General features: G+C 38.8%; 160 protein-coding genes, 1 pseudogene and 1 riboswitch. Of the genes and pseudogenes, 81 read left to right on the top strand and 80 right to left on the bottom strand.

Annotated features, from left to right (window positions below):
- Window positions 1-1201 precede the first annotated feature (1201 nt).
- Window positions 1202-1888 carry a DUF4294 domain-containing protein gene (locus tag HCG49_RS12070; RefSeq protein ID WP_168469790.1) on the bottom strand — a complete coding sequence of 229 codons (687 nt, stop codon included), beginning with the start codon at window positions 1886-1888 and terminating at the stop codon, window positions 1202-1204.
- A 102-nt stretch (window positions 1889-1990) separates the two neighbouring features.
- Between HCG49_RS12070 and HCG49_RS12065 the strand changes: the two genes are divergently transcribed.
- Window positions 1991-3079, top strand: a complete 1089-nt coding sequence (locus tag HCG49_RS12065) for a M42 family metallopeptidase (RefSeq protein ID WP_168469789.1) — start codon at window positions 1991-1993, stop codon at window positions 3077-3079.
- Between the two features lie 55 nt (window positions 3080-3134).
- Complete coding sequence (locus tag HCG49_RS12060) at window positions 3135-3683, top strand: NUDIX hydrolase (protein ID WP_168469788.1); 549 nt, start codon at window positions 3135-3137, stop codon at window positions 3681-3683.
- Here HCG49_RS12060 and hisS read toward each other — a convergent pair.
- The 6 genes from hisS to rpsF all read right to left on the bottom strand — a co-directional run bounded on the left by hisS (window position 3678) and on the right by rpsF (window position 10164).
- Window positions 3678-5054 carry a histidine--tRNA ligase gene (hisS, locus tag HCG49_RS12055; RefSeq protein WP_168469787.1) on the bottom strand — a complete coding sequence of 459 codons (1377 nt, stop codon included), beginning with the start codon at window positions 5052-5054 and terminating at the stop codon, window positions 3678-3680. The genes HCG49_RS12060 and hisS overlap by 6 nt on opposite strands.
- A 109-nt stretch (window positions 5055-5163) precedes the next feature.
- Window positions 5164-5634, bottom strand: coding sequence for a DUF6495 family protein (locus tag HCG49_RS12050; RefSeq protein WP_072763787.1), 471 nt, complete (start codon window positions 5632-5634; stop codon window positions 5164-5166).
- 151 nt (window positions 5635-5785) lie between these two features.
- A complete protein-coding gene (locus tag HCG49_RS12045) occupies window positions 5786-8953 on the bottom strand; it encodes a carboxypeptidase regulatory-like domain-containing protein (protein WP_168469786.1) in 3168 nt (1055 codons plus the stop codon).
- Between the two features lie 101 nt (window positions 8954-9054).
- The gene (gene rplI / locus HCG49_RS12040) at window positions 9055-9510 is read right to left on the bottom strand and encodes a 50S ribosomal protein L9 (protein ID WP_072763783.1); all 456 of its coding nucleotides are present in this window, start codon (window positions 9508-9510) and stop codon (window positions 9055-9057) included.
- Window positions 9511-9523: 13 nt separating this feature from the next.
- A complete protein-coding gene (gene rpsR / locus HCG49_RS12035) occupies window positions 9524-9823 on the bottom strand; it encodes a 30S ribosomal protein S18 (RefSeq protein WP_176225701.1) in 300 nt (99 codons plus the stop codon).
- 2 nt (window positions 9824-9825) lie between these two features.
- Window positions 9826-10164, bottom strand: coding sequence for a 30S ribosomal protein S6 (rpsF, locus tag HCG49_RS12030; protein WP_072763782.1), 339 nt, complete (start codon window positions 10162-10164; stop codon window positions 9826-9828).
- 230 nt (window positions 10165-10394) lie between these two features.
- On the opposite strand from rpsF, the gene HCG49_RS12025 reads away from it, so the two are divergent.
- Window positions 10395-11087: a LytR/AlgR family response regulator transcription factor gene (locus tag HCG49_RS12025; RefSeq protein WP_072763780.1), complete on the top strand. Its 693-nt coding sequence runs from the start codon at window positions 10395-10397 to the stop codon at window positions 11085-11087.
- Here the strand turns inward: HCG49_RS12025 and priA are convergent, their stop codons facing one another.
- From priA to nadC, 4 genes are read right to left on the bottom strand one after another with little or no spacing between them, the layout of a single operon-like run.
- Window positions 11088-13544 (bottom strand): primosomal protein N', encoded by a 2457-nt coding sequence (gene priA / locus HCG49_RS12020; protein WP_168469785.1) that lies wholly within the window; start codon window positions 13542-13544, stop codon window positions 11088-11090.
- A 14-nt stretch (window positions 13545-13558) separates the two neighbouring features.
- Entirely contained in the window at window positions 13559-13996 is a 438-nt protein-coding gene (locus tag HCG49_RS12015) for a DUF2147 domain-containing protein (RefSeq protein ID WP_168469784.1), read from the bottom strand.
- The gene (locus HCG49_RS12010) at window positions 13983-14960 is read right to left on the bottom strand and encodes a YihY/virulence factor BrkB family protein (protein ID WP_168469783.1); all 978 of its coding nucleotides are present in this window, start codon (window positions 14958-14960) and stop codon (window positions 13983-13985) included. Before HCG49_RS12010 ends, HCG49_RS12015 begins: the two co-directional genes overlap by 14 nt.
- Window positions 14961-15818: a carboxylating nicotinate-nucleotide diphosphorylase gene (nadC, locus tag HCG49_RS12005; protein ID WP_168469782.1), complete on the bottom strand. Its 858-nt coding sequence runs from the start codon at window positions 15816-15818 to the stop codon at window positions 14961-14963. It abuts the gene before it with no gap.
- A gap of 179 nt (window positions 15819-15997) precedes the next feature.
- On the opposite strand from nadC, the gene rlmH reads away from it, so the two are divergent.
- Window positions 15998-16471 carry a 23S rRNA (pseudouridine(1915)-N(3))-methyltransferase RlmH gene (gene rlmH / locus HCG49_RS12000; RefSeq protein WP_168469781.1) on the top strand — a complete coding sequence of 158 codons (474 nt, stop codon included), beginning with the start codon at window positions 15998-16000 and terminating at the stop codon, window positions 16469-16471.
- Window positions 16472-17611: 1140 nt separating this feature from the next.
- Here rlmH and serA read toward each other — a convergent pair.
- The 4 genes from serA to HCG49_RS11980 all read right to left on the bottom strand — a co-directional run bounded on the left by serA (window position 17612) and on the right by HCG49_RS11980 (window position 21596).
- On the bottom strand, window positions 17612-19504 hold the full coding sequence (gene serA / locus HCG49_RS11995) for a phosphoglycerate dehydrogenase (RefSeq protein ID WP_168469780.1): 1893 nt from the start codon (window positions 19502-19504) through the stop codon (window positions 17612-17614).
- A 221-nt stretch (window positions 19505-19725) separates the two neighbouring features.
- The gene (locus HCG49_RS11990) at window positions 19726-20427 is read right to left on the bottom strand and encodes a DUF3307 domain-containing protein (RefSeq protein WP_168469779.1); all 702 of its coding nucleotides are present in this window, start codon (window positions 20425-20427) and stop codon (window positions 19726-19728) included.
- Window positions 20424-21041, bottom strand: a complete 618-nt coding sequence (locus tag HCG49_RS11985) for a SatD family protein (RefSeq protein ID WP_168469778.1) — start codon at window positions 21039-21041, stop codon at window positions 20424-20426. The genes HCG49_RS11990 and HCG49_RS11985 overlap by 4 nt, the downstream gene beginning before the upstream one ends.
- A gap of 102 nt (window positions 21042-21143) precedes the next feature.
- Window positions 21144-21596 carry a methyltransferase family protein gene (locus tag HCG49_RS11980; protein WP_168469777.1) on the bottom strand — a complete coding sequence of 151 codons (453 nt, stop codon included), beginning with the start codon at window positions 21594-21596 and terminating at the stop codon, window positions 21144-21146.
- 114 nt (window positions 21597-21710) lie between these two features.
- Here HCG49_RS11980 and HCG49_RS11975 point away from each other — a divergent pair, with 114 nt between their 5' ends.
- From HCG49_RS11975 to HCG49_RS11950, 6 genes are all read left to right on the top strand, one after another.
- A complete protein-coding gene (locus HCG49_RS11975; RefSeq protein WP_168469776.1) occupies window positions 21711-22286 on the top strand; it encodes a non-canonical purine NTP diphosphatase in 576 nt (191 codons plus the stop codon).
- Window positions 22287-22297: 11 nt separating this feature from the next.
- Window positions 22298-22942 (top strand): DUF4337 family protein, encoded by a 645-nt coding sequence (locus HCG49_RS11970; protein WP_168469775.1) that lies wholly within the window; start codon window positions 22298-22300, stop codon window positions 22940-22942.
- A gap of 167 nt (window positions 22943-23109) precedes the next feature.
- Window positions 23110-24918: a DEAD/DEAH box helicase gene (locus HCG49_RS11965; protein ID WP_168469774.1), complete on the top strand. Its 1809-nt coding sequence runs from the start codon at window positions 23110-23112 to the stop codon at window positions 24916-24918.
- Between the two features lie 77 nt (window positions 24919-24995).
- Window positions 24996-25775, top strand: coding sequence for a carboxypeptidase-like regulatory domain-containing protein (locus tag HCG49_RS11960; protein ID WP_168469773.1), 780 nt, complete (start codon window positions 24996-24998; stop codon window positions 25773-25775).
- A 119-nt stretch (window positions 25776-25894) separates the two neighbouring features.
- The gene (locus HCG49_RS11955) at window positions 25895-27607 is read left to right on the top strand and encodes an alpha-amylase family glycosyl hydrolase (RefSeq protein ID WP_168469772.1); all 1713 of its coding nucleotides are present in this window, start codon (window positions 25895-25897) and stop codon (window positions 27605-27607) included.
- Between the two features lie 123 nt (window positions 27608-27730).
- Window positions 27731-28546 (top strand): metallophosphoesterase, encoded by an 816-nt coding sequence (locus tag HCG49_RS11950; RefSeq protein WP_168469771.1) that lies wholly within the window; start codon window positions 27731-27733, stop codon window positions 28544-28546.
- A gap of 2 nt (window positions 28547-28548) precedes the next feature.
- On the opposite strand, the gene HCG49_RS11945 is transcribed toward HCG49_RS11950, so the two are convergent.
- Genes HCG49_RS11945 through HCG49_RS11935 form a run of 3 tightly spaced genes read right to left on the bottom strand, consistent with a single transcriptional unit; the run spans window position 28549 to window position 30156 of the window.
- Complete coding sequence (locus HCG49_RS11945) at window positions 28549-28926, bottom strand: VOC family protein (RefSeq protein WP_168469770.1); 378 nt, start codon at window positions 28924-28926, stop codon at window positions 28549-28551.
- Between the two features lie 3 nt (window positions 28927-28929).
- A complete protein-coding gene (locus HCG49_RS11940) occupies window positions 28930-29460 on the bottom strand; it encodes an SRPBCC family protein (protein WP_168469769.1) in 531 nt (176 codons plus the stop codon).
- A 39-nt stretch (window positions 29461-29499) separates the two neighbouring features.
- On the bottom strand, window positions 29500-30156 hold the full coding sequence (locus HCG49_RS11935; RefSeq protein ID WP_168469768.1) for a TrmH family RNA methyltransferase: 657 nt from the start codon (window positions 30154-30156) through the stop codon (window positions 29500-29502).
- A gap of 53 nt (window positions 30157-30209) precedes the next feature.
- Between HCG49_RS11935 and HCG49_RS11930 the strand changes: the two genes are divergently transcribed.
- Window positions 30210-30902: an SIR2 family NAD-dependent protein deacylase gene (locus HCG49_RS11930; RefSeq protein WP_168469767.1), complete on the top strand. Its 693-nt coding sequence runs from the start codon at window positions 30210-30212 to the stop codon at window positions 30900-30902.
- Here HCG49_RS11930 and HCG49_RS11925 read toward each other — a convergent pair.
- Window positions 30865-31338 carry a heme-binding domain-containing protein gene (locus HCG49_RS11925; RefSeq protein WP_168469766.1) on the bottom strand — a complete coding sequence of 158 codons (474 nt, stop codon included), beginning with the start codon at window positions 31336-31338 and terminating at the stop codon, window positions 30865-30867. The genes HCG49_RS11930 and HCG49_RS11925 overlap by 38 nt on opposite strands.
- Before the next feature lie 35 nt (window positions 31339-31373).
- Between HCG49_RS11925 and HCG49_RS11920 the strand changes: the two genes are divergently transcribed.
- On the top strand, window positions 31374-31934 hold the full coding sequence (locus HCG49_RS11920) for an adenylosuccinate lyase (protein ID WP_168469765.1): 561 nt from the start codon (window positions 31374-31376) through the stop codon (window positions 31932-31934).
- 216 nt (window positions 31935-32150) lie between these two features.
- Window positions 32151-33494 (top strand): adenylosuccinate lyase, encoded by a 1344-nt coding sequence (gene purB / locus HCG49_RS11915; RefSeq protein ID WP_168469764.1) that lies wholly within the window; start codon window positions 32151-32153, stop codon window positions 33492-33494.
- 312 nt (window positions 33495-33806) lie between these two features.
- On the opposite strand, the gene HCG49_RS11910 is transcribed toward purB, so the two are convergent.
- The 5 genes from HCG49_RS11910 to HCG49_RS11890 form a co-directional block, all read right to left on the bottom strand.
- Window positions 33807-34361, bottom strand: coding sequence for a DUF4252 domain-containing protein (locus HCG49_RS11910; RefSeq protein ID WP_168469763.1), 555 nt, complete (start codon window positions 34359-34361; stop codon window positions 33807-33809).
- Window positions 34362-34450: 89 nt separating this feature from the next.
- Window positions 34451-34993: a DUF4252 domain-containing protein gene (locus HCG49_RS11905; RefSeq protein ID WP_168469762.1), complete on the bottom strand. Its 543-nt coding sequence runs from the start codon at window positions 34991-34993 to the stop codon at window positions 34451-34453.
- Between the two features lie 138 nt (window positions 34994-35131).
- Entirely contained in the window at window positions 35132-35704 is a 573-nt protein-coding gene (locus tag HCG49_RS11900) for a DUF4252 domain-containing protein (protein WP_168469761.1), read from the bottom strand.
- Window positions 35705-35708: 4 nt separating this feature from the next.
- Window positions 35709-36137 carry a hypothetical protein gene (locus tag HCG49_RS11895; RefSeq protein ID WP_168469760.1) on the bottom strand — a complete coding sequence of 143 codons (429 nt, stop codon included), beginning with the start codon at window positions 36135-36137 and terminating at the stop codon, window positions 35709-35711.
- Window positions 36124-36633, bottom strand: coding sequence for an RNA polymerase sigma factor (locus HCG49_RS11890; RefSeq protein WP_168469759.1), 510 nt, complete (start codon window positions 36631-36633; stop codon window positions 36124-36126). Before HCG49_RS11890 ends, HCG49_RS11895 begins: the two co-directional genes overlap by 14 nt.
- 238 nt (window positions 36634-36871) lie before the next feature.
- Here HCG49_RS11890 and HCG49_RS11885 point away from each other — a divergent pair, with 238 nt between their 5' ends.
- Entirely contained in the window at window positions 36872-38383 is a 1512-nt protein-coding gene (locus HCG49_RS11885) for a S41 family peptidase (protein ID WP_168469758.1), read from the top strand.
- A gap of 126 nt (window positions 38384-38509) precedes the next feature.
- Complete coding sequence (locus HCG49_RS11880; RefSeq protein WP_168469757.1) at window positions 38510-39970, top strand: S41 family peptidase; 1461 nt, start codon at window positions 38510-38512, stop codon at window positions 39968-39970.
- A gap of 33 nt (window positions 39971-40003) precedes the next feature.
- Here HCG49_RS11880 and HCG49_RS11875 read toward each other — a convergent pair whose 3' ends face one another.
- From HCG49_RS11875 to HCG49_RS11865, 3 genes are read right to left on the bottom strand one after another with little or no spacing between them, the layout of a single operon-like run.
- Window positions 40004-40954 (bottom strand): ABC transporter substrate-binding protein, encoded by a 951-nt coding sequence (locus HCG49_RS11875; RefSeq protein WP_168469756.1) that lies wholly within the window; start codon window positions 40952-40954, stop codon window positions 40004-40006.
- Between the two features lie 15 nt (window positions 40955-40969).
- The gene (locus HCG49_RS11870; protein WP_168469755.1) at window positions 40970-42028 is read right to left on the bottom strand and encodes a YncE family protein; all 1059 of its coding nucleotides are present in this window, start codon (window positions 42026-42028) and stop codon (window positions 40970-40972) included.
- 12 nt (window positions 42029-42040) lie between these two features.
- A complete protein-coding gene (locus HCG49_RS11865) occupies window positions 42041-43885 on the bottom strand; it encodes a TonB-dependent receptor plug domain-containing protein (protein ID WP_168469754.1) in 1845 nt (614 codons plus the stop codon).
- 32 nt (window positions 43886-43917) lie between these two features.
- A riboswitch (cobalamin riboswitch) is annotated at window positions 43918-44184 on the bottom strand.
- A gap of 73 nt (window positions 44185-44257) precedes the next feature.
- Between HCG49_RS11865 and HCG49_RS11860 the strand changes: the two genes are divergently transcribed.
- The 6 genes from HCG49_RS11860 (at window position 44258) to HCG49_RS11835 (ending at window position 49814) form a co-directional block, all read left to right on the top strand.
- A complete protein-coding gene (locus HCG49_RS11860; RefSeq protein ID WP_168469753.1) occupies window positions 44258-45403 on the top strand; it encodes an ABC transporter substrate-binding protein in 1146 nt (381 codons plus the stop codon).
- Window positions 45404-46435: a FecCD family ABC transporter permease gene (locus HCG49_RS11855; RefSeq protein ID WP_168469752.1), complete on the top strand. Its 1032-nt coding sequence runs from the start codon at window positions 45404-45406 to the stop codon at window positions 46433-46435.
- A gap of 105 nt (window positions 46436-46540) precedes the next feature.
- Complete coding sequence (locus tag HCG49_RS11850; protein WP_168469793.1) at window positions 46541-47332, top strand: ABC transporter ATP-binding protein; 792 nt, start codon at window positions 46541-46543, stop codon at window positions 47330-47332.
- Between the two features lie 154 nt (window positions 47333-47486).
- On the top strand, window positions 47487-48836 hold the full coding sequence (rmuC, locus tag HCG49_RS11845) for a DNA recombination protein RmuC (RefSeq protein ID WP_168469751.1): 1350 nt from the start codon (window positions 47487-47489) through the stop codon (window positions 48834-48836).
- Window positions 48837-48893: 57 nt separating this feature from the next.
- A complete protein-coding gene (locus HCG49_RS11840; RefSeq protein WP_168469750.1) occupies window positions 48894-49253 on the top strand; it encodes a 6-phosphogluconate dehydrogenase in 360 nt (119 codons plus the stop codon).
- Window positions 49254-49259: 6 nt separating this feature from the next.
- Window positions 49260-49814, top strand: coding sequence for an acyl-CoA thioesterase (locus tag HCG49_RS11835; protein ID WP_168469749.1), 555 nt, complete (start codon window positions 49260-49262; stop codon window positions 49812-49814).
- Window positions 49815-49922: 108 nt separating this feature from the next.
- Here HCG49_RS11835 and pgl read toward each other — a convergent pair whose 3' ends face one another.
- Both pgl and zwf read right to left on the bottom strand, forming a co-directional pair.
- The gene (gene pgl, locus HCG49_RS11830) at window positions 49923-50633 is read right to left on the bottom strand and encodes a 6-phosphogluconolactonase (protein WP_168469748.1); all 711 of its coding nucleotides are present in this window, start codon (window positions 50631-50633) and stop codon (window positions 49923-49925) included.
- Between the two features lie 10 nt (window positions 50634-50643).
- Complete coding sequence (gene zwf, locus HCG49_RS11825; RefSeq protein ID WP_168469747.1) at window positions 50644-52176, bottom strand: glucose-6-phosphate dehydrogenase; 1533 nt, start codon at window positions 52174-52176, stop codon at window positions 50644-50646.
- A gap of 192 nt (window positions 52177-52368) precedes the next feature.
- Between zwf and gndA the strand changes: the two genes are divergently transcribed.
- Window positions 52369-53778: an NADP-dependent phosphogluconate dehydrogenase gene (gene gndA, locus HCG49_RS11820; protein WP_168469746.1), complete on the top strand. Its 1410-nt coding sequence runs from the start codon at window positions 52369-52371 to the stop codon at window positions 53776-53778.
- A gap of 546 nt (window positions 53779-54324) precedes the next feature.
- Here gndA and carB read toward each other — a convergent pair.
- A complete protein-coding gene (gene carB, locus HCG49_RS11815) occupies window positions 54325-57177 on the bottom strand; it encodes a carbamoyl-phosphate synthase large subunit (RefSeq protein WP_168469745.1) in 2853 nt (950 codons plus the stop codon).
- Window positions 57178-57277: 100 nt separating this feature from the next.
- Complete coding sequence (rpmH, locus tag HCG49_RS11810; RefSeq protein ID WP_026809253.1) at window positions 57278-57439, bottom strand: 50S ribosomal protein L34; 162 nt, start codon at window positions 57437-57439, stop codon at window positions 57278-57280.
- 207 nt (window positions 57440-57646) lie between these two features.
- On the opposite strand from rpmH, the gene HCG49_RS11805 reads away from it, so the two are divergent.
- On the top strand, window positions 57647-58531 hold the full coding sequence (locus HCG49_RS11805; RefSeq protein WP_168469744.1) for a DUF6263 family protein: 885 nt from the start codon (window positions 57647-57649) through the stop codon (window positions 58529-58531).
- Window positions 58532-58537: 6 nt separating this feature from the next.
- Complete coding sequence (locus tag HCG49_RS11800; protein WP_072763714.1) at window positions 58538-59053, top strand: hypothetical protein; 516 nt, start codon at window positions 58538-58540, stop codon at window positions 59051-59053.
- 144 nt (window positions 59054-59197) lie between these two features.
- On the opposite strand, the gene cls is transcribed toward HCG49_RS11800, so the two are convergent.
- From cls to HCG49_RS11785, 3 genes are all read right to left on the bottom strand, one after another.
- Window positions 59198-60658: a cardiolipin synthase gene (cls, locus tag HCG49_RS11795; protein WP_168469743.1), complete on the bottom strand. Its 1461-nt coding sequence runs from the start codon at window positions 60656-60658 to the stop codon at window positions 59198-59200.
- The gene (locus HCG49_RS11790; RefSeq protein ID WP_168469742.1) at window positions 60658-61608 is read right to left on the bottom strand and encodes a lytic transglycosylase domain-containing protein; all 951 of its coding nucleotides are present in this window, start codon (window positions 61606-61608) and stop codon (window positions 60658-60660) included. Before HCG49_RS11790 ends, cls begins: the two co-directional genes overlap by 1 nt.
- 155 nt (window positions 61609-61763) lie before the next feature.
- Window positions 61764-62426 carry an alpha/beta hydrolase gene (locus tag HCG49_RS11785; RefSeq protein WP_168469741.1) on the bottom strand — a complete coding sequence of 221 codons (663 nt, stop codon included), beginning with the start codon at window positions 62424-62426 and terminating at the stop codon, window positions 61764-61766.
- 165 nt (window positions 62427-62591) lie between these two features.
- On the opposite strand from HCG49_RS11785, the gene HCG49_RS11780 reads away from it, so the two are divergent.
- Complete coding sequence (locus HCG49_RS11780) at window positions 62592-62885, top strand: GNAT family N-acetyltransferase (protein ID WP_168469740.1); 294 nt, start codon at window positions 62592-62594, stop codon at window positions 62883-62885.
- 150 nt (window positions 62886-63035) lie between these two features.
- On the opposite strand, the gene mtaB is transcribed toward HCG49_RS11780, so the two are convergent.
- The 3 genes from mtaB to HCG49_RS11765 all read right to left on the bottom strand — a co-directional run bounded on the left by mtaB (window position 63036) and on the right by HCG49_RS11765 (window position 66114).
- The gene (gene mtaB, locus HCG49_RS11775; protein WP_168469739.1) at window positions 63036-64367 is read right to left on the bottom strand and encodes a tRNA (N(6)-L-threonylcarbamoyladenosine(37)-C(2))-methylthiotransferase MtaB; all 1332 of its coding nucleotides are present in this window, start codon (window positions 64365-64367) and stop codon (window positions 63036-63038) included.
- Window positions 64368-64608: 241 nt separating this feature from the next.
- Entirely contained in the window at window positions 64609-65793 is a 1185-nt protein-coding gene (locus tag HCG49_RS11770) for a GlmU family protein (RefSeq protein ID WP_168469738.1), read from the bottom strand.
- A gap of 69 nt (window positions 65794-65862) precedes the next feature.
- A complete protein-coding gene (locus tag HCG49_RS11765) occupies window positions 65863-66114 on the bottom strand; it encodes a type B 50S ribosomal protein L31 (protein ID WP_168469737.1) in 252 nt (83 codons plus the stop codon).
- Window positions 66115-66280: 166 nt separating this feature from the next.
- Between HCG49_RS11765 and HCG49_RS11760 the strand changes: the two genes are divergently transcribed.
- The 7 genes from HCG49_RS11760 to HCG49_RS11730 all read left to right on the top strand — a co-directional run bounded on the left by HCG49_RS11760 (window position 66281) and on the right by HCG49_RS11730 (window position 73203).
- Entirely contained in the window at window positions 66281-66814 is a 534-nt protein-coding gene (locus HCG49_RS11760) for a DUF4199 domain-containing protein (RefSeq protein ID WP_168469736.1), read from the top strand.
- A gap of 35 nt (window positions 66815-66849) precedes the next feature.
- Window positions 66850-67806: a glycosyltransferase family 2 protein gene (locus tag HCG49_RS11755; protein ID WP_168469735.1), complete on the top strand. Its 957-nt coding sequence runs from the start codon at window positions 66850-66852 to the stop codon at window positions 67804-67806.
- Window positions 67807-67852: 46 nt separating this feature from the next.
- Complete coding sequence (locus HCG49_RS11750) at window positions 67853-69562, top strand: phospho-sugar mutase (protein WP_168469734.1); 1710 nt, start codon at window positions 67853-67855, stop codon at window positions 69560-69562.
- Window positions 69562-71388, top strand: coding sequence for an ABC transporter ATP-binding protein (locus HCG49_RS11745; RefSeq protein WP_168469733.1), 1827 nt, complete (start codon window positions 69562-69564; stop codon window positions 71386-71388). The genes HCG49_RS11750 and HCG49_RS11745 overlap by 1 nt, the downstream gene beginning before the upstream one ends.
- A gap of 279 nt (window positions 71389-71667) precedes the next feature.
- The gene (locus tag HCG49_RS11740) at window positions 71668-72210 is read left to right on the top strand and encodes an RNA polymerase sigma factor (RefSeq protein ID WP_168469732.1); all 543 of its coding nucleotides are present in this window, start codon (window positions 71668-71670) and stop codon (window positions 72208-72210) included.
- Between the two features lie 32 nt (window positions 72211-72242).
- Window positions 72243-72755 carry a hypothetical protein gene (locus tag HCG49_RS11735; RefSeq protein ID WP_168469731.1) on the top strand — a complete coding sequence of 171 codons (513 nt, stop codon included), beginning with the start codon at window positions 72243-72245 and terminating at the stop codon, window positions 72753-72755.
- Window positions 72745-73203 (top strand): hypothetical protein, encoded by a 459-nt coding sequence (locus tag HCG49_RS11730; protein WP_168469730.1) that lies wholly within the window; start codon window positions 72745-72747, stop codon window positions 73201-73203. The genes HCG49_RS11735 and HCG49_RS11730 overlap by 11 nt, the downstream gene beginning before the upstream one ends.
- Before the next feature lie 294 nt (window positions 73204-73497).
- Here the strand turns inward: HCG49_RS11730 and HCG49_RS11725 are convergent, their stop codons facing one another.
- Window positions 73498-74529, bottom strand: coding sequence for a WD40/YVTN/BNR-like repeat-containing protein (locus HCG49_RS11725; protein WP_168469729.1), 1032 nt, complete (start codon window positions 74527-74529; stop codon window positions 73498-73500).
- 74 nt (window positions 74530-74603) lie between these two features.
- On the opposite strand from HCG49_RS11725, the gene HCG49_RS11720 reads away from it, so the two are divergent.
- Window positions 74604-75824 (top strand): RsmB/NOP family class I SAM-dependent RNA methyltransferase, encoded by a 1221-nt coding sequence (locus HCG49_RS11720; RefSeq protein WP_168469728.1) that lies wholly within the window; start codon window positions 74604-74606, stop codon window positions 75822-75824.
- 95 nt (window positions 75825-75919) lie between these two features.
- Here HCG49_RS11720 and HCG49_RS11715 read toward each other — a convergent pair whose 3' ends face one another.
- Together HCG49_RS11715 and HCG49_RS11710 are read right to left on the bottom strand one after the other, a co-directional pair.
- Window positions 75920-76363 (bottom strand): hypothetical protein, encoded by a 444-nt coding sequence (locus tag HCG49_RS11715; protein ID WP_168469727.1) that lies wholly within the window; start codon window positions 76361-76363, stop codon window positions 75920-75922.
- A 160-nt stretch (window positions 76364-76523) separates the two neighbouring features.
- On the bottom strand, window positions 76524-78338 hold the full coding sequence (locus HCG49_RS11710; RefSeq protein WP_168469726.1) for an acyl-CoA dehydrogenase: 1815 nt from the start codon (window positions 78336-78338) through the stop codon (window positions 76524-76526).
- A 403-nt stretch (window positions 78339-78741) separates the two neighbouring features.
- Between HCG49_RS11710 and HCG49_RS11705 the strand changes: the two genes are divergently transcribed.
- From HCG49_RS11705 to HCG49_RS11695, 3 genes are all read left to right on the top strand, one after another.
- On the top strand, window positions 78742-79608 hold the full coding sequence (locus HCG49_RS11705) for a cation diffusion facilitator family transporter (protein ID WP_168469725.1): 867 nt from the start codon (window positions 78742-78744) through the stop codon (window positions 79606-79608).
- A 457-nt stretch (window positions 79609-80065) separates the two neighbouring features.
- Complete coding sequence (gene purL / locus HCG49_RS11700; RefSeq protein WP_168469724.1) at window positions 80066-83734, top strand: phosphoribosylformylglycinamidine synthase; 3669 nt, start codon at window positions 80066-80068, stop codon at window positions 83732-83734.
- A gap of 133 nt (window positions 83735-83867) precedes the next feature.
- Window positions 83868-84320 (top strand): GNAT family N-acetyltransferase, encoded by a 453-nt coding sequence (locus tag HCG49_RS11695; protein WP_168469723.1) that lies wholly within the window; start codon window positions 83868-83870, stop codon window positions 84318-84320.
- Between the two features lie 429 nt (window positions 84321-84749).
- On the opposite strand, the gene HCG49_RS11690 is transcribed toward HCG49_RS11695, so the two are convergent.
- Window positions 84750-85865, bottom strand: a complete 1116-nt coding sequence (locus tag HCG49_RS11690) for a hypothetical protein (RefSeq protein WP_168469722.1) — start codon at window positions 85863-85865, stop codon at window positions 84750-84752.
- Window positions 85866-86296: 431 nt separating this feature from the next.
- Between HCG49_RS11690 and HCG49_RS11685 the strand changes: the two genes are divergently transcribed.
- The 5 genes from HCG49_RS11685 to HCG49_RS11665 all read left to right on the top strand — a co-directional run bounded on the left by HCG49_RS11685 (window position 86297) and on the right by HCG49_RS11665 (window position 94466).
- The gene (locus HCG49_RS11685; protein WP_168469721.1) at window positions 86297-88075 is read left to right on the top strand and encodes an AMP-dependent synthetase/ligase; all 1779 of its coding nucleotides are present in this window, start codon (window positions 86297-86299) and stop codon (window positions 88073-88075) included.
- Between the two features lie 141 nt (window positions 88076-88216).
- Complete coding sequence (locus HCG49_RS11680; protein WP_168469720.1) at window positions 88217-88657, top strand: MarR family winged helix-turn-helix transcriptional regulator; 441 nt, start codon at window positions 88217-88219, stop codon at window positions 88655-88657.
- A 24-nt stretch (window positions 88658-88681) separates the two neighbouring features.
- Entirely contained in the window at window positions 88682-91087 is a 2406-nt protein-coding gene (locus HCG49_RS11675) for a 3-hydroxyacyl-CoA dehydrogenase/enoyl-CoA hydratase family protein (protein ID WP_168469719.1), read from the top strand.
- Between the two features lie 168 nt (window positions 91088-91255).
- Window positions 91256-92446, top strand: a complete 1191-nt coding sequence (locus tag HCG49_RS11670) for an acetyl-CoA C-acyltransferase (RefSeq protein WP_168469718.1) — start codon at window positions 91256-91258, stop codon at window positions 92444-92446.
- Between the two features lie 208 nt (window positions 92447-92654).
- Complete coding sequence (locus HCG49_RS11665; protein WP_168469717.1) at window positions 92655-94466, top strand: acyl-CoA dehydrogenase family protein; 1812 nt, start codon at window positions 92655-92657, stop codon at window positions 94464-94466.
- Window positions 94467-94578: 112 nt separating this feature from the next.
- Here the strand turns inward: HCG49_RS11665 and HCG49_RS11660 are convergent, their stop codons facing one another.
- Window positions 94579-96624, bottom strand: coding sequence for a dipeptidyl-peptidase 3 family protein (locus HCG49_RS11660; RefSeq protein ID WP_168469716.1), 2046 nt, complete (start codon window positions 96622-96624; stop codon window positions 94579-94581).
- A 295-nt stretch (window positions 96625-96919) separates the two neighbouring features.
- Here HCG49_RS11660 and HCG49_RS11655 point away from each other — a divergent pair, with 295 nt between their 5' ends.
- Complete coding sequence (locus tag HCG49_RS11655) at window positions 96920-98368, top strand: pyridoxal phosphate-dependent decarboxylase family protein (protein WP_168469715.1); 1449 nt, start codon at window positions 96920-96922, stop codon at window positions 98366-98368.
- A 34-nt stretch (window positions 98369-98402) separates the two neighbouring features.
- Here HCG49_RS11655 and HCG49_RS11650 read toward each other — a convergent pair whose 3' ends face one another.
- Window positions 98403-100211, bottom strand: coding sequence for a glycoside hydrolase family 15 protein (locus tag HCG49_RS11650; RefSeq protein WP_168469714.1), 1809 nt, complete (start codon window positions 100209-100211; stop codon window positions 98403-98405).
- A gap of 104 nt (window positions 100212-100315) precedes the next feature.
- Here HCG49_RS11650 and HCG49_RS11645 point away from each other — a divergent pair, with 104 nt between their 5' ends.
- From HCG49_RS11645 to chrA, 13 genes and pseudogenes are all read left to right on the top strand, one after another.
- Window positions 100316-102523, top strand: a complete 2208-nt coding sequence (locus HCG49_RS11645; protein ID WP_168469713.1) for a bifunctional alpha,alpha-trehalose-phosphate synthase (UDP-forming)/trehalose-phosphatase — start codon at window positions 100316-100318, stop codon at window positions 102521-102523.
- Window positions 102524-102525: 2 nt separating this feature from the next.
- Window positions 102526-103689: an MFS transporter gene (locus HCG49_RS11640; RefSeq protein WP_168469712.1), complete on the top strand. Its 1164-nt coding sequence runs from the start codon at window positions 102526-102528 to the stop codon at window positions 103687-103689.
- 59 nt (window positions 103690-103748) lie between these two features.
- A pseudogene (locus HCG49_RS11635) lies at window positions 103749-105080 on the top strand (M28 family metallopeptidase).
- 65 nt (window positions 105081-105145) lie between these two features.
- Complete coding sequence (locus HCG49_RS11630; protein ID WP_168469711.1) at window positions 105146-106765, top strand: M1 family metallopeptidase; 1620 nt, start codon at window positions 105146-105148, stop codon at window positions 106763-106765.
- 137 nt (window positions 106766-106902) lie between these two features.
- A complete protein-coding gene (locus tag HCG49_RS11625) occupies window positions 106903-107637 on the top strand; it encodes an NYN domain-containing protein (RefSeq protein WP_168469710.1) in 735 nt (244 codons plus the stop codon).
- A gap of 116 nt (window positions 107638-107753) precedes the next feature.
- Window positions 107754-108968, top strand: coding sequence for a bifunctional alpha/beta hydrolase/OsmC family protein (locus HCG49_RS11620; protein WP_168469709.1), 1215 nt, complete (start codon window positions 107754-107756; stop codon window positions 108966-108968).
- 102 nt (window positions 108969-109070) lie between these two features.
- Complete coding sequence (locus tag HCG49_RS11615; RefSeq protein ID WP_168469708.1) at window positions 109071-109658, top strand: superoxide dismutase family protein; 588 nt, start codon at window positions 109071-109073, stop codon at window positions 109656-109658.
- A gap of 468 nt (window positions 109659-110126) precedes the next feature.
- Window positions 110127-110660 carry an RNA polymerase sigma factor gene (locus HCG49_RS11610; protein WP_168469707.1) on the top strand — a complete coding sequence of 178 codons (534 nt, stop codon included), beginning with the start codon at window positions 110127-110129 and terminating at the stop codon, window positions 110658-110660.
- A gap of 1 nt (window position 110661) precedes the next feature.
- Window positions 110662-111444 carry an anti-sigma factor domain-containing protein gene (locus tag HCG49_RS11605; RefSeq protein WP_168469706.1) on the top strand — a complete coding sequence of 261 codons (783 nt, stop codon included), beginning with the start codon at window positions 110662-110664 and terminating at the stop codon, window positions 111442-111444.
- Between the two features lie 170 nt (window positions 111445-111614).
- The gene (locus tag HCG49_RS11600) at window positions 111615-112097 is read left to right on the top strand and encodes a GAF domain-containing protein (RefSeq protein WP_168469705.1); all 483 of its coding nucleotides are present in this window, start codon (window positions 111615-111617) and stop codon (window positions 112095-112097) included.
- A gap of 59 nt (window positions 112098-112156) precedes the next feature.
- Complete coding sequence (locus HCG49_RS11595) at window positions 112157-112738, top strand: tRNA-(ms[2]io[6]A)-hydroxylase (RefSeq protein ID WP_168469704.1); 582 nt, start codon at window positions 112157-112159, stop codon at window positions 112736-112738.
- A gap of 144 nt (window positions 112739-112882) precedes the next feature.
- Window positions 112883-113905, top strand: a complete 1023-nt coding sequence (locus tag HCG49_RS11590) for a Gfo/Idh/MocA family oxidoreductase (protein WP_168469703.1) — start codon at window positions 112883-112885, stop codon at window positions 113903-113905.
- Between the two features lie 287 nt (window positions 113906-114192).
- Window positions 114193-115314: a chromate efflux transporter gene (gene chrA / locus HCG49_RS11585; RefSeq protein WP_168469702.1), complete on the top strand. Its 1122-nt coding sequence runs from the start codon at window positions 114193-114195 to the stop codon at window positions 115312-115314.
- Between the two features lie 257 nt (window positions 115315-115571).
- On the opposite strand, the gene HCG49_RS11580 is transcribed toward chrA, so the two are convergent.
- From HCG49_RS11580 to HCG49_RS11570, 3 genes are all read right to left on the bottom strand, one after another.
- On the bottom strand, window positions 115572-116849 hold the full coding sequence (locus HCG49_RS11580; RefSeq protein WP_168469701.1) for a tetratricopeptide repeat protein: 1278 nt from the start codon (window positions 116847-116849) through the stop codon (window positions 115572-115574).
- A 132-nt stretch (window positions 116850-116981) separates the two neighbouring features.
- Window positions 116982-117749, bottom strand: coding sequence for a DUF4331 family protein (locus HCG49_RS11575; protein ID WP_168469700.1), 768 nt, complete (start codon window positions 117747-117749; stop codon window positions 116982-116984).
- A gap of 27 nt (window positions 117750-117776) precedes the next feature.
- Window positions 117777-118457 (bottom strand): DUF4331 family protein, encoded by a 681-nt coding sequence (locus tag HCG49_RS11570; RefSeq protein WP_168469699.1) that lies wholly within the window; start codon window positions 118455-118457, stop codon window positions 117777-117779.
- A 176-nt stretch (window positions 118458-118633) separates the two neighbouring features.
- Between HCG49_RS11570 and HCG49_RS11565 the strand changes: the two genes are divergently transcribed.
- Window positions 118634-119818: an LETM1-related biofilm-associated protein gene (locus HCG49_RS11565; RefSeq protein WP_168469698.1), complete on the top strand. Its 1185-nt coding sequence runs from the start codon at window positions 118634-118636 to the stop codon at window positions 119816-119818.
- A gap of 10 nt (window positions 119819-119828) precedes the next feature.
- On the opposite strand, the gene HCG49_RS11560 is transcribed toward HCG49_RS11565, so the two are convergent.
- The 5 genes from HCG49_RS11560 to HCG49_RS11540 form a co-directional block, all read right to left on the bottom strand.
- Complete coding sequence (locus HCG49_RS11560) at window positions 119829-120584, bottom strand: LytR/AlgR family response regulator transcription factor (RefSeq protein WP_168469697.1); 756 nt, start codon at window positions 120582-120584, stop codon at window positions 119829-119831.
- 90 nt (window positions 120585-120674) lie between these two features.
- Entirely contained in the window at window positions 120675-121025 is a 351-nt protein-coding gene (locus HCG49_RS11555) for a 2TM domain-containing protein (protein WP_168469696.1), read from the bottom strand.
- Window positions 121025-121366 (bottom strand): 2TM domain-containing protein, encoded by a 342-nt coding sequence (locus HCG49_RS11550; protein WP_168469695.1) that lies wholly within the window; start codon window positions 121364-121366, stop codon window positions 121025-121027. Before HCG49_RS11550 ends, HCG49_RS11555 begins: the two co-directional genes overlap by 1 nt.
- A gap of 14 nt (window positions 121367-121380) precedes the next feature.
- Complete coding sequence (locus HCG49_RS11545; protein ID WP_168469694.1) at window positions 121381-121683, bottom strand: 2TM domain-containing protein; 303 nt, start codon at window positions 121681-121683, stop codon at window positions 121381-121383.
- Between the two features lie 258 nt (window positions 121684-121941).
- Window positions 121942-123264 carry a 2TM domain-containing protein gene (locus HCG49_RS11540; protein WP_168469693.1) on the bottom strand — a complete coding sequence of 441 codons (1323 nt, stop codon included), beginning with the start codon at window positions 123262-123264 and terminating at the stop codon, window positions 121942-121944.
- 872 nt (window positions 123265-124136) lie between these two features.
- Between HCG49_RS11540 and HCG49_RS11535 the strand changes: the two genes are divergently transcribed.
- The 5 genes from HCG49_RS11535 (at window position 124137) to rpiA (ending at window position 129764) form a co-directional block, all read left to right on the top strand.
- Window positions 124137-125693: an NAD(P)/FAD-dependent oxidoreductase gene (locus tag HCG49_RS11535; protein WP_168469692.1), complete on the top strand. Its 1557-nt coding sequence runs from the start codon at window positions 124137-124139 to the stop codon at window positions 125691-125693.
- Between the two features lie 61 nt (window positions 125694-125754).
- Window positions 125755-127032, top strand: a complete 1278-nt coding sequence (locus HCG49_RS11530) for a DEAD/DEAH box helicase (RefSeq protein ID WP_168469691.1) — start codon at window positions 125755-125757, stop codon at window positions 127030-127032.
- Window positions 127033-127582: 550 nt separating this feature from the next.
- Window positions 127583-128428 (top strand): endonuclease/exonuclease/phosphatase family protein, encoded by an 846-nt coding sequence (locus tag HCG49_RS11525; RefSeq protein ID WP_168469690.1) that lies wholly within the window; start codon window positions 127583-127585, stop codon window positions 128426-128428.
- Between the two features lie 6 nt (window positions 128429-128434).
- Window positions 128435-129049 carry an FMN-binding negative transcriptional regulator gene (locus HCG49_RS11520; protein WP_168469689.1) on the top strand — a complete coding sequence of 205 codons (615 nt, stop codon included), beginning with the start codon at window positions 128435-128437 and terminating at the stop codon, window positions 129047-129049.
- A 40-nt stretch (window positions 129050-129089) separates the two neighbouring features.
- The gene (rpiA, locus tag HCG49_RS11515) at window positions 129090-129764 is read left to right on the top strand and encodes a ribose-5-phosphate isomerase RpiA (protein ID WP_168469688.1); all 675 of its coding nucleotides are present in this window, start codon (window positions 129090-129092) and stop codon (window positions 129762-129764) included.
- Window positions 129765-129826: 62 nt separating this feature from the next.
- On the opposite strand, the gene HCG49_RS11510 is transcribed toward rpiA, so the two are convergent.
- On the bottom strand, window positions 129827-130564 hold the full coding sequence (locus HCG49_RS11510; RefSeq protein ID WP_168469687.1) for a LytR/AlgR family response regulator transcription factor: 738 nt from the start codon (window positions 130562-130564) through the stop codon (window positions 129827-129829).
- Window positions 130561-131598 (bottom strand): sensor histidine kinase, encoded by a 1038-nt coding sequence (locus tag HCG49_RS11505; RefSeq protein WP_168469686.1) that lies wholly within the window; start codon window positions 131596-131598, stop codon window positions 130561-130563. Before HCG49_RS11505 ends, HCG49_RS11510 begins: the two co-directional genes overlap by 4 nt.
- Window positions 131599-132083: 485 nt before the next feature.
- Between HCG49_RS11505 and HCG49_RS11500 the strand changes: the two genes are divergently transcribed.
- The 4 genes from HCG49_RS11500 (at window position 132084) to HCG49_RS11485 (ending at window position 135290) form a co-directional block, all read left to right on the top strand.
- On the top strand, window positions 132084-132851 hold the full coding sequence (locus HCG49_RS11500; RefSeq protein WP_168469685.1) for a hypothetical protein: 768 nt from the start codon (window positions 132084-132086) through the stop codon (window positions 132849-132851).
- Between the two features lie 251 nt (window positions 132852-133102).
- Window positions 133103-133621 carry a nuclear transport factor 2 family protein gene (locus HCG49_RS11495; protein ID WP_168469684.1) on the top strand — a complete coding sequence of 173 codons (519 nt, stop codon included), beginning with the start codon at window positions 133103-133105 and terminating at the stop codon, window positions 133619-133621.
- Window positions 133622-133845: 224 nt separating this feature from the next.
- A complete protein-coding gene (locus tag HCG49_RS11490; protein WP_168469683.1) occupies window positions 133846-134607 on the top strand; it encodes a hypothetical protein in 762 nt (253 codons plus the stop codon).
- 260 nt (window positions 134608-134867) lie between these two features.
- Entirely contained in the window at window positions 134868-135290 is a 423-nt protein-coding gene (locus HCG49_RS11485) for a DoxX family protein (protein ID WP_168469682.1), read from the top strand.
- A 312-nt stretch (window positions 135291-135602) separates the two neighbouring features.
- Here HCG49_RS11485 and HCG49_RS11480 read toward each other — a convergent pair whose 3' ends face one another.
- Entirely contained in the window at window positions 135603-136082 is a 480-nt protein-coding gene (locus HCG49_RS11480) for a Dps family protein (protein WP_168469681.1), read from the bottom strand.
- Window positions 136083-136330: 248 nt separating this feature from the next.
- Between HCG49_RS11480 and HCG49_RS11475 the strand changes: the two genes are divergently transcribed.
- Window positions 136331-137269, top strand: coding sequence for a LysR substrate-binding domain-containing protein (locus tag HCG49_RS11475; RefSeq protein WP_168469680.1), 939 nt, complete (start codon window positions 136331-136333; stop codon window positions 137267-137269).
- 139 nt (window positions 137270-137408) lie between these two features.
- Here HCG49_RS11475 and HCG49_RS11470 read toward each other — a convergent pair whose 3' ends face one another.
- Window positions 137409-137606, bottom strand: a complete 198-nt coding sequence (locus HCG49_RS11470) for a hypothetical protein (protein WP_168469679.1) — start codon at window positions 137604-137606, stop codon at window positions 137409-137411.
- A gap of 89 nt (window positions 137607-137695) precedes the next feature.
- On the opposite strand from HCG49_RS11470, the gene HCG49_RS11465 reads away from it, so the two are divergent.
- Window positions 137696-139027 carry a D-alanyl-D-alanine carboxypeptidase/D-alanyl-D-alanine-endopeptidase gene (locus tag HCG49_RS11465; RefSeq protein WP_240938689.1) on the top strand — a complete coding sequence of 444 codons (1332 nt, stop codon included), beginning with the start codon at window positions 137696-137698 and terminating at the stop codon, window positions 139025-139027.
- Here HCG49_RS11465 and HCG49_RS11460 read toward each other — a convergent pair.
- From HCG49_RS11460 to HCG49_RS11440, 5 genes are all read right to left on the bottom strand, one after another.
- Complete coding sequence (locus HCG49_RS11460; protein ID WP_168469678.1) at window positions 139024-139530, bottom strand: peptide-methionine (S)-S-oxide reductase; 507 nt, start codon at window positions 139528-139530, stop codon at window positions 139024-139026. The genes HCG49_RS11465 and HCG49_RS11460 overlap by 4 nt on opposite strands.
- 15 nt (window positions 139531-139545) lie before the next feature.
- Window positions 139546-140136, bottom strand: a complete 591-nt coding sequence (gene nudK, locus HCG49_RS11455; RefSeq protein WP_168469677.1) for a GDP-mannose pyrophosphatase NudK — start codon at window positions 140134-140136, stop codon at window positions 139546-139548.
- 145 nt (window positions 140137-140281) lie between these two features.
- The gene (locus tag HCG49_RS11450) at window positions 140282-140935 is read right to left on the bottom strand and encodes a DUF2461 domain-containing protein (protein WP_168469676.1); all 654 of its coding nucleotides are present in this window, start codon (window positions 140933-140935) and stop codon (window positions 140282-140284) included.
- Between the two features lie 73 nt (window positions 140936-141008).
- Complete coding sequence (locus HCG49_RS11445) at window positions 141009-141803, bottom strand: TIGR00266 family protein (RefSeq protein ID WP_168469675.1); 795 nt, start codon at window positions 141801-141803, stop codon at window positions 141009-141011.
- A gap of 240 nt (window positions 141804-142043) precedes the next feature.
- The gene (locus tag HCG49_RS11440) at window positions 142044-142499 is read right to left on the bottom strand and encodes a DUF4442 domain-containing protein (protein WP_168469674.1); all 456 of its coding nucleotides are present in this window, start codon (window positions 142497-142499) and stop codon (window positions 142044-142046) included.
- Window positions 142500-142632: 133 nt separating this feature from the next.
- Here HCG49_RS11440 and HCG49_RS11435 point away from each other — a divergent pair, with 133 nt between their 5' ends.
- From HCG49_RS11435 to HCG49_RS11405, 7 genes are all read left to right on the top strand, one after another.
- Complete coding sequence (locus HCG49_RS11435) at window positions 142633-143115, top strand: DUF4870 domain-containing protein (RefSeq protein ID WP_168469673.1); 483 nt, start codon at window positions 142633-142635, stop codon at window positions 143113-143115.
- A 166-nt stretch (window positions 143116-143281) separates the two neighbouring features.
- Complete coding sequence (locus HCG49_RS11430; RefSeq protein WP_168469672.1) at window positions 143282-143623, top strand: PadR family transcriptional regulator; 342 nt, start codon at window positions 143282-143284, stop codon at window positions 143621-143623.
- Window positions 143620-145335, top strand: a complete 1716-nt coding sequence (locus tag HCG49_RS11425) for a PspC domain-containing protein (protein WP_168469671.1) — start codon at window positions 143620-143622, stop codon at window positions 145333-145335. The genes HCG49_RS11430 and HCG49_RS11425 overlap by 4 nt, the downstream gene beginning before the upstream one ends.
- Before the next feature lie 102 nt (window positions 145336-145437).
- On the top strand, window positions 145438-146163 hold the full coding sequence (locus tag HCG49_RS11420) for a head GIN domain-containing protein (protein ID WP_168469670.1): 726 nt from the start codon (window positions 145438-145440) through the stop codon (window positions 146161-146163).
- Between the two features lie 125 nt (window positions 146164-146288).
- Window positions 146289-147299, top strand: coding sequence for a dipeptide epimerase (locus tag HCG49_RS11415; RefSeq protein ID WP_168469669.1), 1011 nt, complete (start codon window positions 146289-146291; stop codon window positions 147297-147299).
- Window positions 147299-148351 carry a pyridoxal phosphate-dependent aminotransferase family protein gene (locus HCG49_RS11410; protein ID WP_168469668.1) on the top strand — a complete coding sequence of 351 codons (1053 nt, stop codon included), beginning with the start codon at window positions 147299-147301 and terminating at the stop codon, window positions 148349-148351. Before HCG49_RS11415 ends, HCG49_RS11410 begins: the two co-directional genes overlap by 1 nt.
- Window positions 148352-148474: 123 nt before the next feature.
- Window positions 148475-148921 (top strand): hypothetical protein, encoded by a 447-nt coding sequence (locus HCG49_RS11405; protein WP_168469667.1) that lies wholly within the window; start codon window positions 148475-148477, stop codon window positions 148919-148921.
- 74 nt (window positions 148922-148995) lie between these two features.
- Here HCG49_RS11405 and trxB read toward each other — a convergent pair whose 3' ends face one another.
- The 9 genes from trxB to HCG49_RS11360 form a co-directional block, all read right to left on the bottom strand.
- Window positions 148996-149967 carry a thioredoxin-disulfide reductase gene (trxB, locus tag HCG49_RS11400; protein ID WP_168469666.1) on the bottom strand — a complete coding sequence of 324 codons (972 nt, stop codon included), beginning with the start codon at window positions 149965-149967 and terminating at the stop codon, window positions 148996-148998.
- Between the two features lie 421 nt (window positions 149968-150388).
- Window positions 150389-150811 carry a hypothetical protein gene (locus HCG49_RS11395; protein ID WP_168469665.1) on the bottom strand — a complete coding sequence of 141 codons (423 nt, stop codon included), beginning with the start codon at window positions 150809-150811 and terminating at the stop codon, window positions 150389-150391.
- A gap of 57 nt (window positions 150812-150868) precedes the next feature.
- Window positions 150869-152254, bottom strand: coding sequence for an MBL fold metallo-hydrolase RNA specificity domain-containing protein (locus HCG49_RS11390; RefSeq protein ID WP_168469664.1), 1386 nt, complete (start codon window positions 152252-152254; stop codon window positions 150869-150871).
- Window positions 152255-152534: 280 nt separating this feature from the next.
- Window positions 152535-153392 carry a universal stress protein gene (locus tag HCG49_RS11385; RefSeq protein ID WP_168469663.1) on the bottom strand — a complete coding sequence of 286 codons (858 nt, stop codon included), beginning with the start codon at window positions 153390-153392 and terminating at the stop codon, window positions 152535-152537.
- A gap of 8 nt (window positions 153393-153400) precedes the next feature.
- Entirely contained in the window at window positions 153401-155026 is a 1626-nt protein-coding gene (locus tag HCG49_RS11380) for a BCCT family transporter (RefSeq protein WP_168469662.1), read from the bottom strand.
- 67 nt (window positions 155027-155093) lie between these two features.
- A complete protein-coding gene (locus tag HCG49_RS11375; RefSeq protein ID WP_168469661.1) occupies window positions 155094-156245 on the bottom strand; it encodes a hypothetical protein in 1152 nt (383 codons plus the stop codon).
- Window positions 156246-156873: 628 nt separating this feature from the next.
- Window positions 156874-157722 (bottom strand): universal stress protein, encoded by an 849-nt coding sequence (locus HCG49_RS11370; RefSeq protein WP_168469660.1) that lies wholly within the window; start codon window positions 157720-157722, stop codon window positions 156874-156876.
- A 169-nt stretch (window positions 157723-157891) separates the two neighbouring features.
- Window positions 157892-158749 carry a universal stress protein gene (locus HCG49_RS11365; RefSeq protein WP_168469659.1) on the bottom strand — a complete coding sequence of 286 codons (858 nt, stop codon included), beginning with the start codon at window positions 158747-158749 and terminating at the stop codon, window positions 157892-157894.
- Window positions 158750-158769: 20 nt separating this feature from the next.
- Window positions 158770-159615 carry a universal stress protein gene (locus tag HCG49_RS11360; protein WP_168469658.1) on the bottom strand — a complete coding sequence of 282 codons (846 nt, stop codon included), beginning with the start codon at window positions 159613-159615 and terminating at the stop codon, window positions 158770-158772.
- Between the two features lie 224 nt (window positions 159616-159839).
- Between HCG49_RS11360 and trxA the strand changes: the two genes are divergently transcribed.
- A complete protein-coding gene (trxA, locus tag HCG49_RS11355; protein ID WP_168469657.1) occupies window positions 159840-160139 on the top strand; it encodes a thioredoxin in 300 nt (99 codons plus the stop codon).
- A 43-nt stretch (window positions 160140-160182) separates the two neighbouring features.
- Here the strand turns inward: trxA and HCG49_RS11350 are convergent, their stop codons facing one another.
- From HCG49_RS11350 to HCG49_RS11340, 3 genes are all read right to left on the bottom strand, one after another.
- Window positions 160183-161022 (bottom strand): universal stress protein, encoded by an 840-nt coding sequence (locus HCG49_RS11350; protein ID WP_168469656.1) that lies wholly within the window; start codon window positions 161020-161022, stop codon window positions 160183-160185.
- Window positions 161023-161123: 101 nt separating this feature from the next.
- Window positions 161124-162170: a response regulator gene (locus HCG49_RS11345; RefSeq protein ID WP_168469655.1), complete on the bottom strand. Its 1047-nt coding sequence runs from the start codon at window positions 162168-162170 to the stop codon at window positions 161124-161126.
- 49 nt (window positions 162171-162219) lie between these two features.
- Window positions 162220-163458: a PAS domain-containing sensor histidine kinase gene (locus HCG49_RS11340; protein ID WP_168469654.1), complete on the bottom strand. Its 1239-nt coding sequence runs from the start codon at window positions 163456-163458 to the stop codon at window positions 162220-162222.
- 179 nt (window positions 163459-163637) lie between these two features.
- Between HCG49_RS11340 and HCG49_RS11335 the strand changes: the two genes are divergently transcribed.
- The 3 genes from HCG49_RS11335 (at window position 163638) to HCG49_RS11325 (ending at window position 165374) form a co-directional block, all read left to right on the top strand.
- Entirely contained in the window at window positions 163638-164060 is a 423-nt protein-coding gene (locus HCG49_RS11335) for a hypothetical protein (RefSeq protein WP_168469653.1), read from the top strand.
- A 118-nt stretch (window positions 164061-164178) separates the two neighbouring features.
- Window positions 164179-165078 carry a DnaJ C-terminal domain-containing protein gene (locus tag HCG49_RS11330; protein ID WP_168469652.1) on the top strand — a complete coding sequence of 300 codons (900 nt, stop codon included), beginning with the start codon at window positions 164179-164181 and terminating at the stop codon, window positions 165076-165078.
- A 2-nt stretch (window positions 165079-165080) separates the two neighbouring features.
- Window positions 165081-165374 carry a chaperone modulator CbpM gene (locus HCG49_RS11325; RefSeq protein ID WP_168469651.1) on the top strand — a complete coding sequence of 98 codons (294 nt, stop codon included), beginning with the start codon at window positions 165081-165083 and terminating at the stop codon, window positions 165372-165374.
- On the opposite strand, the gene HCG49_RS11320 is transcribed toward HCG49_RS11325, so the two are convergent.
- Window positions 165362-166324 carry an ROK family protein gene (locus HCG49_RS11320; protein ID WP_168469650.1) on the bottom strand — a complete coding sequence of 321 codons (963 nt, stop codon included), beginning with the start codon at window positions 166322-166324 and terminating at the stop codon, window positions 165362-165364. The two genes, HCG49_RS11325 and HCG49_RS11320, sit on opposite strands and share 13 nt — an antisense overlap.
- 151 nt (window positions 166325-166475) lie before the next feature.
- On the opposite strand from HCG49_RS11320, the gene HCG49_RS11315 reads away from it, so the two are divergent.
- Window positions 166476-166712, top strand: coding sequence for a hypothetical protein (locus tag HCG49_RS11315; RefSeq protein ID WP_168469649.1), 237 nt, complete (start codon window positions 166476-166478; stop codon window positions 166710-166712).
- A 103-nt stretch (window positions 166713-166815) separates the two neighbouring features.
- Window positions 166816-167220, top strand: a complete 405-nt coding sequence (locus tag HCG49_RS11310; RefSeq protein ID WP_168469648.1) for a hypothetical protein — start codon at window positions 166816-166818, stop codon at window positions 167218-167220.
- 191 nt (window positions 167221-167411) lie between these two features.
- Here the strand turns inward: HCG49_RS11310 and HCG49_RS11305 are convergent, their stop codons facing one another.
- The 7 genes from HCG49_RS11305 to HCG49_RS11275 all read right to left on the bottom strand — a co-directional run bounded on the left by HCG49_RS11305 (window position 167412) and on the right by HCG49_RS11275 (window position 181119).
- Window positions 167412-168452, bottom strand: coding sequence for a UDP-glucose--hexose-1-phosphate uridylyltransferase (locus tag HCG49_RS11305; protein ID WP_168469647.1), 1041 nt, complete (start codon window positions 168450-168452; stop codon window positions 167412-167414).
- 5 nt (window positions 168453-168457) lie between these two features.
- Entirely contained in the window at window positions 168458-169588 is a 1131-nt protein-coding gene (gene galK, locus HCG49_RS11300) for a galactokinase (RefSeq protein WP_168469646.1), read from the bottom strand.
- A gap of 106 nt (window positions 169589-169694) precedes the next feature.
- Entirely contained in the window at window positions 169695-170837 is a 1143-nt protein-coding gene (locus HCG49_RS11295; protein WP_168469645.1) for a formylglycine-generating enzyme family protein, read from the bottom strand.
- Window positions 170838-170967: 130 nt separating this feature from the next.
- Entirely contained in the window at window positions 170968-171933 is a 966-nt protein-coding gene (locus tag HCG49_RS11290; protein ID WP_168469644.1) for a M28 family metallopeptidase, read from the bottom strand.
- Window positions 171934-172068: 135 nt separating this feature from the next.
- A complete protein-coding gene (locus HCG49_RS11285; RefSeq protein WP_168469643.1) occupies window positions 172069-175416 on the bottom strand; it encodes a glycoside hydrolase family 2 TIM barrel-domain containing protein in 3348 nt (1115 codons plus the stop codon).
- Between the two features lie 115 nt (window positions 175417-175531).
- Window positions 175532-176926 carry a DUF3472 domain-containing protein gene (locus HCG49_RS11280; RefSeq protein ID WP_240938688.1) on the bottom strand — a complete coding sequence of 465 codons (1395 nt, stop codon included), beginning with the start codon at window positions 176924-176926 and terminating at the stop codon, window positions 175532-175534.
- A 95-nt stretch (window positions 176927-177021) separates the two neighbouring features.
- Window positions 177022-181119, bottom strand: coding sequence for a two-component regulator propeller domain-containing protein (locus tag HCG49_RS11275; protein WP_168469642.1), 4098 nt, complete (start codon window positions 181117-181119; stop codon window positions 177022-177024).
- Window positions 181120-181331: 212 nt separating this feature from the next.
- Here HCG49_RS11275 and HCG49_RS18840 point away from each other — a divergent pair.
- Window positions 181332-181477: twin-arginine translocation signal domain-containing protein (locus tag HCG49_RS18840; protein ID WP_168469641.1), on the top strand; the 146-nt coding region annotated here is incomplete at its 3' end.

The raw sequence follows: 181477 nt of genomic DNA, 5'->3' as shown, positions 1-181477 counted from the left end.
TAATTGCCCGGCCCGTGTTTTCGATTTTTATTCAATATTCCCGATCTGTCGCCAGATCAGAAATACGCTGTCTTTACAATATGTCTATGAACTTTTTATTCTTTTCTCGTTCGCTTTATTTCCTAAAGCGGCTGCAAATATACAGCTTCTTTTTTATATCAGAGATGATTTTTAGAAAAAATTAACTTCTTTCTTTTTTCTTAACCGATAACGGAAACAAAACTCAATGAACATGACGCTCTGAACGCCTTTTCCGTTTGCTCGGCATTGCCTCGCTAGCGGAGGGCAAAGATACATCTCTTTTTAATTCTGACAAGATTTTTTTCAGGTGTTTTCAAAATTAATATCACACCTTAAAGCTAACCCCTTAAAAACAAGAAGTTTACAAAACAAAGCCTCTTTAAAAAGGCCAATGAATATAGCGAATATTATTGAATTGACCAAATATTTTTTACACCATACCTTATAATGGAGTTTCTTTAGACCTTCTATAGCGATATTCAAGATGTTGTTATACCGTTAGCATGTTATGAAATTTACCTCGATAGACAAGTCCCCTACTCCACAAAACACACCATCCTATATATAATGATAGCATCGGATGTATCTAAATTATGGCCGCCACGCTGTTCCTTTCCAGTACGGGCACGAGCGTGACGCTCGCGCCAGCGATCGGGGGTTCAACGGTCCTATATATAAGGATAGGTCAAATAAACGGTGAACAGAAAATACAGTTAACATTGAAATCAGTCAGATTCGCCCTCAACTAAGTCTTTCGCAGCATACAACATTTTGAACCTCGAACTAGAGTACACCTCAAAGTCGCACCGCAAAGTCGGAGACTTTGCGGAACAGGCAATCTTAGATATAATGATAACATTGAATGGTTCTAAAACATGACCGCAACGCTATTCCTATTCTTTACGGGCACGAGCGCGACGTTCACGCCAGCCATTCATTAAAGCATTGTAGGCTATATTTTTTTTAGCTACATTACTAATTACTACTTTAAACAATTGTTGAATTTTCACACTAATCAATTGAACTTCCCTGATTAGTGTTTACCCTTAATTGTTTACTGAAATCTGCGTTAGGGATTGCAGCGGCATCCTTTTTTAACGGCTGGGCCGGCAAAAAAGATACAGCGGAAAGCCCGCCCCGCTATGGGAACGCCCATAATCACACCTTCAAAAAAACCTAGCTATTTCTTAGATTGAGATTTTTCCTTCCAAATATCGGTCAGGGTAGCATAATCAAACTCGAGCACAGAAGGTTGTTTTTCCAGACTAAATTCAGCAAAGGCGCGTTGCAATATATCTTCAATAAGATAATCTTCGTGCACCTGATCTGGATGAAACTCCTCTTTGATACTTATCTTAAACATTTTAGCGGTGGTATTGTACCAAAATGCCCGCCAACCGTTTCGCAATTCCTTCACCAGATCGAAGGCCGTATTCCCCGTTTGGCGATAGATGAGCTTTACCAAGATCTGACCTTCGGTACGGGTAAGCTTTTTAAGCTCCTCCGAAAACTCGTCCTCTACATACCTATGTATCTCCCGGGTATACTTTCTTTTTTTAGATTTCGATTTTATATTCTCCAAACTATCGTTCAAGGCAACCAATCTTTCGGCAGCCAATTTCGCATAAGGATACACCTTCATGGTTTTACGCCTCAAAATATAATACCTCAACTTTTCGTTGTAAGAGGAAAAATTGAGCTTTCCAAAAACGTACACCTCATTTAAAGCGATGGAACTTTGAAGGATAGAATCGCCCTCCATAATTATATACTGCTGCGAAAGGGAATCTAAAGGCTCTTCCTGTACTTGGGACCAACCGATAAATCCGATTACCATAAAAACTATTACTACTAGCTTATTTTTCATTGAATTTTAAAATACATGCCAAGTCAAAATTAAACATAAACCCGACATCTTATTATTAATTAAAAGTGAATATTACTAAGTTTGTATTTAAAATATACGTAAATGAGCGCAAAGAAGATTCTTAACAAGAAATCTATTGATTTTTTAGAGCAATATTTAAACAATGCCTCCCCTACCGGATACGAGTGGGAAGGACAGAAATTATGGATGAATTACTTAAAGCCTTATGTAGATACTTTTATTACGGACACCTACGGAACGGCTGTGGGCGTTATAAATCCTGAGGCAAAATACAAGGTTGTTATTGAAGGACATTCTGACGAAATTTCCTGGTATGTAAATTACATTACCGATGAAGGCCTTATTTACGTGATTCGCAACGGAGGTAGCGACCATCAGATTGCCCCTTCTAAATGGGTCAACATACACACCAAAAACGGAATTGTAAAGGGTGTTTTTGGGTGGCCAGCAATACACACCAGAGAAAGCAGCAAGGAGGAAGCCCCTAAACTAGACAACATCTTTATTGATATAGGCGCCAAAGACAAGAAAGAAGTAGAAAAAATGGGGGTACACGTTGGCTGTGTGATCACCTATCCGGACACTTTTCAGATATTAAACGGCAATAAGTTTGTATGTAGAGCCATTGATAACAGGGCTGGAGGCTTTATGATTGCAGAAGTAGCGCGTCTTTTGCACGAAAACAAGGTAAAACTTCCTTTTGGTCTTTACATCACTAATTCTGTTCAGGAAGAAATTGGATTACGAGGGGCCGAAATGATCACCCAAACCATTAAGCCCAATGTAGCGATTGTCACCGATGTTTGCCATGACACTACTACGCCGATGATTGAAAAGAAAAAAGAAGGCCATACGGCAATAGGTGCTGGTCCGGTTATTTCTTATGCTCCCGCGGTACAAAATAAATTGCGCGAACGCATCATAGAAACTGCCGAAAGCAAAAACATACCTTTTCAGCGTATGGCAGCTTCCAAACACACAGGTACGGATACCGATGCTTTTGCCTACAGCAATGGCGGGGTAGCATCGGCCTTGATATCTCTTCCGCTGCGATATATGCATACTACCGTAGAAACAGTACACCAAGACGACGTAGAAAACGTCATTAGACTTATTTACGAAACCTTGTTGACTATTAAGGACGGCGAGACTTTCAGTTATTTTGACTAACACCATATTAACCCTCCCCTAGCGGAGGGTTTTTTATAGGCTATTTTTAAAAACCATGGACGAGTTGATCGATATTTTGGATTCGGAGGGAAATTTCACAGGAAAGACCATGATGAAATCCGAGGCCCACAGAAAGGGTTGTTATCATCCCACGGTCACTATTTGGTGCTACAACAAACAAGGCGAGATATTGCTTCAGCAACGGGCACACAATAAGGACACCCACCCTTTACTATGGGACGCCTCGGTAGCCGGACACATTGGTGCCGGGGAAGACATACTCCAATCTGCCGTCAGGGAGGTTGAGGAAGAAATAGGCTTAAAAATTTCTGAAAAGGATTTAATAAAAATAGGCGTCTTTAAATCTGTTCACCGCCATCATGCCACCTTGGTAGATTGCGAGTTTAGACATACCTTCTTATGTGAACTAAAGACCGGTTTAGACAACCTTACAAAACAAGAAAGCGAAGTAAAGGCCTTGGCCCTTATTCCGCTTTCTAAATTTATAGAAGAACTGCGATTAAACAGCAGCTCTAAAAAGTACGTTTCCCATGACCCCGGCTATTACCTAATCGTTATCGAGGCCATTAAAGAAAGACTATAATTCGTTGATAAACACTTCTGGGCTATTAAGGGAATACGTCTTTTGATCGCCTTTCACCATATTCTTCACCACAAAAGTATTGTTTTCCAATTCCTCTTCCCCAATCAATATTACATAAGGAACATTTCTGTTATTGGCATACTTCATTTGTTTTTGCATTTTAGCAGCTGAAGGATACAGGTCCGATTTTACGCCCATTTTCCTAAGCTGGCTCACTAGTTTTAGTGCGGCCAAGCCTTCTTTTTCGCCAAAATTAACACAAAGGACTTCTAAAGATTGATCTATAGCCTCTGGAAAAAGGTTTAATTCTTCCAACACCAAATAAATACGATCCAATCCAAAAGAAATTCCGACTCCACTCACATTTTTCAAACCAAAAATCCCGGTCAGGTCATCATAACGGCCTCCACCGCCAATAGACCCCATTTGCACACCTTCTGGCGCCCCTACTTCAAAAATAGCACCGGTATAATAATTAAGACCACGGGCCAGGGTAACATCAATGGTTAGCTTTGCCGTTTGCAATCCCAAGGAAGCTATAGTTTCTATAATAAAAGTCAGCTCTGACACGCCCTTGCTTCCTTCTTCAGAATCTTTAAGCAAGTCCTTTAACACCGCCAACTGCTCTAAATTACTTCCACTAAGTGAAAATAAAGGGGCCGCAGCCTCAATAGCTTTCTCTGAAATACCCTTTTCGCGCATTTCTTTGGTAATGCCGTCTATACCAATTTTATCTAGTTTATCTAAAGCTACGGTAAAATCTATCAACTTGTCGCGCTCACCGATCACTTCGGCTATACCCGCCAATATTTTTCTATTATTAAGCTTGATGTTTACCCCTTGTAATCCCAATTCCGTAAACACAGCATCGTACAACTGCACAAATTCTACTTCTTGCAGCAAAGAGTCCGACCCTACTACATCGGCATCACATTGAAAAAACTCTCTAAACCTACCTTTCTGAGGTCTATCGGCTCTCCATACCGGCTGAATCTGATATCTTTTAAAGGGAAAGTCTATTTCATTCTGGTGCATTACCACGTAACGTGCAAAAGGAACCGTAAGATCGTAACGAAGGGCCTTTTCCGAAATTTTAGCGGTCATGGCCGTCGCATCTTTACTTTCATAGGTTTTATCATCTACTTTCCTCAGATAATCCCCAGAGTTTAGAATCTTAAAAATAAGCCTATCGCCTTCATCCCCATATTTCCCCATTAGGGTTTCGGAATTCTCGAAAGATGGTGTTTCTATTGGCTGAAAACCAAAGGTCTTAAAATGTTTCTTTACAATATCAAAAATATAATTCCGCTTATTGACTTCTGAAGGGGAAAAATCTCTTGTTCCCTTAGCAATGGATGGTTTCTGTGCCATAAAAATTTATTGTGGTATAATACTATTGGATATAACTTATGGGTTTAAAGCGAGCCACTAGATGACAATCCTTTTAACGAAAAGACACCTTTTGAACTGCAAATGCCTTTTATTGCATTAGGTCATCAAACCATTTATACAATTCTCCCTTGGTTATAACCGCCCCTTGTTTGATTAAATTAAACTTATCTAGATTCTTATCTTCGGTATACGCTTTTGATGCGGTTAAATACTCCACAAAATCTGATTGGTAATTCTTTTTAAACCACCCAAATCCCAACTCGGTACGGAGATCGATTTCTGGATTCATTACCTTCACTGAAATGAGTTTCATTTCTTTTTCGGCCAAATGAAATAAATGCATTTGTTGGGCCGATATATTTTCTAGATAACCAACCTTAGACAATACGCCTTCCCAAATCAAGTCGCTAAAGACATCTATCTCTTCTTCGGCTACTTCTGGTTTTTCTTTCTTTATGGTTTCCCATTCGGCCCCCGTTATAGATTGGGTAGCCAAAAAATTAATAAATTCCTGATGTAATTCCTCGAGCTGTTGCCTGGTGAGTCTGGTATATTTCATTTGTATAAATCTTACTTACATGGCTTGGTTCATTTTCCCTGCCACGATGAATGCCTTAACAACAATTTATAGTGTTGCTTTTTACTTAACTGCAAAAATAACAAGGCTAGGCGATTTGCCCAGCCTTTTAAAAATTAAATTAACAATAATCCTAAAATTTATATCGCAAACCAAATTGTGCCTGCCACCTGGACAAAAGACTGGCGTCATAACCATTTGTTTTAGTTTGGTTAGGATTAAAGCTATAGGTAGCTGTTTGGGTATCGGGATCTACATTTACCCCTAGCGGACTTGTATTATTTGGTTGCTGGACTACCCCCCAATTAGAGTTCAGGAGGTTTCCCAAATTAAGCACATCTACACTAAACTGAATCGTATTTGTTTTATCTCCACCAAGGCTGAACTTATAATCCTGCAAGACCTTTACATCCCAGCGTCCTCTCCAGGGTGTCAATGCCCCATAGCGGTCCATATACTCTCCTCTATGCTTGCTCAAATAATCATCTTGCTGGATATAGGCTTCAAAAGCCTGCGCTTGTACATTGTCCGGAAACGCCATTTGCTCTACTTCACTGGCCGTAGGGATATATAAGAGGTCGTTGTTTTGACCAGAACTATCATTATTGATATTTCCAGCATAGGTATAGTTATACCTATTCCCTTGAGCGTACTCAAAAAATGTAGAAATAGTAGTAGCCCATTTGTCATTTCCATACACAAACTGTTTGGAAGCTACCCCAATAAACCTATGGGTATCTCCATACTTGGAATAACTTAAAACATCCAAATTAGAATTCCCTACCACAGGATTAAAGTCGAAGGCATCACCTGTAATTTCCGCTTCGATAGAATTTACATCCTTGGCATTTAAAAAACTATAGGCCAAACTGGCATACAATCCATTCTGAAAATTCTTTTGAGTTTTCATAGACAAGCTCCACACCCTTCCTTTATCTGAATTCGTAAAGACATAGGCATTATTTCCCTTATCGGAAGCAGCGTAATATGCCCTATTATCCCCCGGACTATTTAAGGTTAGGGAAGGGTTTCGTTGCCCCCAGTTCTGCACATGTGCCCCATTGATATCTTTGGTATACGACACGTCTACCGTTGCTATAATTCCGTTTTCAAATCTTTTATCCAACCCTAAATTGGTTCTCCACACTTGTGGAAATTTAAAGTCGGGATCTACTAATTGAAAAAAACCATCATCGGCACCGCTCACCTGATTTCCTATCCATACAAACGGCAATCTACCAGTAAACACCCCCGATCCTCCTCTAAATTGATTTTCCCGGTCTCCGTTAATATCCCAATTAAACCCTAGTCTGGGAGACACCAACCAATCTGAAGAGGGCATAGTGGTAGAACTTAAGAACACCTCTTCTCCCGTATTGGGATTAAAATACGGTATACTAGTATCTCTGACGGCGCTATTATCCGTATCGATATACTTTTGAATTAAACGGGCCGTATCAAAATAAAGAGGCTTATCTACCCTAACCCCATAAGTCAACTTAAAGTCTTGTGTAGCATTCCATTCATCTTGAAGATAAAATGCCAACTGCCCCACATTTAGTTCCGAAAGCCTCCATCCGCCGTCATTTCCTGCCCCTGCAGCATTTCGAGCGTTATAAGAGTTTTGTGTTGCTTCCAAATACTGCTCTACTACTCCACCAGGCTGTGCATTATCCAAAAACTCCTGCACACTTGAATAAGGCGAAAACATTCCGAAATACGGGAAAATACCGAAATTAAAGGACTCGTAATTAATTAGGTTAAAGGAATTTTTAAACTGAAACTTTTCAAAAGAGAAGCCAACAGTATAGGTATGATTTCCTTTAAAGAAACTAAGATTATTACTTAATTGAAATACTCTTTGGTCTAGCGTATTGTTGATAGAAAAGGGCTCATGACCGGCTATAATGTAATTAGAACCACTGCCATCTTGAATGGTAATTATGGGCGCTGGAGCAGAGAAGGGATTTCTAAAATCGTCAAAATAGGAATACCCTAGTTGCAATTTATTTGTAGCCTCATCGGATAATGTAGAATTCAGTTCTAACTGAAAGGACTGCAGTTTATTATTAATTTCGTAGCCTGAATTCCTGAACTGCAAAGTAGTAAAATTAGGTCCTCTCGAGGCTATTGCTGTCGGATGTGCCGGTTTTTCCTTGGAGGCATCCAAAAAATTATAGATCAAGGCCAATCGGTTATTATCATTGACGTTCCAATCTAGTTTAAAAATTCCTTTAAGGGATTTTGCCCCAAAAGTAAATCCTTGATACGCTCCTGTATCATATCCCAAAACAGCCAAGGCATTTTGAACCGCTAACAGATCGCTTTCTAGTACTCTAGATTCGTTTACAGCGCCAGAACCAGTATTTGGAATCCAACCATTGGTACCCAAATCGTCTCTAATATCTTGCTCGAAATTAGCAAAAAAGAACAATTTATCCTTTACAATAGGCCCTCCTAAGCTTATACCGTATTGGTTTTGGGACAAGGCCGGTTTTACCACCGATTCTCCTTTTACCCTACCTCCTGTAAGGTCTTCGTTTCTGAAAAACCCATACACGGTACCGTGCAATTCGTTGGTCCCACTTTTTGTCACGGCATTGACAGAGGCTCCAGTAAATCCGGATTGTGTTACATCGTAAGGCGCAGTACTTACTTGTATTTGCTCTATGGCATCCAAAGAAATGGGCTGAGCATCGGTTTGTCCACCGGGGGTAGGAGCATCTAATCCAAACGGATTATTAAAAATGGCCCCATCCAAGGAAAAATTATTGTACTGATCGTTTCTACCACCGAAGGAGTTGCCGCTTGCGGTAGGTTCTAATCTGGTAAAATCTGCCGCGGAACGCGAAATCGTGGGCAAACGGGTCAATTCCCGACTCCCTACACTGGTTTCTGCCCCTGTCCTATCGCTTCCAAAAGTACCTGTGCCACGCTGAGAAATGACCACGACCTCTTCTAAGGCCTGGGCATCTGACAACAATTGTATTTCGAAGTTCTGGGTTCTACCAAGACTTAGAAAAACATTCGTTTCAGTGCTGCTTTTATACCCTATATAAGAAATAGTAATTTCGTAAGGACCACCAACCCTAAGGTTTAATAAATTAAATCGTCCGTCTTCATTGGTAATTGCTCCATACTTAGTTCCTGTAGGTGTATGAACTGCAACAATATTAGCTCCTAACAAGGAAATGCCCTCCTCATCCAAAACAACGCCTCTAATATTGGCGGTAGTAACCTGAGCTCGAAGTAATTGGCCAAAACACAACAATGTAACAACCAGAAATAGCTTTTTTTTCATGTTTACTTGATTTTAGAATTAACATTTGGTCAGTTTCTATAAAAGTAACACAAAAAAAGGCCACATTTCTGTGGCCTTTAAAATTACTATGTAATTAAGTCTTAAGCTTTTGCTTCTGCAACTACTTCGAAAGCAAGATCAAAGATAACTTCTCTATGCAATCTGATTTGTGCATTGTAAGGACCAGTCCTTTTTACTGCACCACCTTGGATAGCGATATATTTTTTATCAATTGATTGTCCTTCTTTTTCTAGGGCTGCTGCCAAATCAATATTTGTAATTGATCCGAACAATTTATCCCCAGCACCAGATTTTGCTGCAATCTTAATTTCCAATTGTTTAACTGCTTCCGCAACTTTCTTGGCAGCATCTACAATTTTCTTTTCTTTATGAGCTCTTTGTTTTAAATTTTCAGCCAATACTTTCTTTGCTGAAGATGTAGCTAAAGCGGCCAACCCTTGTGGGATAAGGTAGTTTCTACCAAAGCCATTTTTAACAGTCACTAAATCATCTTTAAAACCTAAGTTCTGTACGTCTTCCTTTAATATAAGTTCCATCGTCCGTTTCTTTTTATTTTAATAAATCGCCAACATAAGGCATTAAAGCTAAATGACGTGCTCTTTTAACTGCAACGGCCACTTTACGCTGATATTTTAAGGAAGTACCAGTAAGTCTTCTTGGTAACAATTTACCTTGCTCATTTACTAATTTAATTAAGAAGTCTGGATCTTTGTAATCTACATATTTAATACCAGATTTCTTGAAACGACAATACTTCTTTTGAGTATTAGTCTCTATATTTAACGGGGTAAGATACCTGATCTCTCCGTCTTTTTTTCCTTTAGCTTGTTGTTCTATAGATGCCATAATCCTTACGCTTTAGTCTTTAACTTTGTTCTTCTTCTTTCTGCCCATGATACGGCGTGCTTGTCTAATTTTACAGTTAGAAAACGCATCACTCGCTCATCTCTTCTGAACTCTAGTTCATAAGGAGAAACAACATCGCCTTCAGCTGTAAACTCGAACAAATGGTAAAAACCACTTTTCTTGTGTTGGATTGGGTACGCTAATTTTTTTAGTCCCCAGTTTTCTTTGGCTACCATTTTAGCTCCTTTGTTAATTAAGAAATCCTCAAATTTCTTAACTGTTTCCTCTATCTGAGTCTCAGACAGAACGGGATTTAAAATGAAAACAGTTTCGTAATTGCTCATATGTTTATATTTTTAAGTCTGCAAAAGTAATAATTAATTGTTCTAATCACAAGAAAATAAAGAAATCTTCGTTATAGATAAGACAATACCTTAATGTAGTCTAAAATATCAATTAAACCAATGTCATCGCCATCTACACAACAATTTCGACCATGTTCACAACTTTTGTTGTTTGACACCCATATTTTTATGTACTTTGTCGATGATTTAACCCCACAAATCAACCATTTATGAAGTTAAGATGTATAATTGTGGACGATTCGTCCATGCAGCGGATGGCGGTCGCCAAACTTGTAAACAATCATCCAAGTTTGGCATTGGTAGCGGAATACAGCAATGCCATAGAAGCCAAGAACGGGATTAAGAACAATGAGATTGATTTAATTTTTCTAGATGTTGAAATGCCTATTATTACGGGATTTGATCTTTTAGAGTCTTTAGATAACAGTCCACAAGTAATTCTTATTACAGGGAAGCCGGACTATGCCTTAAAAGCATTCGAGTACGATGTAACGGATTACCTTCATAAACCTATAACCTTATCGCGTTTTGACGCCTCTGTAAAGAGAGCAGTTTTAAAATACGAACAAATCAATAAGGTAAGTGAGGACGAAGAGCACATTTTCGTAAAAAGCAACCTAAAGAAAAGAAAGGTTATCCTTAACGAAATTAAATGGATAGAGGCCTTGGGGGACTATATCAAATTGGTTACCGATGATGCGAATATCGTCATCTTATCGACCATGAAATCTTTTGAAAAACAATTGCCGGAAGACAAATTCTTAAGGATTCACAAATCCTATATCGTCAATTTAGAAAAAGTAGAGAAGTTTAACAGCAAAAACGTAGAAGTTAGCGGAAAACAAATACCTTTAAGTAGAAACAAAAAAACTGAACTTGCCGAAGCTTTGAACAATTTTTAATTAAATGTGATCTACATTATAAATTATACGAACGCCCCGGAATTGGGCGATAGCATTAAATGAATTCTCTATTTTTTTAATGCTATTTTTTGTCCTGCCCAAGGAATAATCCTTGTGTATTTTCAGCATGGCATTTTTAAGGTATAGATTTCTAATTCGGGACACGGGCGGATATTCTGGACCTAACACATTATCTCCAAATACGTTTCTCAAGGATTGAGTAAACCACTCGGCAGCTTCATTGAGCTTATTATAATCTTTATGCTTAAAGGTTATCTTTATAATCCTATTAATTGGCGGATACTTAAACTGCTCTCTTTCATATAACTGCTCTTGAAACATCCCCTTAAAATCACTCGTTGTCACTTGTTGTAATATCTGGTGATAAGGATTATAACTCTGAATAATCACTTTCCCTCTTTTCTGTGTTCTCCCAGCCCTTCCTGCTACCTGGGTAAGGAGCTGAAAACTTCTTTCATGAGCCCTAAAATCGGGGAAATTCAACAAGGTATCGGCATTCATGATCCCCACTAATCCGACATTCCTAAAATCGAGTCCTTTGGTAAGCATCTGGGTTCCTACCAAGATATCGATCTCTTGCCTTTCGAAGGAAGTAATAATTCTTTCATATCCATGCTTGCCCCTAGTAGTATCCAAATCCATTCGCCCAACGGTAGCATTTGGAAACAAGCCATGCAATTCTTGCTCTACTTGTTCGGTACCAAAACCTTTGGTATCTATTGTAGCACTTCCACAAGCCAAGCACGCTTTCTGCAAAGCCATATGATAACTACAATAATGGCAACGCAATTGTTTTCTACGCTGATGAAAGGTTAAACTAACATCGCAATTTGGACATTGAGGAGAATGGCCACAGGTAGAACATTCCGTTATAGGGGCATACCCTCTTCGGTTTTGAAAAAGAATAACTTGTTCTCCAAGCTCTAGGGCCTCTGTAATTTCTTCGATCAGCCGCTCCGAAAAATGCCCTTTGATACGTTTTTTACGAGTTTGCTCTTTAATATCGACAATTTCCATGTCGGGCATCAGCACGTCTCCATACCTCCTATCTATCCGTGCGTACCCGTATTTTGAGGTCTTAACGTTATAAAAGCTCTCCATACTAGGTGTCGCAGACCCTAATAGAATTTTACTGCCGTGCAAATTAGCCAGCACAATTGCCGCATCCCTGGCGTGGTATCGCGGTGCAGGATCGTATTGTTTAAAAGAACTTTCGTGTTCTTCGTCAACAATAATAAGCCCTAGCTCATGAAAGGGAAGAAACAAGGCCGAACGGGCACCAATAACAATTTGGGCCTTGGGTTTGTTCCCCAGCACATTGTTCCACACCTCTACTCTTTCCTGTACGTTGTATTTAGAATGAAAAACAGCGACCTTATCCCCAAAATAATTCTGCAGTCTTGAAATTAACTGGGTAGTAAGGGCTATTTCCGGCAACAAATAAAGGACTTGTTTTCCTTGCTGGATATATTCGTCGATTAATTTTACGTAAACCTCTGTTTTTCCGGAGGAGGTCACCCCGTGCAAAAGGGTTGTTTTATTTTCCTGAAATGAAATTTTAATATCTTCAAGTGCTTTTTCTTGATAAGGGTTCAGGGATTTGAGGCCGGCATTTTCTTTTTCCCCCTCAAACACCACTCGATCTGTCTGAATAAGATATTCCTCCAAGATCTCTTTATCAATTAAACTCTTAATACTGGCAGCCGAGCAGTTTGCTGCCTTTTCCAAATCGGTTACCTTAATCGGTTTTTTACTTACTGCCTGAAGCTGAAATAGCGCTAGTACCACCTGACTTTGTTTCGGTGCTCTTGTCAAGGAATTCAGCAATTCGGCCAAGTCTTCCTCAGAGCTATGTGCTTTTCCTAATTTCACATAGCGCACCATCTTAGGCTTGTACTGCTCAAACACCTCTTCTTTAAGCACAATAACTTTCTTTTGCAGCAGCCTATCCAATAAAGGCAGCACATTTTTTTTGTTGAGGATCTGACTGATCTCCTGAACCCTTAAAATAGATTGATGCTGAAGCGCTTCGAACACCAAATACTCGTCGTCCTTAAGTGTATTTTCATCTACAATTCCCTCTTCATTTCGTAAAATAAGCGTTTCGCTTTCCAGCAAGAGGGCACCAGGAACGGCAGCCCTAAAGACCTCCCCTACCGAACAAAGATAATATTGAGCAATCCATTTCCAGAACTTGAGCTGTATCTCGGTAATCACCGGATAGTCGTCCAAAATATGCTCTATATCCTTCGCTTCGTATGCTTCGGGCGGAGTCTGGTGCAATTCGGCTACTACTGCCGTATATATTTTTGATTTTCCAAAGGGCACTGCCACCCTCATTCCCGGCCTTATTATTGCTGCCTCTTCCGCAGAAATACTATAGGTAAAAAGTTTCTCAATAGGAACCGGCAAAACAACGTTGATAAAATACTGCATACTCTTTTTCTCTTCTATCCGCCTACTCTAATCCAGGTTTGGGTACGATATATAAATGCCAAATAGCCTCTTACTTTAAGTTCGTCAGGATTCTCGGGATTCAACCATATCTTACATCTAAAGGTCATCGCCTGTTCTGGATCGAACAGGGTAGATCCTTTCCATTCTCCCTTGTCATTTTTCTCCAGTCCCTCAATAATTTTCATGCCCAAAATAGGCTCTCCTTGCCTATCTCCCTCACATTTAGTGCATACGGCATCTTCTCTCCCTTCTTCTAAAATCTCGACCACTTGACCATGCATGAGCCCGTCCTCTTTATAAATATTTATAATAGCCTTTGGATTCCCCGTTCTATCGTCTATAGTTTTCCATGTCCCAAAAACATTTTGAGCATAGGAGGGCCACGCCAATAAAACTATCAAACCGTATAAAATCAACTTACTCTTTTCCATTATAATTTTTTAAATTTTTTCTCAGGGAATTCAAGGAGGCGTTCAACTCAAATCCAAGCAACAAAATATTAGCATTCAACCATATAAACACCAGTAATATCAATAGTCCGGCCAAAGCACCGTACAACTCGTTATACCTGGCAAACTTCTCTACATACACCCCAAAAAGGTAAGAGGTAATCATAAATAAGATGGTAGTCATTAGCGCACCGGCAGAAAAAAACTTGGTCTGCCTACCTTCTTTAGTACCAAAGTAGTACAATATAGCAGTTATTAAATAGGTCAGAAATCCCAAGAATACAAATTTACCCGCTTGAGCAAACACCAGATCTATTTGTTCTTCATGCGCTCCCGTGGTTAAACTGCTCAATCCACCTAGGATAAATGCCTCAAAATAAACAAACACCACAGCCCCCAATAAAATAAGGACAGACAACAAAATCCCTATTAACAAGGCATAGATATATTGCCTAAAAACATTGCGTGTAAGACTCACGTGATAGGAATTCTCAAAGCCGCCAAAAATAGCATTTACACCGTTGGCCATTAGAAATATAGAGGTAATAAACGCTAGGGCCGAGGACAAGACATCGCCCCTTTCCTGAGCCTTTATTTGCATATATATATCACTAAAGTAATCTCCTGTAGCCCGCGGTAAGAAGGATTCCAAAAACTCTAAAAACTCCGCATCAAAATTGGTGAACTCCGACGTTAGGTAAGGTATTATAAATGGAATCAGGGTTACTAAAAAAATCAACAGCGGAAACAAGGCCAGAAAAAGACTGAAAGAAATAGCACTGGCCCGAGAAGACACGGCGCCCTTTACGATTCCAAGGACATACATCTCCATAAGATCGTAAAATGACAGTCCTTCAAAGGCAGGTAGTTTAAATTGCTTCAGCAATTTCACTACGCTGTTCAATATGGGAATCTTAGCAAGTTCGTTTTCTATTTCTGCCGACATTTAAACCGCTTTTAAGCTCAGGTCCATGTTATAAATAGAGTGTGTTAGCGCCCCTGACGAAATAAAATCAACCCCGCATTCCGCATATTTCCGAATGGTATTTTCGGTGATACCGCCAGAGGATTCGGATAAACACTGATCGCCGATCAATTGAACGGCCTTTTTAGTGTCTTCATAATTAAAGTTGTCCAGAAGAATTCTATATATTCCTGGAGATTGTAAAATTATTTTTACCTCGTTTAAGTCCCTTGCCTCCACTATAATTTTCAAATCTTTATTGGCGGTTTTCAGGTATTCTTGGGTCTTCTCAATAGCCTTTGTGATACCTCCTGCAAAATCAATGTGATTATCTTTTAACATAATCATATCATATAGTGCAAACCGGTGGTTTTCTCCGCCTCCAATTTTAACGGCCCACTTTTCTATTGCTCGGATCCCAGGAGTCGTTTTACGGGTATCCAAAATTTTAGTTTTGGTCCCTTCCAACAACTTCACATAGTAATTGGTCTTTGTTGCAATAGCGCTCATACGCTGCATAGCATTAAGCACTAGCCTTTCTGCTTTTAAGATACTTTGAGAACTACCACTGACATAAAAAACGACATCGCCAAATTTCACAGTATCCCCATCATTTATCAGGGTTTCTATCTCCAAGGAGCTGTCTACATATTCAAATACCTGTTTTGCAAACGCTACCCCTGCTATGATACCACTATCCTTCACCAAAAGCTTGGCTTTGCCGCTAGCTGTGCTAGGGATACATGCCAAGGAGCTATGGTCACCATCTCCAACATCTTCACGGATGGCATTTTTTATAATAAGATCCAGTTCGGTTTTAAATTGTGCTTCTGAAATCATGTTTTTATTTTTACAATGCTAATTTACTAAAATGTTATTTAGTTACTCCCTAATTATAGTCCACAATTACCAATACCTTTTATAGATAAGGCCCCTATAAACCCATAGTCCCAAATATAGGAATTGAAGTTTGCCAAAGATATCTATCTAGATTAAAAATTGTAAATTATCTTTGCGGCATGACCATAAAGTTACTTGCATTAGGAAAGACAGACAGCAAACAATTGCAGCAATTAATGGATGAATATCAAAATAGACTCCGCCATTATATAAAATTTGAGCTAGAAATTATTCCGGACATAAAAAACACCAAAAACCTCTCTGAAAGTCAGCAAAAGGAAAAAGAGGGCATTGCTATTTTAAGCCGCTTAAACCCTACGGACCAAATGATTTTGTTGGACGAAAACGGGAAACAGCACAGCTCTATGGAGTTTTCTAAATACCTTCAAAAGAAGATGAATACCGGATTAAAGCAGTTGGTTTTTGTCATTGGCGGTCCCTACGGTTTTAGCGATGCCGTTTACGACAAGGCCGTCGGAAAAATAAGTTTATCAAAAATGACCTTTTCCCACCAAATGGTACGATTATTTATGATAGAGCAGCTATATCGAGGTTTTACGATCTTAAGAAACGAGCCTTATCATCATCAATAAGGATCGTGGACACAGCTTTACTTAAAAACAACTAAAAACCTCATTTACACTTATTTATACCCAATTACGGTTATTATAATTTGGGCGTTCCCTCCTTCGTCGGTCGGGCTCTTCGCTATATCCCTTGCCCTGCTGCGGGGATGCCGCTGCGATCCCTAACGCGCAGATCAATGAACAATAAGCAGTAAACAATTAGCAATGGGAAAACGGGAAATATTTTAATGTGCCAATGGGGTAATTTGAAAATTGGGTATTATGGGAATTACTTTAATTTGGACATGAATCAATGTTATCTTGAATCGATTAATTTCAAAACTCCAGCAGGGCGGCATATTAATAGGGATTGTATTTATTACCCATCAGCACAGTCCTATGGTGGCGACATATTACGGGAATTATTAGTATTAAAGGACGCCCCAAGGGTACGTTTGTAGAGACGCCTAATTTGGGCGACTTTCTTCCACAGAATGACCGTTGGATTTTTTGGCATTTCCGCCATCTATTTCATCATAGGTTTTATTAATGATTATAGCATCATGTACGTGATTTTGGAATTGCTATAAAGGCACCAAATGCCACAATTGTATTGTTCAAGTGTCCAACTCGGTTGCGGTCCTATGACTAATTGAATATTGAAATTTACCCTTTCTCCCCAGTCACTCAAATTCGTAATTTAACAGTCTTTTTTCTCTTTTCTTTTATCCAGTTCTCTTGTTTATGGATAAATATTCACTGAATTCCGCGTTAGCTATTGCAGCGGCATCCTTTTTTAGCGGGCTGGACCGCCTAAAAAAGATATAGCGGAAAGAGCGCCCCTTTAGGGGAACGCCCAAGATATTATTATTACCTTAAAAAGCAGAAAGAAGCACCTTCACAATACTTCTCGTCGCCCCAATAGGAGAACCTATAAAAGTTAGCATTACGTAAGCTACATGAAAGCTCATAAACATGGGTTTACCTAACAAAACCAGTAACTATTCCTAATTTCAACTACCCCTCTACCCCCAAGCAAACAAGAAAAAGAAACTGTTTAAAAATAAACTGTTTAAAAATAAACTGCCCCGCTGTAAACAGACGGGGCAGTATCCTACTCTATATTTTAAAAAAAGCTTAGAAGCCTTAAACTCCTTACCTCACTAATTAATACAACACTCTAAATTTAATAGTATTGTCTATCTTCTTAAGCTCCTTAATCACTTCTTTATTATATTCTCTATCCAAATCCGAAATCACATATCCAACCTCGTTATCGGTAGACAGATATTGCCCTGTGATATTCATATCATACTTTGCCAAAACCTTATTGATTTTCGCCATGATTCCGGGCACGTTTTTATGGATGTGCAAAAAACGGTGCGATTTGTTTTGTTTAGGCAATCTTATATTGGGAAAATTTACGGCATCTACGGTATTTCCCGAGTTGATGTAATCCATTATTTTGTTCGGTACAAAATCGGCAATATCACGTTGCGCCTCTTCGGTACTTCCTCCAATATGAGGGGTTAAAATAACATTCTGCAACCCTTGCAGTTCAGTATGGAAATCGCCATTACTTCCTGGCTCTTCAGGGAAAACATCGATCGCAGCTCCGGCAATTTTACCGCTTTTCAAAGCTTTTACCAAGGCTTCAATATCTACAATAAACCCTCTAGAAAGATTCACCAACATAGCTCCGTCTTTCATTTGGTTTATTTCGCGCTCACCAATAAAGTTTTTGTTTGTTTTACTATCATCGATATGAAGAGTAACCACATCGGAAACATTCAACAGATCTTCCAAAGTATTGCATTTAATAGCATTTCCTAAGGCCAACTGATCGGCAACATCATAGTAATACACTCTCATCCCTATTGCCTCTGCCAATACGGATAACTGTTTCCCTATATTCCCGTACCCTACGATTCCAAGGTTTTTACCACGAACTTCTTTAGAGTTTGCCGCGGTTTTGTTCCATTGTCCACCATGAATTTCGGTACTTCTTGGAAAAATACTTCTCATCAGCATAATAATTTCGCCAATTGCAAGCTCTACTACAGATCTAGTATTACTATAAGGAGCATTGAATACTACCACTCCCTTTTTCTTACAAGCTTCCAGATCTATTTGGGTAGTTCCGATACAAAAAGCACCAACAGCCATTAACTTATCTGCGGCATCTAACACTTTTTGAGTCACTTGGGTCTTGGAACGTATCCCTAAAACATGCACCCCTCTAACTTTCTCTATCAGTTCTTCTTCTGGAAGACTGCTTTTTAACAATTCTACCGAAAAACCTTCTTTGGATAGGTTTTCAAATGCATCTGAATGCACATTTTCCAAAAGTAGGATCTTTATTCTATTCTTTGGATACGATATTTTTCTAGGCAATTTATTCACAAATAAAAATTCATCTAAGTTAGGAGTAATATAATCTGCGTTTTTCGCAGCCTTTTCTCTATGTACATTTTCTGTATAGGCAAAAAACTTATCTGCTATACCTGCTTCACGCATTACATAATCACTATACCCATCACCAATAACCTGCACCTCTCCATCTAGGTCAAGATTTTTTAAACAAGCTATTTTCCCGTTATGGGTAGCCAAAACATTAGCTTCATCAAAACCAATGATTTTTCCATTCTCATCGAATTTAAAAGTATTAGCATATACTCTATCCGCTGGAATGTTATATTCTTTTACAATTGGATCTATAAATTCCTTAAACCCACAGGATATCACATAAATATCTTCGGAATAAGTCTCGAAAAACTCTTTGTTATCCTCAATAGATTTAGATATTTTATCGCGCAGTTGATCTACCAACACCTCCAAATCGCTCTTATGAGCATTCAACAACTTTATCCTTCTTTCCAAAGACTCCGTAAAAGAAATATCCCCATCTATTCCCAGATTGGTGATTTCCTGAATTTCACGAATAATCTCTTCTTTATTAGAATTTCCATTAAGGGTGATTTCCGCTAACACATCTAGGGCTTCTACCCTAGTTAATGTACTGTCAAAATCAAAAACATATTTTCTGCCTGCCTGAACCATTTATTCTGAAAAATTTAGACGCAAAAATATAAATTAATTATTTGCAAATCCCATCTTTGATCATAAAAGTAACTTTCCGATAACACAAAAACCCTCGTTAATGCATTATTGATTTTTTTTAAGCCAAAATATTGTTGATTTGACAAAAACGAAGGCCGCCATCAGGATATACTCTACTAAAAAACTAGGAAAATAGCATCCTAGGGCTTAAAATTCCTTTATTACAACCCGCCTTTATAGATAATTCCCGTTATGATTGCCAAACCGAAACTCAACAAGGTGCCAATCAATATGTATTCTGTTAGTTTTCGCGAATTACTTTCTTTTAGATCATTAAACCTAAACACCGATTTTGCCGTTATTAGCAACCCAATTACTTCCCACCTTCCCATGATCATAAAAACAAACACAAACAACCGTTCTATGATTCCAATGTATTTTCCGGCATTCGGCAAGGATTTATGATCTAATTCTATCTTATTAGCCATCCCTTCCATCAATTTTGTCATTATAATTGATGATGGAAATCCCACAAAAATAATCGCAGTAACCAAAGGCCAATCTATTTGCTGCATTAAGGCCAACGTATGGGGCACCACATCGGAAGTATACGCGCAGACATAAACCACCAGAAGATGTAAAAATTGATCTATAAAAAAAGGAATACTTTTATTTTTAAACCATGGATTAATATAAAGTTTAGCTACATCTATAAGGTAATGGGACACAACTAACAATACGACCCAAAACCATAAAGTAAGGTTCCAGAGTAAAATCATCGTCAACACAAAATGCACCAATATATGCAGGTATAGGTATTTGGATCTTATTTTATGCACCTCCTTATGAATGACCCATCGGGTTGGCTGCAGCAGAAAATCACCTATAAGATGCGCCAAAAAGAGTTTTGTAAATAGTATCATGCATTGAATTCCTTGACCGTTTCCTTGTAAAAGTCCAGCACCTCAAGAACAAGCTCCATTCTCGCCCTTTTTAATCGTTGGCTTACGGCAGATTGCTGTACCTTTAAGTAATCGGCCCATTCTTGCTGAGAGACATCAGGTTGCTCTAAGGCCAACCGAACTACTTCGGCCGTAACTACAGACCAATTGTCCATAAAATCGAGCGCTAACCGCAATACAAGATTTAAAGCCTTATCTTTTTTTAAATCCCCTGTAGCGATCGCTAAATTTAATTTTTGTTTTTTTAAGGTTTCAAAAACCCTGCCCGAACGCTGATGAGCCTTACCGTTGGACTGACTAACACTACTCCCTTCAAAATTTTCTTCGCCGATCCCGATTCCTATGCGCACATCGAGATTTTTCACTGTTTTTATCAGCGCTTTAATTCCAATGGCAATTATTAAAGCGTCTTCAGGACTTGTTCTGATCTGAAACTCATCACCCCTATAAATCTCCCAATCTATTGGTGTTGTCCCCAATTGATTTAGACGCTTCTTTAACATCGTCATCCATTGGATCACCTCTGATTGTTCAGAATTGACAATATCTCCGGTAAGTATTGCGATTACTTTCATAAGCTAAAAGACTAATATATTCAATTATAAGCTAAAAAGCTAATATTAAAACTTATAAGCTACTTCTATACCAACACCCTATCCGAAATACACCTATCACTCCTAAAACCAGCGCCTTACGGCCAAACAGTATTTTTGGTAGTCTTTACCAAATTTTTTCGACAAGACTTCCTCTTCTGGCAGAATTTGATACGCATTCATAAAATAAACAAAGCCAGCAGCCAGCAGGGTATTAAAGGCATTTCCCAGCCACAATCCCCATGCTAACAATAGCAGCAATAAAGCCAAATACATAGGATTTCTAGAATAACTATACAATCCAGTCGTTACCAACCGAGATGCTTTGCCAGGTTGTAAGGGATCAATTGATGTTTTAAATTTAACAAATTGAAACAAAGAAACAAAGGCTATTAAAACAGCCATACCCACCAATATAAAAATCAGATAATTTCTTCCAAAGAACTCAAAATCACCCACAGGCAATACAATTGCAAGCAGGTACATCAATAAGGCAAACACAAGTACCACTCCCACTGGAGGTATTTTTATTTTCATACAACAAGAATAACAAAACAATAAATTTAACACTTTTCAACACTCTTAAACTATTAATCCCAAAAGTTTTTTTAAATTCACCGCAAAAACACTTTAACAGAGACTTTTAACTCCATGCAACTCGTATTCGCCACCCATAACAACAACAAGCTCAAAGAGGTACAGCTCCTACTCCCTGATGACATAGAACTACTATCCCTTACGGACATTGGATGTACAGAGGAGATCCCGGAAACCGCGGAAGACTTAGAAGGCAATGCTATCTTAAAGGCTAAATTTGTAACCGATAACTACGGTTACCCATGTTTTGCAGACGACACCGGCTTATTGGTAGACGCCTTAAACGGAGCCCCGGGCGTATATTCTGCCCGTTATGCGGGAGAGCAGAAAAGCTCGGAAGACAATATCACAAAGCTTTTGGAAGAACTAAAAAACAGTACCAATAGAGCCGCACACTTTAAAACGGTCATTGCCTTAAATATAAACGGACAGGAATTACTTTTCAAAGGCATTGTAGAAGGCGAGATTACCCACCAACGACATGGCGAAGGGGGCTTTGGTTACGATCCTGTTTTTAAGCCTACCGGATACGAAAAAACATTTGCCGAGTTCCCAATTGCCCTCAAAAACAAAATAAGCCATAGAGGTCGAGCTATTCAACAACTACTTGCTTATTTTAAAAACCAATAAATCCATAAATTATGTCAGAAACAACACCAAGGACATCTAAGCCCCCTTTTTCCTTACCCAAGCTACGAACAGAGACTTTGGGCGGCTATTTGGTTGCGGTATTTGCATTGTTTATGGCTATGACAGAAATGGCCAACAATAAATTGGAAGAAGATCTAATGATAGCCCAAAGCATGTTTGTCGATCATACGGCGTGGTACCAAGCTAAAAGCGTAAAACAAAGTATAAAAGAAAGCGAATTAAGCCTTTTAAACATAATAAACGAGGCCTCTATTGTAACGAACAACTCTTTATCACCCTTTAAGGAAAAACTAGATCACACCAAAACATTGGTTCATAAATACGCAGCAGAAAAAACAGAAATTTTAGTCGGCTCCTCCAATATACCTCAAGCGTATTGGGCTCAAGACTTAGATGGAGAAATGGGGGTTATCGTAGGGGTAAAAGAATGGGAAAAACTCATTAGAGAGTACGGCAGCGCTTCACAGGTATTTAACTTGGGAATATTATTTTTCCAAGTTTGTTTAGTGATGGGAATCCTTTCTATTATAGTAAACTACAATAAAAATCAAGCCAATATATTCACCTCCTTAACCTTGTTTTTAGGTATTTTAGGCATCACTGCTGCTGCTTATGGCTTCTGGGTATTTCCATAAAAATATCACTAATTTACAAAAAAAACGTAGTTATTAAATAAATAGCAGTACCTTTGCCCCCTTAATTAACGCCGCTGGTATAGCATGTGTTGACCGGAGTCTAAAAAGGGTTATATAAATAATCGCTCTACTCAACATACATATTTGCGATTATTTTATAACTTATTATGACAAAATTCGAAGAATTAGGGCTAACTCCGTCCTTATTGAACGCTATTACTGATTTAGGATTTGAAGCTCCTTCTGAAGTTCAAGAAAAAGCGATTCCAATCTTATTAGAAAGCGAAACAGATTTAGTTGCCCTTGCCCAAACTGGGACAGGAAAGACAGCTGCCTTTGGTTTTCCACTTATCCAAAAAATTGATAGCGCAAGCAGAACTACCCAAGGATTGATTTTATCACCAACAAGGGAACTTTGTTTACAGATCACCAATGAGCTTGTTGCTTATTCCAAATACGAAAAAGGTTTAAACGTTGTTGCTATTTATGGTGGCGCAAGTATTACAGACCAAGCCAGACAAGTTAAACGAGGAGCACAAATTGTTGTAGCTACCCCTGGTAGAATGAAGGATATGATCAGCCGTGGGTTGGTAGATATCTCTAAAATAGACTACTGTGTATTAGATGAGGCCGATGAAATGCTTAACATGGGCTTTTTCGAGGATATTAAGGATATTTTATCCAATACTCCAAAAGAAAAATCTACTTGGTTATTTTCAGCTACCATGCCGAGAGAAGTTTCGGTTATCGCTAAAAAATTCATGAACTCCCCACAGGAAATCACTGTAGGTTCTAAAAACTCTGGAGCCAATACCGTACAACACGAATATTATGTTGTAGGTGGAGGAGATCGTTACGCTGCTTTAAAAAGATTAGCAGATACCAATCCAGATATATTTTCGGTTATTTTCTGTAGAACGAAAAGAGATACGCAAAAGGTTGCCGAAAAATTAATTGAAGACGGATACAATGCCGGAGCTCTGCACGGCGATTTAAGCCAGAACCAAAGAGATTTGGTAATGAACTCTTTCCGTAAGAAACAAATACAAATGTTGGTAGCAACCGATGTTGCTGCCCGTGGTATTGACGTAGATGATATTACCCACGTAATCAACTACCAATTACCTGACGAAATTGAAACGTATACGCACCGTAGTGGTCGTACAGGTCGTGCTGGTAAGTCGGGTATCTCTATGGTCATCATTACCAGAAGTGAACTGAGAAAAATTAAGGCCATTGAAAATAAAATACAAACAGAATTTATCAGCAAAAAAATTCCGACTGGAATGGAAATTTGCGAGATTCAGTTGTATCACTTGGCCAACAAAATAAAGGATACTAAAGTAAACGACGAAGTAGATGTTTACTTACCTGCAATCAACGATGTTCTTCAAGGGATTGATCGTGAAGAACTGATTAAAAAAATCGTTTCTGTTGAGTTTACCCGTTTCTTTAACTACTATAACAAGGCAAAGGATTTAAAATCTGCTGAGCCAAGAGAACGTGGTGAAAGAGGTGAAAGAGGAAGATCGGCTGAAATACCAACCAATGGTAACGTTAGATATTTCATCAATGTAGGTGAAAAAGACGGATACGACTGGATGTCTTTAAAAGATTTCTTAAGAGACACTGTTAACCTTGGTCAGGACGATATCTTTAAGGTTGATGTTAAAGAAAGTTTCTCCTTCTTTAACACGGACGCTGCCGTAACAGAAAACATTCTGAAAACCTTTACCGAATTTAAGGTAGACGGAAGATTTGTTAATGTAGAAGTATCTAAAAGCCCAGGTGGCGGCGGTGGTCGTGGCCGTGGTAGCAGAGACCGTGGCAAAAGCTTTGGTGGAGGAAGAGATAGAGACAACGACAGAGGAGGTCGCGGAAGAAGAAGAGAAAGTAGCTTTTCTTCCAGAGGAGGCTCTTCTAACAGTCCTTCTTCTGGAAAAAGAAGAACCAAAAGAAAAAATGATTCATATTAGTTAATTCTATACTAAAAAAATACGCTCCGGCGTATTTTTTTAGTTAGTTTACGTTCTTAAATTTTGGATTCTATTACATGGGAAGATATTTAGCGGTTTTTTTATTGATTATTAGCACCTTCGGTTACTCACAAGAAACCAAAGGCCTGAATGACCTTCAAGAATTAAAAGCATTGGTTGTAAATGCCCAAACAGACCAACCTATGGAAAGTGTCCACGTGGTAAACCTTAACCAAGTGGTGGGGACTATCACAAATGAAATGGGCGAATTTAGTTTAACCGCCAAAGTCAACGACACCCTATTCTTTACCTTTTTAGGCTTTAAATCCCAAAAAATCCGTGTCACCAATGACATGTTTAAATTCAAGAACACTAAAATTGCCTTAACGGAATTGGCCTATGCCCTGGAGGAAGTAATCGTTAGACCGTATTCCCTTACTGGTTATTTAGAAATCGATGTCAAGAACTTACCATTGAACAATGCCTTTCAGTACAGTATTTCCGGTTTATCGTTTGGATACGAAGGAGGCAGCAAAAACCCAAGTGCCGTTACAAAAGTTCTAGGTGCCATCCTCAACCCAGCAGATTTACTGAGAAACCTATTTGGTAAAAAACCGAATCAGATGCGTAAATTAAGGCAGATGAAAGAAGACGATCAAATAAGAAATTTATTGGCTTCTAAATTTGACAGGGAAACACTTACAGAACTGCTTCAGGTAGAAAAAATTGACATAAACGATATTCTTACCAATTGTAATTATTCTAAATCTTTTATCAGTACAGCCAATGATCTACAAATTTTAGATGCCATTAGCAGTTGCTACGAGGAGTTTAAAATATTGAACCGAAAAAACTAAGCATTCAGAGAAGTTTTTTTCCTCTCATCAATCAATCCGAGTTTAAAATTTATTTTATTCTGTAAATTAAATTTTCTAATTACAGTATCGTTTCATAGCTTTAAATAAAATAGATGCTTATGAAGCTCTCTATCCTATTTATAGCATTCTTATTGCTTGTTTTCTCCTGTAAGCATACGGAAAAAAATGATCGGGTTAGCGATATCGCGCCAATAGCCCAGCCCCATCAAAGCAAAGACCTTCAAACTCCTTTTTTTTGGGAGGGTGCCAATATTTATTTTCTGCTCACCGATCGTTTTTACAACGGCGACCCTTCTAACGACATCAATTACGAAAGAACGGCTTCAACGGGAGTCCTACGCGACTTTATGGGAGGTGACTTGAACGGCATCACCAAAAAAATAAAAGAAGGTTATTTCTCCGAATTAGGCGTCAATGCCATTTGGCTTAGCCCGATTGTGGAACAAATTCACGGTAATGTTGACGAAGGCACGGGTAATACTTACGGATACCATGGGTATTGGACCAAGGACTGGACAGCTCTTGACCCCAATTTTGGCTCTAAAAAGGACTTAGAAATACTCGTAAAAACAGCTCATAAAAATGGCATTCGTATACTCCTAGATGTTGTTTTAAACCATACCGGACCAGTGACCGAAAAAGATCCTGTCTGGCCGTCCGATTGGGTACGCACCTCCCCACCATGTACCTATACCAACTACCAAAGCACTACTAGCTGTACCCTGGTTGAAAACCTGCCCGATATTCTTACCGCTACAGAAAAAAGCGTAAAGCTCCCCGACCAACTTTTAGCAAAATGGAAAAAAGAAGGCCGCTTAAGTCAAGAACTCGATGCCTTAAGCTTGTTTTTTGATCGAACCGGCTATCCTAGAACACCTAGTAACTATATTATAAAATGGTTAACCGATTTTGTTAGTGAATTTGGTATAGACGGATTTAGAGTGGATACCGCTAAACATGTAGACGAAAAGATCTGGAGTAAATTATACGAGCAAGCATCCTTCTCTTTTAACACTTGGAAGAAAAAACATCCTAATGACATGTTAGACGATACTCCTTTTTATATGGTTGGAGAAGTGTATGGCTACGGTATCTCTGGCGGAAGAGAATATGATTTTGGCGATCGAAAAGTAGATTACTTTAAGCACGGCTTCAATAGCCTGATCAATTTTGAGTTAAAATCAGATGCCCATAAGGATTATGAGACCATATTTACCAAATATGATGAGTTGTTGCACCACCAACTAGCGGGGAAAGGGGTGCTAAACTACCTAAGTTCTCATGACGATGGCCATCCTTTTGACAAAGAAAGAAATAAGGGGCACCAAGCGGCTAACATACTTTTTCTTAGCCCGGGAACTGCCCAAATATACTACGGGGATGAATCTAATAGAAGCCTGACGATTCCGGATACCCAAGGAGATGCCACCCTACGGTCCTTTATGAATTGGGAAGAAATAGAAAATAACAAAATCACCCAAGACATATTACTGCACTGGCAGAAATTGGGTCGTTTTAGAAGTCGGCACCCTGCCATTGGAGCAGGTAGCCACCAACGTATAACACAAACTCCCTACGTATTTACAAGAACATTTAAAAAAGGCACGTATATAGATAAGGTTGTAATAGGATTAGATGTACCCAAGGGAAAAAAATCTCTTTTAATGAAAGATTATTTTGAAGATGGCACCAAACTCTACGATGCCTATTCAGAATCCTATATAGAAGTAAAAAATGGGAGGGTGCAATTTGATAGTGACTTTGAAATAGTCTTGCTGGAATTAGCTGCACAACAGCCAACACAACCTTAAAGCATACTAGTTTATTGTTTCGTCAAGTCTCTTATTTTTAACTGTTCCTCCAAAATTTAAAAGTCATTATTGGCTATATTTACAACTTCAAAACCTTGTAACTAAGTTTCTAATGACCCCCTTATGAAATTAAACAGAAGACGCTTTTTCCAAAAATTCATTTTGGGTGTCATGGGTTTTGTAGTAATAGATTCTTATTGGTTAGAAAGGTATTTTATATCGTGGACGGAATTTGATCTTGCGGAGGGGGAAGCAGAAAAAATTAAGGCCATTCAACTTAGCGATCTTCATTTAAAAGAAATCAAATATTACCATAAATCTATAGCCAATCGCATTAATGAAGAACGTCCAGATGTGCTGTTTATAACCGGAGACACTATTGAACACCGCAGGGACGTACCTATTATTAAAGAATTCCTTGACTTAATTGCCAAAAAAATACCTAAAATCGCCATTTTGGGAAATAAAGAATATTCTGGCAAGATAGATTTAGACACCTTAAAAACCACTTATTCCGAACAAAATGGACAGCTATTGATTAATAAGTCCCGTCTTTTAAAGGCAAAAGGCAGGGAGATCAATATTGTTGGCATAGACGATTATGTCGGCGGCGTTCCAGACTTTACAAAAGCATGCCAGACCATCGATAAATCTAGGCCCATTATTATTTTAAACCACTGCCCCGCTTATCGCGAAACGATAGATATACAAGCCAAGGCCATGAAAATGCCCCCTTTAACCATTCTTTCCGGACATACCCATGGCGGACAAATTACTTTTTTCGGAAAACCGTTATTTATGCCCCGTGGTGCAGGAGGTTACATAAAAGGATGGTATACCAACAACACCTCAAAAATGTATGTTTCCAAAGGCGTTGGCACTGCTATTTTACCCTTGCGTTTTGGGGCAAGGGCAGAAGCCAGTATTTTTTATCTATAAGGTTATTTTTGCGAATGCAGCGCTATCCTATTTCCCTCAGAATCCTTAAACAACGCCATAAAGCCATGTCCTCCACCTATTTCTTTTTTAGACTGCAAAATACTTCCTCCAGCTATTTCTACGCGACTTAACGCTAACGCTAGATCTTTACAGGAAAAATAGAGCAAGGGCCCCATAGTGTCACTTGGCCGGTACAAGCTGTGTTGTACCAAAGACCCCATGCCCCCGGGTTTTTCGGCTGCCGCAGGAAACCACCCCATTTTAACCTCCTCTAATTGATGGATAGCTATAGAGATTGAAAAAACCGTATCATAAAACTTTTTGGCCCTTTCCATATTCGTTACGGGAATTTCGAACCAACCGACCATATTGGCATTCATAGCCTATTTTTTTTCTAAAATCGATTTTAAACTCTGCAATCCATTCTCAAATTCCTTGCCCATCATTTTATCCATACTCATAAAAAGCATCATAATAGACATGGGGAATTTATTTTTCCCTTTGAAACCCCAAACAACCCTTGTTTTATGCTCGTCAACGGCTTCCACATCGATATAGGCATCCGAAGTAGATTTAAAAGGTTTTAAAAACCGCAACTCCGACTCAATTCTTTCTCCCTCTATTATTTCTGTTACTTCTTGCTCTCCTTCCCCTACTGCCTTATTTCCTTTCCAATGGCTTAGAGCGCCCACTTCACCATCGGTTCCGGTAAAAGTTTTCTCCATAGCAGGGTCTTTCTTGGCCCATGGGGACCACTCATCCTGTTTTTTCAAGGACCTAAGGTATTGAAATACCTCTCCTTTTGGTTTAGCTATAACTATTGCCCGGTTTACCTCATACTCCTTCGGAGCCAAAATACCCAGTACAGCAATTAAAACAATAATGGCCAGAACGATGTAAAGTAGTGTAGTCATTTTATTTTTGGTTTGATTATAAATAAATATAGTAAAAATTTACTTCTCGCCGTAATAACGTGCCAAGACATCCTGAATACTTCTGACCGATTTTTTTGTCCAATCCAATCGCTTTAAATACTGTTCTTCTTCTGTCAGTTTCCAATCGATATCACTTTGTTTCAATTCTTTGGTTAGGGTATGCAAAATAATGGCCGCGGATACGGATATATTTAAACTTTCGGTAAAACCTACCATGGGTATTTTTAAAAACTCATCAGCTTCTTCTATAACTTCCTGACTCAGCCCATTGCGTTCGGTTCCGAAAAACAGGGCTATTTTGCCATCAAATTTAAAATCGTCCAACAAACAATCATTCTGATGGGGAGTGGTTGCCACAATCTTATACCCTTTTTCCTTCAGGGTTTTAATGCAGCTAGTAGTATCGGCATATCTTTTTACATCTACCCATTTCTGGGCGCCCATAGCTATATCCTCGTCCAACCGTTTGCCATACTTGCTTTCGATGACATGCGCTTCCTGAACGCCAAAAATATCGCAGCTCCTAATAACGGCACTGGTATTGTGCATTTGAAAAACATCTTCGATGGCTACCGTAATATAATTGGTCCGTTCTTGGAGTATTTCTAAAAAACGGGATTTTCTCTCAGGCATAATAAATTCTTCCAAATAGGGCAAAAGGTCATAATCAATCATAGTCAAACAATAGAAAAGGGTTATTTTTATCAAAAATATCTTATTTCTTCCAAATGAAAAAAATAGTGGTATTAACCGGGGCGGGGGTCAGCGCAGAAAGTGGCATAAATACCTTTCGGGATGCCGATGGATTATGGGAAGGACACGATGTAATGGAGGTAGCTACTCCGCAGGGATTTGCCCAAAACCCACATCTGGTCCTGGAATTCTACAATGAACGCAGAAGGCAGCTGTCTACCGTTTTCCCCAATGCCGCCCATAAAGCCCTATCGGCCTTAGAAGAACATTATCGAGTAGATATCATCACCCAAAACGTAGACGATTTACACGAACGCGCGGGGAGCTCCAATGTTATCCACCTACACGGCGAATTGCTAAAGGCCAGGAGTGTTAAAAACCCAAACGCGATCATCGATTGGAAATCCGATATAAAAATTGGGGATATTGCCTCGGACGGCAGTCAATTGAGGCCGCATATCGTATGGTTTGGAGAAGATGTCCCCTTATTGCCAAAAGCTGCAGAAACCACTAGCATGGCCAATATTATAATTATCATTGGCACTTCCATGCAAGTATACCCTGCCGCTAGCCTGGTCCATTATGCGCCATTAGACAGCCCCATTTACTTCATAGATCCCAAGCCCAATATAAAGGCATCGGACTTTAATAATTTAAGGATTTTACAAGGTAGTGCCGTTGACAAGGTCCCTACTCTGGTTTCGGACCTAATTGATAGAGCGCTCTAGTATGGTCGGCCCAATCTAATATCGCCTGTTTTTGATCGGGAGTCAATTTAGCCTCCTTATGTGTCCAAGTGTATTCCTTAAGCGGCATTGCGCCTTCCCTGATCATTTCTTCTAACTCCTCCATTTTATGATCCTTTTTCTTGACAGAATAATTTTCCCATTCAGAGAAATTAAGGTGTTTTTTCCCGTCTTTGATATGGGCATCCAACCAAAAGGATATTGGAGCTATATTGTTGTACCACGGATATACCGTATTATTACTGTGGCAATCGAAACAAGCTTGCTTTAAAATTATTTTAAGCTCCTTGGAAGGATTCGTTTCTGTCATAAAACTATCCATAGTATCCGATTCTGCGATATTTTTGGACGGTCTATAAAACTGTATCAACACAAAAACGATCAATAAACCCCAAGCCATTTTTTTCATATATTTCATGTAATTCCTTTTATTTTTTAAAAATAGCTTTTTTTATGACGCCTTCAGAGCTTTATCACCTCCTTCACCAAGTAAGCCATTCTATATGGGATCGAAGAAACCTAGCCGCAGTAGTCCAAGAAGACCCACAACTCATTTCTTCTCTTTTAAAAATCGCATTCCAGGATGATGCCCCCATCTCTTGCAAGGCATGTTGGGTCCTAGAATTTGTCGCCAAAGAGCGCTTAGATTCAATGTTGCCCCATCTTAATGTTTTCACTACCAATATAGGATTGGTACGCCAAGAAGCTTCTATAAGGCCATTGGCAAAGATCTGTGAATACTTAACCAAATCTTATTTTATTGATAAAAGTACAGCTACCCAAAACGCCATCACCGAGGAAGATCTAGAACAAATTACCAAAACATGTTTCGATTGGCTGATTGGTGAGCACAAGGTGGCTGCAAAAGCTTATAGCATGACCGGCCTACTGCTTTTAGGACAAAAATTTAAATGGATCCATCCGGAACTCAAATTGGTACTGGAACAAAACTATCATCGGGGCAGTGCCGCTTATAAAGCAAGGGCAAGACAAACTTTGGCTAAAATCTCCTGATAATATATAGAAGCACCCTTTAAAGCCGTCACAAAAAAGCTGAATAACAACTACTTCTCCCAAGAAAACTCATAATTTATCGCTTACTAAAACTTTGGTTGAACAAACCGCAAAATTCCTAACATAAAAACCCTAAACATTCTATAGCTTAACTTTTAAACTCCTGAAGTTATGATTATCTTTGCGCTTTTCAAAAATCATTCAATTTCTCATACCATGTCATTAAACAAGTTAAACGCCATTTCACCTATAGATGGCAGATATAGAAATAAAGCAGAATCTTTAGCGCCTTTCTTTTCAGAGGAGGCCCTTATAAAATACAGGGTTTTAGTTGAGATAGAATATTTTATCGCTCTTTGCGAAATTCCACTTCCACAACTTTCTGATTTTGATACTTCAAAATTTGGAGCTTTAAGGGATATTTATGAGAACTTTAGTTCTGAAGATGCCCTTGCTATCAAAGAAATTGAAAAAGTAACCAATCACGATGTAAAAGCCGTTGAGTATTTTATCAAAAAGAAATTTGATGCCTTAGGTTTACAAGCCCACAAAGAATTCATTCATTTTGGACTTACCTCTCAGGATATCAACAATACTGCTATTCCGCTTTCTATTAAAGAAGCCGTTAACGAGGTGTACGCACCGCTTTACTTAGAGGTATTGAACAAGGTAGAATCTTTGGCAAAGGAATGGGAAGCTATCCCTATGTTGGCCCGTACACACGGACAGCCTGCATCTCCTACCCGTTTAGGGAAAGAGATTGAAGTGTTTGCTGTTCGTTTAAAAGAACAGTTTAACTTTCTTGAAGAAATTCCAAATGCGGCTAAATTTGGTGGTGCCACAGGAAATTTCAACGCTCACAAGGTTGCTTATCCAAGTATTGACTGGAAGGCTTTCGGACAGAAATTTGTTCAGGAAAAATTGGGCTTGCACCATTCTTTCCCAACGACCCAAATAGAACACTACGATCATATGGCGGCCCTTTTCGATTGCCTAAAACGTATCAATACCATCGTCATAGATTTAGACCGAGATTTCTGGACCTATGTTTCTATGGATTATTTCAAACAAAAAATTAAAGCAGGAGAAGTCGGTTCCTCTGCCATGCCACACAAGGTAAACCCTATCGATTTTGAAAATTCTGAAGGAAACTTAGGGATTGCGAATGCTATTTTCGAGCATCTGTCAGCAAAGCTTCCTGTTTCTAGATTACAAAGAGATTTAACGGACAGTACCGTTCTTAGAAACGTAGGTGTTCCTTTCGGACACACCTTAATTGCATTTCAATCGACCTTAAAGGGACTGGACAAATTGTTATTGAACAATGACAAATTCCAGGAAGATTTAGAAAATAACTGGGCTGTAGTTGCCGAGGCTATTCAGACCATCTTAAGACGTGAAAGCTACCCAGATCCGTACGAGGCACTGAAAGGATTGACTCGTACCAACGAAAAAATTACGCAAACATCTATAGCTAATTTTATAGACACCCTAGCGGTTTCGGATGAAATAAAAGCCGAATTAAAGGTTATTACCCCTAGCAACTATACAGGGATATAATTCATTATTCACATATGCAGACAAAAAAACCACCTTTCGGTGGTTTTTTTATATCTTTATTTTTCGGCCTCTCAAACAATTACTCCCCAAATTTTTAAGGGTGTTTCCATGTATAGTAAGCGTATTCAACAATAAAGTCAAAAAATTTCCAGAGTAGTCATTAGGTCGGGTTTATTCCAATTTCCTATAGCCCTTCTGAGAAAATTTTGGGCGTTCCCTCCTTCGTCGGGCGGGCACTTGGCTATATCCCTTGCGTTGCTACGGGGATGCCGCCGCGGTCCCTAACGCAAAAAACACCTATTATCCGCAAGATCAATCCAGCGCCTCTGTTAAAAGTTTCTGTATCCCTTCTAATCCTTCACCTTTATAATTAGACTTTTCCAAAGCTTGCAAAAGCTGCATCAAATTAGCAGGATTCATATCACTTCCCAAAACCCGTACCAAGGCAAAACCTTTATCTTGTCTATCGGCATAAATAATCACCTCATCAATGGCATCGTCATCACCTATATATTTTATGACCCCTTTGCCAAATCCTGAATTTAATTTCATGAGCTCTATAAAATGCTTGTCCTTTAAAATAGCACTTACTTTTTCTTTCTCTTCTTTATAAGCTATATCATTATCGGAAGTTTTTCTAAACGCCAACACATTTAATTTTTTCAAAGAATTCAGTGCTTCCTTTTGTGCCGACGTTAAATTGACATTTTCCAAATTAAGCAAGCTTACAGGCAGATCTAAAGCGATAAAATTAGGATTTTCCGCATTGTTCACATAGTACTCCTGCAAACTGGGCGAAGAATTACAAGAAAATAGCAGTAGCACCAACAGCCAAACCAGCATGAGTTTATTGAATTTTTGTATCATCTTCTTTTTTTAAGAGGTGTCCTTTTATACGAATCGGCCTTTGCTTCATATCATTAACATAGGCTAGGGCATTAAAATATCGCCCAACACTATTTCCTTGATGCCTTATTTAGTTCTTTCGGCAAATTCATTTGTTGTGTCAGGGAACCTATTTTATTAAGATCAATATCCCCCGTTAGAGAAAGCAATACCGTTTCAATTTTTGGCATCCCTTCTTCTAAACTTATCTTATCCAACCCGTTGACAAACATCAGCAATTCACTCACATGGTCTTCGTCCTTTCCTTCCTTCACATAGATAGTTACATTGGCATCTTTATCCTTAACCTTTACCAATTCTTCCAAAGAAGTTGTCTTTAAATATTTTCCAATGGTTAGCATCATATCTTCGGATATTTTTTTATCCTGAGTAACAAAAACCTTTAGGTTTTTTAAGCTTTTGACAATGTCCATATAGTCTTGTGCTTCCTTGTCATTTACCTCAACATTAATATTGCTCAACAATTTTAACATACTAGAATTGATCACTACTGCACTTACTTTATCCGAATCTTCATACTTATCGAACATGGATTGTGAAATACCAACAAAAGGCAACATGGCCACGAAAGCTATTAGAATATTTTTTTTCATCTTGGTTATTATTTTATTTATTATTTAAGGTTGTTAGTTTTTATTAGCACCACTGCTAAACTAAGTTTTAGGAATGGTTCTATGATAATTTATGCGAATAATAGGATGTTTATAATAAATTTCACCTATACATTCTATTTATTGCCGTTGCTTTTTATCTGCTGCTTTGCCAAGTTGCTTTCCTCCTGGAAGGTCCATTTTATCGGTAAGAGTGGCAATTTTTCTAAGATCTATATCGCCCGTTAAAGACAATAGAACAGTCTCTACCTTTCTGCCGTTCATATCCAGGTCTTTTAGTTCTTCCCTATCTTTTAAGCCTGTAACGAACATTAATAATTCCTTTACATGGTCTTTATCTTTCCCTTCTTTCACATAGAACTTTACGTTCGATGCGCCATCGCGTACTCTCATTAACTCTTCATAGGAAGAATTACCCAATCGTTTAGTTACCCAAGAATCTATATCTTTTGCAATAGCGGCACTTTCTGTCGTAATTACCTTAAAGCTAGTGATAGAGTTTACCAGGGCAAAAAACTCTTGTGCTTCTGGATCTTCTGTACTAATGCTCATTTTTCCGAGCATTTGAAACATTTTCGGCTGCATTACTACAAAGGTCACATCATTATTGTCCTCGTATTTATCAAATATATCTTGACAAAAGATATATCCAGGGACTAGTAATAACATTAAAAATACAAGCTGTTTTTTCATCGTCTTATTCTTTAATTAAAAATTTATCGGTTGTTTTTTGAAACTCTTCCAAGTAGCCTAATTGTTTTGTTCCCTTATTAAAGTTGTATGCCAACAGCTTAAAGGCTTCTTGGGCCGAGGCTATTTCTTCTTGCGTATATTCGCTTTCTAGGTCTGTCGTCATAGGGACCGTAAAATATATTCCGACTAGTAACACTGCTACGGCAGCCACGGAAACCCATTTCGGAAACTTCCTTTTTGGTTTTAAAGGAAGCTCCTTTGTAAACCGCTCTTCTTTTTCCACAGAAAAATATTGGAACATCGGAGCATATTGCTGCAAATGCTCAGGAACGTTTTCCTGTAAAAAAAAGTTCCGCAACATTTCTTCTTCGGCTACTGTTGTAGTCGCTTCAAAATACTTTTGCAATAGTTTTTCTATATTATACAATTCCATGTTTATGTTTTTGCATTAATTTTTCTCTTACTGTTTTTCTAGCTCTGGACAATGCTACCCGAACCGCTACCGGTTTCATTTCTAACAAATCGGATATCTCTTCGTACTCGTACTGTTCTACATCACGCAATTGTAATACCAATTTCTGCTGATCGGGCAAATCGTCCATGATTTTTTCTATCCACGCCAAGCTATCGCCAACTTCCATTTGCCGTTGAAGCGAAATATTATTGTCCTCATAATTAGTATGTACTAATTTCAAATGGCTTGCCTGTTTGGATTTTAGGCGGTCTAAACAAAAATTCTTGGTCATCATCATGGCATAGGCTTCAACATTGTTATAGCTGTCCATTAGTTTATTTTTAGACCATAATTTCAACAAAACCTCCTGCGTGGCATCTTCAGCCTCTTCCTTGGACACCAAAAGTCGTTTTGCCAGCCTAAAAAGCTTATCCTTAAAAGGCATCACCACATGTAAAAAATCCGATTGTTGCATTGGGTTTTAATTGTTTAGCATACCATCTTCTAGGCCCACAATAGAAAGACGAAGAACAAAGATTTTTGTTACAATATATTTTTATTTCTTTTTAATGTAACTAATTTAGCGAGAAGGAAACCATTTGGTTCTTGTATTCGTATGTAACTACAGAATGTTCCCTAATCGTTATCCATAGCCAAATATGGAATAATTATTGTAATCGTATAAGAATACCCTTTCTAAATTAATTTAATCTATGAATAAATATTTATTGTTAGTATGCTTTGGAGCAACTTTATTTTTTACAAGTTGTTCTAAACCCGACGACACGCCTGTCGTTATTGACAAAACACCCCCTACCCCAGAAACTATAGACATTACGGTTCAAAATTTTATGTGGCAAAGCATGAATGCCTATTATTTTTGGCAGGCAGATGTTCCTGATTTATCAGATTCCCGTTTTAGCAATGATGACGCCTATATTAAATACCTAGAATCGGAAAAAGACCCAGGGACATTCTTCTATAATATTTGTAACAACCATATTCAAAAGGTAGGAGAAGCTACAGCCGTCGACAGATTTAGTTTTTACACCGAGGATTATAAGGAGTTGACCCAATCTTTCTCCGGGATTTCTAAAAGCAACGGTTTAGAATTTGGACTTAGCCTGTACGGCGATGGGGATCAGGTTTTTGGTTATGTGCGCTATATCGTTCCCAATTCCAATGCCGCTACCAAGGATATTAAAAGAGGGGATATTTTTACCGGTGTTAACGGGGTTCCCTTAAACAGGGACAATTATATTGACTTGTTGTTTGGCACAAACGACACCTACACCTTAAACATAGGAAACATTAACAATAGGACCGTTAGCAATTCTGATAAGGAAGTTACTTTGACCAAGGAAGAAGGTTTAATAGAAAACCCGGTATTCTTAACAAAGGTATTAGAGGTGAGCGGACAAAAGATAGGCTACCTCATGTACAACAGCTTTACCAATGAGTTCGACAAGGAATTAAATACCGCTTTTGATGAATTAAAAGCAGCCGGCATCACAGATTTGGTCCTCGATTTACGCTATAACCCTGGTGGCCGCGTAAATTCTGCCGTCCTATTATCTAGTATGATTTATGGTACCTATACCGACAAACCCCTGCTAAAGGCACGGTACAATACAAAATTACAGTCTCAATTTAAGCAAGAGGACTTAACCAGCTACTTTGCAGATACAGTTGATGGCACTATCCCTATCACAACCCTTAATCTAAATAAAGTATATGTACTTGCCACAAGAAGTACTGCTTCTGCCAGTGAGTTGGTGATGAATGGTTTGGAGCCCTATATAGAGGTCGTGCATATTGGGACCGCTACTACCGGGAAAAATGAATTCTCGGTAACCTTTGTAGACGATTATGATAATGGAAACGTTTATGACCCTGAAAGGGAAGATAAAATAAACCCTAAAAACTCTTGGGCCATTCAGCCCTTGTTAGGGCGTAATGAAAATGCCGATGGTTTTTCGGATTACACCAATGGCTTGCTTCCCGATTATGAACTTTCGGAAGACTTGTCTAATTTGGGTGTCCTGGGAAGTTCCGACGAACCCCTATTGGCGAAGGCCATTTCTTTAATTACAGGGAGCACTGCTAAAAAGGATTTTAGCGTACACCTACCGGTGCAATTACTAACCAGTTCTAAAATGTTTACTCCTGTAAAAGACAATATGTATATGGATTTTAAAAATCCGCTTCCCCTGATTAAAAAATAGAAAAAAAATAAAAGATAGACCGGATCGCATGTGGTCTATCTTTTAAATTTTGGTTCTTGAGGTTTCTTCCTTAAATTAAGGATTGTTTTTATACAATGATTACTCCATCTCTGAAAAAATAATAAGATGAAAAAAACAATAGGCCTACTGGTACTTTTTCTTTGTATCTCTTGCACTGATAAAGACGACAATGCATTTCTATATCCTCAAGAAACTACTGTACAAAATTTTATGTGGGAGGGCCTTAACCAATGGTATTTTTGGCAGGCAGAGGCCAAAAATTTGGGCGATGACAGGTTTGCGACCAATGAGGACTATGTCGGTTATTTGGAAAAATACCCAGATCCGGAAAGCTTCTTTTACAATACCTGTCACATGCACAGTAAAATTGTAGGTACGGATGCCGCTATAGACCGCTTTAGCTTTGTAAATAGCGATTATAAGACATTGGTCAACCAATTGAATGGTATTAGCAAAAGCAACGGTCTAGAATTTGGATTGGTCAGAATTAACCAGGGAAAGGATCTTTACGGCTATGTAAAATATATAATTCCCAATTCCAATGCTGCTACCAAGGCTATAGCTAGGGGCGATATTTTTACACGGGTCAATGGCCAACAACTTACCGATGACAATTACAGCTCTCTGCTCTTTGGAGAAAATGACACCTATACCCTAGGCATGGCCGATATCTCTGGCTCCCAAATTAGCGACAATAATAAGAAAGTTACCCTTACCAAAGAGGTAGGCCTGGTAGAGGACCCTATTTTTGTGGCTAAGACGATAGAAAGCAACGGAATTAAAATTGGGTATTTAATGTACAACGGTTTTACGCAGTCTTTTAACGAATCTTTAAACAATGTATTCGGTGGTTTTAAAAATGAGGGCGTAACAGAGTTTATTTTAGATCTTCGTTATAACCCTGGAGGCTCGGTATATTCCTCCCAACTATTGGCCAGTATGATCTATGGTACCAACACCAAGGACCTTTATATCAGGCAACGTTGGAACGATAAAATACAGCCCACCCTTAAAAAAGAACAACTAGAAGATTATTTTACCGACAAAACCGCTGCGGGGACTCCTATCAACAGCCTAAATCTTAGCAAAGTATATGTTCTAGCCACAGGAAGCTCTGCTTCTGCCAGTGAATTGGTGATGAACGGATTGGATCCTTATGTGGATATTGTTCACATTGGGACTACAACTCGGGGGAAAAATGAATTTTCGGTCACTATGGTCGATGATAGGGAAAACGATTACATCTATTCTAAAAGCCGAGAGGGTAAAATAAATCCCAAAAACCGTTGGGCCATGCAACCTCTTATGGGTAGGAATGAAAATTCAGCAGGGTTCTCGGATTACACCTCGGGCCTATCGCCAGATATCACTTTAAAAGAAGATTTATCGAACATGGGTACATTAGGGGATCTTAACGAGCCTTTATTGGCCCGGGCCATTCAAGAAATTACGGGAGCCACAGGGAAGTTGGACTTCAAAGTCCATATGCCGATAGAGGAACTTACCAATTCCAAGATGTTCACTTCCTTAAAGGATCATATGGTTTTAGACAAACCTCTAAAATAGCCAACATCAAATTTATAAAAAAAAGGGCTTGCGTTATTTAGCAAGCCCTTTTTCTGTATCCGTCAGATTATACTGCAGGTATTTATGTTGTAGGTGTGTTGGAATAGAATTGATATCTGGATGAAAAAGTCCGGCCAAAAGCTCTATGCCATCGACCAGAGTACCAGCCGAAGACTGCGTAAACAGCTCAAAATTTGCCAAAAACACCTTGTTGTTCTTTACAGCTTTTAATGTTTCCCAACCTGGTTTTTGGGTCAGTAAATGCATTTCCTCCATCGTTCTGGTTATGGTAAATCCGCATGGGGCAATCACCAAAATCTCGGGATCGTATTTTACAATTTTATCCCAAGGGGTTACAATACTATCCCCCGAAGGATTCGCCAACATATCGGTACCTCCGGCATAGGCGATTTGATGTGGAATCCAATGTCCACAGTTATAAATTGGCTGAATCCATTCCATCAGCATCACTCGCTTTGGCATGGCCCTATGTTTCCAAAGATTGTCTATGACCTTGTCTATTCTTTTGTGCAAGGCCTCCAAATAGACATAGGCTTTTTCTTCCTGCCCCAAAGCTTCACCAATCTTAATGGCAGTACTAAAAACATCTTCCAAGGACTCGGGCGAAATAGAAATTATTTCCGGTTGTTTTTCCAAAACTGCCACCGCGGCAGCGGTACATTCGGTATCTATCTGGCATACATCACAAATATCCTGAGTAAAGATTATATCGGGAGCTATCTGTTTTAATACAGGTTCGTCTACATAATAAAGACTCTTACCCTGATGTTTACTTGCCGAAAACAAGGCGTCTATTTCCGTACTTGTCAAGTTTTTACCTTCCATAACACAACGGACTACCGGAAGTTTCTCTTCTAAGGCTTGCTGGGGACATTCGAAAGTAATCCCGAACAAGTGGTCTTCCAACCCCATATCGTACATCATTTGGGTTACGGCAGGTAAAAACGAACAGACTTTTAGCATAAGGTTTGTGTACTACTAGTTAAAATAAATTCCTCCAGGAATAATCCCGACTGGAATTGTTTTTATTATTTCTTTAGAGTTTAGGTTGTAAATTGTTAGATCGCCCCTACTGTTAAAGTCTTTTGCATCGGTTCCATATAATTTTTCATCATCAACTCTCATCGCATAAAAAGAAACATTTTCTAACAAAGCTGATGTTGGCAATGATGCTGCACTTGCAGGCATACTATAAATATTTTTATTTAAAGCATAATAAATAATATTGTCTTCAATATCCAATTGTTTTGGATGATCGGTAGTAGTAAATTCAAAGGTGTTTGCCACAGTATTGGTGGCAGTATTTATTTTTACAAGCATTCCATTGCTTTCCGCTCCACTATATTCAGGTTTACCCCCACACATTACCCAAAGGTTATCAGCATCGTCAAAAGCTATGGAATTAGGCACATCACCTACGGGAATGGTTTTCACCACCTTATCGGAAGCAGGGTCTATCACTGAAATTTTATTATTATAACCCCAAGCACCCTGATGCACTACATACACCATATCGTTTTCTTCCTCCAATACTTCTGGACCAAATTCTACAGGAATTGTTCCTTCAACCGTAAAATCTACCAAATTAATGATGGCAACAAAATCATCATTATTATCATTTGGATCTCCCCAGTTGGTTACATATCCCTTTCCGTTGGCAGCAGTAAAATATCTAGGGTTAAGGAGTCCTTCTTTTATTTCCCCTAATTTTTTAAAGGTAAAACGGTCTACTACTACGATACTATTAGAGTTATTAACTACTACAAAAGCTTTTTTATTATAGAATCCCATGGACTGAACTATATTCCCCAGGTCCTCTCCATTTACCTTTTTATAGATTTCGTTTTCCGCAACCTCTAAATCATAGGAAACATAGGACACGGTACCAGTACCATTTTGAAACGGACCTTCATTTGAAATTAATATCCCTCTATCATAATCCCCCAAAGATTGCCTATTATCATCGTCACCATTCTCACAGGAAGTAAATACTAACCCTAAGGTTAAGCTTGCAAGTATTGCATGTTTAATTTTCATTGTGCTTGTTGTTTAAAATTTAATTGAAATATTAAGTTGATAATTTCTATTGGGCATAGGTCTATATGCCACATTCTGATAATTTTTATTAAATAGATTGTTGATTTTCACCCCAACATTAGCGCTTATCCCATTTTCTATCTCAAAGGTGCGACCAACTCCCACATTAGAAAGGACATATCCTTGAAGAAAATCGCTATTATCGGAGGTGGTATACACCTGACCATTGTAGAGCAATTGGTTATACAACTCCCATGCTTTATATTGATAGGCTATATTAGAGGTGATTTTATGGTAGGGCACATAAATGAGTTGCTTGTTGGTATCCTTATCTACGGATTTGGTATAGGCGTATTGATTCTTCCACGATAATTGATTGTTGTGCCATTGTTGGCGTACATCTAAAGAAGCCTCTAGGCCATAATTATAAACATCTTTAATATTCACTGGCATCCAATTACCAGCGTCGTTAGGCTTCCATTGTATAAGATCTTCAGAAACAATATAGTAAGCCGTTAGCCCAAGGGTATAATTTTCCTTGCTCAGCAGCTGTCCCAATTCTGCCTGCAAGGACGATTCGGGCGTAAGCTCCTTATTCCCAACTGCTCCGGCACCTACCCAATACAAGTCGTTAAAAGTAGGAACCCTATAATTTTTAGAAGCATTTACATTAATGCTGTAATTATCAGTAAGCTGGTAGTTGGTGTCCATAGAAAAAAGAAAAGGACTGTCGTAATCAGTAACCACTTCTTTGCGGATATTGATCCCATAACGAAACTTTTCACTTAGGTGATGGGTTAACAAGAATGTTCCTGAAAACAGATTCCTATGCGCATTTTCTATATTGGTCCCTTCGACAGTAATGACATTAAAGTCGGCTATCCCATTTAAAACAAACTTCCCTATGTTATATTTATAATCATAGTTCAGGACCATATTATTAGAGCTGCCAAAACTAAAATCGGATTTTTCCTTGTCGGGGTAATAGCGGTATTTTTCATACAAATACGCTAATTTCAATCTACTTATTTTATGATCCTTAAAGTTGCCCCATTCTAGAAGGGAGCGGGAAGTAACATCTTTATAGTGATCCTTTGCCGGGGCTGTCAGGGTTCCTGAAAAGTCCCTATCGCCAATAAAGGTATTGTGGTATAGTTTTAACACATTGGCTTTGGAAAATAAATAGCCCACGGTAGCCTTAACATCCAAATTATTATAAGCACCGTTTTCATTTTTTCTATCGGTACCTAGATATTTATAATCATTTTCGGAAGTTTTATAAGTAGTACCGAAATTTAAGGACCATTTATCGGTGCCATAGGCAGTGCTATAGTTTATGTTTTTGGCATTATAACTTCCATAGCCCAAAACAAGCTTATTATCGTAATGCTCCTGAAACAGAAAGCTATCGTTTAAATGAATACTTCCGCCAATAGCCCCACTACCAAATTGCACACTACCTCCCCCACTTCTCACTACCACATCCTTATAATTTTGAGGACTAATGGTATTAAAATCGGTTTGCCCGCTCAATTGTGAATTTATATTGATTCCGTTCCAAACCACGGCGGTCTGGGAGGCATTGGTACCTCTAAAGGAAGGGGAAGAAATCATTCCATACCCATTTTCCTTAAAATATATCGTAGAATTAAACTGCAGGAGATCTGTAAGGGACGCCCCGTTGCGTTGAATAACAGAGTCTTTAAGAACGCTAACCTTTCTTCCATTGGAAAAATGAAGCAATTTTACATCGCTTAAAACGACCTCCTCTAAAACTATGGTATTGTCACTTTGGGCATGTAATGCCAAAAACTGAAAAACCATCAACACCACTAAAAATGTTTTGCTATGTGCCATATCCTTTAAAGCCTTTTTCCCGAAAGCTTGTAAATTTATGTTATGAAAATGGCAGGTCTCCTGACTTGCTTCTTGCTACCAACCTTCCCATTTATGCGGCCCGATATTAATCATAAGAGGACCAAGATGCTGAACTACATCAGCACACATAACATAAACAGTGGTTTTTGAGGGCGTAGACAAGAGTTTGTAGTACTACAAACAAAGCTTACAGTTGCGGGAACAGTTTCGGATTTTAACCGAATTCCCATTTAATCCTATAATTTAAATTGATAGGAACCAAAATTCGGTGCAAAGTTAAACAATTTGTTTTATCTTTTTAGACTCGCTCAAATAATACTACTTTTGACCGCTTAACCAAAAAAAATCGCTTTGAAAAAGCTACTTCCTATTATCTTTCTTCTGTTTTTTTTATCTTGTAAAGAGGAAAAAAAGCAACAGCTACCCTTAATAAACGAAACGGAAAATGTTGCCATTGATTATGCCAAAGGCTTTAGCATCGAAAAACCCTCCGATGACATTACCGTTATCACCATAAATTCTCCTTGGCCCAATGCCGAGTCTTCTTACACTTATGCTTTGATCCCAAAAGACAAACAAGCTTTCATTAGTTTGGATGCATCGGCCTATGATGCCATCATTGCTACTCCGGTCGAAAGAATCATAGTGACCTCAACGACCCATATTCCCGCCTTGGAAGCTTTAGGGGTTTCCGACAAACTTGTAGGCTTCCCCAATACCGATTTTATTTCTTCCGAAGCTACCCGAAAATTAATATCAAACGGCCAAGTGCAAGATTTGGGCAGCAACGAAGCTATTAATACAGAAATGGTCATAGCCCTACAACCAGAAGTTGTCATAGGTTTTGGCATCGATAATAAAAACAGTGCATATAACACCATTCAGCGTGCCAATATCCCCATTGTCTACAACGGAGACTGGACTGAGGAAAGTCCGTTGGGAAAAAGCGAATGGATTAAGTTTTTTGCCCCTTTCTTTGGCATGGAAGCAACCGCAGACACAATTTTCAACACCATAGAAACCTCGTATCAAGAAGCGAAGGAATTGGCCAAAAAAGCCACTTCCAAGCCCACGGTACTCAGTGGTGGACTGTACAAAGATGTTTGGTATTTACCGGGGGGAAATAGCTGGATGGCTCAGTTTTTTAAAGATGCCCAAGCCGACTATCTTTGGAAGGAAACCCAAGAAACCGGTAGCCTTTCCCTAAGTTGGGAAAGTGTTTTCAGCAAGGCCGAAAAGGCCGATTTCTGGATATCGCCCTCAATGCATACCTCTTACACCTCCATGGCAGAGGCCAGTTTGCATTACCAACAGTTTGATGCCTTTAAGAACAAAAAAATACACAGCTACACCTTGGCGACAGGGAGTACGGGCGGCCTTTTATTTTTTGAATTGGGGCCCAGCCGTCCAGATATTGTCTTAAAGGATTTTATTCATATTTTTCACCCAGCGTTATTACCCGACTATTCGCCAACGTTTTTTAAGCCCTTACAATAATTGAACGACCATAAAAAATATAAGGTTCCCTTTACAGTATTAGGAATAGTTCTATTACTATGCTTTGTCATCAATATAAGTCTTGGCTCAGTAAGCATTCCTTTTTCGGATACCATGAAAATTATATTTGGCGCAGAGGCAACTAACAATTCCTGGAAGTATATCATATGGAATTATAGGGTGCCAAAAGCCTTTGCTGCTATTTTGATCGGGAGCGGCTTATCATTAAGCGGACTGCTAATGCAGACCTTGTTTAGAAATCCCCTTGCTGGCCCTTTTGTTTTGGGGATTAGTTCTGGGGCCAGTCTGGGTGCCGCTATACTGATTATGGGGTCTTCCTTAATGGGATCCCTATTTAGTTTTTCTTTTATCAACGATATCTCCTTGGCCATTGCCTCGAGTATAGGAAGCTTTTTGGTGCTGCTTGCCGTAGTAGTCGTAGCGGCAAGAGTAAAAGACACCATGGCATTACTGATCATTGGCTTAATGTTCGGCAGTATTACGGGAGCACTGGTCAGTGTGCTCTCCTATTTTACCAATGCCGAAAAATTACAACAGTATATTTATTGGTCTTTTGGTTCTGTGGGAAACTTATCTTGGAATCAATTGTTAATGTTGCTGATTATAATTCTTATTGGAACCCTGATAAGCGTGCTATGCATAAAACCCTTGAACGCTTTTTTATTAGGCGAGAATTATGCTCGCAGTTTAGGGGTGAATTTAAAAAATTCGCGTTTTTTCATAATTATAGCTACTGGTTTACTGGCTGGAGGAATCACAGCCTTTGCCGGCCCTATTGCCTTTATAGGTCTAGCCGTTCCGCATCTTACCAGACAAATCTTCAATACTACAGATCATCGAATATTACTCCCTGCAGTATTGGTTTATGGTGCTATTCTAATGCTGTTATGCGATACGATTGCACAAATGCCAAATTCTTCGAGTGTATTACCTATAAATGCCATTACCTCTATTATAGGGGCACCAGTAGTTATTTGGTTATTACTGCGAAAACGAAAAATGATCTTTTAAGCATTGGAGTACTTGAGGAATAGATCACAGATCACAAGAATATAGGAAGACCGGAAAGCAGTTGCCAAAAAACAAATATCTTAGCATCGTAAAGGTTATAACATCATCAACACCCATACCCATCATATCGCCCTAGAAGTAGACCGTTTACAAATTGGCTACTTTAGCAAAAAGCAACGAACGGTTATTGCCAAGGATATTCATTTCTCTTTGGCCCAAGGAGAAATGACTGCTATTGTTGGAATCAATGGTATTGGGAAGTCTACCCTATTAAGAACCTTAGGAAAGGTACAACCGCAGTTATCTGGAAAAATCCTTGTTAACAAAAAGCCTTTGGAGCACTACACCCCATTGGCACTTGCCTCGGAAATTAGTGTGGTCCTCACGGAACCCATCGCCTCTAAAAACCTAACCGTCTTAGAATTGATTAGCCTTGGAAGGCAGCCTTATACCAATTGGATCGGCTCTTTGGACGAAGAAGACAAACATAAGATAAGGGCAGCGATAAGCATGGTACAGCTGGAGCCTCTACAGCATAAAAAATGTTACGAACTCAGTGATGGTCAATTACAAAAGGTAATGGTTGCCAGGGCCCTGGCACAAGACACTTCTATTATATTATTGGACGAGCCTACATCGCATCTAGATCTTTACCACAAGGTGCATATTCTAAAATTGTTAAAACACATTGCCCACGAAACTAAAAAAACAATCCTTTATACTACTCACGAAATCGAGATTGCCATTCAATTATGCGATAAAATGCTCATTTTAGAAAAGGACAGGAGCAGTTTTGGAGAACCCTGCGAACTCATTCGCCAACAAAGTTTTGAAAGATTGTTTCCTTCAGACACTATTACTTTTGATCCCATTTCCGGATCTTTCAAAATTATTTAACAGATAACCCCCTTTGCTGAAACAGATTGCGATCTCTTTGAAACTTTAAATAAGGAGTTGTTACTTACGTAATACAAACACTACAAATACGAACAGGGATTATTCTCTAAATTAACTTCAATCCCTTATCTTTACACTAAAGAACCTTTATTTAATGAACGATTTAACCATCATAATCATAGCGGGGCCCGTACTCCTTATCTTCGGATTTTTATTAGGCCAATACATTCAAAAACTCAAATCAAAGTCGGGTCAAAACACCTTGTTGGAAAGAGTTGAACTCCTTAAAACGACCACAGCCGACCTAACCCAAAAAATCGCACAACTCGAAGCTGATAAACAGTCCCTTAACACAGAGCGCGAACAATTAAGTCTTCAAATTGCCCGTAATGAAACAGATTTGGAAAATTTGGATTTTAAGAATAGGGAGCAAAAATTAGAGGTTGAAAAATTACAAGAAAAATTCACCAAGGAATTTGAGAACCTAGCGAATAAGATCCTCGAGGAAAAGAGCAGTAAGTTTACCGAACAAAACCGGGAGAACATCAAAAACATTTTATCGCCCTTACAGGAAAGGATCCACCTTTTTGAAAAGAAGGTCGAGGACAGCCAAAAAGAAAGTGTCGGAATGCATTCTGCCTTAAAGGAGCAATTGGCCAACCTACAATCGCAAAACCTAAAAATCACCAAAGAGGCCGAAAATTTAACCAAAGCCTTAAAAGGCGACAGTAAAATGCAAGGGAATTGGGGAGAATTGGTACTAGAGCGTGTTTTAGAAAAATCGGGACTGGAAAAGGACCGAGAATACACTGTACAACAAAGCTTTACTAGAACCGATGGCAGCAGGGTCTTGCCCGATGTGATCATCAATCTTCCCGACGGCAAAAAGATGATTGTAGATTCCAAGGTTTCCCTTACCGATTACGAACGTTACGTAAATGCCGAGGACGAGCTAAAAGAGAAGTTCTTAAAAGACCACCTCAATTCCTTAAGGAGGCATATAGACCAATTATCGTCTAAAAAATACGAAGATCTTTACGAGATGGAAAGTCCTGATTTTGTTTTGATGTTCGTACCTATTGAGCCTGCCTTTGCTATTGCCATAAACAACGACAATTCGCTATACAACAAGGCATTTGAACAAAACATTATTATTGTAACCCCTGCGACCCTATTGGCAACCTTGCGCACCATAGACAGCATGTGGAACAATGAAAAACAACAACGAAACGCTATCGAAATTGCCAGACAAGCGGGTGCCTTATACGATAAATTTGAAGGTTTTGTCACAGACCTTACCAAGGTGGGCAAAAAAATGGATGAGGCCAAACAAGAATATAAAGGCGCCATGAATAAGCTAGTAGAAGGAAGAGGTAATATAGTGGGAAGTATAGAAAAATTAAAGAGAATGGGAGCTAAGGCTAAAAAATCTATTCCCGAATCTATTCTAAAACGAGCACATGAGGAAGAAAGTGAGGCAGAAGAAACCTTATTTAAACTTTAACACCTGTGGTGTACAAAGAAAACATATGCCCACTACAAACTATTACATCCTTATAATTTGAGAAAAATATTCAGTTACACCATTTTAGCATTGCCGCTAATTCTTATAGTTTATTATGTTTTCATCCAAGCCATACCATACAGCAGCGGCATGCGTTCAGGAGAACTCATTAAAATAAGCCATAAAGGCCTTTTTATAAAAACATGGGAAGGCGAAATAAGTCAAGGTATTTCTGGAGCCCAAATATTTTCATTTTCCGTTTTAGATGAAGAAATAGTGGCCAAACTGCAAGAGTATCAAGGGAAATATGTTCGGGTGAAGTATACCGAACGTATGGGCAGTATATTCTGGCTAGGCGATACCAAATATTTCATTAACGATATAGAAAAAGAAACTTCTCCCCACTATAAAGATTAAAATAATATGGAAAAAAAGTTTAAAACAGCTAAGGAATCACGTGTTTCCATTACCCAATTAATGCTTCCCTCCCACTCTAATTTCGGAGGCAAGGTTCACGGTGGTTACGTATTAAATTTAATGGATCAGATTGCCTTTGCATGTGCCTCCAAACATTCGCAAAGTTATTGTGTAACAGCTTCGGTAAATAAGGTAGATTTTATTAACCCTATAGAGGTTGGAGAACTGGTTACCTTAAAAGCCTCTATAAACTACACAGGAAGAACTTCTATGGTGGTAGGAGTCCGGGTAGAATCGGAGAATATCACTACAGGAAAAAAGAAACATTGTAATTCTTCGTATTTTACGATGGTAGCCAAAGATAACGAGGGTAAAAACATTCAAGTCCCTGGCTTATTGGTCACTGACAAGCAGGGTATCCGAAGGTTTTCGCGTAGTATACAGCGAAAAACCGAGGGTTTAACCAGGACTAATTTCTTTACGGAATCACAATTTAAAATTCCTGAAAATTTGGATTTTTTAGAAGCAGAAAATTTAAAGATAGCTATAGAAAACAATTAAGACTCCTATCGCTACGGAAGCATTCCTCGGAAATCTTCAATTAAAAAACCCCAATTCCCTTAGTATAGTTACTAGGGAATTGGGGTTTTTAGAAGGTATGGATGGGAATTATATAATTCCGGCTGCTGCCTCTTCGTCCAAGAACCATATTAGGTTATCGGTTGCAGGAGCTACTAGAGAAGCAGGATATACGTGCGACCCTGGTTCTTCATTTATTATTTTAGTTACCTTTTCGGCCTTTCCTTTTCCGGTCACCAAAAAAGCTACTGTTTTAGCATTATTAATTACTTTACCTGTCAGGGTTATTCTGCGTTGACCAGAATCTGGATGCACGGCTACCTCGCAAAAATCTTTCGCATTCCAAAGTTCAATTTCATGCGGAAAAATAGAGGCTGTATGGCCATCATCGCCCATCCCAAGAATTACCAGGTCAAACTGTGGGGTGTCATTTACCATCGGTAATTTTTCACGCAACAATTTGGCGTAGCGTTTGGCTTCCCCTGCAGGTTGGTCTTCCCCAAATACTCTGTGAATATTTTCCTGGGGAATATCGATCTTAGACAACAAATGGTCTACGGTCATCTTATAATTGCTTTCGGCATCGGTAGGAGGAACACAACGTTCATCGCCCCAATAGAAATGTGCATTAGCCCAATTTACTCCTTTGTAATTGGCTGCCATAAAATCGAACACTTCCTTAGGGGTACTACCGCCAGATAAGGCAATATGAGCGCTTCCGTTTGACTCGATCAACTCTTCTAAAAAATCCGAAAAGTTTTTGGCAACTTCCTTTTTGGAAGCAAAAATTTTAATTTCCATCTATATATTTTTACTTAATAACACAAAAACCTGGGTTGTCTACTAAACTCTCACTTGGATTTCTCCATTTAAAATCACCTTCCAACAAATCATCGGCATTAGAAGGTCCCCAAACACCGGCAGAATAGCCGTAGATATTTACATCCTTACCATTTGCCCAATAATCCAAGATAGGATCTACAAAATCCCAAGCTGCCTCTACTTCATCGGCTCTGGCATAAAGGGTAGCATCTCCCTGCATGGCATCTAACAACAAACGTTCGTATGCTTCCATTACTACAGTTTCTCCTAAATCGGAATACGAAAAGTCTAAATGTGTCTGTTCTACTTTAAACCCTTGTCCTGGTACTTTAACCCCAAATTTCAATAAAATCCCTTCATCTGGCTGAATACGGATAATAAGTTTATTGTCCTTATTCCCCATATCGGAATCCTTAAACACTTGGTGATGTGGCGATTTAAAGTGGATTACTACTTCGGTTACTTTGGTAGGCATTCTTTTTGCCGTACGCACATAGAATGGTACGTCTTTCCAACGCCAGTTGTCTACAAAGAACTTAATAGCCGCATAGGTTTCTGTTTTAGAATCTGGATTTACCCCTTCTTCTTCCCTATAGCCTTTTACGGTTTCGCCATCGATCACAGAAGAAAGATACTGTGCTCTTATCGTATTTTTAAAGAGCGTTTCCTCATCGCGCATAATACGCAAGGATTTTAACGCCTTTACCTTTTCGTTCCTAATCTCTAATGCACTAGCATCAATTGGTGGCTCCATAACAATTAAGGAAACTATCTGCATCAAATGGTTTTGAAACATGTCCCTTAAAGCTCCGGAAGTATCGTAATATCCACCTCTTTTTTCTACCCCACCACTTTCGGCATTGGTAATTTCAATATGGCTGATATAATTTCGGTTCCAAAGTGGCTCAAAAATACTATTGGAAAAACGTGTCACCAATAGGTTTTGTACCGTTTCTTTTCCTAGGTAATGATCTATTCTATAAATCTGGGATTCCTTAAAATATTTCTGAAGCCCACGGTTTAATTCTTTCGCCGTACCCAAGCTGTAACCAAAAGGTTTCTCGACAACAATACGCTTCCATCCCTTATCTTCATTGTTCAATCCTTGATCTGAAAGGTTTTTGGCGATTACCTCATAAAGGCTAGGCGGAGTTGACAAATAAAAGATATAATTGTGGTCTGTTCTATATTTATTATTAAGATCCGAAATCCGAGTGGCCAATTTACTGTATTCAAGACTGTAATCGGCACCTAGATCTTCGTAAAAAAACTTATCTGCCAACGAGTTGATAAAGTCCAGGGATTCGCCCTTTTTCTTTTCTTCTAGGAATTTACTTTCTAAAACGACTTTTCTCCTAAACTCGCCATCTGTCATATTACTTCTACTAACACCCAAAACGACAAAATTCTCAGGAAGTTGATTCGCCTTGTATAGGTTATATAAGGCAGGCACTAATTTTCTTGCTGTTAAATCACCCGATGCCCCAAATATGACGAGCATTTGATTTGTAGTTTTGTTCATATAATATGTAATTGAAAATTTTATACAATTAGCAAGGATTTTGTAACAATTGCGGTCAAAACCTTTTAATTGATTATTTTTGTTTTTTTATTTTTCAGCTGCAAAGATAAAACAAAACTAGCTTATTCATTTATAAACAGAGACACTTAACAAAAGTAACTAAGATTTGTTAGGTTTCTTTAAAACTAAAACATGGAAAATACATACGATTTTGGATTAATTGGCCTTGGGGTGATGGGTCGCAACTTTATTTTAAACGTAGCGGATAACCAATTCACTTCCATGGGTTATGACCTTGATCAGGAAAAAGTCAATGCCCTTATCGAAGAAGGAAAAGACACTAAAAAAGTGAATGCCACTTCTGATATCAAAGAATTTGTAAATTCTTTATCTCAGCCGAGAAAGATTATGTTATTGGTTCCTGCGGGTAAAATTGTTGATGCCGTAATCGAAAGTTTATTGCCTCATTTAGATAAAAACGACCTTATCATCGATGGTGGAAATTCATTTTTCACGGATACCGATCGTCGAGAGGCTTATTTACAAGAAAAAGGCATCCACTTTTTTGGATCTGGAGTTTCTGGGGGCGCCAAAGGTGCCAGACGTGGACCTAGCATTATGCCAGGCGGTAACAAAGAAGCTTACAAAGAGGTACAGCCAATTTTCGAAGCGGTATCTGCCAAATTCAAGGGCGAGCCATGTGTAGCATATTTAGGACCTAAATCTGCCGGAAACTATGTAAAAATGGTGCATAACGGTATAGAGTACGGCCTTATGCAGTTAACTTCAGAAATTTACGACCTACTTAAAAAGGCAGGCAAGCTTACCAATGATGAGTTGCAAGAAACTTTTGCCACATGGAACAAGGGCAGATTGCAATCTTTCTTGGTAGAGATTACTGCAGAAATCTTCCAAAAAGAAGACGATAAGACCGATGGTAGATTGGTTGACCAAATTCTTGATAAAGCCAAACAAAAAGGTACTGGAAAATGGACTTCACAAAATGCCATGGATCTTGGTATTCCTGTTCCTAGTATCGATGTAGCGGTAAGCATGCGCGAAATCTCTGCTCTTAAAGATGAACGTGTAGTGGCCGAAAACCTTTATGGTCGTCCAACACCAGAAGCTATTGACAAGAAGGCCTTGATTAAAATGGCCGAGGAAGCACTTTATTTTGCTTTTATAAACACCTACGCACAAGGATTACACCAGTTAGCCTTTGCTTCTAAGGAATATGGCTATGAACTAGATTTGGCCGTAATTGCCAAAATATGGAGAGCAGGTTGTATTATCCGTGCCGAATTGTTAGAAGACATTTCTAATGCCTATGCAGCGGACAAAGACTTGGTAAACTTATTGGTAGCACCTAATTTTGTCAAGGAAGTAAAAGCCACTTTGGACGGAACTAGGGAAGTAGTAGCCTATGCCGCTAAAAATGGCATTCCGTTACCTGCACTCTCTAACTCCTTGACGTATTTTGACGCTTACACCTCTGGTAGATTGCCGTTAAACCTTATTCAGGCCCAAAGAGACCATTTTGGTTCGCACACTTATGAGCGTACCGATATGGAAGGTATTTTTCATACTGAGTGGGAAGATTAATTGCTATCTCTTACCCGGAATTTTCGGGATTTTTATACAAAAGACTGTCTGCAAAGGCAGTCTTTTTTGTTTTAGGAAACTGGGATTATTCAATCCAGCGGCAATTAAAAGACTCATTTGGTTCCTTTATATTCCCGTTTTTGTTGATTTACCGAGAAGTTTCTTCAAAATACTCCTTTCATTTTTATTTCAGGTACGAATCCTATTTTGGGCGTTCCCCTACGGGTCGCTCTTTCCGCTATATCTTTTTTAGCCGGCCTTGCCGCTAAAAAAGGATGCCGCTGCAATAGCTAACGCGGAAATAAGCACCCAGCATACCTTTAACGTCCATACGACACCGCACAAGCATTTATATTGACCACTACAAAAGAACGTTGGCAAGGCTTTAATAACGAAACTATAGGCATAGACACCTATCAATTCCACCTTTGATGGCAGCTTGCTTAAAAAGAAAACATCCCTTCCATTTCCAAAAAAATTGGAAACAAAAGGGATGTTATATAACTATGGACTGGTTTTTACAACAAACCGCCCAATAGGATTGTTTTACTTGCTCAAGTACATTTTACGTCTAGCGTACAGGTTGTAGAACTCATCGTCCTTAAGGCTGTCGATAAACAAGATACTCTCACCGGTACTCTTCATTTCTGGCCCTAAGTTTTTGTTTACATTAGGGAACTTGTTAAATGAAAATACTGGCTGCTTAATGGCAAACCCTTCCAATTGAGGATTAAAGTTGAAATCTTTCACCTTTTTATCGCCCAACATTACTTTGGTAGCATAGTTTACATATGGCTCTTTATACGCTTTTGCGATAAATGGTACCGTACGTGATGCTCTAGGGTTCGCTTCGATAATATATACCATATCATCTTTAATTGCGAACTGAATATTGATAAGTCCAACTGTATTTAAGGCCAGTGCAATTTTCTTGGTATGGTCCTTAATTTGCTGCATCACAAATTCCCCTAGGTTAAATGGAGGCAAGGTAGCGTTAGAATCCCCAGAGTGAATTCCACATGGCTCTATATGCTCCATAATTCCGATGATATACACATCTTCTCCGTCGCAAATTGCATCTGCCTCGGCCTCAATGGCACCATCTAGGTAATGATCTAACAAGAGTTTGTTATTTGGAATCTTACGCAATAAGTCTACCACGTGCTCTTCCAACTCTTCTTTGTTGATCACAATTTTCATTCCTTGACCACCCAAAACATAGGAAGGTCTTACCAAAAGTGGGAAATCTAGCTCATCTGAAAGCGTTAAGGCCTCCTCTGCTGTTTCTGCCACTCCGAATTGTGGGAATGGGATGTTATTTTCTAACAAAAGGTTTGAGAAACTTCCACGATCTTCGGCCAAATCAAGGGCTTTATAACTAGTCCCAATGATCTTAATACCGTATTTATCTAGTTTTTCGGCAAGTTTCAGTGCGGTTTGTCCACCTAACTGAACGATTACCCCTTCTGGTTTTTCATGTCTGATGATGTCGTAAATATGTTCCCAGAATACTGGCTCAAAATACAACTTATCTGCAGTGTCAAAATCTGTAGAAACCGTTTCTGGATTACAGTTGATCATGATGGTTTCGTAACCGCACTCTGCTGCAGCTAATACCCCATGAACACAACAATAATCGAATTCTATTCCCTGACCGATACGGTTAGGACCAGATCCTAGTACTACGATCTTCTTTTTATCGCTGACAGCACTATCATTGGCTACATACCTTTCTCCTTCCGGAGTCTCTATCTCAGCCTCGAAAGTTGAGTAGTAGTAAGGGGTCATCGCCTCAAATTCTGCCGCACAGGTATCTACCAATTTATAGACTCTGTTAATATTAAGCGATTCGCGTTTTTTATAAACTTCACTTTCATAACAGTCTAGCATATGGGCAATTTGCCTATCTGCAAAACCTTTTTGCTTAGCCTCTAACAATAAGTCTTTGGTTAAGGTCTCTACAGTATATTTAGAAATTTCTTTTTCTAAGTGGTGCAGTTGTTCGTATTGCTTTAAGAACCACATATCTATTTTAGTGATATCGTGGATTCTGCTTAGCGGAATTCCAATCTGAATAGCATCATAGATCACAAATACACGGTCCCAACTTGGGATGGTAAGTTTACTGATGATTTCATCATAATTAGTATATCCTTTACCATCGGCACCTAAACCATTTCTTTTTATCTCCAAAGATTGCGTTGCCTTGTGCAAGGCTTCCTGGAAAGAACGACCGATACCCATTACTTCCCCAACAGATTTCATCTGAAGTCCTAAAGTTCTGTCCGATCCTTCGAATTTATCAAAGTTCCAGCGTGGTATTTTTACGATCACGTAATCTAGGGTAGGCTCAAATAAAGCAGAGGTAGATTTAGTAATCTGGTTGCTTAATTCGTTCAGGTTATACCCCATAGCCAATTTAGCGGCTATTTTAGCGATAGGATAACCAGTTGCTTTAGAAGCCAATGCTGACGACCTAGAAACCCTTGGGTTAATCTCAATAGCGATAATATCTTCTTTTTCATCTGGACTAACGGCAAACTGTACGTTACATCCACCTGCAAAGTCACCGATACTACGCATCATTTTGATGGCCATATCACGCATTCTCTGGAAGGTACGATCAGACAAGGTCATTGCTGGGGCCACGGTAATAGAATCTCCTGTATGGATCCCCATTGGGTCCATATTCTCGATGGTACAAATAATAACAACGTTATCATTTTTGTCCCTCAACAATTCTAGTTCGTATTCCTTCCAGCCCATTAAGGCCTTATCTATCATCACCTCGTGAATTGGGGAAATTTCCAAACCACGGCTAAGAAGCTCGTCAAAATCTTCTGGTTTGTAAACAATAGAAGCTCCTGCTCCCCCAAGGGTATAAGAAGCTCTAATTACCAATGGAAAACCGAATTCCTGAGCAATTTCCTTACCTTTTAGAAAAGATGTTGCGGTAGCCTGAGGTGCCATAGGGATCCCTATTTTAAGCATCAGTTCGCGGAACTTCTCCCTGTCTTCGGTAATATTAATGGCATCGATATCGACACCTATAATTTCGACTCCATGGTCTTCCCAAATTCCCTTTTCATCTGCCTCAATACAAAGGTTTAATGCGGTTTGCCCACCCATTGTTGGTAGAACGGCATCAATATTGGGGTGCTTTTCCAGAATCTCTCTAATCGATTTGGTAGTCAACGGTTTCAAATAAACGTGATCGGCCATTGTCGGGTCGGTCATGATGGTAGCCGGATTACTGTTAATCAGTATCGTTTCTATCCCATCTTCTCGTAAAGAACGCAATGCTTGTGTACCTGAATAATCGAATTCACAAGCCTGACCAATTACAATTGGGCCAGAACCAATAATTAAAATAGAGTTTAAATCTTTTCTTTTGGGCATTTTTAATAAGTGTTTAAATGTAAAAGCGAATTGGGCAAAAAAAAGGTGCTACTCTAAAAAAAGTAACACCTTAATATTTTAAACAAAAATAATGTCGACATTATTTCTTATGCTTCAGTTCAGAGGAGACCGATAATTTCTTTCTTCCCTTAGCTCTTCTTCTAGCTAGAACTTTCCTACCATTAGCAGTAGCCATACGTTCTCTGAAACCATGTTTGTTTTTTCTCTTTCTCTTAGATGGTTGAAATGTTCTTTTGCTCATCGTAGCGTATTTTTATAGTCTCCTTAAATTACTTTTTGACAATCATTCTGAATCTGCTTGTCCTAACAAATTCCGGGTGCAAATATACAAAGAGTTTTTGCTTTGGCAAATGTAATTAAAAAAATATTTTTTTTTAGAACAGCCCGACTGCCGACCGCTAGGTTTTTATTACTTTTGCATCGGTTTAAACCGAATCTCGACAATTACATGAAGCGCTCCCTTATTTTATTATTTTTAACCTTGTTCAACGCAACACTATTTGGACAAACTACTTTTGCGTATCAACTTAACAAAGGGGATGTTTTTACCATAAAACAACAAGCTAAACAGGTGATTACCCAAGAATTAGATGGGGCTTCGCACATCATTACCAATACCATTGATGGCATCCTGCAATTTAAAGTCTTGGGGGAAGAAAACAAAAACTATGTGGTTTCCCTAACTTTCAAGGATCTCAACCTAAAAATGACATCGAGCATTCAGGGAGAGCTAATGAACGTAAAAGCCAAACAAATTAAGGAAGGAGACATACAATCTAGGGTTTTCCATACCATCCTAAACAATCCTATTAAATTAATTTTAGCCAAGAACGGCAATATTCTAGACGTTCAAGGCGGCGATAGTTTGGTCAGTAAAATGGCAAAGGCCTCTGGCTTAAAGGACAAATTCTCCTTAAACATGATGAAAAAGTCTTTGCAAAAAGAATTCGGTTCGGAAGCATTATCCAACAGTTATAAGCAAATGACCTACATCTACCCCAACAATAAAATAAAAATACACGATCAATGGCAAAATACTTATTCTGGCACATTGACCTCTACCAATACGTGGACCTTATTAAGTGTTACCAATAACAGAGCCAATATTAGTGGCAAGGCCAAGGTAAATATGAATGTAAAGGATCCAACCACCAGCATGAAATTAAGTGGCACACAGACTACCAAGATCCAAACAGATATATCCTCTGGCTTTATCGTAAAGATGGAAGTAGACGGAAAATCTTCGGGAACATCGACCATTGCACAAATGAGCGATCAGGAAATCCCCACCACAATAACCTCTAAAACTACGTACGAATTAATTAATTTATAAGTAAATATGTTCAACAAAAATTTAAAACTAGTCGTTGCAGGGCTAATTATTGCCTATGCTGTATTCCAATTCATAGAAGGCAATATTGGGAATGGAATATTCTTACTTTTACTTTCTTCTATTTTTATTTTTCTGTATTATAGGAATGAAATAATTCTTTTGGCCTTTTTAAAAATGCGTAAGCAGGATATGGAAGGAACAAAGAAATGGCTCGATAAAATTAAAAACCCAGACGCCGCACTTACCACAAAACAAAACGGATACTACAATTACCTTAACGGAATTATATTTTCTCAAACCAACTTGACCCAAGCCGAAAAATTCTTTAAAAAAGCTTTAAAACTGGGTCTAAACATGGATTATGACGTGGCCATGGCAAAATTAAGCCTTGCTGGAATTGCCATGCAAAAACGCCGTAAAAGAGAAGCGACCTTGCTTTTAAACGAGGCCAAGAAATTAGACAAACAAAACATGTTGGCTGATCAAATTAAAATGATGCAACAACAATTGAAAAAAATATAAGCAAGAGAAGTCTTTTTCAGAAACTCCTTTTCTTGGGACTTCTAAAAGAAGTCCAATTTTCATTATTATACAAAAAAAGCTCCGGTAACCTTTTACCAGAGCTTTTTTTTATTTCCCTAACTATACCGACACACCATTGCTTCCTTACAGCAATGGAGCCCAAAGTCTCCCAAAAGACTCTTGAAGCCTTCTTACTATACCTCGCTTTTCCCAGCGCTCCAAAGTCATCTCTTCGCTATCTTCCAAATCTTGAACAAAAACCGCGCTCATTTGTTCATTGATCCCCCTATTATACACCAAAGCGTTTATTTCAAAGTTGATAGAAAAGCTCCTATAGTCTAGATTAGCGGTACCAATACTCGAAAATAAATCGTCTATGACCATGGTTTTAGCATGTATAAACCCTTTTCGGTACCTATAAATTTTAATCCCGGACCTTAGCGACTCTTCAATATATGAGTCCGTGGCATATTGTGCCGCCCATGAATCTGATTCGTAAGGAATTAGAATGCGGACATCGACACCACTACGTGCAGCCGTTGTCAATGCGGTTAAAATTTCACTGTTGGGCATAAAATACGGAGAGGTTATAAAAACTTTTTCCTTGGCTGAGTTGATAGCACAAAAAATAGCTTCCATAATATTCGCCCAATCACTATCTGGCCCGCTAGCAGCTATTTGCACAGCCACAGGCTTTTTAAATTCAGGTTTGGTTTGAGGTAAATAACCATTTATTATGGCAATCTCTTCTTTAGAAACAAAGTTCCAACTCAGCAAAAAGGAAGATTGAAGTGCTCCAACCGCCCCTCCTATTATTTTTAAATGCGTGTCTCGCCAATACCGGGCATTGTTATAGGAATTATCATACTTCTGACTCATATTAATTCCCCCTACATACCCGATATCCCCATCGATAACTACAATTTTCCTATGGTCCCTATAATTTAATTTAGAGGTAGAGTTAGAAAAAAGCACCGGTAAAAAGGGAAAATGAGCCACTTTGTTTTGAGTGAGCTTTGCTTTGCTCTTAGAAGACATATTACTTCCTACATCGTCATATATTAAGCGCACCAACACCCCTTCTTGTGCCTTGCTACAGAGAATATCAATAATTTCGCTTCCGAGCTCATCGTCAAAAATCACAAAATACTCTAGATGAATATGCTTTTTAGCATTTTTGAGATCGGCTTTTAAGGATTTAAACTTTTCCTCCCCGTTTAAAAGAACCTCTAGTTTATTATCAAAGGTCAGTACTGCCTTTTGATTGTTGCCCAGCAAACGATAAATTTTGGAAATACCTTCCCCAAATTCTGTTTCGAACCAATCCTTTTCACTTTCACTTAAACTTAGGGAGGTTGCCCAATTCCTAAGTCTTTCATTATCCAGGATATATTTTTTCTCAAAAATCTTATTTTTCCGATAGTCCTGTCCAAATAAATAATAGACCAGCAATCCTATAAAAGGCAAGACGGCCAAGGCAAAAATATAGGATAATGTTTTTACCGGATTCTTGTTTTTCAAAACAATAATCACGGCAAAAATAATAACCAACAAATAATTAATCCCTAATAGAAAAGACCATATATGTTCTTTCCATAGGACCATTATTTAGCTATCTTATAGTAGCCTTTATTAGGGATTTCCAAGGTGTATTTTTTCTTGGAAGAATTGTTCAGGTGCGGCTCTCTAAGCCAAGGATTATGACGTTTTAAAATCTTATAATTAATTCCGTATTCCTTGGAAAAATCCGCAAAATTGGCCACTGGCTCTGAAATGTCTACAGTATAGGTAGGCACCTTGGTATACATATCTTCCTTATCTAAATGAAAGCCGTATTTTTCAGGATCGGAAAGTATTTCTTTTATGGCCAAGATTCTAAATACGTATCGCCCAGTTTCTTCCCCAAGCAACAAATCGTAATAACCATCGACCTTCTGTACCCCCATATACCTTTGTATCCCGGCAGGCCCAGCATTATAAGCCGCCGCCGCGAGTGTCCAACTCCCAAATTTCTCCTTTGACTTCTTCAAATACTCACAAGCGACTTCGGTCGATTTTTCTATGTGGTATCTTTCATCCACATTAGCGTTTACCTCTAAGCCGTAATCTTTGGCTGTACCCGGCATAATTTGCCAAAACCCTCTAGCGCCCGCTGGGGACACCACATTCTGCAATCCACTCTCTGCCACCGCCAAATATTTAAAATCGTCCGGGATGCCATTTTTAGCCAAAATAGGCTCTATGATCGGAAAGTACTTGTTTGCTCTCTTCATCAGAAGCACAGCATTGGATTGCCAATAGGTGTTTACCAAGAACTCTCGGTCTACACGCTCCATAATTTCAGGATCGTCAAAAGGAACCGCTTCTCCCGAAAAATTTAAATTTTCAGGGATTTCAATAGCCGTAATCCGATACCCTTCCTTTTCAACATCGTTTTTAGTAGTCTTTACCACTTCTGTCGACACAGAAGCGTCGTTGTTTTTTACAGCAAATATTAAACTGCTGCCCACAAAAACAACTCCCAAAATCATTAAAATATTCTTTACCGCTTTCATAAAATTCATTTTTTTCATCCCTCTCTTTAGTTTGTCTGTCCTACTCTTATTTCCTTGCTTTTTTTGGGCATTTTTTTTCCATCCTAAGATAATTATTATAAGCCACCCTTTACATGAAAAACAATTTATTCCAAAAAATATAATGTAGCCATTCCTTATTGCAATATAATTTCTGGCAAGTGCTCGTTAAACCATTTTGCCCTATGGATAATCATCGTATGCGTACCATTCTTCACTTTTACACAATCGCGAATATATGCGATCGGAAAAACAGGATCTTTCTCACCATGGATATGAACCACCTTTTCGTCATACCCCCCTTGTTTCCAATTCACAATTTGATCAATAGACCAATCTAAATAATACTTATCTCGAACGGACAAATACTGTTGATAAAGTTTTAAACGCTTTGTAGCAGTTTCGCCAAAGGCGTATTTAGCCATTAACTCAACATTGTTTACCATTCCTGTTGGCAGCAATTTATGAAGTTTAGTGTATTTGGCAAAAACCATTCGTCTTGGAAGTTCGGAGGCCAGTTTTACACTAGAGATAATGATTACCTTTTTCACTTCAATATGTTTGGCCATTTCCTGAACCAGCATCCCCCCAAAAGACACTCCCACCAAAACAGCATTGGAATGCTTCACCGAGGAATTCATCCTAATAGCGTAGTCTTCTAAACTTTCGTTCTTGTTTGGAATTTTCCATTCCAAAAAATGAAGCTCAAAAAGTTCCTCAGGCAAGCGTATATGTTCAAAAATAGAAGCATTGGCTGCCATTCCCGGCATGAAATAAATATGTATTTTATTCTGACTCATAAGTATTTAGCCTCGTTTTTAAATAGGAATCCTCCTTTTTTTTCACTACCTTTGCCCTTGGTTTTCAGTCTGCCAATTTTTGACCTACTTTTTTTAAAATGATTTATTGGATTAAATCCCGAGAACCTTTAGTCCAAATTTAATCAATATTTAAAATCAAAGAATATGAATCACATAGAAATTAAGAATAATGAATTCTTAAGACAATTCGAGTTCGAATTTAACGGACACCTCGCAAAAATTGAATACTCTTCCCAAGAACGCAAAGTTTTTTTAACCAAATTGGTTGTTCCTGAAGAAATCACAGCAATAGGATTTAAGGAAGATTTTATTAAATGTGTTTTAAACCACCTTCAAGAAGAAAACTTACGAATAGTACCTACCAGTCCTGAAATAGCAGGATTCCTTAGAAAAAACAGACAATACAAAGAAATGCTACCAGTTGGGATAAGAATATAATCTCCTAAAGACTATATTATTTTTGTCGACCTTTAATGGTTACGAAACATCGACCACCTTCTCAAATAAAAAAAGAGGCTGCCTTTAGGATTTAGACAACCTCTTATATATACTTCACGACTTTTGTTTTGTTGTCGAGCTATGGCGCCATTAATTTACGGCTGCTTTTTCAACTACTTTAAACCGCACTAAACCATCCTCGGCAATCTCTGTAAGTTCTATTTCTTGCAAGGTATTTACTAATCCCGGATCCCACGGCGCCTTTACTTTTACGTAGTTTTCCGTGAAACCGTGAATATAGCCTTCTTTATTCTCCCCTTCGTACAATACGGTTCTCCTGGACCCTAATTGACTTTCATAAAACGCCCTTCTTTTCTTAACCGATAGCCCGCGAAGCATTTTACTTCTTTTATTTCTTACTTTCTGAGGAACAACCCCTTCCATATCCGCTGCCACAGTGTTATCTCTTTCAGAATAAGTAAAGACGTGTAAATAGGAAATATCCAATTCATTTAAAAAATGATAGGTCTCTAAAAACAATTCGTCAGTTTCCCCAGGAAAACCAACAATAACATCGACCCCAATACAGGCATGCGGCATTACCTCTTTAATCTTTTTAACCCTATCGACATACAAGTCCGTTAAATAACGTCTTCGCATAGCTTTTAAGACAATATCACTACCGCTTTGAAGGGGAATATGAAAGTGCGGCACAAAGGAATTACTTTGCGCAACAAAATCTATGGTTTCATTTTTCAATAAATTTGGCTCAATAGAAGATATTCTCAACCTATGGATCCCGTCTACTTTATCCAAAGCTTTTACAAGGTCTAGAAATGTATGTTCGTGTTTTTTATTGCCGAACTCTCCTTTTCCATAATCGCCAATATTAACCCCGGTAAGCACAATTTCCTTAATCCCCTTTTGGGAGATTTCGGCGGCATTATTTAAAACGTTTTGCAAGGTATCACTTCTAGAGATCCCCCTGGCCAAAGGAATGGTACAGTAGGTACACTTATAATCGCAACCGTCCTGAACTTTTAAAAAAGCCCTGGTCCTATCTCCTATCGCATAACTACCTACATAAAAATCGGCCTCCTGAATTTCACAGGAATGCACTTCTCCGTAATCGTTTTTAGTCAGGTCGTTGATATAATCGGTAATCTTAAATTTTTCAGTAGCCCCCAGCACCAAATCTACCCCATCGACGGCCGCCAACTCTTCTGGCTTTAACTGGGCATAGCACCCTATGGCCGCAACAAAAGCATTTGGATTTATTTTTTGAGCCTGTTTAACAATGGATTTAAATCGTTTATCCGCATTTTCTGTAACAGAGCAGGTATTGATCACATACATATCTGCATTTTCCGAAAACTCGACACGCTCAAAACCCTCTTCTACAAAATCTCTTGCAATGGTAGATGTTTCTGAAAAATTCAGCTTACAGCCAAGCGTGTAAAATGCTACTTTCTTTTTATCCATGTTAAATATACTTGTCACGAATATCAACACCTCAAGGGCGTTTGATTATTCTAGGCTCCTGAAACAGAACCATAATAGTGTTTATACCTTATTTCGATTACCAATCTAAGAAAGGCTTTTTTTTTAAGAGTGCAAATATACCAATTATTTACATTCTATTAAAGCAGTAAAAGAACATGAATTTGAATTAAAAAACAACAGTCCATCCCTTGGGAAGCCTAAACCGATAAAGTTTTATTGCTTAATTCCTATTGTATTTCCGCCATTCTGTAGTTTCCTCAAAAACATGCTTTAGAATACGTTCTTCTACTTCATCAAATTCCACTTCCCTTCTCGCCATCATTATTTTAGCGGTCACAAAAGCCTTTTCTAATTGATAGGTAGTAAAACCCGAAGCATCACCCCAACTAAAACTAGGTATAAAATGTGGCGGAAATCCGGTCCCGTATATGTTAGCATTAACACCTATGACCGTCCCTGTATTAAACATGGTATTTATTCCGGCCATACTATGATCGCCCATTATAAGCCCACAAAACTGGAGTCCGGTCGGCACCATACTTTCCGTTTCGTAATTCCACAATTTTACTTGGGAATAATTATTCTTAAGATTAGAGTTGTTAGCGTCGGCTCCTATATTGCACCATTCTCCCAAGACCGAATTCCCTAAATACCCATCATGGCCTTTACTAGAATTCCCAAAGATCACAGAGTTACTAATTTCGCCACATACCTTTCCTTTTGGGCCTACCGTGGTGGGACCGTAAATTTTTGACCCCATCTTTACCACACCCTTCTCACCGAGGGCAAAACCACCTCTTATCAGGTTCCCCTCCATCACTAAAGCATCCTTACCTATATAGATTGGTCCTTCTTGAGCATTTAAAACACTACACTCTACACTGGCTCCTTCTTCCAAAAATATATTTTCGGAATTAAAAACCGTATTGGTCCTAGATATAGGCTGACTAACCCTATCCGCGGTCAGCAAATCAAAATCGGCTTGCAAGGCCTCTCCGTTCTTTGAAAAAATATCCCAGGTATTTTCTATACGCAACACCGGCCCACTATACTCAATAGCCGTGTAGGACGAAAAATCTACTTCTTCCTGATTTTCCAAGGCAAAAAAGGCGATTACCTCCTCGTGCCAAAAAATAGCTTCGTTTTCCTGTAGCTCACTAACCAAGGACACCAATTCTTCATTAGGCAAAAATGAAGCATTGATAAGAACATTTTGCTCCATCTCAACCATAGGATATTTTTCGGACAGATACTCTTCCGTTATCGTGGTGATAGTATTGCCTAGGTATTTTTCCCATTTCTCGCGAATGGTCAAAATACCGATTCTAATATCTGCTACTGGCCTAGTGTATGTGAAGGGCAACAAGGCTTCCCTTACGGTTCCATCAAAAAGAATATAATTCATACTATAAATTTAAAACAAAAAAGTCACGCTATAGCGTGACTTTTTAACTCTTTTTTATAAAAAAAGATATTATTTCTTGAATTTTTCGTATTTGTTTTTAAACTTATCGATACGACCAGCTGTATCCAATAATTTAGCCTTCCCAGTATAGAACGGGTGAGAAGTTCTTGAGATTTCTAATTTAATCAATGGATATTCTACTCCATCAACATCTAAAGTTTCTTTTGTTTCAGCAGCACACTTTGTAATAAATACCTCTTCATTGGACATATCTTTAAAAGCTACCAATCTATAATTTTCTGGATGTATATCTTTTTTCATTGTAAAAACGTTAGTTCCTTCTTAATTTCGTGGTGCAAATTTAATTATTTTTCTCAAAACAACAATTTAAAATGTCTAAAAAAGAAAAATAAAAATATCTTCGCCCCAAATGTAACAAATAAAGCCTTATTTCAACTAATTTTAAAACTATAAAATAGCAACGAAAATGATAAAGACAGAAGATATCAAACCTAAAACCGGAAAATTTGCTTTACACTACGGATTAGTCCTCGGTGCTCTAAGCGTGGTATTTGCGCTTATGCTATATTCTTTGGAAATGCATTACCAAGGAGGCTTTATGGTTCTTGGGGTAAGTGTTGTGCTTTCTATATCCTGTATACTATTAGGTATGATACAGTACAAAAGGGCCAACAACAATTTAATGTCCTTTGGAGAAGGCTTAAAAATAGGTGTTGGCGTTTGTTTGGTTGGGGGGATCATCGGTATTGTTTTCAATCAGATTATGGCCGGGGTCATAGATCCTGAGATGATGGCCAAGGCGGCGGAATATCAAAAAGGCCTATTATTAGAGACTACCAAAATGACACCAGATCAGATAGATGCCCAATTAGAAATGGGCAAAAAATTCTCTACCCCTTCCATGCAAATTATCTTTGGATTGATATTTAGTGTGGTCTTAGGATTTCTTTTATCATTAATTCCTGCATTAATTCTAAAAAAACAAGAAACTATTCAGTAATTTGTACTTTTGAAAAGATTTTCCATAAGTACCGAATGAACCTATCTATAATAATTCCCTTACTCAACGAAGAAGAGTCTTTAAAAGAACTTCACGATTGGATTGTACAAGTCATGCAATCCAATCATTTTTTATATGAAATACTATTTATTGACGACGGCAGTACCGATCGCTCATGGGAGATAATTGCCGCCTTAGGAAAAGAGAACCCCAATGTTAAGGGGATTCGTTTTTTAAAAAACTTCGGAAAATCCCAGGCCCTCCATGCCGGCTTTAAAGCAGCACAAGGAGAGGTCGTGATTACCATGGATGCCGATTTACAAGACAACCCTGAAGAAATCCCAGAATTGTACCAACTGATCCACAAGGATGGTTTCGACTTAATTTCTGGCTGGAAGAAGAAAAGATACGATTCGGTTCTTTCCAAGAACCTCCCTTCCAAACTATTCAATTGGGCAGCAAGGAAAACCTCTGGGGTACAACTGCACGATTTTAACTGTGGCCTTAAAGCTTATAAAAAGGAAGTCGTAAAAACAATTGAGGTATCGGGAGAAATGCACCGATATATCCCCGTTTTGGCAAAAAGTGCCGGTTTCTCTAAAATAGATGAAAAGATCGTACAGCACCAGGCCCGAAAATACGGCAACACCAAATTTGGCATGGAACGCTTTATCAACGGATTTTTGGACCTTATTACCATATGGTTCGTTTCTAAATTCGGAAAAAGACCTATGCACCTCTTTGGTGCCTTAGGCGTTGTCATGTTTACTATAGGATTTGGATTTGCCTTGTATTTGGGCATCGATAAACTTTTTATCAACCCCTATGGCAGACTACTTACAGAAAGACCACAGTTTTTTATATCCCTAGTCTCCATGATCATTGGCTCCCAACTTTTCTTAGCCGGATTTTTAGGCGAAATTATGGTCAGATCACGAAAGGACGAAACACGGTACTCTATTTCGGAAGATATGAACCTAAACAATAACTAAACCAAGATACTTTAAAAGTATAGAACCTTAAAAAATCACAACACATATGGATACGATTCTTACCAACGCAAAAAGCTGGCTAACCGATTTTTTTGATGTTAATACGAAAACAGAAATTAATGATCTCCTGCAAAACAACACCGAAGAACTGAAGGATAGGTTTTATAAAAACCTAGAATTTGGAACAGGAGGTATGCGCGGAATCATGGGAGCGGGGACCAATAGAATTAACAAATATACGCTGGGAAAAAGTACTCAAGGGCTTAGCAACTACCTAAATAAAGTATATGCTAACGAAGAAGTAAAAGTGGTAATTGCCTACGATTGTAGACATAATAGCGACACCTTAGCCAAGACCGTTGCCGAAGTTTTTGCCGCTAACGGAATTAAGGTGTATCTATTTTCCGAATTGCGTACCACTCCGGAACTATCGTTTGCCGTAAAACACCTGAGCTGTCACGCCGGTATTGTACTGACCGCATCCCATAATCCGCCAGAATATAACGGATACAAGGTATATTGGACCGACGGCGGGCAAATAGTACCCCCAGAAGACGGTGCTATTGTAGCAGAGATCAACAGCCTTTCTTATGAGGATATAAAATTTGACGCCAATAACGACCTTATAGAACTTATCGACAAAGAAGTAGATGAGGCCTTTATTGACGCATCTGTAAAAAACGGCAGCTTTAATGCCAAGGGCAAGGACGATTTTAAAATTGTATTTACCTCTCTTCACGGTACATCCATTACGGCCATCCCTGAAGTTTTAAAAAGAGCAGGTTATAAAAACGTGACCGTTATTGAGGAGCAAGCCAAACCAGACGGAAACTTCCCTACCGTAAAATCGCCAAATCCCGAGGAGCCAGAAGCCCTTTCCATCGCGATCAAAAAAGCCGAAGAAATAGGCGCAGATATGGTTATAGGTACAGATCCTGATAGTGACCGTTTAGGAGTAGCGGTTAGGAATTTAGATGGAAAAATGGAAATCTTGAATGGAAATCAGTCCATGATCATGATGACCAAATTTTTATTGGACCAACGCAAAGCCCAAGGGTTCACTGGCAACGAATTTATTGCTTCTACAATCGTTTCTACCCCAATGATGGATGCATTGGCAAAGGGATATGGCGTAGAATGCAAAACAGCCTTGACTGGCTTTAAATGGATTGCCAAAATGATCAAGGACTTCCCAGAACAACATTTTGTTGGTGGAGGAGAAGAAAGTTTTGGTTTTATGGTGGGCGATTTCGTTCGTGATAAGGACGCTGTTACATCTACCCTTTTAGCCTGTGAAATTGGAGCCAACGCAAAAGCAAATGGCAGTTCTTTCTATAAAGACCTTATAGATTGCTATGTTGCCTATGGTTTTTATAAGGAAAAACTAATTTCTTTGACAAAAAAGGGAATGTCAGGGGCGGAAGAAATAAGCCAGATGATGGTAGACTTTAAAAACAACCCTGTAAGCGCCTTGGACGGATCTAAAGTGGTCATCATTGAGGACTACAATACCGCTACTTCCAAAAATTTAATCACAGGGGTCGTTTCAGATATAGACATCCCTACTTCCAATGTGTTGATATACATTACAGAGGACGGGACTAAAATGGCTGCTAGACCTAGTGGAACGGAGCCTAAAATAAAATTCTATTTCAGCATAAACGGTAACTTGGAAAAATCAGAAGACTTTAAAAAGGTTGATGCGGAGCTAAACGCAAAAATCGATAGAATACTAAAAGAATTGAAGATAGCTTAATGGAGTACTTTAAAAAAATCCTTCGCTTTGCGAAACCTTACCGTAAATACGGTTATTTAAATATATTTTTCAACATTCTTTACGCATTGTTCAGTGCGTTGTCATTTGCTGCACTTATCCCAATGCTCGATGTGCTTTTTACGCCTGAGAAAAAAGTACTGAACGAACCGGTATATACAGATATAGGACACCTAAAGGATTACCTGCAAGAATATATCAGCTATAGGGTTACAGCCTATTCCGGTGATGATCAAATGAAAGGTCTGATCTTGGTAATAGGCTTGGTTTTAGCGCTCTTTTTATTAAAAAACCTTTTCAATTATTTGGCCATGTACTTCATTACTTTTTTAAGGAATGGGGTACTTAAGGATATCAGAAATAGCATGTACAAGAAGATTGTCGATCTTCCCATTTCCTTTTATTCCGAAAAAAGAAAAGGCGATGTCATTGCCAGGATTACTTCGGATGTATTGGAAATACAACATTCGTTTCTTTCTATCCTAGAGCTTATCGTAAGAGAGCCGTTAACGATAGTGTTCACTATTCTTATCATGTTTGGGATTAGCACCAAACTGACCCTTTTTGTTTTTATCTTTATTCCCGTTGCCGGAATGATTATTTCTAGGATCGGAAAATCTTTAAAAAAGAAATCGGATAGGGTTCAAAAAGAACAAGGAGAATTATTATCGATAGTCGAAGAGACCTTGGGCGGCCTTAGAGTGATCAAAGCCTTTAATTCCGAATCTAGATTCTATAAAGCCTTTAGTAATTCTACGCTACGGTTTTTCCAATTTTCGAACAAATTACTCAACAGACAAAATTTAGCCTCTCCTACCGGGGAGTTTTTAGGTATTTTGGTCATTGGAGTCCTCTTGTGGTTTGGCGGTAAAATGGTATTGGTAGAAAAAACCTTGGATGCCGCCTCCTTTATTGCTTATATGGGATTGGCCTATAATATCCTTACCCCTGCCAAAGCCATAAGCAAGGCTTCTTTTGGCGTTAAAAAAGGGAATGCAGCAGCAGAAAGGGTATTAGAGATACTGGAAACCGAAAATCCGATCGCAGAAAAACCTTCTGCCATAGCAAAGGAAACTTTTACAGAGGGTATTGCCATTGAAAATGTCTCCTTTAAGTATGAGGACGAGTATGTTCTCAAGAATTTCAACTTACAGGTCCCCAAAGGACATACCGTAGCCCTAGTAGGACAGTCTGGTAGCGGAAAAAGCACCATTGCCAATTTGGTCACCAGATTTTACGATGTTAACGAAGGGGAAATTAAAATTGACGGCGTCCCTATTAAGGACTTCTCTAAAAAATCGTTACGCGCTTTGATGGGACTAGTAACTCAAGATTCCATTTTGTTTAATGACACAGTTAAAAACAACATTGCCCTAGGAAAAGAAAATGCCACCGATGAAGAAGTTATAGCGGCAGCCAAAATAGCCAATGCCCATGAATTTATTTCTGGCCTCCCTAATGGCTACAACACCAATATTGGTGACAGTGGTAATAAACTAAGCGGAGGGCAAAAACAACGCTTATCCATTGCTAGGGCCGTATTGAAAAATCCACCTATCATGATATTGGACGAAGCCACCTCTGCCCTAGATACGGAAAGCGAACGCCTCGTTCAGGATGCTTTGGAAAAAATGATGCAAAATAGAACCTCTATTGTAATTGCACATCGACTTTCGACCATTCAAAATGCAAATACCATTGTGGTTCTTCAAAAGGGAGAAATTGTAGAGCAAGGCTCGCACCAAGAACTCCTTGCCACTAACGGTGTCTACAAAAAATTAGTCACCATGCAATCTTTTGAAGTGTAATTAATATAGGCAGGAAATGCTCGTTTATGATAGGTTAAAAATCAATACGATCGCTACTAGTAACGATCCCTCCTATTCGTTTAGCATTTCCTGCCTATATTTTTTAAACGATTATTTATTCATTTTTCTTCTTAGAAGAAGCAATCCTTGCCTCTATGGATACGACTTCTTCAACTTTCTATTCAAATTCACTAGTACTCAATTATTTAATAAATATCTTTATACTATTAAACCTTTTTGAAAATTTGGGGTCATAGTAGTAACTATAAGAGACAAACGTTGATTGCGGAGGAAATTTTAGTAAGACAGTTAAAGCAAAAAGACCTTCAGGCCAAAGCCTTTGAGGTGCTTGTAAATGCTTACAAGGAACGTTTGTATTGGCATATTAGAAGAATTGTACTAGATCATGCCGACGCGGATGATGTATTACAAAACACCTTTATAAAGGTATTTCGAAATATTGACAGTTTTAAGGGCGATAGTAAATTGTTTTCTTGGATGTATCGGATTGCGACCAATGAGGCCTTGTCTTTTCTAAAAAACAAAGCCAACAAATTAAAACTAAACGAAGATCAGTTATATAGTAAAATTTCAGAAGAATTAAGAGCCGATGTATATTTTGAAGGCGACGAAATTCAACTTAAACTGCAACAGGCGATCGCAGGTCTACCAGAAAAACAAAAGTTAATATTTAATATGAAGTACTTCCAGGAACTGAAATATCAGGAAATATCAGAAATACTGGAAACTTCCGTGGGTGCTTTAAAAGCATCCTATCATTTGGCAACCAAAAAAATAGAAGCCTTTTTAAAAGAACAGTAAACCAGCAATGGTGTATCGGTAAAAACGTTGAAATGCAACACTTAGACAAACATAACGGCTTTAAAACCCCAGCAGGCTATTTTGAGAAGCTTTCCGGACGAATAATGGACAACATTGCCCAGGACGCATCCACGGTCTCTCAAGAAGAAGCCTTTCAGGTTCCTGAGCACTATTTTAACAACCTGCATTCCGAAATCATCCAGAAATTAGAAAAGCAGGACACCAAGGTAATTCCTATAAAATCCTTTAAAAAATATTATTATACGGCAGCATCCATAGCGGCTATACTGCTATTGCTTTTTGGATTAACCTGGAATACTACAAAAACCATAACCTATGGCGACCTAGCCAATTCTGATATAGATCAATATTTTGAAAATCACGAATTAAGCTTTTCTGCTTATGATTTGGCAGAAATCCTATCCCTCGAAGAACTTGATTACAACGACGTATTAGAAAATGCCCTGGCAGAGGAAAGCATTTTAGAATATTTAAACACCAATGTTAGAGATCTTAATGAACTTAATTTAACAAATGATGAGTAAACAAATACAAACATTCACAGTACTGCTACTACTGTTGACAAGCTCGCTTGGATATTCCCAAATAAAACATGATTGGGACAAAATTAAGTCCCTCAAAATAGCCTTTATCACCGAACGCTTGGAACTAAACAGTAAGGAAGCTCAGGAATTCTGGCCCATTTACAATAGTTATGAGTCAGAAAAGGAAGCCTTTCACAAAAAGGAACACTCTGAAATAAAGGATAAAATAAAAATTTTAGACCAACTATCGAACAAAGAAGCTAATGCCCTTTTAGACAAAATGGTTAAATTAGAAGATGAAAAGCACAAATCTTCTAAGGCGTATATCGAAAAAGTCTCAAAAACAATTTCTTCTAAAAAGACTATATTACTGTTGCGTTCCGAAGAAGAATTTAAACGACAATTGATAAAACAATACCGTCAAAGAAAGGCAAATCAGAAAAAATAATTTTACTGTATTTTGGGCGTTCCCTCCTTCGTCGGGTGGGCTCTTGGCTATATCCCTTGCCTTGCTGCGGGGATGCCGCCGCGGTCCCTAACGCATAACAACACAACAACTATCCAATGCAACAATTAGGTCATAATTGCAAATATTGAGAACTGGCTAAACCCATCCCATTGACAATCTGCCAAACAACCATTGTCCAGCAGATTGTAAAACCATTCCTGTGTTTTTCTAATAGACCAATAGTGGAGCCTTCAACAATCCAATGTATGCCCACCGGTTATCGTGCTTCGTTTTTTATTTAAACTTCAATTTTGCAATCCTGTTTTTCCCTGCGGCATAAGCAATGGAATCGTTTAAAAATCTTATTGTATAAAAAGAGTCATCCGAAAGTTGTTTCCAAGACCCCCCCGCATCGGCCGAATAAGAAACACCGGTAAAACCAACGGCCACTAGGGCATTCCCTCCAGCATTTGGAACAAATTGCACACAACTCTTATAATTAGGTTCTTTGCCATCGGCCAAAAGCTGCCACGTTTTACCGCCGTCTCTTGTAATAGCTTTATTAGCCGTATTGATCGCTGGTTTTGTATAATCGCCTCCGATGGCCACCCCAAGGTTTTCATCATAAAAATCGAGGCTATAGATTCCTTGTGTGCTTTCTGCACTCGCTATAGGAGTCTCGAAGACACTCCATGTCTTTCCTTTATTTTCCGAAAAATAAATCTGCCCTCCTGTGGTACCGATCCAGGTTTTATCCCCAACCGTTTTAATATTGGTATTACTAGCCGCAAAAGCACCTTCGTCTGTCATGGATGCCGGCAAGGCCGAACAAGGCAATTTACGCCATGTTTTTCCACCGTTTCTAGTAATGATAATAGATAGGCATCCGTCCATACTATCACCTAGCGCTATTCCTTCCTGATCGTTCCAAAAGGTCATGGCATCGTAAAAAACCTTTTCATCCTCTTCTTTATAAACCAGCTCCATAATTCCCGTATCCCCTGTTTTGTATAATAAGGCAGGATTACTCACCGATAGCATAAAAAAGTCTGTTGATGTTGCTGCTACTGCCCTAAATTCGGGCGCAATGGTATCGTATAGCTGGGTATTGACCATTACTTGATGGCTTTTTAGATCTACCAGTCCATAAGCCCCTTTATTTGCGGCAAAAGCCAAACTGTTGCCACCCATAATCTCTATCGCCCTAAAACTCAAGGAATCCGAAAAAACTGTCTCTATTTCAACTGAATCGAAAGTCTTTATTTCCTTTTTTTTGGCACAAGAAACGGTCACCAAAAGCACTAAAAACATAAAATACGTACGCATAGCTATAATTTTCACCAAAAATAAGAGGATTAGGTTCTAATACAATACCTTTGCAATCTTAATTTTTTTTAGAAATGCGATTACATAGAAATCTAGTGTTTGCCGTTGTTGATGCGTTACATTATATATTTAACGAGGGAGAATACGCTGATAAAGTAGTAGAAAAAGTATTAAAGTACGACAAACGTTGGGGAGCACGAGACAGAGGTTTCATTGCCGAGACCACTTATGATATGGTGCGTTGGAAAAGGCTATACACCGAAATAGCCGAAGTAAAAGCGCCTTACACTAGACCCAACCTGTTTAGACTATTTGCCGTATGGGCGGTACTTAAAGGAATAAAACTACCTGATTGGAAACAGATAGAACCTACCCCAGAGAGAAGGATTAAAGGAAGGTTTGATGAACTTTCTAAAATAAGAAAGTTCAATGAGTCCATTCCCGATTGGATGGACGAACTTGGAGCAAAAGCCTTAGGCGAAGATTTATGGACCAAGGAAATCCATGCGCTAAACCAACAAGCCGATGTAATTTTAAGGGTCAACACCCTTAAATCGACCAAAGAAAATGTAAAGGCCGCCTTATTGGAAGCAGGCATAGAAACCGAGGTGATCCGTGGCTATCCAGATGCTTTACAATTAAAAGAGCGCGCTAATGTTTTTGTTACCGATGCCTTCCAAAACGGTTGGTTCGAAGTACAAGACGCCTCTTCACAGCTCGTTGCCCCGTTCTTAGACGTACAACCAGGACAAAGAGTCGTAGACACCTGTGCTGGTGCTGGAGGAAAAACACTTCATTTAGCAGCTCAGATGCAAAACAAAGGACAGTTGATTGCCATGGACATCTATGACAATAAACTAAAAGAACTAAAACGAAGAGCAAAAAGAAATGGTGCCCATAACGTGGAGACCAGAACTATAGACTCTACCAAGGTTATTAAAAAACTACACGGTAGTGCCGATCGCGTGTTAATTGATGCGCCTTGTACTGGCTTAGGGGTTTTACGAAGAAATCCGGATGCCAAATGGAAACTACAACCTGAGTTCTTGGAAAAAATCATGGTTACCCAACAGCAAATTTTACAAGATTATAGCAAGATTGTAAAAACTGGTGGAAAAATGGTGTATGCTACCTGTTCCATATTACCACAAGAGAATATTCAACAAGTAAATAAATTCTTAAGCTCTGAAGCTGGTAAAGACTTTAAACTAAGTGCCCAGAAGAATATTTATGCTTCAAAAAGTGGTTTTGACGGATTTTATATGGCCCTTTTAGAAAAGACGCCTTCTGCCTAAGAGCACTTTACTTTTAGCATTATAAAAAATAAGCGGCCAAATAGCATGTAGGAATACATGATATTTGGCCGCTTTTATTTTGTCTTGTTCGGATATTAGAGTCCCACCCTAACACTTGGCAAACCGATCCCTACATTCGTCCGAACTGAAGTCCGCCTTGGCGATCTTCTATATTCATAATGGTCGTGCCCATGATAGTAAAAAGAGGCGTGATAATGATACCTTGAACTGTGATGACAATGAGAATCACAATGTTGTTCGTGCTCGGCATAAGCATCCCTTTTTCCTTTCATATAAGCTTTGTAAGCTTTTCTATCGCGCTTCTTTAGTTTTTTTTCATATTCCTTTTGATCTTCCCAAAACTCCTCTTCTTCTTTCTCGTTGTCTAATTTTTGTGATTGCTCAAACTGCGCATCCTCCTTAGCTCTCTTTTCATAATAAGAAAGTTTTTCTTCGGAACTAGCTTCCGTTTCTTGCGCTGTTAAACCAAAGGACATCACAACAAAGGCGGTGGTCAATAAAAAATGTAGTCTTTTCATCTCATTATTATATTTATGTTCTACTAGTGATCTATATTCTAAGAAACACACCCTCGAACGCATTTTCATATATATAACAACTCAACCATAAATCACCCTACCTAAAACTTTACATTTTTTGGTTTCCACCCATAGCACCCAATACCGACCGTACTCTTCCTTATACTAAAAATTCCTTTTCTGTTACCTGGGTCAGCACCTCCTTGTGCATGATGGTTTCGGCCAAGGCATTGGTTTTTGTCAACTCGTATTTAAAATAAAATTTCATGGTATGGATTTTACTTTCGTAAAAGGCCTCCGAATAGGCTGTATCTTTATTGTCGAGGGCCTGTTTTGCTACATAAGCCATTTCCAACCAATTCCACCCTATGACCACATAACTTAAGAATTCCATAAACAGATTGGCATCGGACAAATACCTTTCATAATTTTCCTTGTTGGCAAATGTCTTTAAATACACCAACACCTCATGTACCAGGGTCAATTTGCCCTTTAACGTATTGGCCCATTCCTGCAAGTCTTGATAATCGGAAGCAACGGCAATGGTTGTGCCTATTTCTTCTATAAGCAATTGTAGGGCCTTGCCATTATGCATCAAAACTTTTCGTCCCAATAAATCCTGAGCCTGTATTCCGGTTGTTCCTTCGTATATGCTAAATATCCTGATATCCCTATAATATTGTTGCAAGATAAAGTCCGAACAAAATCCGTACCCCCCTAAGACCTGAAGTCCGTTACTCACTGCCAATGCTCCAGCTTCTGCCGGGTATGTTTTAACCATGGGAGTAATAATTTCTAACAATAACTGATACTTTTCCTTTTCGGAATGATCGGTAACAGAACGTTGTAAATCGTGATACTTAGCCGCCAATAAAATAAGGCTCAAAGCCCCTTCTGCGATGGCTTTCTGCAGAAAAAGCATCCGTCTTACATCGGGATGTTCAATGATTAAACACTGGTCTTCTCCCGGGTCTTTTTTCCCTGTTTCGGACAATTTTCGCCCTTGGGAACGTTCCTTTGCATATTGCAGGGATGCTTGGTAGGCCGCCATAGCTATGGCTGCGGCTCCCCTACCTACTCCTATCCTAGCATCGTTCATCATCAAGAACATATATTTCAATCCTTGGTTGGCCTCCCCTACCAACCAGCCCTGACAATCGTCGGAATCTCCAAATCCCAAATGGGTAGTAGCAAAACCTCGTTGTCCCATTTTTTCAAAATCGGCCAGGGTCTTTACGTCATTCCCAACAAGACTACCATCGGTTTCCAGGCGGTTCTTGGGCACTACAAACAAAGAGATCCCCTTAGTGCCTTCTGAGGCCCCATCGATCCTTGCCAATACCAAGTGAACAATATTCTCTACATATTGGTAATCGCCACCAGAGATAAATATTTTCTGCCCCGATATTTTATAATACCCCTCATCGGTCGGAGTAGCCTTGGTCGTAATATCTGACAAGGAGCTACCTGCCTGAGGCTCGGTAAGACACATTGTTCCTCCCCATGCCCCTAAAAGCATATTAGGTACATAGGTATCTTTTAGATGTTGGTTGGCAAAATGGACTATAAGCTCTGCCGCCCCTAGGGTTAAGGTGGCATAGCCCGGCAAATGATTATTGGCAGCATCTAATATGTAGGTGGCTGCAGTATGTACCATAAACGGTATTTGTAATCCGCCCTCGTCATAATCCAAAGGACCGCAAATAACACCCATTTCCCCTCCTTTTTTCATCATAACGGCTACCTGCTCATGCACCCGAACCTCACCCTTATCGAAAACCGCAGGAACATCGTCCATTTCTTTAAAATACGGAAACAGGTCGCGATCGGCAAAATCCTTGATAGCGTCCAAAAACATATCCATAGATGGCCTGTCATGCCCCTCATAACGTTCAAACCCAAATAGTCCGTCTAATTCATGAACCTGATATAACAAAAATTTTAAGGTATTTATGTCTACATATTCCTTTGCCATAATTTAAAATGCTTTTGTTAATATTCCATCACTAAGATAAAACATAATTGTTCCATTATTTATTATAAATATCTCCTAATTATTTCCGGGGCAAAAGCCCCCTATAAGGCACTATACAATCCTTGACACCCCATACAAAGATGTGCTATTTCTTTGGTTCCTTTTCAATTTAGTTCCATTTACGAATAATTACCCAATGTTTTTTTTGCGTTAGGGACCGCGGCGGCATCCCCGCAGCAAGGCAAGGGATACAGCCAAGGGCCCGCCCGACGAAGGAGGGAACGCCCAGATAATTACACTAGAATTTAGCGAAGTTTTTAAAAGAAGACACTTACTGGCAACAACGGGCTGCTTATAGATTTGAACCCTTATCTTTGTCCTCGGAAAAAACCTTCCAACAACAATGAAGAACGAAAAAACGGCCATAAAAACAATTTACTACAGCATCCTTAGTAGTGGACTATTGGCTATTATAAAAGGATTGGCGGGTTTTTTTGGTAATTCCTATGCCCTAATTGCCGACGCCATAGAATCTACCACTGATATATTCTCGTCTTTTCTGGTGCTGTTTGGACTAAAATACGCCAAAAGACCGGCCGATGAGAACCATCCCTACGGCCATGGTAGAATTGAACCTTTGATTACTTTTTTGGTGGTAGGCTTTTTAATCTTATCTGCCATTTTTATTGCCCACGAGAGCATTCACAATATTAGAACTCCCCATAATCTTCCCAAACCATGGACCCTAATAGTACTGGGCGCTATCATTTTTTGGAAGGAAATTTCTTTTCGACTAGTATTAAAAAAAAGTATAGAGACCAATAGCTCTTCCCTAAAAGCAGATGCTTGGCACCATAGGAGTGATGCGATTACTTCCGTGATGGCTTTTATCGGGATTTCTATTGCTTTGATTTTTGGAGAAGGATATGAAACTGCCGATGATTGGGCTGCTCTTTTTGCCGCTGGTTTTATCATTTATAATAGTTATTTAATCTTTCGTCCTGCCCTAGGAGAAATTATGGACGAGCATCTGTACGACGATTTAATTGAAGAAATAAGGGCCGTTTCTATGAGCGTAGACGGCATTTTGGGCACGGAAAAATGTTTTGTGAGAAAGGCGGGCACCAAATACCATGTAGACCTGCACGCCATGGTTAACGGAGACATATCGGTTACCGAAGGACACGACATTTCACATAAACTAAAAGACACCTTATTAAAGGACATTCCTAATCTTGGCAATATTTTGATTCATATAGAACCCAAATAAAATTATATCACTTGCGCATTTTACACTAAGGGAGTACACTTATAAAAGCCCCTTGCTGCATTTTATCTCAAGAACCAATATATCTGCAACGGTAGTTTTTCCCTCGCGGCTTGCCTCCTTTTTTTTTTTGCGTCTTCCATCAAAAAGAACTCCTATTTACTCCTCGTACTTTCTAGATTTCCCTACCATAAAAAAACCGCATAGACACCCCTAATCCAATAGTCCTAAGGCCCGCAAAAAAATGTTTTCTTTCTTATTGCAATCTATCGCACACCCTAAAAACACCTCTACACACTACGCTATATACCAGCTAATTACCCCTATAAAAAGTAAAAAAAGGTAGTTGCTATGAAAAAATTAACAACCAGCACCTAAAACTGTTCATCATTCTAGTAAAAAATTACAGTTTAAAACCGTAAATTTGTGCCTTTCTTAAACATACAACTTACAAAATAAGATGATTCATTTCTTTGGAGACCTAAGTACCAAGATATATGCGGTACAGACAAATAAAGACCTTTCACAGGAAGATACTACTAAACTTACGTGGTTGTTTGGCAACCAACCTAAGATAAATGCGGCGTCACTAGACGCCTTTTTTGTTGGTCCAAGGGCAGCAATGATCACTCCATGGAGTACCAATGCTACAGAAATCACCCAGAACATGGGGATTTCGGGGATTATTAGAATAGAAGAATTTTCACCTAGCGATAAGGAGTCTAATGATTTTGATCCTATGCTTCTTCAGAAATTCAATAGCCTTACGCAAGATGTATTTACGGTAAATGTACAGCCAGAACCTATTTTAGAAATAGAGGACATAGCTTTGTACAACGATCAGCAAGGCTTGGCACTTAGCGATGAAGAAGTAGATTACTTGGAACAAATGTCCAAAAAGATAGGACGAAAACTTACAGACTCGGAAGTTTTTGGTTTTAGCCAAGTAAACTCGGAGCACTGTAGGCATAAAATATTTAATGGGACCTTTGTGATCGATGGTGAAGAAAAACCTTCTTCCCTATTTAAATTGATCAAGAAAACGTCTCAAGAAAATCCTGGCGATATCGTATCGGCCTATAAGGATAATGTTGCTTTTATCAAGGGACCAAAGGTGGTACAGTTTGCCCCTAAGACTTCTGATAAGCCAGATTTTTACCAAGAAAGCGAATTTGATTCTGTTATTTCATTAAAAGCAGAAACCCATAACTTCCCTACTACGGTAGAGCCTTTTAACGGTGCTGCTACTGGTGCAGGTGGAGAAATCCGTGACCGTTTGGCAGGAGGAAAAGGTTCTTTGCCATCGGCAGGAACGGCAGTATACATGACCTCTTATTCTAGATTAGAAGAAAACAGGCCTTGGGAAAATGCCATGAATGAAAGAGAGTGGCTATACCAAACTCCGATGGATATATTGATTAAAGCGTCTAACGGAGCATCCGATTTTGGAAACAAATTTGGACAGCCCTTGATCGCTGGTTCGGTATTGACCTTTGAACATGAAGAAAGTGCCCGAAAATTAGGGTTCGATAAAGTTATCATGCAAGCTGGTGGTATAGGATATGGAAAAGCAGAGCAAGCGCTAAAAGACAACCCTAAAACAGGCGACAAAATTGTCATTTTAGGAGGTGACAACTACCGTATTGGTATGGGTGGTGCTGCAGTTTCCAGTGCCGATACCGGTGCTTTTGGCTCTACTATAGAATTAAATGCCATACAGCGTTCTAATCCAGAGATGCAAAAAAGAGCTGCCAACGCCATACGAGGCCTGGTAGAAAGCGAACACAATCCTATTGTTTCTATCCATGACCACGGTGCAGGAGGACACTTAAACTGCCTATCTGAATTGGTAGAAGAAACAGGAGGAAAAATAGATTTAGACAAATTGCCTATTGGCGACCCTACCCTATCGGCCAAAGAAACCATAGGAAACGAATCCCAAGAACGTATGGGCTTGGTGATCGGCAAGGACGATGTAGAAATGTTACACCGTATTGCAGATAGGGAACGTTCTCCTATGTACGAAGTTGGAGATGTAACAGGCGACAAACGTTTTACCTTCGAATCTCCTACCACAGGTGAAAAACCTATGGATTTAGATTTGTCGGATATGTTCGGAAGCTCTCCAAAAACTATTATGAACGACGCTACCGTAGAAAGAAGCTATGCAGCGCCTTCGTATTCCTTGGAAAACTTTCATGAGTACTTAGAGAATGTATTGCAGTTAGAAGCTGTGGCCTCCAAAGACTGGCTTACCAATAAGGTAGACCGTTGTGTAGGTGGTAAGGTTGCTAAACAACAATGTGCCGGACCATTACAGTTGCCGTTGAACAACTGTGGGGTTATGGCCTTAGATTATAAAGGAAAAGAAGGAATCGCTACTTCTATTGGACACTCTCCTATTTCTGGATTGATCGATCCGGCGGCAGGTAGTAAAAACAGTATTGCCGAAGCTTTGACCAATATCGTTTGGGCACCTTTAAAAGACGGATTACAATCGGTTTCCTTATCAGCAAACTGGATGTGGCCTTGTAAAAACGAAGGAGAAGATGCCAGATTATACGAAGCTGTAACGGCAGTATCTGATTTCGCGATCGCTTTGGGAATCAATGTTCCTACTGGGAAAGATTCTCTTTCTATGAAACAACGCTACAAAAATGAGGAAGTTATTGCTCCAGGAACCGTAATCATTTCGGCAGCAGGAAACTGTAACGACATCACCAAAGTAGTAGAACCTGTATTACAAAAAAATGGAGGTGATATTTATTATATCAACCTTTCCAAAGACACTTATAAATTAGGCGGTTCTTCTTTTGCCCAGATACGTAACACTATCGGCAACGAGGCTCCTACTATTAATGATGCTGCTAATTTTAAAAATACCTTTAACACTGTACAGTCATTGATTGTAGAGGGACAAATTTTAGCCGGTCACGACGTTGCTTCTGGAGGATTGATCACCACTCTTTTAGAGCTTTGTTTTGCCGACAATAATTTGGGAGCAAATTTAGATCTGACTTCTTTAGGGGAAGCAGACACTATTAAATTGTTGTTCTCTGAAAATGCCGGAATCGTTTTCCAAGCGAAAGATGCCAGTATAGAAAACACCTTGACCGCCGCTGGCGTCGATTTCCATAAAATTGGTTCTGTATCGGAAGAAGCTACGCTTAGCATTAAGAATGACAGGGTAGAAATGGGATTGAACGTAAGCTCTTTAAGAGACACTTGGTTTAAGACCTCTTATTTGTTAGATCAGAAGCAAACTGCCAACAACTTGGCGAAGGACCGTTTTGACAATTACAAGAACCAGCCTTTAAATTATAGCTTCCCAGCAAACTTTGACGGGAAGTTGCCGTCACTACCTGCAGCAGGAAACAGGCCAAAAGCGGCTATCTTAAGAGAGAAAGGAAGTAATTCTGAACGCGAAATGGCCAATGCCATGTTCCTAGCCGGATTTGATGTAAAAGATGTCCACATGACCGATTTAATTTCGGGAAGGGAAACTTTAGAAGATATCCAGTTTATTGGTGCCGTTGGAGGCTTCTCCAACTCTGATGTTTTGGGAAGTGCCAAAGGATGGGCAGGAGCTTTTAAATACAATGAAAAAGCCAACACGGCTTTAATGAATTTCTTTGCCAGACCCGACACACTTTCAGTAGGTATTTGCAACGGTTGTCAGTTATTCATGGAATTGGAATTGATCAACCCTGATCACTCCGAACATGGAAAAATGACGTATAACGATTCTAAAAAACACGAAAGCGGATTTACCTCGGTAACTATCCAAAAAAACAACTCGGTAATGCTTTCTTCCTTGGAAGGAGCCAACCTTGGGGTATGGATTTCTCATGGAGAAGGTAAGTTTAAACTACCTTTATCTAAGGACAACTATCAAATTGTGGCTAACTATAGCTATGAAGGGTATCCTGCAAATCCTAACGGTAGTGATTTTAACACTGCCATGCTTTGCGATAAGACCGGTAGACATTTGGTAACCATGCCACATATTGAGCGTTCTATTTTCCAATGGAACTGGGCACATTACCCAGCAGGAAGAAAAGACCAAACAACACCTTGGTTAGAGGCTTTCTTGAACGCTAGAAAATGGATTGACAAAAACGGAAAATAAGTAGTACAATTAATACGTTGTAACTTTTAAATTTGTTTTATAAACGATACGAGTATTTAGGCCTTGCTGCTTAAATACTCGTTATTGTTTAGCGCCACTGCTCCCAAAACACCACTTTATAAGATAAAACCTCATGAAATTTCGTCTCGCCACAAAAGAAGATCTTCCGGCCATCATTAAAATGATTTCCAAAGACAAACTAGGACGCCTACGCGAAAATTATCAGTCTCCCTTACCTAAGGTATATTACGACGCTTTTGAGCGTATTGCCGCCGATAGCAACCAAGAACTTACCGTTTTGGAAAACGCAGACAAGGAAGTTATAGCCACCTTTCAACTAAGCTTTATCCCCTACCTCACTTTTCAGGGCGGAATACGGTGTCTGGTAGAAAATGTTTGGGTTCGCGAAGACTATACCGGTCAAGGCATAGGCCAACAAATGTTTGCCTGGATTAAGGCCAGGGCCACGGAAAAAGGCGTTCATTTAATACAATTAACCTCGGACAAACAGCGTCCAGAGGCCATCCGGTTTTATGAAAAGCTAGGCTTTAAAGCCTCACACGAAGGTTTAAAACTACACCTATAATAAGCTGTGGAGCGTTATCGTTTTAACGAAACACCTACTGCTCCCCTTTAGTATTTAGATTTCTAATTTGGGCGTTCCCTCCTGCGTCGGGCGGGCCCTTGGCTATATCCCTTGCCTTGCTGCGGGGATGCCGCCGTGGTCCCTAACGCATCATAATATGCCATAATACAATGTATCTATTAGACCTGAGAACAAGAAAAACACTCCTAAAAAACTATAAAATAAGCTCTTGTTTAAATGTAAGGGACGCCATTCTAGGTAGCTGATTTTTTGTGCTATAAGGCCATAAATTATTTTTTTTAGGTACCCTTCAAAAACCTGCTTTACAAAAAAAGCCGTTGTCCAGATTTTCATCAGGACAACGGCTTTCCGTTTAATCTGTAGTAACACCTTAGCCCATTATTCGTAGGCACTCAAGGTTATACGCTTTTATTTTTTAGAATAATCGGCATAAATAGCCTTTTCAAACTCTACCCAATGAGCTTCTGTCATTCTTTCTGGGGTAAAAAGACAAATCCCGGCAGCACCATTCTCCATAGAACCTCTAATGGCAGTTTCCATTTCCGAAGGCAATAAACCGTGGTTTTCAGGATCGTTCTCCTCTGTCTTTCTCTCTGGGTTCGGACAAATAAAAAGTCCACTATAGATAGGTTTAGTACCGTTAACAGCAGTAACCTCTTCTTTAACAACCTCTCCTACCCATGAGGCATCTTTTAAATAAAAATCGTTGTAGTTCATTGGAAAAACGGCATCAAGATCCCACTTGTTCCATTCTTGTCTAACCAATTTCTTTGAAATACTTGGACCTGGAAAAACTGCGGCATTTAGGCGCTTTCCTTTTTCATGTACAACCTTCGCTATACGATTCACCATATTCGTAATCAAATCGTATCTAAACTCCTTCCATTCCTGAATCTGAGAAGGATCTTCTACTTCTTTGATATCAATTCCAGTTTTTTCTTTAAAATCGGCCGTACAATCATCACAATAACAAAAATCGGCTACTGGATATTCTTCGTTCATTACCAAACCATATTTGTCCCATAGGCCTTCTGCTAAAATTACATCAGGGAAACGAATATAATCCAAATGAATACCATCTACCTCTTCCAATTCGGCAATACCTCCATATAAATCAGCTAAAAAGTTATAAGAGCCTTCTTTACTAGGACACAAAAACTTATAATAAGGAACGTACGGTGGATTATCAAAAGAAGATTCTCCAAGTCTATTCACGGCATATAGATCATGAGACAACTTAGGATTTTCGCCCTGTACCATGGTCGGTATCCAAGTATGAAATTCCATTCCGGCTTCTTTTACAAGCTTTCCTACCCTTTTATAAGTCTCGGGGTCATGCCCTCCATTGTACATGATTCCGTCTATCCCTTTGCTTTTAAAATCATCAAATTTTATTTTTAACTCTTGGTCAGTAGCCTCGCCAGGACCTCCAGACCACGCGTATACCGGAATTTTTGTTTTTTCAGCATCGGCACAAGAATACATAGTGCAAACAATTGCGAAAATTGCAAACAGTCTTTTCATTTCTTTTTTTAGTTTAAAAATTTAATCGTTGAACTTAATTAATTTATTTTTTATAGTATCAATTCTTAGCCAAATAACATTAGATACTATATAAACAACGCTAAAAGTACAGCATAAGTCCCATTATCCAAAGGGTTCTCCATGGCTTTAAAAAAATAAAGTCTTTATAGATTTCCCCTGCCAGTAGCTTGGAAGCTATCATACCCAAGGACTTAAAAAAAATTGAGGCCTTTACTATTGGGACAAATCACAGCAACTACCCTCACAAAAACCTCTTTTTAAACCACTTAACAAGAATTCTCCAATAGACCATCCCTTTGTTTTTAAACCAAGAATATTAAATCTTCAAAAAAAATAGCCATTAATTGCGAATGTCATTTTAAAATACCGTTCCCTTTTCTTAATTTGCGATGACGTATAGCTCATAAAATATGCAAAAAATCACTCGCCTTTTTGATTTCCCTTACTACCAATTAGAGAAATTCAATTTAAAAGAATCCCTTATAACCAAATACAATGGAGAATGGATCGCTACTTCAACTCAGGAATATGTAGACAAGGCAAATGCGGTTAGCCGTGCCTTACTGCGCCTAGGGATTAAACCCAATGATAAAATTGCAGTGATTTCTATGACCAACCGAACGGAATGGAATATTATGGATATAGGTATCCTACAATTGGGAGCCCAAAATGTGCCCATATACCCAACCATATCCTCCGAGGATTATGAATATGTTCTAAACCATTCTGAAGCCTCCTACTGTTTTGTTTCCTGTGAGGAAGTATACAATAAGCTACAAGCCATAAGGGACAAATTACCTTTCTTAAAGGAAATATACTCTTTTGATGAGTTGGAGACCTGTAAAAACTGGAAAGAAGTTCTAGCCTTAGGGAAAGACACAAGTAATCAGGACGAGGTAGAAAAACATATGGCAGCCGTTAAGTCCACTGATTTGGCGACGCTAATCTACACCTCGGGTACCACTGGTAGACCAAAGGGAGTAATGTTATCCCATCACAATATCGTTAGCAATGCTATTGAAAGTTCTAAAAGATTTCCTATTGTCGATGGGGAGACCAAAGCCTTGAGTTTTTTACCGGTATGCCATATCTATGAACGCATGATCATGTATTTGTACCAGCTAAGGGGTGTTTCTATTTATTTTGCCGAATCTATGGATAAAATAAGTGACAACCTTAAAGAGGTGGAACCCCATGTTATGACCGCAGTACCCCGATTATTAGAAAAGGTATACGATAAGATCATTGCCAAGGGTGCCGCGCTCAAGGGTATAAAAAAGAACCTTTTCTTCTGGGCCGTAGAGGTCGGGTTAGATTATGAACCTTATGGACAAAACGGCTGGTGGTACGAACAAAAACTAGCCCTTGCCCGAAAGCTTATTTTCAGCAAATGGAAAGCTGGCCTTGGAGGCAACTTAAGCCTTATAGCCTCGGGAAGTGCAGCACTACAACCAAGGCTTGCCAGGATATTCAATGCCGCAGAATTAGGAGTTATGGAAGGTTATGGACTTACAGAAACTTCCCCGGTCATCTCGGTAAACGATATGCGCGATGGTGGATTTAAAATTGGTACCGTTGGAAAACTATTGGATAGAACCGAAGTAAAAATTGCCGAAGACGGCGAAATTTGCGTGAAAGGCCCCCAGGTGATGATGGGGTATTACAAAGACGAGGAAAAAACGGCCGAAGCCTTAAACAACCAGTACTTTCATACGGGAGATATTGGAGAAATAGACAGTGATGGCTTTTTGAAGATCACCGATAGAAAGAAAGAAATGTTTAAAACTTCGGGCGGAAAGTACGTAGCCCCACAACTATTGGAAAACCGTTTTAAACAATCTAGGTTTATAGAACAAATAATGGTCATTGGCGAAGGCGAAAAAATGCCGGCTGCTTTGATTCAGCCCGATTTTGAATTTGTGAGAAACTGGGCCAAAATACACCGAATAGAAGTTAAGGACAATCTCAGTCTTGTGACCAATGAAAAAGTCATTGCACGTTTCCAGGAAGAAGTAGATGAGGCCAATGAAAATTTTGCAAAATGGGAAAAAGTGAAACAGTTTAGATTAACACCCAATGCTTGGAGCATCGAAGAAGGTCACCTTACCCCTACATTAAAGCTCAAGCGTAAAATAATAAAGCAAAAATACATTGACCTTTATAACGATATTTACGAACATTCAATATAAAGAACAGTAAACAAAACACTTAAAAACAGCTTTCAATTTTTGAAAGCTGTTTTTTTTGTGCCTTACCCTATGATAATTTAACATATATATTATGCATGCATAATATATTTTTCTATCTTTGAGACAAGCGTTACTGATTACATGAAAGAATTTACAATAGACTATGCCTTGAGAACAACATGGCAAACGGTCACAAAAATGTACAATGAAGAAGCTAAAAACTTTGATACTTCTATGGCCATAGGTTTTACCCTCTTAAGTATTGATTCCAAGACAGGCACCCCTTCTACCTCCTTAGGTCCCAAAATGGGCATGGAGGCCACAAGCCTTTCCCGAATTTTAAAAAGTATGGAAGAAAAAGGTTTTATAGAACGAAAACCTAATCCGTGTGACGGAAGAGGTGTGCTTATACATCTTACTCCATTGGGATTAGAAAAAAGAAAAATCTCCAAGGATGTAGTATTACGGTTTAACGAGGTGGTACGAAATGAAGTGTCGGTTGAAAAATTGAACGCTTTTTTCGAGGTTACGGAGACTATCAACAGGTTAATTGCTGAAAAGAAAATTTATAAAAAAGATTAAAAACTAATTAATTCGATTTTATTGATGAACAAACACATTAAAAAAGTAGCGGTCATAGGCTCTGGAATTATGGGCAGTGGTATTGCATGTCACTTTGCCAATATTGGCGTAGAAGTATTACTATTAGATATTGTACCAAGGGAACTCACTGATGCCGAAAAAGCAAAAGGCCTCACCTTAAAAGACACCCTTGTCCGCAATAGGCTTGTTAACGATTCCTTGGTTACGGCACTTAAATCTAAACCTTCTCCTATTTACCACCAAAAATTTTCCAAACGAATCACCACTGGGAATTTGGAGGACGATATTGCCAAGGTAGGGCAGGTAGATTGGATCATTGAGGTAGTGGTAGAGCGATTGGACATCAAAAAGATGGTGTTCGAGAACTTGGAAAAATACCGAAAACCAGGTACTTTAATTACCTCGAACACCTCCGGGATTCCGATTAAATTTATGAGCGAAGGCCGCAGTGATGATTTCCAAAAACATTTCTGTGGTACCCACTTTTTTAATCCAGCACGTTATTTAAAATTATTTGAGATAATCCCTGGTCCAAAAACATCACCAGAAGTATTAAAATTCCTGAACGGTTATGGAGAACAATTCTTAGGTAAAACTTCCGTAGTTGCCAAAGACACTCCTGCTTTTATAGGCAATAGAATCGGTATTTTCAGCATTCAAAGCCTGTTTCATATGGTCAATGATATGGGACTTACCGTAGAAGAAGTAGACAAACTTACCGGACCGGTCATAGGCCGCCCTAAATCGGCTACTTTTCGTACCGTAGATGTTGTTGGATTGGACACCCTCGTACATGTTGCCAATGGTATCTATGAAAATTGTGCCAAGGACGAACGCCACGAATTGTTTAAACTGCCCGGTTTTATCAACTCCATGATAGAAAACAAATGGTTGGGAAGTAAAACTGGCCAAGGTTTTTATAAAAAAGTAAAAAACAAAGATGGTTCTAGCGAGATAAAAACCCTAAATCTAAATACACTAGAATACCGAGATAATAAAAGAGCGAGTTTTGCCACCTTAGAACTGACCAAAACCATCGATAAGGTGGTAGACCGTTTTAAAGTATTGGTGGCTGGAAAAGACAAGGCCGGGGAGTTTTACAGAAAGAGTTTTGCCGCTTTATTTGCCTATGTTTCGCACAGGATTCCAGAAATAACCGATGAGATTTACAAGATTGATGACGCCATGAAAGCTGGTTTTGGATGGGAACACGGGCCTTTCCAAATCTGGGATGCCATAGGCGTTCAAGCAGGATTGGATTTGATAAAGGCCGAAGGATTGACTCCTGCGCCATGGATAGGAGAAATGATCGCTTCGGGAGCCAACACTTTCTACTCCGTAAAAGAAGGCGCAAGCTATTGTTACGATATCCAAAAGAAATCGGCCCAAAAAATACCAGGCCAGGATGCGTTTATCATTTTAGACAACATCCGCAAAACCAAGGAGGTTTTTAAAAATAGCGGTGTTGTGGTAGAAGACCTAGGCGATGGTATTCTAAATGTAGAATTCCAGTCGAAAATGAACACCATTGGTGGCGATGTATTGGCCGGATTGAACAAGGCGATTGATATAGCCGAAAAAGATTTCCAAGGTTTGGTGGTTGGTAACCAGGCTCCAAATTTCTCTGTAGGAGCCAATATAGGAATGATATTTATGATGGCGGTAGAACAGGAATACGATGAGTTAAATATGGCCATCAAAATGTTCCAGGATACGATGATGCGCATGCGCTATTCTGCCATCCCTACCATTGCCGCTCCACATGGAATGACACTAGGTGGGGGCTGTGAACTATCCCTACATGCCGACATGGTCGTTGCCGCTGCAGAAACCTATATCGGACTCGTAGAATTTGGTGTTGGTGTAATTCCTGGCGGAGGAGGATCTAAAGAAATGACCCTTCGTGCCCAGGATACCTTTAAAAAGAACGACATAGAGCTAAATGTCCTTCAGGAGTATTTCTTGACCATAGGAATGGCTAAAGTATCGACATCGGCCTATGAAGCCTTTGATTTGGGGATATTACAGAAAGGAAAAGATATTGTGGTTGTCAATAAAGACCGACAAATAGCAACGGCCAAAGCCTATGCTAAAATTATGGCGGAATCTGGATACACCCAACCGATTAAGCGAACAGATATAAAGGTATTGGGAAAACAAGCCTTGGGAATGTTCATGGTAGGAACCGATGCTATGCAAGACAGTAATTACATAAGCGCCCACGACCATAAAATAGCCAATAAATTGGCCTATGTAATGGCGGGTGGTGATTTGTCCGAACCTTCACTGGTCAGCGAACAATATTTATTGGACTTGGAACGAGAGGCATTCCTTTCCCTATGTACGGAAAGAAAAACCTTAGAGCGTATTCAGCATATGTTAAAAACAGGAAAGCCACTTCGTAACTAAGCTACGTAAGCACCTCCTAGTTAGTACCAGGTATTGAGTAATTTGAAACCAAGGCATAAAGGTGACGTTTAAAAAAGAAAAAGCACAACCAAGAATTGACTTATGCATTGCATTACAAAGACTCATTTTTACAGACGAACCCCTTAATACTCAACACTAAAAAACAAGATGAAAACAGCATATATAGTAAAAGCATATAGAACAGCAGTAGGGAAAGCACCTAAAGGCGTATTCCGTTTTAAAAGAACCGATGAATTGGCAGCGGAAACCATCGAATATATGATGAAGGAATTACCGCAACTAGACAAGACCCGTATAGACGATGTTATTGTTGGAAATGCCATGCCCGAAGGTTCCCAGGGCTTAAATATGGCACGATTGATCTCTTTAATGGGACTCGACATTGTTGATGTTCCCGGGGTTACCGTCAATAGGTTTTGCTCTTCGGGCGTAGAAACCATTGCCATTGCCACGGCAAAAATACAGTCAGGAATGGCCGATTGTATTATTGCTGGCGGAGCAGAAAGCATGAGTGCGGTGCCAATGACAGGATACAAAACAGAACTGAATTATGATTTGGTAAAGTCTGGCCATGAAGATTACTATTGGGGAATGGGCAACACTGCCGAAGCCGTTGCCAATCAGTTTAAAGTATCTCGTGAAGACCAGGATGAGTTTGCGTATCACTCCCATATGAAAGCTCTAAAGGCACAGGCCGAAAACCGCTTTCAGGACCAAATTGTACCCATAGATGTAGAACAAGTTTACATAGATGAAAACGGGAAAAAAGCGACTAGAAAATATACGGTAACCAAAGATGAAGGACCAAGAAAAGGTACCAATAAGGAGGCTTTGGCAGGCTTACGCCCAGTATTTGCCGCTGGAGGCAGTGTAACCGCAGGAAACTCATCCCAAATGAGCGATGGCGCAGCCTTTGTAATGGTCATGAGCGAGGCTATGGTAAAGGAATTGAACCTAGAGCCAATTGCAAGATTGGTGAACTATGCCGCTGCCGGAGTAGAACCACGCATTATGGGAATAGGCCCTGTAAAAGCGGTTCCAAAAGCACTGAAATTGGCAGGCCTGAAACAAGACGACATTGAATTGATAGAGTTAAACGAGGCTTTCGCTTCCCAATCCTTGGCAGTGATCAGAGAACTAAACCTTAATCCGGAGATCGTCAATGTCAATGGAGGGGCTATTGCTTTAGGACACCCATTAGGATGTACAGGAGCAAAACTTTCGGTTCAATTATTCGATGAAATGCGAAAGAGAAATATGAAAGGTAAATACGGAATGGTCACCATGTGCGTTGGAACAGGACAAGGTGCCGCCGGAATATTTGAATTCTTACAATAAAACCATACGATAAGACAAAGAAGAAAAACCTTAAGGCCAGTGATATGCAGAAGCATCACTACCGAAACAATAAGGTCTTGATTCCTTTCTTACCCAAAACAAACTGAACTATAAATTTGTAAAATGGCATCGAAATATCCTAGGACCCTCAGAATAAGCCCCTAATTATATGCTACTCCATTTTATTTTTTCTTAATTAAAAAACATTATGAGCACAGAAACAACAAACAAAGACATACTAAGGGGCGGACAGTTCCTTGTAAAAGAGACCAAATGTGAAGATATTTTTACGCTTGAAGATTTATCGGAAGAGCAAAAAATGATGCGAGAAAGCACCAAAGAGTTTGTAGATCGAGAACTTTGGGCACATTGGGAACGGTTTGAAAAAAAGGACTATGCCTTTACCGAGGAAACCATGCGCAAAGCAGGGGAACTAGGTTTGTTAAGTATTGCTGTTCCAGAATCTTACGGTGGTATGGGGATGGGATTTGTTTCAACGATGTTGGTATGCGATTACATTTCTGGGGCTAGTGGTTCTTTTAGTACGGCCTTTGGCGCTCATACCGGTATTGGAACCATGCCCATTACCCTTTATGGTACGGAGGAACAAAAGAATAAATATGTTCCCAGATTAGCATCGGGCGAATGGTTTGGTGCCTATTGTCTTACCGAACCAGGAGCAGGCTCCGATGCCAACTCCGGTAAAACAAAGGCGGTCTTATCCGAGGATGGGAAATACTACAATATTACAGGTCAGAAAATGTGGATTTCCAATGCAGGGTTCTGTAATATGTTTATTGTATTTGCCCGTATAGAAGACGATAAAAACATCACTGGTTTTATCATAGAAAACGACCCCAGTAATGGGATCAGTATGGGAGAGGAAGAAAAGAAACTAGGGATACATTCTTCATCGACTCGACAGGTATTTTTTAATGATACCAAAGTGCCGGTAGAAAATATGCTTTCTACCCGTGGCAACGGATTTAAAATAGCCATGAATGCTTTAAATGTAGGCCGTATAAAATTGGCTGCTGCCTGTTTGGAAGCTCAAAGAAGGGTTATAACCGAAGCTACCAAATATGCCAATGAACGTGTTCAGTTTAAAACACCGATTATAAATTTTGGTGCTATTAAGGCCAAAATTGCCAATATGGCTACCAATTGTTACGCAGACGAATCGGCTAGTTATAGGGCCGCAAAAAATATTGAAGATAGGATTGCCATTCGGGAAGCCGAAGGTAATTCGCATCAGGAAGCAGAATTAAAAGGAGTGGAAGAATACGCTATTGAGTGTTCTATCCTTAAGGTAGCCGTTTCCGAAGATGTTCAAAGCACTACCGACGAAGGTATTCAAATTTTTGGCGGGATGGGATTCTCCGCTGATACCCCTATGGAGTCGGCTTGGAGAGATGCCCGTATTGCCAGGATTTATGAAGGCACCAACGAGATAAACCGTATGTTGGCCGTTGGTATGCTGGTAAAAAAAGCTATGAAAGGCCATGTAGACCTTTTAGGGCCAGCTATGAAAGTATCCGATGAATTAATGGGTATCCCCTCTTTTGATGTTCCCGATTTTTCGGAGTTGTTTTCTGAAGAAAAAGATATTTTGGCAAGACTCAAGAAAGTATTCCTGATGGTAGCAGGTAGTGCTGTCCAAAAATTTGGGCCAGAATTGGAAAATCACCAGCAGTTAATGTTATCTGCCTCGGATATATTAATTGAAATTTACATGGCCGAATCGACCATTTTACGTACAGAGAAAAATGCAAAACGTTTTGGGGAAGAATCTCAGGCCACCCAAATAGCAATGTCCAAATTATATTTGTACACCGCCGTTGACACCGTTATCCAAAAAGGTAAGGAAGCCATTGTTTCCTTTGCCGAAGGCGATGAGCAGCGAATGATGCTAATGGGACTCAAACGTTTTACAAAATATACCAATCAACCTAATGTAGTAGCTTTGCGGACCCAAATTGCCGATAAAGTAGCTGCAGATAACGGATATACCTTTGACTAATTCAAGTAGCGCTTTGTAAAAAAGCAGTAATGAAAAACCGCTCCTTTCGGGAGCGGTTTTTTATTTATAACCAGAAATTAATTCCTAATCTGGATAGTGAAAAAATGTTCAATTATTGTACAAGCTCCAAGGCACCTTGCCCTAAAAAGTTATACTGTTTAGCATATTCTAACATTTGACCTTCAAAGCTCTTTGGCTGGGTAACCTTTACATCGGTTATTTCTCCTGCCTCATCGGTTTCTGCCACCAATACTGGATTTACAAAACCACTATATGGAGCCGAACTAAATTGTGCGTTTCGTTCCAACACCTCGGCATGTATGGTTTGATCTACTTTTACACCATAGCCTTCTACCAAATCTTGTGCAGCTTTAAAATCGCCTTCAGACTTTATACGTTGTGTTTCACGTAACAACTGTCCAAAAATTTCACGTAGTTTATCATAGTCATTGATATTGTAATAGGTCTTGCCATCGCGAGTGATTTTCTCAATCACCTTATCTGCCTGACCTTTTTCAAAAGCCCATGCAGAAACCCATTGTCTATTGACCATATGGTCTTCTTCAATATCATCTCCTAGATTAATACGCACTAACTGTGTCATTAATCCATTTCTAATATACCCGTCATAAGCAGCTTTTCCAACTTTTCTCCAGTCATCTACCAATCCAAGCTCTTGTAATTTAGGATCCATCAGGTAATACAGCCCGATTAAATCTGCCCTACCCTCTTCCATGGTAGAAGCGTAATTCTTAAGGGTTTCTTTTGGCTGTCCTATTCCTTCGTTAATTTGTCCGGAAGCATGGCCGATTACTTCGTGCAAGGCTGTATGTAATTTATCGGCTATTTCGCCATACTGCTCTTCCAATTCAATTTCTTCGGCATCATTGGCAAATTCTTTTAATTTTCCGCTACCACCAGCATGGCTATAAGCATTGATGATATTCCCTAAGGAAACCGATTTACTTCCGTGCTGCTGTCTGATCCAGTTGTTGTTAGGTAGGTTAATCCCTATTGGGGTACTTGGTGAAGCGTCTCCAGATTCTCCGGCCACATTCACCGTTTTATAAGACACGCCAACCACCTTGGCTTTTTTGTGCTCCTCCATTAAAGGAGTATTGTCTTCGAACCACTGAGCATTTTCGGACAAAACGGCCATTTGTCTAGACATTTCGAAATCTTTGATCTGAACAATAGACTCATAAGATCCGCGGTACCCTTTGGGGTCGTTGTAAACTTCTATAAAACCATTGATCCAATCTATATTTCCAGAGGTCGAAGTTGCCCAAGCAATACAATATTCGTCCCAAGTATCTAAACTTCCAGTTTTATAATATTCGATTAAAAGTCCCAAAGCATTTGTTTGTTCGTCATTTTCTGCTACTTCCTTGGCCTTTTCCAACCATTTGATAACCTCATCAATGGCACTCCCGTAAAGACCGCCAGACTTCCAAACCTTTTCCACGATTTTACCATTTTCACGGACTAATTTAGAATTCAGCCCAGCTTCTATAGGGGCATTTTTTGGTCCTTTATAAGCTTTTTTATAAAAGGCTTCCACATCAGCATCTGTAATGGAAGGATCATAAAAATTCACTGCCGACGAAGCTATATTATCAACGCCCTTTTTCTTGTTGACCTTTTTATTGTCATTATCATTAAAAATCACTTCAAAGGCTTCTCCTTTCAGTACTGTATCGGTCTCCGCTAACAAAAAGTTTAAAAAATCTGATGAAAACTCAGGTTTTATCTTATCGTTAGAATAGTGGTGATGGATACCGTTCGAAAACCAAATTCTTTTCAAATATTCCTCAAACGCTTTCCAATCTGCGGTAGTTTTATCCCCAGCATACTGCGTATATATATTTTCTAAAGCCGCTCTAATTTCCAAGTTATGACGGTAATTCTGGTCCCAAATCATATCGCGCCCAGCCAAACCGGCCTGGGTTAAATAATAAACCATCTTTTTCTCTTTCAATGTTAGTTCATCAAATCCTGGAATTTGATACCTTAAAACCTTTATATCGGCGAATTGATCTACCATATAATCAAACCCCATTTCTTTCTCTACAACGGGATCTGGCGCTACTGCTTTTTCCTTACAAGCCCCTAAAGAAGCGAGTATTAGGAAACAACCAAAAACATTTTTTAAGTTCATTTTATACGTTATTTGAATTATAAGACACAAATTTAACGAAACCGCTTCGGATTGTTTAATTTATAAGGAACTATAATTCCCAGTAGCCTAAACCCCACCATAATTTTGATTTTAAACTTATAAAACTCATAAGATTAGGAATCAAAAGGGAAAGGCAACTATACCTTTATTGCAACCTACAAGTCGATGAATTACCTTAGCAACTTGAAACAAGTAGGATAAAAAACAGGTCGCAAATCCGAATTCAGCTATGCGAATTACATATAATCCTTAAAAAAACAATACCCAACCAAATATGAAAAACACACTTCTTGGTTCCGCATATTCTTCTGAAGATTTTAGAAAAAGAGGGCATGAACTAATCGATTCTTTGGCCGACCATTTGGAACAAACTACCCAAGGGAAATCGGAAAAAGTCTTGGATTGGGTTTTACCTAAGGATGAACATCAATATTGGACCGAATTTTTAAAAAACGGGGATGAAAACGCACTTTTCAAAACAATCATATCTCGTTCTATTCATGTACACCATCCAAAATACATAGGACATCAGGTGAGTCCACCTGCCCCTATTACTGCCTTGACCGGACTGATAGGGTCCTTGTTAAATAATGGCATGGCGGTTTATGAAATGGGAAAAGCAGCCACTGCCATGGAACTTATCATAACCGATTTACTGTGCAAAAAACTTGGATATGAACCAAAGGCCGGCGGTATTCTTACCTCTGGTGGCACTTTAGCCAATTTAACCGCCCTATTAGCCGCCAGAAAAGCGATGCTACCAAATGACATATGGAACGAAGGGCATAGCCAAAAATTAGGCATTATGGTCAGTGAACAAGCTCATTATTGTATCGATAGGGCTGCCAAGATTATGGGCTTGGGAGAAAAGGGAATCATTAAAATTCCGACTACATCAAATTTCACCATGGATACTACAGCATTGGAGACTTCACTTGCCCAAGCAAAAAAGGAAGGTATTGAAGTGTTTGCTATTGTAGGAAGTGCGCCCTCCACAGCAACGGGAATGTACGATGATTTGGAGGCCATTGCAGAATTTAGCAAACAAAACAAGCTTTGGTTTCACGTCGATGGTGCCCACGGAGGAGCGGCTATTTTTTCAGCAAAATACAAGAATAAACTACATGGGATTTCCGAAGCAGATTCGGTGGTTATTGATGGTCATAAAATGATGATGATGCCAACCATAACCACTGCTTTATTATTTAAAAACAGAGCACATTCCCATGCCACCTTTAGTCAAAAAGCCGATTACTTACTAGAACAGTCTACCGAAGAAGACTGGTATAACTTAGCAAAGCGTACTTTTGAATGTACCAAATCTATGATGAGCCTGCACTGGTATACACTCTTAAAGACCTACGGCGAAACTATTTTTGATGATTTTGTGACTTCCCTTTACGATTTAGGGCAAGGGTTTGCAGAAATCATTAGGAACCATAGCTCTTTTGAACTGGCGGTTGACCCAATGAGCAATATTGTTTGTTTTAGATACGTCAGTACTAAATTAGATACCACTAGTCTTAATAGTATTAATGAGAAAATCAGGCTCGCTATTTTGGAAGAGGGAGAATGCTATATTGTACAAACAAAATTAAGGGGCATTCATTATCTGCGTACCACCATCATGAACCCTTATACTACCCCAGCACATTTAGAAATGCTCTTGGACAAAGCAGAAGCCCTGGCCACAGCAAATCTACCCGCTGCTAAAAATTCATAAAAAACCCCTCCCGAAAGAGGGGTTTAAGACATTGCTATTCCTTATTATCAAAAGATTCCTTAAGCTTGGTCTCACTGTCTTTTTTAGAAAAGTTAATGGCACATTCTATCAGTGCCAAATGCGAGTAGGCCTGCGGAAAATTCCCTAACAAGCGTTTTGTTTTAAAGTCGATATCTTCACTAAAGAGTCCTAAATGATTGCCATAGGACAATAGCTTCTCAAATTGCGCCATCGCTTTTTCCTCCTCTCCTATTTTAAATAGGCTGTTGATGAACCAAAAGGTACAAATAGTAAAGGAAGACGAGGGTAATCCAAAGTCGTCCTTATTTTTATAGCGATATAACAGGCCTTCATTGCTCAACTCCTTTTCAATGGCTTTTACCGTATTTACAAATTGTGGGTTTTTGGCTTCTATAAATCCATAGGACTCCATCAGAAGTACGGATGCATCTAAATCCTGGGAACCATAGGACTGGGTAAAGGACTGCTTTTCCTCACTCCAAGCATTGGCATAAATATCTTCCCTGATCCTCTTTTCTAGGGATCTCCATTTATCGATCTTATGTGTTTTTCCAAATATTTTTGCCACTTTAATGGCTCTGTCCAGGGCTACCCAGCACAATATTTTAGAAAATGTAAAGTGTCTGTCTTCGGTTCGGAATTCCCATATACCCTTGTCGGGCTCTTCCCAGTGATTATCTACGATCCAAACAATACCTTTGGTAATGGTCCATAATTCTTCTTTGTTCTCTATATCGGTATTGAACTTATCCAACTGTGTATAAATAACATCCATCAATATTCCATAGATATCATTTTGCCGCTGTGCATAGGCAGCATTACCGATACGTACGGGTTTAGAACCTTTGTAGCCGCTTAAGTGATCGAGCGTCTCTTCGGTCAGTATTTTTTCCTTATTGATACCATACATGATCTGCAGTTTTTCGTCCTTATTGGGGATAAGATCTATAATAAACTGCAGGTATCTTTTGGCCACGTTTTTATGTCCCAGTTCCGAAACTACCTTGATCACCATAGAGGCGTCCCTTATCCAACAGAATCGGTAGTCCCAGTTTCGAACCTCTCCAATAGTTTCTGGCAGAGAGGTCGTAGCAGCGGCCAATACAGCACCAGACTTGTCATAACTCAGCAGCTTAAGGGTAAGCGCACTACGAATTATCTGGTCATTGAATTTTTTATAGGTAGGAACCTTATCGGTCCAATTTAACCAATAGACCTTGGTGCGTTGTAAAAGTAGATTTATTTTCTTGGTATCGGGTTTTATTATCTTCTCGTTATAGCTCAAGAGAAAATACCCCGCTTCCTTTAGAACTATTTCTTCGCCCTTTAGTACCTTTTCCTTATCAAAAGAAGTGTACAGGAATACGGTATCAAATTTTTTGGCATGGGTAAGGCTGGCAATAAAATCGGGTTTAATATAGCTTTCTGTTTCCCCTAAGGCATATACCAACTTAGGGTTGTAAACTACCCTAAATTTTGGGTTTCCTGAAATATGTTTAAAATACCTCACTATTTCTGGCGGGGTATAGTACCCTCCGCCTTCATTGTAATAACGGGGCATAAAGTCGTGCACCTCAAAAGTATTCTCGCCATCAGAAAATCTAGTGACTAGGATACAGGTATTCTCTTTATACTTTTGATCGATCGTATAGGAATCATCTACTAAAATCTCAAAACTCCCCCCTTTTTCCTCGTCCAAAATTTTTGCAAATACCGAAGACGAATCAAATTCGGGCAAACAACACCAATCCAATGAGCCATTCTTGGAAATTAGGGCAGCACTTCTACAATTTCCAATTATTCCGTAGTCCAAATTATCCATATGCTAAATAAGTGTTTTTTACAACCATTAAAGTTGTTTTTACTAATCGTTTTGTCGAAATTTAAGGAAAATATAGAACTATATAAACCAAAACCTACCAAATTATGGCTAAAACTATCATAATTTCAAATAGACTCCCTGTACAATTGCAAATCGAAAATGGCGATATCACAGCCACCCCTAGTGTGGGCGGGTTGGCTACGGGAATGAAATCTGTACATTCTGGAAGCGATAGCCTTTGGATAGGATGGAGCGGTTTAACGAAGGAGGATATCCCCAAGGAACTGGAACCTAAAATAGATAAAGCGCTGAAGGCCCATGGTTGTTCCAAAGTAAGCCTTACCGAAGCGGAAATAGAAGGTTTTTATTTTGGTTTTAGCAACCGCACCGTGTGGCCCTTATTCCATTATTTTTTGGAGTATTCGGAATTTGAATCGGCCAGTTGGGAAACCTTTAAGGCAGTAAACCAAAAGTTTGCCGATGCCATTTTAAAAAACTCGGAGGACGATGATGTCATCTGGGTCCATGATTACCAATTAATGTTGGTCCCAGAAATGGTCAAGGCCAAGCGCCCCAAAGCGGCTATTGGATTCTTTTTACATATCCCCTTTCCTTCATATGAAATATTTAGGACATTGCCCTGGCGTAAAGAAATTTTGCGTGGTCTATTAGGTGCAGACCTCATCGGTTTCCACACTTATGATTACGAGCGGCATTTTTTAAGTTCGGTAAGGAGGCTTTTAGGCCTAGAGGTAAGCTTCAATGAAATAAATGTCGACGATAGGGTTATCAAAGTCGATTCTTTCCCCATGGGAATCGACTATAAAAAATTTAGTAGTGCCGCCAAGGTTCATCAGAAAAACACCACGGAAAATCAATCGGAATTACAACGCCGACTCAATGTCCACAAAGAATCGACCCCAGATGCCAAACTGATCCTATCTATAGATCGATTGGATTATTCCAAGGGGATCGCGAAACGGCTGAAGGCCTTTGAATATTTCCTGAATAAATTCCCTGAGTACAAGGAAAAAGTACGGCTGATTATCCTTGCCGTGCCTTCTAGATCCAATGTGCCCCAATACCAATTATTAAAAAAGGAAATTGATGAATTGGTAGGAAGGATCAACGGAGAATTTGCTACGGTAAGCTGGACTCCCATTTGGTATTTCTACCGATCCATGCCTTTTGAAAATTTAATAGACCTTTATACTTCCAGTGATATTGCCCTACTAACCCCTATTCGCGACGGCATGAATTTGGTGGCCAAGGAGTACATTGCCACAAGGACCGATAAAACCGGTGTTTTAATTTTGAGTGAAATGGCCGGATCGGCCAATGAGATGAATGAATCCCTACTCATCAACCCGAACAATTTTGATCAGATAGCAGATGCTTTGATCCAAGCCATCAACATGCCCAAAGAAGAGCAAATTGCCAGGAACACTATTTTACAAAAACGTCTAGAACGTTACAATGTGGAGAAATGGGCCAATGATTTTATGAAATCGCTATTAGAGCAAAGAGAAACGACCCATCAATATATTTCGAAAATACTTTCTAAAAAAACGCTGGACGGGGTTATTGAACAATACCATGCTTCTAAAAGGAAACTATTGTTCTTTGATTATGACGGTACCCTTTCTGGCTTTCACGTAGACCCTCAAAAAGCAGGTCCGGATGAACAGTTATATGATCTCTTAGATCAGATCAATGCCCAAGAAAATACAGATGTATATTTAATCAGTGGTCGGGATACCGCCACCTTTAACCGTTGGTTCCTTCATAAAAAATACAATATGATTGCCGAACATGGGGTATGGTTATCCAAAGAAGGTGAAGATTTTACGCTGCTAGAGCAGATAAAAAACGACTGGATGCCCAAAATAAAGCCCATATTGGAATCTTTTGTCGATAGAACCCCAGGCTCGTTCATAGAGGAAAAAAACTTCTCCTTGGCATGGCACTATAGAAATACAGATCCCGACTTTGGCAAGAAAAGGGCCACTGAATTAACGACGGTATTAACTAGCCTTATTGCCAACGATAATTTAACCGTACTTTCTGGGAATAAGGTTTTAGAAATTAAAAGCAGTGGTGTTAACAAAGGTAGGGCGGCCGTAAAAATGCTCGCGGAGAACGATTACGATTTTGTATTTGCCATTGGCGATGACTGGACCGATGAATATATGTTCGAAGAATTACCGGACGATGCCATTACCGTGAAGGTAGGTATGCAAAAGACCCAAGCCAAATACTATGTAGAAAATACCAAAAGGGTACGGGAGTTGTTAAGTCGATTTATAAAATAGGCTTGAATATTAAACCCCATATACTTCCGGTCATTATTTTTTCCCAATTCGCATGTACCTCCATATGGTTTGCCGGGAATGTGGTCGTAGACGATTTAGTGAAGGTGATTGGTGCAAACCATCAATTCACCGGATTAATATTATCGTCCGTACAATTTGGGTTTATTGTGGGTACCTTATTATTTGCTACTCTAATGATTGCCGACAGGTATTCTCCTTCCAAGGTGTTTTTACTTTCGGCAATTTTAGCAGCACTGTGCAACTTGGCCTTACTATCGAACAACCTTACCCAAACGACCTTACTTGCCGCTAGATTTGGTGCGGGGTTCTTTTTGGCAGGGATATATCCGGTCGGGATGAAAATTGCTTCCGATTATTACCGGCATGGTTTGGGAAGGGCCTTAGGTTTTTTAGTAGGTGCTTTAGTTTTAGGGACCGCCTTTCCCCATGCTATTAAAGGCATGGATTGGGGTCGTAATGACACTCTTGTAGTGACCACCACCTCTTTACTGGCGGCCATAGGCGGATGTTTTATGTACTTATTTATCCCCAATGGTCCGTTTAGAAAAAAGAGTACTACTTTTCAGATACAGGCGAGCACCAAGCTCTTTAAAATTCCAGCTTTTAGAAAAGCGGCCTTTGGCTATTTTGGCCATATGTGGGAACTATACGCTTTTTGGGCCTTTATCCCCTTCGCTTTACATACCTACAACTCTTTTAACACCCACCAATTACCAATCTCTATTTGGTCCTTTACCATCATTGCGCTAGGCAGTATTTCCTGCGCTTTGGGAGGTTATTTTTCTTTAAAGGTCGGCAGTAAAAAAGTAGCCATATTTTCTTTATCACTTTCAGGAGTACTTTGCCTGTTATCGCCATTATTTTACTTATTGTCACCTCCCCTGTTTTTATTGCTCCTTTGTATTTGGGGAATGGCCGTTGTTTCAGATTCTCCACAGTTTTCGAGCATGGTTGCCAAATCGGCTCCCGTACATTTAAAAGGTACTGCCCTTACTATTGTCAATTGCATAGGATTTAGCATTAGTATCATAAGCATACAACTTCTTTCTTTTATAGCCCCAAAAACTGATCCTAGTTATCTCTTTTTACTCTTAGCCATAGGCCCTATCATAGGGGTTTGGAATTTATTGCAGAAAACTTCTTAACACTTTATTAAGATTCAATACGTATGGATAAATGTAAATTACCCCAATTTTTAAAAACCATGAATATGCGCCTTACCTGGTTGCTACTATTATTTTCTACGGCCCTTAGTGCTCAGACCGACCAACGCATGTATGATATAATTGCGACTGTTTCGGCAGAGCGCATTGAAAAGGACGTTGCGACATTGGCTAATTTTGGAACTCGACATACCCTAAGCGATACTTTGTCTGCTACCAGGGGTATTGGTGCAGCCAGACGATGGATAAAGGCCGAGTTTCAAAACATATCGGAAGGATGTAAGGGCTGCCTAGAGGTAACTTACCAAAAAGATTTGGTGAAAAAGGGTGAAAACGGGCGTATTACCAAAGATGTGTGGGTAGTAAATGTTGTGGCCATCCAAAGAGGAACCAAATACCCAGACCGCTATATTATTATGAGCGGGGATATAGACTCTAGGGTAAGCGATCCTACTAATTATACTTCCGATGCCCCAGGGGCCAATGACAATGCCAGTGGTATGGCAGGCACTTTAGAAGCGGCGAGGGTACTCTCTAAATACACCTTCGAAAGCAGTATTGTTTATCTAGGGCTTTCGGGCGAAGAACAAGGGCTTTTTGGCGGACAAGGCATGGCAAACATGGCCAAGGAAAAGAACTGGGACATTATTGGTGTTTTCAATAATGATATGATCGGAAATATTAAGGGTGTCGATGGTATCATCAGCAATACAGATTTTAGGATTTTTTCAGAGCCCGTACCTCCTACAGAAACAGAGAAACAAAGAAATATGCGCCGTTTTTACGGTGGCGAGGTCGATGGTATTTCGAGGCAATTGGCACGCTATGTTCATAAAAATGTACGTCTTTACATGCCCGAAATGAATCCTATGTTGATCTACAGGCTAGACCGTTTTGGCCGTGGTGGGCACCACAGGCCTTTTAATGACGCTGGTTATGCCGGCATCAGGATCATGGAGGCCCATGAAAATTATACACAACAGCACCAAGATATCCGGACAGAAAATGGCATTTCCTATGGGGATGTCTTGGAGCATGTAAATTTTGAGTATGCAAAAAAGTTAACGGCCGTAAATGCCATTAATTTAGCCTCCCTCGCTTGGGCTCCCCCAGCGCCGGAAAAAGTATGGATCGGGGGTATGGTCGCTCCATCGGCAAAACTAAAATGGACCCAAGTAGCCGGGGCCAAGGGTTATAAAATTTACTGGAGAGATACCACCTCCCCTACCTAGGATTACAGCAGGTATGTAGAAAATGTAACCGAGTTTACCCTGCAAGGAATTGTGATCGATAATTATCTCTTCGGAATAGCGGCCGTAGGAGAAGACGGTTCTGAAAGCGTTGTAGTATTCCCTAATGAAACCATGAGATAAAAACCAGCATAAAAAAAGAACCATAGCAGTAACTCTAATAATTCAATATTACCACTTAACAAACTATGAGAATTTTATTTATTTTATTTTTGGGCATCACCCTTAATACCCATGCCCAAACACCTCAATTTACTGAACAAGACTCTCTTCGTGGGAGTATTACTCCGGAACGGGAGTGGTGGGACCTGAACTACTATCACTTGAAGGTAAAGGTCGATCCCAAGAAAAAAAGCATCTCTGGTTCTAATACCATTCGTTATAAGGTCTTGGAGGAAAACCAACTCCTTCAAATAGATTTACAGCCCCCTTTAAAAATAAAAAAAATAACCCAAGACGGTAAATCCCTTTCTTTTACCTCTAAAGGGAACGCTCATTTTGTCACCTTAAAGAAAAAACAGCTTCAAGGAGCTTTTAATGAGTTGGTCGTTCGTTATTCCGGGATTCCCAGGGAGGCGGTAAAAGCACCATGGGACGGTGGGTTTTCTTGGAAAAAGGACAGCAACGGCCAGCCGTTCGTTGCCACCTCTTGTCAAGGTTTGGGTGCCAGTGTATGGTGGCCCAGCAAAGACCATATGTACGACGAGGTCGATAGCATGGCCATAAGCATTACCGTTCCTAAGGGATTGATGGATGTTTCTAATGGCAGACTGCGAAAAGTAGAAGAAAGAAGGAAAACCAACACCTACCACTGGTTTGTGAGCAACCCCATCAATAATTATGGCGTTAATGCCAATATTGCCAACTATGTACATTTTGGAGAAACATATATGGGAGAAAAGGGTGCATTGGATATGGACTATTATGTGCTTCCCGAAAACTTGGAAAAGGCAAAACGACAATTTAAAGATGCCACCAGAATGATGGAAGCTTTTGAGCATTGGTTTGGTCCCTACCCCTTCTATGAAGATGGTTTTAAGCTGGTAGAGGTCCCCTATTTAGGCATGGAACACCAAAGCTCGGTCACCTATGGCAACGAATATAAAAATGGCTATTTGGGAAGAGATCTATCGGGTACCGGCTGGGGGTTAAAATTTGATTTTATCATCATTCACGAATCTGGGCACGAATGGTTTGCGAACAATATCACCAATAAGGATACCGCGGATATGTGGATCCATGAAAGCTTTACCTCCTATTCCGAGAATTTATTTTTAGACTATTTCTACGGAAAAGAGGCTGCTGCCGATTATGTTATCGGTACCAGAAAAAATATAGACAATAGCACTCCCATGATAGCGCCTTACAATGTTAACCAAACAGGTGGCGATATCTATTACAAAGGGGCCAATGTGCTGCATACCCTACGACAGCTTTTGGAGGACGATGAAAAATGGCGATCCATCTTACGCGGACTCAACCAAGAGTTTTACCATCAGACCGTTACTACCCAACAGATAGAGAACTACATAAGTATTCATAGCGGTATAGACCTTACCGAGTTTTTTGAACAATACCTCCGTACCACTAAAATACCTTTATTAGAGTATACAATAAATGGCAATTCTCTCCAATACCGATATACCGATATCGTGGACGGATTTGATATGCCGGTAAAGGTATCGGTAGGAGAAACACAACAATGGATTTTTCCTTCTTCTCATTGGAAAACCGAATCCTTCGATGCTGAGATAAAAGATTTTAAAGTTGACAGAAACTTTTATATCTATTCTAAAAATAGCCAATAGATTTATAACATAGAACAGGGATAACAAAAAATGTTCTAAACACCTATTCCACCACCTTAAAAATGGAGGAATAGGTGTTTTTAAATGGCCAATCCCCGATAAATTATTAGCTTAGTAGCAACAACAATAAAATGAACATGGAAATAAACCTTGCAGTATTAATTGATGGTGATAATATTCCATCGGCCTATGTAAAAGAAATGATGGAAGAGATCGCCAAATATGGAAACCCTACCATCAAAAGAATTTACGGGGATTGGACCAATCCTAAACTCTCCAAATGGAAAAACCTTTTGTTAGAAAACGCCATCACCCCCATACAACAGTACGCTTATACCACTGGTAAAAATGCCACCGATTCGGCCATGATCATCGATGCCATGGACATTCTATACTCTAATAAGGTAAACGGTTTTTGCATTGTGTCCAGCGACAGTGATTTTACACGTTTGGCCACTAGGTTACGCGAAGCCGGAATGCATGTGATTGGCATCGGGGAAAAGAAAACACCGAGCCCTTTTATTGTCGCTTGTGATAAATTTATATATATCGAAATTTTAAAGGACCTATCGGAGGAAAGTTCATCTGAGTCCTCGGACAGCCGTTCTCGTAAGAAAACCAGTGTAGATAAGATCACCACCAAACAGATAAAACTGATTGCCTCTACCATATCGGCTTTGGCCGATGACGATGGTTGGGCCTTTTTAGGAGACGTTGGAAGTCTTTTACAAAAAAAACAGCCCAATTTTGATTCCAGAAATTATGGCTTTCAAAAGCTTACCCCGCTGATCAAGTCTATCAAAAATTTTGAGATCGACCAAAGGGAAGGTTCTAAAGGAAGGTCCAAATTAATATACGTACGAAACAGGTAAGTTTTTATTAATCCAAATTTTCATTCCGACACAAATCCTATATAGGATTGTTTGTCAGCTATATACCTTATCTTTATTTATGCATTTGTTACCCTTTAAAAGCTAAAAAAGATATTATGAATATTCAAAAAGTAACTTTTAAAAACCAGGAAGATAAAAACCTAAGTGGGCGCTTGGCCTTGCCCGTAGATAGACGTCCGCATAACTTTGTAATTTTTGCCCATTGTTTTACCTGTGGTAAAAACCTCAGTGCTCTTAAAAACATGAGCAATGCCTTAACCGCGAAAGGATTTGGTGTTTTGCGATTCGATTTCACGGGTTTAGGCGAAAGTGATGGCGAATTTTCGAATACCAATATTTCTGCCAATGTTTCTGATTTAATAGCGGCCGCAAAATTTTTGGAAGAGCACCATAGCGCTCCATCGCTACTCATAGGACATTCTTTTGGTGGGGCTGCCATTATTTTTGCGGCCGAGAAAATACCTTCGGTACATGCCGTAGCAACCATAGCTTCTCCGGCCTCCCTTGACCATATTACACATCTTTTTAAAAATGACCTTGCAAACATAGAACAGGACGGTCTTGCCGAAGTACATATTGGCGGGCGTAATTTTACCATAAAAAAACAGTTTTTGGACGATATTGCCACAAAATCCCTAAAACCGACCTTAAAAAATCTTCGCAAACCTATTCTTATCCTACACTCGCCTCAAGACCAGATTGTAGGGATCCATAATGCCGAAGAACTTTATGTTAACGCATTTCATCCAAAAAGCTTTATTTCCTTAGACGGGGCAGACCATTTACTTTCTAAAAAAGAAGATTCTATGTATGCTGGGAGTCTTATTGCCAGTTGGGCCAAAAGGTATCTACAAGCCGCCGAGAAGGACCTGTTGCAAACTGAGGAAGATGTTGTGGCCAGCTTAGATGACGAGGACAACTTTACCACCCAAATGAAAGTTGGCAGTCATTATATGACCGCCGATGAACCCATCGATTTTGGCGGAAACAATTATGGCCCTTCCCCCTATGAATTGATTTCTGCGGGATTGTCGGCCTGTACTGCTATGACCCTTCAAATGTACGCCAAAAGAAAAAATTGGCCGCTCAAGAATGTGAAAGTACATACCTCTTACGGGAAAATACATGCAGAAGACTGTGCTAATTGTGAAACTGAAAATTCCAAAATAGACACTTTTACGCGTCAAATAAAAATTAATGGGCAACTAGATGAAAAACAAATTGGCCGTTTGCTAGAAATAGCCGACAAATGTCCCGTTCACAAAACCCTTCACAATGAAGCTACTATCCTTACAAATCGTATAGATTAGGAAAGCCCCCACTGATTATGAGGCTAAAATCAATTCGACTTAGTTTTGATATCGTTTTAAATTATACGTAACTTTAACTATTAATTTAAAATTTAAGAACTGATGAAAAAAATAAAGGTATTGTCTTTAGGGATTATTTTAATAGCTTCCTTTAGTTGTAAGGAGGTAAAAAAAGAATCCAAAGAGGCTATGGAAGAAATTGAAGCTACGGCAAAGGAAATAACCGAAAAGATTGAGGTTAAGACCATTAAATTTTCCATGGAGCCTAAAAGCGATAGTAATGTTACCGGAGATGTTAGCTTTACCGAGGAAAATGGAACGGTTACCATGAAGGCAACATTAACAGGATTGACACCTGGGGAACATGCCATTCACTTACATGAAAAGGCAGATTGTTCTTCTGCAGATGGTAAATCTACCGGAGGTCACTGGAACCCTACTTTTGCCAATCATGGAAAATGGGGAGCAGAAGAAGGATATCACAGAGGCGATATTGGCAATTTTACTGCTGATGCCGATGGAAATGGAACCGTAGAATTCTCAACGGATGAATGGTGTATAGGATGTGATGACGATACAAAAAACATTCTTGGAAAAGCAGTTATCGTTCACCAAGGAGTCGATGATTTTGTTACCCAACCTACCGGTGATGCTGGCGGAAGGGTTTCTTGTACTGGGATTATAGAATAATCACAACTACTTTTACAACATAAAAAAAGGCCGTCTAACTATTTTTAGACGGCTTTTTTTAATCTAAAGCACCCATTTCACAGCGCTTCTTGATAAAATAAACCCAATGGCATGGAGCAAAAAGTATCCGGGATCCATTACTACCCCCTTATTTTTTTTGATACGGTAGCAATAGCGTTCCTTCATTGGCACCCTATACAATTGCTACACTTTAGTGCGTTAGGGATCGCAGCGGCATCCCCGCAGCAAGGCAAGGGATACAGCGGAGAGCCCTCCCGACGAAGGAGGGAACGCCCAAATTAATAGACACCACCAAAAAACCAGCTGTTTAACACCTGACCATCTCACCGGTTAAAATTTCTTTTTTACAAGACCTTGTTTTCCTATGCTTATTGCCCATAGAATATTTAGGACTAAAAAAACCACTAAGTTGAAGGCCTTTTTCTATCTTTAAGAAAAATAAGCTGAATGGAGTTAGACCTATTGGTAGTGCAATTTCAAAAAAAAGACACGGCTGCTTTTGAAAAACTTTACGGCATGTATTCCGAAAATATATGCGGTATTATAAATACGATTGTAAGGAACGATACTTTGGCCGAAGAGATTTGCCAAGACGTTTTTATAAAAATATGGAACAACGCGGAGAGTTATAACGCAAGCAAAGGCCGGTTTTTTACCTGGATCCTGAATATTGCTCGGAATGCGGCTATCGATGAAATTCGCAGTAAGTCTTATAAAAACAACAAACAGAACCTTTCCTCGGATTTCTTCGTAGGTATTTTAGATAACAAAGCCGATACCATTACTGAAAAAGAAGACCACGCGGGCTTTAGACGCCTATTGGTAAATTTAAAGGACAAATGTGTACAAATCATAGAACTACTATACTTTAAAGGGTTTACCCAAAAAGAAGTAGCTGAAGAATTAGATATTCCCTTGGGAACGGTAAAAACCAGAAATCGGAATTGCATTTCCCAAATAAGGAATAATATGGCATTATAATATGGATATAAAAGAATACATATCATCTGGTATTTTGGAACTGTATGTTGCAGGCACCCTTTCGGAGATCGAGAATTTAGAAGTGTACCTGAACGCAGAAAAATATCCTGAAATTAAAAAAGAAATAGAGGCCATTGAAGCTTCTATTTTGTCCCTTTCAAAATCTGTTTCACCGGGAGTAAAAGGGTTTGAAGCTATTAAGGTAAAAATCAACGGCAAAAACGCCGGTGCACCACCTTTAAAACAAATAAATTGGGGGGCTTATTTTGGATGGGCCGCATCGCTCATTTTTATGGCGGGACTTATGTGGGTGTTTCAAGAAAACCGCCAGCTAAAATCTGATATTGACCAAGCGGCAAAAGAAAAAGTGAGCTTGGAAGAACAGATCGCGGAATCGGAAACCTCTTTGGAAAAAACCAAGATCCTTTTGGAGACCATACGGGATAAAAATATTACGGTGGTGGCCATGGGAGGTCAGATCGTAGCTCCCAATGCCTATGCCAAAGCATATTGGAACAAAAAGGAGCAACAAGTTTATATAGATGCCCAAGGATTGCCAGAACCCCCAGAGGGCATGGTATACCAGGTATGGTCTTTAAAGTTAGATCCATTGACCCCAACGAGTATGGGGCTTTTATCGGATTTTACCATGGATAACAACAGGGTATTTGCCTTGGCCAATCCTAACGATTCCGAAGCCTTTGGGATAACCTTAGAACCTGCGGGAGGTAGCGAATCACCCAACTTGGACCAATTGTATGCCCTAGGCGTGGCAGTTTCCTAAACGCTGAAGCAGTACTCTTTTTATAAAATTTGCCTCCAATTCTACTGTTTTGGAGGTTTTTTGGGCCATATATTCTTTGCAAAATTATTTGGAATAGTCTTAACATTCCAGCTGCCTAATATTGTTGTTTCAAATTGCTACATTTGGGTAGTTTAAAAAAAAGACCTACCATGACGAGCGAAAAAAAGGATTTATTACTAGATGCTATTTATAAAGGGCTGAACCAGCCGACCATTGATTGGCAACAAATTCTATCCGATATTATTTCTTATTTTGATTGTACCACGGGAACCATTCATTTTATGGACCCAGCTACTTCCTTACTACAGTTGCAGGCACATAAGGGCATTCCTGAGTTTTTGATCCCTAAGCTATCTCAAATCCCAATTGGCAAAGGGATGGCCGGTATTGCTGCCGAGCGTTTAAAGCCCGTAGAAATGTGCAACCTACAAACCGATGATTCGGGAGTGGCCCGCCCAGCGGCAAAAGACACTAAGGTTGAAGGCTCCATAGCGATCCCCATGCTTTTAGAAGGCCGTTTATTTGGCACTTTAGGAGTGGCAAAGCCAGTACCGTACGACTTTAAAGAAGAAGAGGTAAATACGCTTTTAAAGATTGGTGCGGAGATGAGCAAGTTTGTAATATTGCCATAAAGGACAGGCTCCTCCCCCGTTTAAAAGAAGATTAGTTACCTTTACCTAAAAACATTGCTATGCTAGGGTTAAAATTAGAAACAGATCCACGATGGGTAAATATTGTGGAATCTAATATTGAAGAAATACTGACCGATCATGCTTGGTGCGAACAAAAAGCAGCTACCAATGCCATTTCTATTATTACCTTAAACTCTGAACATACAGAATTGGTCACGGACCTTTTGACATTGGCCCAAGAGGAGTTACAGCATTTTGAAATGGTCCATGAAATCATCAAGAAACGTGGCTATACCCTAGGGCGAGAGCGCAAGGACAGCTACGTAAATGAATTGTATAAGTTTATGATCAAAGGCGGTAGCCGTCAGCAATCCTTAGTAGATAGATTGTTGTTCTCGGCCATGATAGAAGCCCGTAGCTGTGAGCGTTTTAAGCTTTTATCAAATCAGATAAAAGACCCAGAACTAGCTACTTTTTATCGCGATCTGATGATCAGTGAAGCCGGACATTACACCACCTTTATAGGCTTTGCCAGAAAATATGGAGAAGGTATCGATGTTAATAAGCGATGGGAAGAATTAATACAATTTGAAGGAGAAGTCATTAAAAACTACGGGAAGTCGGAAACTATACACGGCTAATCGCTCTTGTAACAAACTCCCTTTTTCCTTAATCCCCAAAGCGTTTTAAGCCTAAAATATAATTACAGTAATGTGGTCCAATGGACTTTAAAATAGCATCCGTTTCTAAATCACGGACCACTAAAAAACTTTCCCAATACAATTATGGACAACACTAAAAAAACGATACGAACCGGTATATTGTCTTTTGGCATGTCTGGAAAAGTATTCCATGCTCCTTTTTTAAAGGAACACCAAGGATTTGCCCTAGAAGCCGTAGTAGAAAGAACCGAAAAAAAGGCCCACCATAGCTACCCTGAGATAAAAAGTCACGACACCGTAGATGCCCTTATCGCCGATCCCAATATAGAGCTGGTGGTTGTAAACACCCCCAATGCCTCCCACTTTGAATTTGCGCTAAAGGCGTTACAAGCAGGCAAGCATGTTTTGGTCGAAAAGCCTATTACGGTAACTTCCGATCAGGCAAAAAAACTGTATGCAGCAGCAAAACGCCATAACGTACATATATTTCCTTATCAGAACCGCAGGTTCGACAGTGATTTTTTATCCATACAAAAGGTATTGGATTCCGGAAAATTAGGACGCTTGGTAGAGGTACATATGCGTTATGACCGCTATCGCCACCATATTAGTCCAAAAGCACACAAAGAAACACCGGTACCTGGCAGCGGTTTGCTCAACGATTTAGGGCCGCATGTGCTAGATGCCGTACTCTCTCTTTTTGGCAACCCGATCAGCTGGACGAAAAACTTGGGGCAATTTAGACCCAATACGCAAGTAGACGATTATGCCCATATTCATCTCTTGTACCCTAATGACGTACAGGTATTTTTAACCATGAGTATGTTGGTGGTAGAAGAGCAACCTGCCTTTATTCTCAACGGAACCAAAGGCTCTTATTTAAAACATCGTACCAATATACAAGAAGTGCAGCTTTCGGAAGGCATGAGTCCTGGCGATCCTTTATTTGGTATGGAAGACCCTAGTAAATTCGGGATCTTAACCACCATTGACGAAGAAGGTAAAAGAACACGGGAAACAATCCCTTCAGACAAATCTACCTATCTTAATTTATTCGAATATGTTTATCAGACTATAAGAAATGGCAAGCCCTACCCAGTAACCGAGGAACAGGTAATTAAACAATTGGAAATATTAGAATCTTAATAATAGGGAGGCGTTGATGACCATTGTCAGCCTCAAAATTATTATTCCGGGCCTGGCCCGTAATTTAAAAAAGGCTGTCTACAACCAATGTAGGCAGCCTTTTTATTATTGAAACCAATTCCCTGGTTATTCCTAAAGCAGTCATAGATTGGCTGAAGAAATAATAAAAATCCCCTTCTGTCTTTTATTCACAATTCTTTGCGCTAATATCCATACAAGTATTACACAAAATCCGTTATTTGCATCCTTAAAAGCAAGGCTAAAAAACTAATTGTAGCGAATTTTAAATGTCACAAAGCAAGAAACTGAAAGAAATAGCGTGGCTATTTTTCAAATTGGGCAGTATTTCATTCGGAGGTCCGGCCGCACATATTGCCATATTGGAGGACGAAGTTGTCCATAAAAGAAAATGGATGAGCCGGGAGCACTTTTTAGACCTTATAGGGGCCACGAATATTATCCCGGGTCCCAATTCTACCGAAATGACCATGCATTGCGGTCATGAAAGGGCCGGATGGAAAGGCCTGGTTGTGGCGGGGATTAGTTTTATTGCCCCCGCTATGTTCATCACCGGTATTTTCGCATGGTTGTATAAAGAGTATGGCCAACTCCCCGCAATAACGCCATTTATATACGGTATTAAACCCGCGGTTATCGCCATCATCCTCATGGCTGCATACCGACTTGGACAAAAGGCCATTAAAAACACCACCTTGGCTATTTTAGGAATCCTTACCCTTATCCTATGTGTTATGGGCGTCAGTGAAATTATCGCCCTCTTTGCTTGTGGTTTTATGGGAGTCTTCATTTATCTAATTGGCCAAAGAAAATCTACCTTATCATCTTTCGCCCCCTTACTGCTTTTTCAATTGGGTTCGGCCCTTAAGATAGGGAGTCTTAAAATATTCCTGACCTTTTTAAAAATCGGAGCCATTCTTTATGGCAGTGGCTATGTTTTATTTGCCTTTTTAGATGCCGAACTGGTAGGCAAGGGCTTGCTCAGCAGACAGGCATTGATCGATGCGGTCGCCGTTGGCCAGTTTACTCCCGGTCCTATATTAACAACGGCTACTTTTATCGGTTGGCAAATGGATGGTCCCTTAGGAGCCATCGCGGCTACAGTGGGAATTTTTCTCCCGTCCTTTTTATTTGTTTTGATCCTTAATCCATTGATTCCCAAAATGAGGAATTCTAAAATAATAGGAGCCTTTTTAGATGCTGTAAATATTGCGGCAGTAGCGGTAATCGCCGCCGTCTGTATTAGCATGGGAAAAGAAACCCTTACCGATTGGCGCATGATTTTCATTGCCGTTTTAAGTATGGTCACCGTATTTATTTTTAAAAAAATGAACAGTGGTTTTATAGTTCTTGGTGGCGCTGTTTTAGGGTATTTACTATCCCTTATATAAGGCGCTGCTCGGTAGACTGTCTTGCACTAGCCTTATCGTACTAATTTGGGCGTTCCCTCCTTCGTCGGGCGGGCTCTTCGCTGTATCCCTTGCCCTGCTGCGGGGATGCCGCTGCGATCCCTAACGCGTAAAAAACAAGCTTAGGATATTACTATTGCTCATTAAAAAAGCACCATGACCAATACCGGTAATAGTGCCTACCTAAAAAAACTACTCTCCTATTCATGGCGCTGTCAAAAAATAGGTTTGGGAATTCATTAAAGCCTATTTACTTTTTGTTCCATAGAGGGTCCCAATTCATACACTGCTCCCAGGAGTTCTTCTTTTAATCCCTTAGCCTTATCAAATTCTCCCATAGTATTGTAAATGGTAGCTGCCGCAAATAAGGTTGCCGGTTCAAATGTTTTCCCTACTATATATTCTTCTACCAGCTGTAATGCCTTTTCATGTTCCCCGAGCTTAAAATAACTATATGCCAACAATCCATAAGCTTCGGGAGTGGGCCTATTGGCCACTTCAATTTTGGCCATATCCAGGGCCTTGTCATACTGGGCAGTTTCCTCTAAATACAGCCTAATATTCATAGCATTGTACATTGGTCCGTAGGCCGCATTGTTTACTGCCAAGAAATAATGATCCATATTTTCCATTTGTTCAGACTCCTTTCCCATATATGCCGCTATTTCGGCTTTTAACAAATCATATTCTGGGGATTTATTATTTTCGGCTACGGAATTTACGATCCTCAAGGCTTCCATAGGATTTCTCTCATGGGAAAAAATAATCCAAGCAATCCCTTTTTTAGCATAGGCATTGGTAGGATCTATATGCAAGGATTTTAAATACAATTGGTAAGATTCCTTAATGCGCCCTGCATGACCGTAATAATCGGCTAAATTGGTATATGCCCATAGCATTAAGGCAGTATCCTTTGAGCTTTCTACCTTTTTGGTAGCCTTTTCCATAAAAAGTATGGCCGTATTTAAATCGCCCAAATGGTCGTTCCATTTGGCTAGGCGGATTAAATAACCAAAATCGGACATATCTTTTATATTATTAAGAAAGCCTTCGGCCAATTGGTAATTCCCTAGTTCCATATGTATATCGAAAAGGAGTTTTTCAGATTCCGCTACCCCACTCCCCATAGCCAGTGCTTGCTGGGCCAGTACTAAGGCTTCTTTAAACCGATGTTGGGAAATGTAGTTTCTTGCCAAGGACCTTTGATAATCCGATTTTCCTATGGCGGCAATTTCTACCGCTTTCTTAAGGGCATATTCGGCCTTTTTCAGTTGTTGTATATCGCCTGTATTCTGAAAATACCTACTGTATTCTCCCGCAACGATGCCAAAACTCAATAGTTGCATACTGTCGGGTTTTATCTTGTTGTTCCACAGTTCAAAATATTTGGAGGTGTTTTTAGCTTCCTTACTTAATAAGAAAGCCTCGTAATCTTGTACTTGGGTAATTTGACCTGGTTTCTCACTTGAACAGGACATAATAACCAGGACCGGTATTAAAAGAAGATAATTTTTCATGAGGGTATTTTTAGGATTTTTAAAACGTTGCACTGAGCTCCAATGATTACATAATATCGGGGAGATCTGCCGTAAAAGGTAAATAAGGGAGCAGTTTTAAAAGTCTCCCTTATTCTTATTTTAATACAAAGCCTATTTCGGACTTCCTAAATACGGAAAATTAGCACTAATAGTGGCGGTTAAGCTAACCCCATCGGAGGTTAGCCTTGGCAAATCGGCTATCCCATCATCATCTAAATCCTGACCACTAAAGCGGTCTCCTTCCATACCTCCGAACAGTAGTATTAAGGATACATCTATCACATCGTCGGTTAGTGCTCTTCCTGTTAAAGCTACCTCATCGCCATCGGGGACCAAGATCCTTCCGTCCATATCTAGATCGGTACCGGGGTTAAAATAGGTAGTCGGTAAATTAGGGGCCACCTCTAATACATCTGCCGCCAAATATCCGGTCAATTGCGCTGCTGTCAAATTCAGTATATTATTCTCATAATTCACCTCTGCCGGATCGGCTCCCAACAAGTTGGCATACACATCGTGGTACTGCTCTAACCTGGCTTCATAGCCTAGTTGAAAAGTAGTGGCCATTTCGGAAGGGATGGTTCTGTTCTGTGCGTCCTTAACACTTGCTTCTCCTTCCATATCAAAGCCCAATACAGTATTTATTCCGGGTCTCCCCATATGGTCTACTTGGGAATAACTACCAGAGAAATCCGTAGTGGTAGTACAAGGCTCACAAGCCCCTCCACAATCTACCCCTGTCTCGGAACCGTTCATAATTCCGTCATAACAGGCGGCCATCGCCATAGGGTCCCTGGCACCGTCATCGTTATTACAAGAGGAGAAATAGATAAGGCCTACTACGGCCATTACAGCATATTTTATATTATATAGTTTCATGATTTTATATTTTAAGTTATTAGGTGTTTATTGTTTTTTATTGGTGGTTACCCAAGTTTTATACACAGACAAACCTAGGGCATTGCTTGCAGTAGTTGTTCCCAATAAGGAGTTTGGAAGTTCTATAACGATAGACATGGTATTGGCACCAGCGAAGGTATTTTCTGCCTCGTCCGCGGTTTTGAATCCTTCTGCTGCCATTCCCCCGATAACTGCATTGAACTGAAAGAAATCGAAGAAAAAGGGATCTTGCCGTGGTCCTGCAAAAAGAGTTGCTCCGCTGGCCGTAGTTTCCTTAACGGCCGTTTCACCAGAAATGGCAACGCTTCCTAAAGGTGCATCAACCAATACCTCACTGTCCAAGCCTGTTTTGGCGGGTGTTACCGGACCAAAAAAGTACATTCTGCCGTTTCTAGGGATAGCTTGTATGACCAAGTCTTCGATCAGATCGCCATCAGTATCGATGTTTATTTCGGTCAATACCTCTTCATCGAAGGTGCCATACGCTAATTCTGGAAGTACACTCGACTGAAGGTCTACCACAAAAACCGTATTATCAGAACCTTCTGTAGGTTCAAATCCATAAAAATCGGCAATGTCTGCCGTAGTACCCTTAGAGGAAGGCGCGTCTATATGGTCGGCGGCAACCATGATTAGCCCTAGCATCGCCAGAAAAGCAAGTCCAAATAATAATGTTGTTTTTTTCATGATCAAGATATTTTAGGTTTAAAATCATCCTTACCTACGGAGCTTTAATTTTCAGGGTTTGGTTTTAATTGTTAATATTTTGTTAACACCAAGAAAATACCTTTTTCCAAAATCTCCGCTAAAGGACCACCAAGTCATATTTTTTGTTTTATTTTGACCCACTAAATATGATACCTATGAATCCTTCTGCCTCTGGTTGGATCGCTAAGTTTGGCTTTCTGATAAAGGATCAGGGAGCGTATTTCACCTCCTTTGAGGATTTATATACCCAATTAAGGGACGCTGGTTTTGTTTACGGCATTAATCTAAAAGCACCTGCCTTTATAGAAAGTGAACACCCACTGTCTGAAGATGAAAAAGCTAAATTAAATCTTCTAACAGCCCTTTATTACACTTACAGTTTTAAGACCCAAGAACATGATTTTTCATTGTTTTTAGAACATATTTTTAAGTTCTATCAGGATTTGGATGTCAACAAAACATCCTTCTTGAATAAGATTTTAACGGGAAAAAAAACTTCTGACCAATTAGAAAAACTATTAGATTCTAGAATCTATTTAGAAGACAGCTTTATTAGCAAAACCTTTAACAGCAGCATTACCAATTCTTTACTTTTTATAGATGTACTGGCCTTTAAAAGGTATTTGGAAGGTGCGCCTGCTATCAAGGAAATAGCGCAAGGTTTAGAGCATATCACTATCAATATTACCTATCACACCTTACATTCTAAGGAGAAGAATAGGAACGATGAAAAGCTCGCACAACTTTTTGCGGCCTCCCTTACTTTTATAGATAGCAACCATAAAAATTTTGACGGTTCTTATCGCCATCAGTTGTCACAAAGGTTCTCGGTTTATGAAAACCAATATTTTTTAGATGTGGCATGTCTGACGGTGTGGGAAGACCATTCCTTGGATTATAGGGAATCCGAGTTTATTTTTGGAATCGGAAAAGATTTAGGATTTGCCCCTTCAAACATGGCAAAATCGCTATACGAGGTAAGCTTGTTTTTTGATGTAAACATCAATAAAATACCTCATTTAAAAGACCATAATATGGCGGTACAGTTTTATGACAGCATGTCTAGAATTGTGAATAAACTTATTTTAAGAAACAGCAAGCGATTGCTCAAGGAACTATCGGAAAGCAAAGAACTGCTAGCCTTATTATCAAAATCGACGGTAAAGGAATTAACACCGGAGGAGCGTAAAAAAGTACAAATCCAGCTCTTGGATATTTTTAAAAGCATTCCTTCCCTAGCTATTTTCATTCTCCCGGGCGGAGCTGTATTGCTACCTATTTTTATAAAATTGATTCCCAAATTGCTTCCTTCGGCCTTTGATGAAAACCGAGTGGAATAAACTGAGTTCACTAGCCCAGCCATAGTTTAAAATCTTTTACGCGCTCTCGGCTCACAATTATTTCCTGACCGTTATAGTTCTTGAGTTTAATTTTTAACCTAGAATTAGTGTATGCTATGATGTCTTTTATGAACTTGATATTGATATAGAATTTTCTGCTTACCCTAAAAAACATTTCTGGCTGCAGCTCGTTTTCCAGATTTTCAAGGCTTAGGTCCATCAAGTAGTTCCTACCTTCCATGGTAGCCATATAGGTCCCTTTATTTTCACTGTAAAAACATTCAATCTCATCGGCATTGACAATTTTCATATGCTTCCCAACATTTACGGTAAAGCGCTTCTTATATTCTCGTTCCAATGGATTGACCAACATTTTTTTAATATCCTCAAAATCTATGGTCATGGATTGCCTTTTGGGATAGAGAAACTGAAACTTTTTAACCGCAGCCTCCAATTCTTCCTCGTCTATGGGTTTTAGCAAGTAATCTATACTATTGAGCTTAAATGCCTGAAGAGCGTACTCGTCATAAGCTGTCGTAAAAATAATGGAACTTTGAATATCGATGGCCTCGAAAATCTCAAAAGAGAGTCCGTCCGAAAGCTGAATATCCAGGAATATTAAATCCGGGTGTTCGTTTTTATGAAACCAAAGGATAGCTTCTTCTACTGAATGTAACATGGTAGAGACCCTTAGGTTTAATTTTTGCAACAAACGGTCCAGTCTTCTGGCAGCTGGCTTTTCGTCTTCAATGATTATTACGTTCATTTTTTTATGGCTGGTTGTTTAGTATCGACTTATTTAAGGTTCTATTATATTTTAATAAACGGGCTTTCTATATTGTTTTTGGCATAAGACTTATGGTTTCTTTTTATTTTCCAAGGCTTCTTGGTCCATATATTTTTGGATTTGCCGTTCTTCCCATTGTTTTATACACTGGGGCTTTCTCCCAAAGACTATCATACCGTGTAACAAGACACCTATACCCCAACCTACCAGGCTTAAGCCTATATTCCATTGTATCCATCGTTCAAAGTGTTCATCGCCTTGCAACCATCCTTCTTTATACGCTCCCAAATACCATCCTATTGCCAATAGACCAAGGTTAATGAGAATATATACCCAAAGATGGCTATAAAACCCTCTTATATTGGCCACCTGCTTTTTGGCCTTTTCCAATCGCTCCGAGCGATATGAATATTTTTCCATTATCGGTATTTATCAAAATCCTTTTGTTCCTCATCCATATATTTTTTTATCTGCCGCTCCTCCCAGTCCTTACTAAAAAACGGATTTAGATCGAAGGTTTTTAGCCCGTGGAAGAAGATTCCAATCCCCCAAAACAACCATAGGGCAAAGGTGCCAAAGTCCCACAAAGCTTCTCCTATTGTTTCGCCACCATTTAAGTTTCTAACAATCTTATTTACAGAAACAAAAGAGTTCACCAAGATATAGGCCGTTAAGTGAATGTAAAACCCTTTTAATGCCTCTATGCGTTTCTTGGCTCTTTTTCGTTTTTCAATATCGGTTTCCATTGTGTTCTCTTTCATAATCTAAGCTTGTTTTATTCCCATCTATGGTTTTTATCGTCGCCTTCCATAAACTCTTTTATCTTGCGTTCTTCCCAATTTTTACCAAAGAATAAATTGCCACGATACACCTTAATGGCTTGGAATACCACCCCTATGCCCCATCCAAAGGCCGCCCACAGAAACCAGGGGTAGCTCCACTCGTTGGTCCAGTAATTAATAAAGGCCAAAAATGAAATAAATAGTACGTACATACTCAGATTGGAATAAAATTTCCTGATCTCTTCTACCCTGGCCTTCGCCCGGAGGTATTTATTTTCTTTCTCTGTATTTTCCATTTTAATTATTCTTTTAACTACTCTGCTAATTTCCAAAGACCTGGGTTAATCTCTAAAAAAGAACTACCGAACTGTCAAGTATGCGGGTTGGATTGTTACTACCTATTATTTTTGGCCTTACCCTATTTAAATTTTCCTTTTTCAATACTTGTTTGTACATGCCATAGCCAAAAAATCAAATGCCATACAAAACTCCTAAAAGGACAGTATTAGCAATGACCATCCCTGTTATGAACCTTTTTTGTAAAATACGTATGTCTAAAAATTCTTATCTTCCATATATTCCCTCATTTTACGTTCTTCCCAACGTTTCCCCAAGACGGGATTATACCCATACACTTCCATTCCGTGCATTAGTAGACCGAACCCCCATCCCAGGGCCGGAAAAATCACCCATGGAAAACTTGTGGTACTATAATTAAGGACTGCCATTAAAGGAATTACGATACAATATGCCAGTGCATTACCATAGAATCCTTTTAAGGCCTCTACCCGGGCCTTGGCCTTTTGGTACCGCTTGTCTTCTATAAAATCTTCCTGTGATTTTATGAGGGTCAATTGTTTTGTCAGCATGGGAAGCCGTACACTAAAATCGGTCTCTGTTTTTTGAATAACAACCTTCCTGTCCGATAATATTTGATACCGTTGCATAATGTTCCTTAGACCGACGCCACTACTTTTTTTAACGACTTGTTTTACTTGAAGATTATTGCTCACACAAAGCATCCCTTTTTCTTCATATACCTTTATATGTAACGGCTTTTTGGCAGTAACTACATTGTGTTTTACCGCATTTTCTAACAAAAGCTGTAAGGACAAGGGAACTATCTTGGCTTCTGGATTAGTGCTTTTCTCTAAAACCTCAAAAACAATACTCTCCTCAAAACGCATTTTCATTAAGTTAACAAAGGTTTTAGCAAAGGCCAATTCTTCATCTACGGTGACCAGGTCTTTATTCTTTTGCTCTAATACATAGCGGTATACCTTAGATAAGGAAGCTGTAAATTTCTGTGCCTTGTCCGGGCTTTCTTCTATTAAACTAGTAAGCACATTTAAGCTATTAAATAAAAAATGAGGATCTAACTGGTTCTTAAGGGCATCGAACTGTGCCGATGCCGTCCCTGCGATAATTTTCTGTTCCTTGACCTTGTTATCCTGTAGCGCCCTATAAAAATGAAAAGCATGTAAAAATAAGGAGACCACAATAGCGATTAACAAGGCTATTAAATACGAAAATAACTGCTCATTCTCTAAAAAGCCCCTAAAGGTTTTACCATAATACCCTAAGGATACGGCTATCCTGACAAAAGCAAAAGCGATTAAGGTAAGTCCGATGGCCCCCAAGGCCCCAATCCACAATCTTTTTTGAGGGTGAAACTCCCAACTGTACTTCTTGGAAATATAGGCGTAGAAATATACATTTACTGCGGTAAGTGCCAAAGAATATACAAAACATAGAATACCATATTCTAGCTGTTCCTTCCACACTATTTCTTGCTGCCAATAGATAATCCTTGGTACTAGAATAAGAACTATGGCAATATATACACTGATTTTAAATATTTTAAACAATTTGGTCATAGTACAAAACACTAATTACTCTACTCGCTCTTAGATGAAACACTGCTTTCTGGCTTAAAGTTAGCAAAAACTAAAATAGCTAGAGGAGTATGCTCATAACAGGAAATCCCCCTCTGACAGGTATAAAATAGACAATCTAAAGACCGTACCTCTTCTAAGTTTGTAAAATTTTGGGGAGAACATTCGAATTTTTCCTCGATATCGATTCCGGAGGTATTTTTTAATTGACCCGCCGAAAGTTGTTCTACGAGCATTGCAATGACGATTAGTATTATTTTTTGCATAACAGTTTTCTTTGTTTACGAACAGCACAAATCTGAAACAAACAAGAAGCTTTTGGAAAAAAGAATAACCGAACTGTCATTAATGAAGGACGAGTTGGTAAAGAGGATTATAGCGACATGGAAAGAGAATACTCTAGCGCTATATACTGAGACAAGCCTTTAGTTAGGATTAGATTGGATTGTTTTTTCCCAGCATTGTACACCAAATGAAAATAGAAAAGGACGTACCCCTACGTCCTTTCCTTTAAATTAAAAACAGTTCGGTTACATTCAAACTAACAAACCAACAAATAACAAACTAGTTTTTAACCTTTCTTATGAAACTTAAATATAATGACAAAAAATAGATTTAAAGAATTTATTTACATTTTTTACAGTTTTATTTTATGTTTAATGAAGTGTATTATTCCTTACCTAATCTTTCTTAGCTAGAAAAACACTAAACACACCCTCATTATCAATCACATAAGGTTATTTCACGATTAATATTCGGTGATTTTCAATTATTTGTAAGAAAAGTGTATTTATCCTCTAAAAGGTATAAGGCCTAGGCTAAATAATTGCATTAATTGAAGTAATTTTGTCCCCATGGTAAGAAACATTCAACTAAGAACCACTTTAAGGGAAGAACCCATAGAGGGAATCCTAACAAAGAAAGCTTCAAAATATTTGGGCGTCGATATAGCGGACATTACAGCGGTAAAGGTCCTCAAGAAATCTATAGACGCTCGAAAGGCTACCATTTACTTTAATTACAAAGTATCGGTATATATAAGAGAGGCCGCTCCTGAGAAAAGCGATTATATCTTTGAATATAAGGATGTTTCCAAAGCCAAGGAAATTCATATTATAGGTTTTGGACCTGCAGGTATGTATGCGGCCCTGCGTTGTATAGAATTAGGGTACAAACCCATAGTTTTAGAACGCGGTAAAAACGTACAGGATCGCCGACGCGATTTAAAGGCCATTAACCAAAAACATATTGTCAACGAAGATTCTAACTACTGCTTTGGGGAAGGCGGTGCCGGCACCTATTCTGACGGAAAGCTATACACCCGGAGTCTTAAACGAGGAGACGTACGCAGAATTTTCGAAAACTTGGTATTCCATGGTGCCACCCATGAAATATTGGTCGATGCCCACCCTCATATTGGGACAAACAAGTTACCAAAATTGGTAGAAAACATTCGGGAGACCATCATAAAATTTGGCGGAGAAATCCATTTCGAATCCAGGATGGTCGATATCATCCTTAAAAACAATGCCATCCAGGGTATTGTCTTGCAAAACGGCAAGGAAATGGGAGTATCGCGTCTAATTTTGGCCACGGGCCATTCTGCCAGGGACATTTACGAGCTCTTGCACAAAAAAAATATTGCCATACAAGCGAAATCCTTTGCTATGGGGGTAAGGGTAGAACACCCGCAACACATTATCGATAGCATCCAATACCATTGTTCCGGATCGCGAAATGAGCTGTTACCGGCAGCCTCTTATAGTCTTGTCGAGCAGGTAAAAAACAGGGGTGTTTATTCATTTTGTATGTGTCCGGGCGGATTCATAGTTCCGGCGGCAACGGCACCGGGAGAAGTGGTGGTCAATGGTATGTCGCCTTCCAAACGAAACAACCTATATGCCAACTCGGGTATCGTCGTAGAAATTAATGTAGATGTAGATATCCCGAAATACGAACGTTTTGGCCCTTTAAAAGGATTAGAATACCAAAAGAACCTAGAGCGTCTTGCCTTTACCTCGGGTGGCCGCAGCCAGGTGGCCCCTGCCCAGCGATTAACAGATTTTGTCGAAGGGAAGCTTTCCCCGAGTTTAAATCCGACCTCCTATCAGCCGGGATTAAAATCGGCGCCCTTACATTCCCTTTTACCAAAACTTATCGGTAGCCGACTACGCGGTGGATTTATGGCTTTTGGAGAAAAAATGAAGGGATATTATACCGAGGAGGCCAATATTGTCGGGGTAGAATCTAGAACCTCATCCCCGGTAAACATTCCGAGGAATGAAAATTTGGAGCATCCAGAGATCCATGGGCTTTTTCCGTGTGGTGAAGGCGGTGGTTACGCCGGGGGAATAGTATCGGCTGCCATGGACGGAGAACGCTGTGCAGAGGCTGCGATAGTGGGACTATAATACCATTAAATAGATTTATCCAAACTATTCGCCTACCTTTGCCACATATTTTTCATAATACATGACATTCACAGACTTAGGCATTACTGCCCCAATCCTAAAGGCTCTTACGCTCGAAGGATATACAAATCCAACTCCAATCCAAGAACAATCTATTCCTATTTTACTGAAAGGCAAGGATTTATTGGGTTGTGCACAAACAGGTACCGGTAAAACGGCTGCCTTTTCTATTCCTATCATTCAACAATTGATCCAAGACCGTCAGGAGAATGGCGGTCCTAGAAAAGTTAGAGCGCTAGTGGTTACCCCAACCAGGGAACTGGCCATACAGATCGGTGAAAATTTCACCTCCTACTCCCGCTTTACGGATATTCGAAATACGGTAATTTTTGGTGGTATCAAACAAGGCAGACAAACAGACGCTTTAAGAAAAGGAGCCGATGTGATTATTGCAACCCCAGGAAGATTATTAGATTTAATGAACCAGGGATTTATTTCCTTACGCGACATAAAGTATGCCGTGTTAGATGAGGCCGACCAAATGTTGGACATGGGCTTTATCCACGACATTAAAAAAATAATCGCCAAATTACCAGCGGACAGACAGTCGCTTTTCTTTTCGGCAACTATGCCTCCAGCGATCGTAGAACTTTCCCAAAAAATTCTTGGCGATTTCGATAGGGTTACCATTAAACCACAACAGGCTACGGCCGAAAAGGTAGAACAGGCTGTTTATTTTGTTACTAAAAAAAACAAACCAGAATTGCTTATTCACCTTTTGGAAAAAAACCCAAACGATTCTGCCTTGGTTTTTTCACGCACCAAGCACGGAGCCAATAAAATTGTAAAACAATTGGCAAAAGCCGACATTAAGGCCGATGCCATACATGGTAACAAATCCCAAACTGCAAGGCAAAGGGCTTTGGGCGACTTTAAGGACGGAGCGCTAAAAGTATTAATTGCTACGGATATCGCCGCAAGGGGGATTGACGTAGAGGAATTGGCCCTAGTGGTCAACTACGATTTACCCAATGTTCCGGAAACCTATGTTCACCGAATCGGTAGAACAGGAAGAGCTAGCGCCAGTGGGGTTGCCATTTCCTTTTGCGATGCAGAAGAAAGGCCTTACCTTAAAGATATACAAAAGTTAATCAATCAACAGGTGCCGGTAATTTCCGATCATCCTTTTGTTGACGATACGGCTAGCGAAATTCCTTTAGAGAAAAAGAAATCGCATCACAACAGAAACAAAAAACGTCCGGTGAATGCCAAACACAGAGGTGGTGGAAGCAGGACCAACAGCCGACGCAGTGACAACGGAAGACCTAAAAGAGACTAGTTCCTTTTTCGTATACTGAATAGAACCCAAGACCGGAGCATACCTTATGTATCCTCCTGTCCTGGGTTTTTTATTTCTAATCCATGCCCCCTCTTTCCTGGCCCTTCACCATACACCTCCTTACCCATTGGTGTACTACTACCGGGACACAGGACTATATTATAATGCGTTAGGGACCGCAGCGGCATCCCCGCAGCAACGCAAGGGATATAGCGAAGTGCCCGACCGACGAAGGAGGGAACGCCCATATTACTACAGCAAGGGCTATAAGTATTGAAAGGCTACCTCCTATAATGGCTTCTTTTCACCCCATTCGCTGCCGTTTTAGAAAACAACTGCAATTTTAAATGGACAGTTTTCCATTGTCATTTTTCAGTAAAATCTAATCCTAGGATCAATAAATAATGGCCATGATTACAAACACCATGGCACTGCTTTTTTTAATTTTAGCCTTATATAAAACGTCAATAATTAGCACGTATTTAAAAAAATCAGGATATTTAACCTTTTAAAATAGATCTTAGGATTCTTAAACTTTACTATCTTGGTTATGAAAAACATTCTTGCTTCTTGTACTATTGTACTTATTCTTTTTTTGCTCCCTTCTTCGGTTGTTTCCCAAACGACCAATATTATTTCTTATAATATTAAATACGATAATAAAGGCGATGCCATCAACAATTGGAACGATCGAAAGGCTAGCTTGGTAAAGTTAGTACAGCATTACGAAACCGATATTCTAGGGATACAAGAGGGGCTACATCGCCAAGTTGATTATTTAGACAGTGCACTTCCCAATTATGATTATGTTGGTGTAGGAAGGGATGATGGTAAATCCAAGGGAGAATACACCGCTATTTTTTACAAGAGAGATAAGTTTAAGGTGCTACAATCAGAAACTTTTTGGCTATCGGACACCCCCGAAAAGGTATCTGTAGGATGGGATGCATCCATGGAGCGTATTTGTACTTATGCCTTGATGGAAAACGTAGCTACAAAAAAGCAATTTTGGGTTTTTAACACTCATTTTGATCATATAGGAACGCTAGCAAGGGCTAATTCTGCACAGCTTATCTATAAAAAGATCACCGAAATCAACACCAAAAACTTAGCGGTTGTCCTTATGGGCGATTTAAATTTAAGTCCAGAAGAGGCTCCGATACAATATTTAAAAAACTATCTGACCGATGCACAAGAAGTTTCAGAAAAACCGTTCTATGGACCGGTTGGCACTTTTAACGGCTTTGATTTAAACAAAATAGTAGACCAAAGGATCGATTATATATTTGTGCAAAACCTACAGGTATTGTCTTATGTGCATATCGATGACAAACTGGACAACAACAAACATATTTCTGATCATTATCCTGTACTTGTTACCATTGTAAATCCGTAAAGTACCATGTATACCCCATCACATTATAAGAATACGAACCTAGCAGAAGTAAAGGAATTTTTAAAACAAAATAGCTTTGGCATTCTGGTAAATCAACTAGAGGGACGCCCATGGGCAACCCATATTCCTTTAGAGTTAAGTGTAGACAAGGACGGCAATGATATTTTGGTAGGCCATGTCTCCAAGGCCAATCCACAGTGGAAATCCTTCAAGGATCAAGGAGAGGTGTTGGCTATTTTTAATGGCCCCCACAGTTATATTTCTTCTTCTTGGTACCAGGACGAGGAAGTCCCTACCTGGAACTATGTTGCGGTTCATGTGTATGGGATCGTAAAAATCTTGAGCGAGGCCGAAGTGCTGGCCTCCTTGCACCAATTGGTAGAGAAGCACGAAAAAGTGGCCAAAAACCCCATTTCCCTACACCATATGTCTGCTGAGACCATGAATCAGGTTCAAGGCATCGTAGGTTTCCAAATCGCTATTACGGAAATACAGGCCACTTATAAGCTTTCGCAAACCCGATCGCAAGACCATGCCAACATTATAGACGAGCTACAGCACCAAGAGCATTCAGGGGCTAGGGAAATAGCTGAAATGATGAAAAACAACACCAAAAAATAATGCAAAAGCCCGCTGGGCACCCACTATAACTGTCATAAAAATGAGCACAGAAAAAGAAAAGGAATTGGCCGCCAGGGCTGCCATAAAATATATTAAAGATGGGATGACCATAGGCTTGGGAACGGGTTCTACGGCTGCCCATATGATTACCGCCTTGGCAGAGGAGGTGGCCAAGGGACTGAACATCATAGGCATCCCCTCGTCTGAAAGCACTAAAGAATTAGCATTGGCCAATGGTATTCCCCTTACCGATTTCGCCAATATTTCGGCTATAGACATCAATATAGACGGCACGGATGAGTTTGATCCCTATTTACAACTTATAAAAGGTGGCGGTGGCGCTCTTTTGCGGGAAAAGATTCTGGCCTTTAATTCTAAACTAAATATCATTATTGCCGATTGCCATAAACAAGTCTCCCGATTGGGCAAGTTTAAACTCCCTATTGAAACCATTCCCTTTGCTACGCCGATTTTGATAAAAAAACTGCGCATAATGAACTTAAATCCAATCCTTAGGGAAAAGGACAACAGCCCATTTATTACCGATGAAGGCAACTATATTTTAGATTTGGACATCACCCATATAAGTAATGTAGCCCAATTGGAAAATACCCTAAAACAACTTCCTGGCATAGTAGAGACCGGACTGTTTTTGGATATTGCCGATATTGTTATAATAGGAAGGGGAGATACTACGGAGGTCTTTAAACGTTAAGGAAATAATAGATTGCTCTTAGCCCCCGTAAACAGCTTCTGGGTAAGCGGTTTCTAGCGACCTTAAATGGTGTGTATATGTTTTAAAACGTGATCTTTGAGGCCTTTGCTAATGGGAATTACTTTTCGTTTGATTTCCAAATGATGATCTGCTACCACATCTAATTTTGACATATTGACAATATAGGACCGGTGTACCCGTATAAAACCAGAGGCCATTAGTTCACTTTCTACCGTCTTGAGGGTTGTACTGATGAGATATTTTCCCGTTTGGGTCACAATATTGCTATAATTCCTATCGGCTTCAATATAGAGTATTTCATCGAGCAGCAGTTTTATCATTTTACCGTTGTGCCTAACAAATATCCGATCTTTAAGTACTTTTAAATTTTCGAGTTTGTGTAATTTATACCCTATATGGTCCTTTATCTGTTCGGCCACTAAGGCTATGGTCCTTTCTAAATGTAGGGAATTAAAAGGTTTGGGGATAAAGGCATAAGGGTGGGTACTTTTCGCCTTTGAAAAAGTAGCTTCACCCGTATTTGCAGTCAGGTACACAATAGCTATTTCCTGGGTTTGTTGAATCTTTTTTGCTGCTTCTATTCCGTTTATGGTGCCTTTAAGTAGTATATCCATAATGATAATATCGGGAGTATTTAGGCCTGCATGCATCACGGCTTCTTCTCCCCTCGATTCTATCCCAGTGACTTCATATCCCAAGGCTGTTAATTGCAGGGAAATATTTGCTGCGACGATCATATCGTCCTCTACAACCAAAATTCTAGTTTTTTCGAGTATCATAAGACAGCTTTTGGTTGTTGAAATTCAAAAGTCACGGAGGTACCAGCATTTTTATTCAGTCTCATTTCCCCATCCAATTGTTTTGCTAAAAGATGCATCAATTGGGTGCCAAAACCGCTGTCTGTTGTTCCCATGACATTGCCCATGCCCACCCCATCATCACTGACCCATAGTTTTAAATGAAGGGGTGTCTTTATAAGCCCAATGCTTATCGTGCCCCTTAAACCGTCTGGGAAGGCATGTTTTAGGCAATTCGTAAGCAATTCATTCACTAGTAATCCCAAGGATATTGCCATGTCTATAGGTAGGCTTGTCTTTTCCAATTCATATTTTATTAGCACCCTATCCGCTAGCCCGTAGGTATGGAGCATATAGGCACCCAAATTTTTAAAATAACCAGACATTTCAATAGCTTCGCATTGGTGTCCCTGACACAAATTTTGATGTATCATATTCATACTCTGAATGCGGGTCTGAAAGTGGTGAAGACTGTCTTTTAGCTTTTGGTCCTTTACGTAGGCTGCTTGCAAGGCAAGCAGGCTAGATACCACCTCAAAATTGTTCCTAACCCTATGGCGGATCTCTTGAATTAACAATTCTTTTTTTTGGACCTGTAACAGCAGAAAATGATTTTTCCTTCTACTTTGTATAATTTTCACAAAACCGACCAGCAATAAAAACAATAACAAGCCCAATAGACTTGGGGTTAGGACCAGGCCAGTAAATTGTTTCGGAACTTGATTGATTTGCAAGGGGACATTTCCTTCGTTTTCAAGTAGCCCTAATGCTGATGGTAGCAATCCTGTTACACTGCTGACTGCTGTGATGAAAATTTCTTTTTTAAAATCCAATTGATCCGATAAAGAAGGAAAGAGGTGCCTATCGTAAAAATCCCCCTTAAATGTGCCAATATCTTGTGGTATTACAAATTTATTCGCATCTGCCTTATGCTCCTTAAAGTCCGTACTATAACCAAAGGGAGTCACCGAAAAGATCAAATAACTTAGAAGGAATATGTGGACGAGTTTTCCCATTTCTTAATCATATATAATTAAAAAATCTGGGGATAATAAATATACGAATATTATTTCCAAATTCCACTTGGTAAATAAAATCCTTGCTTTGGACAAAAAAGCTATGTCTTCGTCCTTAACGGTTTAGTTATAGTGAATAAAATGTATTACTTAGAATACTCCAAATTCTAAAATCGCTTTTCAATCCTATAAGGGCTATTGCTATTATATGGATATATCAATTCCTCATTAGTAAAAGATCATAAAAACCCGTGGATTAGCTTTTCTAAAGGGATAAAAGTGCAAGGGAGGAAAATTTATAGTCCTCCTACCTTTTAAGAATGATAGTGCTTGCGAAGGGCCTCATTTTCCATGGCGTCACCCTATTCTCAGATCTAGGAAAGCCTCTTAGAACCCCTTAGCTATAATAGGATATCCTTAGAAAATGTCCTCCTTATAAATAACAATTTCGCAGATAAATTAGACAACCGTTAAAACAACGTACTATGGGAAGACAACTGATAAAATTCATTGGAGCATTACTGTTATTCCTGCCTTTGGGATCTGTCCAGGGACAGGAAGAGGAGGCCTCACAGGCATATTGGGTACACGAAGACCTAGTAAAGTTATCGATGGTATCCGAATATGAAAAAACGGTCAAAGAACTGCTAAACCTATTAAAAACACATGAGATACAAAGTTCGGGATGGATTACCCTAAATACTTATGACGCCAGCTATAGTTTTGTGTCTCCTATTAAAAGCATGGCAGATGTGCATCAGCAAATTTTTATGGAACTATCGGAAAAAGCCGGCAAAGAAAAGGTAAGCGAGATTTTTACGAGAATGGACAAATGCTATGATACCGAACTCGACTATATCATACATTTAGACAAGGAGCTCACCTACATGCCCTATGGAATTACCCAAACCCCAGAAGGGCAAAATTTCCGGACCATGCACTGGTTATATGTATCGCCAGGCAATAGGGCTGTTGTAAAAGAACATATGACAGCCGTAAAAGACCTGTTTACCAGAAAAGGATCGCCTGTACACTATAGGGTATATCGCAGTGGTTTTGGAACCGATGGCGAACATTATTTAGTAGCTATTGCGGCAAAGGATGCCCTACATTATGCCAGCCGAAGTATAGAAAACGACGAATTACTGGGAGATGAGGGACAAGCTGTTATGAGCGAGCTCTTTAGCAGCTTATTAAAGTACAAACAAAAGCAGGGTGAAATAAGACCTGATTTAAAATACGCCCCAAAATAAGCCAATGCGCAACCGTTAAAACCCGAATTCCTCTTACGGATAACAAGGGTAGCCACACCGTATTTAGGAAGTGTAGTCGGTAGCCAAAACTCGACAAACGAACGACCATGTCATGGTTTGAAATTAGAACTATACAACGAACTAAAACCTGAAGACCAGAAGTTGACGAAAGCTTTGGAAGTAACTTTTTGAGCCACCAATAGTACTCCGATTAGATAGATATAGAAACAACCACAAAAACAAGCAACCTAATGAAAACCATTATTTTACACGGACTAATGGTCCTTTTTTTTACAAGTTGCCAACCAAAAGAAATAACTCGATATACAAATACCTCTCCAGAGGTTAATGAAGTTCGGGAACTGGTAAAGGATTACAATGAAGGGAACTGGGAATCATGGCTGAGTCATTATGCAGATACGGCCATAGTGCGTCACAATACCATAGACCCCTCTACCCCTTTAGAAATTCAACAAGGCCTACAAAACAATTTACAGCCCTTGTCCAAGTACGGATTTTCGGATGAAGCTATGTTTTGTGAAATGATAATAGACGACAAAGGGCAAAAATGGGTGAATTTCTGGGGAACCTGGGAAGGCACCATGGCAGCCACCGGTGAAAAGCTTGTCATTCCTATACATCTTACCCTTCAATTTGTAAACGGTAAAATTGTATTGGAGCAGGGATACTATGATTTATCCAAATACCTGGCAGCCATCGAGAAATTGGATAAACAAAAACCGGGTAAAAAAGCAACTGCGAAAAACTAATCAATTCAGTTTGGCAACTAAAATAACTGCTTTTAATCGGATTTGTAGGGAATATCGCAACAACCTATACTATAATAAAATGTAGACCACATAAAATGACTTGCCAACATAGTGATTGGCACAGAAAAGCCATTCGTAGTTACGGTTATGTTGGGCGAGAAACCGAGCGTGACAATTCCCCTTTCAAAATACACTAGAATATGAACCTTTAAATAATAGATCTTATGAAAACAATAATGTATCTCGTATTACTCATTCCTTTAATGGTAATATCACAGGCTCCCAAGGAGTACAACGTCATTGAAAATGCCATGCTTACCGCAAATCCAGAAAAAATACAGGAATTTGAAAGCGGGATGGCAGCACACAACAAAAAATACCATGCTCAAGGTATATATGGGGCAAGGGTATATTGGATTGCAAACGGAAAAAACGCCGGTAAGTATGTTTGGGTGATGGGGCCCCTACCCTGGAGCGCCTTGGATACTAGACCTGCACAGGAAGGACATGACATGGACTGGAATACCAATGTGCTTCCATATATGCTCCCAGAAACCGAACAACACTATTGGAGGTTTCATCCCGAATTATCAAATTTCAGCAAGGATTTCACCATAAAAAACCTTTTGATATTTGTGGTCGATGTAAAGCGATTTAAACATATGGAATTTATGGAAGTCGTAAAAAAAGTACAAAAGGTATATTTGGAAAAAATGCCCGATCATCCCTATGGCATCTACATAAACGACATGGCGAATATGGAAGGAATGGATTTTGCATGGGTAGATTTCTTTGAAAAATCTGCTTGGATGGGAAACAGGGACTCCTTTCCCCTACATTTTGAAGAAGTGTATGGCTCTGGAAGTTTTAAGAACTTTTTAAAAGAGATTGAAGATACGACCAACGGGGAGTCTGAAGAGTTGTGGATTTACAAAGAAGCACTTAGCGGTCTTGGTGCAAAAGTTTTGGCAGCATCTAGGCAGTAAAGCAATGGAGCCCTATGTTCATTTAGGCTGGTACTGAAAAGTACCTCCTGGCCTATTTTTAAGCACCAATGGGGAAGCTAGGCTAATAAACCCATTTATGGCCTTCGTATTAAAAGAGCAATACCAAGGCTTATGACGCCCGAACCCCTGCTAAAAGCGCTTATAAAATAGTGAATCCGCTCATTATTAGAGCTCTTTTATCTTTCATATTTTACTAAAAATAAGTACATTAGAGTATAACACACTTAAAATAGTACATCATGGATACAATTAAGTCTTTAAACAAATGGGCCAATGCACATACTTATTATCCATTGGACCTGTTACGAGTAGCTCTGGGTGTATTTCTCTTTATAAAAGGAATCCAATTTATGTCCAATCCCATAGAAATGGCCGAAATATTCAGGCCATTCCAAAACATGCCTATGGGTATTTGGATAATGCACTATGTAGCACCTGCACATTTTATAGGCGGCTTTTTATTAGTCATCGGTTTGCTTACCCGTCTAACGGTATTAGCACAATTGCCTATCTTAGTAGGGGCCATATTGGTAAATTTCTTCGGAGAAATGAATGTTAACAACCTATTGTTGGCCAGTATCACCTTTTTGGTATGTGTTTTCTTTCTATTTTACGGATCGGGAAAACATTCTGCAGATTACTACTTAAAAATGCAACAATAGAAGTAGGTATTTACACCCATTCCTATTGTCGCATTATTTATATTTTTCCCTAGCAACTAGTCTTCTGACGTCTAGTGGGGGAAGTATGTTTAAAATCACCCCATATTTAAAGGGTAAAAGCCACTATCTGTCGAAAATGAAATCGTTTCAATTCCAATTTCTTTTGTACTAGGGTTGCTCTATTAATTTGGGCGTTCCCTCCTACGTCGGGCGGGCCCTTGGCTATATCCCTTGCGTTGCGGCGGGGATGCCGCCGCGGTCCCTAACGCGGGGTATCCCTTTCCTATTTCCTAATTAGTAACTAGTGGCAGCTTATATCTCTTCTGCCAACCAAGCTTTCATCATCCATACAGTTTTTTCCTGTTCGGTAATAAAATCGCTCATCATAGCATTGGTCCCCTCATCGGAAGCTTCTGCCGAGGTCTCTAATATGGCTCTTTCAATAATCAAAAGTTCCTGTAGGGAGTCGACTATTAACCGAATAGCCTCCTCGTCCTTTGAAATATTTTTTCCAACCGGAACCTTTGCATTGCTAATATAATCTTCAAAAGTATGATAAGGAACCCCGCCCAAAGTAAGAATACGCTCGGCGATCTCGTCTACTTTTATATTGGCATCTGTATACAGCTCCTCAAATTTAACATGCAAATCAAAAAATCTTTTTCCCCTAATATTCCAATGAATACCACGAAGATTCTGATAATAGCGCTGAAAATTCGCCAATAATTTATTTAAATCATCACTTACTACTTTAGACTTACTAGCACTGAGTCCTATACTATTTAATTTCATATGGTTGCTTTTTAAAGTTTCCTCCAAATTACATAAAAGAAATTAGGCTCGCTCCTAATCATCATCTATGATATTGATCTTGAAATAGTATTTACTTATACTAATAATAAAGATCCGCCAAAAATTCACTCATCCTACTACAGAACTAGACCTTCTAATAAGAATCGCCCTAAAATATTGGAGTAAACCCAAATCAGCATAGTTTTTACTGATAGTTTTCATATTTTTATTGTTTAAAATTATACTGAATGACCATAACACAATTACAATACGTATTGGCCGTTGCCGAACATCAAAATTTTACTTTGGCCGCAGAAAAAAGTTTTGTAACCCAGCCTACTTTAAGCATGCAAGTGCAAAAGCTCGAAGAGGAATTGGATATTATCATTTTCGACAGAGGAAAAAAACCTATTACCATTACCGAGGTAGGTCAGAAAATAGTGGATCAGGCCAAAAACATAGTGAATGAGGCCAACCGAATTAAGGATATTGTAGATCAGGAAAAAGGATTTATAGGCGGGGAGTTTATATTAGGCATAATCCCTACGATAATGCCCACCTTATTGCCCATGTTTTTAAAGACTTTTATAAAAAAATATCCGAAAGTAAATTTAATTATCAAGGAACAGAGTACCGAAAACCTTATCCGTAATTTACAGGATGGACATTTAGATGCGGCCATAGCCGCCACTCCATTAGAAATTGAATTTATCAAGGAAAGGCCTTTGTATTACGAACCCTTTGTAGGCTATGTACCTCAACTGCACCGATTGGAGAAAACAACCGAACTGGTCCCGGAAGACCTGGACATTAACGATGTGCTTCTGTTAAGGGATGGACACTGTTTTAGAGACGGAGTCATCAACTTATGTAATGCTTCTAAAAGTAATCTAAAAGAACAGTTTCAACTGCAAAGTGGCAGTTTTGAAACACTGATCAACCTTGCCAACGAAGGCTTGGGCATGACGCTTTTACCCTACTTAAACACTTTGGAGCTGGACGATAAAAAAAGGAAAAACCTCAAATTTTTTAAGGCCCCTTCCCCTGCTAGAGAAGTAAGTCTCATTTACCATAAAAGTGAACTTAAAATACAGATCACCGAGGCTCTTTACGATATTATCGCCAGTGTAATAAGAGGAGCTATCACTTTTCAGGATGTAAAGATTGTAAGTCCCCTTAATAAATAAAGTTATAGGTATAACAGTCTCGCGATATTAATAAAAACAATCGTATTGCATTTATAAACATCATCCTTAGCTTTCCTATGCATCAGATTAGGGAAAGTCCTAACAATTAAAAAACCACTTTAAAAAAGTGGTTTTTTAATTATGCTTTTAAACAAAGTAAACTTGGTCGTAATTCTGGCTTATCAAATATAAATCTTTGTACCCAGACTTTTAATTCTTCTAATTCAAAAGGCAATAGTCGTGTTACTGCTTTTTCCAATTCTTTACAAAATAGTTTGGTATCAAAACTAACCTTTTGGAGTACAGTCTTAGTGTACTCTAACATAGCTCTTGCCATATTTCAAATTCATTTTTTAGATTGGTTTGACTAATATAACTAAATAAAGATATATTATATTACAATAATGTTGTTAATTAATAGATAAAATGAATTTAAATTCGACCAACCCCCAATTTATGGCCTTAATTTTACCTACAAGAAAACGCCTTCAACTACTGTCAGGCCTCCTCCTACTTCTTCTTTCATTATTTGGATGTAAATCACTACCACATAAAAAATTACACCTTACGATAGACCAAACCTTGGCATCCGAATTCAACAAAAATTACTTCCAAGGAGTATTTGTCTACGATCCTCAAAAAAATGACACCCTATACCAACACAACAGTCAGAAATATTTTACCCCTGCCAGTAACACCAAAATTTTCACGCTCTATGCCTCCCTTAAAACCTTGCCCAACCACATTCCAGCCTTAAAATATGTTGTTCTAGGCGACACCCTATTCATGGAAGGTACAGGCGACCCTACTTTATTACATCATTATTACAACGACAGTACGGCCCTAAAATTTGCCGCTGGCTATCCAAACATTGCGCTTCATTTAAACAATTTCCAGGACACTAAATTTGGCCCCGGATGGGCATGGGATGACTATGACAGAAGCTATAGCCCGGAAAGAAGTGGTCTTCCCCTTTTTGGGAATACCTTGTCTGTTTACCAAACAGACACCATAGTAGCGAGCCCTAGTTTTTTTAGCCCTAAAATCTTATCGCAAAAGCAGGCTATAAGAAGAGCACTAACAGACAATCTTTTTTATCTAGCACCTGACCAAAAGGACACCCTAGAGATTCCTTTTTTGGTAGACAGCCTGGTTATAAAGAATTTATTGGAAGAAGCGCTACATAAAAAACTGAGCCTTGTACCAAATATGCCGGCTGCAGAAAAAAAGACCCTATATGGTATTCCTTCAGATTCGCTCTATAAAAGAATGATGTTCGAGAGCGATAATTTTATAGCGGAACAGTTGTTAATCCTGGCTTCCTCTACCCTATCGGACACCTTAAGCAGTGCTAAGGCAAGAAACCATGTTTTGGACACCTACCTACAAGAAATGCCTCAATCGCCACGCTGGGTAGACGGTTCCGGACTTTCCAGATATAATTTGTTTAGCCCAGCGTCTATGGTCTATGTTTTAAATAAAATGTATCAAGAAATCCCACAAGAACGATTATTGGGATATTTTCCTGTAGGCGGCGTTTCTGGAACCTTAAAAGACTCTTATCCCGGAAAAAACACCCCCTATATATACGCTAAGTCGGGATCCTTGGGAAATAATTATTGCCTAAGTGGCTATTTGCTCACTAATTCGGGAAAAACTCTCATATTTAGCTTTATGAACAATCATTTTAAAAAGAGTAGCAAAGAAGTAAAAGAGCAAATGCAAGAAATATTTGAATGGCTCCGCGACAACTATTAAGCACCTATCCTTTCCTTATTTGCATAATGGCCAAATTCTTTCAGCAGCACCTTTAGTTTTGGTGCTATATAAGTAGCGCAAAAAGGCTTGTTGGGATCGGTAAAATAATAATTGTGAAACATTTCATCGGAAAACCTAAAGGCCTTAAACGGATATACTTGGGTAATTAGAGGCATACTAAACTGTTCCTGTAATAATTCCAGGGCGGTTATCGCTCTTTTGCTATCAGCATCATTAAAAGTATAAATGGCCGAGCGATACTTTTTTCTCATACTGTGTTCAGAAGTACTGCGATGGGTATGTAAGTGAATGGCGATTAAAACATCTAGCCCAATTTTATCGTTTTGGTAATTTACAATAACCGCCTCTGAAAAGGAGTCATCCCCTTCATCAATGGATATAAACCCCTGGTCTACTCCTACCACCCCAATGACGGACTGAAATATTGCCTCTGTACACCAATGACAACCTCCCCCAAATGCTATTTTAGAAATTGCACCCATAAAATTTTAGTCGTGTCAAACAGGGGAACATAACCTATTTAATTTTGCATATTGCAATAACATAATGGTTTTGGCATCTTTAATTTCTCCCGAGGCTACCATTTCCAAAGCACTTTCAAAGGAGCATTCTATCACCTCTATATTTTCGGTTTCGTCTGCGGCTCCGCCACCATCGCTTACTTTCATCGTATCTTCATAGCTGCCAATAAAAAAGTACAACATTTCTGTGACAGCCCCAGGAGACATATAAGCTTCAAAAACCTTCTTTACAGTCTCTATTTTATACCCAGTTTCCTCTTCTACCTCTTTTAGGATACATTCTTCAGGATGGTCACCATCTAACAAGCCAGCACAAACCTCTATCATCATTCCAGAATCATTGCCGTTTAAATAGGTAGGCATCCTAAATTGCTTGGTTAACACTACGGTTCCCTTGTTTTGATTATACAGAAGGATCGCGGCTCCGTTACCCCTATCATAGGCTTCTCGGGATTGAGCTTCCCATACTCCTTCTTCCTTTTCATATTCAAAAGTCACCTTTTCCAAGGTATACCAATTGTCGGACAAGAGTTCTTTTTTTATATTTCTTACCTTATTATTTTTCATATGTAGACATTTAATGCTTTATAACGGTCATTTGTAATTCGCCTAGCCGAATTCGTATTTGCGTACAGTTTTCGGTCATGCTCATTTCAAATTATCGTTTTTTTATGGGATACTGAAGCGTTGAAAACAGCTAATTTTATTGCAGTTATACCGTCACCGCCCTATTTAAGTAGCGGCGAAAAGGGAGCATTTCTTTATATATTTCGATGATTCTATCATTAAAATCATCCTGAAGTACTTCTTTTTTGGTTAGGGGGTGCATCACCGCAAAGGTTTTATTCCGCAACAATTCGATATGTGGATGATCATTGCTAAAACCCTTGGGGGCATTTTTTAATTTTTCGTCTTCTACCAAGCCACCAAAAGCTGCCTTAAAAGATGGTTTATTCAGGATTTTTTTTAATTCTTCACCATCATAATCTATGCCCTCACGAATACTTTTTAAGGTCTTTGGATCTGGCCGCCAGAGTCCACCTGCCAACATACAATGCTTTAGTCCTATTTCTATATAAAAATCGCCCTTATTGGGTTCCTTATCCAGTCCGGCCCCAAAATGATCTTTATAGACGGGTTTATTGGGATGGAACATGAGGTTATTGTTAATTCTATTAATACCTCTTTTTCCCGGAGTAGGATAGTATTCATCATCAATCGCCGCTAACATAAGATCCAAACCATTGAGCCAAGCAATATAACTATCGCGCACCTCATGATACCATTTTCGGTTTTGATCCATCCATTCCTTGGAGTTGTTCCGATTTAACTGCTCGAGAAATTCGAATACATTTTTAAAATTCATTTTGCCAATTAGTTCTTTTAGTATAAAAAATTCCCCTCGCCTTTCGGGGGAGGGGAAATTATATGTCGTGCTATTAAAAACGGTTATCACCATCCAGAAGATTTCCCAATCCCCCTAAAACACTTCCTTCGCCCTTGCTTTTTCCTCCAGGAATAGAAGCAACGATTCTGCCTGCCAGCCTACTAAATGGCAAGGATTGAATATAGACTGTTCCAGGCCCTCTCAGGGTTGCAAAGAACAGGCCTTCTCCACCGAAAACCGTGTTTTTAATACCTCCTACAAATTCGATATCATAATCTATCTCCTGTGAAAAACCAATGATACAGCCCGTATCTACTTTTAATACTTCGCCTGGTCCCAAGACCTTTTTAGCCATAGTACCACCGGCATGTACAAAGGCCATTCCGTCGCCTTCTAGCTTTTGCATAATAAACCCTTCCCCACCAAAAAGTCCACGGCCAAGTTTACGTGAAAACTCTATGCCTACGGAAACTCCTTTCGCGGCACATAAAAAGGCATCCTTTTGACAAATAAATTTCCCTTGTTTTTCCGCAAGGTCAATAGGAATTATTTTCCCCGGATATGGTGAGGCAAAACTCACCTGCTTTTTCCCATGCCCAACATTTAAAAAGGCCGTCATAAATAAGCTTTCCCCGGTAAGTAATCGTTTCCCTGCAGAAAACAATTTTCCCAGAACGCCGCTATCCTGGTTCGATCCATCTCCGAAAATGGTCTCCATTTTTATATCGGCATCCATCATCATAAAACTACCTGCCTCGGCGACTACCGCTTCTTGAGGGTCGAGTTCTATTTCTACATATTGCATTTCTTCCCCGTAAATACGGTAATCTATTTCATGTGCGTTCATTTTCTGTAAGTTATCTTGTTAAACTCTAAAATTGGTAAAACGATATAAACTGTTTGCTCTTCGTTTTAACCTAAAATCTTTCTATAGGTAAAACTAAAGTACAATTTGTTACAAGTAACAAAGCGTATTTTATAAGTTTTTTAGCTATTTTCCCCTTTTATTTCTGTAGGTTTTGGGGCTTTATTCGCAGCTGCCAAACTACATACCAACGCTACTAATTAGCGCAGTTTACAGTTGATCTTACCCCTTCACCTTAAGGGTCCATTCAAAATTAAAGGTAGAAACCACAACTCCCTCTTCATTTTTACCTACAGATGTCATCCATAAGGTCTGCCCTTCTCCCGTCTTTACCGCCTTTTCTACAGTTTTTTGAATAAGATGTCCATCGTCACAACTAAATGTAATTTTTCCGGTAGCTTTTTTTGTAAATGAAGCCTTGTTATTCGCTACTAACATGGATATGTTTTTACCGCTGCTTTTTATTTTACTGATTACCAAAGCTCCTGTCGATAGTTGTGCAGCCATTCCTTGAACGGCCCAAAACATAGATTTAAACGGATTTTGATTAATCCACCTATGCCGTACCGTTACCACGGCCTTCTCTTCATCTAAATGTCGTAGCCGTACGCCACACCACCATGCCGATGGAAGCTTAAAAAAGGTAAAGGTGTTGAATTTACTTGCGTTTGCCCCCATATGAATAGTTATTTTTTCTAAAAGTATTGAAAAAAACCGAAGGACTAAAAGTTAAATTTATGTTAATATACAGTACTTTGCTTTGCATAGTACCTTCTTTTAGACATATATTTGCATAAGAAACTATTATGTTATGGTAACAACAGTAGATAAACACGAAAGAAATTTGGCCTCCATCATACATGCCTCTACTTTTTCTAAGTATTTATTTCCATTTGGAAATATTATTGTTCCATTGATACTTTGGGTTGCCAACAAGAAGACATATGAATATGTTGCCGAACAGGGCAAACGGGCCTTAAATTTCCAAATTAGTCTTTTGGTGTACTCCCTGTTCTTAGTTATGTTAACGATCCCTTTTTTTATAGGCGTAATATCGGAAGTCATCTTTTGGGAAAATTTCAATTTTATTGCTCCAATGAATTTTGAGGACTTCTCTATACATCTGGATAGTCAAAATTTTCATATCCCAAGTTTTATTTGGCCAGTTGGGATACTTGTTTTGGGGCAGGTAATGCTATCAATAATAAATATTGTTTATACCATTTTAGCAACCATCAGGAGTAACGAAGGCCAAGATTTTAAATACCCGTTAACCATAAATTTTATAAAATAGTCAACTTATAAAAGTGCTCATCACACTTCAAACCAGAGTTTATTCATCAAATCAATTAATGTGTTCCCTTAAGTAGGAACCATTGCCCATCATCAATTAGAGCTTCACAACTGAATGGTTTACGGCTCAAAAAAACGAACAGTTAAATTATTATAATCATGCCACTATGAACATTGAAAACACAAAGGCGCAAATGCGAAAAGGCGTTTTAGAGTATTGCATTCTCTCTATTTTAGACGGGGAGGACAAATATACCTCTGAGATCCTAGAAACTCTTAAAGACGCTAAAATGCTTGTTGTAGAGGGAACTATTTACCCTTTGCTTACAAGGTTAAAAAACGCAGGGCTTCTTAATTATCGTTGGGAGGAATCTACTTCGGGACCACCTCGTAAATACTATACCCTAACAGAAACGGGAAAAATGTTTCTAAAGGAACTAGACACTACTTGGGACGAATTAAGAAATGCAACGAACCTAATTACAAATACAAAAAATAGCCAAAAATGAACAAGACAATAAATATAAATCTGGCCAATTTATTCTTCCACATAGATGAAGTAGCCTATAGCAAATTGCAGCGGTATTTGGAGGCCATAAAAAGGTCTTTTGCCAATACCAGCGGAAGCGATGAAATTATTGCTGATATAGAGGCTCGGATTGCTGAGTTGTTCCACGAGAAAATGGAAAACGAAAGACAGGTAATCACCTTAAAAGAGGTCGATGAAATTATCAATATTATGGGCCAACCAGAAGATTATATGGTAGACGAAGATATCTTTGAAGATATTCCCAAAGGGGCTTCCAACCCCATTAGGATCAAAAAATTGTACCGTGACATAGAGTCCAAATATATTGGGGGTGTTTCCGCTGGTTTAGGGCACTATTTTGGAATCGATGCCCTTTGGATAAGGCTCATCTGGATTCTACTGACCATTTTTAGTTGGGGTGGATTTGTATTCATCTATGCCTTGTTATGGATCCTTATCCCTGAGGCGGTTACTACAGCTCAAAAATTGGATATGACCGGTGAAACCGTGAACATCAGTACTATTGAAAAAAAAGTTAAAGAAGGCTTTGAGGATGTTGCGGAAAAGGTAAAAAATGTAGATTATGAACAAGTAGGGAATAAAGTCAAAAAAGGCAGTAAAAATTTTTTTGACGCCCTAGCAGAGATTATCACCTTTCTTTTTAAAATCATCGGCAAAATTTTTGGCATCTTTCTGATTATCCTTGGCGCCGCCGGATTAGTGGGTTTGTTTATTGGTCTTTTTACCGTCGGGGTCCTAGACATCATTCACATCCCTGGAATTGATTTTTACGACATGATAAACTCTACCGGAACCCCTATTTGGCTGGTATCCTTATTCTCCTTTTTTGCCATCGGAATCCCGTTTTTCTTCCTTCTTTATTTGGGATTGAAGGTTTTGATCAACAATCTTAAATCTATCGGAAGTATCGCTAAATACTCCTTAGTAGGACTTTGGTTCCTGTCAATGGTAGCTTTGGTTGTCCTTGGAGTGCAGCAAGCAACAGCCCATGCCTATACCGGAAGTACTACCACCAAAGAGATACTACCTTATAATATTCCCTTGGACACCTTACAAATTGCTATGAAAAGCAGTGACCTATATGAATATCAGGAGGATTATGATTTTGACGGAATGAGGGTTGCTTACAACGATAAGGGAGAAAAGGTATTGTTTAACGATGAAGTCAGATTTAACTTGAAGGTTTCCGATGACGAACAAGCACATATTAAAATCACCAAGGACGCCAGCGGACACTCTTTCAACGATGCCAAAGATAGAGCTGGCAAAATCGCTTATAATTATGAGTTAAAAGGCAACAAACTAATTTTAGATAGATTTTTTGTTACTGCCGCAGCAAATAAGATCAGGTCACAGGACGTAAGGGTTACCCTATACCTTCCTAAAGAAACCGTAGTACGGTTAGATAAATCGGCAAAAAACAAATTGGGTTATCGCACAAAAACAGATCGTGATATTGACTTTTTAAATATGGAGGATTACCTGTGGCAAATGGGAGCTAATGGAGCCCTGGAATGTGTAAACTGTCCCACAGAAAAGGAGCACGATGAAAAGGAAAACAATAAAATTTTAATCAACAAGGAAGGTATCGACATTGACCTCAAAGACAATGGAGATTCTTTTAAAATGAAAATTGACGAGAACGGTGTAAAAATTAAGACAGGGAACTAGCTACAAGACATACAATTCGTCCCTCAAATACTACTATCCATCATCGATATTTAATTTTTCTTAGAAATAGAGTTTACATTTATCAATCAAAAATCAACCATCATGACAACATTAGCACGAATTTTAATCAGCCTAATCATCGCTATTTTAATATCCTCCTGTGGCTTTGATCTTAATTTTGGAGCAGGCAAAAAGGGGAACGGCATTATTACCGAAGAGCGACGCCCCGTTCAGGAAAACTTTACAGCCGTCACAGCTTCGGCAGGTTTAAACGTTTTTATTACCCAAGGGAATGATTTCGAGATTTTAGTAGAAGCCGATGAAAACGTGTTAGACCTTATTGGTACAGACATAAAAAATGGGACCTTACGGATCCACGCCCGGGAAAATATAGGGAAGGCTACCAAAAAAGTTTTTGTAATGTTACCCGAGATTACTTCCTTGGAAACCTCTAGTGGCGCCAATTTGCGATCCAAAAACACTATTACCGCCAAAAATGTAAAACTCGGTGCCAGCAGTGGCTCTAGGCTTCAAGTAGAGCAGCTTATGGCAGAAGATATCAATGTAGGCAGTAGTAGCGGTGCTTCCATTACCTTGGGCGGTGAGGTAAGTAACCTATTTACAAAAGCTAGTAGCGGTGCTTCTATAGAGGCCAAAAACCTACTATCCAACAAGTGTCAAGCCGAGGCCAGCAGCGGCGCCAACATACAAATAAACGTTTCTAGCTCCTTAGAAGCCGATGCCAGTAGCGGAGGCCATATTTCCTATACTGGAAAGGCAGAGGTAACACAACGCAAAACGAGTTCGGGCAGTGTATCTCATTTTTAAGACCCCCATATCTTAACACCCCTAAAAAGGAACTTTTTAATATATATAAAAACCCATTGAATTTTCAATGGGTTTTCATTTTAAAAGCGCTGTCGTTTGTTTATCTTAGTCCTTTAACCATCCCTATGAAAATAAGTATCACCAAGTATGTGCTTCCTTTAAAGCACACTTTTAGTATTTCTCGCGAATCACACGATTTTCAAGACTCCATGATCGTTGGTCTTTCTCTCGATGGGGAAACTGGCTATGGCGAAGCCACGGCAAATCCTTATTACAAGATGACTTTTGAAAGTATGAGAGCCGAAATAGAGGCCGTTAGAAACGAAATCGAAAATTTCAATTTTACTCTTCCCGAAACTTTTCATGCCTTTCTGGTATCTAAAAACTTAAGCAATTTTGCTATTTGTGCCTTAGACCTTGCCGCCAATGATTTATACGGAAAACTAGCAAACAAGCCCTTGTACGACATTTGGCAAACAGACAACAGCACCTACCCCATTACTAATTATACAATAGGTATAGACACAATACCTAAAATGGTAGAGAAAATGAAGGAGACGCCTTGGCCTATCTATAAAATAAAACTGGGCACTAAGGAAGATGTCGACATTGTAAGAGAATTGCGCAAGCATACCAATGCTATATTTCGGGTAGATGCCAATTGTGCCTGGACCGCTGAAGAGACCATTGCCAATGCTCCGATCCTACAAAAGCTAGGAGTCGAATTTATTGAGCAACCTTTAAAGGCCGATGATTGGGAAGGCATGAAAAAAGTAAAGCAACATTGTGTACTCCCTGTAATAGCCGATGAAAGTTGTATTGTTGAGACTGATGTAGCGCAATGTGGACTTCATTTTAGCGGCATCAATATAAAATTGACCAAATGTGGCGGACTCACTCCTGCCCGACGCATGATCGCCGAGGCTAAAGCCATGGGCATTAAGGTTATGGTAGGTTGTATGACGGAATCTAGCGTAGGCATCTCGGCCATTGCCCAGCTTATTCCGCAATTAGATTATGTTGATATGGATGGAGCCATGCTTCTTAAGGAAGATATTGCCGATGGGGTTATTATAGAAAAAAACGGAAATATTGTTTTTCCGACCGTAGGGGGAAGCGGTATAAAAATGCGATAATGGCATATTATATTGACGAGTTTCCGGGTAGAACCATTGTACTGGAACAAGAGGAGTTTTTATATTTTGGCGGTACTTCCTATCTAGGCCTACAGGGCGATGCTGATTTTCAAGACCTGCACATCGCCAATATAAAAAAATACGGTACCCATTATGGAGCTTCCAGGAATTCGAACATCCGTTTTTCGATTTATGAACAAACAGAAAACTATCTATGCAACCTAGTAGGTAGCGAGGCCTGTACCACGCTTTCTTCGGGTTACTTAACCGGACAAATGGTCGTTCAATATTTTGATAAGCCCACATTTGAATTTTTTTACGCCCCAAACACCCATGCTTCTCTTTCCAAAAGCAATGTTTGTTCCTATAGTACCTTTGCAAGCCTGGCTATTGCCTTAAGGGAACATTTGGCCCAGAAGCCCCATATCGTTCCTTTAGTTTTATTGGATACCGTAGATTTTTCGGGTACTCATTACCCCGATTTTGAAGGCTTAAAATCGCTTCCCTTAGATAAGGTCATCCTCATTGCCGACGACTCACATGGTATTGGAATTTTGGGCACACAAGGAGGTTCTATGTATCGCTATTTATTAAGCCTAGCTCCAATGGAGCTTATCGTTTGTTGTTCATTAGGAAAAAGTTTAGGTATACAGGCCGGCGCCATTTTTGGGACAAAATCAAGAATCGACCAGTTTACAAACACCCCCTTTTTTGGAGGTGCTAGTCCAGCTGCCCCGGCAGCCATGGCTACGCTAATAAAAACCACTGCGATTTTCCATAAGAAAAGGACCGCACTACAAAAGAACATTGCTTTATTTAAGCAGAAATTAGGTCAAAACATCCATTTTACCAGCATGCCATATCACCCGGCATTTAGTTTTAAAAACCCTGCCCTATCAGAATATTTGGAAAAGAATAAGGTGTTGGTGACCAATTTTCATTATCCCGACGCCTCGGCCGAGATGAAGAGCAGAATTGTTATCAATGCCCAACACACGCCAAAGGATATTGAAAGACTTTCACTGTTGCTTAAAACATTTTTTTCTCCATAAATTAAATTATTCTCAAGAATCAATCTTAATAATATATTTTTTTCATTTTTATGGGTTATGTCTAAATTATTTTGTAACTTTTTGTGGTAATCATGATATTATATATCACTAAAACCTTACCCCATGAAAAAACTACTTGGATTGGTTTTTATGGTGTTATTTTTAGTTTCAGCAACTAATTTTACATCTCCAAAACTACAAAACGAACACTCCTTAGAAGGTACTTGGGAGCTTGTTAGCTTTAACAATTACGATGGTACCGATGTTATTAAAACCATTCCGACCACGGATGGTTATCGGCAAATTAAAATGTATTATAACGGAAAAGTTATGTGGACCCGTTACGTCCCTATAGATTCTTCGGAATGGTTTGGTTATGGTAGCTATTCGACCACAGAAAACTCCCTGACCGAAAATATTGAATACATGTCTGCCACCATGGTGAAAATTGCAGGGGATTTAAGGGAATTTAAGTTTGAACTAGTGCTGAACAAGGATACCTACAGCCAAATTACAGTCGACGAAGAAGGAAACAGGACCTTTTCTGAGAATTATGTTCGAATCAAATAAAATATAACTTCTTTATTAAAAATATAAAAACCGCTCAAAGTAAGGAGCGGTTTTTACATTTTATAAGATATTATTTATGCCTTGGAAACCTCTTCTGGAGATTCTATAGTAGCTAAATAACGCTCAGCATCCAATGCTGCCATACATCCTGTTCCGGCAGCCGTAATGGCTTGTCTGTATTCTTTATCCTGAACATCTCCACTAGCGAAAACACCAGGCTTACTTGTTTTGGTCGATTTCCCTTTAGTAATAACATACCCGGTTTCGTCCATTTCCAATTGCCCTTTAAAGATATCGGTGTTAGGTTTATGTCCAATAGCGATAAATAATCCGGTAATAGAAATATCTTCTTTTTCTCCGGTAACATTATTGACCATTCTTAAGCCTTCTACCACTTGATCTCCTAATACGGTATCTACTTCAGTGTTGTAACGGATTTCGATATTGTCTAGACTTTCAACCCTATGCTGCATCGCTTTTGAAGCACGCATATGATCTTTTCTCACCAACATGGTTACTTTCTTACAAATATTTGCCAAATAGGAAGCTTCTTCGGCTGCGGTATCACCAGCACCTACAATCGCCACATCCTGTCCTTTGTAAAAGAATCCATCACATACGGCACACGCAGATACTCCGCCACCTCTTAGCTTTTGTTCACTAGGAATCCCTAAATATTTGGCAGTAGCTCCGGTTGAAATTATGACCGTTTCTGCTTCTATAACCTTACTGTCGTCTATAGTAATCTTATGAATACCTCCAACCTCATCACTAAACTCAACAGCCGTAGCCATTCCGATTCGAACCTCTGTACCAAACCTTTCTGCCTGTTGCTGTAATTGTACCATCATGGTAGGTCCGTCTATTCCTTCTGGGTACCCTGGAAAATTATCTACCTCCGTAGTTGTAGTCAATTGTCCACCAGGTTCCATTCCGGTATATAGAACAGGTTTTAAATCTGCCCTTGCTGCATATATTGCTGCAGTATAACCTGCAGGTCCCGAGCCTATAATCAGCGTTTTTAAACGTTCTATTTTTTCTGTCATAATCAAAATCTTCAATACATGTTATATGGCAAAAGTAGGTGTTTCCATAAAAACCATAGTTCAAAAGTTATAAAAAGTTATTATAATAGAATAGAGAATATCAAAATTCATTATTATTATTTTTCCATGACCCAATCTACATAGGAGACTAGATACCATCTTTTTATAATCTCAATGAACACATATATGCCATTTTAGGAAACGCTTTTCCACCTTAAATTAATTGCGAAAGTTACCTCCTTTTTTCAATAAAGGCAATTACTTTTTATAATAGGAAAAAATCTTGGAGATTGTACAGAATTCTTAAAGAGGAATTATCCTCGCAGTGTTACCGGACTTTAAAATTAGACCTGTGTCGTTATCATAGAATACTTCACTTCTTGCAGCTATAAGGTATGTTACACGCCTCTCCTAAAAGGTCTCAATTTTCTTTTCGGTTCTTTAAAATTCCCCCGGCATAATTAAATATTTCGGCTTTAACCTCCTTAAAACTATTTAAACAACGATCTACCTCGTTTTGCAGTTCTTCGTGTTTATTATAGTAGGTAAAATCACAGGTTTCGTCCTTACACTCCAACATGCCTCCCAAACTTTTTTCATGGTTCGCTATTTGTTCGTTAAGAACATTCTTTTGTTGGGACACAGTTGTCATTCGATTCCCATAGTCCTGCAATCGTTCAAAAAGGTTGGGGGTATTCGGCTCAAACACATAAGAATTTAATAGTTGGCTAATAAACTGCGCCTCATCTTCCAAAAATTTTAGATTTGATTTCCAATTTTGCGTGTCTCGGTATAATACCTCCAGTTTTTTATTCTGGTCTTCTATATTAAAGCTCTTTTTCATGTTTGCCCCCTTAATTAACCACAAATCTATTGTACTGAAAGGCGCAATGCTATGATATTAATCAGTTTTTGCATCAATTAATATTTCAACGGTTTCATAGAGTTTTGGCACCTTAACCAGCCATCCCAAACTATCCTTTATCTTCACCCTAAAAGCATCTAAAGCCAAGGGTTCTCCATGCACCAAAAAAACCATTTCCGGAATATTTTTAATTTCTTTTAACCAATGTAGCAATTCTTCCTGATCGGCATGGGCAGAAAGGCTTTCAAAATGTTCGATCTTAGCTTTAACCGGATAGTATTTCCCAAAGAGTTTTAATTCATGGGCCCCCTCTAGCAGCTGCCTTCCTCTTGTGCCTTCGGCCTGGTACCCTACCAACAGTACCGTGGTTGTCGTTATATCGACAAGTTGCTTCAGATAAGTTAACACCCTTCCTCCAGTGACCATACCGCTACCTGCAATAACCACTTTTGGCCTAGGATCGTCAATGGTCTCCCAGGTTTCCCGGTAAGAACTTACAATATTAAAATGATCTCTCATGGCAAGGTATTCTTCATGGCTTAATTTGTGCCATTTCGGAAAAGCTTCGAATACCGATAGTACATTGTTTCCCATGGGACTATCTATAAATATGGGGATGTCGGGAATTTTGTTTTTTTTGTAAAGTTTCCAAAAAATATACATTAAAGATTGAAGACGCTCTACAGCAAAGGATGGAATAATTAAAGTTCCTTTTTCCAGAATAGTTTTATTGACCAATGCTTTTAAGGCTTCCTCCACATTTTCTTTTGGATGTAATTTATTGCCATAGGTACTTTCCAACAATAAATAATCTGCCCAACGGGGCCGCTCCGGAGCATCTAATAAATAATCTAGCGGTCGCCCGATGTCTCCGGAAAACACAAATTGTTTACCAAAGACCTCCATTTCAATGAAAGTAGCCCCCAAAATATGACCGTTATAACGATACCTGAATTTTATATTTGTAGATAGGGAGTGCCAATTGTCCCGTTTTTCAACCTGAAATTTTTTACACGTCAGGGCGGCCTCTTCTATGGTATAAAAAGGCATTGCAGGTTGATGCACACTTAAGGCTTCCTCGTTGTCCCTTTCTGCTGCTTCTTCCTGAATTTTAGCACTATCCATTAATACGATTTCTGTAATGGCCAGTGTAGGTTCGGTTCCTATTATTGTACCATTATACCCCTCTTTCAACAATCTTGGCAAATACCCGATATGATCAAAATGCCCATGGGTTAGCAGTACTATATCTATTTTTGATGCGTCTATAGGTAGTGGCTTCCAATTCAGTTCTCTCAATTCCTTTAATCCTTGAAACATCCCACAATCGATCATGATATTACATTCAGACGTTTCTAGGTAGTATTTCGATCCTGTCACAGTGCCCGAGGCACCTAAGAAATGAAGTTTTACAGTTTGCATATCAGAATATTTTAATTCGTAATAAAAATAATCGCTAAACTGGGTAAGGGGACAGGACCCGTATAACTAAAGGTAAGAAAAAGAAGATAAACTACTACAAATAAGGGGCTTAAAAAACATTTGCCTTTTTGCAAATATTTCTTAAGCCCCTTCATTTTGTTTTTCGCGAGACTACATTGTCATTTATAGGTCTGTGAAAATACGGACCATGCACCCATTCAGAAGTGTCAACGTACGATCGAAAAACGCATTCCTATTGGTTCTCTCAAGGTTTAATGTACTACTTTACGATCCATAGAGGCACATCCAAGTCCTGATTAAAAAGCTCCTCGGTCACACTCCCTACAAGCAAGGATGAGAAGGTGTTTCTTCCTTTGTCTCCAACAATAATAAGATCTACCTTGGAAGTTTGGGCTTTGATACGCAGTTTTTCTGCAACTCCGCTATCTCTTCCTGGAATAATTTCTGAAGTTAAATCTCCTTGATATTTGATTTTTTTAATGAATTTCTCATACTTCCCTTTTAAATGATTCTCTATCTTCAGATCGAGATGTTCTTTTGGAATATAAGGAGAAAACTGAACGGGCACATTAAATACATGCACCGCTTTTACTTTTGCCGCTGTGGCTCTCTGCAAACTTTCTGCCACTCCAAAAACCTTTCTGGAAGCACTTGAAAAATCTGTTCCTGCCCAAATATTGGAAATAACAGGTTCCGCATTTTTTGGGACCGACAGAATATTGCACTTTAAAAGACGTAGTAATTTTCCACTTACGACTCCAGTACCTTTTGACCTGTTTTTATTTCCTATTATGGCAAGCTGGACCTGATACTTATTGACAATATAATTGATAAGGGATTCGGAATAAGGATCTTCTGAAATAAGGACTTCCCATTCGGCAGAAGAGGTAAATTTTTCTTCTACCTTTTCATTTAACTCATCCCCTATTATTTCGTCGAGGTTAATTTCCTTTAGCTGTTCATCAAATAATTCTGAAATCTCATATTTTTTTATATTATGTACAAAGAATACTTTATCAACCTTTAGGGCTTGAGCAATAAATGATGCATACTCAATTAGGGTAGTATCGATATCTGAAAGATCTAAGGCGACCAGGATGTTTTTTATATCAGTCATGAGTAGAATTATTTAATATTGTTTTGCTGATTAATATTTCGTTTTTTAACGATGGCAGAAACTATTTCCTCGTAATTTTCAAGTTCTTTTTGGGATTCCCGCTTTTTCAATTTTCTCAAATCTTCGCTTAAGCCTTTGTATAGGGAAAAGCACATAATCAATAAAATCACTGCAAAGGGCAGTCCTGTTACTATAGTGGCTGTTTGCAGTGCTTGCAACCCGCCCCCTATTAAAAGGACCGCTGCAATACTTCCTTCTGCAATGGCCCAAAAAATTCTTTGTCCTACCGGTGCATCTATTTTACCTCCGGAGGTTAAATTATCTACCACTAAAGATCCGGAATCTGAAGAGGTAATAAAAAATCCTGCGATTAAAATTACGGCAATAATGTTTAGAACAAAGGCAAAAGGATAATCTTCCAAAAACACAAACAGAGCGGTGGCAACATTATCATTTACCGCATTTATAATAATATCATCTCCAAGAAGTGCCTGATGGATCGCTGTACTACCAAAAGCTGAGATCCAAAAAAAGGTTACAATTGCAGGCACTATTAATACTCCTAAAATAAACTCACGCACGGTGCGCCCTTTAGAAATACGGGCAATAAACATTCCTACAAAAGGAGACCAGGCAATCCACCATCCCCAGTAAAAAAGGGTCCAGGTATTTTGCCAATTGGAACCAGTGAAACTTTCTGTCCAAGTTGCAACTTCAAGAAATCCGGATAAATAATTCCCTGTATTTTGTACAAAGGACTTAAATATAAAGATCGTTGGCCCCAATATTAATACTATCAAGAGAAATAACACCGCTATTCTCATATTCCACTCACTCAAAATCCGCACCCCTTTATCGACTCCCAAAACAACTGAGATGGTAGCAACCAAGGTTATTCCGGCAATTAGCATAATTTGAGTTTGTACACCGCTATCCACTCCAAAAAGGTGATTTAATCCGGCCGCAATTTGTTGAACCCCCATTCCTAAAGAAGTGGCAAGGCCAAATAAAGTGGCGAGTACAGCGAAAATATCTATAGCATCTCCAATTTTTCCGTAAATTCTATCTCCTAAAAAAGGATAAAAAACCGATCTAATAGTAAGGGGAAGGCCACGAGAATACGTGAAATACGCTAGGGATAATCCAACCAATGCATACACGGCCCAGGCGTGAAATCCCCAGTGTAAAAAGGTAAATTTCATGGCTTCCTTGGCAGCTTCGGCAGTTCCGCCTTCTGCCATTGGCGGACTCAAAAAATGATAGATTGGTTCTGAAATACTCCAAAACAATAATCCAATTCCCATTCCCGCACTAAATAGCATTGCGAACCAGGAAATAGTTTTAAATTCGGGTTTTGCACTTTGCCCTCCAATCCGTAACTGTCCAAATTTACTGAAGGCCAGATAGATCATAAATATTAGAAAAATATTTATGCTTAATATAAAAAACCAACCGGCATTCCTTGAAACAAAATCCTGGATTGCGGTAAAATATTGTTCTGCCCTTTCTTTATACATCAGGGTTAATGTTATAATGATGATAATAGTAATAGCCGATGTAAAAAACACAGGACCATTCACCTCCAATCCGAAAACGGGTTTTCTTTCATCACTTCTTATAATCTTCTTTGCCATAAAGTATTTTGTTTTTTAATGTAATTAATTTTCAAGAGTTTTACCCTCTCTGTACTATGTGTGAATTTTAAAAATAGTAGCCAATATTGATGTTAAACCTTGCTTCCCATTTGGCGTCCGGATTCCCTTTGGAGAAATCGTCCACAAAATTTCCTCCTAACCAAGAATGATTGTATCCCGCGGCGTAATCTATATACATATACACACTTCCGGCAGAGACCAAAACCCCGGTTACATTCATATAAGAATCGGTAAATCCGAAGGTCTTTTTCTGCATATAACCAAAATCATTATAAAACTGCAAATTTGAAACAGGCCCCCATGTTACCGGAACATTTCTGGAAATGGCCAAAGAATACATATTAAAATCGGAAGCAACTTCATAAGGCGCTCCGTAGGCAGCCATCATAACTACATCTGTAGATTCTCCTTCCGCATTCGCTGGGTTATGGGAAGCTGTAATAACTTGTGCTTTTCCATTCCATTTTCCTTTCGTTATTTCGTAATGAGCGGCAATAGCAGCATGATCGCCCATTTCTTCGGTATCTAAATTGTAGAGCCCCCCATATTCCAAGGAAACGCCCAATCTATTGGCTGATTCTTCCCCAAATTTGTAAATAAATTTACCGTTGAATTGATTTACTTCTTTGTTTCTACCTGTGATGTCATAGGAATATCTGTTTGGGGAAGTTTCCGTATAGTTACCAAATCTCAATTCCTCCGCATTTTTAAAGAAGGCCAATTGATATTCAATTTTTTCTCCTGAATGCAAGTATTTCACCCCCATATCATGGTCATCTTCCATCCCTACATAATAAGACAAATTAAAAAACCAGTTGTGAGAATTGTATTGTTGAATTCCAAAAGGAACCTGTGTTAAACCAATATGAATTTGATCTTGTTCGTTAAAATTATACCCTACCCAACCCTGCTTTAAGAATCCACCTCCAAAACCTTCAGAATACAATCTGTATTCGGCATTCAGAAATATTCCTTTGTAGGCTGCTTCGGCATTTACCCTGAACATATCATATCCAAAATCTCCACCACGCTTTTTCTGACCTTCTTTCCAGGACGATAAATTATAGTTGAAACGCAATGCTCCGCCAATTTTTAATTCCGGTTTTTCCTGAGCAATAACAGGAAGTGCTACTAGCAAGGCAAGAAATGCAAGGCAAATAGTTTTTGGGAATTGTAAATGAGTGATTTTCTCTATCATTAAGTGATTTTAAAAGTTGGATAAACTAGTATTTAATTATTATTGCTGCAAAAATTCCAGGTATTTATAAAACACTTTTAGGGTCCTAACTAATTAAAAAAGTATAAAATACACAAGAATATCCGCATATTTAGGATAAAACCTTAAGTTCAAAAAAGGAACTAAAAAAACTGTTCCAAAAACAAAGCTGTACCTTCTATACCAGATCCTTTCGTTTGTTACCGAACAGCTCTTAATTCTTCTTGTCGATTTGCTCCAATAAGTCTATGGCTACTTGAAGAAACATTAAGGGAACCGTAAATTATGCTACTACTAGTAGTACTGAAAATTTTTACTTTCTAAAGGTTAGTCAATGTTAAACCTCTTCGATATGTATTTGTATGGACTAATTATCCGGCGCAGACAACTAAGACAGTTTGGACGTCGACATATAAGATGCAAAGGTACTTATTATGATTAATTATTATGAGTTTTTGAATACTTTATAAATGAAAACTCCAGTTTAATGGTACACTTTGATAGTTTTAAAAATCATATAATGCTGTTCCTTTTAAATTAAAAACCTCATTTTTAAGTGAATTTCTTCCGTTTTATCGCACCAGGTATGAGAACAGCGCCTTAAATTCTTTTAGGTATAATCATTTAGCACTAGGACTGGAATATCAGCATGGTAGCCTATTTCTTTTACCAAGGGGTTGGTAAAGATACTTTTGAAATAATGATGCTTTTTATTTAAAAAGGCTACCATATCGCTCCCCCTACTTTCAATAAAGGCCCCTATTCCCTTATGGATGTTTATTGGTGAAAGATGATGAAAACTATGCTCCAAAGACTCTAAAACACCTTCGAGTAATTCCTTGTTATTTTGCTGCAATGAACTAAGTTCAAGGTCCTCCATTATATGTAGCACCCTTATTGGGGTATGATGTATTTTTGCGATCTCTATTAAGCGAAGTAGTTCCCTACGTTTAAAACTGGCTTTGTAATTAGTGGTAAAAACAATTTCCTTGGGCCGAGAAAATTTAAATTCTTCTGGAATCGACATCACCGGACATTCAGTGACCTCTTCCATAATTGCCACCGTATTGGTGCCGTAAATAATAGTTTTTGCCCCGGTAGCCCCTTTGGTACCCATGATCACCAGATCGATATCTTTTTTAGTGATTATATTTTTAACACCATAGCTCAAGGAATTGTTGGTTGATATGGTATGAAAGGTATGATTGTGTACGTTTTGGTGAAGTTTTAGTTTTTCCAGAACCTTTTGAAGGTTCTCTTGAGAAGCATTATGAGCTGTTTGATGAGCCTTATTTCCCGGTACGGGCACTCTAAAATCGTCTATGGAATATCCGTTTACCAAATAGGCGTTCAAAATATAAAAATGACATTTTTGATCCTGGAAAAATTCCAATGCGTATATAATGGCATTAAGGGAATTCCTTGAAAAATCTGTCGGCAATAAAATTCTTTTGTCCATATTTTCATCCATTTAACTCGGCTGGTAAATGTAAATTTCATGACTGTGAAGACCATGGCCATAATACGTTTAAAAATGGCAGAAACCGTCTTGTTCCAGAGCAAACAACAATAGCTATCACTGCAAATTAAAAAACATTTAAGGTTGGCAAGATTTAGTTTCTACCAAATCATTTAGATTCCTGTAACAAATTATAAGGCAGCACCAAGAAGGGGATGTTAGTATGGAATCCTATTTGGTTAATGACAGGTTTAAGAAAAAGATTTTCCAAAAAGCTGTGTTTGTTTTTAACCATGACCAAAACATCTGTTTCATGAGTTTGCTGAAAGCTGTTTATACCTTCAATTATTCCTTGATCTGGCAGGTCGTGAAATTGATGTACCGCCCCTGCAAGAAGTTCGGTTAATTTACTTTTGTTTTTTTGTTGTTCTGCACTGAGCTCGTAATTTTGTGATATATGCATCACCTTTATCTTGGCATTATGAATATCTGCCAAATAGAGCATCTCTTTTAATAAGACAGTATTATAATTTATCTCATAATCTGTGGGAAATAAAATCTTTTTAGGAAGCCTGAACCCGTAGTTGTTGGGCACGGCCAAAACAGGGAATTTAGCGCGTTTTAAAAGATGTACGGTATTACTTCCCAAGAAAATCTCCTTGGCACCTGTAGCACCCTGTGTACCCATCACAACGAGATCTATACTTTCATTACTCACCAACTCATCAATGGCGTCTACTAATACATTAAAGGCTGTATGGGTCACAAATTCATGTAATGGATTCTTAAATTGGGTGGTAAGCTTCTTTTTTAATCCCTCTAGCTGGGTCTCCGAATTTGTCTGGTAAATATCGCCCAACCCTATTTGTGCCGGACTGTGCAATAAATACTCGGCCTGATATATTGCGGGAGTATACGTATTTAACAAGTGAAAGGTACAGCTTTTAGATTTTAACAACTGTAAAGCATAAGCTATTGCTTTATAGCTATTTTCGGAAAAATCGGTAGGAATCAAAATGCGCTTCATAAGGGATCGTATTTAGTTTTTTAACGAGCTAGGTTTTGAAAAATCAGAAAAGGGATCTTTATATGCAGACCTATTTTGTCTATGGTAGATTGGTACAACATATCTTCTAAATAGGAGTGTCTTGTATGTACCATCACCAACATATCTATCTTATGTTCGGTTATAAAATTGGTAATAGCCTTTGCTTTGTCCTTTTCTGCACTAGTGGCCGTGATGATTTTTGCCTTTTTTAAAGAGTTTTTAATAAACTCTAAATTGTCTTCCTGTCGGAGTGTCAATACTTTTATAGGGTCTATATACAATAAATGTATCGATGACCTGAAGGAGGCTGTTATCTCACATAATAATTTAAGTTCCCTGCGTTTGTTCGGCACCAAATAATTGGTAGGAAAAAGCACTTCTTTAGGTGCTTTGTATTCGTAGTTTTCAGGAATCGCCAATACAGGACTCTGAATGTACTTTAATACTTGCAGGGTATGACTGCCAAAGGTGAGATGCCGGTCATTGGTTTTTCCTTTGGTTCCCATGACGACAATATCCATATTGTGCTCGTTAACCAAGTCATTTGTTTCATCTATTAACGAACCAAATTTGGAAAGCGTAGAATAAGTGTGATTTGGATTTGGGGAATATTTTTTAATCTCAGCCAAAATATTTTTGAGCTTTATCTCAGATTCCTGAAAGCACTCTTCTTTTTTTACCTCCAACAAACTGCGATCGGTATTAATTTCCTGATTGTACACATCATCCGCATAAGCATGCATAATATAAAACTCACTGGTTTCGTATTTAAAAATTTGACAGGCGTATTTTAATGCGTTAAAAGCATTGTCGGAAAAATCTGTTGGAATCAAAACTTTTCTCATGGGTTATTTTTACTAGCTTATACGTTCAAATTTAACCTTACATATTGTAAATAAACATGATATCAATCAGGTTAAAAAGGGTATATTTGAATACTAATAGGTATTAAAGAAATATGTTTTAGGGCTATTTCAAGAATTTTCCATCAATTAAAAGGGCCACATAGGCAATACTCCTTTTAGAAACGTACAATAAGTAGGTGTAATCTCTATAAATCTTACAAAACATGAAAACTAGCTTTAATGAACTTTTAAAATCGGATAGTCCCGTTTTAATTGATTTTTTCGCAGAGTGGTGCGGACCATGCAAATCTTTGGCTCCTATCCTTAAACAAGTAAAAGAAGCGCTTGGCGATGAGGTAAAAATCATAAAAATAGATGTAGACAAAAACCAGGAATTAGCCAGTAAATACAATGTACGCGGAGTCCCTACGATGATTTTATTTAAAAATGGGCAACAGGTGTGGCGAGAATCTGGAATTGTACAAAAAGCGGCCTTAATCAATACGATAAAATCCAAAGGATAACATCAAAAAGGAGATTTTAATAATGGAATACATTGCGTGTTAATTACTCGTGTAAAACCAAAAACGGGATTTTAGTATGGTAGCTTATTTCTTCTACGGCTGGTTTGAATAAAATACGTTGAAAATAATTTAAATTTTTTGCAACCATGGCAATCATATCAATGTCATTGCGCTCTGTAAAACTCTGTATAGCGGCTTCCATTTTATTTCCTGTGACAAAATGAAAACTATGTTGCAGATCTGAAAAGTAATCGTTCAGAAAATCTTTGTTCTTGGTTTGTTCCAAACTTAAGCTTTCTTCTTTTTTAGAAATGTACAGTACTCTGATTATAGCCTTATTTCTATTGGCTATATCTAAAAGTGTATCCAACACTTTTAAATCGAACCCCATATGAAAATCTGTGGGGAATGCTATTTCCTTTGGTCTTAGATACTGAGAGTTTTCAGGAATCGCCAATAAGGGACATTTTACTTTAGTGATAACATCTCCGGTATTACTTCCTATAGCTACTTTTTTTAGACCGGAAGCCCCTTTGGTTCCCATAACGATCATATCTATATGGTTATCCGATACTTGTTTCCGAATAGCATCTATAAAAAAGTCATACACTGCAACACCTATAAAACGGTGCTTTGGATTCAGGGAATTCTTTTCAATCTTATCGATCACTTCTTGTAGGTCTGCCTGTTTTTCAGTCAACAATTGTTCCTGTAGATCGGCCGATGAATTCGCTGATTCATTTAAGGATTCTGAAAAAGAGAATATTGGAATGATGTGCAAAAGATAGAAAGTACATTTAGATTTCTTGAAAAATTGTAGTCCATAATTAATGGCATTCCAAGAGTTGTTGGAAAAATCGGTTGGAATTAAGATTTGCCTCATGTCTTCTAGGATTACAACTTATTTCCTTAAAAATACTTGAGAATCAGCGGTTAGTAAATGATTATTATCATACTGCCTTAAGCAAGCCAAAACACCTGATTTTATTGAATTTTTTTCAACTTTTCAATATCGATTACCTTAATGTTTCTATCTTTTATTTCTATTAGGCCTTCTTTTTTAAAGCTCGAGAGGGTTCTTATCAATGTTTCCGTGGCCATTCCAGCGACACTTGCCAGATCTGTTCGTAAGATATGAATACACCCTTCCGCATCGGTTTCTAGTTTTTCGGCAAATTTTAAAATGGTACTGGCCGTTTTTTTACGAACCGATCCGTATGCCATTTCCAAGAGTTGCGTTTTAGTTTCTGAAAGGTTTACCGCTAATAGTTTCATTAACTCATAAGAAAGCAGACTGTTTTGTTGTAATATATTCCGAAATTCCTCATTCCTTAACCCTACCAAGGTTGTATGTTCTAAGGGGGTTGCTGATTCTGCGTAAAAGGGCGTATTGCCAAAGGAACCAAACCCAAAAAAATCGCTCTCCTTATATACTCCCGTAATCAATTCCTTTCCTTGTTCATCTAATCTATGTGTTTTAACGACCCCCCTTATTATAATAAACACCATATTTACATGATCCCCTTCCTTATATACGTATTCTCCTATTTTAAAATCATACGATTTTCCTTTGTTTTTAATATGACATTTTAAATCATCGATAGTCGCAATTTGAAAAACGTCCCCTACTGTCAACGCCAAGGAATTTCTTTCTTTTAGGATGGCTATTTTTGCCAACCTGCTCTCGATAGCCCCAAGAAGATCTGTTTCTTCAAAGGGTTTGGTCAAATAATCATCGGCCCCCAGGGCCATCCCTTTTCGGATATCCTTATTTTCTGTTTTTGCCGACATAAAAACAAAAGGGATAAATTTGGTGGTTTCTTCCATAGAAAGCACCTTTAAAACCCCATAGCCATCCAACACCGGCATCATAATATCACAAATTATCAAATCTGGCAACAGTTCTTTTGCAGCCTTAACCCCCTTTTGTCCATTGGCAGCCGTAAACACCTCATAACCAGACAAACCTAATAATTCCGCAGTATTTTCGCGTAATAACGGGTCATCTTCAATGATTAAAATTTTGCTCATATACTCATTTTTTGAAAGATTTAAAAAGCACTTTTTATCACTTTCATGTCTATTTTTGGGATGTTTGCTCTATGAGAGGAAACTCTAATGAAAAGGTACTGCCTTTTTCATGTTCACTACTAAAATATATTTTTCCGCCTAAGTTTTCTATATGCGATTTTACGATATTTAGACCAATACCGGTACCTTGGGTTAACAAAACATTCTCTGCTCTAAAATATCTTTCGAAAATATGTTTTTGATCTTTAAAGGGAATTCCTATCCCCTTATCTATGATATGAAAAATGACTTTTTCTTTACACAATACCACTTGTACATCAATTTCCATATCTTCTGGAGAATATTTAATAGCATTGTGCAACAAGTTGGTTAATGCTAAAGATACAATTTTCTCATCCTGCCGAATGACAACTTCATCTATATTTGCTGGATAATTAATGCGTTGCCCACTCTTTAAAAGCATATTAGCGTTATAAATGACATCGTTGACAATTTTACTTAGGGAAAAATTTGTTTTATGGTAAACCTCTTTCCCTTTTTCCAATCGTTCTACAGAGAGGAAATCGTCTAAAATGGAATTAAGATGCTGTACCGCACCAATAATTTTAATTAGATGCTTATCCCTTACCTCTTGGTCTAAAGTTGTTTTATACTTCCCTACCAAAGTGGCAGAGGTAAGAATACCTCCTAAGGGGGTTTTAAACTCATGGGATACCAGGGAAAGAAATTTTGTCTTTAATTCATTTAATTCCCTTTCCTTTTGAAGTGTCAAGGCCAATTGGGCTTCGGCCTTCTCCCTTCGCTTTATTTCTTTTTTAAGAATAGCCACCGTATCGCGAAGTTCCCTTGTTCGTTCCTTTATTTTTAATTCTAATTGACTCTGCAGTTCATGTATTTCAACATCCTTGTTTTTTAGAGCAGTCATGTCCTTAAACAGTGCTAAAGCGTATCTTCGGCCATGATCTTGAAACCTAAACAAAACTATTTCCAAAGGCAGTTCCACTTTATTTTTCCGCTGTCCTATTAATGGGGTACTAGAAATTATGTTGATGTTTTCTATGTTATTAAACACGGTATCTACCGCAACACTACAAGATTGTCTATCCTGGTCAACCATTAACCCTTCTATAGGCATTCCTATTACCTCATCTTCCGAATATCCAAACATGGCATAGGTACGTTCACTAGCAGCTATAATAATACTTTCTTGATTTATTATTACAATTCCTTGAGATACCGCTTGGGTAAGCAGTAGAAAAAACGACTTGTTCCCTTCAAAAGTCTTCATTATCCGAGCTGCTTTAATATTAATGCCCTTAAGGATTCTTTTTCGTATTCTTTAAAATAGGAGCTGATAAAATTTCTATTTCCACCGTTAAAAAGCTGTTTTTCAATAGGTCGAAATGATTTAAATCATGTCACGACCAAAAAGGGCTCCTTAAATTTATAAAAATAAACAACATCATTATGGATTCATTTCAATCAACCAACAAACAACCATTAAATATATCCTTAATTTACAACTCTTTAGAAGATTGGATGTCCGATTTATCCCAATACAAGGAAGAACTTATTGTTTTACAGCTTTTATTGGACCGGTATTTTTCCAATAGTCCAGAAAATAAAAATTTGGACGATGTAAGGCAAGTTTTAATCCGCTTTGAGTCCCTAAGAATTAAATGTGACAAGCTCATCCAAAAAATTGAGTATCGAAAATTTGAGCTTGCTTGTATTCCCTATTTTGCACCAAAAGAAACGGCATTGGAATTAATCAAAAAACAATTAAAATTTAAAAAAACGATGCACGATATTACGGAGTCTTTCAAACTAGCAAAAAAAGACATCTTCAAAATTACCGCCCCTACCCTTTTGAATTTCAAAACAAAATGAGATCATATCCTCTGAAGCCTATTTACCCATTACAGAATTTCAATATTGTAAAAACAGCAGAAAAAATAGTAGCTTAACAATACACTCAATCTATTATTGAATTATAAATATCAACAAGGTGGAATTTATAGATTATTACAAGGTTCTTGATTTAGATAAAGGTGCCAGCCAAAGCGATATTAAAAAAGCTTATAGAAAGTTGGCCAGAAAATATCATCCAGATATAAACCCCAACAATAAGGAAGCCGAGAAAAAGTTTAAAGAAATTAATGAAGCGCATATGGTGTTGAGCAATCCTGAAAACCGTAAAAAATACGACCAATACGGTAAGGACTGGCAACATGCCGAAGAGTTTGAAAAGGCAAAAAAATCTAGACAATACAGTTATGGTCCGCAAAGCTCTGGGTCATCACAAGGTTATAGTGGACAGGATTTTTCGGATTTTTTCGAATCTATGTTTGGGGGTTCCCAAAATTTTGGTGGCAGAGGAAGAGTAAAATTTAGAGGGCAAGACCTAAATGCCTCCTTACAATTGCATATTAGGGATGTCTATACGTCCCATAAGCGAACATTGACCATCAACAATAAAAAAATCAGACTCAACATACCGGCAGGAATAGAAAATGGGCAGACTATTAAGATAAGTGGCCATGGGGGACCAGGACAACAAGGCGGACCCAATGGGGATCTTTACATTAGTTTCACTATCATAAACGATACGCCGTTTAAAAGAGACGGCAACAATTTGTATACCACGGTAAATTTAGATCTTTACAAGGCCGTATTGGGTGGAGATATCACAGTAGACTCCTTTGAAGGCCAAGTAAAACTAAAAGTAAAACCAGAGACTCAGAACGGAACTAAAGTAAAACTTAAGGGAAAAGGATTTCCTGTGTACAAAAAAGAAGGGCAGTTCGGCGATTTATATATTACCTATAATATTGTGGTCCCAACAAAGCTAAGCCCAAAGGAGAAAGAACTGTTTAGCGAGTTGGCAACCCTTAAAAAACACGCCTAATCATGGGAAACGAACATTATATAGCAATTACCGACTTCTGTATAAGCCATAATATATCCTCCAAATTTATATTGGAACTACATGATTATGGGCTAATAGAGTTGATTTCTATGGAAAAAACAAGGTACATACCTCTTCAACAATTGCCAAGGGCCGAAAAAATTCTTAGGTTATACTCAGATTTAGAGATCAATTTAGAGGGAATAGCAGTAATCAATCATTTGTTAGATCGAATCGAAAAAATGCAAGATGAGATCATTTTCCTAAAAAACAAATTACATCTCTATGAAGAATAGGTGAGGTTATTAATGGCTAATGCTGCGGGGCCCAAAATGGAATTAGCACTTGGCCCCATAGAAATAAGGACTTTTATCTTTCCTTTGTAAGCCGTAAACAGGTTTTTTTCCATACTTGCTACCGTCGGATTTAACAAGATATCTCCGGCGTTTCCCAATCCCCCTGCCAAGATAATGGCCTCTGGATCTAAATGTGCGACGGAATCGGCCAATTTACTTCCCAAAATTTCACCAGTCAGTTCAAAAGCTTTTATGGCAATAGGATCTCCATTTAAGGCTGCCTCGGCGATCATTTCTCCTTTTAGGTCATCAAAGCTTAATTTTTTTAGAGGGGAGTCTTCCGTCATTTCAGAAATAAGTTCAAAAACGGTCCGCTTTATCCCTGTTACGGAAACATAATTTTCCAAACACCCTCTTAGGCCACAATTACATTGTCGGCCATAGGGATCTACTTTGGTATGTCCCAATTCCCCAGCCAAGCCGTGTTCACCGGTCAATAATTGTCCATTAATCACTATACCGCTCCCCAATCCGGTCCCAAGGGTCAACATCACGAAGTTTTTCATTCCTTGGGCCATTCCAAAGGTCATTTCGCCTATCGCTGCGGCATTGGCATCATTAGCCACTATAGTGGGGAATTTCCATGTTTCCTCTATAGATTTAGCTAAAGGAACCGAAGCTCCCCAATTTAAATTAGGTGGATTTTCCATATTTCCGGTAAGAATATTAACATTGGGTGCTCCTACGCCAATCGCCTCTATCCTAAAAAAAGCATTGTGTTCATTAAGCAACATATTTACTTTTTCTTCGAGCTTTTGCATGAAGTTTTTATAGGGCAATTTTGCTCGAGTCTCGAATACCTTTGCCCCTAGAATCTTACCTTCCTTGGTAACCAACCCTATTTTGGTATTAGTACCTCCAATATCTATGGCCAATACTATTTTTTTCATCGCTTTTGGAATAAAACAACTATCATTTGTTGATAAATGAGTGCGTTAATACAAAGCAACGCAAATTATGTCCCCTTTGTTATGATATATATCATTTACTATCTACAATTGAGTGGTTATTTTTGAGCATTAAACCCAAAATCTTACTGTAATGAAAACATTAATCCAAGTACCGGATCTTAATTCCGAGCAGTGCAAACGCATTATAATTAGAAATCTAAGTAGAATTTTAGATTTACGAATTCTAGATATCAGTGTGGAAAACAAAACTATATCCATACGTTATAACCATCCTTTTACCCTAGAAAAGGTTAAAAAAGAATTGATGAGAATTAAAAATGCCCTTCATTCATTAACGGACTATAACGAATCTGAGATGTCCTTTTAAAGTATAGAAGTTAGCTGTTAACTAAAGCACAATAAGTATTCCTTGCTTTTGGTTCTTTTGGGGTGAATGGTTTGAATTTATTACTAATCTTAAACAATAAGACATGGAACAATCCAATAAAATAAGCGATGAGTTCTACCAAAATCTAGGAAAATTATTCTATGCAATTGCTATGGCCGACAATAAAGTTAGGCCTAGTGAGGTTGAAAAACTACATGCTGCGGTACGTGAAAATTGGGTTTCCCTGGAGGATTTTAAGGATCAATTTGGTACTGACACAGCATACCAAATCGAAATTGTTTTTGATTGGTTACAGAATGAAGAACATGAGGGTTCCATATATTTTAAAGAGTTCAGCGATTTTTATAGGGAGCATAAATCAAAATTCACCATTCCTATAAAAAAACTAATCTGGGATACCTCCAATAAAATCGCGGCTGCCTTTGCCAATAAAAATAAAGCGGAAGTTATTATTTTGACAAAGTTAAAAATCTTATTAGATGAGTAAATCCAAGAACAAAGAAGCCACTAACACAGCTGATTTTTTGTTTTAGCCTGGACTACAATACTCCTATCTTACTAGTTTGGCACTTTGAAGAACAAAAGTTACTTTTAACATACCAATCCCTCCTAAGAAATCATAAGATTTTCCCGATGCATGGCCCTTGTATGGGTTATACATCGGAAACCTTATTGTTACTATACTTTACTGTAGTGAATACTCGGTAAGGATGCCAAAGTTTCGGCCGCCTGTTCCGCAGTGATATCACGTTGTGGGTTTGCAAACATTTCATAGCCTACCATAAATTTCTTGACGGTAGCCGAACGTAATAATGGCGGATAAAAGGACATATGAAAATGCCATTCGGGATGTTCTTCTCCATCTGTTGGTGCTTGGTGTATCCCTGCAGAATAGGGGAAAGAAGTCTTAAATATATTATCGTATTTAATCGTCATGCCCTTTAAAATTTCTGCATAGGAAACTTTTTCCTTCTCCGTAAGCAAGCCTATATGGGCTATTTTTCTTTTGGGAAGTATCATAGTTTCATAGGGCCATACAGCCCAATAAGGCACTAGAGCCACAAAATGTTCGTTTTCTAGAATAATACGTTCATCCAATTTTAACTCTTGTTGCACATAATCTTCCAAAATACTTTTTTGGTTTTTCTCCCAATAATCCTTCAGTCTATCTATTTTTTTCGCTACTTCCAAAGGTATATTGTTTTGAGCCCATATCTGCCCGTGGGGATGAGGATTACTACACCCCATAACGTCCCCTTTGTTTTCAAAAATCTGAACGTGGTTAATACCTTCCATATTTCCCAGTTCTTTATATTCCTTTTGCCAGAGAGAAATAACATCTGATATGGCCGAAATAGACATGAGAGGCAAGGTTACCGAATGGTCAGGTGAAAAACAAACAACTTTGCAAAGGCCAGATTCAGACTCGGCATACAGGAGTCCATTTTCATATGTTTCCTCCTTGACATCGTTCAACAAGGCCGAAAAATCATTGACAAAAGAATACGGTTTTTTATAATCAGGATTATTTTCACCACCCATTCTTTTATTGGTAGGACATAAATAACAGGCCGGATCGTATTGAGGGCGATCTGTTTCAGCTTGTTTTTCTGTTTTCCCTTGCCATGGCCTCTTGTTTCTATGCGGAGACACTAGAATCCATTCTCCGGTCAGTATATTAAGTCTTCTATGCGGATTGTTGTTAAACTCTTTAGACATAGTATTTATTTTACGATAGAAGTTCCTTCTCTTGGTTGGGCTTCAAAAGCCGTTAACGCTATATTAAACTTTTCTGTATAAGCTTTGGAAGCGGCCTCTATAAAAGCTTCCATGGCATCTTCGTGGACCAAATTAATGGTACAGCCACCAAAACCACCACCCATCATTCTAGCTCCTAAAACTCCTTCCCTTCCTTTGGAGAAATCTACCAAGAAATCTAGTTCCGGGCAACTTACCTCATACAGTTCACTTAAGCCCTGATGAGTTTCATACATTAAAGCCCCCAGGGTTTTTAAATTATTATCTTTTAAGGCTTTTACAGCGTCAAGAACCCTTTGGTTTTCCTCAATGACATAACTGCAGCGTTTATACACTATAGGGTCCATAGTATCCTTATAGGTCGCCAATGTTTGGAGATCAACATGTCTTAAAGCCTTTACTTCTGAATTTTGTGCTTGAATCATGGCAACTCCTGTTTCGCATTCGCTACGTCTTGTATTGTATTCTCCCGTAGCTAAACTGTGCGATACATTAGTGTTTAACAACAAAACTCTATAAGGCGCTATTTCCATTGGAATATAAGTAGCTGCCAAAGATTCACAATCCAAAAGAATTACATGCCCTTCCTTGCTCATTACTGAAGCGTACTGGTCCATAATCCCACATTTGGTACCCACGTAATTATGCTCAGCGGCCCTAGATAATTCTACTATGTCCATTTTAGATAAGCCCAAATCAAAAAGTTCATTCAGACCATAGGCCAAACCACATTCCAAGGCTGCAGAAGAACTTACCCCAGATCCTATAGGCAATTTACTTTCTATTGTACAGTCAAACCCCCTTAATTTATCTGACCTTAGTGCTATTTCGTGCAGCACGCCAAGAATATAATTTTCCCATTGCACCTCGCTTTTTTCAATACAATCCAAATTAGCTTCAAATCCGGTGTCGTAGCCTAGACTGTATATCTGACATGTATTTTCAGATCCATTTTTTTGAAAACTGAATTTGATTGTTTTATCTATAGCCGTCGGCAAAATATACCCTAGGTTGTAATCCGTATGTTCTCCGATAATATTAATTCTACCTGGAGAATCGACAACCAGTTGAGGGATAAAGTTTTCTAAAAACTGCATTTATATTAGTTTGTGAATTGCTATATTCAAAAATAGAAATATTATTTTATAAATGTATTAAATACATTTATAAATCATTAAAAGGGTCTCATAATTTAATTATGACTTATGGCTTGTTAGCAGACAACATTTCTACTGTAGCTACAGTCCTAAAACCTAGGTGTTCTAAGGAAGAATCCAAGCTACTTGCCATCCTAGCAGAAATTCTATAGCTAGCACAGTAGGAAGCATTGCATAAAAACGAACCTCCTTTCATAACCTTTTCTTTGGCATATGGGGAGTTGGGGTTATAGGCCGTAGCTGCTCCTTTAGGATTCACTATTGGTTGTTGTGATGTTAGAAGCTCTTGGTAATAATTTACATTATACCAATCACTGGTCCATTCCCAAACATTTCCGGCCATATCATATAACCCAAATTCATTTGGAGGATATGACCCCACTTTTGCACGAGCTTCGAATCCGTCGGATTTACTATTATTTACAGGAAATTCGCCCTCCCAAGTATTCGCCATTTGGGATAAAACGGTATCCTCATCGCCCCAGAAATAAATACTGGCTTCTTTTTTTCCTCTTGCCGCTCTTTCCCATTCGGCCTCGGTTGGCAAACGTCTATTGGCCCATTTGCAATAAGCCAATGCATCTTCGTATGCCACTTGCACTACAGGTTCGTTATCTTTTCCTTTAATACTACTTCCGGGACCATTAGGCTGTTTCCAATTAGCGCCAACGGTCCAATTCCACCATTGGGAAAAATCAAATAGATTTGGGACCGAGTTTTTTGTTTTTTTAAAGGTCAATGACCCTGGCTGTAATATAGAATCGTGTGGTTTTGGTGTTCCTTCGGGTACTTGGGTTTTCATTTCTTCCCAGTCTATAGCCCTTTCTGCCACTGTAATATATCCGGTTTCATTTACGAATTTAGAAAACTGGGCATTGGTAACTTCGGTTACATCCATGAAAAACCCATCGACTGCTACCCTATGGGCAGGTTTTTCATGAGCCATGGCTATTTTGTCTTGTGGTACCGCCCCTTGTATAAATTCGCCCCCAGGAATCCATACCATTCCTTTAGGTGTCTTTATATTTGATGGCTTTTCATAAATAAGGCTACTGAGAACCTCTGCCGAAAATGATTCATTCAGACTTGATTTTTGTGGAGCGTTTTTCTCCACTGTTTTTTTATCTTCCTTACATTGCACCGTGAGCAAAACCAACAACAATGCACCAAATATGTTAAGACTCCTCATTCTATAAATTAATTTTCAAAAATAATGAAGGGTAAAGTTACCAATAAAATACTACTTAAAACCAAATATCCCCGAAGCAAAACTTCGGGGATATTAAATATTTATAATGTAAGAATACTCAGGACCCTGATTATTCCTGATAAATAAACTCCATTTTATAATCAGTACTTGCTACTTTCATAATAGCCTGGAATATATACTCACTAACCCTTTTTTGTCCTTCAAAATTAATAAATTCTATGGTATCTTCCGGAGTATGATATTGCGGATGACCACCGGTATGAAGACCAAGAACCGAAATGTTTTTTTTGAAAAACGAGACATGGTCCGATCCGCCTACGGACCCTGCATGTACCAATGGGGTAAGTCCTAAAGGAGGCCCTAACTCTTTCATTAATTCTACACCGCCAGGAAATGTTCCTGCTCCCCCCATATAAATATGGTTCTCAGAATTCAACCTTCCTATCATATCCATATTCACCATCAATTTAATTTGTGAAATCGGCACAATAGGATTATCAACGAAGAATTTACTACCTAATAATCCCTGTTCCTCAGCGCCAAAAGCTACTAGAATGATACTCCTTTTTAATTCTGATTGGTGAGCCTTCAATTTTTCTCCAATTTCCATCAGGGCCGAAGTTCCACTAGCATTATCGTCGGCACCGTAATGAATCGCAATTTTATCTGATTTGGTAGAAGGGCCTCCACCCATACCCAGATGGTCATAATGAGCTCCAAGAACCACATATTCGTGCTTTAAGGTATCATCATTACCTTCTATAAAACCAATTACGTTCCATGTCTTGGCCTTGCCTTTAGGGGCATCCCCCTCTTTAGACCGTAATTGGGCTTTAAACTTTTGGGTATACGATTTTGAAAAAGGCGATATCCCAGCTTCTTTAAAATCATTGATTATGTATTTTACAATCTTTCTATTTACTTTCCCTCCCGGATAACGGCCTATGTTATTTTCTGAAGTCAAAAACTCGATATGCTTTCTTAATTCTGCAGTGGTAATGTCTTGTTGTGCATTGGCAGAGAGCAAAACCATGCCCCCTAAAACAGCCGTCAAATAAATTTTTAAACTTTTCATTTTTTAATTACGTCTTGAATAAATAATTTGGAATTGCTCCTTAAAAAAAACTGTCTGAAGTTTTATAATACCTTATAAAACTCCAAACAGTGGCTCAAAAATACTACTAATAGTTAGAAAAAACAGTCCTATCCCTTACTTTTCCAAAGGATAATATTTTTTAAAGTTATTTATAAAGCTATCGGTGTTCCCTTTTTGGAAAGGAATCAAATAAAAGCCATACGTATGTTTCTCATCGCCATTTATTTGATATTCTTGCTGTGGTCTGGCATACCAACTATCGTCACCACCAACACCACGCTGTTCCATATCTATATTTAATTGTACTAAATCCCTTTCCTTAATATCTATGGTGTGTTTACTACTGTTTACGGCCGGCATCCCATCTATTCTATAGGCTTCTTCTACATTGCCTTTACCATAATCCAATCCTGGGGTTGCGTCAAAATCTTCGTTAAGCATATGCAATGCACTAATGCCTAAGTTCTTTTTGTTATCAATGGCAGAAACCACCATTAACCCGGCCCGGTCCTTATTTTCAAATGCTGCCCACCGAACTTCTGTCTTGTATCCATTCTCTTGAGGTCTTATATAAGGAACATACTGGTCGGCCACATTAGACGTATACAGATCTACAAAGGCCGAAGCTTTTCTGTCCTGATAATTCTCCCAAGGGCCACGACCTAGATAGGTCATTTGGCTGAAATCTTTTGGCAATTGCATTTTCATACCTACTCTTGGTATATCGCCTTTATAAGTTGTTGGTTCTAAGCTATTTTGTACTTTTAGCACCCCAGTACCTAAGACAGTATACACAGAAGCAAATTTGGTATCTACTCCAGGAAGTTGATACGTCACAGTAATATCTACCTGATTCTTAGTGACCTGCTGTACTTTAAAAGAGGATACCTTGGCAAATAAAGAAGCTTTTTTCCATTCAATATTTTTAAATGGCATGCCATTTCCGAAGTCATTATCTGTTACCGCTCTCCAAAAATTTGGTCTTGGACCGTTACCATCCTTGATCAATTCGGTACCCATATAAGCATACGAAATAATGTTCCCTTTAATTTTATCAAATTTTACACTAAAATCTCCATTACTTACCGTAGCAAATAATTTGTCTTGTTTTAGTGATAAGGATCCTCCTTCATTTTCCAACTTAGTTTTCTCCCAAAGAGGTTGTCTCAAAGGAATTTGCTCATGGGCCACTTCAAATCCTTTGTTAAGCAAGGACCAATCTTCCTTTAAAGTTGCAGAAACAATTACAAAATACTCCGTATTAGGAGAAATATCTACACCTTCCAAGGAAACCCGTATAATCTTAGCTGTATGTGGTTCTACTGCAACCCCACCAAAACCTTGCGTTTTTAAGACCTTTCCATTGGCTTTTATTTGAGCTGTAATATTAAACATATCCAAGTTTACAAAATCGTAAAGATTTTCTACTAATACCCTTAATTCGTTCTTTGCAGTATATCCTTTGCTTTTAAAGTTTATAAACTCATGTGCTTTTTTAACTTCGTATAAACCAGGTTGTGGCGTTCTATCTGGGAACACAATTCCGTTATTTAAGAAGCTATTGTCCGACGGCATATTCTCTCCGTAATCGCCTCCATAGGCATAATAGCGTTCTCCCTTTTCGTTGGTTTTCCAAATAGACTGATCTACCCAATCCCATATAAAACCACCTTGCAGGTTCTCGTATTTTTCAATGATATCCCAATAGTCCTGGAAATTCCCAGTACTATTGCCCATGGCATGGGCATATTCACTAGGAATAAACGGACGATCTGTTTTACTGCTTCCAATGGCTTCAAAAGTAGCCGGGGAAGGATACTGAGGCACGATGATATCGGTATTTACATCCATATCAAATAAACTACCATCCTCATCTTTATAGGTACGTTCGTATTGTACCGGCCTTTTGGAAGCATCGTGTTCTTTGATAGCCTTATATCCTGCATAGAAATTGGTACCGTTGCCGGCTTCGTTCCCCATAGACCAGATAATGATAGAAGGGTGGTTTTTATGATGCTCTACCATACGTACCATTCTATCGGTATGGGCAAGTTCCCATTCTGGTTTCTTGGCCAAGGAGTGCTCACCATAATACATACCGTGCGATTCAATATTTGCTTCATCAACCACATAAATCCCATATTTATCACATAATTCATAAAAATTATTGCCACGCGGGTAATGACTTAAACGAACTGCATTGATATTGTTCTCTTTCCACAGTCGAATATCTTTCAGAATTAATTCCTCACTCATAATATGGCCCGTTTCAGGATCGGTTTCCTGAGCGTTTACTCCTTTTAAGGTAATGCGTTGTCCGTTCACTAAAAGCAGCCCGTTCTTAATTTCGGAGGTTCTAAAACCAATGGTATTGGAAGTAGCCTCAAGCGTTCTTCCTTTTTTATCTTTGGTCGTTATCACTAAAGTGTAAAGGTTGGGTGTTTCTGCCGACCATGGCTTTACCTTTTTAATAGTATTAGAAAAGGAAATAACATTTGTATTTTCGGCCTCTACACGAAGTCCCTTGCTCTCCGAGATAACCACTTTGTTTTCACTGTCTAAAACGGCATAAGAAATTTGAGTATTTTGTGTTTTTCCACTATTGTTTTCTACCTCTAGATCTAGATTCAGCACACCATCGGTATAACTACCATCTAATAATGAAGTTACTTCAAAGTCTTTTATCCTGATTTTTGGCTGAGCATATAAATAAACGCTACGTTCAATGCCACTTATTCTCCAAAAATCCTGAGCTTCTAGATAAGAGCCATCGGTCCATCTATAGATTTGTAAGGCTATGGTATTTTTCCCAGGCTGAAGATACTTTGAGATCTTAAATTCGGCAGGCAATTTACTTCCTTGGGAATACCCCACATAGTGGCCATTGATCCAAACAAATCCACCAGATTTCATGGCTCCAATATGTAAAAACACCTCTTTTTCGATAGTCCATGAAGGGTCTAGGTGAAAATCGCGTCTATAAGATCCTACAGGATTGTAATCATGGGGAACTTTTCCTGGGTGTTTTGGATAAATGCGATCTACCAGCTCCATCTCAGAAGAAACGGGCGCCTTATAATCGGCAAACTCATATTGATGGTTGACATAAATAGGAATTCCAAACCCTTCGACCTCCCAGTTTGCAGGTACCTTAATAGTATCCCATGCTTCTACATTGACATTGGTTTGAATGAAGTCTAAAGGTCGCTCTTCTGGTCTTCTTACCCATTTAAACTTCCAAATTCCGTCTAAAGAAAGGTAATTTCCAGAAGACTTATAATTGTTTTCTACAGCTTCTTCTTCTGAGTTATAGGAATAAAATCCAGCTCTAGGGCTTTCCTTATTTTCCGATATAACCTTAGGGTCTTCTATATATTTATAGATATCACTAATGCCCTTTTGAGCATTGCCAAATTGGGTAAATAACACAGCGCAGAACACCGATACTACTAATTTATTCATAACTATTTTAAGTACAATCATCTATTAATTTTCTTCTAAGCTCCAGTCACTACCTTAGGATTTTTATCTTTTTAAGTTTTAATGAACCATACTCCAATACTAGATGGAGGTACACTTATTTGTCAGCACTCATTTTAGGCTTTTCTAAAGCCGAAAAGTCTATTTTTGGCGCTATTCCATTACTCTTTCTGCTATGAAAAGTATCCATGTCCGTTTTATCGCTAAAAAAACCACAATTTCTCATATAAAATTTATTATCGTAAGCACCGCCGGCATAATCTTCCCTTGATCCCTTTCGAGCCGTTGCGTCAGCTGTAAATTTAGCTTGGGTTAGTTCATGCCAATTGCCCTTAGTATCAGAAACCCACTGATTGGAATATTCAGCTTGCCTAGAAACAAACCCCATTTCGGTTTCGAAATTCTCTAAAAAAGAATGGGGCCTTGTGAGGTAGGTACTCGTATGAGGCCTTCTAAAGCTAGCAATCAAATGCCACTCCTTAACCTCAGGATCATAAAAATACGCCGTAAAATCGGTCGAGTTATTTTCAGAAGGTTCCCCTTTTAATAAAAATTTATAGGTAATTCCTGCTTTCCAATCAAGCACTTTATAGCTCTGCCCACCAGAACCTTCATTACCAAATTCGCCAGTGGTTACTCCTTTCCCTTTACCCAACAGTATTATTTTTTGGTCATCTGGAATTTCGTTTGGGTCCTGAGTTTCAAACGGACTCCAAACCGAGAAAAGAACCCGTCTTTCGGTCTTCGAGTTTACCTGCATTCCAAAATACCCTTGCCCAAAGCCGTTGGCCATATAATAAGAACCTATAACATCTTCATTTTCGGGAACGGTAATTTCGTTATAAAACCATAAAATATCTGTGTTCTCAGGAGTGGAATAACTTAAATGTACCGATGGTCCTCTCCTACCCCAATAAAAATCTTCCTTGACATGGGTTATTTCTGCATTCACCGCAGGACCTCCTACCAATACCTCCTTGATATCGGCCACTATGGCACCGGTTTTTTCTATTCCTTCTAACTGTATATAGTGATACCCCGGTTTGCTAATGGTAAACACTCCCACTGGTATGTTTTCAAAATTAGTGTTAGAGACAGCTATTTCCTTGGATTGGTCACCTACGCTCACCTTTATTTTAGAAATTCCTTCGGGTACTTTTATATGAAGCCCTAGATTTAATTTCCCAATGGCATCCGTCTTAAAGTAAGTGCGCAACTCATTATCTATATTTTTCCAGTTTTGAACACCTTCTTTAGTGATCATAGACTCATTTTCTCCTAGATTATTAACTACCCAAGTATTGCCTCTAGGATTAATTGTGGTCGAAAATTCTAATTTTTCCGGACTCATTAGTCCTTGAATATCTTGCTTTGGCATCGTATTACAGGAAGAAATTAAAATTGTAAAAAGTAAAAGCTTTAGGAAGTTACATCCATTGATAGACCAAGCCCATGCTTGTCGTTGCTGATTATTCAAAACTGTTTTTATCATTTTCACTCGTTGATTATTTTTTCCAATGGAATTTATTACTACTATTCTTTAAAAATAAATTATTTATCAAACCTTATCGAACAATGGTTGTATACCTATACCTCGGGACTACTGTTCGTTTTATTTTTACCTTTCAATTTCCCTGGACTTTTCCCAAATTCTTTTTTAAAGCATTTAGAAAAATATTTTGGATCATTAAATCCAACCATAAAGGCAGCTTCCGAAATAGAATAATTACACTCTCCTATTAAGACTGCTGCCTTTTTAAGGCGCATAGTTCTTACGAAATCGACTATTTTTTTTCCGGTCAAGGCTTGAAACTTTCGATATATGGCCGAATAACTCATATTAAATTCAACTGCCATATCCTCCAATTTAAAATCGGGATTCCCCATGTTATTTTCGATGAGAGCTACAATTTTATCAAGGAATATTTCGTCTTGTGATTTCAAGTTCCCTTTTTTAGGCGTACTGATCAGGTCATTTTTAAACTTAAAAAGCAAACTATCTCGTCTAGTCAGAATATTATTAACTTTTAGGATGAGCTCATTAATATTAAACGGTTTATTAATATATTCTATAGCCCCAGCACGTAAGCCCAATATTTTAGTTTGCGATTCCTTCTTTGCTGTTAACAGGATAATAGGGATATGGGCAGTATTGGCTTTCTTCAATAGCATTTCACTCATCTGAATACCGTCTATTTTTGGCATCATAACATCGCTAATAATCAAATCCGGAAGATGTTGCAACGCTAAATCGTATCCTTCTTGCCCATCATCGGCCAATATGATCTGGTAAGAGTCCCTAAAAATATCCTTTAAAGAAATTTGCAGTTCATAATTGTCTTCGACAATTAATATAGTTTTACTTTGCTTCTTGCTTGGCAAATCCTTTGTTGGAAGAATCTCTATGGTACTTTCTTCTAGCCCTTCATCTAAACTATTGGCACTCTTATTTCCTTCAGAAACACTTGTTAAATCCCTGATTATAGGAAGGGTCACAATAAAACAACTCCCTTTTTCTGGGGCAGATTTTACGTCTATAGATCCATTGTGTAAGTCTACCAACTCCTTGGTTAGTGCCAATCCTATTCCAGTCCCTATTTTCTCTTTGCCAGCACCCGTTTGGTAAAACAATTTAAAAATGCTATCGAGCTCTTCTTTAGGTATCCCAGGCCCAGAATCGGTAATAGAAAATTTAACTTGTTTGTCCCATTCCTCAACTAATATATCTAAGCTTATAGCACCTCCTTTAGGTGTGAATTTAAAGGCATTCGACAAGAGGTTATAAAAAACATGCTCTATTTTCTCCTTATCGTATGAAATGGTCAGTCCGTTCGAAGGGTAATTAAACCTAAAGCTTATCCCCTTAAATTCGGCCTGTTCTTCAAAGGAAGCCACAATCACTTTTAAATCTTCTATAATATCGCCTGGGGAAGCCCTTAGCACCAGTTTTTCTAATTCCTTATCTCGCAGAGATGTAAGTTCAAAGACAATTCTAGACAATCTACTGGCATTATTTTCTATTAATCGAAGCCTTTTTTGCAATACAACGTTCCCGCTTTTTACCGCTCTATCTATCATATTCTCCAACGGAATAAGGATTAAGGTCAAGGGGGTTTGTATTTCATGCGACATTTTGGCAAAAAAGTTCATTTTTAAGGCATATAATTCCCTTTCATGTCTATTTTGCAATTCTTCTGAAGCAAGTTTATTCCTTAATTGTAGCCATACGAAAATGCTATAAATTAAAGCTAGCGCCCACAATATATATACAATATGTGCCCAAGGTGTATTCCAAAATGGCTGAGCAATATGAATATTAATTGCAATGGGGGCAATATTCCACAAGTCTTTATCAGTGCCTGCCTTTACCTCAAAAACATAATTTCCCGGAGGAATATTGGTGTAGCTTGCCAATCGTTCATTTTCGGAAATAATCCATTCTTCATTAAACCCTTTTAAGCGATAAGCATAACTATAATTTGGAAAAAGAACATTGTCCATCGCCAAAAACCGAAATGAAAAAGATGATTGATCGTGTTCTAAAGAAAGGTCCGTTATTTTTTCGACCCCGTTTTTTAACTGTTCGGGAATCACGGAAATAGCCGGTTGGTTTAAAATTTTGATCTCCTCGAAGAGTAAGTTAGGGACGTACTCTTTCTTTTTAAGGCTGTTGGGTTTAAAATAATTGACTCCGTTTAAACTTCCAAAATACAGATACCCATCGACTCCCTTATGAGCGCTTCGTGGCATAAAATAATTATCTTGCAATCCATCCTTATCGTAAAAAATTCTAAGCAGGGAATCCTTTTCGCTATAGTTCCACAACCCATGCGTAGATCCCAACCACAATTTTCCTTCAGAATCCGATACCACCGATCTAAAAGCCACTTTATTTACAAGATCATTAATCCCAATGGTCTTAAACTTCCCTGTTTTCGGGTTGAATTTTATTAAACTGCCCTGAGTAGCCACAATCCATATATCCCCATTGGCAACTGCTGCCATGGATTGAATTCTAAAACTCTTCTTCGTTTGACCTTTTTCGTCTACATAAGGGTACTGTTTAAATGTAGATTTAGAAAAATTTGAAAAATCTTCTTTAAACTCAAATAAACCCCCACCATCACTCCCCAACCATAAGCCCCCCTTATCGTCCTGAACAATGCTTTGAGTTATTAAACCGAACAGCCCTGCACTATTATTCGGAAAACTTGCCAACAACCGATCTTTGTCCGCAAATACATAAATCCCTATATCGGTAGCCACCCATATTCTGTCCTTAGCATCCCGAAAACTTGTTCTTACATCGGATGCCTGTAGCCCATTAGCATCCTTAAGGGGTATTTTGGAAAACTCTTGATTTTCTTTATCGTACACCCATAGCCCATTCTTATAGGTACCTATCCAGATATCGTTGTTACGATCCTCAATTATGGTATGTATATAAAAGGCCTTTTGCTCCTTTGAAGAGGCAAAGAATTGTTTTTCTGATTTGTTTTCTTCTGATAGCCTAATTAAGCCCTGCCCATCTGTCCCTATCCATAAAACATTGTTTGTTGCCCTATATATTGATAAGACCCGCGCCGTTTTGTTATTTAGGGATCCGGAATGATACTTAAATTGACCATCTGGATTAGGGAGGATTTTTATATCCCCATAATTGCTGATGACCCATAAGTTATGGTTTATATCCTCATTTATATCTAAAATGGTATTACTGCTCAGAGAAAATTCATTAAGGTCGTTGTGCTTGTAGTTTTGAAACTCATCCGTATCCAAATTAATTTTATAGAGGCCGTTACCATCCGTGCCGATCCAAACAATCCCTTTAGAATCCTTGTACATAAAGGTAAATGGTTCGCTAAGGAGATTCTTTCTTTTTTCGACAAAAATGGCATCCTGCACAAAGGTTCTTTTATCAAAATCGTAGATTAGCAACCCACGATTAACATAAGAAGACCCAAGCCAAAGTCGATCTTGATTATCTAAAAGCAAAATTAAATTATCTGGAATTCTCCTTTTATACGGAACATTAAATTCCTCTAATTCTCCGGTAACCAAAGAATAAATATAAACGGGGCCCATATAAGTACTAACGATCAATTGTTCTGAATTCCGGACAACCATCGATGTCAATTCTATACTTCCTTCCGTAACATTAGGTATGGTAGTAATACCTTCCAATTTTCCAGTTAAAACATCATATGTAAAAATCCCACCGTTTGCCGTCCCTAACCACAAGGTGCCATTTTCTTCCATGAACATGGTTATTTTATGGTTTTTTAAAATGGAATTTGCTTTCTCGGCAATTGGAAGAAAGGTATCATTCACGGCCAGATAGCGCAATTCACCACTTGTAGACAAGACCCAAATACGGCTATGACTATCCTTTAAAATTTTCTTTACCTCGTTTTGATTTAGATCGTCCTTGAATATTTTATCAGAAGAAATATATGTAAACCTGTGCCCATCATATTTAGATAATCCATTTCCATGGGCTAACCAAACAAACCCCAAGCTATCTTGAACGGTTTGATCTACTCTTACTTTTTGATTATCGAGTGTAAAAGGAAGTTTAATGAAGTTAGAAGATTTTTGGGAATACACAGCGGTATTTCCTAAGAACCAAAGCCATAACATTACCCCTAGCAGTGGTTCCCTAATTAACTTCCTTTTTGTAAACATATAAATATATTAACTCTAACTAAACATAGATGTAACAAATATATTCAATAATATCAATAACCTAAAGCGGTCATTTTGGTTAAAATGGTGTAAAATCTGCCTGTTTTCGGGGCATATCCGATTTTACCCCCCTAAAATGTGAATAAATTACACCTTATTTTTTCACATAATATTAATATTTGTTGGCCTTTATTTAACACAAAAAAGAATCAATGAATCACAGGAGAAATTTTATCAAAAAGACCGCTATAACATCGGCCGGTATTGCTATTCTTCCGAACATATCTTTAGGGAAATCGTTTAAAAGAAATACGGAGAAATTAAAAGTTGCTGTTTTAGGGATTGGACTTAGAGGAAC

The sequence above is a fragment of the Arenibacter sp. 6A1 genome (assembly GCF_012272855.1).
GTDB lineage: Bacteria > Bacteroidota > Bacteroidia > Flavobacteriales > Flavobacteriaceae > Arenibacter.
This window is presented reverse-complemented; position numbering and strand designations above follow the sequence as displayed.

Bases quoted from the DNA above. Each gene is read 5' to 3' on its own strand.
- chrA (WP_168469702.1), top strand. From the start codon at position 114,193: ATGTCACAAAGCAAGAAACTGAAAGAAATAGCGTGGCTATTTTTCAAA.
- zwf (WP_168469747.1), bottom strand. From the start codon at position 52,176: ATGAACAAAACTACAAATCAAATGCTCGTCATATTTGGGGCATCGGGT.
- HCG49_RS12070 (WP_168469790.1), bottom strand. From the start codon at position 1,888: ATGAAAAATAAGCTAGTAGTAATAGTTTTTATGGTAATCGGATTTATC.
- HCG49_RS11325 (WP_168469651.1), top strand. From the start codon at position 165,081: ATGGGAAACGAACATTATATAGCAATTACCGACTTCTGTATAAGCCAT.
- HCG49_RS11460 (WP_168469678.1), bottom strand. From the start codon at position 139,530: ATGGGTGCAATTTCTAAAATAGCATTTGGGGGAGGTTGTCATTGGTGT.
- HCG49_RS11395 (WP_168469665.1), bottom strand. From the start codon at position 150,811: ATGAAAAAGAGCTTTAATATAGAAGACCAGAATAAAAAACTGGAGGTA.
- HCG49_RS11500 (WP_168469685.1), top strand. From the start codon at position 132,084: ATGGGAAGACAACTGATAAAATTCATTGGAGCATTACTGTTATTCCTG.
- HCG49_RS11590 (WP_168469703.1), top strand. From the start codon at position 112,883: ATGGACAACACTAAAAAAACGATACGAACCGGTATATTGTCTTTTGGC.
- HCG49_RS11940 (WP_168469769.1), bottom strand. From the start codon at position 29,460: ATGACTACACTACTTTACATCGTTCTGGCCATTATTGTTTTAATTGCT.
- HCG49_RS11535 (WP_168469692.1), top strand. From the start codon at position 124,137: ATGGTAAGAAACATTCAACTAAGAACCACTTTAAGGGAAGAACCCATA.
- HCG49_RS11485 (WP_168469682.1), top strand. From the start codon at position 134,868: ATGGATACAATTAAGTCTTTAAACAAATGGGCCAATGCACATACTTAT.
- rpmH (WP_026809253.1), bottom strand. From the start codon at position 57,439: ATGAGCAAAAGAACATTTCAACCATCTAAGAGAAAGAGAAAAAACAAA.
- HCG49_RS11705 (WP_168469725.1), top strand. From the start codon at position 78,742: ATGAAGAACGAAAAAACGGCCATAAAAACAATTTACTACAGCATCCTT.
- HCG49_RS12045 (WP_168469786.1), bottom strand. From the start codon at position 8,953: ATGAAAAAAAAGCTATTTCTGGTTGTTACATTGTTGTGTTTTGGCCAA.
- HCG49_RS11770 (WP_168469738.1), bottom strand. From the start codon at position 65,793: ATGAATTATATTCTTTTTGATGGAACCGTAAGGGAAGCCTTGTTGCCC.
- HCG49_RS11650 (WP_168469714.1), bottom strand. From the start codon at position 100,211: ATGGATAATTTGGACTACGGAATAATTGGAAATTGTAGAAGTGCTGCC.
- HCG49_RS11315 (WP_168469649.1), top strand. From the start codon at position 166,476: ATGAAAACATTAATCCAAGTACCGGATCTTAATTCCGAGCAGTGCAAA.
- HCG49_RS11930 (WP_168469767.1), top strand. From the start codon at position 30,210: ATGAAAAAAATAGTGGTATTAACCGGGGCGGGGGTCAGCGCAGAAAGT.
- HCG49_RS12050 (WP_072763787.1), bottom strand. From the start codon at position 5,634: ATGAAATATACCAGACTCACCAGGCAACAGCTCGAGGAATTACATCAG.
- HCG49_RS11390 (WP_168469664.1), bottom strand. From the start codon at position 152,254: ATGCAAACTGTAAAACTTCATTTCTTAGGTGCCTCGGGCACTGTGACA.
- HCG49_RS11320 (WP_168469650.1), bottom strand. From the start codon at position 166,324: ATGAAAAAAATAGTATTGGCCATAGATATTGGAGGTACTAATACCAAA.
- HCG49_RS11605 (WP_168469706.1), top strand. From the start codon at position 110,662: ATGGATATAAAAGAATACATATCATCTGGTATTTTGGAACTGTATGTT.
- HCG49_RS11280 (WP_240938688.1), bottom strand. From the start codon at position 176,926: ATGATAAAAACAGTTTTGAATAATCAGCAACGACAAGCATGGGCTTGG.
- HCG49_RS11380 (WP_168469662.1), bottom strand. From the start codon at position 155,026: ATGGCAAAGAAGATTATAAGAAGTGATGAAAGAAAACCCGTTTTCGGA.
- HCG49_RS11880 (WP_168469757.1), top strand. From the start codon at position 38,510: ATGAAAAAAACAATAGGCCTACTGGTACTTTTTCTTTGTATCTCTTGC.
- HCG49_RS11480 (WP_168469681.1), bottom strand. From the start codon at position 136,082: ATGAAATTAAATAGTATAGGACTCAGTGCTAGTAAGTCTAAAGTAGTA.
- HCG49_RS11340 (WP_168469654.1), bottom strand. From the start codon at position 163,458: ATGAAGACTTTTGAAGGGAACAAGTCGTTTTTTCTACTGCTTACCCAA.
- HCG49_RS11625 (WP_168469710.1), top strand. From the start codon at position 106,903: ATGGAAATAAACCTTGCAGTATTAATTGATGGTGATAATATTCCATCG.
- HCG49_RS11900 (WP_168469761.1), bottom strand. From the start codon at position 35,704: ATGAAAAAACAGCTTGTATTTTTAATGTTATTACTAGTCCCTGGATAT.
- HCG49_RS11965 (WP_168469774.1), top strand. From the start codon at position 23,110: ATGACAAAATTCGAAGAATTAGGGCTAACTCCGTCCTTATTGAACGCT.
- nadC (WP_168469782.1), bottom strand. From the start codon at position 15,818: ATGATTTCAGAAGCACAATTTAAAACCGAACTGGATCTTATTATAAAA.
- HCG49_RS11960 (WP_168469773.1), top strand. From the start codon at position 24,996: ATGGGAAGATATTTAGCGGTTTTTTTATTGATTATTAGCACCTTCGGT.
- HCG49_RS11450 (WP_168469676.1), bottom strand. From the start codon at position 140,935: ATGAATTTTAAAAATGTATTCGAATTTCTCGAGCAGTTAAATCGGAAC.
- HCG49_RS11310 (WP_168469648.1), top strand. From the start codon at position 166,816: ATGGAACAATCCAATAAAATAAGCGATGAGTTCTACCAAAATCTAGGA.
- rpiA (WP_168469688.1), top strand. From the start codon at position 129,090: ATGAGCACAGAAAAAGAAAAGGAATTGGCCGCCAGGGCTGCCATAAAA.
- HCG49_RS11345 (WP_168469655.1), bottom strand. From the start codon at position 162,170: ATGAGCAAAATTTTAATCATTGAAGATGACCCGTTATTACGCGAAAAT.
- HCG49_RS11465 (WP_240938689.1), top strand. From the start codon at position 137,696: ATGAATTTAAATTCGACCAACCCCCAATTTATGGCCTTAATTTTACCT.
- HCG49_RS11710 (WP_168469726.1), bottom strand. From the start codon at position 78,338: ATGGCAAAGGAATATGTAGACATAAATACCTTAAAATTTTTGTTATAT.
- HCG49_RS12060 (WP_168469788.1), top strand. From the start codon at position 3,135: ATGGACGAGTTGATCGATATTTTGGATTCGGAGGGAAATTTCACAGGA.
- HCG49_RS11695 (WP_168469723.1), top strand. From the start codon at position 83,868: ATGAAATTTCGTCTCGCCACAAAAGAAGATCTTCCGGCCATCATTAAA.
- HCG49_RS11680 (WP_168469720.1), top strand. From the start codon at position 88,217: ATGAAAGAATTTACAATAGACTATGCCTTGAGAACAACATGGCAAACG.
- HCG49_RS11655 (WP_168469715.1), top strand. From the start codon at position 96,920: ATGAAAAACACACTTCTTGGTTCCGCATATTCTTCTGAAGATTTTAGA.
- HCG49_RS11790 (WP_168469742.1), bottom strand. From the start codon at position 61,608: ATGAAAGCGGTAAAGAATATTTTAATGATTTTGGGAGTTGTTTTTGTG.
- HCG49_RS11660 (WP_168469716.1), bottom strand. From the start codon at position 96,624: ATGAACTTAAAAAATGTTTTTGGTTGTTTCCTAATACTCGCTTCTTTA.
- HCG49_RS11525 (WP_168469690.1), top strand. From the start codon at position 127,583: ATGAAAAACATTCTTGCTTCTTGTACTATTGTACTTATTCTTTTTTTG.
- HCG49_RS11335 (WP_168469653.1), top strand. From the start codon at position 163,638: ATGGATTCATTTCAATCAACCAACAAACAACCATTAAATATATCCTTA.
- HCG49_RS11835 (WP_168469749.1), top strand. From the start codon at position 49,260: ATGGAAAAAAAGTTTAAAACAGCTAAGGAATCACGTGTTTCCATTACC.
- HCG49_RS11720 (WP_168469728.1), top strand. From the start codon at position 74,604: ATGCGATTACATAGAAATCTAGTGTTTGCCGTTGTTGATGCGTTACAT.
- HCG49_RS11420 (WP_168469670.1), top strand. From the start codon at position 145,438: ATGACAACATTAGCACGAATTTTAATCAGCCTAATCATCGCTATTTTA.
- HCG49_RS11540 (WP_168469693.1), bottom strand. From the start codon at position 123,264: ATGACCAAATTGTTTAAAATATTTAAAATCAGTGTATATATTGCCATA.
- HCG49_RS11885 (WP_168469758.1), top strand. From the start codon at position 36,872: ATGAATAAATATTTATTGTTAGTATGCTTTGGAGCAACTTTATTTTTT.
- HCG49_RS11475 (WP_168469680.1), top strand. From the start codon at position 136,331: ATGACCATAACACAATTACAATACGTATTGGCCGTTGCCGAACATCAA.
- HCG49_RS11415 (WP_168469669.1), top strand. From the start codon at position 146,289: ATGAAAATAAGTATCACCAAGTATGTGCTTCCTTTAAAGCACACTTTT.
- HCG49_RS11520 (WP_168469689.1), top strand. From the start codon at position 128,435: ATGTATACCCCATCACATTATAAGAATACGAACCTAGCAGAAGTAAAG.
- HCG49_RS11670 (WP_168469718.1), top strand. From the start codon at position 91,256: ATGAAAACAGCATATATAGTAAAAGCATATAGAACAGCAGTAGGGAAA.
- hisS (WP_168469787.1), bottom strand. From the start codon at position 5,054: ATGGCACAGAAACCATCCATTGCTAAGGGAACAAGAGATTTTTCCCCT.
- HCG49_RS11295 (WP_168469645.1), bottom strand. From the start codon at position 170,837: ATGAGGAGTCTTAACATATTTGGTGCATTGTTGTTGGTTTTGCTCACG.
- HCG49_RS11980 (WP_168469777.1), bottom strand. From the start codon at position 21,596: ATGAAAATAAAAATACCTCCAGTGGGAGTGGTACTTGTGTTTGCCTTA.
- HCG49_RS11470 (WP_168469679.1), bottom strand. From the start codon at position 137,606: ATGGCAAGAGCTATGTTAGAGTACACTAAGACTGTACTCCAAAAGGTT.
- HCG49_RS11715 (WP_168469727.1), bottom strand. From the start codon at position 76,363: ATGAAAAGACTACATTTTTTATTGACCACCGCCTTTGTTGTGATGTCC.
- HCG49_RS11365 (WP_168469659.1), bottom strand. From the start codon at position 158,749: ATGAAGCGCATTTTGATTCCTACCGATTTTTCCGAAAATAGCTATAAA.
- HCG49_RS12065 (WP_168469789.1), top strand. From the start codon at position 1,991: ATGAGCGCAAAGAAGATTCTTAACAAGAAATCTATTGATTTTTTAGAG.
- rplI (WP_072763783.1), bottom strand. From the start codon at position 9,510: ATGGAACTTATATTAAAGGAAGACGTACAGAACTTAGGTTTTAAAGAT.
- carB (WP_168469745.1), bottom strand. From the start codon at position 57,177: ATGCCCAAAAGAAAAGATTTAAACTCTATTTTAATTATTGGTTCTGGC.
- HCG49_RS11570 (WP_168469699.1), bottom strand. From the start codon at position 118,457: ATGAAAAAAACAACATTATTATTTGGACTTGCTTTTCTGGCGATGCTA.
- HCG49_RS11620 (WP_168469709.1), top strand. From the start codon at position 107,754: ATGAATATTCAAAAAGTAACTTTTAAAAACCAGGAAGATAAAAACCTA.
- HCG49_RS11800 (WP_072763714.1), top strand. From the start codon at position 58,538: ATGTTCAACAAAAATTTAAAACTAGTCGTTGCAGGGCTAATTATTGCC.
- HCG49_RS11905 (WP_168469762.1), bottom strand. From the start codon at position 34,993: ATGAAAAAAAATATTCTAATAGCTTTCGTGGCCATGTTGCCTTTTGTT.
- HCG49_RS11760 (WP_168469736.1), top strand. From the start codon at position 66,281: ATGATAAAGACAGAAGATATCAAACCTAAAACCGGAAAATTTGCTTTA.
- HCG49_RS11410 (WP_168469668.1), top strand. From the start codon at position 147,299: ATGGCATATTATATTGACGAGTTTCCGGGTAGAACCATTGTACTGGAA.
- HCG49_RS11375 (WP_168469661.1), bottom strand. From the start codon at position 156,245: ATGATAGAGAAAATCACTCATTTACAATTCCCAAAAACTATTTGCCTT.
- HCG49_RS11630 (WP_168469711.1), top strand. From the start codon at position 105,146: ATGAGAATTTTATTTATTTTATTTTTGGGCATCACCCTTAATACCCAT.
- serA (WP_168469780.1), bottom strand. From the start codon at position 19,504: ATGGTTCAGGCAGGCAGAAAATATGTTTTTGATTTTGACAGTACATTA.
- trxB (WP_168469666.1), bottom strand. From the start codon at position 149,967: ATGACAGAAAAAATAGAACGTTTAAAAACGCTGATTATAGGCTCGGGA.
- HCG49_RS11285 (WP_168469643.1), bottom strand. From the start codon at position 175,416: ATGAATAAATTAGTAGTATCGGTGTTCTGCGCTGTGTTATTTACCCAA.
- HCG49_RS11505 (WP_168469686.1), bottom strand. From the start codon at position 131,598: ATGGGAAAACTCGTCCACATATTCCTTCTAAGTTATTTGATCTTTTCG.
- priA (WP_168469785.1), bottom strand. From the start codon at position 13,544: ATGCAGTATTTTATCAACGTTGTTTTGCCGGTTCCTATTGAGAAACTT.
- HCG49_RS11530 (WP_168469691.1), top strand. From the start codon at position 125,755: ATGACATTCACAGACTTAGGCATTACTGCCCCAATCCTAAAGGCTCTT.
- HCG49_RS11785 (WP_168469741.1), bottom strand. From the start codon at position 62,426: ATGAGTCAGAATAAAATACATATTTATTTCATGCCGGGAATGGCAGCC.
- HCG49_RS11560 (WP_168469697.1), bottom strand. From the start codon at position 120,584: ATGAACGTAATAATCATTGAAGACGAAAAGCCAGCTGCCAGAAGACTG.
- HCG49_RS11425 (WP_168469671.1), top strand. From the start codon at position 143,620: ATGAACAAGACAATAAATATAAATCTGGCCAATTTATTCTTCCACATA.
- rmuC (WP_168469751.1), top strand. From the start codon at position 47,487: ATGAACGATTTAACCATCATAATCATAGCGGGGCCCGTACTCCTTATC.
- HCG49_RS11495 (WP_168469684.1), top strand. From the start codon at position 133,103: ATGAAAACCATTATTTTACACGGACTAATGGTCCTTTTTTTTACAAGT.
- HCG49_RS11385 (WP_168469663.1), bottom strand. From the start codon at position 153,392: ATGACTGATATAAAAAACATCCTGGTCGCCTTAGATCTTTCAGATATC.
- mtaB (WP_168469739.1), bottom strand. From the start codon at position 64,367: ATGGATAAAAAGAAAGTAGCATTTTACACGCTTGGCTGTAAGCTGAAT.
- HCG49_RS11350 (WP_168469656.1), bottom strand. From the start codon at position 161,022: ATGAGGCAAATCTTAATTCCAACCGATTTTTCCAACAACTCTTGGAAT.
- HCG49_RS11290 (WP_168469644.1), bottom strand. From the start codon at position 171,933: ATGAAAAGTTTAAAAATTTATTTGACGGCTGTTTTAGGGGGCATGGTT.
- HCG49_RS11690 (WP_168469722.1), bottom strand. From the start codon at position 85,865: ATGAAAAGACTGTTTGCAATTTTCGCAATTGTTTGCACTATGTATTCT.
- HCG49_RS11675 (WP_168469719.1), top strand. From the start codon at position 88,682: ATGAACAAACACATTAAAAAAGTAGCGGTCATAGGCTCTGGAATTATG.
- HCG49_RS11305 (WP_168469647.1), bottom strand. From the start codon at position 168,452: ATGTCTAAAGAGTTTAACAACAATCCGCATAGAAGACTTAATATACTG.
- HCG49_RS11975 (WP_168469776.1), top strand. From the start codon at position 21,711: ATGCAACTCGTATTCGCCACCCATAACAACAACAAGCTCAAAGAGGTA.
- trxA (WP_168469657.1), top strand. From the start codon at position 159,840: ATGAAAACTAGCTTTAATGAACTTTTAAAATCGGATAGTCCCGTTTTA.
- HCG49_RS12015 (WP_168469784.1), bottom strand. From the start codon at position 13,996: ATGGAAAAGAGTAAGTTGATTTTATACGGTTTGATAGTTTTATTGGCG.
- HCG49_RS11405 (WP_168469667.1), top strand. From the start codon at position 148,475: ATGAAAAAACTACTTGGATTGGTTTTTATGGTGTTATTTTTAGTTTCA.
- nudK (WP_168469677.1), bottom strand. From the start codon at position 140,136: ATGAAAAATAATAAGGTAAGAAATATAAAAAAAGAACTCTTGTCCGAC.
- HCG49_RS11780 (WP_168469740.1), top strand. From the start codon at position 62,592: ATGAATCACATAGAAATTAAGAATAATGAATTCTTAAGACAATTCGAG.
- galK (WP_168469646.1), bottom strand. From the start codon at position 169,588: ATGCAGTTTTTAGAAAACTTTATCCCTCAACTGGTTGTCGATTCTCCA.
- HCG49_RS12025 (WP_072763780.1), top strand. From the start codon at position 10,395: ATGAAGTTAAGATGTATAATTGTGGACGATTCGTCCATGCAGCGGATG.
- HCG49_RS11955 (WP_168469772.1), top strand. From the start codon at position 25,895: ATGAAGCTCTCTATCCTATTTATAGCATTCTTATTGCTTGTTTTCTCC.
- HCG49_RS11920 (WP_168469765.1), top strand. From the start codon at position 31,374: ATGACGCCTTCAGAGCTTTATCACCTCCTTCACCAAGTAAGCCATTCT.
- HCG49_RS11615 (WP_168469708.1), top strand. From the start codon at position 109,071: ATGAAAAAAATAAAGGTATTGTCTTTAGGGATTATTTTAATAGCTTCC.
- HCG49_RS11950 (WP_168469771.1), top strand. From the start codon at position 27,731: ATGAAATTAAACAGAAGACGCTTTTTCCAAAAATTCATTTTGGGTGTC.
- HCG49_RS11595 (WP_168469704.1), top strand. From the start codon at position 112,157: ATGCTAGGGTTAAAATTAGAAACAGATCCACGATGGGTAAATATTGTG.
- HCG49_RS11725 (WP_168469729.1), bottom strand. From the start codon at position 74,529: ATGCGTACGTATTTTATGTTTTTAGTGCTTTTGGTGACCGTTTCTTGT.
- HCG49_RS11440 (WP_168469674.1), bottom strand. From the start codon at position 142,499: ATGGGGGCAAACGCAAGTAAATTCAACACCTTTACCTTTTTTAAGCTT.
- HCG49_RS11665 (WP_168469717.1), top strand. From the start codon at position 92,655: ATGAGCACAGAAACAACAAACAAAGACATACTAAGGGGCGGACAGTTC.
- HCG49_RS11435 (WP_168469673.1), top strand. From the start codon at position 142,633: ATGGTAACAACAGTAGATAAACACGAAAGAAATTTGGCCTCCATCATA.
- HCG49_RS11600 (WP_168469705.1), top strand. From the start codon at position 111,615: ATGACGAGCGAAAAAAAGGATTTATTACTAGATGCTATTTATAAAGGG.
- HCG49_RS11925 (WP_168469766.1), bottom strand. From the start codon at position 31,338: ATGAAATATATGAAAAAAATGGCTTGGGGTTTATTGATCGTTTTTGTG.
- HCG49_RS11895 (WP_168469760.1), bottom strand. From the start codon at position 36,137: ATGGAATTGTATAATATAGAAAAACTATTGCAAAAGTATTTTGAAGCG.
- HCG49_RS11750 (WP_168469734.1), top strand. From the start codon at position 67,853: ATGGATACGATTCTTACCAACGCAAAAAGCTGGCTAACCGATTTTTTT.
- cls (WP_168469743.1), bottom strand. From the start codon at position 60,658: ATGGTCCTATGGAAAGAACATATATGGTCTTTTCTATTAGGGATTAAT.
- HCG49_RS11985 (WP_168469778.1), bottom strand. From the start codon at position 21,041: ATGAAAGTAATCGCAATACTTACCGGAGATATTGTCAATTCTGAACAA.
- HCG49_RS11610 (WP_168469707.1), top strand. From the start codon at position 110,127: ATGGAGTTAGACCTATTGGTAGTGCAATTTCAAAAAAAAGACACGGCT.
- HCG49_RS11870 (WP_168469755.1), bottom strand. From the start codon at position 42,028: ATGAAAATTAAACATGCAATACTTGCAAGCTTAACCTTAGGGTTAGTA.
- HCG49_RS11685 (WP_168469721.1), top strand. From the start codon at position 86,297: ATGCAAAAAATCACTCGCCTTTTTGATTTCCCTTACTACCAATTAGAG.
- HCG49_RS11730 (WP_168469730.1), top strand. From the start codon at position 72,745: ATGATGAGTAAACAAATACAAACATTCACAGTACTGCTACTACTGTTG.
- HCG49_RS11910 (WP_168469763.1), bottom strand. From the start codon at position 34,361: ATGATACAAAAATTCAATAAACTCATGCTGGTTTGGCTGTTGGTGCTA.
- HCG49_RS11580 (WP_168469701.1), bottom strand. From the start codon at position 116,849: ATGAAAAATTATCTTCTTTTAATACCGGTCCTGGTTATTATGTCCTGT.
- HCG49_RS11430 (WP_168469672.1), top strand. From the start codon at position 143,282: ATGAACATTGAAAACACAAAGGCGCAAATGCGAAAAGGCGTTTTAGAG.
- HCG49_RS11360 (WP_168469658.1), bottom strand. From the start codon at position 159,615: ATGAGAAAAGTTTTGATTCCAACAGATTTTTCCGACAATGCTTTTAAC.
- HCG49_RS11890 (WP_168469759.1), bottom strand. From the start codon at position 36,633: ATGCAACAATCGGATTTTTTACATGTGGTGATGCCTTTTAAGGATAAG.
- rlmH (WP_168469781.1), top strand. From the start codon at position 15,998: ATGACCATAAAGTTACTTGCATTAGGAAAGACAGACAGCAAACAATTG.
- HCG49_RS11935 (WP_168469768.1), bottom strand. From the start codon at position 30,156: ATGATTGATTATGACCTTTTGCCCTATTTGGAAGAATTTATTATGCCT.
- HCG49_RS11565 (WP_168469698.1), top strand. From the start codon at position 118,634: ATGAATCCTTCTGCCTCTGGTTGGATCGCTAAGTTTGGCTTTCTGATA.
- HCG49_RS11645 (WP_168469713.1), top strand. From the start codon at position 100,316: ATGGCTAAAACTATCATAATTTCAAATAGACTCCCTGTACAATTGCAA.
- HCG49_RS11445 (WP_168469675.1), bottom strand. From the start codon at position 141,803: ATGAACGCACATGAAATAGATTACCGTATTTACGGGGAAGAAATGCAA.
- HCG49_RS11990 (WP_168469779.1), bottom strand. From the start codon at position 20,427: ATGATACTATTTACAAAACTCTTTTTGGCGCATCTTATAGGTGATTTT.
- HCG49_RS11805 (WP_168469744.1), top strand. From the start codon at position 57,647: ATGAAGCGCTCCCTTATTTTATTATTTTTAACCTTGTTCAACGCAACA.
- HCG49_RS11875 (WP_168469756.1), bottom strand. From the start codon at position 40,954: ATGCTAAAAGTCTGTTCGTTTTTACCTGCCGTAACCCAAATGATGTAC.
- HCG49_RS11755 (WP_168469735.1), top strand. From the start codon at position 66,850: ATGAACCTATCTATAATAATTCCCTTACTCAACGAAGAAGAGTCTTTA.
- pgl (WP_168469748.1), bottom strand. From the start codon at position 50,633: ATGGAAATTAAAATTTTTGCTTCCAAAAAGGAAGTTGCCAAAAACTTT.
- HCG49_RS11490 (WP_168469683.1), top strand. From the start codon at position 133,846: ATGAAAACAATAATGTATCTCGTATTACTCATTCCTTTAATGGTAATA.
- HCG49_RS11510 (WP_168469687.1), bottom strand. From the start codon at position 130,564: ATGATACTCGAAAAAACTAGAATTTTGGTTGTAGAGGACGATATGATC.
- HCG49_RS12010 (WP_168469783.1), bottom strand. From the start codon at position 14,960: ATGTCGGCAGAAATAGAAAACGAACTTGCTAAGATTCCCATATTGAAC.
- HCG49_RS11545 (WP_168469694.1), bottom strand. From the start codon at position 121,683: ATGGAAAATACAGAGAAAGAAAATAAATACCTCCGGGCGAAGGCCAGG.
- purL (WP_168469724.1), top strand. From the start codon at position 80,066: ATGATTCATTTCTTTGGAGACCTAAGTACCAAGATATATGCGGTACAG.
- HCG49_RS11575 (WP_168469700.1), bottom strand. From the start codon at position 117,749: ATGAAACTATATAATATAAAATATGCTGTAATGGCCGTAGTAGGCCTT.
- HCG49_RS11370 (WP_168469660.1), bottom strand. From the start codon at position 157,722: ATGGACAAAAGAATTTTATTGCCGACAGATTTTTCAAGGAATTCCCTT.
- HCG49_RS11945 (WP_168469770.1), bottom strand. From the start codon at position 28,926: ATGAATGCCAATATGGTCGGTTGGTTCGAAATTCCCGTAACGAATATG.
- HCG49_RS11865 (WP_168469754.1), bottom strand. From the start codon at position 43,885: ATGGCACATAGCAAAACATTTTTAGTGGTGTTGATGGTTTTTCAGTTT.
- HCG49_RS11735 (WP_168469731.1), top strand. From the start codon at position 72,243: ATGCAACACTTAGACAAACATAACGGCTTTAAAACCCCAGCAGGCTAT.
- rpsF (WP_072763782.1), bottom strand. From the start codon at position 10,164: ATGAGCAATTACGAAACTGTTTTCATTTTAAATCCCGTTCTGTCTGAG.
- HCG49_RS11555 (WP_168469696.1), bottom strand. From the start codon at position 121,025: ATGGAAAAATATTCATATCGCTCGGAGCGATTGGAAAAGGCCAAAAAG.
- HCG49_RS11275 (WP_168469642.1), bottom strand. From the start codon at position 181,119: ATGTTTACAAAAAGGAAGTTAATTAGGGAACCACTGCTAGGGGTAATG.
- gndA (WP_168469746.1), top strand. From the start codon at position 52,369: ATGGAAAATACATACGATTTTGGATTAATTGGCCTTGGGGTGATGGGT.
- HCG49_RS11745 (WP_168469733.1), top strand. From the start codon at position 69,562: ATGGAGTACTTTAAAAAAATCCTTCGCTTTGCGAAACCTTACCGTAAA.
- HCG49_RS11550 (WP_168469695.1), bottom strand. From the start codon at position 121,366: ATGAAAGAGAACACAATGGAAACCGATATTGAAAAACGAAAAAGAGCC.
- purB (WP_168469764.1), top strand. From the start codon at position 32,151: ATGTCATTAAACAAGTTAAACGCCATTTCACCTATAGATGGCAGATAT.
- HCG49_RS11765 (WP_168469737.1), bottom strand. From the start codon at position 66,114: ATGAAAAAAGATATACATCCAGAAAATTATAGATTGGTAGCTTTTAAA.
- HCG49_RS11970 (WP_168469775.1), top strand. From the start codon at position 22,298: ATGTCAGAAACAACACCAAGGACATCTAAGCCCCCTTTTTCCTTACCC.